We start from the raw sequence: 215,776 nt of genomic DNA on the forward strand, positions 1-215,776 counted from the left end.
TTAGTACAAAGTTAAAAAATCAAGAGGAAAAAAGGAGAGTCACATTAGGATTTAATCATAGTATCTGAAAGGGTTGAGAACTTGGAAAGGTTTAGAACACCGAAAGGATAGAACCTAAAAGGGTTGAACAGGGTGCAAAAACAAAACCCCGCCTCTTTTCAGAAGCGGGGTTTCTATTTACCGGGGGACAGAATTAAAATTGATTATCCACACTTGGAGTAACCACAGCTTTTACATACCAGGCATCCTTCAGAAAAAATGATTCCTTCAGGATCTCCACATTCCCCGCATTCTTTATCGGCTGCAGGAGTACCATCGGGTACGAATTGCTTAAGGGCACGAACCACACCTGCTTTCCAGGTATTGATGCTTTCGTCTAGCAGGTTCAGGTTGTTGATAAGATCTACTACATAAGGAATTGGCATTCCGTGGCGAAGTACTCCGGAGATCAGCTTCGCATAATTCCAGTATTCCTCATTAAATGACCTTGAAAGTCCTTCAATAGTTACTTTATATCCGTGCTTATCACAGAACTGGAAATCGTATCTCGATTTACCATCTTCATCGCGGTTCTTGATCACATAGCCTTTCTCCACCCACTGCGGCAGATTGAAAACATCTTCCATTTTCCCGGTGAAGATCTCGTATGGACGATCGTTCAGGATACCAACCACTGCAAGCCATTTTTCTTTTTCGTTATTGAAACGAATGATCTTTGACTCCAGTTTCTTTGGACGTTTTGGCGCATAAGTTTCAGCAAAGACACTTTCCTTACTTGCGTCTTTCTTCCCTTTATCATCTGAAGAAACCAAAATTCCACTTCTCGAACCGTCGCGGTACACGGTGATTCCTTTAAGTCCTTTTTGCCAAGACTCAATATAGATATCACTTACCTTCTCCTGACTCACATCGGAAGCAAGGTTGATCGTTGAACTAATGGAGTGCGTGGTATATTTTTGAACCAGCGCCTGCATTTCTACACGCTTTTGCCAGTTTATTTCTGAAGCAGTTGCACCGGCATACGGACTTTGTTCAATAGCTTCTTTGCCCGAAGCCTCCATCCAGGTCTTCACTTTAGGGTGGTAAACAGTGAATTCCTCAAAAGCATCTCCTGTATCATCAACAAAGGCCACTTTTGCATTGGAGCCTGAAGCGTTAACTTTTCTTCTTCTCTTGTAAGACAGCATGAAAACCGGCTCAATTCCAGAAGAAGTTTGCGCAAGCATACTCAAACTTCCGGTTGGAGCTACAGTACTAATCGAGATGTTCCTTCTCCCGTGCTGCATCATACGGGTGTAAAGCTCAGGAAAATCTTTCTTCATCATTTGCACAAAATCTGACTGCTCTTCAATGGCCGGATCAAAAACCTTGAACGGCTCTCTGGTGATGGCCATATCAATACTACTGTCAAATTCACCTCTTAGCTTTGTCTGCATGATCTTATCAACCACCTCAAGAGCTTCATCTGTATCAAATTTCACTCCAAGAGCAGCAACAGCATCGGCAAGGGCAGTAAATCCAAGCCCGGTACGTCTACCATTCTTACCATTTTCGGCAAGTAATTTCCAGGTGTCGATCTCGTTCTTCTTGATGAAATCTGGCTCCTCATCCTGGTCGATCTTGGCGAGGATCTTTTCCACGGCTTCGAGCTCAAGATCTACAAGGTCATCCATCAACCTTTGAGTCTCATAGATCACTTTATAGAACTTCTCGTGATTGAAGGAAGCATTTTCAGTAAAAGGATTGTCGACAAAATTGTAAAGGTTAACCGCAATCAACCGGCAGGAATCTCCACCCTGCATTGCGATCTCCGAACATGGATTTGTTGAGCTGTTCTTAAATCCGGGATAAAAGGAAGAGGTTGAATAGGTATGTTGTTTATCCCAAAAGATCAACCCCGGCTCTGCAGTATTGTGAGCACATTTAATAATGGTGTCCCATAACTCTTTTGCACGTACTTTTTTGGTGTATTTAGGATTTGGGCTGTCGATTGGCCAGCGTAATGTGAAATCGGTATCCTCGGTAACGGCTTTCATAAATTCGTCTGAAAGTCTAAGAGAAATATTCGCCCCGGTTACCTTTTTAAGATCCTGTTTAATTGTGATAAAATCCTCAACGTCGGGGTGAGCTACATCAATAGTGAGCATTAAAGCCCCTCGACGGCCATTTTGGGCAACTTCCCGCGTGGTGTTGGAGAAACGCTCCATAAAGGAAACAGCTCCGGTAGTAGTCCCGGCTGCGTTAGAAACCTGTGCATTCTTAGGACGCAGGCCCGAAAGGTCCACTCCTACCCCACAACGTCTTTTGAACAATTGTACTAATTGTTGATCTGTATGTAAAATCCCACCGTAAGAATCATAGACCGGGGGAACTACCACACAGTTGGAGAGGGAAGCGATCATTTGGTCATTCCCGAGGGCCGCCATGACACTACCCTGTGGAATGCTGTATTTAAAGTCCTTGAACAGTTGAAAAATTCTTTCCTCACTCAAAAACTCCCTGGATTTCCCATACTCAGACAGATTTTCTTTCCCAGCTGCACGGTCTGCATATTTTGCTTCCATACGGGCAAATTCCTTTGCCATTCGCCTGTGCATATCATCTGGGGTTAGTTCTAAAAATTTTCCTTTTTTGTCTTTTACTGCATACTTATTTATCCAGGTAGTGGCTGCAAGCTCGTCATTTTTAAAATATTTTAAACATGCTTGCAGTACCTCATCATAGGTATAAGTCTGGGTGCTAAATAATTCTTCAACCATGGCGTTTGTTTTTTGTTTAACTTGAAAGAGGAGTAAAGTTATTTTAATTCCTGAGTTTTGAAAGATGAGGTAATGCTTTCTTATTAACTAAAGACTGTTGAAAAAAAAATCAGTTTTTTTTCTGAAAAATGGCATTTTCGTTCAGCCCTTGCTACTCCTAATTCCGCTGAATTTTTAATGCAGAATTCCGACTAAAAAAATATTAACAACAACCTGAATATTTTTTTAAACTCTTGTTAAGTGACTGTGGCAGAAGTCCTTTTTGTCATAACTTCAAGTGCTAACTTTCTTAAAAAATCAATAAATTATGGAAACTCAACTGGAAAATATCGGCGAGAGTATCGCCAATTTTTTGCCCGAATTACTGGGTGCCTTACTTGTCCTTTTAATTGGATGGCTTATTGCAAAAGGCATCAAGGCGGTAGTGGTAAAACTCATGCGAAGAACCTCCTGGGATGAACGCATTTTTGGAGGGGGAAACGTAGATGACACAAATGAATTTGTGGGTAATATTTTCTATTACCTTATAATGATCATCGTCCTGTTGATCGCCCTGGAGGTTTTAGGAATAAGTGAAGTTCTTACTCCCCTGGAAAATATGCTCAATGAATTCCTCATGTTCATTCCAAACCTAATTGGAGCTCTTCTTATAGCTTTTATTGGTTACGTGCTCGCAAAATTTGTTGCCAACCTCATAAATATTGGAGGTGGATTATTAGACCGGCTGGTCGATAAAACAGGATTTAAAGATACAGACCGTCTGGTAACCGTACTAAGAAAGCTGGTCTTTATCATTATTTTTATCCCTTTCCTTATTCAGGCCTTTAATACGCTAAGGCTCGATGCGATTTCTGAACCTGCCAATGATATACTTTATGGCTTTACAGAATTGATCGGGGAAATCATTATTGCTGCTCTTATCCTTCTGGTCTTTGTTTGGGGAGGAAGATACCTGGCAAATTTTCTTGAGGACCTGTTTAAAAGCATGGGCCTGGATCGTACTGCGGAAAAAATTCAGATCCACAACATGATAGGCTCCGGCCAATCCCTGTCCAGACTGGTGGCCAACCTTATCTATTTCTTCCTGGTCTTTTTTGGTATCATAACAGCAGTGGAGATCCTGGGACTCTCAAGACTCACCGAGATCCTACACCAGATCCTTGAAGTTACGGGACAAATTATCTTTGGCCTCATCATACTTGCTATTGGTAATTACATCTCGCTGTTGATCTACAACACCATGACCCGCTCCAGCAAGAACCATTTCATTGCGAGTGTTATTCGCTGGGCCTCGCTGGCGCTCTTTATAGCCATTGCTTTAAGGACCATGGGAATTGCAAACGAGATCGTGGAACTGGCATTTGGATTGATCCTTGGCGCCATTGCAGTTGCTGTAGCGCTAAGCTATGGATTGGGAGGTCGTGAGGCAGCCGGAGAGCACTTTAAGGATATTATCCAGAAGTTTCGCAAAGAGGCTTCGGAAGCAAGGGATCCGGCTAAAGATAGTCCCGATGTTCGCAACACCGGAAGAAGTTTCCCTCCCGAAGGAACCGGCGCCGGTAATGCGAGTACTCCACGAACTCCGGACACCTCTACCGGTGAAGCTCCAACAAAACAGAATCCTCCCGGAGACCGGGATAAAGACAGACCGGGCGGGGCAGGCTCCAATGGACCTGTTGATCCTACCTAATCCGGGAAACATGTTTAAAAACACAAAAGCCACGTTTTGCGTGGCTTTTTTCTTCTTCAGCTAAGACCTATTAAAGCTCCAGCTGGACCATTACCGGAAGGTGATCTGACGGATATCTCAGATCTTTAGAATCACTAAGAACAGCATATTTCCTCACCTTTACATCTCCCTTAGTAAAAATGTAATCAATACGCGGGGTTACTGGTTTATGGAATTCATACGCGTTAAAAGTTCCTTCGGATCCAAAAATATGCGCTGCACTTTCTTTTGTGTCCTTATAATATGAAGCTAAGAACCCGATCTCGTCTGTTTCCGGCTCAAGATTGAGATCCCCCATTAGAATGACAGGAAGATCTTCTTTATTAAGTTCTGATATCTTTTTATGTATAAGGCGTACACTCTGTTTTCTCGCCTCTATCCCTACATGATCAAAATGGGTATTGAAAACCCAGAATTCTCTACCCGATTTTTTCACCATGAACCTTCCATAGGTACATACCCGCGGATAAGAGGCATCCCATCCCTTTCCGGGAACCCGGGGTGTAGAAGAAAGCCAGAAGGTTCCCTGCTCCAGCAGTTTAAATTTTTCAGGTTTAAAGAATATAGCGCTGAATTCCCCTTTTTGAGCCCCATCATCGCGGCCTCTTCCGAAGTAATTATAGCTGTTGAGCTCATTTTTCAGAAATTCCAGCTGAGAAAGCAAAGCCTCCTGCACGCCAAAAATATCGGGTTCATGGTACTTCAACTGGGCGGCAAGAAAATCCTTGCGTTGCGACCAGCTGTTCTCGCCATCATTTTCATTGGCATATTTAATATTGTAGGTCATGACCTCCAGCTGGGCCTGCGCAGAAAAATTCATAAGTAAACAAATCATTATTAAGGTCCCGGGTAACTTCATATCATTTCTCCCGTTACATAATCCTGGAGATACTCGAATTTTTTGGTAAGTCTTCCATTTTGAGTCATTCTTGCCCGTTGTAGGACCCCGTCTTTGTCTCCATTAAAAAAGGCGGGCAACACGTGCTCCAGGAACATTTCTCCAAATCCTTCGCTTGCATCTTTTGGCAGCTCACAGGGAAGATTGTCTACTGCCATTACTACAATAGCACCGGCCTCCCGAAAATCTACTTCTCTTTCTTCCTGCGGGTCATAGCCGTAAAGAGGCTCTGCAATGGTCGACGGCCGAATCGTGCTGGCGATAGGCCCGGCGATATCACAGGAAATATCGGCTATGTACTTTATTTTAAAATCTGGTGCTTTGGCATCTTCTGCAGTGAAAAAGGCAGGAGCTCCCTGCCCGTAGAAATGTCCGGCGATAAAGAAATCTGTAACCCGGGTAAATTTCCTGAAATCGGATTCATAATGTTCCGGATGCCGGTAAAAGTCGGCATTATTAGTTAGCGTTGCATCTTTTCGCTTATTGTAGTCCAGCACATCAATATGACAATAGACGGGCTCATCAAAGTCTTTATTGAGATAGTCTTCAACTTCTACTTTTCTAATTTTAAGGTGATCGAGAATTTCCCGGGCTCCAAAGGCAACTTTTCCACTTCCGGTAAGCAGGATCTTAAAGGGCTCCAGCTGTATTTTGTCCAGCTCTGCCAACATGGCATTAAGATCGGAAAGACTTTCGGCTTTAGGGAGCTCAAAAGTGTCATTTTTGAGCCCTATTCCGCGCAAGCCGTTATAAGCGCCTACCAGACCGGCATATCTTCCGAAGCCAATAAGTCGGCCGCCGGTTTCGTTTACGATCACTTCATGGTCGAAAAGCTCGATATTGTTCCGGAGGATCTCCCGCAAAAGATCCCGGTTATAGGGTTGTTTTTTGATAGTATGAGAAAAGAAAAAGTATTTTTTGTTGGGGATAAGATAAGGAAGCGGCACTTCCTTCACGCCCAGCATCACATCACAGTCTGATATATCTTCGGAAACTTCAAACCCGGCTTCCCTGTATTCGTCATCTTTAAAGATGCGAATGTCTGAACTTTCCACCTTGAATTCGGCTTCAGGAAACTGCTTCTTTGCCTCTTGTAGTTTTTGGGGAGAAAAGACTACACGGCGATCGGGAGGAGTTTTACGCTCTTTAATAAGGGCAAATTTTATCATAGCAGAACAGCTGTTGTTTTGTTTGAATTTCCCAAATATAAGAATTAAAAGAGGTGCGAAAAAAGACTTAAGATCGCTTGGCTCCAAGAACCAGAAGCCAGGACAGGACAGTGTAAAATAAATTATCTTTAAATTTAAAAGCTGATATAAATTCTTAGCTTTGTCACTAATAATACTGGCATGGAAAATGCAGTAAACTTGCAGAAGTTCTTTACATATTGGGGTCGACTTGGTTTTGACAGCGAGTCTAATTGAGTTGTAAGCACGTCGAGCGCTGGGAAATAGCTCGTAAATCTCATTTTTCACACTTTTTAAACGGCGAGAATAACTACGCCTTGGCTGCATAATCCGAATCATAGTAGGATATGCTTAGTCCCTACAAGGTAGGGAGCCGAGATGTCTCGCGGGAGCCTTGATTTACGGCGCCCGCACCAGAGGCACCGACAAAGTAAATATAGGAACTGCAGGGCCTTGATGCAGTTCTGAAACTCAATTGAGGATAAGTGTGCAGTTGGTGGTTTTCGGCCGGCTGTACATCGAAAAACAAACGAAAACTAAACGTGTAGAAAGCTTCTGAATTGCTTGTTTGGACGAGGGTTCGAACCCCTCCGACTCCACCTTCGCTCGCCGAAGCTCATTTTTGAGCGAAGGCGAGCTTTTTTATTTTTAGCAGTTAATAAAGATTTCGATCCAATGTGTGGACGAGCTACGGTGGACGCTGTCCACTAATTAAATATTCTTTATAGAGATAAGAACATAGATAATCTTCCTTTCCAGATCTCCATTATTCTTCGCTCGCCGGAGCTTTTTTGAGCGAATGCGAGCTTTTTTATTCTTACCTTTCAACTTGGACGCTGTCCTCTGATTTAATCTTTTATAGATGGAAACACAAGCATGGACGGTTTACTTATTAAGATGCTCAAATGATTCTGTTTATGTTGGATGTACTTCAAATCTTGAGCAGAGATTGAAAGAGCATAATTATGGAAAAGTAAAATCCACACAATACAGGATTCCTGTTTCGGTGATTACGCAGATTATATTTCACGATAAATATAAAGCCTACCTATTTGAAAAGTATCTGAAAACAGGGTCAGGAAGAGCTTTTCTTAATAAAAGGTTCTTGTAAGTTCTGCCAAACATTTCCACTTAATCAGTTTTTGTTCACTTTAAATCACCCGGTCCGCAGGGCCGGATTTATTTTTTGTTCAACCAGTACAAGAAACCTCATCTTTTATCGCGTTGCCTCATTATCTACGAGTTTACTGAAGTACGAAGTAAGAAATGTGGTTAGGAGTTATGAGTTCAGAGATAGGTTACCGGTTGCCCGTTGCCAGTTCAGCATGTCATCCAGAGCGAAGTTTTTGGGGAGCGAAGCCCGCCAACCGGCCGGCAGGGATCTCTTGAAAGTACGGTTTTAGAAGTCCGATTTTAGGAGTACGAAGTTAGAAATGTAGTTAGGAGTTATGAGTTCAGAGATATGTTGCCTGTTGCCCGTTGCCAGTTCAGCATGTCATCCAGAGCGAAACTTGTGCGGAGCGAAGCCCGCCTACAGGCCGGCAGGAATTCCTCGGAAGTAAGGTTTTAGAAGTAAACTTAGGAATTGTTAGTTTAGAGTTACACTAACGATTATTCATTGTGAGACTATGGAGTAATGATTTGACCTTACTTGCAATTTGGTGCTTTCAATTTAACTGCCGACTAACCACTGCACACTGCATACTCATTTATTAAACATTAAACATTAATCCTTAATCCTTTCAAAAATTCGAATACAGAAACAAACTCCTCCTCTCCTAATTCGCGTTAGCCAAAATCCTACGGCGCCCTTAAACCTTGCTACACAGATATGCATAAACAGAATCCCAATCCGGGAATTTCGAAGTTCCAAAGTGGATATGCTCCCCTTCGAATTCGGAAGCTCCGTTTTTAGTGCGATCATCTACTAAAAAATCCCCTTTTAGGAGATCCTTTCTATGGGATAAGATCAGGCGTTTGCGCCCCAGGTTGCCGAAGTGATCCTCGATCCAGATCCGTTTTCCGGTAAAGGATTGCGGGAGGCTCCACATAGCCGTGGAAAGGAAAAAGATCTCGTATTGCTCAGCCAACTTTCCTACGGCTTCAATAGCTCCTTCTATAGGAGGCAAGTCGTGAAAAATATCCGGATTTGCATAGCATATCTGGTCTATCTTGTTTGAAAGGACCTCCTGGTCCGGGTGATCTTTAAAATTTATCAGAGAAGGTTCGAGCTCTCCTATACGTTTTTCAAAATCGGCCACTACGCCATCCATGTCGAGGTAAAGTATTTTTTTGTTCATCCTAAATCTTTTGAATCTAAATTTAAGCAGTCAGACTGACAAACCATGACGTGGTAAGTCCGAAGTACGAAAGGAGATTTACGAACTAAAAAGATAAAAATATAGGTTTATAGTAAAGAATAAATCTTTGGCGACACATATTGGCGCGGTCTCATTTTACCTTAGTCATACAAAAGGATCAAAGATGAGAAAACTTGAAATAACCCTGACCGAAGAGCAGTATCAGCATATTCAGGAAGAGATGAGGTACGCAGCACGAACCAATCTGAATGAGGAGACCTTTGGCGGCTATTCTCTATGTCTGCAAGTAGGTATTCCCGATATTTTCCCCGCTCAGCTGGAAATGAAAATGGCCAACAGCATAGACCTGGGGGATGTGGAATACGAGTTTACTGATGTACGAAATTAGAAGTACGAAGTTAGAAATGTAGTTAGGAGTTATGAGTTCAGAGTTTGTTGCCTGTTGCCCGTTGCCAGTTCAGCATTTCATCCAGAGCGAAGTTTTACGGAGCGAAGCCCGCCTACCGGCCGGCAGGGATCTCCTGGAAGTACGATTTTTGAAGTCCGATTTTAGGAGTACGAAGTTCGGAATGTAGTTAGGAGTTATGAGTTCAGAGTTATGTTGCCTGTTGCCCGTTGCCAGTTCAGCATGTCATCCAGAGCGAAACTTTTGCGGAGCGAAGCCCGCCTACCGGCCGGCAGGAATTTCTTGAAAGTACGATTTTAGAAGTACGATGGTAGAAGTACGAAGTTAGAAATGTAGTTAGGAGTTATGAGTTCAGAGATATGTTGCCTGTTGCCTGGTGCCAGTTTAGCATGTCATCCAGAGCGAAGTTTTACGGAGCGAAGCCCACCTACCGGCCGGCAGGGATCTCTTGAATGTACGGTTTTAGAAGTCCGATGTTAGGAGTACGAAGTTAGAAATGTATTTAGGAGTTATGAGTTCAGAGTTATGTTGCCTGGTGCCAGTTGCCAGTTCAGCATGTTATCCAGAGCAAAACTTTTGCGGAGCGAAGCCCGCCTACCGGCCGGCAGGGATCTCTTGGAAGTACGGTTTTAGAAGTGCGAAGGTAGAAATGTAGTTAGGAGTTATGAGTTCAGAGATATGTTGCCTGTTGCCCGTTGCCAGTTCAGCATGTCATCCAGAGCGAAACTTGTGCGGAGCGAAGCCCGCCTACAGGCCGGCAGGAATTCCTCGGAAGTAAGGTTTTAGAAGTAAACTTAGGAATTGTTAGTTTAGAGTTACACTAACGATTATTCATTGTGAGACTATGGAGTAATGATTTGACCTTACTTGCAATTTGGTGCTTTTAATTTGACTGCCGACTAACCACTGCACACTGCATACTCATTTATTAAACATTAAACATTAATCCTTAATCCTTTCAAAAATGTCAGATTACAGAAACAAACTCCTCCTCTCCTACCTCGCTTTAGCAAAAGCCCAAGGCGCCCTTACCGACAGGATCATCAATGTAGGAATGTTGGGTGAATTTGCAGAAGTCAATCAAACCTTCGTAGAAGGCGATACTTTCAGATTCGACCTGGAGATGTTCCGCCACAGTAAAGATCAAAACCTGTTACTGCTTTTAGAGCTATTCCATAAGCTGGATGAAACGATGAATTCCCTGGCAAATATCAATGGGATTACAGAAGAGGAGTTGGAAGATTTGGAAGACGATCTGGAATACTAAGAGTATAAATCTAAAAGTTTTTTACTGCGCCATTTTAATATAAGTAATTTCACAAGCCTTACATTTCCTCCACCTTTGATCCACATCGCCAATTGAAAATCGGCCCTCCCTCTTTTCGAAGATATCCAAGCCTCTTCCAAGTACAATTTTGTAGCCATTATCTGCCTCAATGAATCTGTCATGATGTTGCTCAAGGACAAAAGTAAGATTGATTCTCATTTCCTTTACAGCAGCTCCTAACTGGTTAAAGCAGTCTTTACTGTGTTCAATAAATTCTTCTGTATTCCAGGAAACCACCTTTAAATTAATTGTTCTGCCCGGTTCATTATTGTTATTCCCCAACATTACACAGAATTCAAGCAGATTATTGAACTGATATGGCATTCTAATCCAGGGATCCTGAAGCTTTATGTTATCAGCTCCTTTTAAATGCGAACCGAATAATTTTTCATAAGAAACATTGGTCTGATTCTGTGAAATAATTCGTTGCCTGCGGACTTCAGGATGTAATTTTGGAACTGAAGTAAAGGAAATCACTTCTGGTTTTAAGCGTGAACTCCTGGGTGCCTGGTAAAGCTCGGAGGACTGCATTTTTTCCGGAATAGGAAATCTTTTCACAATGAAAGGTTTAAAATCTACCTCTGTACCTCCAGAAGAAGTATCTTTTAAATATCCATCCTGCCGATCACTTGAGACAACAAGATTTACTGCATTCTTTTCATCCCAAACCCTGAAGTATTTTTCAGGATTTTTAAAGGTATTTGCCGGAATATTTAGATATAAAAATTCACTTTCTTCTACTAAGATGATGTTCCAATTCTTCTCAAAATTTTCGAGTTTTATATTCATCCACCAGGCAACTCTGCTACCGCTAACACTTTTATTGGCAAAAGTGGTGTTCCTTGTTTTTAATTTATCTACCCCTATCTTACTGTTGATATAACTGATTACCTGAGACTTTATCATATCTTTCTTTTTTTTATAAAATCGGTGTAGGGGGAAAGAGACAGAAATTTAGTGAAAATTCTTTAATCCCCTTTCAAACCTTTAAGAAAATATTTAGATTTACAAACGTGATGCCCCACCTCCGCTCTTCCCTACTCCGCGGACAAATGCCGATGCTGGAAATAAATCCTGCACATAAGTTCGGGCCTCCTATAACCTTGCACCAAATAATTATTTATGACCCAATAAACCCACAATAAATTATTTATGATCTTAACTACTTTTACATGGGAAGAACGCGCAGGGCCAAATCAGGTAATCCCTCTCCGAAAACCATCAACTCCCACCTGGGCAGGATCGATGCAATAAAATTTTATCATTCGACTTCCGAAATTATGTGCGGCATAAAAAGTTGAAGCTGGAAACCCTTTTAATTTTTATATATAGACTAATAACATTCTAAAAAATGAAAAAAATTACACTTGTAGTTTTAATCGTATTATCGATTATGCCAACAAACATGCATTCCCAGAATGAAGGCGAGGCAATTGCAGCAATTGCCGGGGGATTAATTGCCATTGGTGCCGGGGTAGCGGCGGTAGAACAAATGAAAGAACAGGCTGAATTAACCGCTACAGAATGGGTACTCTCCAACCAACCTGAACTGGAGAATTTCTCCTTAAAAACCTTAGATTTCGACGGGAAGAAACTTAAAGACATCTCTTCTGCATCAGTAATGACCTTTAAAATACAGGAATTTGAACCTTCAGACAAACCCGACCTTAATGGAAAAAAACAAATTCTGTTTGCTTTTACCAGTAGGGGTTGGATAAGCGAATATGGAATTGATTTTAATAAAGTAAAATGGCATCTTATAGATGCTGACGAGTGGATGAATATGATGATAGCTTATTCCAAAGTAGCTTCCGAAAAATCAAACGAGAATCTAATTCGGGAAACCCTAAGGGATGGGAAAATTGTAAATAAAGGAGTGAAGACTAGAAAAGGTGAAGATATACCATTTTATAAATTGGAGGGAGACATGTATCTGGTTACCGATTATTCACCGGAAATGAAAATAATCTATAATGAAAGATCTCTCGGGATTTTCCTAAAAGAAACCCGGGATTTGGTCCAGATCAGTAGAGGAAGCATAATTGATATTCATGAGTTTTTCAATAAAAGCTAATATTTGGGATAGAGATCTTTTACTTTAATCCTCTTCATTTTCTTTAAGAAAATATTTAGATTTACAAGTGTGATGCCCCACTTCCGCCATTCCCTACTCCGCGGAAAAAATAAAGTCCAATGTCCTATGGGTTTTAAATGCATCCTTAAAAACTTATTTTTTCAACAACATGAAGAAAATTTACCTACTCCTCTTTGTTATCGCTTTGACTTTATCTTGTAGTACAGATGATGAGAATTCAAATCCGGACATTTCAATTAATCCCCCCGCCTGGCTTCATGGTACCTGGAAAGCTGAAGATGCTGGTGGTACAAGCATTACTGGATTTCGCTTTACAACAGATGATATAATCCTTTTAGGTTTATATGATATGAGCTATAGGGATAACACTAGCAGCATTGTCAAATCCGGAGGTGAGGCTACCGTAGAGGAAGATATATCTCAAGAGAGTTACAGAATTACGATCGACTATTCTGTAGGAGCTTCAGTAAATTACCTTTTTTCCAGGGTCGATGAAAACACCATTAACTGGAACACGACAACTTACGGGGCCCTGGAGCTTCAAAAACAATAACAAAATTACCCTACAAATACTATGACCCAACAAACCCACAATAAATTAGTTTCCTTCATCTGGTCTATTGCCGATGATTGCCTGCGCGACGTTTACGTGCGCGGAAAATACCGCGATGTGATCCTGCCAATGGTGGTGCTGCGCCGACTCGATGCCCTGCTCGAACCAACCAAAGATGCCGTGATGGAAGAACTGGCTTTCCAGCGTGATGAAGCTGGTTTTACCGAATGGGACGAGAGCGGACTTCGCGATGCTTCCGGCTATGTTTTCTACAACATCAGCAAATGGACGCTTCAGAAACTGCATGACACCGCTACGAACTCCCAGCAGATCCTACAGGCGAATTTTGAGGATTATCTCAACGGTTTTAGTCCAAACGTAAAGGAGATCATCGATAAGTTTAAGCTGAAGAGCCAGATCCGTCATATGGCAGGCAAGGATGTTCTGCTGGATGTGTTGGAGAAATTTACTTCGCCTTACATCAACCTCACGCCTTTTGAAAAAGAAGATCCCGAAGGACGAAAAATGCCTGCACTTTCCAACCTTGGAATGGGCTATGTCTTTGAAGAACTCATCAGGAAATTCAACGAAGAGAACAACGAAGAAGCCGGGGAGCATTTTACTCCGCGGGAGGTGATCGATTTGATGACGCACCTGGTATTTGATCCCATTAAAGATCAATTGCCGCCGGTAATGACCATTTACGATCCTGCCTGTGGGAGCGGCGGGATGCTTACCGAAGCCCAGAATTTCATCAAAGATGGGGAAGGCCTCATCAGGGCGACCGGCGATGTCTATCTCTACGGCAAGGAGATCAACGACGAGACCTACGCAATCTGTAAGAGTGATATGATGATCAAGGGCAACGACCCGGGGAACATCCGCGTGGGTTCTACCCTGTCTACAGATGAGTTTGCGGGCATCAGCTTCGATTTTATGCTCTCCAATCCACCGTACGGGAAATCCTGGAGCAGCGAACAAAAATATATAAAGGACGGCAAGGATGTGATCGATCCGCGTTTTAAGATCACCCTAAAGAATTACTGGGGCGTGGAAGAAGATGCCGATGCCATTCCCCGCTCTTCAGACGGTCAGTTGCTGTTTCTTATGGAGATGGTGAACAAGATGAAGCCCGCGCACCAAAGCCCTTCCGGTTCCAGGATCGCTTCGGTTCACAACGGTTCCAGTTTGTTCACGGGCGATGCAGGCGGCGGCGAGAGCAACATAAGGCGCTACATCATCGAAAATGACCTTTTGGAGGCCATCATTCAGCTGCCTAACAACCTGTTCTACAACACCGGGATCACTACCTATATCTGGTTGCTGAGCAATCATAAAGCCGAACACCGTAAAGGCAAGGTGCAGCTTGTCGATGGCGGACAATTATACCGAAAACTGCGGAAGAACCTCGGAAACAAGAATTGTGAATTCGCGCCCGAGCATATTAATGAGATTGTAAAGGTTTATGCTGAAATGCAGGCGGTAAGCCGAAACATAGATGAGGAAACCAATGCCGAAGTCCCCGGGATCGCCGCACAGGTGTTCGATAACGAGGATTTTGGTTACTACAAGGTGACCATAGAACGCCCTAAGCGCCTGAAAGCTCAGTTTACTGCGGAAAAAATTGCGGAACTGAGATATGACAAACAGCTGAAGGAGCCAATGCTGTGGGCCTGGGAAACTTTTGGAGAGGAAGTTTATTCCAAGCTGAAGGAGCACGAGAAAGAGATCCTTGCCTTTGCTGAAGAAAACGACCTGAACCTAAGCAGCAAGAACCGAAAGAAACTGTTGAGCCCCAAAACCTGGAAAAAGCAGAAGGAAATATTGGAACTTGCTGAAAAACTACACCAGTCAATTGGCGAAAAAGAGTATTCCGATTTTAATATTTTTAAGAAGGAAGTTGAAGCGAAGCTGAAAGAGTGGAAACTCAAACCCGGCGCTTCCGAAAAGAATGCCATCTACAATGCCGTAAGCTGGTATGACGCTGAAGCCGAAAAAGTGATCAAAAAGAAAGAAAAACTGAGCGGAGAAAAACTCAGCAGCCTTCTCGCCCATCTGAGTTGTACTGAAGAACAGCTGCCCGACTTTGGATATTTCCCAACCGGAAAGTCAGGAGAATATGTCATTTTTGAAACCGAAAGCGACCTGCGCGATTATGAGAATGTGCCTCTAAAAGAGCAAATTCACTCTTACTTTTTGGAAGAAGTGAAACCTCACGTTTCTGAAGCCTGGATCAACCTTGATGCCACCAAGATTGGTTATGAAATAAGCTTCAACAAATATTTCTACCGGCACACGCCGCTGCGGTCATTAGATACTGTAGCCAAAGAGATCCTGGAATTGGAAGAGAAGAATGAAGGTTTAATAATGGATATTTTAAACCTGGCGTAGATGGAAGGAATAAAAGAAAAGGTACGGCTACAAAAATATCCCGCCTATAAACATTCGGGGGTAGAATGGCTGGGAGAGATTCCGGAGCATTGGGATTTAAAAAGATTAGGATCAAGATTTGAAGAGCGGAAAGAAAAAGTTTCAGATAAGGATTTCCCGCCTCTGTCCGTAACCAAGAAAGGTATCCTTCCCCAATTGGACAATGCGGCCAAATCCAATGATGGAGATAACCGAAAGCTTGTTAGGAAAGGAGATTTTGTAATCAACAGTAGATCGGATAGAAAAGGATCAAGTGGAATTTCTGACTTAGACGGTTCCGTATCACTCATCAATATTGTGATGAAACCAAAAGATCTTCACGGACCGTTTTCTGATTATCTACTGAAGAGTACCGCCTTTGTAGAAGAAAATTATCGTATTGGACACGGAATCGTTGCGGATTTATGGACAACTCGCTACGATGAAATGAAGAATATTAAAGCGGCTTTTCCTCCCAAAGAAGAACAAACCGCCATCGCCAGTTTTCTTGATGAAAAATGCGGCAAGATCGATACCGCCATTACGCAAAAGGAAAAATTGATCGAACTGCTCAAAGAACGCAAGCAGATCATCATCCAAAATGCCGTGACCAAAGGTTTAGATCCTAAAGTTAAGATGAAGGATTCTGGTGTGGAATGGATCGGCGGCATTCCGGTGCATTGGGAGGTTGTTAAGCTAGGTCATTGCTTACTCCCTGTTTCTGAAAAAAATCATCCGAACCTTCCATTGCTTTCAATAACTAGAGAAAAAGGAGTTATTCTACGGGATATTGAAGATCAGGATTCAAACCACAACTTTATTCCTGAAGACCTCTCTGGCTATAAAAAAATTAGGAAAGGCCAATTTGGAATGAACAAAATGAAGGCGTGGCAGGGATCATACGGAGTTTCTGCTCATACAGGTATTGTAAGCCCCGCTTACTTCATTTTTGATATTTTAATTGATGTCGATCCAGAATTTTTCCATTTCGCTTTAAGATCAAAACTCTATGTGTCTTTTTTTGGCCAAGCTTCTGATGGAGTAAGGATTGGACAGTGGGATTTATCCAAGATGAGAATGAAACAAATACCTTTTGTTTACCCATCAAAGAAGGAACAAAGGACAATAGTTGCTGAAGTGAAAAATCAGTTATCTCAAACAGCTCATGCAATTAAATTGCAAAAACAACAAATTAGGAAGCTGGAAGAATATAAAAGAAGTTTAATAGACGCGGCGGTGACGGGGAAGATAAAGGTGAGTTAGTTTATGAATTACACAGGAGGAGATATTAAAAGGTTGGGCGAAAGGTTACGCAACATAAAAGGAAAGCACATTTCTGATGTTGACCTTGATCTTCTTCAAGCTCATCGACTTTCCTTTACCGATCCATTATTTAAAACTTTTAAAGAACTCACCCAATTTAAAAGTACTATTCAGAGGTCAGCAATAATTGCGTTTAGATTAAAAAGGATAACTACTATTATTAATAAAGTTATCCGAAAACCAGACATGCAGTTGAATCGCATGTGGGATATTGCCGGAATACGGATTATTTTTTCGGATGAAGTTTCTGCTAGAAAAATGGTAAATCTCATAATGCAGAAATATGAGGTTAGAGGTAAGGTTAGAAACTATTTTGAAGACCCAAAAAAAATCGGATACAAGGCCTTTCACGTTTACATCACGGAACCTGAGAGTGGAAAGGTGGTTGAAGTCCAAATAAGAACTCGAGACACTCATAATTGGGCAACTCTTTTGGAAATAACAGATGTTTTATACAATACCAGATTAAAAGAGGAAGGTTATGAAAATAACCCAACGCTGGGTCGATTTCATGAATTAGTATCAAGTGAGAAAGAATTAGAACCGGAAGAGGCTGATTTCCTTTATAAAACCTTGGACAAATATGATTTCATAACCAAGCTTGCTGAAACATTTAGAAAAAATTCCAGCATAGTCAAAAAGCAGTGGCAGGAAGTTAATACTAAAGACAGGTATTTTTTAATAGAACTTTCATCTGATAGTGTTCCTAAGTTATCTAGTTATAAAGATTACGAAAAGGCTGAAATTGACTATTTCAACGCGTATAAAAAGGATGAAGGAGCTTTAATTGTATTGACATCCGTACATAAACCTTCTTTTGAACAAATCAGCATTGCTTATGCTAATTATATTCTTTCCTACCACAGATTTATCAAAGATGTTCAGGAAATAATTAAAGTTTTGGCACTTGAAAAGTTAGAAGAGAGGAAATTCAAAGAATTCCGAAAGATTTTCAGATTGTACGAAAATATTCAAGCAAATAATATAATCAACATCCTGATTGAAAGAGATGATATTATAATACGTTTTGAAGGTAAAGCACTCTCTTTAGAAAGTAACTCAAAAATAAGTTCTAAGAAAAAAAAGGAAATAAGAAAAACCGTTGAAACTGGAATACGTCAAATGGGACGTAACCATCGCCAGTTTATGGAAGATATTAAGGAAACAATGAGTAATGGCTCAAAGTGGAATTGGAGAACAAAAGCATTTTTAAAAAAGCATGAGGACAGAGTCACTAAAAGATTGAAGTCTGTTGATCTTAAATTTGATTAAATATCAAGAAGAGATTCGGAAGTTAGTGTAAAAAAGAGTTTTTAAACATTTAAAGTAATGAAAGGCAAATCCCAATTCACTAAAGAAGAAGCCAAGCAGATTGAGCAGCTAATCAGGCAAAAGCTGAATGCCGGTGCTTCGGAGCAAAAAGGCATCAGGAATAAAATCAGAAAGCTGGGTTTTTACGCTTCAGATTTTGGAATTGGAGGTGGCTATACCGTAAATAATTTTAGAAGAGTCGCTAGTATAAGAAGCAATGGTAGACCATCAACAGAACCAGGAGCAGCAAAGTCAGCCGAAAAAAATGGAGTTACTGCTAAAGCCTCAAAAAGAGCAAAAAGTGATGAGGCTTATATCCTGGACCTGTGCGATGAAATCTTAAAAGAAAAAAGCCTGCGCCAGCACCGTTTCGATTTCCTTCGAGGAGACACCGGCTCCAAATTACCTGTAGATGCTTACTACCCCGAATTAAATCTGGTCATCGAATACCGCGAAAAGCAACATACCGAAACCGTTACTTTTTGGGATAAAAAAGAAACAGCTTCTGGCATTTCCAGGGGAGAACAACGAAAAAGATATGATGAGCGTAGAAGAATTCAGATTCCTGCCAACGGATTAAAATTGCTGGAGATAGATTACAGCCAGTTTGACCATACGAGCAGTAAAAAACTAATCAGAAATCGGGAGGCAGATATTGACCAGTTGAAAATATTACTCACAACATTCATGAACTAGCACGTAGTCTAAACTAGTATTGAAATGAAAATAAATAGAAATAATGACAGAATTAATATTCAGCATTAAAGACATTTTTAACGATAAAAGCTTAGCGGGTTGCCTAAAGCAATACGACAGTTCCTTTTATCATATTCCTGCATATCAGCGAGGATATAAATGGTCTTCAGAACGAGATGGAGCTGTAACCGTACTCCTCAATGACTTAAAGAAAGCGTACTTAACTGCTAAGGAAGGAAAGAAAAAAGAATATTTTCTTCAATACATAACTTTAAAAAAAATAAGTTTAGCAGAAGGGAAAGGTCTGGAAGTCATAGATGGACAACAGCGCCTTACAACTTTATCTGTTATTTTATCTTCATTAGCAATCTTTCTCGATGAAGAAAACATTTCGGCGAATAAACTGCATTATGCAATCCGTGAAAATTTTTTTGATGATCATATCTACAAAAAAAGTGGATTTAATTCTCTGGTTCAAAAGAGCTGGCACCAAACAATTACAGAGAACAAAGAATTAAATAAACAGGACATCTTCTATTTATTCAAGGCTGCTGAAAAGTGTAATAGTTTCTTTGGTAAAGAATTGAAAAATGAACTTCTAGATTTTTATAATTATTTACTTAATGAGGTTAAGTTGATCGTAAACTCTATTGAACCTCATATTGAGAGTGAAGCTGTTTTCAAAAACTTAAACAGTAATAAAGTTCCACTTACAGAGGCAGAGTTAATTAAAGCACTTATTATTACAAGTCTCGGTAGAAATCGCACAAATGAGAAAATCACTAACTTTCATGAGATCCTAGAAATCCGCAGCAAAATAGGAAGAGTATGGGACGAAATTTCGAGTTGGGTCCACCGGCCGGAAATAAAGAGTTTTTATTTTAATAATAAAAAAGATGCAATGCATGAACTTCTAAAGTTAACGGCAGCATCTTTAGAAGAACAGAATAAACTGAAAATTAAAGCGGGTGAGTTTCCTTTATTTAATGCGTTTTTAGATTTTGGAAATATAGATGTTGTATTTAAGGAACTGCTAGAAATTAAAAATACTCTTGATGATTGGTTTACTGATCCCCTTTTCTACAACTTAATAGGGTTTCATCGCTTCGCCAAAAAAAGTGGGAACAACAATCGCAATTATTTAGTGAGTCTATTATCCCATACCTCAAAAACCTCACTTCTTGCAAAGTTAGAAGATGATAAAGAAGGCCTTTTAAAACAGATTAAGATTGAAGAGTTAAATTACGAAGAATCTCCCGAAAATATCCACCATATTCTCCTTGCTTTAAACGTTTTTATAGAGGGTTGGCAAAAAGATTTTCGCTTTAATTTTTACGCTTTTGAGCAGGAAAACTGGTCTTTGGAACACATCTTCCCGCAAACTCCAGAAGGGAAGAAAAACATCTTGAGTATTGAGAACAAGCTTGCAATTAAAGAAATACTAGAAAGTAATCTAACTCCTGAGATTGAAATGGTTCTGGATTTAGATGAAAGGGACCAAGCTCAAAAGGAGATCTATTATAAGGCACTTAAAGCTGAAGCATCCCTCAATTCCATTGGAAATATGTGCTTGATGACTGGAGGAGACAATGCATCTAATGGGAATAAATTTTTTCCTGAAAAGCGTAATAACATATTAAATCTGATTCAAAAAGGAAGCTTTGTTCCAAAACACACTTTTGACGTCTTCAGTAAAATGTTTGAAGATGCCGATACTGCTCGCATGAATGTTTGGAGTAAACGGGATATGGAAAGTCATTCAAATCATATCAAGAATGTTTTAAAGTTAAAATTGAAGGAATCTAAAAAAGACCAACAGCATGAAAGCAGGTAAATACACTGTAAAGGAATTATTTGTTAATCGGTACCTAGATCAAATAGTCATTCCAGAAATTCAGCGAGATTATGTTTGGGAAAAAGAACAAGTTACAGGTTTGTTCAATTCAATTTATCATGATTTCCTTAAGTTTCAAGATTCCATAAAGGATGTGCCAAAAATTGAAACTACAGATGAGGATCTCATGCGTGCCTTTAAAGAATTCTACCAAAAAAGACATTTTTCTTCAAATATCGGCTTTATATACGCCTATAATGATGAGCAAAGTGCCGGCAAATATTTTCTGATAGATGGTCAACAACGAATTACTACTATCTTTTTACTCTTACTTGCTCTGACTTCTGATGAAGAAGACTTAAAGAAGGAATTTAAGAGCACCTACTTTGAGGACAATAATTTAAAAGTTGATTATAAGGTTAGAGAGGCAGCTCATCAATTTCTGTCAGCCTTTGTAGAATCTAAACTCAAGGGAGCGGGTGATATTAAGGCTGCTTCGTGGTATTTCAAAAATCAATATGAATCCGATACTACAATCCAATCCATATTAACAAATTTCCGAACCCTTAAAAACGTTATAAGGGCGCAGGAAAACTTAAATAGGAAAAAGTTTTATTCTTATCTCGAAGACTATGTGTCTTTTTGGTACTTTGACACTAATGTGAGTGAACAGGGAGAAGAATTGTACATATATATGAATGCCAGAGGCGAGCAGATTCAAGGAAACGAAAATATTAAAGCGGATTTGCTGGGAAGATTAAATTCCCATGGAAATCAGGAAGATCTAAAAAAGGATTATGGAGCCCGCTGGGAAGATTGGCAGGACTTCTTTTGGCAAAATAAAGGAGAGAATGAAAATGCAGATTCGGGATTCAATGAATTTTTAAGCTGTGTTAGTGGATTAGAGAAGTTACTGGAAAATTCTTCCGAAAATTTTTACTCCAAAGAAAGGTTTGAGGAACATGGTCAAATAAGAACTTCTGATTTGTTAAAAAACCTTGAGATCCATAAGATTGAAAAATATCTGAATGCCCTTCAATTTATTGCAAATGAGAAGGAAGAGTTTCAGAAGAAATATTCCTATTCAAATTGGGTAGATAAAAGTTTTAATGAGATACTACGGATCTTCAACAAAGAAAAGACCAATTGGTACGCAGATTATAATGACTCTAATAGAGCTACAGAAAGAAATCGAATGGTTTTTATCTGGTCTATTCTCTACTACACTGTTAACTGCCCCTCAAATGATCAGAAGAGAGACAATGTATTCCGGCTATTGCGTCGTTTTTATTTAAGATATTCCAATTTTGATCGCTCAGTTAAATCGATTAAACCTACGATTAAACAAATTCTTGAAAAAGGTGTATTTGAAACTTTAGAGACAACTTCAGGCGAGGAAGGTGATACAGAGGAAGACGTTTTGACCTCTACAAACAATCTTTGGGAAGAAAATGCAAAATCTCAAATCTTTTCTCAATACTATAAAGATCCTATAATTCTAAGAAAATTTGAGGAGGCTATATGGAAAATAGAGGATCATAAATTCAACCTGGATGGAAGAGGTGTAGGAGGCACTAACATTAGCCATTTAATTGAACTTAAGGAAAGTATATCTCTTTCAGAATTGGATATAGTTCATAAGAAGTTTTTTGAAGTTTTTCCTGCAAGAGAAAAGAATTACCACACCGTTCAGAACATCCTGCTACTCTTTGGGAAATATTGGCATAGAGTAACTCCTTACTACTATGAAAACTATCAATTTGATAATTGGAAGAGGATTATAAGAGATTATACAGGAAATGAAACCCGGAGAACAACATTTAAAAACTTTTTTAGAGAATTTCTTCAGTTCTCAGGTAGTTTTAACGAGTTTGCTTCCGAAAAAAGTCTACAAAAAATATCAATAGAAGAAGCTACGGATCTTCGAAGCCAACTTACTTGGTATAATCAGAAATTAGGGAATATGATGTGGAGTGAAGGAAACTTCATAGCATTGAAAGACTGGGAAGGCCCAGACAAGGTTTTTCCAAATTCTCATAAGATTCGTAACACTAAAGGAAACTTTAAAGGCGGCAATCCAACCTCTCTTTTTTCCCGATTGCCGAGCAAAATAAAGGTAGAAATATCAAATCAAGAAGAACTTGTAAAAACTGAATAGGTATGCCAACCCAAACCAACGAACAAGCATTAGAAGCCGCCATTCAGGAAAAGCTTTCCGGCTTAACTCTTGAGGGGATCAAAGAGAAAGATCCTGCCGCCAATGTCGCGGAGGAGTCGGAGCAATACAGATCCGGTAATGGCTACTATATTGGAGATCCCGGTGACTTTAATGCTCGTTACGCGGTTGACACCAGAAGGTTCTGGAACTTTTTGCAAGAAACCCAGAATGAGGAACTGAAAAAGCTGCAAAGGCACGGCGACTGGAAATTAAAGATCCTGGAACGCCTGGACAGGCTCATTAAGAAATACGGTTTACTGCGGCTGCTAAAAAAAGGGCTGGATGTAGATGATGCGCATTTCACGCTGTTCTATCAGCCGCCACTGGCCAGTAGCAGTCCGCGGGTAAAAAGGCTTTTCGAAAGCAATGAATTCAGCGCTACAAGACAACTGAGATATTCTTTGGAAAATCCGCGGGAGGAGATCGACATGGTGCTCTTCATTAACGGACTTCCCATCGCTACCCTGGAACTAAAAAATCACTGGACCGGTCAAAATGCTAAGGTTCATGGGCAGAACCAATACAAATTCAAAAGAGATCCAAAGCAGCCGCTGTTGAATTTTGGGCGTTGTCTGGTTCACTTCACTGCCGATACCGATGAAGTGTATATGACCACCAAACTCAGTGGCAAAAGCACTTACTTCCTGCCCTTCAACAAAGGCAATAACCACGGCAAAGGGAATCCGCCAAACCCATTCGGTCATAAAACCGCATACTTATGGGAAGAGGTACTTACAAGACACAGTCTGGCTAACATTATTCAACATTTTGTAAGGTTGGATGGAAAAGCAAAAGATCCGCTTAACAAACGAACCTTATTCTTTCCTCGTTACCACCAAATGGACGTGGTGCGAAAGATCGTGAACCACGCTTCGCAAAATGGTGTGGGACACAAGTATTTGATCCAGCATTCCGCAGGATCGGGAAAATCGAATTCCATCACCTGGGCGGCTTTTCAGCTGATAGAAACTTATCCGGAGAAAGAAGGAATTCCGGGAAGCAAAAGCGTGGAGCAGCCATTGTTTGATTCGGTCATAGTAGTGACAGACCGGCGCCTGCTCGACAAACAGATTCGGGAGAACATCAAGGAATTTTCCGAAGTAAAAAATATAGTCGCCCCCGCCTACTCTTCCAAAGAATTGCGGGAAAGCCTGGAAAGCGGGAAAAAAGTGATCATTACCACCATTCAGAAATTTCCATTCATAGTAGACGGTATCGCAGATCTTGCCGATAAACGTTTTGCTGTGATCATCGATGAAGCCCACAGTTCCCAAAGCGGCTCGGCCCACGACAACATGAACCGGGCCATGGGACAGCAACAGGAAGAGGAGGAAGAAGATGCGCAGGACAGAATCCTCAAGGCGATGCAGTCGCGTAAGATGCGGGGCAATGCTTCTTATATGGCTTTTACCGCCACGCCTAAGAACACCACTCTTGAGAAGTTCGGAGTAAAACAAGAAGATGGTTCCTATAAACCGTTCCACCTATATTCGATGAAGCAGGCTATAGAGGAAGGTTTTATCCTGGACGTGCTGGCGAATTACACCACCTACAAAAGCTATTACGAGCTGGAAAAATCCATTGAGGAAAATCCCCTTTTTGACACCGCTAAAGCGCAGAAGAAATTGAAGGCTTATGTAGAAAAGGACCAGCGCACGATCAATACTAAGGCCGAGATCATGATCGATCATTTTATTCCTAATATCTACAACACCAAAAAATTGAAGGGGAAAGCCAAGGGAATGGTGGTGACTCAGAGCATTGAATCGGCCATCCGCTACTACAAAGCCATTAAAAGGATCCTGAAAGACAAAGGAGAACCTTTTGGCGTACTGGTCGCCTTTTCGGGAAAGAAAACAGTAGACCGAATAGAATATACCGAGGAAACCATCAATAACCTGCCCTCACACCTGGACACTGCAAAAAGTTCAGATCCGGGGTACATCAGCGACAAACTCGCCCGATATTTTGATATGCCCGAATACAAGCTCCTCGTGGTAGCCAATAAATATCTCACTGGATTCGATCAGCCAAAGTTGACGGCGATGTATGTAGACAAAAAGCTGCAGGGCGTATTGGCCGTTCAGGCATTGAGCAGATTGAACAGAAGCGCCAATTCTTTAGGCAAGAAAACCGAGGATCTTTTTATCCTGGACTTCTTCAACAGCACCGATGATATCAAGAATTCTTTTGATCCTTTCTACACTGCCACCTCTCTCAGTCAGGCAACCGATATTAATATCCTGCACGAATTAAGAGATGCTTTAGGGGACACAGGAGTTTATGAATGGAGCGAGGCGCTTGATTTCACCACCAAATATTTGAACAAAGTAGATGCCCAGGAGCTGAGTTATATTATTGACGTTCCGGCAGAACGTTTCAATGAAGGTCTGGGTCTGGAAGATGACGAAAAAGCCGATTTCAAGATCAAAGCAAAACAATTCGTAAAGATCTACGGCCAGGTGGCTTCAATTATGCCTTATGAGGTAATGGATTGGGAGATCCTGTTCTGGTTCCTCAAATTTCTGATCCCAAAACTGGTGGTAAAAGATCCCGAAGCCGATAAGCTGGACGAACTTTTAGAATCGGTAGATCTTTCCACCTATGGTCTGGAGCGGGTAAAACTGAATGAGAAGATCGGTCTGGACGATTCAGAAACTGAGGTAGATCCCCAGAACCCTAATCCCCGTGGCGCCCATGGTCCGGAAAAAGAAGAAGATCCGCTGGAGCTGATCATCAAAAGCTTCAACGAAAGATGGTTTCAGGGTTGGGAAGCCACCCCTGATGAACAACGGGTAAAATTTGTGCAGTTAAGCAAACACATCCAGGCCCACCCCGACTTTCAAACCAAAGTCGCCGATAACCGTGATCAGCAAAATAGTGACCTCGCTTTGCGAAAGATCCTTGACGATGTAATGAGAAAACAACGTAAAAACGAACTCGACCTATACCGCCTCTTCGCCAAAGACGAAGCTTTTAATCAGGCCTTCTTTGACACGATGAAAAGGATGGTGAGTATCGGGGAGAATAGGAATCAATTGTAATCAACATATAGCCATGGCAAAATTTTTAAAGGGTAATCTACTAAACGCAGCTGTTGAAGAGATTTTCGACAATTGTGACCGGCAGCTAATTATTGTCTCCCCATTTATTAAACTTCATAATCGGTTTATTAATTCTTTAAAACCTAAAAAGGAAAATGATAAGCTTCATATTCAAATCCTCTTCGGCAAAAATGAAAAGGATATTTCTAAGAGCTTTAATTTGGAGGATTTTGAATTTCTAAAAGATTTTCCAAACATTGAGATAAGATATAATGAACATCTTCATGCGAAATATTATTCTAATGATTCTAAAGCTATACTCAGCTCAATGAATCTTTATGATTACTCACAGAATAACAATATCGAATTTGGAATCTTAACTAACGCATCTATAATAGATAATCTTGCGGGGCAGTTGACCAGTGACAACTTAGACAATAATGCTTTAGAATACTTTCAACAGGTAATAAAAGACAGTGATCTCTTGTATGAGCGAAAGCCACAGTACAATTCAAAATTTGCAGGCCTTCATAAAGTCTACACGCAGTCCGAAGTAACAGTAGATAAACTGTCTGCCCTCTTAGATTCGCCAACAACTAAAGCTAAAAAGCCAAAATTTACCCAAACCACTACAAGTTCTAAAGATGAAAAAGTGGTAGGATACTGTATTAGAACAGGCGAAGAAATTGAATTTAATCCGGAAAGGCCTATGTCAAACAAGGCATTTCAAATGTGGAGCAAATACGGAGATAAAGATTACCAGGAAAAATATTGTCATTATTCTGGCGAACCTTCGAATGGAGAAACGACCTTCGCTAAACCTATTTTGAGGAAGAATTGGAAGAAAGCGATGAAATGAAATTGTAAAGGCGCTTAAACGATTTGAAAAATTAAAATATTTGAGTCTTTAACACTTAAAAGTATAAAGCACAACCCACCAGTGTGGTTTGTGCTTTATATTTAATTTAATTGAGGGATATTGAAATATACTGTTCTTGAATAAATTCCGGGTTATATCTTTTTTCAAGTTTTTTCACTATAAAATGACCTCTTGCCATGTCCTGAAAATGGTCTATAAAAAGTAAGTTTAGGGAAGCCCCGGCTGCTGCTCCAATCACAGGTATTGCCTGGGCTGCTGCCTTTTCCGTAACTTGTATACCAAATCTACTCGAAATAGTCGTAAAAAATTTGACTAGAGCTGGAGCTCCTTCCTTACCTAATCCGTTTGTGGCAATATGTTCTGCCGCCATAGTAATTTGTTGAGTAAGTAAGGCTCTTGTTACATAATAACCACTCTCAGTGCCGTCATCTTTTTCAGATTTTCCCCCTAAAGCTAAAACTTCTACACAGGCTAATTTTGTTTCAGCATCATTTAGATTGTGATTTTCAGATCGTGCAATATCTGCTATTGATCGCATCATAATAGTTGTTGAAACTGGTAATTCAAGTGCCAAGCCTGCAAAACCAAAAAATCCTCCAGCACCTCCAGATATTGCTACGGTAGCTTTATGCCATATATTGGATGATTTTTCGCCGGGATTGTTTTTCATGGTAAATAATGCCGCATCAGCTGATTTTGTAATGGCTTGATGTGTTAGCTTTACAATTTTACCATTCCAATCCTTTGGAAGCAGCTCCATACCTTTCTCTAGAGGCATGCCTATATAATTAGTAATCTTGGCAGCTAAACCGGGGTTTTCTAACAATTCCTTGGCTTGCTTTAATTCTTTAAGTTCCGAATCTTTTAAATTCATTTGATCATATGGATTAAGTGAAATATTTTATTTTTTTCTAATAAAACTTCTAAGACTATATTTGATGAATAAGTTGCTATCCATTGTAATAAGGACTATCAGGATCATTCATAATATCTCGGGTTGAAGGATCATCTCTAAGATCATCTTCAGAAATACCTCTGTCGTACATATCATCTATACTTTCATCATTGTCTGATTCGTACATTTCATACTTGTAATTTTCCATAAAATTAATGTTATAGGTTAGTGGTTCAATTTTTAAAGAGATGGATTCCTCCTTAGCTGATTCTGCAACCAAGTAAGTACATCCATTTATTTTCTTTCATTATAATTCTTCTAAAACTAAATTTTTTGTTAAAGCAATGAACTGCGGATTAGTAAACGTATGGCATTGGAAAGTTATCGTAAGAAATATCCTTCAGGAAGAGAAAAAATTTCTCCTTCGTCGAAATGATCAAGAACTTTAGCTATTCTTAATAAAAATAATATAGTTGTTCAATAAGCCTCTAATCTGCTCCGCCGCCACCGGATTTGCGGAGTGAACTTTAAATTCCAGGTTTTTCAGGTTGAATCCTGATTCGTAAACCAGCCATTTGGCAGCGGCATAACCATCAGGAGCTACTTCTCCCCTCTCGTCCAGCCCCAGGTCATTGTCAAAGCTGATGAAATCTGGCAGACCATTTTCTCGAATATATTCGATAAATTCAGCATAGCTTCTCACTATGTCATATTCTGATGCTCCAGGTTCAGCATAGATCATCTCGGGAGACCGCAGGTCGTCCAGGAACAGCTTTGCCATAATAGCTTATTATACACTATACATTATACATTATACAATTATTTAAACCCCACCGCCCTGCGCACCGGACTCTTATACTGCTCCTCCTCGCTGATGTTATAGATCTCTGCCAGAGTCATTTCTTCATCACTTGAAAAGTTGGAGTTCTGTTCCTTAAGGAGAACATTTGCTTTTTCGGGAACCAGGGCCTTAAATTCATAAGCCGATTTCAGTCTTCCTTTTCGTTTAAGAGCCGGATCTATGTTTTGAACATCAGTATTAAAAGTTGCAATGATCTGTATGCCTAGAGATTCTCCTAAAATACCATCTGTGATATTGAGGATCATCGCGAGGTTAGAATTGCGCTGCTGGTCCCGCGAGACGATGAGCTCTTCGGCATCCTCTATAACCAAAATACAGTTAGCATTATCCATTAAGTATCTGGTCATGGCAATATTATCCAGGTTCTGTGCCATTTGTCCGGGCAGGAACACGATCTCTTTTTTTACCAGTCCACACAGATACCTAATGTAGGTGCTTTTTCCGGTACCCGGTTTTCCGTAGAGCAGATGAAGTCCGCTTTTGTCTTTCTCCTGCAGGATCTCCAGGATCTTCTCATGAAAGACAGGGAAATCGTCATTGTAGCAATTCTTTAGGTCAAGTTCTGGTTTGGTAAAATTGATCTTTTTATTGTCCAGTCCGTGAGGCTGCATGATGATTAAGTTAATATATGCTTTGTCCGGTTTTTCTATTTTAAACTCTTTCGTAAAGCTGATGATCTCCCTTACCAGCGAGAAGTATTCATCTGAGAAATAGACAGTGACCTCATCTTTTTCCTTGTGCAGCAGGATTTCGTTCGTAAGCACATAGGTGAAGTCGTTTTGCCAGGCCGCCCTCCCATCATATTTGTCATAGTGATAGCCGAGTAAACAATCTTGAAATTTATCAGCAAATTGCTGATGAAATTCCTTCATATCAATATCACTGAAGGTAAAGCTGCTCGGAATTTTTCTATAGTAAGCCAGGTAAAGGTTTTCTTTATTGTAAGAGCCCCACCTGTCAATAATATATTTCAGATCAAATTCTGGTAAAAATTTAGGTTCCGTCTTTTCTCCGTAGTTCATGATTATTTGGTTGGTTATTTATATGGAAGTAAAATTCCGCCCCGGCTTTCTTCTGCGTTACCCTACATTCCGAAGAATAGTCACCGAAGCGGATTGAATTATTTATTTAATAATTCGAAAATGAAGGAAGAAAGCGTCAATTGGCGACGCCTCAAAAAATTATTTATAGCTGTTTAGAGCTTTCTGTAATTGTGCTTTAATGGTTTTTTTTAAACTTTCCGGCTCCAATACCTTGACCTGATCGCCATAGGAAAGCAATTCCATCCTAAAATCGTACGTAGGCCGGATAAAATAGCTGAACCTAATTTCGTCTTCATTCCTAAGGACCAGTTCCTGGCTGTGATGCAGCGGAAGGGATTCTACGTAGCGTCCTTCCCGGGGTGTAAAGGAAAGCACCACTTTTACCGGTTCCTCATCTGTACCATTGATGATCCCGAAACTGTCCTTAAATTCTTTGTGAACATTGTACGGTACAGGAGTAAATTTCGATGGAGTTATCGTGAGACCTTTAATTCTGTCCAAAGCGAAATTTTTAATCGTCTCTTCATCCACTGCAATTAAATACCAGCGATTTCTGGCTTCCTTTAAGGCAATGGGTTTTACAGTACGACTGCTTAAAGATTCATCCCAAAACTTATAATAGCTAAAACTTACTTTCAGATGGTTCTGAATGGCATGAAGCAGTCCGGCCATATGCTCTGTCCCCAAAGATTTACGCTTCTCAAAAATGAGATGATTGCCAAGGCTTTTTGAGAGACGGATGGCATTCAGAATTTCAAAATTTTCTCGTAATCGCTGGGAGTGGTCGTCTTCATAATCTTCCAGGATTTCATACCGGTTGTGACTGCGGTCGGACCTGATTATAATTCCGTAAATAGATTCAATATCCTGAAGATCCCTCTGAAAGGTTCTTTGGGATGTCAGGAGATTCTCTTCAATAGAATCAGGATCATTGGACATTTCGTCCTGCAATTCTTCAAAACTCATAGGGCGTGTCCTGAGCAATGAAATGATCTTAAAGTGGCGTTTGATGGTTTGGCGTACAGACATAGTGGTTAATAACAAAGTTTAGAAAAGAAGATCTTTACCTGCTCCTCAAAAAGATCAGGCGGAATGCGATGTCCCAAAAATGGATCAATTTTAACTTCCAGTTCATGATCGGACAAATATTTTCCAAGGCAGGTTAGAGTTTCTTTAGGATCTACTGTTTCATCCTTTGCTCCCAACAGAACTTGCTTGAAAGCATTTCCCCTGATAAATTTTGGCTGCGGAAGCGTTGGGTTCTTTGGATGCTTGGCTAAAGGCGGATTAAACAGAAGAGCAGGCCGTCCTATCCAACTGGAAATGATGAAAGCATTTAATGCGCCCATGCTGCTGCCTATGATGACATTGATTTCGGTTTCGGGATATTGCTGAAGAATAGCTACCGGCTGCACGTGCTCAGCTCTATAATCAATGTCCGGGGCTAACACTTCTCCGTACTGCTCTAAAATTTCCCGTTTCTCACTGCTTAAATTGCTCCTGAGTCCGTGCAGGTAAAGTATTTTCATAATTGTTTCTCGTGGTTAGTGATATAAAGAAACAAAGAACATGCGACAAAATATGTCGCATTATAAAATTACTAAAACTGATCCTCATGAAACTAAAATAAATTTCAGAACCGTCAGTTCGAGTATCCCGATGGCTATCGGGATGTATCGAGAACCGGTTTTGAAATTCATCGCTGTAGAAACCCTTCCGAAAACTAAAATAGGTATTAAAAATAGTAGTGAGAAAACAGTCTTTAAAACGATCTCTTTACCATTACTCCGCTGCGTGAGGTCTCCTGACCTCGCGCCTTCTACAACATTGAAAAAAACATAAAAGTGCTTGAAGTCTCCGGACTTCATCGCCACAAAGTATTGATCCACAATTAACTATTCCTTAATTTTGAAGCGATTCTAAGGCCATGAAAGAAGGTTATACCATAAAAGATCAAAGCAGAGCACATTTTGTCACAGCCACAGTTGTCGACTGGGTGGACATCTTCAGCAGACAGGCCAACAGAGATTGTATAATAGATAGTCTTTCTTATTGCGTCAAAAACAAAGGGATGATCCTGTTTGGATATGTAATAATGACTAACCACATTCACCTTATTGTCCAATCTGAAAGTGGTGCACTTTCAGACCTAATACGGGATTTTAAAAAGTTTACCGCTACAGCGATTCTTGATAAGCTTCAGAACCTTCCGGAAAGCCGAAGGGAATGGATTCTGGAAAGGTTTCATAAGGCTACCTTCAGTCATAACAGAAATAAGAATTACCAGGTTTGGCAATCTGGAAATCATGCTGAAGAAATCTACAGTGAAAAATTTTTGTGGTCAAAACTGGATTACATTCATCTCAATCCCGTTCGCGCAGGGATAGTGGCAAAGGCTTCAGATTTTATTTATTCCAGTGCATCGAACTACGTCAACGGAAGTGGGGTTTTGAAAGAAGTGACTTTAGCCGACAATCCTGTTGTTGATGTGCTAAAGGGTTGGAATCTTGCCAAGTATAATTTGTACTAGAAAGTTGATCTGTGGCAACGTCAGGAGACGTTGAGAAAAGCAATTTTTTAAAGGCAATAGGAAAGCTCAAAGTCAGGAGACTTTGCGCAGCAGGAAAATGAAAACAATCTTTAAAGTGATTTCTGTACTATTCCTTCTTCATGAGGTTCAGAAGTATTTTTAATCTCAAAATCCACCACCCCAAGTATTAGCTCCTCTTCTGTAATTACTTCCACTTTCCATTGGCCTTCCTTAAGGTTCTTTTTATGGGTATATCCACGGAAACCCAGATCACGCCCCCCGGTAACTTTAAAGCCGATATCATCGGTCACTTCCCATTTTTCGGTTTCAGGATTATACCATTTCCACCTGTGAAAAACAGCCTTTTTTAGATCTGTAGGAGCAAAAACAGAAGTGAATACATAAACTCTTTGACCTGGCTGGCGATGAAGATTTATGTCATATTTACGCCAGAATACATACCATGGGCTCTTCTCGTAAGTAACAATGTATTGGTTGTTTTCCTTTCGCACCTCATGAGCCACCAACCCGGTATCCAGTGCCAGCGGCACCGGTGGTATAAAATTGAAAGCGTAAAAAACATTGATCGTTAAATAAATAGAAAGGATAAGCGCGAACAGTTTTTTAGGGCTTACCTCAGCTCTTGTGCCAGGGCTTGACTTGTAAATAAACTTGATGAGTGCCAGCGTACTCCCCAAACTCACAAGCCCCGAAATGATAAAAATAAAGGTGTTCATTTCCCTGATCAGCGTGGGGATCATAAAGGCAAAAAAGGTAAAACTGATAAAAAAATAAATACTGAACTGAAGGTATTTATTGGAGATCTTCTTTTTCAGAAACTCGTTTGCAAATAAGAGCAGCACCAGCAGTATGAAGAAAAACATAGTTTTTGACAGGGACACACTTCTGAAAAAATAGATGACAAAAGCACTTGAAAGTGCCCCAAAGAAGAATTGTATGAGCAGCGGAAAATATTCGGAATAACGTTTTATAAAAGTACCTTCCCATTTGTCTTCATCCACTGTATTGTACAAATAAAGCGTTATGGATAATAATGTCATATGCGAGCAAAGTACCACCGTATCATAAACCCGATCTATTCGTCCTAAGGTTAACGTATCAAAGATAAAACCGCCCATAAAAAAAAGAATGGGAGCATATTTTTGATTGCGGAGAACAAACCTTCCAAAAGCAGTGTTGTTATATCTTTCTAAAACTCTTCTCATATTATTTTGAGTCGTCCAAATTTAAAGGAAAAACTTCATCCGAATTGCTTTGACTTTAAGGCCGGAGAGCTTAGGATAAAAAGCGGAATCAGGATCTTATGAAATATTTGAGCGAAAGGAAATTTTTCCGTGTTAATAACATTTTTGACCTTCCTCTCATCAGCTGAGTGATCTAGATAGTTCGAGCCTGCCTCCGGCAGACAGGTGCTTCATCAATGCAGAAGCCTGATTCTCCTCCCGTCAGTTCGAGTGAATCTTGACCTGCGGTGGCAGGGACAGATTTGTATCGAGAACGACGGCAGTTTATTCAAATTTTAAGGCCAAAAAAGAAGAACACTTTTATCTGTTCCGGCTCCGGGATTTGAAGGAGTTTTAGCTATGACTTTATCCCTGATAAGCTAATAAGAATTATCAGCTGCTATTCGAGAGAAAAGAGCTTATCGAAAAATGCTGTTTTCCGGATATCTACCGGCCCCACGATTTCCTCTTTATCGACATCTACAAATCCCATAAACCTGAAGTAGCGCTCAAAAGTCCGTAGCGAGTAACATCTAAAAGAAGAATCCTGCTCTTCCTGAAGCTGCGGAAAAGCTTTAAAATATTTTTCAGCATAGAAGTAAGATGATCTTTTGGTACTGCCATATTTTTTAATCAGGAACAGACTGAAGGCAGGAAAAACCTGTCCTATGTCTTCAGATTCATGTCCGTCGAAATAACCCCAATTGAACTTATAGAAAAGAACAGTGAGTATTTCCCTGAGGATGGAATTCCCGTCATCTGCAGTTTTTTCTCCTTTTTTGGTCAGGCTAAGTTTTCCATTCTTCTTTCTGGCCAGGCTTGAAATTTCCAGCAGGATACGGGTGATACTTATTTCTGCGGCATCGCTTTCTTTAGATAATTTAGTGAGGCCGTCTTCAATCCACCGGTTCTTAAGACATCCCAATCCGTAGATTTCCTTGACAACTTTGGTTGGTAAAGCTCCGGTTTTAGTAAGTTTCAACTCCTTTCCTCCTTTCATCTTATCCATAAGGAACCGGATCTGAACGAGCAATGCACAGCTTTGAAGTTCCTCCTCTGGAAGTTCCTTTAGAACCAGTGGACTTTCATCATTAGGAAAATTTTCCAGCTGACCCATTTGTACAGGCGTCAAACCTTCAAAAGCATCTATGGGGGCATTATTGTGAGCGTTTGTTCTTTTTTCCAGTTCCTCATTGAGGTCGTCCAGATTATCAAAGCCATTCAAATCGTCAAAATTAATCATATAGAAGAGATATTTAAACCCAAAAATAATAATTGATCAACGAGAATTGGGTAGTGAAAAGTGGAAAAATCTTTCCCATCTAGCGCCCAATCCTTTTTAGAAAGGCAGGTATTGAACCGCAGCGAATGAAATTCATAATTCTGCAATTCTTCGCCTGAAAACTTAGTAGCTGGACCTTCCCGGCGCGGACAGGTTTGCAGGATAAGGTGGCGGGATTGATAACTAGAAGTAAAAGAAGAAAACTACAGGAAAAGCAACAGCAATTACTAAGGCAAGTTGTTTTGGTGAAGTGCCTATAAAAAAATTCAAGTAGATTACTAGAAATTGGAAACCTGTGACCGGTTCTAAAGTCCCGGAATGTCTTTCATCTTTCCGTTTTCCTGTTTCCCGAGAACGACAACCTCTTTATTTTCCTTGTATTCATCAATGGCCATAAGAAGCTGGCTCTTGGTGTCTCTCCGGATCTTTATACCCGATTTCTGATTTTTATTCTTCACCTCAATATAATAGCCATCTCTCAGGTCTTTTGGTTTTGTGGAAGGTCGTCCCATAACAGATCTATTGTAAAATTTTACTTAGCAAACCAAAAACATGTGCAATCATTGTACCAGAATTTGAGCAATAAAAGCAATGAATTAAAATGCCCGGGCTAATTGGAAAACAAATTTCAAAAGTATGGATACAAAAGGTTCCCTGCCGAAGTATCACCATTCATATCTACCTCATAAAATGCTTGTCTTTTTCCTGCTGTTGTGAGCGCAAAGACTCTTCTTTTGGAAAAAGGTTTAATGTTAATTTTATAAGAGGTAGGTTTTATTTAAAAGGAATTTATAGATTAGCGTTAACTTTTTGTTAATGATCATGTAAAGTCAGTTTAATCTTACCTGTGTAAAAGCAGAAAAAAATTGCAGTAGCTCAAGCCCTAATGAGACTTCTTATTCCCTTTTTTGCCCTTGGCCTTGTCGCAACCTCTTGTACCAGCAGCAAGAGTGAAGAAAGAGACCCCAAACCTAACGATTACTTGCTGGCGCCAATAACTCCGGACTCTTCAAACGTTCATTTCACCAATACCATAAATGAAGATCCCGAACATTCCATTATAAATTACATCTACTACTACAATGGTGCAGGAGTAGCTGCCGGGGATGTAAATAATGACGGTTTACCCGATCTTTATTTTGTTGGAAATTCCACTCCCAATAAACTATACCTCAACAAAGGCAACTTTAAATTCGAGGATGTTTCAGCAAAAGCCAACATAGGCGGAAAAGCCAGCTGGCAAACTGGTGCAACCATGGTGGATATCAATAAGGATGGATGGCTTGATATTTATGTTTCTGCAGTTTCAGGTCTTCTTGATTTTACGGGGCATAACGAGTTATACATTAATAATCAAGACGGGACTTTTACTGAAGCATCTAAAAATTTCGGCCTGGACATTGAATCCTACGCAACTCAGGCTTATTTTTTTGATTACGATATGGATGACGATCTTGATGTCTACATTGTTAATCACTCCGTTCACACCACCTACTCTTACGGCCCTGCCGAGACAAGGAAAAATAGATAGCCCCTTGTAGGAGATTTGCTTTTAAAGAACAACGAAGGCCAGTTTGAAGACGTAAGTGAAATTGCAAACATTTATGGAGGAGCCAACAACTATGGCCTCAGTGCGAGCTTAGCCGACTTCAACAATGATGGTTATACAGATATTTATGTCTGTAATGATTTTCATGAGAATGATTACTACTACATCAATAACCGGGATGGAACATTCTCAGAAAAAATAGATGAAGCTTTTAGCATAATCAGCAACTTTTCAATGGGTAGCGATGCTGCGGATATTAATGCTGACGGGTTACCGGATATAATTACCCTTGATATGCTTCCCAAAGATGAACGTGTCCTCAAGGAAACTGAAGGTGATGATGCCATGTATTACATCCAGCAAAGGCTAAGGAAACTCGGGTATAAAGACCAGTTTGCCAGGAATATGCTGCAGATCAATAACAACAACGGAAAACACTTCACAGAAAAAGCACTTTTGGATGGTGTAGCAGATACCGACTGGAGTTGGGCTGCCTTGTTTGCCGATTTTAATAATGATTCACATCAGGACCTTTTCATAACCAACGGTATCCTGCGACGCCCGAATAATCTGGATTTCAGGATGTACGTAGCTAATGCTTTTAAAGGAAGAAGTAAGGACGAAGGACTTACCTGGCTATACAAGTCCATTGACAGCATGCCCGGGGGTAAGGTGGCCAATAAAGTTTTTGAAGGCAACTCAGTTTCTTTTACCAATAGAACGGGCCAATGGATCACCGATGAACCCGGACTCTCCAATGGTGGTATTTATGTGGATCTCGATCAAGATGGCAATCTGGATCTGGTGGTAAACAATCTCAATGCACCTGCTTCCATATACAGGAACAGGAACAAAGCCCAAAACAACTTTCTCACTTTTAAATTAAAATACCTTCCCTCCAACATCGAAGGAATTGGTGCTACCGTCAAAGTATACTCGGGGAATGAAGTGCAAACAAGAAGTCTTTATAAATCCAGAGGATTTTTATCAGCCATTACAGGTGATCTTCATTTTGGGCTGGGACAGAATGATCAGGTCGATTCCACAATCGTGATATGGCCAAACCTAAAGAAACAGGTGATAAGGGAAATTCAATTGAATCAGAAGCATGAAATTACCTATCAGGAAAACCTCGCCACCTACGACTTCAAAAAAAATACAAAGATAAAACCGCTATTCACAAATTCTGAAGAGATTGTCTATTCCCATCGGGAAGACACTTACAACGACTTCCTGAATGAGAAGCTTATTCCTTATAAGGTTTCCACTGTAGGCCCTGCTGTGGCAGTTGGTGATGTAGATGGGAATGGTTTTAAGGATCTTTATATTGGAGCTGCTTCAGGCAAGGCTGCCACTTTTTATCTAAATTCCGGGAACGAACTCAATGCTCTGCCAATAGCTGCCTTTGCCAGAGACAGTATATACGAGGACAATACTGCAGCCTTTTTTGATGCAGATGGAGACGGGGATCTTGACCTTTATGTAGGCAGCGGAATCTGCAAAAACAGCAGCAGTAACTCGAGTGACAGGCTTTATATCTTCGAGAACAATGACTTTAAAATTTCAGGGGAAGCTATTCCCGGAAATGATCTTGTCACATCAGTTGTAAAAGCCAATGACTTTGACCTGGATGGGGACATGGACCTGTTCATAGGTAACCTAACAGCAGCTCAACAATTTGGTTCTTCAGTAGACTCCTATATCCTGGTCAATAATGGTCGTGGAAAATTTTCAAAACTTGAAAACTTCAGCCTGAGAACCAAGGTCAACGACGCACTATGGAGAGATATTGATCTTGATGGCAAAGCTGACCTTATTGTAGCTACGGAATGGGATGCCCCGAAGATATTTATTAATTCTGAAACCGGATTTATTCCGCAGGACACTCCTTTAAACCTAAATGGCCTGTGGCAAAGTATAAGCGTGTTTGATATTGACAAGGATGGAGATGAGGATATCCTACTGGGGAACTGGGGAGAAAATTCCAAGTTTAACCCCACGCCCGAAGCTCCTTTACGAATGTACTACCTCGACTTTGACAAGAATGGAAAGACTGAAACGGTGCTTGCCTATAATAAAGGGGACTCTTATTATCCAATTCATTCAAAAGACGAATTGGCTTCCCAGCTCAATATCATCAAAAAACGGTATGTACGTCACGCCGACTACGCCCTTAAAACAATGGAGGAAATTTTTACTCCACATACGCTTGGGCAGGCACAATTGAACGAGGTACATGTTCTTTCTTCAGGCTATTTGGAGAATGAGAACGGCAAGTTCGGTCGTTTCATACGGTTCCCTTATCAACTTCAGCTGGCTCCCATCAACACCTTTAAAAAGATCAATATAGGCGGAGAAGAAGGAGTCCTGGCTGGCGGTAATACCTATAGAAGTAATAACTATCAAGGGACATATTCTGCTTTACAAGGCTACATGATCAAGAATATGAATGCTGTAATTCCCGTAAGTGATCTGGGAGTAGACTCTTTTAAACACGAAGTGAAAGCAATAGAGGAAGTAAATCTTCAAGACCAAAAGCTCCTGTTGATCATAAATAATGATGCTCCTTTAAAATCATACCGCTATGAAGATTAATGAATGCTCAAAATACCTTTTTTGGGGTCTCTCCATTTCAATTTTTACCGGTTGTCAACCAAAACAGGAGATTGAGATAACTCCAAATGATTACCATGCCGTGGTAGATAAAGTAACTGCTATAATGGTGAATGATATTTTTTCACCTCCTCAAGCCAGCAGGGTTTACGCCTATCCCAATATAGCAGCATATGAAGCACTGAACTCAACTTCTACTGAATATGTCTCACTTGCACCCCAATTAAATGATTTTGAGAAATTCTCTCCACCTGTTTTACCGGAACAGGGAACTAATTTGAAGCTTTCCGCCTTGATCGCATATCTGCAGGTCGCAGAGAAGCTGGTATTTTCAGAAGAAGAGATTCAAAAATACAGGGATAGTCTTTATGATGTTTGGTCAGAGCGTAACCCGCAAAGTCTAAAGAAGGCAAGGACCTATGCAGAGTCGGTGGCTTCAAATGTTCTTCAATGGATGGAAGCCGACAATTACCAGGAAACCCGCACCATGCCCGACTACGATTTCTTTGACGATGAGCCCCATCGTTGGCAGCCAACACCGCCGGCATATATGAAAGGCATAGAGCCGCATTGGAATAAAATAAGACCAATGGTAATGGATTCTGCTTCGCAATTCAAGCCTCTCCCGCCACCTGCATTTTCATTGGACAAGGACAGTGAATTCTACCGGCAGCTGGTAGAAGTATATAATATAAGCGAATCAATCAGGGCAAAGGAGAAGAACTCTCCCGAAATTGAGATCGCCAGGTTTTGGGACTGTAATCCATACGTTTCAATTACCAGAGGTCATTATATGTTTGCTGAAAAAAAGATCACCCCCGGAGCTCACTGGATGGGTATATGTAAAATAGCTGCCTTGCAATCTCAAGCCGATTTCGAATTAACGGTATACGCTTATACCAAGACCTCAATTGCTATTTTTGATGCCTTTATAAGTTGCTGGGACGAAAAATATCGTTCAAACCTTATAAGACCTGAAACCTTGATTGCAGAACATCTAGACAAAAATTGGAAACCGATCCTACAGACTCCTCCTTTCCCTGAATATACCAGCGGCCATTCTGTCGTATCAACCTCTGCAGCAAGAGCCTTAACTTCCATTTTTGGTGAGAATTTCGATTTTGAAGACATTACAGAAATTCCATATGGCCTTCCTGCCAGGAAATTTTCTTCTTTTAATGCCGCAGCTGAAGAGGCTGCTATGAGTCGGCTATATGGAGGCATACACTACAGAGCTGCCGTTGAAGAAGGAGCAGTACAGGGAGCAAATTTGGGCGACTACATAAATTCTACCCTAATTTTCTTGAGAAAACCGGCCGAAGCAGAAGAACTCCTTACAAGTACCCCTTAATCAGGCATGCCGAAAAAATTGATTTTCTCATTTTTCTCAGCTGCTTTTTAATGTCTCTCCTGTTCTTGCCTTGGTGATTTACGACTACTGAAGTCGTGCCAGATTTCTTTGCGGGTTTGAAAGACGAAGGGTGTAAAAAAGATATCTGCTGTGGCGCCCTTTACGATTCGAATGCAGGCTGAAAACTCCGGCTTGTAATCCTCCTTATTTTGCTGTATTTTAAGGTGCGAAAATTCAGGTTTAACATAAACATAGCCATCATGAAAAGAACTCTGACGTTATTACTATTCTTCGTTGCCCATTCCTTTTTTGCGCAGGAGAATGTTCTCACTCCCGCCGATGTGGCGAAAATGGAATATATTACCAGTGCTGTTATTTCCGGGTCGGGAGATAAGGTAGTGTATCAGCATTTAAAACCCGTGCCTCCAAAGGAAGAAAATGCTCCCGCCAATATCCATCTTTACGTCCATGATAGAGCGGCAAACAGCAGCACGCCCTTGGTAACCGATTATAGCGTATCAAACGTGGAATTCAGGCCTCAGCACAAGAGTATTACTTTTACTGCAAAGCAACAGAATGATAAAAACACCTCCCTGTACGAGGTAAGTGCTACCGGTGGCGCAGCCAAGAAGATCTATGAATTCAAAAGCTCCATCTCTTCCTACGACTGGCATCCCCAGGGCAATAAACTCTTGTTCATCTCTCATGAGCCGGAAGAAAGCCGTGACTTTCAGCTTCCATATCAACCTGAAGTCTACGAAGAAGGCCTTCGACAGTCAATGCTATACATGGTCGATCTTTCAAACCCGGCTCCTAAGTCCTTACAGGTTGAAGGCCACGTCACCGGAGCCTGGTGGAGCCCCGACGGACAAAAGATTGCTGTAAGTGCAGCCCCTTCCTCTCTGGTTGACGATTTTTACACCGGACAAAAAATCTACATTTTAGATGCTGCTTCTCAAAATGTCACTGCACAGGTAGACCACAAAGCCAAACTGGGAGTCCTTAAATGGAGCCCCGATAGTAAGAAAATAGGATTTATAGCCGGGGAAGATCAGCATGATCCAATCGATGGCAGGATATTCATTGTAGATGCAACCGGAGGAACACCTATAAATCTCAATCCTGGCTTTGCAGGAAAGTTTGAAGATATTGCCTGGAAAGACAATAACACCCTTACATACCTGGCTAGCGAAGGCGTTTACAGCAGCATTGGAACCATAGGACGTAACGGAAAGATGAACAGAACGTTTAGAGATGACAACCTGAGTATTGCCGGCCTCTCTGTAGCCGACAATGGTACCATGGCCCTTGTAGGGAGCACCGCTAAACACCCGGGCGAATTATTCACTCTGGATGCCAAAGGTTCAAAAGCCAGGCGCGTAACAAATTCCAATCCATGGCTGGATCAGGAAAAACTGGGGAAGCAGGAGGTGATCACTTATAAGGCCAAGGACGGACTGGAGATACAGGGAATCTTAATTCATCCTGTGAATCAACAGAACAACACTCCCCTTATCACTGTAGTACATGGGGGACCCGAAGCTCATTACGACAACGGCTGGCTTACCGGTTACAGTATGCCCGGCCAAATGGGAGCAGGTGAAGGATATGCTGTTTTTTATCCCAATTACCGCGGAAGTACAGGACGAGGTGCCGAATTTGCCAAATCAAGCCAGGGTGATCCGGGTGGAAAAGAGTTTGATGACATCATTGACGGGATTGATTATCTGATAGCTAATCATGGGATTGACAGGAGTAAGGTTGGAGTTACCGGAGGTTCATACGGAGGTTACGCAACAGCCTGGATGTCTACCCGCCATACCGACAGGTTTGCGGCCGGAGTAATGTCTGTGGGCATCAGTAACAATATCTCCAAATGGGGAACCAGTGACATTCCTGAAGAAATGTTCCTGGTTCACTCCCGCAAAAGGATCTGGGATGACTACCAGTTCTTCCTGGAGCGCAGCCCGATTTTTTATGCAGATCAAGCTAAGACCCCGCTTTTGATCCTTCATGGAAAGGAAGACACGCGGGTGGATCCCGGGCAGTCATACGAATTGTACCGGCATATCAAGACCAGGACAGACACTCCTGTGAGGCTCGTACTATACCCGGGTGAAGGCCATGGGAACAGAAAATCCACAGCCAGGTACGACTTTAGCCTAAGAATGATGCGCTGGTTCAACACCTATCTAAAGGAAGGTGCCGGGGAAGTGCCGGTAGTAGAACTTGACATTAGCATGGACTAATTTTTACTGTCACAAAAAATAATAGGAGGCGATCAATTTTGGTCGCCTTTTACTTTTAGAATTTATTTTCTCTGGTGCTTTTGAAGTTCATCCATGATTAAGACAAGGCTCAGGATAAGATCTAAAACTTTTACTAACTTAGGGGATACAGAATACTTCTCAAAAATGCCATTTTTGACACCTCATAATTTCAGGCTTTCAAAAGCCATTTTCCTGTACCCAACCTCCAAATTTCTTTGATGATGAACAGAATTTCTAATCTGCTTTTACTCCTTTTTTTATTACCTCTGAAGACGGTAGGACAAGAGGATCTTATTATGAACGTCGATGCCAGAAATACTATTTCCCTTAACGGCACCTGGAGCTACATCATCGACCCTTATGAAACAGGATTTTATGACTACCGTTATCGGGAAAGAAACGAGAATGATCCTGAAGCTTACTGGAACCGGCCGGTCACAGAGAATCGCTGGGATCGTGTGGAGCACGGCTATGGAGAGAAATATACTTTGCAGGTACCCGGGGACTGGAATTCGCAGGACAGGGTTTTTAAATACTATGAAGGAACTGTATGGTATCAACGCGAATTCGACCTGGAAGAGCTTCAGGAAAACGAGAAGGTCTTTCTTCATTTTGGCGCAGTGAATTATGAAGCTCATGTGTACCTCAACGGAAAGAAGCTCGGCAGCCACAAAGGTGGGTTTACACCCTTCAATTTCGAGGTGCCCCAATCTCTTCTGAAAAAGGAAAACAACTTCCTTGTGGTCAAGGTCGACAACAAGAGACATCCGGAAGAAATTCCCACCGTCAATACCGACTGGTGGAACTTCGGCGGAATTACACGGGACGTAAACCTGATAAGGGTGCCCGAAACTTTTATTCAGCAATATGGTCTACACCTCCAGGAGAATTTAGATCTGAAGAAAGCCAAAAAACTGAACCGAATGAGCATAGATGGTTTTGTTAAGCTGAATAAGGTTGACGATGAGGCTGAAATTTTTCTTGAAATCCCGGCGCTTAAAATAAAACAGAAACTTAAGCCTGCAGGAGATAGTATCAGTTTTAGCCTTCGCGCTAAAGATCTGGAACTGTGGTCGCCAAAGAACCCGAAGCTTTATGAGGTGATCTTCAGCATTAACGGGGAACAAATTAAAGATCGAATTGGCTTCAGGAAAATTGAGACTTCAGGAAAAGACATTCTGCTTAATGGAGAGAAGATATTTTTACGCGGTATCAGCATTCATGAGGAGATTCCGCAGCAAATGAGAAGAGCGCACAGCAAAGAGGATGCGAGGCAGCTCTTTGGTTATGTCAAAGATCTCAATGCCAACATGGTTCGCCTGGCACATTATCCACACAACCCCAACATGACCAAAATGGCTGATTCTCTTGGGCTGCTCGTGTGGTCTGAAATTCCGGTCTACTGGACAATAAATTTCGAAAGTGAAGAGGTGCTTGAAAAGTCAAAAAAACAGCTAAAAGAAATGATCTACAGAGACAGAAATCGCGCTTCAATAATAATCTGGAGTGTGGGAAATGAAACCCCTGTCTCTCCTGTTCGCACCGAATTCATGAAAAGCCTTATTACTGAAGCCAGAGCCCTGGACAACACCCGGCTCATTTCGGCAGCCCTGGAAGTCAAGAACGACGAAGGCGTCTTTAGAATTGACGATCCCCTTGGGGAGTTTACCGATATAGTTTCAATCAATGAATATCTTGGCTGGTATGGCGGGTTACCCGGGGATTCAAAAATGGCAAAATGGGAGGTGATCTATGACAAACCGCTTTTCTTTAGCGAGACGGGTGCCGGTGCAAAGGCCGGGTTCCATGCCGATAAAGAGACCCGGTGGAGTGAAGAATACCAGGAGTGGTATTACAAGGAGCAGGTGGAAATGATGAAGCGCATGCCCGACAATTACAGCGGATTATCCCCCTGGATCCTCACAGATTTTAGATCCCCCAGAAGGAATCACCCTGTTTACCAGGAGGGCTGGAACAGAAAAGGACTTATAGACAATGAAGGGACTAAAAAGAAGGCCTTTTATGTACTTCAGGAATATTATGAAGGACTAATGAATAAGGATTAAGGATTTTTCTCCCTGGAGGAAAATCAGTTGGTTTCTATTAACCCACAATAATTAAACTTGCCCATGAAAAAGCTCATTATTTCTTCCCTTTTTGGAGCGTTGTTTTTCCTGACGGTTTCCAGCTGTTTCTCTCAGGAAAAACCGCAGATCCTGATATTTACAAAAACTGACGGATTTGTACACCAGTCAATTCCTGCAGGAAAAAAAGCTTTAATGGAAGCCGCCAAAAAAGCCGGGTTTGTAGTAGACACAACCAGCGATGCCGACTTTTTTCGGGAAGAAAACCTGATACAGTACAAAGCCATTGTTTTTCTTAACACCACCGGAAATGTACTTGATAGCGATCAACAGGAGGAATTTGAAAAATTTATCAGGGCGGGCAATGGCTATGTCGGGATACATTCCGCAGCCGACACCGAGTACGACTGGCCCTGGTACGGGAAACTGGTGGGTGGTTACTTTCAATCCCATCCCGAAATACAATCAGCAACAATTGAAGTCATAGATAAGGATCATCCCTCAACCCAGCACCTACCGGAAAAATGGGAACGTAGAGATGAATGGTATAATTACAAAAACCTAAATCCTGAAGTGACTGTCCTGGCAAGGCTTGACGAGCAGAGCTATAAAGGAGGAGAAAACGGTGATCACCATCCCATCGCCTGGTACCATGACTTCGATGGCGGGAGAGCTTTTTATTCGGGAGGTGGCCATACTCCTGAAAGCTATCAGGAACCTGCATTTTTGAAGCACCTAATTCGGGGGATCTTATGGGCAGCGGGAAAGAATGACTAAAAATTCAGGTTTGATGCCTGAAGGAGTTGAGCAGAAATAAAAAAGCGCCTTGATCTCAAGGCGCTTTTAAAAACCGATAGTATCTAAGACTACTTCTTCAAATCAAAGCGATCAAGGTTCATCACCTTATCCCACGCCTTGACGAAATCCTTTACGAACTTCTCCTTAGAATCGTTCTGTGCGTAGACTTCTGCAAGTGCGCGAAGTTCAGCGTTAGAACCAAAAATAAGATCTACCCTGGTTCCCGTCCATTTCACTTCGCCGGTCTTGCGATCACGACCTTCAAATACATCCTGGGCATCTGTTTTAGCTTTCCAGGTGGTGTTCATGTCAATGAGGTTCACAAAGAAATCGTTGGTAAGGTGTCCGGGATTCTCTGTAAACACTCCGTGGTTGGAACCATCGAAGTTGGCACCAAGAGCCCGCATTCCTCCTACCAGCACCGTCATTTCCGGCGGACTTAGAGAGAGCAATTGTGCCTTGTCTACCAGCATCTCCTCTGCCGAAGCGCCATAGTGTTCCCCTTTTTTGACATAGTTCCGGAAGCCGTCGCCAATTGGCTCAAGGGCTTCAAAGGCCTCCACATCTGTCTGCTCCTCCAGGGCATCCATTCTTCCCGGGGCGAAAGGAACTCCAATATCATAACCGGCCTCTTTAGCAGCTTTTTTCACAGCTAAAGATCCTCCCAACACAATTAGATCGGCCAGAGAAACTTTTTTGTTTCCGCTCTGGGCTTCGTTAAACTCTTGCTGAACTTTCTCCAGCTTTGACAGCACTTCCTGTAGTTGCGGCGGATTATTGACCTCCCAGTGTCTCTGTGGTTCCAGGCGAATGCGTGCTCCATTTGCTCCTCCCCTTTTATCTGAATTACGGAAGGTTGATGCCGAAGCCCAGGCTGTAGTGACAAGTTGAGATACTGTTAATCCTGAAGCAAAGATGCTTTTTTCAAGTTCAGCGATATCATCTTTTTCAATAAGATCGTGATCCACCTTCGGGACAGGGTCCTGCCAGATCAATTCCTCTTTGGGAACTTCGGGGCCGAGATAGCGATCAATAGGTCCCATATCACGGTGAGTTAGCTTGTACCATGCTTTTGCGAATGCATCGGCAAACTCCTCCGGATTCTCATGGAAGTTTTTGGATATCTTGTAATATTCGGGATCTTCACGAAGAGCTACATCTGTAGTGAGCATGAATGGTGCGTGTTTCTTGTTGGGGTCATGCGCATCGGGTACCGTGCCCTCACCTTCTCCATTCTTTGGTCTCCACTGCCATGCTCCACCGGGACCTTTATGGCATTCCCAATCATACTTGAACAGGTTTTCAAAAAATTTGTTACTCCACTTTGTGGGGGTATCTGTCCAGGCACCTTCTATTCCGCTGGTAATGGTACTACCGGCATTCCCGGTACCGAATTTATTCTTCCAGCCCAATCCCATTTCAGTAATATCGGCACCTGCAGGTTCTGCACCAACATACTCTACAGGATCGGCCGCACCATGCGTTTTTCCAAAGGTATGGCCACCGGCGATAAGTGCAACAGTCTCATAGTCGTTCATTGCCATACGCCCAAAAGTTTCCCGTATATCCTTTGCCGCACCAAGAGGATCGGGATTTCCATTTGGTCCTTCTGGGTTTACGTAAATTAGGCCCATGTGGGAAGCTGCAAGCGGCTGCTCCAGCTTATTATCCCGGGCATAGCGTTCCTTATTACCTACCCATTCTCCTTCAGACCCCCAGTAAATATCTTCTTCAGATTCCCAGATATCTTCACGTCCACCCCCAAATCCAAAGGTTTTAAAACCCATAGATTCAAGAGCCACATTTCCGGTAAGGATCATAAGATCTGCCCAGGAGATCTTTCTGCCATATTTTTGTTTTATTGGCCAAAGCAGCAGGCGCGCCTTATCAAGATTGGCATTATCTGGCCAGCTGTTGAGAGGCGCAAACCGCTGTGAACCCGAACTTGCCCCTCCACGACCATCACTTATTCGGTAGGTACCGGCACTGTGCCAGGCCATCCGGATAAATAATCCGCCGTAGTGCCCGTAATCTGCCGGCCACCAATCCTGGGAATCGGTCATAAGTTTGCGAAGGTCTTTCTTTACAGCCTCCAGGTCCAGGCTCTTGAATTCTTCGGCGTAGTTAAAATCCTCATCCATGGGATCGGAAAGTTTGGAATGCTGCCGAAGTATAGATAGATTCAACATATTAGGCCACCAGTCACGGTTAGAAGTTCCGCTTCCGGCAGTCTTGTCCAGGGCCCCTCCTAAAAAAGGGCATCTGCTCGATTCGTTTACTTCCCAGGCTTTATGAGTACCGGGAGAATCACGATGTTCGTTGTGTGCCATTGTGGTTATTTTTTAGTTAATTAATTCTCCTAAAATATAATAAAATTAACTGATAGTTTTTTGATGTTGATTGGAAAAATCAATGCCGGAATGGCAGGAAATTTATAGTAAATCCTGCTCCAGGAGCTGCAGCCAATAACCCAGTAATGGAAAAGTAGTGCTTCAAAATTTGGCTTGTGCTTTTGCTGCAGCCGGTTTACCTGGGCCTTTACGATCTTCCGATTTTCTGTAGATCTTTAATTACGACATTTGATAATGAATATGCCCAAAGGCCTCTGAATTGAGCACCACAGGCTCGGGTGGAATTTCAACATCAGCCCTGTTATCTTCAGAAAGAGCGATCCAGGCTACTATAATTGAAATGATCACAATCACAGCTATTATATACCATTTTGAATTCCCTTTGGGCTTTCCATTCTGTTTTTCTTCTACCTCTATTTTTGCCATGGTTTTAAATTTTTGGTCTTCTAAAAAGTTAACTATCTCTACGCCCAAAAACTAAAAATTAACCGGACTTTTACATTTCTCCCGGGACAACTGAATAGAGGTTAGCCTGTTATGGTTGTTCTTGTTGGAAAGGGGAAATATCAATTCAGGATAATTTCTTAAAAAATTTTCTTTTTACGCAACCAATTGAAGAATTCAGGTCATATAGGTAAAGGACAAATTCATAAAACATAAACATGAAAAAACTGATCTTATTATTTGCTTGTGTTTCACTTTTTACCGCCTGCAGTGTGGATGATGAACCTAATCTACTCTTAGTTCCTGCAGAAGTTGTAGAAACCAACCTTCCCTCTTTATTTGCACCGGGAGAAAACTTTATTGTGGAAGTCACTTATCTACTGCCAGACGTGTGTCATAATTCTGCAGGCTTACAGGTAACCCGGGGAGCTGAACATGGAGATGAAAGAAGAGACATTTACATTACCGGGGTAGCTTCCATAAGAGAGGGAACTGTATGCGACACTGAAGGAGGAGACCTGGAAAGAGAAGGTTCTTTTAGGATCATCATTGATGAAAATCATCCCTACACTTTCTACCTTTGGAATGGATTGGATGAAGATGGTGAAAACATTTTTACTGAAATTATAGTTCCGGTAGGAGTTGCAAATACGACGGGCGAGTAGTAACAAATATGAAAATTTAGGTGAGCTTAAAAAAGCTTGTCATTAGGTGTAAAAAGCAGGAGCTAAAGGCACAGGAAGAGTTGTACCGTTTATATTCGGGCCGGTTTTTCTCTCTGTGCCTTAAATACTCCGGTAGTTATGAGGAAGCACAGGACCTTCTTCAGGATGGTTTTGTAAAAATTTTTACCGGGATCCACCAGTTTAAGAACAAAGGATCTTTTGAAGGCTGGATGACCCGGATATTTATCAATACCGCTATTACAAAAAGCAAAAAACAGCACCTTTTTTTAGCTATTACTGAAGATTATCCCGATGAGATCAACGTAGAATATGAAGAGGATCTTCCAGACACTGATTTCCTTTTTGAAATAATTCAGGAGTTATCACCCGCCTACAGGCATGTGTTCAATATGTATGTGCTGGATGGTCTTTCGCACAAAGAAATAGCTGCAACACTTCAAATCTCTGAAGGCACCTCTAAATCCAATCTCGCACGTGCCAGACAAAAATTGAAAGAGCGTATAGAAAATCATCTTCACTTACTTCCAGCAAAGAACTTATGAAAAAACAAAAAAATCTGGATGAGCTGTACCGTGAAAGGCTTCTGGGGAAGGAAGTTCCACCGCCAGAGGATGCCTGGAGCAATATTATGAGTCAGCTACCTGCTAAACAGCCGGAGAGATCCATCTTTCTACCTTTTTGGTATAAGATCGCCGGAGTCGCTGCTGCGCTGATGATAGCCGCAACCCTGGCCTTGGATTACTTTGTTTCCCCTGATCTTTTTAATACTGAAAGATCCATTCCCGCTCTTACTTCTGAAGACCGGAAAGAACAAACAGAAGAAAAAACTATTGAACCATACGAGGAGCAGAAGCAGGAGCCAGTAAGGCAGCCTGAAGGGATCATCGTCAAAAACAGGAGTGCCAAAAAGGCTAAAAAACTTATTCCTTTCCCTACTCACAATGCCATTGCTTCTAAAGTAACAAAAGATGAGGAAAACATTGACAACGAATCAGGTGTGCTTCCTTCTTCGGAAATAGCAGACCAGAACCCGACAAAATCACTTACTGAAAACACTCCTGAGGAAATCACTGCAGACGCAATTGCTTCAGAAGAAAACACTGCAGATGCAATTCTTTCAGAAGAACTTATACAAGATCCTGAAAGGGAGCACACTGAAATAGAAGCGGGAAAAATGGCTGAAATCAGACTGAGACTTAGCACTAAAGTTGCACCCCTTTTCACAAATGGAAGCAGTAGCGGCGAGCAGGGCAGCCAGGGAAATTCAATTGCTTATGGGGTAAGTGTTTCTTATAAGATCTCAGATAAGATCGCAATACGCTCGGGAGTCAATAAAATGGAAATAAGCCGCAACGCACCTACAGTGACCTATGCCGGCGGCGTACAAGCCAATAGTGTGGCGGGAAACGCCAATACAACTCTTGCAGCTCCTACAGTTGATGTAGCCGGTAGCAACTCCAGTTTTTATGAGCTGCCCCTGGAGATGGAATATACTTTAATTGACAAAAAACTGCAGCTTCACCTCTTAGGGGGAAGCAGCCTGTTGTTCCTAGAAGACACTGCTTTTCCTATGCGGAACATGCCTGCAGGAGCACCTGAAAATAAAGCTGAAGAACAAAAACTTCATTACACCGGAAATCTTGGAATAGGACTGGGATATCGCCTTTTTAAGAATATTGAGGTCAATTTGGAGCCCACCGTGAAAGTAAGGCTGGGAAGCTCAGAAAATTTGAGCCCGTATTATTTAGGTATTTATTCCGGTTTCAGTTACAGATTCTAGGGTTTCTGCCTTTCAAAAATTCCCTTTGATGCCGCTATTTCCTCCTGATTATACCACTATACAAACAACTTCTATCTCAAAGCATCTTCTAATTTTAACCTAAAGAGAAATTAGTATATATTTAACAAACTAATCTCTTACCATGGAAAAGGCAGCCAACTATATAAAAGAAAATAATGAAAAGATCATCAACATCTGGGAAGAAAATGTCAATTCCGAAATAGAAGTTGCTAAGGGTACCGAAAGTCTTGTTCTAAGAAATCAACTTTCTCATATTTTGAATGACATTATGAAGATAATGGATAGGTATGACAACTTTGAACAGGTAAAGCAAGGTGAAAAATTCGAGGAGATCATTAGTAATAGTATGGGTCATGGAAGGCATAGGGCCTCCACCTCAAATTATGCTATTAAACAAATTCTCCAGGAGTATATGATTTTTCACCGGACTCTTGTAGAACTTATAAGGGATGCAGGAGCTTACAATGAGGAGGTCGGAAATATTTTGAACTATGCCGTTGAAACCGCGATGATATATTCTGCCGATTCTTTTTCCAAATCTTTGCAGAAAATGCGGGAAAGACTGGTAGGCACATTGGCTCATGACCTTAGAAACCCTTTAGCCACAGCCTATTTGGCAATTGATCACATTGACTGTGAAGATGATCCTGAAAGGGTTCATTACTTGAAGAAAATGGGGAAAAAAAGCATGAAGAATTCCCTGCAACTTATTGAAGGTCTTCTCGATGCTATAACGGTGAAAGCCGGTGAAGGAATAACAATGCATTTCACTAAGACTAATTTAATTGAAGATATCGAATGGGTTTATGAGGAGTCTCGTGAGATCTATTCCAATAAAATCATCCTGGATGTAAGGGAAAAGCAAATAGATGGCATTTTTGACGGTGCTGCTGTAAGAAGAATTCTTGAAAATCTTATATCAAACGCAGTGAAATACGGAGAAAAAAAATCTCCCATTAGAATTACTGTGTTAGATATAGGAAAAGAGGTTGCTATAAAGATTCACAATACAGGAAATCCTATTCCCAAGGAAAAACAGGAAGAAGTTTTTAAATTTATGAATACAAAGGATGGTGGAAATCAACAAAGCGCGAAAAGCTGGGGCATGGGATTGTACCTCGTAAGAATAGTTGCTGAGGCTCATGGTGGTAAAGTAAGTCTTACGAGTAATGAAAAAGAAGGAACTACCTTTGAAGTTATTCTTCGTAAAGACGCTAACGAGCCCGGAGTTCATAAAACAAGGCTTGAGTCACAGGCCTAAGAGCCGTTGTGTTATACTGCCTCTACCCTCATTGTATAACGGGAAATTTAATTACAGTTTCATATGCCAGGGACAGACCATTCCAGTAGTTTCTTCAACCTTTAATCTGTCATCCTTATCTTTGGATCGATAAGAAAAGTTTCAGGTGTTTCCCCATTCACCCTAATAAGGATGTTGTAATATTCCAATCCCTGCACCTTTTTGTTTTTGATCTTTCCCATTATAATCCCATCCCTGTTAGGATCGCGAAAAACTCCTTCCAGAATTTCAGCTCCCCCATCGGTTTTTCTGAAGATACCCAGCACATCGACCGTTGTTCCCAGGTCTGGATCCAGAGGTTCTGCACTCCAGTAGATCTTCATATTCTTATCTACAAGGGCGACATGATCTGAAGGTTTTCGACTATTTTCTGAAGGATCTGAACGATCATCGGTGATCAACACCATTTCTTCTTTGTTTCCTTCATTGATCTTTTCTGTATCTACCGTAAGTAAAACATTAGTATCCTGCCGAAGATCTTCTGAAAGATCCGAACTAAAATTAACCGCTAACTCTTCTGAAGAAGTTTGCAGCAAGCCTGCCGTTTCGCCTTCGGCCATTTTTTCCTCCTGAGGAAGAAAAATGTTGTTATAAGCCATCACCGCAGTAAAGCATACTAAAAGGCCAAGGGAAAAGATGGGAATAGGTAATTTATTTCTCATAACTCATAAATTTAATTGATTAAGTTATGATTTTCAGGTGTTTACACCATCAAAACTACTGCATTTTTAACATATCATAAGGATTTTACTTTCTCAGATCAAGATTTCCGGTATCTCATTCCGACTACTTGACGGTAAAAGTTTCCTCCTGGAGCAGCACTTCCCTAAAAGAAACTTCATCTGCTGCGAGTACAAAGATGGTTGTGGGTAAAGGAGCAATGAGATGCTGCATGCGTTTATAGTAGTTGATGAAGTTAGCATCGGGCACCGCCAAACCTAGTAGCACCATATCTGCATCTTTCGAGGAATGATGCAGCACTTCATCAAAAGAGCGGCCATTAGAAACAATGATCTCCAGCTTCGCATCTATCCTCAACTTCTTAATAATAGAAGACAGGTTGCGTTTTGCATCTTTGGCCGAAATTTCGTTGTGTACCATCATTTTAACAGTGACCTTTGCATCCCGCCAGGAACGACTGCGCTTTAGCAGGTGCCCAAGGATCAACAGTAATCCTCCGTTTCCCTTTACTCCACCCCACCAAATATCGACCTGTTCCCGTTCTCCAAAACCCTTGTCATCATCATTGGCAACAATGATCACATTCCTGTTCAGCTCATGAAAATGAGTGATCATGTCGGCGTACTTCTGCCGGTTTACCTCATTCTCACTATCCCCCAGGATTATTGTGTTGGGTGATAAAGCTCCCAGTCCATAATATTTTACGAATTCGCTCGCGCCGACATAAGCATCTGATGCCGAAATCACACTGGCAAAGCCCGAGGTATCATTTTTCTCCAGGAAATCCTGGATGTTCTCCTCTATTTTTTTCCGGCGATCATTAGATAATGAGCTACCGGTAAGAACCGTGGCTACGGTGAGGATTCCGCGGTCATGGCTTATAGAAGCTGCGAAGTCAATAAGGTGCCAACGGCTGGTGGGAGCACCCGATAATACAAGAGGATTGGGCCTCCAGGTCTTGGCTTCACTCTCTTTTCTAAGATTGAGCAGCCCCATTCGCACCAGGGTGAGCCATATCCCCATGCGAACATCACCCCATGCTGTTTCCATCCTGCGCTTCTGCAGCCACAGGAATATGATGATGACCACCATGAGTGCCAAAGCTGTAGCCAGGGCATTGATGAGAAACATAACAGCGATACAGCCAAGGGTTCCTAAAAGGGAAAATATCCAGTGTACCTTGAACTTGGGCCTAAAACTCGGGCTGTCGAGCATTTTCTCGAGACCTGCAGCTGCATTTAGAACTCCATAGGTGGTAAGAAAGAACATGGTGAGTACAGGAGCGATAAGATTTAGATTTCCGAAGAAAACCGCAACAAGAGCGATCCCGAGGGTAAAAAAGGTAGCCATTCTCGGGGAGTCATCTTTTCCGGATCCTTTTCCGAGCCAGCCGGGCAGCACCCGGTCTCTCGCCAGTGCCTGCAACACCCTGGGAGCACCCAATATGCTTCCCACGGCACTTGAAAGCGTAGCTCCCCAAACCCCGATAAGGATCGCATCTCCCCAGTATGACATCTTCCGCATGATCAAAGGATCCTCTATGAGACTCAGCGCATCTGCACGGGTTGCAAGGATCACAGGTAAGGTCATATAGATAAGATAACCTACACCTACAGCGGCAAAGGTTCCTTTAGGAATAGATCTCGCAGGATCTTTAAGATCTCCAGACATATTTACCCCAGCCATGATGCCGGTGACAGCAGGAAAAAAAACTGCAAAGACGATCCAGAAACCTTCAGAATGTCTGTCGGCTGCTCCCCAAAGTTCTACGGTCGTATCTTCAAGCGGGCTCCCAAAAAGGAGCGACAGCAGTGAAAGCGCGATCCCGAACATAATAAAATACTGCGCCCGGATGGCAATTTTGGCAGAGATGAGTGCCAATGCAGCTATGAGTATGGTAGTAAGAAGACCTACTGCCTTAAAATCGAGGGATGGGAATACACTCACCAGACTTTCTGCAAATCCTACAGTGTATAGCGCTACCGAAAGCGCCAGAGCTATAAATAACGGAATACCAACAGCTCCTCCCACCTCAATTCCCAGCGACCGGCTTATCATATAATATGCTCCTCCTCCTCTCACCCTTTGGTCTGTTGCGATCGAAGCTACAGAGAGTGCAGTGAGGAAAGTGATAGAGACAGAAATTGTGACAATGAGAAGCGTGCCTATCAGCCCTACGTTCCCTACGACCCAGCCAAATCTCAAGTACATTATGACACCCAGAATGGTAAGAATTGAAGGTGTAAAAACTCCTCCAAAGGTGCCTAAACCACCTTTTTTGGAAGGAATGACTTTATCTTTTTTCCGGGTTCTGAAAAATTTCTTCATCTATGATCCGGGATTCGATCGGGATCCTAAAGATCTGTTTTGCTAATAATTTTTTTCTGATTTAAACCTGCCAGCAAAATTTAGAGAGGCTGAATTCAGAAGGTTTTGTAAGATTTTGAAGATAATAATAAAATACAAAAAGCTTAATATTCTACAGGATTTATTGGATCTGGACAAGGAAAACAAGACCATCAAAAATAACATTTGACACCCCGTATTTCTACCGAAGCTTTATTTCAGAATCGAAATGCCTAATACTTTTAAAATCAGTAAAATAACAGGCGCTTAACACAAAATGATTCAAAAGTGGCATAAATTAATGTCGAAATTCAAAATAACAAAAGATGAAAACACCAAAGATCAATTTTTACCGCAGCATCCTGGTATTACTGGTGATATCCCTTGCAAGTTGTGGAGGAGCAAAAAAGACCGGGGACGATTTAATTTCTGATGCCAGGCAGGAAAAAGCGATGATAGAAAGAGAATATCCTATGATGGCTGATTATTTCAACGGAGCCTCGGGATATGCTATCTTCCCAAATGTAGGTAAAGGAGCATACATTATTGGAGGAGCTTCAGGAAACGGAGTTGTTTATCAAAACGGGCGCATGATTGGATACGCCGATCTAAAGCAGGTTGACGTGGGACTTCAATTGGGAGGTAAGGCCTTTGTAGAAGTTCTTTTCTTTGAAACCGATGAAGCTCTTGAAAGATTCCAAAACGGAAGCTATGAACTTAGCGCCAATGCATCTGCCGTGATCCTGGATGAAGGATTCTCAGAAGATCTGGAATTCCAGGACGGGGTGGCAATTGTTACCGTTCCCAAGGCTGGTGCAATGGCAGGTATTTCTGTTGGAGGACAAAGGTTCGAATTTACCCCCGCCCAATAGGTTTCAACTGTCTTTATTCAGGAGGCTGTCCAAAAAAACTGATTTTACTTTATTCTGAAGTTGTTTTGCAATTCTGATATCCGATAAATCAGGCGGATCAGAAACTATTACAGGTTCAGGTCGATAGAATATGAGATTTTTGGATTGCCTCTTTTTTTGAAGGATAAAAATACTGTTAGCTCCTAACTGCTGAAGTGCGAAGTTTTTTCACAGGGATTTCCCCATTTTTGATCATTTGAAGGGTATGTTCATAGCCTACATTAATGATCTCTTCTATCCTGCTAAAATCAAACAAGGTGTAGTTCTGCATTTGCGGTGGATCGATCAGGAAATCGCACAGTTCCATTTCAGGCCTTGAATTTTGAGTAATCCCCAGATTCACTGCTCTCTCCATGATACTTCTTGGTCCCGGGAAGTTCGCCTTTTGCCCGGGATAATTCACGTGAGAACCAATAAGATATTTACACTTATCCCTAATGGCTGAAGCCGGAAGGTTGCAAAAGAGTCCGCCATCAACATAATTCACCTGATCAAGAATAATAGGGGCAAAAAATCCGGGAACAGAGCAACTGGCCATGATATAATCAAAGAGAGGGCCTTTGCAGCGCATTTCGCCGCAGGCGTCATTGAGATTTGAAAGGGCCAGATAAAAAGGTTTTTTCAGGGCCTGGAAATCATCTTCGCTAATATATTTATGAAGGGCTACCTTCATTTTTTCCAGTTTATAGATACCGGTGCGTCTCCAGGAAAACCCGGTCATCTTGGAAAAGGTTTCTTCGGTGAGGATCTTTTTAATGCCCCCCGGGGAGTACCCGGCAGCATAAAGCGCACCCACAACAGCTCCCATACTGGTACCCGAGATGATTTGGGGTTCAATCCCGTATTCATGAAGCGCCTTTAGTACTCCAACATGTGCGTAGCCGCGGGCACTTCCGCCACTAAGGCTTATGCCTACTTTGAATTCCGGCTTTGGCTTAAAAGAGAAAAATTCTGAAAAATTCAATATGTATAAAATATGGGACCAAGATAGCATTTTTGGCGCTGGTAATAAGGATTGGTTTCACAGGAAGAGGGTCCAAAAATGACATTTTTAAGAGCTCTTCTTTGCTGTTGCCTGCAAATAAAAAATCTGTAACTTTAGAATTATTCGCTCATTATCCTTGTAAAGCAGGTTTAAACGAAAAGTACAACCTAAACAGAAACTATAAACTGAAGCCAAAGAAAATTCCATACTACTTTTGGAAATCCTTTATTTCTCTACATTCCGGCAGGGCAGGATTGCCTGCCCTTATTTTAATCCTGATCCTTTCCTCATGTACGCCGCGCCTGGCTCCACAAGAAGCTCCCATTCAGGACCCTCAGGAATTTACAGCCACAGGCACTGCATCACTTCCTGAAAACTGGTGGCAAAGTTTTGAAGATCCGGTACTGGATTCCCTGGTTCAACAAGGGCTTCAGGAAAACCTCTTTTTGGCAGGTAACTGGCAGGAATACAAAGCCGCACTCGCAGTAGTAAAGAGGGAAAGATCTTTTCTCTTTCCACAGGTCGATGGCTTCGCAGGTATAGATAAGAACACACCCCAGGGGAATTTTTCACAGGACTTTCAATTACAGACCGGTCTCGCTGCTTCTTATGAAATTGATCTCTGGGGGCGGATACGGGCCGGAATACAGGCAGAAAAATTTAACGCCCAAGCTGTTCTCCGCGATTACCAGGCAGCTGCAATGACCATCTCGGCAGAGATCTCCATTACCTGGTATCAATTGCTCACTGCCCGCCGCCAACTTGAGCTCATAAATCAACAAATAAAGACCAATGAGGATATTGTAAAACTTATAAGGGCAAGATTTGCAGGAGGACAAATTCGCGCGGTCGACATCCTGCGGCAGGAGCAGCTACTTGAAAGTACCAGGGACCAGAAGATCTTTTACGAAACTAACCTCGAGATCCTGAAGAACCGACTGGCAGTACTGCTAGGGCGGCCTCCACAAAATATTGAGGAATTTTCTTCGGGAATAATTCCCAATCTGCCTCCGCTTCCGGAGACCGGACTACCCCTGGAGCTCGTTCGTCGCCGTCCCGATCTTCAGCGGGCATACAGCCTGGTCCTTGCTGCCGACAGGGAACTGGCTTTTGCCGTTAGGAGTAAGTTCCCCGTGATTTCCATTGAGGCCCAGGGAAGATTTAATTCCGCCGACATCAATAAACTGTTTGAGAACTGGACTTACAGCCTGGCAGGAAATTTAGTAGCACCCCTCATCTATGGCGGCAGACTTTCGGCCGAGGCAGATCGTGCAGAGGCAGTGAAGAATCAGCGATTGTTCGAATACGGGCAGGCTGTACTTACAGCATTTGAGGAGGTTGAAAATGCCCTTTTTCAGGAGTATAAACAAATTGAGAGACTGGAGGTTTTAGAAAGAAGGCTTGATCTGTCTGCCAAAACATCAAAACAATTGCGAATAGAATTTTTGAACGGTCTAAGTCCTTACCTGGATGTGCTGTTAGCCCTGGATGAGCAACAGCAGCTTGAAAGGGAAATACTGGAAGCAAGGCAGGAGCTCCTGGAAATACGCATTGGGCTTTACAGGGCATTGGCAGGCGCCTTTGACCCTCCGGAAACAAGCAGTCTTTAAAGATTAAAGAATGAGCACAAAGAAAATAGTTATTATTTGTATAGGCATAATGGTAGGGGCGGCAGTGATAACCTCCTTTATCTTTCTAAGCGAACCAACTGCACAAAAAGAAGGGGCTACCCGGGAGATGGCAATGCTGGTGAACGTTACAGAAGCAGAAGCCGGAAATTTTTCTCCTCTCCTGCTCGCTACCGGTACGGTGGAACCAGTAGAGGATGTGATCCTTAGCGCCCGAGTGGGTGGAGAAGTTATTCGCCGGGCACCTGCATTTGTACCCGGTGGGTTTGTACACAAAGGAGACCTTCTCCTGCAAATAGATCCTTCAGATTACAGGAACAATCTGGAACTGCGTCGCAGTGAACTGCTACAAGCTCAAACCAATCTTGATGTAGAGATGGGCCGGCAGGAAGTGGCCCAGCAGGATCTGGAGCTGGTGGGAGATCAAAGTCTCACTCCCGAAGAACAAGCTTTGGTGTTGCGCCAGCCACAACTCAACGCCGTCAAAGCCAGGATCAAGGCAGCCCGGGCCGCGGTAGACCAGGCGCAATTGGAGCTGGCAAGAACCACCATCAAAGCGCCTTTTGATGCTCACATCCTTACGCAAAACGTTACTACAGGTTCACAGGTAGCTCCCGGTGAGGACCTGGGAAGACTGGTTGGTACAGAGAAATATCGCGTGATCTTAAGCCTTCTGGTTTCCCGACTGCAATATCTGCGCTTTCCGGGTTCAGAGAACGAGAAAGGCTCGTTGGTAAGGATCAGGAATACTGCTGCATGGCCTGCCGAGACATATAGAACAGGTCATGTTGCCAGCCGGGTGGGTGCATTGGACAACCAAACAAGATTGGCACGAATTCTAGTGGAAGTCCCCGATCCTCTTGCACAAGGTTCTGCTGCAGGTAAACCCGAATTGATCATTGGGACCTTTGTAGAAAGCCTCATTGAAGGAAATGAAATTGAAGATGTCGTGCGGCTTGATCGTGACTACTTAAGAGATAATGACAAAGTTTGGGTAATGCAGGATGGAAAGCTTTTCATCAGGCAAGTGGAGGTTTTACTCACAGATAGCCAATATGCCTACATAACTAAAGGACTTGAAAAAGGTGAAAAGGTCATTACTACTAATTTGAGTACGGTAGCGGAGGGGGCTGCAGTACGAACCGAGGCAGATCCGGTCACCCGTACCGGCAGCGATAGTGACAGCATAGAATAATGGCAGAAAAAGACTCAAATATCAGGAAGGAAGGGATCATTGATTATATGGCACGCAATTCCATTGCAGCCAATTTGCTAATGGTTCTGCTTATTGCCGGCGGAATTTGGACCATGCTGCAAATTCAGAAGGAGGTATTTCCTCAGTTTCAGCTTGATTATGTAAACGTAAATGTACAGTATCCCGGTGCAGCCCCGGCCGAGGTAGAACAGGGTATTTTGTTGCCTGTGGAAGAAGCCATTCGCGGTATTCAGGGCATAAAGGAGATCGTCTCAACTGCCAGGGAAGGTTCGGGGGAAGTTGTGATTGAGCTTATTGCCGGCACAAATCGCATGAAGGCATTTCAGGATATTGATCAGGCTGTAAGCAGGATCCGGACCTTTCCCGATGACATCGAACAACCCCAGGTGAGCCTGCAATTACAGCAGCAGGACGTGATGGAAATAAGCCTTTATGGGCAGGTGGATATCTGGACCTTGAGGCAGCTGGGGGAGCAACTCCGCAACATCCTATTGAGCAATCCGCAGATCACCCAGGTAGAACTGGGAAATGTGCCCGATTATTTTACTCATATAGAAATCCCCCGAAATAATCTGCGGAAGTACAATCTCACTCTTGACCAGGTCGCCCGTATAGTAGCCGAGTCCAGTGAAGATGTCCCCGCAGGCGCCGTAGAGACTGCAACCGGCGAGATTCTTTTAAGGATGAAAGAAAGAAAACAATGGGCAGAAGAATTCAGGAAAATTGCGATCATTAACTCAGATTCAGGAGCCAAGGTTACTTTAGGAGAAATAGCTACCGTGACAGATGGATTTGAGGAAACAGGTTTTCACGGACAATTCAACCGGGAACCGGCAGTTAGCCTGAGTATTTACAGAGTCGGTGACCAATCTCCCCTGGAGATCGCAGAGGAGGTCGAAAAGATCCTTGGCGATTTCCAGTTACCGCCCGGTGTAAAATATCGCATTGACAGCAACCGTGCAGAAGATTATAGTGAACGTCTTTCCCTGCTTACAGAGAACGGATTGATGGCTATAGTCATAGTGCTGATCATTTTAACCCTCTTCCTGGAATACCGGCTCGCTTTCTGGGTCATGATGGGAATGACCATATCTTTTATTGGCGGGATTATCTTTTTGCCCCTCATTGGTGTAAGCATAAATATGATCTCCATGTTTGGATTCCTGGTAGTCCTGGGGATTGTTGTAGATGACGCTATTGTGGTTGGGGAGAACGTGTACGAATACCGCAAAAAGGGGTTAAGCCCAATAGATGCCGCAATAGCTGGCACCAAAGATGTATCCCGCCCGGTGGTTTTTAGTATCGCCACCACCATAATTGCCTTTGTACCACTTTTAATGATGCCGGGTGAAACAGGAAAATTCTGGTGGCCCTTACCTGTGGTTGTGATCGTAATATTGGCTGTTTCTCTTTTTGAAGCACTTTTTATTCTGCCGTCCCATTTAGGTCACTTAAAGAAGAAACAAGCCAAAGGCTGGGCACTAAAACTGGAAGAGTTACAGCAAAAATTTGCCAATGGCTTCGATAGCTTTGTGCACAATTACTACCGCCCTCTCCTCGACAAGTCTTTAAAGTACCGGTACATCACCCTTACGGCTGCTGTTGCCCTCTTAATAATTGTGGGAGGTTACGGCTATAGTGATCATATGGGCATGATCATGATGCCCGAAGTGGCTGCCGATGAGATCGAAGCCGGAGTGCGACTGCCGGAAGGTACCACCACCCAGCAATCGGCAAAAGTAGCTGAAGAGATCACCAATTCCACCTTCGAAATGTTTGAGGAACACAATCTTTTCGAAGTAGCAGAAGGGGTCAAAACAAATGTGAGAGGCCAGAATTTCATTGATGTGGAGATCGTAATGAAGCCGCCCGATGAAAGGGAAATGACGGCCAGGGAAGTCATCGCTCTTTGGCGGGATAACATTGGTGAAATAGAGGGAGTGGATCAAATAACATTTGAAGCTGAACGTGGCCCCGGCGGCTATCAACAGGATATTAGCGTTGACCTTAGCCACACCGATATCAATGTGCTTGAAAAGGCAAGCATGGCGTTTTCCAAAAGAATGGCTGAGTTCCAGAATACGCGTGACATCAGTGACAACTATAACAAAGGAAAGCAGCAGTTCGATTTCAAGCTTCTGCCCGAAGGGAGGAATCTCGGCCTCACCTCCAATGAAGTGGGAAGACAGGTAAGAGATGCCTTCTATGGTGCCCTGGCCATGAGGCAAATGCGTTCCATCAACGAGATTGAAGTAAGGGTAAAACTGCCTTTAGAGGAAAGGCGAAATATTCAGAACCTGGAGAATTTTCTCATCAGGACCCAGCAGGGAGTCGAAGTCCCGTTACTGGATGTGGTAAGGATAGAACGTGATGAAGCCTTTACCAGTATCAACAGGCGCGATGGCCGCCGTGTTGTGAATGTGGGAATGGATGTAGAACCTGCCAACACCGTGGGGCAGGTACTTGCTGCAATCCAAACCGAAGTACTGCCCCAACTGCGGGGCGATTTTCCCGGCCTCACCTGGACCTTTGAAGGGAGCCAGGCCGATATGCGGGAATCTACAGATACTCTTTGGAACACTTTCTCAATGGCCATGCTCATCATTTATGTCCTGCTGGCAATAGCTTTTAGCAGCTACGTACAACCGCTTATAGTAATGACAGCAATACCATTTGGGATTGTGGGTGCTGTTATTGGTCATATCCTTCTGGGATACGACCTTTCCCTGGTGAGCCTTATGGGAGTGATCGCCCTTACGGGAGTAGTGGTGAACGACAGCCTCATCATGATCGATTACGCCAATAAAAAGCGCAGGGAATGCTCTGTTTATGAGGCCATTCATGAAGCAGGCCTGCGTCGTTTCAGACCTATTATCTTAACTACCCTCACAACCTTTGGTGGATTAACACCTATAATTTTGGAAACATCGAGTCAGGCTTATTACCTTATTCCTATGGCTATCTCCTTAGGCTTCGGAATTGTTTTCGCCACCTCCATCATCCTGTTGATCGTGCCATGTCTCTACCTTATTTTGGAAGATGCAAAACTATACCTGAAACATCGCCGGACAGTACAGCGGAAATTCGCTTCAGATAAGGGATGATCTTTGCGCAAATTCTAAAAGCTTCCTAAAGGCCTGCCACAGCCTTGACGATTTTTACTATCTTTAGTTCTATTCATAGCCTTTACTTAAGAAGGTCCAAAAATGTCATTTTAGAGGCCTCTTGTCACAGACACTTCAGTTGAAAAACATGAACAGATTACTTCGGAAAAATTATATTTTTAAAAGTCGTTTCCTCCTACTCTTCAGCTTAACTTTCATCCTTCAGCTTGGATCCCTACCCGAATTACGGGCCCAGATCCCCGGAACCCAACCTGAAGCTGAGGAACCTGCAGAACCCGAATGGCCCGATGATGCCCTGGGAAGACGTACTCCCAGGAGTGCTGTCGCCGGCTTCTTCTCTGCTGTGGCCGAAAAAGACTATGCCACAGCAGGAGAATATTTCAAAGTTTCTGAAGGGGAAGCCGAGGATGCCCTAAGCGAGGAACTGGCAAGACAACTGGAGATCCTGCTCAACCAACGAGGGCAAATCATGCCCTATTCCTGGTTGAGCAACAATACCGAGGGAAGATTGGATGATGATCTCCCAAACCATTTGGACAGAGTAGGCACGGTAACAACTTCCCGGGAAGATTTTGACCTTTTACTGGAGAAAGTAGAAGGTCCTGAAGGCGGTCCATTATGGCTTTTTTCAGATCAAACCATACAATATATTCAGGAACTTTCAACATTAGAGGACGATCTCCTGCTGCTGCACAGAATTATGCCTCCGGTCCTTGAACAATATGAATTGTGGGGAGCAACGGTTGGGCAATGGCTGGCTATCCTGCTGCTGGCCGCATTCTCCTATGCTGTAGCCTGGCTCATCATTCAGTTCTTTTTATATATTATCCCACTGGCATGGAGAAGAGCCCGCACAGAACCCACAGCCGGAGTGCTCAAAGCCTTTGCGCTTCCGGTTAAGCTCTATCTCGCGGTATGGCTTTTTGTAATGCTCTCAAAGGAGATAGGCATATCCATCATTTTACGCCAGCGGTTTAGCGGGATCACGGTAGTCATTGGGCTACTTGCTTTCCTTATTCTTTTGTGGCGTTTATCGGAATTCCTCGGAACCTTCAGCACCAACCGCATGAGCTCCCGTGGAAATATTTCGGGAGTATCTGTTGCTCTTTTCCTGAAGAGAGCTGCCAAGATCGCTATAGTAGTATTTGGTATTATAGCCATTCTAGGAGCAATTGGTGTAGATATTACTACCGGTTTGGCCGCATTGGGAATAGGTGGTTTGGCCCTGGCTTTAGGAGCACAAAAAACCATTGAGAATTTTGTTGGAAGTGTTACGTTGATCACAGACCAACCCATTAGAGTTGGTGATTTTTGTAAAGTAGGAGACACAATGGGAACAGTTGAAAAGATTGGCATGAGATCTACCCGCATAAGGACCCTGGATCGCACCCTGGTTACCATTCCCAATGGCGAATTCTCTTCCAGCAGAATAGAAAATTATGCGCACAGGGACAGATTCTGGTTTCATCCTATTATTGCCCTACGTTATGAAACCACTCCAGATCAAATAAGATTTCTTCTGGTTGAGTTAAGGGCGATATTATATGCACACCCAATGGTGACTTCAGATCCTGCCCGGGTGAGATTTATAAACCTGGGAGCAGATTCAATTAACCTGGAAATCTTTACCTATGTAAAAGCCAGCACATTTGACGAATTTTTGGAGGTCAAAGAAGATCTTTTGCTGCGTATCATGGATGTTGTAGGGGAAAGCGGTACAGGATTCGCATTCCCGTCTCAAACAATTTACTTCGGAAAAGACACAGGTCTCTCAAAAGAAAAATCCAAAACTGCCGAAGAAAAGGTTCGGGAATGGAAACAGAAGGGAGAACTGCAATTACCAAGATTTGACCCGGAGCACATCAAAGAAATTGAGGACAAGATCCCTTATCCGCCTGAAGGTTCTGCAGAGCAGAAACAAAAAGGTTCCGGACCGGCCCCAAACCCTCAATGATTTTTAAGGATGGAATTTAAAACTGAAACCTCAAACCGTTAACTACAAACCTTCTAACCAGTGGCTCAAAAATGAAAATTTTGAGGCGCATTAAAACCTGATATGGAAATTTTCGACAATATAAGATCCGGTGAAACTGAAGAAGTGAAGCAAAAACTATTAAAAGATCCTTCTTTAGCTTATACAAAAGATGAAAAAGGCTTTCCCCCTATTGTTCTTGCAACCTATAACGAGCAACCGGAGATCACCCGAATCCTCCTGGAAAACAACGCCAACATAGATGAAAAGGATGTTGCAGGAAATACTGCCTTAATGGGAGTATGCTTTAAAGGCAATTTTGAAATTGCTGAAATGCTCCTTGAAAAAGGCGCCGACGTGAATGCACGAAACTATGGAGGTGCGACCCCGCTCATTTTCGCCGCCATGTTTGGACAGGTTAGGATTGCGCAATTGTTATTGAAAAAGGGAGCCGATAAAACTATGAGAGACGCCCAGGGAAATACTGCTTTTGCCTATGCTCAAAAGAAGGAAAACCAGGACCTCATGAACTTGTTGAAAGACTAGCTTCAGGTATAATAGTCAGCAGAAACTCTCCACAGATATTTTGGCATTTTTATTAGTATTCCCTTAAAATTTATATAATTCATTGGTGTTCACAGCTCTTTCTTCTAATTTAGAAGAAAACCAACACAAAAAATTATGATAGATAAAAAAATCAAGACTATGGCCCGCGCCGGCTTTATCGCTAAAGGCGTAGTATATGGGATCATAGGAGTTCTAACCTTTAAGGCCGCTTTTGATATGGGAGGTCAGAAAGCAGGACAAATGCAGGTTCTGGAATTCCTGGAAAAACAAACTTTTGGAAACATCCTGCTTATTTTGATGGCTCTCGGCCTTGCCTGCTATGCTGCCTGGAGGTTTATTCAATCTATAAAGGATCCGGAAAATATTGGAGATGACAAGAAAGGTACTGCAAAGCGGATCGGCTTTTTTTGTAGTGGCCTGCTGTATCTGGGGTTTGGAGTGCTTGCAGCCATTAAAGCATTTGGTTCAACAGGAGGAAGTTCAGGCTCTTCGGGGTCTGCTCAACAATCTTCCTTTCTCGCAAGTGAAACTGGCCTTTGGATCATTGGGATCGTTGGTGCAGGAATAATCATTGCAGGGATCTTTCAGTTCGTCAAGGCATACAAGAATGACTACTATAAAAAACTGGGACTTGCTGCCTTAGGGGACCAGAAAAAGAGGGAGAGCGTCAAAAAAACTGCGGAATTTGGCCTGAGTGCCCGCGGGGTGATCCTGGTTATTATTGGATTTTTTGCAATAAAGGCAGCAGTAAACTCTAACCCTTCTGAAATAAAGACCACACAGGAAGCTTTCGCATTCCTTCAGGATTCGTCTTACGGCCCCTGGTTAATGGGCATTGTGGCTGCCGGTCTTGTAGCCTATGCAGTCTATATGTTCCTCATGGCGAAGTACAGAAGATTTCACGCGTAAAAAATAGGGGTTTTCACCTATAGGTTCTTAAAAACCTTTAGACTTATCTTTACATATACCTTTTAATCATCACGTGAGATTTAATTAAAGGTAATTTGTAAATTTTTGTTTTGAAAAGAAGAAGAGAGATTGGGGGATCTCTCTTCTTTTTTTATGGACTTTCTTCAGTATGGAAGATGAAGTCTACCGCCATTTTTGCATGGAGATTGGTGCTTTGCAGCAAGGGAAGATCGGTGTCCTCATTGTTGATCAGGATGGGCAGCTCGGTACATCCCATGATCACAGCCTGGGCTCCTTTTTCCTTCAGGAGTTGTATGTGATCCAGAAAAAAGGATTTGGCAGATTCGGTGAATTTTCCCTGAGTCAGTTCAGAGGCAATGTAATGATGGATCTCATCCTGAAAATCTTCTTCGGGAACTATGGTCTTAATTCCAAACTTGTCTTTAAGTCTCTTATGTAGAAAATCACCTCTCATAGTAGGACGTGTTCCCAGCAACCCCAGTTTTTTAAAACCTTTTCTCTGTGCTTCTATCCCAACTGCATCGGCAATATGCAAAATAGGAATGGATATTTTATCATGTACATAATCATAGACCAGGTGTGGCGTGTTTGCACATATTACTATGGCACGTGCGCCGGCTATCTCAAGCTGTCGGGCGATATGCAGGTAAGTCGTTTTGATCTTATCTACATCGTGCTCCCGCATTAGCTCCACATTGAGGCTGTAAAGTATGAGGGGAGGATTGGCCTGAGTGCCTGTTCTTTTCCCGGCCATCTCATTGATGAGCCGGTAGTATACTATAGTGGAGTGCCAGGAGGTTCCACCAATTAAGCCGAGAGTACGCATGGGAGGTAAAGTTTGTATAAAGGTAAATGTTAGGTCTAAAAGCGGGGCTGACCAAAGTCATCAAAAACAAAAAAAGCACCCAAAAAGGGCGCTTTTAATTTTTTATTTGGTTGAGGTCTAGTGATGTGCTATTGGATCTGCACTACCGTCAGGATCACCCACGACATTTCCACTAGTAGTAATGTTACCTAGCAGTAGAATTCCGGCAACATGAGGTGATGCCATAGAGGTTCCGCTTATGGTGTTGTAACCACCGTTCTTCCAGGTAGAATTGATGGAAACTCCCGGTGCAGCATAATCTACAGGAGGGTTTCCATAATTAGAGAAAGATGCAAATCTGTCCGATGAATCGTGAGCAGAAACTGTATAGATATTAGTTCCATTCGCTCTGGCTGGTGAAGAGTTATTAGCATCTGTACTCTCGTTACCTGCAGCCAAAGCAAACTTTACTTTTGAAGATGCTGCAACTACTGCATCATCCAAAGCTTGAGATACAGGACCTCCAAGGCTCATATTAGCAACATCACCTGTTTGCCCATACTTGGCAACGTGGTTAACCCCGGCAATTACTCCCGAATAAGATCCACTACCACGGGCGTCAAGAACTTTTACAGGAACTACGGTGGCTCCTGCAGCGACTCCTACTACTCCAACGCTATTGTTTTTGGCAGCTACTGTACCTGCAACATGGGTTCCATGACCGTTATTATCATCTGGCGCACCACTGTCTCTACCCGAAGTGAATGCATTAAAACCTCTTGAAGCATCCACATTTAGGTCTTCATGATCCAGGTCAATTCCACTATCGATGATCCAGGCAACATTACTACCTCCGTAAACAACGGCCCCACCTACACGGGTGATCCCATAGGGAGTAGTTTGGCTTCCAGTTCCACCATCACCACCACCATCTTCTTCTCCAGGAGGTTCTTCACAAGGACCTCCATTAGGAGTACCACAAGGTGGTGCCAGCGCTATGATTCGATCCTGCTCTACATAAGCTACCTCATTGCTCTTACTCAACTTAAGAGCGTCGCTCTTGGACATTTTTAAAGTAACTGCATTAAGAGCAGCACTGTAGACCTGTACAATTTCAGCTCCTTCTATGGCATTCATCGTAAGGACGTTTTGAGTTTTTTGCTGCACCTGTAAGCTGTTAAGGCGATGGTCACCGCTCATTTTACCAGATTCCCGATAGACAACGATATATTGGTCTGGAATAACTTCAGAATAAGACTGAGCTGCCTGAGGCTCTTCAACAGTTGGCAAATTGGTGGTTTCGTCCTGCGAACAAGAAACCATTGCGGTTAAGGCAAATGCAGCCGCAAAACCAGAATAGTACTTCTTTAAATTCATAAAAAATTGTTTAGGTTAATGTTAAAAGATTTCCCGAATCTATATTATTAAATCATTAAATGAAACTTTTTAACAGCTACAATCTCAGTTTTTCACTTCAATTAAGATGAAAAATGGAATTCCCATGAGCCCGGAAATTTCCTGAAATCCATTGCTGCTCCTACTGCCACGGGAAATAAAAAAGGCGAAAATCTCCAGATTTTCGCCTTCAAACTTTAACTTTTTGTTGGTAGGATTATTCTGTCTTCTCTCCCTCCCATTTGGAAAAACCATCAATCAAATTATAGGTGTTATTAAACCCCTTTTGATCCATAATGGTACAGGCTTGCCTGCTCCTGTTTCCACTCCTACAATAGATATAGTAGTTTTTACTTTTATCCAGATTATCTATTTCGTCGAGAAATTCCTGCCCCTTATAGATGTCGATGACCTTGGCGCCGGGTATGTAACCTTCCTCTACTTCCTGTTCTGTACGCACATCAAGGATGACAGCATCTTCGTCATTAGCAATTTTTTTTCTCCACTCTTCCTGTGTTAGTTCTTTCATGTTATAAGCGTTTAAGTTGCATAGACAAATATAAGAATCAGGCCTTCTTTTCAGCACATTCGAGGTTTAAGATTAAGCAAAAGCAACATTTAATAGAAAAAATATTTTTTTAGAAAATTTTCCCTTTTATATTTGCTGTTCAAATGAACCTGAAAAATCAAAATAACTGGTGGTGGAAGTACTTGCGTCATTCGTCGTGAGCAACACCTCCTGTATCAAATACAAAGGCTTGTCAATCACGACAAGCCTTTTTTTATGGCCTTACTTCAGAAAAACTTAAAAACAACATGTATAAATTAAACACCACCTATAAAAAACTCCTCGCCGATACCTTTACCCCGGTGAGTTTATACCTTCGGTTGCGCGATATATTTCCTAATAGCCTCCTGTTGGAAAGTAGTGATTATCACGGCAACGAAAACAGCTTCTCTTATATTTGTTGTAACCCCATTGCAGAGGTCAAGGTTGAAAAAGGGAATTTCCATCAGTCTTTTCCAGATGGAACTTCTACGAAGACAGCCATAACAGGTGAATTCGATGTTCCTTCGGCCATTCATGAATTCTCCCAAAAATTCAGCACTACAGGTCCCGATTTTAATTTTATCAATGAAGGACTTTTTGGTTATATCGCTTATGATGGGGTGCAATATTTTGAAAAACTCAACCTCAGCAAGAAAAAAGAGGATCTGGAGATCCCGGAGATCAGCTATGCAGTTTATCAAAATATCATAGCTATAAATCACTTCAACAACGAAGCATATATTTTTGATCACAGTTATTCTAATAAGAATAATCTTGAGCAGATAGAACAGCTTCTTAAAGTGAAGAATTTTGCTTCCTACTCTTTTTCTGCCGAAGGAGAGCCTGCCTCAAATGAGACAGATGAAGGATACAGACAAATGGTACTTAAAGGCAAAGAGCACTGTCACCGTGGAGATGTGTTTCAACTGGTTCTTTCCCGAAGGTTTTCGCAGGGTTTTAAAGGAGATGAATTTAATGTCTACCGCGCACTTAGGAATGTAAACCCCTCCCCTTATCTCTTCTATTTTGACTACGGAAGCTTTAAGATCTTCGGAAGTTCGCCTGAAGCCCAGCTGGTCGTAAAAGAAGGTAAAGCTGAAATTCACCCCATCGCCGGAACTTTTAAACGTACCGGAAATGATGAACAGGATGCTGCCAGCGCCAAAGTACTTGCAGCCGATGAAAAGGAAAATTCAGAACATGTTATGCTGGTCGATCTCGCCCGAAATGACTTGAGCCGTAGCAGCAAAGAGGTGAAGGTTGAAAATTATAAAGAGATCCAATATTTCTCTCACGTGATCCACCTGGTGAGCAAAGTAACAGGGATCAAAAATGAAGAAGTGAGCACCATGAAAATGGTAGCCGATACCTTCCCGGCAGGAACTTTAAGTGGTGCCCCTAAACACAAGGCCATGCAACTCATCGAACAATATGAGAATGTAAATCGTGACTTCTATGGTGGTGCGATTGGATTCATGGACTTCAAAGGAAACTTCAATCATGCTATAATTATAAGATCCTTCCTCAGTAAAAACCACCGACTATATTGTCAGGCCGGTGCCGGAATAGTCTCAGGATCCACTCCCGAAGGCGAACTGCAGGAAGTTTACAATAAAATTGGAGCTCTGAGAAAAGCATTGGAACTGGCGGAAGAGATTTAACCATCCCGTCCGCTTTAGCGGACACCCTTCTTAGAAAGGAGGGGAATAAAAAAGCAACAATGAAAAATAACCTGGAAAATAAAAATAACACCCACTTACCCGGAGAGGGCCAGAGAGCAGCGAGACCAACTGTTCTTGTAATCGACAACTACGATTCTTTTGTATATAACCTGGTTCACTACCTGGAGGAACTGGATTGTAAGGTAACCGTTCGCCGGAATGATGAAATTGACCTCGAAGAAATTGAGAAGTATGATAAGATCCTGCTCTCGCCGGGACCGGGAATTCCCGATGAAGCCGGACTTTTAAAACAGGTAATTTCCCGATATGCCTCCAAAAAGAGCATTTTTGGAGTGTGTTTGGGACAGCAGGCGATCGGCGAGGTCTTTGGCGGAAAACTTATTAACCTTCAGGAAGTGCATCACGGCGTGTCTTCAAAGATAAAATTATGTGTGACAGATGAATTCCTGTATGACCAGCTCAACAACGAACTTGAAGTAGGTCGCTACCACTCCTGGGTGGTTGACACAGCCCTGCCCGATTGCCTTGAGGCAACTTCCTACGATGAAAACGGGCAGATCATGTCTCTGCGCCATAGGGATTTTGATGTGCGGGGAGTTCAGTTTCACCCCGAGTCGGTCTTGACGCCACAGGGAAAAAAGATGATCGCTAACTGGGTCAATAGTCCGGTTAAAGCAGCAAAACAGGATAAAAATGATCAACAACCGGAAAAAATATAACAGCATGAAAGAAATCTTGAACAGGTTGATCAATCACGAAACCATTACAAAAGAGGAAGCCAGGGGTGTGCTGGTCGATATTTCGGCCGGAAAATTTAATGAAAGTCAGATTGCCGCTTTCTTAACCGTCTACATGATGCGGAGCATTACTCTTCAGGAACTGGAAGGTTTTCGGGATGCACTTTTGGAAATGTGTCTATCTACAGATCTTGCTCAATATGATCCTATTGATCTCTGCGGAACGGGGGGTGATGGCAAGGACACTTTTAATATCTCCACACTCGCCTCCTTTGTTACGGCCGGCGCCGGAGTAAAAGTCGCCAAGCACGGTAACTACGGCGTGTCTTCAAGCTGTGGCAGCTCCAACGTCATGGAGCACCTGGGAATAAAGTTCAGCAATGAGCAGGATTTTCTTGAACGGAGTATGGAAGAAGCCGGAATTTGCTTTCTGCATGCCGCCCTGTTCCACCCGGCCATGAAAAATGTGGCGCCAATCAGGAAAAACCTGGGAGTAAAGACCTTTTTCAATATGTTGGGACCAATGGTAAATCCGGCTTTCCCGAAGAATCAGGTGGTAGGTGTTTACAGTCTGGAGCTTGCGAGAATGTATGCTTATCTTTACCAGAAAACAGATAAGAATTTCACCATTTTACACGCCTTAGATGGCTATGACGAAATTTCCCTTACCGGGAACACCAAAATGATCACCAACAACGCCGAAGCTATGCTGCGCCCGGCCGACCTGCAACTGGAAACAATCAAAGCTTCTCAAATCGCGGGTGGGGATTCAATAGGATCGGCTGCAGAGATCTTTATGAACGTCCTGAGTAACAAAGGAGCGGCAGCCCAGGAGAACGTTGTTTGTGCAAATGCAGCGGTAGCAATAAATACAGCGAAAAATACAGGTCTTGAAAATGCCTTTTTGGAGGCTAAGGAAAGTCTGCGGTCGGGTCGCGCTTTAAATGCACTTAAGAAATTGCAGCAATTAAATTAGGAAGAACAATGAACATACTGGAAAAAATAGCAGCAAGAAAAAGAGAAGAAGTAGCCTTCTTAAAAGAAGAAGTCCCTGCCGAATCCCTGCAACTCCTCCCTCACTTCCACCGAAAATGTTTTAGTCTTAAAGAGAACCTTCAAAAATCCGCTACAGGAATTATAGCCGAGTTCAAACGCCGCTCCCCGTCCCATCCCGAGATCAACCTTGGAGCCGATGTTCCCACAGTAACAAAAGGCTATGAAAATGCAGGTGCATCGGGATTATCTGTGCTAACAGATGAGGAATTCTTTGGAGGCAGCCTTGATGATCTCGCCATTGCCAGAGAAACTGTAAACCTGCCATTGCTTCGGAAGGATTTTATGATCGACGAATATCAGGTCATTGAAGCAAAAGCCATGGGTGCAGATGTGATCCTATTAATCGCAGCAATCCTGAAACCGGAAGAAATTCAGAAGTTGTCAAAAAAAGCGAAAGAGCTGGGGCTTGAAGTACTGCTCGAGGTTCATAATGAAGAGGAGCTAAAAAATGCCATTTTTGACACCGTAGATATGATTGGAGTAAATAACCGGAATCTGAAAACTTTTGAGGTAAGCCTTCAAACAAGTAAAGATTTGGCCGCAAAAATTCCCGATCAATTTGTAAAGATCTCCGAAAGCGGGATTAGCGACACTGCGTCGATCCTGCAGCTTCAAAAAAGCGGATTTAAGGGCTTTCTCATTGGAGGGAATTTTATGAAGACAGAAGACCCCGGAAAAAGTGCTTCAGAATTTATCCTGGAACTAAAAACCAAAGCCTAATGGACCTGAAACTAAAGATCTGCGGCATGCGGGAGCCGGAAAACATGAGCAGGATCGCCGTTTTAGAACCCGATTACCTGGGACTCATCTTTTTCGAAGGTTCCCCACGTAACGTGGCAGGTGAAATCTTTCAGGTGGATAAAAACATCAGGCGTACAGGGGTTTTTGTAAATGCTTCCGAAGAAGAGATCCTGAAAAGAATTGAACATTATGAGCTTTCTGCAATTCAGTTGCATGGAGAGGAGAGTCCGGAATTTTGTAGAAGTCTTAGAAAGAAAATGTCAGAAGAAATTGAATTGATCAAGGTGTTTGGGATCAAGGAAGAATTTGATTTTGACCAACTTAAGCCCTACGAAGGGGTGGTAGATTACTTCCTTTTTGACACAAAGGGAAAGAGCAAAGGTGGGAACGGGATCATATTCAACTGGAAAGTTCTGGAAAACTACCCTTCCACTACTCCGTTTTTTCTGAGTGGTGGGATAGGCCCCGGAAATGAAGCTGCTATAAAGGAACTCTATCTTACCTTCCAAAAAAGGCAAAAAGAAGACCTGTTTTACGGGATCGATGTGAATAGTAAATTTGAAACTGCCCCGGCAGTTAAAGACGCTGAAGCTTTAAAAATATTTAAAGATCGGCTTTATAATCAACAAATATGACTTATCAAGTAGACGAAAAAGGATACTACGGGGATTTTGGCGGTGCCTTTATTCCTGAAATGTTATACCCCAACGTGGAAGAACTTCGCTCCCGCTATCTCCAGATCATGCAGGAGGAAAGTTTTCAAAAAGAATTCCGTCAACTGCTGAAGGATTATGTGGGGCGGCCAACTCCGTTATACTTCGCCGAAAGATTCAGCGAGAAATTTGGTACGAAAGTGTACCTGAAACGGGAGGATCTTTGCCACACTGGAGCACATAAAGTCAACAATACCATAGGGCAGATCCTCATGGCGAAGCGCCTGGGCAAAAACAGAATTATTGCCGAAACCGGGGCAGGACAACACGGCGTTGCTACTGCAACTGTTTGTGCCTTAATGGGGCTGGAGTGCATAGTTTACATGGGGGAAATCGACATTAAAAGGCAGGCGCCAAACGTCGCCCGTATGAAGATGTTGGGAGCTTCGGTGGTGCCGGCAACATCTGGCAGCCGCACTTTAAAAGACGCCACGAACGAAGCTATCCGTGATTGGATCAATAATCCCGTGGATACGCACTACATCATTGGCTCTGTGGTGGGACCACATCCCTATCCCGATATGGTAGCCCGTTTCCAGAGTGTAATTTCTGAAGAGGTAAAAAAGCAGCTTCAGGAAAAAGAAGGCCGGGAGGCACCCGATCATGTAGTTGCCTGCGTTGGCGGGGGTAGTAATGCCGCCGGAATCTACTACCACTATCTCGACAATGAAAAGGTGAATATCATAGCTGTAGAGGCTGCCGGAGAAGGAATCCTTACCGGAAAGAGCGCCGCTACCTCTGCACTTGGGAAGGAAGGAATTATCCATGGTAGCAAGACCCTATTAATGCAAACTGAAGACGGACAGATCACGGAACCTTACTCCATTTCTGCCGGACTCGATTATCCGGGGGTGGGACCTATGCACGCGAATCTCTTTAGGACCGGGCGCGGAGAGTTTATTTCGGTCACCGACCAGGAAGCCATGGCGGCCGGTTTACAGCTTTGCAAGCTCGAAGGCATTATTCCGGCTATAGAAACAGCACACGCTTTAGCCATTTTTGAGAAGCGGAAATTTGAGAAAGATGAAGTGGTGGTGGTGAATCTATCGGGTAGAGGAGACAAGGACCTCAACACTTATATAGAACATTTTAATTTGTAAAGAATAAATTCAGACCTCGCAGGTTTTGGAAACCTTTGAGGTCTTTTCTCATAAGATATGAACAGAATCAAAGAAAAACTTCAGGAAAATCCTTCAAAAAAGCTGCTTTCCATCTATTTTACTGCGGGCTACCCTGAACCTGAAGATACGGTCACTATTTTAAAGGAGCTTCAAGGCTCCGGCGTGGATATGGTGGAAATTGGCCTGCCCTTTAGCGATCCCCTCGCAGACGGGCCGGTGATCCAAAGAAGTTCGGAAGCTGCTTTGAAGAACGGAATGACCACCAATAAACTTTTTTCACAGCTGGAGAACATCAGGGAGAGCATTGATATTCCGTTGTTGATCATGGGATATTTTAATCCGATACTTCAGCACGGTGTAGAGAAGTTTTGTCGCAAGTGCAGCGAGATCGGAATTGACGGACTCATAGTCCCCGATCTTCCACTGGAAGAATATGAACTTCAGTATAAAGAGATATTCCAGCAGTATGACCTGCTTCCGGTGTTCCTTATCACTCCCCAAACTTCCGAAGCAAGAATTAGAGAGATCGATAGAGCTTCCGAAGGATTCATTTACATGGTGAGCACTGCTGCAGTTACAGGAGGCACGAAAGGCTTTGGCGACGAGCAAAAGGAATATTTTACAAGAGTGTCAAAAATGGGTTTAAAGAACCCACTTATTGTTGGCTTCGGAATTAAAGATGCAACGAGCTTTGAGCAGGCTACAGAAGTAACTAATGGAGCTATTATTGGAAGTGCTTTCATCAAAAAACTTACTGATAGCGGCAGCTCGGGGATAACCGATTTTATAAATTCCATAAGATAATTAACCTTCTTATTAACAAGGCCTTAATAGAGAAAACTTCTCATTTTCCTTATCTTGAAATGAACTTAAAAAACGAAAGTTATGGGACGAATTTCAGATAAACATGATAAAAGAAAAAGACGCAGTGATAACGATCCTTTAAGTGGTGAAATTGGAAACCGCGATATCAATACCAACGATTTTGATATTGAAGAAAGAACAATTAAGGATCAACAGAATAAAAAATAATGGAAAAAAGAGAGCCTAAAACCAAGAGCGGAAAATTGCCACTTAGTACTTTTGGTAAGCTGCGACCTCCAAGGAAAAGGTTTACCACTAAACCTCAACAAATAAAAGATTTGCTTGAAAAAGAATCCGTCTAATCCTCAAGGAATTGACGGTATTGCAAGACCCTGAAATCAATTGTATTGAATTCAGGGTTTTGTTTTTTCAGGTGTTTATAAAGTTCCATACTTCCAATTGCCCTGTTTGCCGAACCGGAAGGTGCAGTAAGTGAAACGGTGTTAATTGAACGGCCGTCCAGCAGGAATTGATGCACCCGCGGCACATCATTGGAGATCACCTTGATCTTTATATCCTGCTCCTTTAACATCTTCCGGAAAAAGAATTCCGGTCCGTTTTTACTGTTTCCTCCCGTGAAAAGCAGCGTATTGATCTTTTTGTGCTTTCGCAAAATGCCTATAAGGTCACGCAGCTCTACGTGAAGCATTCCCAGATCGGAGGCATCAATTTTTTCCCTCCTGCAGCTTTCTACTGTATCACAGATCCCTATTCCTTTACTCGCCAAAAATTCCTGGCGTTCTTTAACCGCTTCGGGTGTATTTTCGAACTTTAGGTCCAGGTCAAAGATCCGGTCGATAATTTGCCAAAGCATGCCATCCCTGCTTCCATAACAGAAATCCACGTCTCCCTCTTTCAACTCCCTTGTCGTGAAGCGAGGGGGTGGCAAAGTGCCCACAATTAGTTTTGTGGCATTTTTGGGAATGAATGGGTCGTAAGGATGTTTATGGTAAAATAATTCCGGGTTCAAAATTTAAAATTCAAGATTTAAAAATTCCAAATTCCAAGCGCCAAATTCCATCGTCTTGATTCCTGGCTCTTGATTCTTGTTTCTTTATATAATTACTTTAAAACCACTACCAGATCATCGGCATAGACCATATCTCCTTCCTTGAGCACGATCTTATCTACTTCACCGGCAGCGTTGGCTGTGATGGTAGTTTCCATTTTCATGGCTTCGATCACGAACAATGGCTGATTCTTCTCCACCTTCTGACCCGGTTCCACCTGGATGTTGGACAAGGCTCCCTGTAAAGGTGCACCTATTTGTTTCTTATCGGTCTTATCCACTTTTTGATGCACTACTTTCTCTACCTTCACAGATTTGTCCTTCACATCCACAGCACGGGTCTGTCCATTTACTTTAAAGAAGATCTTCGCCATCCCGTCTTCGTTGGTCTCCCCGACAGAAAGGAATTCGATCAACAAGGTTTTTCCCCGATCCAGTTCCACAATAATTTCTTCCCCAGGTTCCATTCCGTAGAAGAAATTCTTTGTTGGTACATTCATTACGCTGCCGTATTCTACATGGTGGTTGTAGAAATCGGTAAATACCTTGGGATAAAGTTTATATGAAAGAAAATCTGTTATTTCCACCTCCCTTCCCATACCTTCGCCAAAAGTGGATTTGAATTCCTCAAACTCTTTTTCAAAGTCAATTGGTTCCAGATGAGCGTTTGGCCTTTCTGTATAAGGTTTTTCATCTTTGAGCACGATCTTCTGGATCTTTTCGGGAAAACCGCCGTGGGGCTGTCCCAAATCTCCTCTAAAGAAGCTCTTAACCGACTGCGGGAACGAGATCTCATCTCCTTTCTCAAGCACATCTTTGATGGTGAGGTTATTACTAACCAGGTACTGCGCCATATCTCCCACTACTTTTGAGCTGGGAGTTACCTTTATAATGTCTCCAAAAAGTTCATTTACCTGGCTGTACATTTCGGTGATCTCATGAAATCTGTCGGCCAAACCAAGACTCTCTGCCTGTGGCTTGAGGTTGGAATATTGTCCTCCCGGGATTTCATGTTTATAAACTTCCCCGGAACCTGCTTTTAAGCCTGATTCAAACGGATAGTAATAACGCCGCACTGCCTCCCAATAATGAGAATATTCATTGAGCTTATCTGCATTTAAAGCTCTGCCGCGGTCATGGAACCTCAACATTTCGACAACAGAATTAAAGTTAGGCTGAGAGGTGAGCCCCGATAGGCCGCCGATAGCGACATCTATAACATCTACACCGGCCTCTACTGCTTTAAGATAAGTAGCAGCCTGTATAGAAGAAGTGTCATGAGTGTGCAGGTGAAGCGGAATATTGATCCTCGACTTCAACGCCGACACCAATTCATAGGCAGCGTCGGGTTTGAGAATTCCCGCCATGTCTTTAATTCCGATGATATGGGCACCGGCATTCTCAATATCTTTTCCCAGCTGTACATAGTAATCGAGATTATACTTGGATTCCTTCGGGTTCATAAGATCGCCGGTGTAACAAATGGTTCCTTCGGCTAAACCGTTAGTTCTTTTTCTCACATGTTCTATACAGGGAGCAATGGATTTCATCCAATTCAAACTGTCAAAAATCCTGAAAACATCTATTCCGTTCTCCCAGGCCTGTTCTACGAATTTCTCGATCAGGTTATCTGGATATGCAGTGTAACCAACTCCATTAGAGCCTCTCAATAACATTTGCATCAGGACGTTGGGCATAGCAGCCCTAAGCCGTCTCAATCTTTCCCATGGATCTTCCTTAAGAAAACGCATACATACATCGAAGGTCGCACCGCCCCAAATTTCCATACTGAAGATCTCAGGATGGTTTCGCGCAAAACCTTCGGCTACCTTTTCCATGTCGTAGGTGCGCATGCGGGTAGCCAGCAGGCTTTGATGCGCATCCCGCATTGTGGTATCTGTATAATGCACCTTTCCTTCATGTAACAGCCAGCGGGAGAATTTTTCGGGACCATATTCCGTCAGGAGATCTTTGGTCCCTTTGGGATATCCATTGTCATTGAAGGATGGCACCACCGGTTTAATAAATTTTACCTTTTCCGGATTCTTCACATCTTCATTTCCATTGACGATCACATCCCCCAGAAATTTCACCATTTTAGTGGCACGGTTTCGGGTCTTCTTGATTTGAAAAAGTTCAGGGTGTTCCTTGATAAAATTCACAGTCACGTCCCCCTTCCTGAAAGTAGGATGTGACAGAATATTATCGAGGAAGCCGATGTTCGTCATCACTCCCCTTATCCTGAATTCGGCCAAAGCTCTGCGCATTTTTCTGCAGGCGCCATCAAGTGTACGGCTGCTGGCAGAGACCTTTACGAGCATGGAATCGAAGAAAGGAGAAACTTTTACTCCCTGGTAGATACTTCCTGCGTCGAGACGAATCCCAAATCCTGAAGCACTTCTATAGGTTGTGATCGTTCCGTAATCTGGTTTGAAGTCATTGGTAGGATCCTCTGTAGTGATCCGGCATTGTAAGGCAAAGCCGTTGATCTTCATCGATTCCTGGCTTTCGATCTTGATTTGTTTATCGCTAAGTTTATAGCCTCCCGCTATGAAGATCTGGGCTTTTACAAGATCAATATTGGTCACTATCTCGGTCACCGTGTGTTCCACCTGGATTCGCGGATTCACCTCGATGAAGAAAATTTCACCGCTCCTGTCCACCAGGAATTCTACTGTACCTATATTGTTGTAATCCACTGCCTTACAAAGCCTGGTGGCGTAATCGTAAAGATTCTGCTTAACCTTTTCATCAAGCCCCATGGAAGGAGCGAATTCTATTACCTTTTGATAGCGGCGTTGCACAGAGCAATCCCTTTCAAAAAGGTGTACCAGATTCCCATGATGATCCCCCACGATCTGGACCTCAATGTGTTTAGGATCTTCCACGAATTTTTCAAGAAAAACAGTATCGTCCCCAAAAGCATTTTTAGCCTCCCGCCGGGATTCGTTGAACCCGTTCTTAAGGTCATCTTCAGAACGAATTACCCGCATTCCACGACCTCCCCCACCAGATGCAGCTTTTAACATTACAGGGTATCCTATTCTTTCGGCCTCTTCCAGAGCCACTTCAACTGTGGTAAGGTCTTTTTCATTACTCTGGATCACCGGAATATCGTTAGCCACCGCAACCTCCTTGGCTTTCACCTTGTCCCCCAGGGACTTGAGCACCGAAACCTTAGGACCAATAAAGATGATATCATTTTCCTCACATTGTTGAGCGAATTCGGCATTTTCAGAAAGAAATCCATAACCGGGATGGATGGCATCCACTCCATTTTCCCGGGCGACTTTAATTATCGCTTTAATGTCAAGATAAGGTTTAAGAGGATCTTTATCTGCACCTATCTGGTAGGATTCATCGGCTTTATAACGGTGGAGGGAGTAGCGGTCCTCGTAAGTATAGATCCCGACGGTTCTCAATCCAATTTCGGTACAGGCTCTAAAGATCCTGATGGCAATTTCTCCCCTGTTCGCTACTAAAACCTTTTTAATTTTCATTTTCTGAAGTTGCTTTTGTTGGTTAATTCTGCAGCAGATGTCCCAAAAATGGCATTTTTGACACCTTAGCTTTTTTCAGAAATTAAAAAGAAAAAAGCGGTGAGGCATCGCTTTTTGAAATACTTTAACAATAAACTACTGCTGAAGTAATTCGGGTAAAATTCCTCCCTTGGTTACTATTATTTGTTCCAGCCTTACAGGCTGGTATACCTCATTATTTATATTCCCGGGACGATGTCCCGGGCTAAATTGTTTCAGCCTTTCAGGCTGTCATTCCCTGTCCTAAAATATTTCATTCTGAAGTGTAACTTTGAAAGTCTTAAACCGAGTAATACGAAGCTGACCAATAAACTCGGTCTTACATGCCAAAATTCCATATGAAATAGATTTCTACTTCTGAGGGCAAGGCAGAAGGCCTAAAAAATTCCAGCCCGGACCAACGCTCCTGGGTTATGATCTCATTGTTTTACAGCCTGTAAGGCTGGAACAGAAAAAAACTAAGAATAAAGTTGTCTCAGCCCTATAGACTCAATATTTCAATATTATTTTCCCAGGACGAAATACTGCTGAAGTAAATCAGGTAAAAACCACCATTAATTACTTTAAAGTTGTTCCAGCCTTACAGGCTGGTATATCCCATTATTCATATTCCCGGGACGATGTCCCGGGCTAAATAGTCTCAGCCTTTCAGGCTGTCATTCCCTGTCCTAAAATGAATTATTTTGAGGTGCGAGGTTAAAAGCCTCAAACCCAATGCCTTTTTCAAGAACATGCTGAAGTAATTTAGGTAAATTCCTCCCTTGGTTACTATTAATTTGTTCCAGCCTTACAGGCTGGCATATCCCATTATTCATATTCCCAAGACGATGTCTTGGGCTAAATTGTCTCAGCCTTTCAGGCTGTCATTCCTTGTCAATCAACTAAGCGCAATTTAAAAGCAATCCGAAATTTTTAGACACAGCAATCCCGACTGGTTCAATGATCCAGGTCTTAAAGACAAATTCCATATGAGATGAATTTCAACTTCTAAGCCAAGGCTGAAGGCCTTAGAAATTTGAGCCCGGAGCAACGCTCCGGGGTTAATGATCCCCAGTGTTTTACAGCCTGTAAGGCTGGAACAGATAAAAACTGAGTAAAGTTGTCTCAGCCCTATAGACTCGTAATTTCAATAACTATATTCCCAGGACGAAATACTGCTGAAGTAAATCAGGTAAAAACCACCATTAATTAATTTAAAGTTGTTCCAGCCCTACAGGCTGGTATACCTCATTTTCCATATTCCCGGGACGATGTCCCGGGTTTAATAATCTTAGCCTTTCAGGCTGTCATTCTCAATCGATCAACTAGTCGTAATTTTTGAGAGCAATTTTGAAAGCCTTAGACACAGCAATCGAGCAGATTGAATAATCTCGGTCTGAAAAGGAAAGTCAATTTGAAGGAAAATCTATTTCTGAGGGCAAGGCTGCAGGCCTTGTAAATTTCAGCCCGGAGCATCGCTCCGGGTTTAATGATCCCCAGTGTTTTTCAGCCTGTAAGGCTGGAACAGATAAAAACCTGACGAATTACCTGGTAAAAACAGGCTCGTTTTCATGAGTAGTTTCTTCGGCAGAAAAGCGATAGCCGTCATAATCAAAGGCTTTAATCTCCTCTAAGGTTTCCACCTGATTATCGATGATATATCTTGCCATAGAACCCCGCGCTTTTTTAGCGAAAAAGCTGACAATCTTTCGTTTTCCGTTTTTGAAGTCTTTAAAGACAGGTGAAATCACCGGCACCTTTAGTTTATTTGTATCAATAGCTTTAAAATATTCCTGACTGGCAAGGTTCAGGAAAAGCTCGTTTTCTTTTAGCTCATTATTGAGAAATGAAGTTACCTTGTCCTGCCATAACTCGTAAAGATTCTTTCTTCGACCTATGCTTAGTGAAGTTCCCATTTCCAGGCGGTACGGCTGAATTAGATCCAGAGGCCTCAAAATTCCGTAGTAACCCGAAAGTATCCGCAGAGAATCCTGCATGAAATCGATCTTTTCGACAGGAATGGTATAAGCATCAAGGCCGGTATATACATCTCCTGCAAAAGCATAAACCGCCGGCCGGGAATTTTGTTTTGTATGTTCTTCAGAAAATTCCTGATATCGGGTGTGATTGAGATCGGCCAGTTTATCGCTGATATCCATTAGCCTTGCTATCTCTTTTTTAGACATGCGTGCTAATTTCCGGTTCACTGTAGCGGTAGTTTCCAAAAAGGAAGGCTGTGTACCTCTTGTCGTAGGTAATTTGGAATTATAATCGAGAGTTTTTGCGGGGGATACTACTATTTTCATGGAATTTTCTTGGAAATTTTTCTGATACTCCCCAAAAATATCAAATCCCGACAAGATTTCCTGCCGGGATCATTTATTAGTGCCAATAGGCTTATCAAAAAAGCTTATTCGTCAATGAATTCCTTCTGGTTTTTAGCGTAATTCCTCCATCTCTCGATACAGTCCTGCATATCCTGGGGGATTGGCGAATCGAAACTCAGCCATTCTCCCGTTTCGGGATGTTTAAATCCTAATGTCTTAGCGTGCAGGGCCTGTCTCGGCAGCACCTTAAAGCAGTTTTCCACAAACTGCCTGTATTTTGTGAAGGTAGTACCCTTGAGGATCTTATCCCCACCGTAGCGTTCGTCATTGAAAAGCGTATGACCAATGTGCTTCATGTGCACTCTAATCTGGTGGGTACGACCTGTTTCCAAACGGCAGGAAACAAGGGTGACATATCCCAGGCGTTCAAGAACTTTGAAATGAGTTACAGCCGGTTTTCCCTTTTCCTCGTCTTCTCCCATGTACACGGTATTCTGTAACCTGTTTTTTGGGTGACGACCAATGTTCCCCTCTATAGTACCTTCGTCTTCTTCTACATTACCCCAAACCAATGCCACATACTCCCGCTCACTGCTCTTGTCAAAGAACTGCTTCGCAAGTTTTGTCATAGCCCTTTCAGTTTTTGCAATTACTAAAAGTCCGCTTGTGTCTTTATCGATCCTGTGAACCAGGCCGGGACGTTCATCGCTGTTCTTAGGCAGATTCTCAAAGTGGTAGACCAAAGCATTGATCAGAGTTCCGCTGTAATTCCCATGACCGGGATGCACCACCATTCCCGCAGGCTTGTTGACTATCAACACCGAATCATCTTCGTAAATGATATCTAACGGAATATTTTCGGGGGTAAGCAGAAATTCATAAAGTGGATGTTCAAAAAGCACCTGCACCACATCTCCCGGCTTAACCTTGTAATTGGATTTTACCGGAACTTCGTTCACATGAATATTTCCTTCTTTGGCGGCTGTCTGTATCTTGTTACGGGTCGCTTTCTCAATGTAATTCATGAGAAATTTATCCACCCGCAGTGGCTGCTGTCCTTTATCGGCTACAAACCGGTGATGTTCATACAGCTCATCATCATTATCTTCGGGCTCGGGGCTGTTATTTTCAGAAATCATACTCTTCCTCTTCCAGATCGTTCAAAATTTGTTCTTCGGCGGTAGCTTCTGCTTCCTCCTCTTCTTCCATTCCATATCTTCCGGAGCCATCTCCGAGAACAAGATCGATCTTAGAAGTCTTCATCAGCTTCATTCCGGGTTCTAACAGCTCCCCTTTATGTCGCATCTCAAGTACTACATCCTTAGCCACATCGGGTTTATAACTGATTGTTCCAATTTCAAAGCCAAGGGACCGCAAGGTTGGCTCTACCTGTCTGCGGGTTCTGCGGATGAGGTTCTCGGGAATTTCCACTTTAGTAAATCCTGAAGGGTTCAGCGTAAGATAGATCTTCCTGTTCTCCTTAACCTGTTTCCCCGGAAGCGGCACCTGGTCGATCACTGAATATGGCGGATAATCTGGATTGTAATTCGCCGAATCCAGAATCTCCCTGCGAAGATCAAGCTCATTAAGTTGCTCATCGACTTTATCTAAAGATAAGCGGGCGAGATTAGGCACTGTGATCCTTTGATCCTGATTGGTAGAAAAATCCAGCCATGTAAGAATAATAAAAGCGATCAAAACGAGCGCAACAACAGCCAAAACCAACTGAAGTAGAAAGGTTTTGCTAAAGAGAAATCGAAAAAAACTCATAGTTTAAATTAAAAAACAAAGATATAAAAACAGGTGGTCTTGCAGACATTCATTTAATAGTCGCTACTTTTGTTAACGTAAAAAACCGGGCCATATTTAATTATGAAAAAAAATGTAGCCATAGCCATGGGCGGCTTCTCCAGTGAATACCGCATTTCGATCAACAGCGGGAATGTGGTTTATAAAAATCTTGACCGCAGCAAATATAACCCATACAGGGTTCACATCCTGCAAAAAGAGTGGTTCGTTATAGGTGAGAATGACATGCCTTACCCCATTAACCGGAGTAACTTTACTGTAACCATAAACGGACAGCTCATAACATTTGATTGCGTTTTTAATACCATTCACGGTACGCCGGGAGAAAATGGCCTGCTACAGGCTTACCTTGAGCTACTGGATATCCCGCAAACTTCCTGCAATTTTTACCAATCGGCTTTGACTTTTAATAAAAGAGACCTTATAAGTGTCCTGAAGCCGTACGGAGTCAAAACTGCTGTAAATTACTTTGTCGATAGGAATGATGACATCGATCCAGATGACATTATCAAAAAAGTTGGATTACCCTGTTTTGTCAAAGCTAACAAGGCAGGAAGCAGTTTTGGGATCACCAAAGTAAAAACCCGCGAAGGTATAATTCCGGCCACCAGACACGCCTTTAAGGAGGATGATGAAATCATCATTGAATCTTTCCTTGATGGGACCGAAGTTTCTGTCGGTGTGATCATGTATAAAGGAGAAGTGCTGGCTTTACCTGTTACCGAGATAGTTTCCGAAAATGAGTTTTTTGACTACGAAGCCAAATACCTTGGGAAATCCCAGGAGATCACGCCTGCAAGAATTTCTGAAGAACAGACAAAAGAGGTGCAGGGAATAGCTAAGCTTATCTACAGAAAGCTGAAGATGAAAGGTTTTTCCCGTTCAGAGTTCATATTTCACAACGGCGAGCCGCACTTTATCGAAATGAATACTAATCCCGGATTGAGCGAAGCGAGTATCCTGCCTCAACAGGCACAGGCTGCCGGCATCTCTCTTGAAGAATTGTTTGGAAGCGCGATAGAGGCTGCCCTTGCACACTAGTTGTCAAAAATGCCTATTTTAGAACAAATTTTCTGCAATGAAGAAAGCTGTTTTCCCCGGTTCCTTTGATCCTATCACTTTGGGACATGTGGATATCATTACCCGCGGCCTGCCACTGTTTGATGAGATCATTCTTGCCATTGGTGTCAATTCTGACAAGAAATACATGTTCTCCCTGGACGACCGCGTGAGATTCCTAAAGGAAACCTTCAAAGATGAACCCAAGATCAAAGTGGAAACCTATGAAGGCATGACAGTAGACTTTTGCAAACGACAAAATGCCGGCTTCATCTTACGCGGACTTCGTAATGGAATTGATCTCGAGTTTGAAAAAACTATTGGGCAAACGAACTTCAAATTATCGGGAGTAGAAACTGTCTTCTTTATTACTTCCTCCGGAAAAAGCCATATTTCCTCGACTGTTGTTCGGGATGTAATTCGCAATGGTGGAGATTACCACTTCATGGTACCCGATGTAGTTAGGAAGTAGTTATTTGTTAATGGTTAATTGGAGATTAGTGAATCAAGGATAGGTTAGTTGAGGAGTCAAGAATCAAGAGGCAAGAATCAGGACCTAGTGCAAGGGCTTCAAATTTAGAAATTATACTCAATTCCCAAACCACCATAATAATTCCTAGGCATTCCGGGATAAAAATAGCGGGGGTCTGAACCTCCAAATCCTACAGCATTAGGAATGACCGAAGCTGCATAATGTTCATCTAGCACATTATTAACCCCTCCAAAAAGTTCAATTTCCCAACCATTCATAAATCCGGGTCTCCAGATATCCAGGGGTTCCAGAGAAGCTTTGAGGTGAACCAGATTATAGAAGTCGCGAAATTCTGTGTTAGCATCATTCAGTGGCATTTCTCCTTCGAACTGGTAGGTGGAACGCAGAGTGAAACCAAAGCTCGTTATAAGATCCAGGCCGGCATTAACAGTTTCCCTTGGTACAGCCGGAAGATCATTTCCTGAAAAATCTTCATCTTCAACAATGTACTCATCAAACTTAAAGGAATTGTAAGCGGCATTCAGAAATGTGCGGGCGCGAAGGGCAGAAAATATCGGGAAATTGTAATTCAGCAAAAGTTCCACTCCATTATGATCGGTTTTACCCAGGTTGCGGCCAATATACTGATCTTCGGCGACGCGTTCGGCCACTAAAAGATTATCAACCTGGATCGAAAAAGCTGCAACTTCGGCATAAAGTCGGTTATTCAGAAAGTTTCCTTTAAAGCCTACTTCATAGTTGATCCCCGTCTCCGGCTGTAGGCTGGTGTTGATCAAACCTTCAGGAGTAAGAGTTTCAGCAACTGTGGGAGTTGAGAATCCATGGCTTACAGATGCATAGATATTTTTTCCGGGCACAACAGTATACACTGCGCCGATTCGCGGAGAGATCACATGGTCAAAACTGTAATCCCCCGTCTGGTCAATATTGTCAGCCTCGTAAAGGTCTCTAAGCTCATAGGAGGTTGAGTTAACATTTAGTCCTGCCTCGAGCTTCAAACGATCCTGGAGCTGCAGATTCCACTGTAAGAAAATATTGTAGTAATTCCTGTCCTGCTCGTTATGGCTAAGGTAAAAACCGGGTACACTTCCCGCACTGCCATATTGCTGGTAGAGATTTTCATAGGTAGCAATGTCGTACCATTCATTATAATATTCAAACCCAAAACTTAACTGGGAAGGACGGTCAAGAAAATCACCTTCAAGATTAAATTTCGTCCTGGCTCCCAAAGCCGTCTGCCCTTCATTGAGAATATCGAATGGCCTCGGTTCATAAGCATCCTTAAAAGTCCCGTAAAGACTTGTGGTATTGGTAAGTTCTTCGGAAAATTTATATTTATAGGAAAAGCCAAGCAAACCTTTATTATAGGATTCATAACCCTTTGCAGCGGCCCAGGTAAAGGCAGCCGAAGAAGGATCGGTATAAAAATCTGTCCTGTCCAGCGAACTGGGAATATAGGCTTTTAGTCGCACGAAGTGCCCTAACACTGAAACTTCATGTCTTTCTCCCCCGGCAATTTGTCCGTAAAGGGAAAAAGAGTCGCGATTATAACTTGAATTGTCACGCCAGCCATCTGTCTGCACGTGGTTATAAGTGGCAACAAGATTAGTAGTTTCCGAAGCATGTGCAGCCTGAGCCGTGCCACGAATGAGGTTATAGCTTCCATAGGTGCCTTTAACTTCGGCCGTTGTTCCCTGCTCCTGTGCTTTGGCGGGATATAAAGTTATTACTCCACCCAGTCCTGCCCCATAAACACTTGAGCTGGGTCCCTTTATAATTTCGGCGCGTCCTACCACAGCAGGATCCAGGTCATCCAGAGTTGTTTCCCCTTCGGCACTTGTAATGGGGATCTCCATAAAATAGGCTTTTACCCTGTTAGTGCTGTACTGGGACCGGGCACCCACACCGCGAATGCTCAATTTATTAGTATTGAGAGCTCCCTGTTGCACATTTACCCCGGCCACCATGCTAAAGTTCTGCATGATGTTGGTCTCATCAAATCTTTCTAATTCCTCTCCACTAAGTACAGAAACAGCCGATGGCGTTTGCAGTAGTTCCTGCGGAATGATGGTACTGCGAAGAACAACTTCAGAAAGGGAACCTTCGGCAGGTGCAAGAAAAACCCGGATTTCCTGATCGTAGTTCTCAACCTGTAAATTTTTGCGGGTGTAATCAGGGTATTCAAAATTTAATTTTACCGGCAGCGCTTCAACAGAGAGGGAAAATTCTCCTGCAGGACCGGAAAAAGCTGTTTCTAAAGTATTTGCTGAAGTTACTTTAACTCCCTCCAGAGGTTTGTTGGTGAAGGCGTCCAAGACCACACCATTGATATCCTGGGCAGAGAGATTTGCGAAGATAAAGAAGCTAAAAAGTAAAAACAGGTGATTTCTCAAGATCAATTTTGGTTTTGGTTAGAAACAGGTTTCAAGAATGCCATTTTTGGCACCCGTTATATTCTCAAACAGAAGCCTTAGCTAAAATAAGCTTTTTTTAAAGGTTTAGAAAAACCCGTTTCTTATTAGCACTTCTTTATGCTTTTGAAGTTTTTCTTTATGTTTACGGCTGCTAAACGTCCCTGCATGAAAAAGATACTGGCTCTGGCAATATTCGTAATTAGCCTTAGCTCCTGTGATTTCTCCAATTACATCCTGGAGCAGGATTACGATTTCACTACTGTTTTTGAAAAATCTGGTGGAACTGAAACTGCTACTTACCGCGAGGTGATCGACTTCTATGAAGACCTGGCAGCCGTCTATTCTACAATTGACCTGCAACGCATAGGAGAAACTGACAGTGGCGAACCACTACACCTTGTGACCTACAGCCGTAACAGGAACTTTGATTTTGATGACCTTCGAAATGACCACAGCATAGTTTTGATCAACAACGGGATTCATCCCGGGGAAAGTGATGGAATTGATGCTACAATGATGCTCCTTCGCGACCTGGCACAGGATTCAATTGTGCTTCCGGAAAACACGGTCATAGCTGCAATCCCGGTGTATAATGTTGGTGGTGCCTTAAATCGCAATTCCTTTACCCGCACCAATCAAAATGGTCCCAAATCCTATGGCTTCCGGGGAAATGCAAGAAATTTTGACCTCAACAGGGATTTTATAAAAGCCGACACCAAAAATACCCGCAGTTTCTATGAAATTTTCCACCTCCTGGATCCCGATGTTTTTATAGACACCCATGTGAGTAATGGTGCAGATTATCAATACACCCTTACCCATTTATTTACCCAACACGATCAAATGGGTGGAGCTCTTCGGAACTATATCAAAACTGATCTACGGCCGGCCCTGGAAAAAGCTTTGCGGAAAAAAGATTGGGATGTAACTCCTTATGTGAACGTTTTTGGAGATGTACCGGAAAAAGGTTTTTCACAATTCCTCGATACACCCCGTTACTCCACCGGGTATACGGCTCTTTGGAATACCCTGGGCGTAATGGTAGAAACGCACATGCTCAAGCCATACGACAAGCGGGTTAGGGGGACATATGAATTCTTGAGATCGATGATCGATATCGCCGACGAGGATGCCGAACTTATAAAAAAGCTGCGAAGTCGTGACTTTAAGGAATCTCAGGCAAGGAATGAAGTCGCATTCGATTTTAAAATTGACAGTAGTAAGGTTTCTGCTCTCGAATTTAAAGGCTATGAAGCAGAAATAATAGCGAGTGAAGTCACCGGTTTTGATAGAATAAAATACGATACTACCCGTCCCTACACAAGAACCGTAGATTACTATGACAACTTTTTAGCTTCACGGGAGGTAAAAACGCCACAAGGCTATATTGTACCACAGGCATGGTGGCAGGTAATAAACCTGTTGGAGCTCAACAATGTCAAAATGATCCCTTTTGAGAAGGATACCAGCCTTACAGTGGAGGTCTACAGGATCAAGGACTATAAGACCAGAAGTAATTCTTATGAAGGTCATTACCCTCACTACGATGTAGAAGTGGAAAGCAGCAGGCAAAAAGTAGGTATACGCAAAGGGGATTTCTTTGTACCCATAAAACAGAAGGCTGCGAAATATCTCATGGCAACTCTAGAGCCTCAGGCTCCGGATTCGTTCTTCTCCTGGAACTTCTTTGACAGCATTCTTCAGCAAAAAGAAGGCTTTTCACCCTATGTTTTTGAGGATATAGCAAGAGAATTTCTTGACGATTATCCGGAAATTGAAGAGGAATTTCTTTTGAAAAAACAGAATGAACCCGAGTTTGCAGCCAATTGGTACGCTCAGCTTGATTGGATTCACAAAAAAAGTGAACATTACGAAAGATCACACTTGAGATATCCCATTTTTAGAGTGAACCGGTAAGATCTCTTCGGGAAAGAGCAGCTTGATATTTGCGTAAGATTTCTTTAGGGCCTTTTGGGCCTTAGCCATGTCTTTCCATTTCACTTTCATAATGCCTTCACTTTCTTCAGGAACCAGCTCGCCGTCATAATCTGTAGTCATTTCATACCAGTAGGTAACTTTAAGCTTATAACGACCTTTTCTTTGAAATACGTGATATGTAGTTTGAAGGAATTTGGTGATTCTTAGATTTTTTACCCCCGTCTCCTCCTCGACCTCTCTTATTGCGCCGGTCTCAATACTTTCGTTTTTCTCCACCTTACCTTTGGGCAGATCCCAGCGACCATTGCGGTATATGAAGAGAACTTCATTATGTGGATTTAAAACCAATCCTCCGCCTGCAGTTACAACGGGTAACTTCTTAAAAAGGTGCTTTAGAAGCTTTTCTTTTTTATCGTGATACAGGTTTACATAGAGCAGTTTGCCTTTGTTGATTTTTTTGATAATCCTTTTAAATTTGGCCTCTTTTAACGGAATAGATATATATTTTTCACCTAAATCCTTTTTCGTTGAGAGAATAATAGGAATATCATTTACAAAAACTTTATACATTTGCAGTATGATTTTAGACAAGGAAACAGCTCGCAAAACTGCTGAGTTATTATTGCAAATTAAGGCAATAAAATTAGATGCACAACAAGGGTTTAAGTGGGCGAGCGGTTGGAACTCTCCTATTTATTGTGACAACCGAGTTATACTTTCCTATCCTCCCATCCGCAATTTTGTAAGGGAACACATGGCCCGCCAAATTGAGCAATTATATGGCAAAGCCGATGTTATTGCAGGAGTAGCCACAGGAGCCATTGGAATTGGAATGCTTGTGGCAGAATATCTGAGCCTTCCTTTTGCTTACGTGAGACCTGAACCAAAATCCCATGGTCGAAAAAATCAAATTGAAGGTAAGGTCGAAGAAGGACAAACAGTCGTAGTCATTGAAGACCTTATAAGCACCGGGAACAGTAGTTTAAATGCAGTTAAGGCCTTACAGGAGGCAAATCTCCAGATCAAGGGAATGCTTGCTATTTTTTCCTACGGTTTTGATACTGCCACAGAGAATTTCAAAAAATCTAATATCGAGCTACACACCTTGAGCAACTATGAATACCTGCTCGAGGTAGCTTTAAAGACAAATTATATAAATCAAGCCGAAAGCGAGCTCCTGAAAAGCTGGCGTAAAGATCCGGCGAACTGGAAAATATAAGCTATGGAATTACAGAGTGACAAAGTAACAGTACAAAAGAGTCAGCAGGAGCTGTTCGATTTTCTTACTAACGTGAGTAATTATGAGCAGATCATGCCTGATAGTAAGGAAAAATTTGAAGTAAAGTCTGAGGACACTTTTGCTTTTGCCCTTAAAGGAATGCCGGAGATCTCCCTTCAGATACAGGAAACAAGAGAACCGGAATATATCAAATTGGGTTCTACTTCAGATAAATTTGATTTTTCACTTGATGTGGAAATTGCTTCTCTGGGTGAGAACCAGAGTGAGGCACAACTATTCTTTCATGGCAAGTTCAACACCATGATGGCCATGATGGTAAAAGGGCCATTAAAGAAATTCATAAATACTCTTTCCGAGAACCTGTCAAGGATCTAGTAACAGAGGGATACTTCCTTAAGATCAAATTCGGCGGTCACTTCATCTTCGGTCTGGACGAGCAACTTACCAGCTAGAGTGACTCCAAGGATCATTCCTGTCAAGAGTTCTCCGTCAGGTTTTCTGAAGGTAGAAGGCACTAACCTTCGAAAAAGGCGATTTTTATAATTGCTTAAGATATCTTCAGAATTTTCTTTAGCAAGTTTATCAAAGCCGGCTTCCAACTCCCGGAGAACAACTTCCAGGACATCATCTGTATTAAATTCAGAATTAGTGGCAGTTCTCATGGAACCTGCCTGTGGCAGACCTATGAACTCCTCCTGATTCACATTAAGGCCCACTCCTACTATGGAACCCATCACTTTTCCTTCGGAAAGAATATTCTCGATGAGAATACCGGCCACCTTTTGATTGGCTGACAAGATGTCGTTAGGCCACTTTACCCGCAGACGGGGTAAATTAAATTTTTCAAGAGCCGAAATAAGAGAGACTGCTACTGTCGCACTCAGCAAAAATTGCTGTGCCGGATCAATTTCCGGTTTAGGTAAAAAGACTGAAAAAGTGAGGTTTTTCCCTTCTTCAGCTTCCCATATTGTACCGCGTTGTCCCCTGCCCTGCAGTTGTTTTTTTGCCACAATACATGTCAATGGCATTTTCGGGTTTTCTCTAAGAAGATCCCGGGCGAAAGAATTAGTGGAGTCGATGGCATCAACTTTGATAAGGTGCATAAGAAGAATAGATAATGCAGGAGTTAAATGTTATGAAAACCAAGGTTCAAAAACCTTAAAAAGTAATAACTTTGCGCAAAGAAAATAAATTTAATGACAAAAAAAGAAGCTAACAACGATATACTTATTGCACATATAATCAAGGGGATCGAAGAAGTTAAAGGTAATGACATTGATATCCTTGACCTACGGGAAATCGAAAATACTGTTTGTGACTACTTCGTTATCTGCAACGGCACTTCTAATACACAGGTAAACGCTATTGTAAATTCCATTCAAAAGACTGTTAGTAAATCTCTTAAAGACAAGCCCTGGCACATAGAAGGATCTGACAATGCCGAATGGGTACTTATGGATTACGTGAGTGTTGTAGTACATGTTTTCCAAAAACACATCAGAGAATTTTACGATATTGAAAGTCTTTGGGGAGATGCAAAATCTACCTCAATTGAAACAAATTATTAAGAGTTAAGAAAGAACGCATGGCCAAAGAGCAACCTAAAAATAAAAAAGAACCCAAGAAGCCTAAATTCAGTGCATACTGGATCTACGCTGCTATTATACTGGTCTTCCTCGGAATAAATTTCTTTAGCGGAAGCGGGTTCAATGAGCCTGCCAAGACCAATCCTGCTGAATTTTTAAATTATCTCGAGCAGGGAGATGTGAAAAAGGTGGTGATCGTGAACCGAAGTCAGGCAAAAGTTTTCCTGACTGAAGAAGCAAAAGCAAAAGATGTACACCAGCAGGCTGTCCAGGATGAACTATTTCCCGGTGGAGAATCTCCTGCATATACATTTGAATTTGGAGACCTTCAAAACCTTGAAGATGACATTAGGGAAGTAAAGGCCGAAACTGACATTAATACCCCTGTAGTATTTGAAACCCACCAGAACGTTTGGGGTGATATTTTATTGACCCTATTGCCTTTCATCCTTATCATTGGGATATGGATCTTTATCATGCGTCGTATGAGCGGTGGAGCCGGCGGGGGCGCAGGCGGACAGATCTTCAACATTGGAAAATCAAAAGCCAAGCTTTTTGATCAAAATACAGACGTAAAAGTTTCCTTTAAAGATGTTGCCGGACTAGAGGGTGCAAAGGAAGAAGTTCAGGAAATTGTAGACTTTCTTAAAAATCCCGATAAGTACACCTCATTGGGAGGAAAAATTCCAAAAGGCGCATTACTGGTTGGCCCTCCGGGAACAGGTAAAACCCTTCTCGCAAAGGCCGTTGCGGGAGAAGCAAAGGTTCCTTTCTTCTCATTATCGGGGTCTGACTTTGTGGAGATGTTCGTAGGAGTTGGAGCGTCAAGGGTAAGAGATCTTTTCAAACAGGCAAAAGAGAAATCCCCGGCCATTATTTTCATAGATGAGATTGATGCAATTGGTAGAGCTCGTGGAAAGAGTAATTTTTCTGGCTCCAATGATGAGCGCGAAAACACGCTCAACCAGCTCTTGACTGAAATGGACGGTTTTGGAACCAATACAAATGTCATTGTACTCGCTGCTACTAACAGGGCAGATGTACTGGATAAAGCCCTTATGCGGGCAGGTAGATTCGACAGACAGATTTATGTCGACCTGCCGGATGTTAGGGAAAGAAAAGAAATTTTTGAAGTTCACCTTCGCCCTCTTAAAAAGGTTGCAGACGAACTGGATACGGAATTCATGGCAAAACAAACTCCCGGATTTTCGGGTGCCGACATTGCTAACGTCTGTAACGAAGCTGCACTTATTGCTGCAAGAAAGAGCAAAACTGCAGTAGGCAAACAGGATTTCCTGGATGCGGTAGATCGTATCGTGGGAGGACTTGAGAAAAAGAACAAAATAATCACTCCGGAAGAGAAACAAGCTATTGCTTTTCACGAAGCGGGACATGCAACCGTGAGCTGGATCCTGGAACATGCTGCACCCCTGGTAAAAGTTACTATTGTACCGCGGGGGCAATCCCTTGGAGCTGCATGGTATCTCCCGGAAGAAAGACTTATAGTGAGGCCCGAGCAAATGCTGGATGAGATGTGTGCTGCCTTGGGCGGTCGTGCTGCCGAAAAGGTGATCTTCAATAAGATATCTACCGGCGCACTTAGTGACCTGGAAAAGGTAACCAAGCAGGCGCGTGCTATGGTGACCGTCTACGGCCTGAACGAAAAAGTTGGAAACCTGACTTATCATGATTCTTCAGGCCAAAGCGAGTATAACTTTACCAAACCTTACAGCGAAAAAACTTCAGAGTTGATCGATAAGGAAATCTCCAATCTTATTGAAGAACAATATCAGCGTGCGATAAGATTACTGGAAGAAAATAAAGATAAGCTCACTCAATTAGCTGAAATTCTCCTGGAAAAAGAGGTCATCTTCAAAGACAACCTTGAAGAGATCTTTGGAAAAAGACCATACAAAAGCCGTGATGAAATAATGAACGGTAACAGCCAGGAAAAACATGTGCCTGCGCAGGAAGAAACTGTAACCGAAAGAACTGTTCCGGGAAGTACAGCAACTTCAGAGGCACCAGATGCACCTGCTTCCGAAGAAAAATAATTACTTAAATACCTGTAAAAAATCTTGACTTATCCTAAACTGTAAGTTAAGATTTTTTACCTTTGGTTGAAATGCTACTTAGAGTAATTGAAAACCTATATGAGTCTATTTAGAAATTTCTTAAACCCTAAATCTAAATCAGACAAAGGTCAGGATAAGGTAGAAAATTCTGACCGTAGCAAGTACATGCCAGATGTTAAGCTCCCTACAGATGAGCGGTTTATGCTCAATTTTAAAAACAATGGCGGCAAATTTCTTTATTGTGAAAGTAACGAGGAGTTGATAGAAACCTTCGAAAACATAATGTTGGAGAATGACTGGTATGAAAAACAGACTTGTTGTTTTGATCAGAACTTAAGGGATAAATTTTCGGACCAGAACCTGGAATTCACCACTTCTGGTGATGCAGCTTTTTTTCTGAGCACCTGTGAATACCTAATTGCCAATGACGGCTCCATTCTAATCTCTTCAAACCAGATCAAAGAGAAGAAGCTTAAGGAACTACCGTACAACTTTGTTATTCTTGCCTCTACCAGTAAACTAGTCGATGCGATTGGAGAAGGTCTTAGAGGTATTAAATTCAAAAATAAAGATCGTATTCCTTCCAATATTACAACCATTAAAAATTTCGAGAACAACAAGGAAGGAGACTTCATGAGTTATGGAAGTAGCACAAAAAACCTATATTTGCTGCTTCTGGAAGATCTGTAACATGAAGGAAAGTATTATTCGGGGATTATCGGGGGTCTTGTACATATCTATACTCGTGGTTTCCATATTCGCGTCTGAATTTGCCTTCACCACCCTTTTTCTTTTATTTGGAATTATTTGTCTGCGGGAATTGCAACGTCTCCTCCACCTCAAGAGTTATCTCGGCTATTTCCTCCTCATAGGTTTTTTTTACATTTTCAGTTATTTACGCTGGAATCCCTATGCGACTATGCTCCTGCTGTTGATCACTATTTTTGTTAACCTATTCCTGGTGAAAGACCTTATGCTGGTTAATAAAATTCCGCTTTTTGAGAAGAAGAAGTATGTAATAGTTATCTTCTACCTCATTGCCTCAATGATCTTTTTAACCCTCATCCCCAGTTATACGGGAGACTTCACCCCGGAACTGGTTGTAGGGATATTTTCCCTTATTTGGATTAATGATACTTTTGCCTATCTTGTAGGTAAGAACTTTGGAAAAAAGAAGCTCTTTGAAAGAATATCACCCAAAAAGACAGTAGAAGGCTTCCTTGGAGGCCTTTTATTTAGTGCCGTCGCTGCATATCTGGTCTTCTTTTTTACGGGACTGCTGGACTTACATACATGGGTTGGAATGGCCATAATTTTAAGCATTTTTGGCACCCTTGGAGATCTTATTCAGTCAAAGTTTAAAAGACAGGCCGGCGTAAAAGACAGCGGAAGATTAATGCCGGGGCACGGAGGGCTGTTTGATAGACTGGATAGTATTATATTTGCCAGCCCGTTTGTATACGGCTACTTACAACTACTTAACTATGTTTCATAAAGAAGGATATAAAATCATGGGAGTTGCAATGATCCTGTTGATCATTGTAAATCTACTTGCCCATACATTCATTTTCACCTACTGGATTCGCATAGCCATTCTCGTTGGTTCGATCCTCCTCTTCTTCCTTATTATTCAGTTTTTTAGAAACCCTAAAAGGGAAACTGAACTCAACGATGCACACGTGGTTGCTCCTGTAGACGGCAAGGTAGTGGTCATAGAAGAAGTTTTTGAAAAAGAATATTTCAAAGATAAGAGATTAATGGTATCTGTTTTTATGTCGCCTATAAATGTACACGTAACACGACATCCAGTTGGCGGTGTGGTGAAATACAGCAAATACCATCCGGGGAAATATCTTGTGGCCTGGCATCCCAAGGCCAGTGAAGAAAATGAGCGGACAACAGTGGTTGTTGAGAATGGAGTTACCGGAGAGATCCTGTACAGACAAATTGCCGGAGCGCTCGCTAAAAGAATTGTGAATTACGCCAAAGTAGGTGATGAAGTAGTGCAGGGAAGCGACAGCGGGTTTATCAAGTTTGGTTCACGAGTAGATGTTTTTCTTCCGCTTGGAACTCCGCTGGAAGTAAAACTGAATCAAAAAGTAAAAGGTGGAATTAGTCTCATTGCCAAAGTTTCCTAATCCTGTAGTCATGACTCCCGAAGAAGTTGACAGGGAATTTCAAAAGGCTTACGAAAAAGCCAGCAATACCTCCCAAAATTTGCCGCCAGACCTTATGCTGAAGCTATACGCATATTATAAGCAGGCTACAGAACATACCTCTGCCTACATTCCCTCGGGGGCCAACGATGTAAAAAACGCATTCAAGCTTAATGCCTTGCTCCAGGTAAAAGGAATGAGTATAATGGAAGCCAAGGAAGCTTACATCAAGCTGGTCAATGAAAATATAAAAGAATAGCAGCGGTCTCTACGCTGAAATAGGTTCGCCACCAATCAGAAGCACCAAATTCCGGTTGTAATAATCAGAAACGATATTAAACCTTCTAGGACAGGCCTTTTATACTTGCCTCTATAGCTTCGATCTTTGCCTCAGCATCAGCCTTCTTCTGCTTTTCTATCTCCACAACCTTGGCAGGTGCTCCACTTACAAACCTTTCATTTGACAGTTTCTTCTCGACCGATTGAAGGAAACCACGGATATATTTAAGCTCCTCTTCTAACTTGGCTTTTTCTGCCTCAACGTCTACCGCGCCCGCTACAGGAATAAAATAATCATTGGATTTCACCCTAAATGATAGTGCTCCCTTGACCTGCCCGGTTGTATAGGCCAGCTGGGAAATGTTCCCCAGTTTCTCTATTACAGGATCAAATTTAGTTGAAACTTTCTCATTATTGAGCACCTGTAGCTCAATTTGATCTTTATAGGAAATGTTCTTTTCCTTTCTGATACTTCTTATACCCGAAATAACTTCAGAAGCAACTGAAAAATCTTCAATAATAGAAGCGTCGAAATCTTCACTTTTTGGCCAGCTGGCAACAATAAGAGCTTCCTCTTTTGAACGCTCCTTCATGGCCTGCCATATCTCTTCAGATACAAAAGGAACAAAAGGATGAAGGATCTTCAGATTATTTTCCAGAATCTCATTTACCGCGTCAAAGGTCACCATGTCCATTGGATGACCGTAAGCCGGCTTTACCATTTCCAGGAACCAGGAACAGTAATCGTCCCACACCAGCTTATATGTTGCCATTAAAGCGTCGCTGATTCGATATTTCCTGTAGTTGTCTTCAATCTCCTGCAGGCTTTTTTGAAATTTTGCCTTATACCAGTCAATCGCGATCGCGGCAGATTCAGGTTGAGAAGCTTCTTCTGATACCTCCCAGGAACTCACCAGCTTAAAGGAGTTCCATATTTTGTTCACAAAAGCACCACCTTGTTTACAAAGATCTTCATCGAACATAAGATCATTGCCCGCAGGGGAGCTAAGCAACATCCCCACTCTCACACCATCGGCTCCATAAGCTTCTATTAGTCCCAGCGGGTCCGGAGAGTTACCAAGGGATTTCGACATCTTACGGCGCTGCTTGTCCCGAACAATCCCGGTTAAATAGACATTATTAAAAGGTTTCTGATCCCGGTATTCATATCCTGCAATAATCATACGGGCTACCCAAAAGAACAATATTTCGGGAGCTGTTACAAGATCATTTGTAGGATAATAGTAGTTAATTTCCTTATTATCGGGCTCCAGAATCCCGTTGAAAACACTGATTGGCCATAACCATGAGGAAAACCAGGTATCGAGAGCATCTTTATCGCGGGTGAGATCGGCAGCAGTGAGTTCAGGGTTACCAGATTCGTTCCTGGCAAGCTCTAGAGCCTCTTCTGCAGTCTCGGCCACTACAAAATCTTCTTTTCCATCACCGTAGTAAAAGGCCGGTATCTGCTGTCCCCAAATGAGTTGTCGGCTAATGTTCCAGTCCCGAACATTCTCCATCCAGTGACGGTAGGTATTGATAAACTTTTCGGGCACCAGGTTGACCTCTTTTTCCAGCACCGCATCAAGGGCCGGTTGAGCAAGTTCCTTCATCTTCAGAAACCACTGGTCACTCAATTTTGGCTCAATTACAGCACCTGTACGCTCGCTAGTTCCAACTTTATTTATGTGATCTTCGGTCTTAACCAGGATGCCTTTCTCCTTCAGTTCCTTAATGATCTCCTTCCGGGCTTCGAAGCGATCCATCCCTTCATAGTTCATTCCGTAGGAATTAAGGGTAGCATCATCATGAAAAATATCGATCACCTCAAGATTGTGCTTATCACCCAATACCTTGTCATTCTCATCATGGGCAGGCGTTACCTTAAGGCAACCGGTACCAAACTCCATATCTACATATTCGTCCTCGATAATAGGAACAGAACGTTCGCACAAGGGCACGATTGCTTTTTTCCCTTTTAAATGGGTAAACCGTTCATCATTTGGATTTATGCATATTGCAGTATCGCCCAGAATGGTCTCGGGCCGGGTAGTTGCTATTGTAAGGCTGTCATTTGATCCTTCGATCCTATACTGAAGATAATACAGGTGACCCTGTCTTTCCTGGTATACCACCTCTTCATCTGAAAGTGTGGTCTTTGCCTGTGGATCCCAATTGACCATTCGGTAACCGCGATAGATATGTCCTTTGCGGTAAAGATCCACAAACACCTTTATGACCGAAGCAGACATGTCATCATCCATGGTAAACTTGGTTCGCTCCCAGTCACAGGATGCACCTAATTTCTTTAGTTGTTCAAGGATAATTCCCCCATGTTTATGGGTCCAATCCCAGGCGTGCTTTAGAAATTCTTCTCTTGAAAGTTCATTTTTATCAATTCCTTCAGCTCTTAATTTCGCCACTACCTTTGCTTCCGTAGCAATAGAAGCGTGATCTGTTCCCGGCACCCAACAGGCATTATATCCCTGCAATCTCGCGCGGCGTATCAACACATCCTGAATGGTATTATTAAGCATGTGCCCCATGTGCAGCACCCCCGTTACGTTCGGCGGCGGAATTACAATAGTATAAGGCTCTCTTTCATCAACTTCAGAATGAAAATATCCATTCTTCATCCAGTAGTCATACCACTTTTTTTCAACTTCCTTTGCTATGTAATTTGATGCTACAGCCATTCTTTGGTGCGGTTTTTGGAATATCTGGGCAAAAGTAATTATAACTTCAGGATTAAAAAAGGAGAAGCAGTCGTTTGCTTTTTTATTTGCTACAAAAAGCAGATTATTAGTATATTTACAATTCTGATTAAATGAAAAACTATGAAAAAACTAATTGCAATCGCCATGTTCGTTCTGGTCGGTTTTGCGGTACAGGCACAGGAATCAGCTAAAATCGAATTTAAAAGTGAAGTGATCGATTATGGCGAAATAAAGAAAGGAAGTGACGGAGTAAGGGTTTTTGAATTTACCAATACCGGAAAAATTCCACTAGTGATAACCGATGTTACCTCTAGTTGTGGATGTACCATTCCTGAAAAACCAAAAGATCCTATTGCTCCAGGTGAAACCGGAGAGATCAAGGTAAAATATGATACCCAAAGAGTCGGTCCCATTAGAAAAACGATCACCGTTTACTCTAATGCCGAGGAGCCTGCGAAATCTATAAAGATCAAAGGAAAGGTTCTTGAAGAAGAAATATAAAGCAGTATAAAAAACACCATTTTTGAGACCCCTTCACCCGAAGGGGTTTTTTATTGGAAAGGATTTTCAAGCCGGAACTGATAATTAAACCTTCTTCCCTTCCGCAATACTTCCATAGTGATCGTTTCCCCTGCTCCGGAAGAAAATATTTTAGTGAAATCATCAAGCTCCATTTTCCATGCATTGCGGCGGTTGATCTTCAAAACCTCATCCCCTACCTTAAGCCCCGCGCTCATTGCAGGAGCATTCTCCCTTAGCCTTGCTATCTTAAAAGCCGGTTTTAATTCGAATTTCTTGAAGAAGGACGGTTCCATGATGATCTCGTTCTGGTTTTCACTTTTAGAAAGGATCGAGGACACTACCTCCTCATAAGATTCAATTACTTTAAAGCCACTGTGTTCCAGAATAATCCCGCTCATATCAAAGGAAAAAGCTTGCTGCCTGTCTTTATTTCCTCTTAGGTACAAAGATTGGTTCTTATAGTCAAAGATCAAATGAAAACGTCTCAAAGTCTCTGCACCTATGCTCCCGTTGCGGGCACGATAGGTCTTTAGATCCTGAACAGAAAGGCTGTCGGGAAAGGATGCAGGTATGTTTTCAAGCACTTCCTCTCCAATTTTAATTGAACCTACCAAGCCTCGTTCTCCAATTACATCTCCTAAAAGTCCCATCCCAAGAAAATCTGTATATGTCTTTTCGGGAACATGAATCTTGTCATCATCAGGAAAAAGCCAAAGGGCATCGCTAAGGCCATTGTCCAGAAGCAGGTTTGCCCGCGCCTCCATGCCGTCGATCTCCACATCTACCTCCACATAAGGTTTCTCCTGATGGAACTGCAAAGGAAGCCTACTGTATCCTCTCAATCTCTTTTTAAATCGATCGGGATCATGCAGCCTGAAAAAATTCCGGGAATAATTAATTTCCACAATGAAATCTTTGAAGAGGTCATAACCAATTATTCCGTGAACAGGCACTCCCAGCCGTGGGGAAAAATTGATGTTTTCATCAAAGATCACGTAAAGGCTAAGGCCGGGATGGGTTGTCTTTCCTAAGGTAAATTTATTGTCTACAGACCTGTAGGCTTCGATCAACTCCTCACCACCAATTCCTTTAAGAAAGATCTTTTCGGCATTTTTGAGTAACAGCGTGTCCTCCTTGTTCAGGGTAAGAAGCACCGAAGTTTTTACTCCTGTATCTACCAGGAATGATAATTGGGTGCCGTTAAGCTCCACAGGAACGATCATGAGGTTGTTGACCATTTCGAATTTGATCTTATCACTTTTCCTGTTGTTCTTGATAAGAAATTTCTCCTGGGCACGACTGCTCATTATCATTCCACAAAGAAATAATATTAGCAGCCTTGCACTTAGCATAATGTAAGAATTAGGATGTGATAAAAATTACGAAAATTATCTTTCTGAATTTTAATTTTTGCAACTTTGTAAGCCAAAATTTTAAATATGCCACGCATTTCAAACAAAGGGCAGGCAATGCCCGAATCTCCTATAAGAAAACTGGTTCCCTATGCCGAAGCTGCAATAAAAAAAGGGCGTACCATCTATCAACTCAACATAGGCCAGCCGGACATTAAAACGCCCGCTAAAGCTCTTGCTGCAGTAAAAGACAATAATATTGAGGTTCTCTCCTACAGTCATTCTGCAGGATTCGAAAGTTACCGTACAAAACTGGCGGACTATTACAGCAAACACAATATTGATATAGATGCAAATGAGCTCATTATTACAACTGGTGGATCTGAAGCTCTGCTTTTTACTATGGGCAGTATTTGCGATGCGGGGGACGAAGTCATAATACCGGAACCTTTTTATGCCAATTATAATGGTTTTGCTACCGCATCGGGCGTGAAAGTTGTGCCTGTAGAATCCAAAATTGAAGATAGTTTTGCACTCCCTCCAATTTCGGAATTTGAAAAGCTCATCACCCCAAAGACCAAAGCAATACTTATTTGCAATCCCGGAAATCCTACGGGTTATCTCTACACCAAAGAAGAGATAGGTCAACTTGCAGAAATTGTGAAGAAACACGATCTCTTCATAGTTGCCGACGAAGTTTACAGGGAATTTGCCTATGAAGGTGCAAAACACCATTCCATAATGAGTGTAGCCGGTTTGGAGCAAAATGCTATCATGATAGATTCGGTTTCGAAGCGTTATAGCATGTGTGGAGCTAGGATTGGTTGTGTTGTTTCAAAAAATAAGGACTTTATGGCAACAGCAATGAAATTTGCCCAGGCACGATTGAGTCCGCCAACTTTTGCGCAAATCGCAAGCGAGGCTGCTTTGGAAACAGAACAGGATTATTTCGATGAAGTTATTGAAGAATATACGTCGCGTAGAAATACTCTGGTCAATGGTCTGGAGCAGATTGAAGGAGTAAGAGTCGCCGTTCCCAAGGGAGCCTTCTATTGTATAGCCGAATTACCTGTTGCAGATGCCGAAGATTTTGCCAAGTGGCTCCTTGAAAGTTTTGAGCTCGACAACGAAACCGTAATGGTAGCTCCTGCTGCAGGATTCTATTCTACTCCCAACACAGGATTAAACCAGGTAAGAATTGCGTATGTCCTAAAAAAGGAAAATCTGGTAAGAGCAATTGAAATCCTAAAAGAAGCGCTAAAGCAATACAAAGGATAATGAAAATCCTTTCCAACATTTCTCTTAAACCATACAACACTTTTGGCATAGATGTGAAAGCCCGCAAATTTGTGGAGGTCACATCTGTGGAAGAACTCCGGGAAACACTTAAGAATATTTATGCTTCAGAGCTCTTCATTCTTGGAGGCGGGAGCAATATGCTCCTTACAAAAGATGTTGAAAAGACTGTTGTTCATATAAACCTGAAAGGACGGGAAATTGTTAAAGAGACCGAGGATGAGGCAATAGTAAAAGCTATGGCCGGGGAGAACTGGCATGAATTTGTTTGCTATTGCATCAACAATGACTTTGGCGGCCTGGAGAATCTTTCCCTCATTCCCGGAAATGTAGGCACTGCTCCTATTCAAAATATTGGAGCTTATGGAGTGGAGATCAAAGACAGTTTTAAAAGCTGCACCGCCATGGATCTTCAGACGCTGGAACTAGTGACCTTTTCGCGGGAGGATTGTAAATTCGGGTACAGGGATTCCATCTTTAAAAATGAAGCCAAAGGAAGATATATTATCACGAGCGTAAACTTCAGACTCAAGAAAAAAGATCACCAGCTGAATACTTCTTATGGATCCATTGATCAATATCTTGAAGAGAAAGGTATTAAAGATCCGACAATCGGTGACATTTCTGAAGCAGTCATTAACATTAGGGAATCAAAATTACCCAACCCAAAAGAGCTTGGCAACAGCGGAAGTTTTTTTAAAAATCCCGTAGTATCCAAAGAGAAGCTGGAAGAATTAAAAGAAAAATTTTCGGAAATTCCGTTTTACGTAGTTGATGAAGATCTGGTAAAGATACCTGCAGGCTGGTTGATCGAACAGGCCGGGCTGAAAGGTCATAGAGAAGGTGATGCAGGAGTACACAAAAAACAGGCTCTAGTCCTGGTAAACTATGGAAATGCTACCGGAAAAGAGATCCTCGCCCTTTCAGAAAAAATTCAGAAGAAAGTTGGGGAAATGTTTGGAGTTGAGATACAGCCTGAAGTCAACATCTTCTAAAAATTTAGATACATAAAAATAAACCGGCTCAAAAATGACCTTTTTGAGCCGGTTTGCTTTTCTGCCTCTTTGGAATCTATTGTTCGGTAGTTATGGTAACTGGCTCAACAAGTCCCGCAGGAAGCAATACTGTGTCAATAATATAAGCTGTTCCATTTTCGATTTCGAAATTCTCCATGATATTTGCCGTTACTCCATTGGCATCTACCAGGACCACCTTATCTCCATCCATAGTAAAGGTAATTTCCTCACCTTCAAAGGTTGGTAAGACTAATGAACCATTCGCATTCCTTATTTCCTGCTTAAGCTCCTCCAACGTATAATTTGCCTCTACAATGTGGTAGGGAATGACAGATTCCGGACTTGTTTCCAGGATATCGTAACCCTGTTGTCTGTACACACGGCTGTATGCCCTGTTGCTTGGCGCAAAAACCATATATGGATCTGTCACCACATCCAGGGTATCTTCAATATTCCAAACATTGAGGCCGGTGGCGAAAGTGCTTAGTTCGGGATTACCTTCAATTGCATCTACGGTGGAATTTCTCTCGCGCAGATCCTCCACACTTTCTTCAAAATTCTCTTCCTGCATTTTGAGATTGTCAGCATCCGGGTCTTCCCTCTCATTGTCTTTACAGGAATTAAGACTGAACATAAGAAGTGCACCAAATAAAATAAGATATCGCATTTTCATATTTTTTCTTTTTAACTAATTCAAACTTAATTTATTAAAAAGCTGACTTTTAACCGAATAAGAAGTTATAATCCTTAGTTAAAATGAAAAATTAAGAGTAAAAGGAAATTAGCAGTCTACATACCTTCTTCCCCAGTATTGCGCCGGCCTTGTCCTGGTTCCAGTACATTATCGATAATGTGATAGACTCCATAGAATTCCTCCATATTAGAAGTTTCTATAGCAGCTTTATTCCCAAGGACATCGATGAGCACTATTTTATCACCCTCCATAGTTGCCCATAGTTTTTCACCAAGGGCTGTTCTTAATTCGTATCTCCCATTTTCTGATGCCTTTATCCTCTCGCGCAGATAATCGACCGTCATTTCCCCCTCTACCATATAATAGCGTATTCTGTTGTCGAGGCCGATGCTGTCACCGGTATTCATTTCTCTTGCAGGAATTCTGTCGTATGCTGCATTTGAGGGAGCAAAAATGGTGTAGAGTCCTTCTTCACCCTCGAATTCCTCTTCAATACCAGATTGTCCTATTTCTTCAGTAAAAGAACTCAGCTCATCATTTTCCCGCATTTTTGCAAGGAGATAACTCCGTGCCATTGGCCGGTCCTGGTCTCTTAGTTCATCCTTTTTTTCTTCGGCAGGAATAATGTCAACTTCAGTATCCTCTCCTCGTTCCTTGTCCTGACAGGAAGCAAGCCCTAGTAACAGGCAAATGGTCGCAATTCTTAAAAACTTGTGCCTCATAACAAATAAAATTTAGGTCCTTTAGTAAGTTATTACGATAAGATCCTACTACATATTTAAGCACTATAAATTTTAGTTAAATTAATGTAAATGAAGACCTAATTAAATTTTTCATTCACTTCTTATAGTGCCTATTATTCGTTATTTTTGCACAAAATTTTGGTTATGGAACTTATATTGATCACTATAGTATTACTGGGATTAGCTGTTGCGGGCATCGCTATAAAAATATGGGGTAAAAAAGATGGAAAATTCAGTGGAACCTGCGCTAGCCAAAGTCCGTTTTTGAACAAAGAAGGAGAAGCCTGCAGTTATTGCGGCAAATTACCCGATGAAGTTAAAGACTGTGATCAACCGCATACGGTAAAATAATTCCTCTCACAGCATGCTAACCATCCTTATCGCCTTTGTTCTCATTGGCCTTATTAACCTGTGCTATTATCTTGGCTTCTTCAAATTTGCTCTGGCTTCTGTTGAGAATCCACCTGCCTATAAAAATCTTCCGGTTTCGGTAATCATTTGTGCAAAAAATGAAGCTGAAAACCTTCGGAATTTCCTTCCGATAATTCTATCACAGGATCATCCCGACTTTGAAGTGGTGGTGATAAACGATGCTTCTGCAGATGAGACCCTGGAGGTGCTTGAGGATTTCCAAAGTCGGGACAGCCGGGTGAAGATCGTAGATGTTCAGAACAACGAAGCATTTTGGGCCAACAAAAAATATGCACTTACCCTAGGCATCAAAAAGGCCAAAAAACCTTATCTACTATTTACCGATGCAGATTGCCGTCCCGAGACCAGCCAATGGCTGCAGGAAATGAGCGCCCATTTTGAAGATCAAAAAAGCATAGTGCTGGGCTATGGGGGATATTTGATCAATACGCGGTCAATCCTGAACAAATTGATCCGGTTTGAGACCCTTTTTACTGCCATACAATATTTCTCCTATGCCAGTTGGGGCAAACCCTATATGGGTGTAGGCAGGAATCTGGCTTACACTTCTGAAGAGTTTTTTGCACAAAACGGCTTTGCGACACATCTACACGTAAAAGCCGGAGATGATGATCTTTTTGTAAACAGAGCGGCCAACCGATCTAACACAGCACTCTGCTTCACTCCAACCGCCATCACCCGAAGTGTCCCGAAGGCTGATTTTAAATCCTGGTTCACTCAGAAGAGAAGGCACGTTTCCATTGCTTCCCACTATAAAAAGGAACACCAGTTCATCCTGGGATTATTTTATACATCCCAATTATTATTCTGGATCCTGTTCTTTGCACTCCTTTTCACTTCTTTTTGGCAGGTGTCTTTAATTTTTCTTGCTATTAGGTGGATAGTACAGGGAACAGTCATCTACAACTCGGGTAAAAAATTTGGAGAGACCGACCTTTTTTGGGTTTTCCCTTTCCTGGAGTTGTTTCTTATATGGGCTCAATTAGCTATATTTATAGCTAATCTCGTTTCAAAACCTACTCATTGGAAATAGAACCAAATCTACTTCAGCAACAAATCGAAAAAGCAAAAAAAGGGAAGCAGGCTGCTTTTAATTATTTGCTGGACAGATTTTGGAATGACGTCTATAGCTTTCAGCTTAAGCGCACCCAGAATGAATCTGATGCCGAGGATATCACCATTCAGGCTTTTTCAAGAGCTTTCGATAAAATTGACACTTTTGACCCCCAATATACTTTCAAGACCTGGATCATTACGATCTCAAAAAATATTCATGTCGATCTTGTAAGGAAGAAAAAGGCATCCATTCGCTCCCAGACTACCGATGAAGAGGATGACCGGGTACACAGGATTCCCGACGATGCCCCTACAATTGAAGACACTTTAATTACCGAGCAAAACCTGGCTCAACTTCTAAGGGATATCAAAAAGCTGAAGACTCCTTACCAGGAAGTAATCAATTTGAGGTATTTTCAGGAAATGAGCTACAAGGAGATCTCTGCTCACCTCCAGGAACCAATGAATAACGTCAAAGTGAAGCTGTTGAGAGCTAAAAAATTGCTGGCCGAAGTCATTGAGAAAAGAACCGGCAATTAAGCCGCTTAGCTCGTCCAGTACAGTTGTTGTAATTAAAGCTTTTTGTTATTGCCCGATAAGATCAACCTTCTTCCCAAATAATTGTTGATTCTCTCTGATATTGTATCTTTGCAGCCTTATGGAAACACAGCAAATCCCTACACAAAGAACCCCCAAACCCAAGTGGCTAAGGGTGAAATTACCTACCGGAAAGAAGTACACCGAGCTGCGGGGTGTCGTTGATAAATACAACCTACACACCATTTGCACCTCCGGAAGTTGTCCTAACATGGGAGAATGTTGGGGAGAAGGAACTGCTACTTTCATGATCCTGGGTAACATTTGCACCCGTTCCTGCGGATTTTGCGGCGTAAAAACCGGAAGACCAGAAACTTTGGATTGGGATGAGCCCGAGAAAGTGGCCCGCTCCATCAAATTGATGAAGATCAAACATGCCGTGATCACCAGCGTCGACAGGGATGATCTAAAGGATATGGGTTCTATTATGTGGGCCGAGACCGTTACTGCAATTCGCCGTATGAATCCTGAGACCACCCTGGAAACTCTCATTCCCGACTTTCAGGGGGTGGAAAGAAATATTGACCGTATCATAGCAGTAAATCCAGAGATCGTTTCGCATAACATGGAAACTGTAAAGCGACTTACACGGGAAGTACGTATACAGGCTAAATACGAGCGTAGCCTGCAGGTCTTAAAGTACCTAAAGCAGCAAGGGATCAAACGAACCAAATCGGGAATCATGTTAGGGCTGGGAGAAAAAGAGGAAGAAGTTATCCAAACCCTTAAAGATTTGAGGGAAGTGGATCTTGACATTGTTACTATAGGCCAATACCTTCAGCCAACGAAGCAACACCTACCTGTTCACGAATTTGTAACACCCGAGCAGTTTAAAAAATATGAGACCATCGGGCTGGAACTGGGCTTCAGGCATGTTGAAAGTGGCGCTTTAGTTAGATCTTCATACAAAGCACAAAAACACCTCACTTAATGGGGGGCATAAAACCTTCAGCAGAGACAAGTAAAAAGATCCGCATTGGGATCAATGGATTCGGCCGTATTGGCCGAAACCTGTTTAGGCTGCTTCTTGATCATCAAAACCTTGAGGTAGTGGCGATCAATGATATCGCATCTGCCCCTACCCTGGCTCATCTTCTTAAGTACGACAGCATCCACGGAGTGCTGAAAAAAGATGTTTCGTCTACAGAAAATTCTATTGTTGTAGATGGGATTGAAGTTCCTGTTTTGAGTAATTCAAACCCTCAGTATATAAATTGGAGCGAGCACCGGGTGGATATTGTGGTAGAAAGCACAGGAAAATTCAAGACCCGGGAACTGCTGCAGCCACACCTGAAAAAAGGTGTCAAAAAGGTGATTTTAAGCGTTCCTCCGCAGGACGAGTCTGTTAAAATGGTGGTTTTGGGAGTCAATGAAAATATTCTCGATGGGACAGAGGATATTATTTCCAATGCCTCCTGCACAACGAACAATGCTGCGCCTATGCTCAAGATCATAAATGAGCTCGCAGGTGTGAAACAGGCATATATCACCACAGTTCATTCCTATACCACAGATCAAAGCCTTCATGATCAACCTCACAAGGATCTACGAAGAGCACGGGCTGCCGGTCAATCTATCGTTCCCACCACGACAGGTGCTGCCAAAGCCCTGACCAGCATTTTCCCCGATTTATCTGATGTTATTGGAGGCTGCGGGATTAGGGTTCCCGTTGCAAATGGCAGTTTAACCGATATGACGCTTCACGTCAAAAAGGAAACTACCATTGAGGCGATAAACGAAGCCTTTAAATGTGCGGCCCGGGGACCACTAAAGCATATCCTGGAATACACAGAAGACCCCATTGTTTCTATAGATATTAATGGAAATACGCACTCCTGTATTTTTGATGCACAGATGACCTCGGTTGTGGGAGGAAATTTCGTTAAAATAATAGGATGGTACGACAATGAAATTGGATATTCGAGCCGGCTTATCGATTTAATTTCCCATGTTTCAATTAAATAATTATATTTAGCCTCAGTTATCTACGTCCCAAATGAAGAATTTTACTCTTTTAATGGTGGCAATTTTATTCTATTCCTTTTCCTTCGCCCAGGAGAACAACCTACAGGAAGTAGACGAATTAAATGCCACTATTGAACAGCTGTTGGAAGACGCAGAAGAATCTATCAACAGCGTTCGCTTTGACCAGGCTCTACGGGAGTTGAACACTGCCCTTGAGCTGTCGAGAACTATCAACCATCCCAGGTTGATAGCGCTTTCCAGTAGTCTTCTTGCGCAACTCCATTACGTACGTCATGAAAATGACAAGGCCGCGACAGAGCTACAACGCGCGATTTCCCTACAACGGGAGATCAATGATGAAGAAGGCCTCGCCTACAGTTATCTTAACTTCGGAAAGATCTTTACCGCAAAGCAGGTTTTCGACAGGGCAACAGAATATTTCGACCTTTCTGAAACGCTTTACAAAAAATTAGGTGATAAGGAAAATCTTGGAGTAGTAGACCTCAACAGAGGAATCCTGTACCTCAATACGGCAAAGCGACCTCATGCTGCTTTAACCTTACTGAATTCAGCCGAAGAAAAGTTAAAGACCAGCAGCAATGAATATGAGCGGGGGAGAGTGCATTATTATAAAGCACGTGCTTACCAGGCCACCGGCCAGTTCGAAAAGGCACTGGAAGAGGCAGAAATCAGCATGGAGTACGCCCAAAGAAACCAGTTTGGCGCAATGATCCAGCATACCATGCTCGTACAGAGTCAGCTGCAGGAAGAAATGGGAAATTACGCCGAGGCTTTGGCACTACTTCGTCAAAATAACGTTTTTCGGGATTCAATTTACAATCTCAACCGGGAAGTCCTGGCTGTGGATACCTCTGCTCCCTATGGAGTAGATGCCATGAAGAGCACGATGAATGAATTGACCCGTACCAAAGAAGAGGCTGAAAGGACTTTGAAAGTGAATAAACTCACCACTATTTTGAGTGTGGCTTTGATCACCATACTTTCCCTGCTCACTCTTTCGCTTTACAAGAACAACAACTTAAGAGCCAGGGCGAATGATCTGCTTCAAAAAAAGAATTCTGAACTGGTCACCGCAAAGGAAAATGCCGAAAAGGCTTCTCTTGCAAAAGCCCAGTTCCTATCTACAATCACACACGAGCTCAGGACTCCACTATACGCAGTAACAGGTTTAACTCACCTCCTACTCGAAGAAAGTCCTACAGAAAATCAAAAAGAACACCTCAACTCGCTGAAGTTCTCCGGAGAATACCTGCTTTCACTCATCAACAATATCCTCGACCTGAATAAACTGGAAGCTAAAAAGGTGGAAATGCTGGAAAGTTCTTTTAATCTCAAGAAAAGGATAACAGATGTACTTGTTGCATTAAAGAATTCAGCAGAAGATAAAAGAACGAAACTACACCTGGAGTTTGGTCAGGATATTCCCAAGAAATTAAAAGGTGACCCTCTAAAGATCTCACAGATCCTTATCAACCTGGTTGGAAATTCCATCAAATTCACCGAAAATGGAGATATCTGGGTTAGGGTAAAGCGTATTAGTCAGAATGATTGCAAGGTGTTGCTAAGATTTGAAATTCAGGATACCGGTGAAGGAATTAGCAAGGAGAAGCAAAAAGCTATTTTTGAAAACTTCACTCAGGGCTCCCTGCAGATCAACAGAAAGTTTGGCGGCACCGGCCTGGGCCTTTCTATTGTTAAAAATCTTCTTAACCTTATGGATAGTGAGATCCACCTTGAGAGCGAACTTGGGGAAGGCTCATTATTCTATTTTGAACTAAGTTTTGAAGCTCTGGAACCGGCCACTCCACAAAGTATAACCGGAAATGAGATCCCGGAGCCATTGTCCAATGACATTATGCACAACAAGAAGATCCTTATAGTTGAGGATAACAAGATCAACCAGATGATCACAAGAAAGATCCTGGAAAAGAATAAGGTGATCTGTGACGTAGCCGATAATGGCACAATAGCTATTTCAAAAGTGGAGAATAACCACTTCGACCTAATTTTGATGGATATCCATATGCCGGGAATTAGCGGGATTGAGGCTACAAAAGAAATCAGAAAGTTCAATGAATCCATCCCGATCATCGCTCTTACCGCAGTAACCCTGGAAGAGAGTTTGGATGAATTCTATCTCAACGGGTTTAATGACATTATCCCGAAGCCGTACAAAACGGAGGAGTTCTTTCAGAAAATCAATAAATATTTGAGCCAGGAAAAGGCCGCAGTATAAAACTTGGCACAAGGTTTGATAAAATGTTAGCTCAGGTTATTGTAAGAGATAGTTTGAATTAGCCAAAAATATAAAGAATGAGACTGTAACAGGTCTCATTCTTTTTTTACGTAATTAAGGATCAGCTCATTAAAGTCTTTTTCCCTGTGTAGAAAAGCTGTTCTGATTGGCAAGTAAAATATTTTTTCCCGGGAAATCTCATTTTTGAGCCTCATATAATCCTTTTCGGTAGTAATTATAAGTTCCTCGTGTTGCAATTCCCTTAGCTCCGGCTCTGTAAAATTATGATGATCCTTATAAGCCTTGTGATCAAACTTCAACCCCTGCTCCCGGAGGAATTTGACCAGAGGTTGCGGATTGGCAATTCCGGTGACCAGCGTAAAATGGGTATTTTTAAGCTCCTTAAGCGTGAGGGATCTGTTCCTTCCCAGAACCGATTCGTTGTATTGGATACTACTGAAGAAAACCTCCTGCCCCGGTTTTGGCCTTAACTTCTTAATAATCTCCATCTGCTCCCGTACGTCAAGATCAGGAGGACATTTAGTGACCACGATGACCTTCGCTCTTTTGGCTCCCGATGCAGGTTCCCGTAAGTTCCCTGCAGGCAAGACGAGATCATTCCTGTAGATTTTTGAATATGAGGTAAGCAGCAGGTAAAAGCCTGCAGCAACACGCCTGTGCTGGAAAGCATCATCAAGTACAACCACTTCGGGTTGTGGTTTTTCCTTTAATAGTTCTTCAATACCATTGGTGCGACTCTCGTCCACAGCTACCATGACCTGGGGAAATTTGTGCTTGAACTGCAAGGGTTCATCGCCAACTTCAGCTGCAGTTTCCTGTCCGGTGAGCAGTATATATCCGCTGCTGTTCCTCCTGTAGCCACGGCTAAGGGTTGCCACTCTGTGCTCCTTCCGAAGTAATTCTGTAAGATATTCCACCATTGGAGATTTTCCGGTACCACCCATGCTCAAATTCCCAACGGCAATTACCGGCAGGTCATAATGCTTCGAAGGAAGAATTCCATGGTCGTAAAGCTTATTGCGTACGCGCATAGCACCACCATATAGAATGGAAAATGGATAAAGAAATTTTCTTGCAGACATGAACGCGAAGGTAATTTTTTTCCTGAAACAGAAACAGAATTTCTGAGGTATGGCATCAAAATAAGATAGTTAAAATTTACCCTTTTTAAAACCTTTGTTAGCCTTTAAAATTTCCTGAAAAACTTACCATCCCAAGGTAGATATATACAAGCTCTTCTTTTGACTTGAGAATTTTTATCTTTGGATTCGTCAGCAAAATCAAGATCATGCGCATACAGGATATCATCCCCGAAATAGAAAAGTTAGCACCCACTGCATATGCCGAAGGTTTCGACAATGTAGGCCTACTAACAGGTTCTCCCGAAAAGGAAGTCACCGGAGTCCTGGTCACTCTGGACACTTTGGAAAACGTGGTAGATGAGGCCATTGAGAAGGATTGCAACCTCATTCTGAGCTTTCATCCAATAATATTTTCCGGTCTTAAAAAACTTACCGGCAGTAATTATGTGGAGAGGACCGTGCTAAAGGCCATTAAAAATGATATTGCCATCTACGCAATTCATACGGCATTAGACAATAGTTTTAAGGGCGTAAATGACATGATTTGCGAACAATTGGGACTCAAAAAGCGCAGGATTCTAATTCCTCAAACAGGAACTATTAAAAAATTGATCACGTTTGTGCCCAAAAAGGATGCGGCCAGCGTGCGGGAAGCACTCTTTGCAGCCGGAGCAGGAACTATTGGAAATTATGACCACTGTAGTTTCAATCTCATTGGCAGCGGATCTTTCCGCGGTAATGAGGAGTCAAATCCGGTGATTGGAAGAAAAGGGGAAACCCATTATGAGGAAGAGGTCCAGATTGGAGTAACTTTTCCAAAGCACCTGGAAAAGGGAATTATAAAAGCTCTTTTTGAGGGACATCCATATGAAGAAGTAGCGTATGAAGTGACCAGCCTTGAAAATGTAAATCAGCATATCGGTATGGGCATGTTGGGTGAGCTTGAAGAAGAGCTGGACGAAAGGAGCTTTTTGAAGCAGGTAAAAGAAATTTTTGGGACCGGCTGTATAAGACATTCCGCATTGCTCGAAAAACCGATCAAAAAAGTTGCTGTTTTAGGTGGCAGTGGAAGCTTTGCTATCGAAAAGGCTGCTGCAGCGGGAGCAGATATCTTCATCACTGCCGATCTCAAATATCATGACTTCTATAAAGCCGAGCAAAAACTGGTATTGGCAGACATTGGGCACTATGAAAGTGAGCAGTACACAAAAAACCTTCTGGCCTCTTATCTTAAGAAAAAATTTGCTAATTTTGCAGTCGTTTTATCAAACACAGATACCAATCCTATCAAGTATTTTTAACTATGGCAAAAAAATCCGATGTTACTGTAGAAGAGAAGTTAAGAGCGTTGTACGATCTTCAACTTATAGATTCCCGCGTGGATGAGATAAGAAACGTGCGAGGTGAACTTCCGCTTGAGGTAGAAGATTTAGAAGATGAAGTAGCAGGCCTTAATACCCGTTTGGAAAAAATGGATGCCGATCTTGAAGTGATCGATCAGGATATCAATGCAAAGAAAGTTTTGATTGAAGATGCTAAAGCATTGATCAAAAAATATAACGAGCAGCAAAAGAATGTACGTAACAACCGTGAATTCAATGCGCTTTCGAAAGAAGTTGAATTTCAGGAGCTGGAAATAGAGCTGGCTGAAAAGCAGATCAAGGAGTACAGAGCTCAGATCGAGCAGAAAAAAGAGGTGATCGAGCAAACAAAGGCCCGTCTCGAAGAAAGACAAAAGCATCTTGATCACAAGAAAGGTGAACTTGACGAAATTCTTGCCGAAACTGAAAAAGAGGAGAAAGCCCTTCTTGACAAATCAAAAGAATTTGAAAAGCAGATCGAAGAGCGCCTGGTTAATGCCTACAAAAGGATACGCAGCAGTGTTAAAAATGGTCTTGCAGTAGTTCCCGTGGAAAGAGGAGCTTCGGGGGGATCTTTCTTCACCATTCCGCCACAGGTAATTATGGAGATCGCAGGTCGCAGAAAGATCATTACCGATGAACACAGTGGCCGAATTCTAGTTGACGAAGAACTTGCGCAGGAAGAAAGACAAAAAATGAATGAGCTTTTCCAAAGCTTCTAGACATTTTCTTATAAAGACTAAGAAACCCTTCGCCAAAGCGAGGGGTTTTTTGTTTATCAACATAATGTGGAAGGCGGTAGACGATAGACGGTAGAGCCCCTGTCGTGACCTTCAAATTCTTAGCCTCGGATTACGGAAGGGCGTTAACATCTGTTTCACAATAATGTAATCTGTAAGCTTTACCTTTAAAGAATAAACCTACAGCTATGAAAAAACTGCTTTTCATTATTCTGGTTGTGATGTATTCCTGTAATGACGGGAAAACCACTACGTCTGAGACTTCAGAAAGAGTAACTCCTGATAGTATTAATGCTGATACCCTGCCGCCGGGAAATATTCAGGAGGAAAGGGATGCGGTGCAGACAGAGAAAGAAGAAATACGAACTGCAGCCGAACCTATGGCAGCATATCAAGGACGATATCGCAAAATAGTCAAGGATTCGGCAGGAGATGATTGTAACTGTAATTGTATTGAAATTGCATATGACAGGGCTACCGAATGGTGTATAGATAAGGATAAGTTATATATGAGTGCCCGTTGCAAGAAAACAGGAGAAAATACAGCCGATGTCTATTTTGTATCCTCTAGCAGGGAGATATCGCCAGACAGACCTCTTCCCTGGGAAGAATTTGACACGAATACTCCCGTAGCCACCCTCACCTTTCAACCCGATGGTAGTGCAACACTGGACTGGCTGGGGTTTTCCAGTAATGGAGAAGTCTTGACAGATTATGCTCTGTACGGTAAAAAGACACTGGAAGGAACTTATAAAAAAGAATAGAATGAAATATTTGCTTTTGACGCTGCTTATCAGCTTTACTGCCTGCGGAAACTCTTCGGGCGAAAGCGTGACCTTACCTGAAATTGCTAATGCCGAGCCGGTAGAAGTACCTTCCCAAGATGGCCTTGAGAGGGCGTATTTTGCCAGTGGTTGTTTTTGGTGTGTAGAAGCTGTTTTCGAGAGTGTTATCGGGGTTGAAGAAGCTATTTCGGGCTACTCCGGCGGACATACCAAAAATCCGACTTACGAGGAAAGCAATACAGGCAGGACAGGACACGCCGAGGCGGTGGAAGTCATCTATGATCCTGAGGTCATTGATTTTGCAACCCTTACAGATGTTTACTTTGGCTCCATGGATCCCACCCAAAAGAATGGACAGGGACCAGATATCGGCTCCCAATATCGGTCCATTATTTTTTATCAAAACAAGGAGCAAAAGAAGATCATAGAGCAAAAAATGAAAGAATTGGCCAGCCAGTACAAAAAAGCTATTGCCGTAGAGGTTTTGCCTTTTCAAAAATTCTGGAAAGCAGAAGATTACCATCAGGATTACAAGAAATATAATCCCAACGATCCATACATTAGAAATGTCTCGGTTCCCCGAATGAACAGGTTCAAAAAGAAATTTCCGCAGCTACTCAAGGAGAACCAATAGAAATCAGCTTTCCAAAAAAGTTAAAATTGGCTTTCTTTGCGGAAACTGAATAAGCCTCACCACGTATGGGTATTACCACAGAGAATGTATTGCTTATAGGTTCCCTACTGCTGCTCATCAGTATACTTGCAGGGAAAACTTCGTACAAATTTGGCGTACCCACTCTTATCTTATTCCTTTCCGTAGGAATGCTGGCAGGGTCTGAAGGAATTGGACAAATAGAATTCGATGACCCTCAGCTCGCCCAGTTCGTTGGAATTGTTTCCTTGAATTTCATTCTCTTTTCGGGGGGATTGGATACCAACTGGCGTAGTATAAAACCTATCCTGTGGCACGGGATATCCCTTTCCACCCTTGGAGTTCTGTTTACTGCTGTTTCTTTGGGTACTTTCGTATGGGCAATTACAGATTTTAGTATCTATGAAGGTCTTCTTCTAGGTGCCATTGTTTCCTCTACAGACGCCGCTGCTGTTTTCTCTATTCTGCGTTCCAAGAATATGGCTTTAAAGGCCAATCTTAGACCTACCCTGGAGCTGGAGAGTGGTAGTAATGATCCTATGGCATATTTCCTCACCATCGCTTTTTTGGGTCTGGTGGTAAATCAGGATCAAAGTCTGCTCTCGATAATTCCTCTTTTCCTGAAGCAGATCCTCATTGGGGCTGCCCTGGGCTTTCTCTTCGGAAAACTGAGTAAAATGATCATTAATAGAATTACTCTTGATTTTGAAGGGTTGTATCCGGTACTGGCCATAGCGCTTATGTTCCTGTCCTTTTCGGCTACCGACAGGCTTGGCGGAAACGGTTTTCTCGCTGTGTACCTTACCGGGGTTTATCTGGGAAATCAGGATCTCATTCATAAAAAGACGATCATGCGATTCTTTGACGGGGTGGCATGGCTAATGCAAATTGTTCTCTTCCTTACCCTGGGGCTACTGGTCTTTCCAAGTGATATCCTTCCGGTAATTGGGCTGGGGATACTTATTTCGGGATTCCTTATTCTTATTGCCCGGCCTATAGGAGTTTTTCTTAGTCTTGCCCCTTTCAAAATGAAGATGCGCCGCCGCTGGTATATCTCGTGGGTTGGGCTTCGAGGGGCAGTGCCAATAGTTTTTGCTACCTATCCCCTACTTGCAGGTATTGAAAAGGCACATATGATCTTCAATATTGTGTTTTTTGTTTCTCTAACTTCGGTCCTGGTACAGGGAACAACTTTGTCTAAAGTTGCACACTGGCTACATGTGGCCCTTCCAAAAAAGGCAAAAAGAATCTCCCCTGTAGATGCATTTCTCGCCGATGGTACTAAATCTCTTATAAGGGAGATCACTATTCCGCCAGATAATTTTTCTGTGGGAAAGAGGATTGTGGACCTGCATTTTCCAAGGAACGCAATTATTGCAATGATCTCCAGGAACGGCCAGTTTTTGACCCCTAATGGCGCCACGCAGATCGAGGAGGATGATACCCTGATCGTACTAATGGAAAATCAAAGAAACGTAGAAGCGGTTTACAACAGCCTGCACCTCGCCTACAATCCCGATACAGAGGATGAGAACAATCTTTAAAATTCTTCAAAGAGAGCACTAAAAAAGGGCATTTTTCAATGCCCTTTGTTTCTGGTTTAAAAGAAGGATCTAGTCCTCCTCATCCAGCATAAGGTTGAGAGTCACGTCAATGTTATCTCGCGTAGCTCTGGAATAAGGGCAAATCTCATGTGCTTCATTGACCAGTTTTTCTCCGGTTTCTACATCAACACCGGGAATATAAGAATCCAGGATAACTGAAAGCTGAAGATCTCCCTCTTCTGTCGTTCCCAGCTCTACTGAAGCGGTAACTGAAAAATCCCCAAGATCTACCTTGTGCTTTTTGGCCATAACCTGCAGGGCACTGCCGTAGCAGGCAGAGTACGCCGCTGCAAAAAGTTGTTCAGGGTTGGTCTTTTCTTCCCCTTTCCCACCCATGGATTTAGGCTTACTGAGTTCTAAATCTAAAATTCCATCGTCACTTCTCACATTTCCTTCTCTCCCGCCTGTTGTGGTGGCTACGCCGGTATACAATGTCTTCATAATGATCTTTTATTTTGTTATTTTAGTACTTCAATATACAAATAAGATCTCCACCTAAAAAGTTATTCCCTGTTTTGAAAAAACTATCGGCTTTACATGAAAAAGAAGGCAGTCGCCCTTCCTCGGAAGTTAATGCCGCAATGGCAAAAAAAATAAGGGATTCCCGAAGAAAAGAAGTAACTGTAGATGTTCTTTTTGAAAGGCTAAGAGCAGGTGACAAGTCTGCTTTGAGCCAGGGTATTACGCTGGTAGAAACAAATCAGCCAAAGCAGCAGGAGAAGGCAGCCCAGCTTATTGAGCGATGTTTGCCTTTTGCAAATACCTCGATAAGGATCGGGATCACAGGAGTTCCAGGGGTGGGTAAAAGCACATTTATTGAAGCTTTTGGCAGTCACCTGGCCAACGCCGGTAAAAAGGTGGCAGTGCTGGCAGTAGATCCTAGCAGTTCCATATCGGGTGGAAGTATTCTTGGGGACAAGACAAGAATGGAAACGCTGGTAAATCACCCAAACGCCTTTATAAGGCCTTCCCCTTCTGGTGATTCTCTTGGTGGGGTGGCAAAAAAGACGCGGGAGACGATCATCTTATGTGAGGCTGCAGGTTTTGATACCCTGTTGATCGAGACAGTTGGGGTTGGGCAAAGTGAAACCACCGTGCACAGTATGACCGACTTCTTTTTATTGTTGAAGCTCGCCGGGGCGGGTGATGAACTCCAGGGAATAAAGCGTGGCATAATGGAAATGGCCGATGCAATAGTGATCAATAAAGCCGATGGAGAAAACCTGAAACCGGCAGAAAGAGCCCGGGCCGAATTTAGAAGAGCACTGCATTTATATCCCGAAAAAGAAAGTGGCTGGCAGCCGAAGGTGTTATTGTGCAGCGCCTATTATAAAGAAGGTATTTCGGAAGTTTGGGAGCTTATCTCAGACTATGAGCAGAAAATGAAAAAAAGTGGAAATTTCGATAAAAAAAGACATGAACAAAACAAATTCTGGCTTTTACAAACGATAAATGAGCATCTTAAAAGTCGGTTTTACAATCAGCCGGAGATAAAGAAATTGCTTAATGAGCAACTGGAAGCTTTGGAGAATAATGAAACCACTCCTTTTGAAGCAGCACACTTCTTACTGCAGCGCTACCGGGAATTATAGAAAGTTTTCCATGTACCAGTCCACCTGCAGCCGGATTCCCTCCTTTAGACTTGTTTTTGGTTTATAACCCAAAATCTTCTTTGCCTTTCCAATATTTGCCAGGGTCCTGAATTGATCACCGGCTCTGCGCGGCTGTACTTCAAGTTTGATCCGTTTTCCCAGGATATCCTCCACTATATTAATTCCTTCCTGGGTCTTATGCTCATCTTCGGCACCAAGATTAATGATCTCCCCATCCAGGTCCTCATACACTTTTATTGCTCTGTAGATCCCATCCACTATATCCCCCACGTAGGTAAAACTTCTCAAGTGCTTCTCACTCCCTTCAAAAATCGGAAAAACTTCATCCTTTACACCACAGGTGATGAGTTTTGTGTAGAGTTTTTCTGGTCGCTCCCTTGGACCATAAACTGAAAACAATCTTAAAGATGAGGCTTTTAGTAGATTTGCCCGGCTTTTGGCCAGCACCAGCTGCTCTGCCGCCAGTTTTGACACTCCGTAGAAAGAAGCCGGTTTAGGTGCAACGGTTTCAGGAAAAGTTGCCTCCAGTCCATAAACTGAAGAAGTAGAAATATTAAAGAAATGTTTCAGGTCTTTATTTGCCTCCGCAAAGTTGAGGAGGTGTTGGGTAGCAATAACATTGTTGCTGAAATAATCATCAAATGTAGATGTTGAGGAAATGCCGGGTTGTGCAGCAAAATGGACTATGAAGTCGAATTCCGGTGACAGGACCGAATATTCTGCAGGATTTCTAAGATCCATTTTGATTACCTCAATACCCTTCTTTTCAAGAGCTTCAGCATTAAGTTCTTTCAGTGCAATATCGTAATGATCAGAAAAATTATCTAAGCCTGTGACATCAAATCCTTCTTGTTGTAAACGTTCTGCAGCATGTGATCCAATGAATCCGGCGGCTCCCGTTATCAAAACTTTCATGTTTGCTGGTTTGCCCGAACTAAAATCGGTTGTTGGTCTTATGCAAAGAAACGAGTATTTTCTTAATTACAGGTCTCCCTCAAAGACATCTGAATATTATTACCTTTGTCCGGCATACCACATCCTAATGAAATACGAATTTACTATTGTGGTCCCTCTCTACAATGAAGAACCAAACCTGGAAAGGGTTGGGCAGGAACTGGACAATTACATCAAAAAAGCTCCCGTAAAAACCTGTGTTCTTTTTGTAAATGACGGTTCTACAGATAATAGTCTTGAATTGATCGAGAAAATTTCAAGTCGCAATGAAGACTTCAGGTTTATTTCTTTTGACCGCAATTATGGGCTCAGTTCAGCAATTAAAGCAGGGTTTGATCATGCCGATACCCCGCTTATAGGCTATATAGATTCTGACCTGCAAACAGATCCAGATGATTTTGACCTTTTACTGGAACACATTCCGGAATATGATCTTGTCACGGGAATGCGAACAAACCGGAAAGATTCATTCAAGAAAAATCTTTCCTCGTTTATTGCCAATTCGATAAGGCGTAGCTTTACCCAGGATGGGATGGATGACACAGGATGTCCTCTTAAAGTGATCAAAGCAGATTATGCCAAGAGGATTCCTATGTTCAAAGGCTTACATAGATTTCTTCCTGCCATGGTCCTCCTGCAAAAGGGAAAGATCAAGCAGGTCCCGGTGAGACACTACGCGAGGATTGCAGGGAAGCCGAAGTTTCACGTTTTAAACCGGCTGATAGGTCCTCTGGTCGATTGTTTTGCTTATCTATGGATGAGGAGAAACTACATTCATTACAAAGTAGCTCATAAAAATGAGTAGCTGGCAGGTCTATACTATTGGCTTCACCGCACAGCTGCTTTTCTCGGCGCGGCTCCTGTTTCAATGGATAGCTTCTGAAAAGCAGAAAAGAGTTCTTACCCCAACCAATTTCTGGAAGATCTCTCTTTTCGCTTCCTTTCTACTGTTCGTATATGGATATCTTCGAAGTGATTTTTCGATCATGCTGGGGCAGGCGCTTACCTACTTCATATACATAAGAAATATTCAGCTTCAGGGAGAGTGGTCTAAAATGTCAAAATGGTTACAAGGTTTTATATACGGGTTCCCTTTTTTGATTTTGATCTACTCCTATAACAACAACACCTATGATATTCAGAAGTTATTCTTCAATGAGGAAATACCTCTATGGCTACTGGTTTTGGGCTCTATAGCCCATATTGTCTTTACATTGCGTTTTATCTATCAATGGATCTATTCTGAAAAAATAAAGGAATCTGTACTGCCAATGGGCTTTTGGTTGCTCAGTTTGTCTGGAGCAGTTCTCATCCTGATCTATGCGGTGCTTCGGAAGGATCCAGTACTTTTTATTGGTCATATGGTGGGAAGTATAATTTATGTTCGGAACATGATCCTGATAAGAAGAGAAGATGAGTAGAAATCAAAAATACCTGCTTTACATTCTGCTGGTTTGGGCTTTGATCTTCCTTGTTCACCTGGATGTGATCTATGTGAACATTATGGAGGCCAGGAATTTTATAACCGCCCGCGAGATGGTGACAAATGACAATTGGATCCTCACTACCATGAATGCCGAGGCTCGTTATGAAAAACCACCGTTACCCACCTGGCTTACGGCTCTAAGCGGATTGATCTTCGGGTTCACAAACCTCTTCGGAATGCGTCTTCCCGCCGCTTTGGTCACTCTACTTCTGTTGTACATTTTTTACAGGTTCATTCCGAAGCTGGGAGTGAGCCTAAAACAGGCGTTTTTGGCAACTTTGATCCTCGCCAGTTCATTCTACATAGTCTTTATGGGCCGCAATGGACAATGGGATATTTTCACCCATTCCTTTATGATGGTTGCAATCTTTTTTCTGTGGAACTTTTTTAGCAGTGAAAAGCACCTCTTCAAAAATGCCATTTTTGGGGCCGTATTTCTGGGCTTGTCGTTTATGAGTAAAGGTCCTGTTTCCCTGTACGCACTATTCCTGCCTTTCCTTATTGCCTATGGCAGCACCTACAGTTTCAGGGGATTTTTTAAAAAATGGAAAGCCTTCATCATCTTTTTGATCCTATCGGTCATTTTAAGCGGCTGGTGGTTCATTTACGTAAGGTTGGCCGATCCTGTTTCCTTTGTGGAGATCACAACGCGTGAAGCCACACGCTGGACCAATTATAATGTTAGACCTTTTTACTACTACTGGAGTTTTTTCACCCAAAGCGGGATCTGGACCATTCCGGCCTTTGTTGCCCTGCTGTATCCTTATCTTAAGAACCGGGTCGTCAATAGGAAAGCCTATAAATTTTCCCTTTTTTGGACCCTTGCGGCTGTTGTTCTCCTCTCCCTTATTCCCGAAAAAAAATCGCGGTACCTGCTCCCGGTCCTTATTCCCATGGCAGTCAACACCAGCTTTTACGTGGAATATCTCTTTAGGAACTTCAATAAACTTCCCAAGAAAGAGAACTGGATTATCAACTTTAATCATGGTCTCATAGCAGGAATAGGTATTATTTTTCCCGTAGCCGCCTATTTTCTCCTGGAACTCGATGGCTATTGGTTCTGGTATATTTCGGCTTCAATTGTTCTGGCTTCTATAGGTATCGGCATTCTCTACTACCTTAAAAGGAGAAAATATCCACAGGTCTTCTACCTTACAGTCGCTTTTATCTGCGGAATTATAGTCTTTGCCTTTCCCCTTTCCAATGCTTTTCTGAAGAATCCTCAGTTCCGGAATTTCGATGAGCTTCAGGAATTAGCTGAAGCTGAAGATTTTCAGGTTTATGAATACAAGGCTGAAACTCCTGAGATCATTTGGGAATATGGCGAACCTATTCCGAAGCTGTACAGAAATGACTCCGAATTACCTTCGGAAGAAAGGTTTGGTGTGATCCTAAGGGAAAAAGATTCAGCTTTAATAGATACTCTAAAAAGGGATTTTGAGGTGCTCTCTTCAGAAAGATTTGACCTGAACTATGTCAACCCGGAAGCTTCGGGATATAAGGACAGGTTGATCAGGCAGTTTTACCTTTTGCAGCGGAAGGACTAAAGTATTTCTTCAGCAATAACCGAAAAAGCCTGTAAAACAAAAACCCTATTACAATTCCAAAGATCCAGCCGGTGAGGATATCGCCGGGATAGTGAACGCCAATGTAGATACGGCTATAAGAGACGAGCAGTCCCCATACAATGAGCACTGCAAAAATGTGCTTCCAGTAGTCCTTTAAGATCAATCCCAGGAAAACCACCAATGCCGCTGAACTGGCCGCATGTGCAGAAAAATAGCCATACCTGCCGCACCGCACAGCTACAAAACGGGCATATTCCATAACCCCTTCCTGCCTGCAGGGCCGCGGGCGCTGAAAAAAGTGCTTAAAAACATTGGAAAGCTGATCTGTGCAGGTGATCACCGCCGCTATAAGAACCAGGCTGAGTAAAGTTTTCTTCCATCCTAAAGCCCGGTAGAGAAAGAAGACCAGCAGGGCGTAGAACGGTATAGAAGCAAACTTGTTGGTGATAAAATTCCAGAAATCATCCCAGGAAGGGTTTCCTAATTTGTTGAGAAACAGAAATATTTCCTGATCCAGTTCTACCAGCTGCTCCATGTCTTAGTCCTCGTATCTCGAGATCTCGCGGTCATAGAAGTCGGTCGCCTGTTGAATAAGACCTTCGGCTTCAGAAGCGAGTTCCTTTTCATCGGCCGCATCAAAATCTTCCAGCCATTCTACCTCATCGTTCTCAAGGTTAAGAATAAAACGGGGATATTCGGTATGCACTATAAAAATAGCATCGGGATAATCTGTGTTATCACCAAGTAGAAATTTTGGAAAATCCATAGTCACTTTTATATTTTGCTCCCTTCCGGCTCGCCCGAAGTGCCTGCCGTAATGAGTAATTTTTTACTTAAATAATTGAATCGAAGATACAACATTAAAGCAGATGCGCTAAGCCCGGCCAGTAATCCCAGCCAGATTCCCATACTTCCAAGAGCCGATTCTTTTCCCAGATACCAGGAGACGGGAAATCCTATGATCCAATAAGCAATGAAACAGATGAGGGTGGGGAATTTCACATCCTGCAGACCTCTTAGCGCCCCCAGTATCACTACCTGCATCCCATCACTTAACTGAAATAAAGCTGCTATAATTAGTAATTGAGCTGCCAGTAAGATCACTTCCACGTTGTCAATATAGAGAGTTGGCAACCAGTCTTTGAGCAGGATAAAACCTACTGCAAATACTGCTTCGATTAGGAAAACCAGCAAAAAAGTGGAAAAGGCTATCCGCCGTAACTCAGAATAATTCCCTTTTCCCTTCTGGTTTCCTACTCTTATTGTTGCCGTCACTCCCAGCCCCACAGCCACCATAAAGGTCATGGAGGCCAGATTGAGTGCAATTTGATTTGCTGCCTGCGGATTAGTTCCTAAAGTACCGGCAAGAAAAACTGTTGCGGTAAAGATCGCCACTTCAAACAGCATCTGCAAAGCAGTTGGAAAACCCAAAGCAAATAACCTCTTAAAAATGTCAATTTTAACCAGTTCTTTTCGGGACCATTCAAAATACTTCCGGAATTTTTTCTTTCTTCTTAAGATCTCCCAAACAAACCACAGCATAAAAAATCTTGAAATAAGAGTTCCCCTGGCCGCGCCTTCCAGCTCGAGCCGTGGAAAAATCCAGATCCCATAGATGAGCAGGTAATTAAACACCACATTTACCACATTGGCTATTAGTGTAGCATACATAGCATAGCGGGTTTGGGAAAGACCATCGGCAAACTGTTTGTAAGCCTGGAAAATCATTAGCGGGATCATAGAAAAAGCTACTATCTCCAGGTATGGAATTGCCAGGTCCACAACTTCTGGCGGTTGATCGAGGTGGTAAAGTATGGGTTTAGCCAGTAACAGCAGGATAAACAGGAATAGTCCATTGATCCCGCACATAATGATACCGTGATGGAAATAGCTTTTGCCGGTCTCGATGTCTCCTGCTCCATCGGCTTCAGCGATCAAAGGCGTAATGGCAAAAGAGAACCCAATCCCCAAAGACAGGGCTATAAAAACTAGGCTGTTCCCCAGGGAAACAGCTGCAAGTGGCGCGGCTCCCAGTTGCCCTACCATGATGTTATCGGCCAGGCCAACCATCACATGCCCCAATTGCCCAAGCATCACAGGGTAAGCGATGTTAAGGTTCTTACTAAATTCTTTTGTGTAGGCAGTGAGCTGCAAGCCTTGAAGTTTAAGGCTGCAAAGATAGAAAGTTTAATTGCCGGGAAACAAAGCCCGGCAATTCTTTTTATTTCAGGATCTCGGGATCGTTCTGAATGCCATCAAAACCATATTTATCAACCAGGTAAACCAGGGAAGCCATAGTAGCTGCGCCCAATTCCAGTTCCCGTTTATTCACGGCGTCAAAAGTATCTGTAGCAGCATGGTGATGATCAAAATAACGTTGAGAATCAGGACGGAGACCGGCGAGAACTGTACTTCCATTTTTCAACGGCCCGATATCTGCACCGCTACTACCTCTCGCGAAATAATGAATAAGATAGGGCTCAAAATGGGGTTTCCAGCTCTGGATCTTTTCGAATTGAGAATCGCGGGCATCAAAAGAAAATCCGCGGGGCGTAAAACCTCCGGCATCACTTTCTAAAGCGAAGATGTGATTTTCCTTGTTCTTCCCGGCAATTTCGGCGTATTTATTTCCGCCTCTAAGACCATTTTCCTCATTCATAAAGAGAACTACCCGAATTGTCCTTTTTGGTCTGATCCCGGTTTCTTTGAAAAGCCTCAAAACTTCCATAGACTGTACCACCCCGGCGCCATCATCGTGTGAACCATCCCCCACATCCCAGGAATCAAGGTGACCTCCTACTACAATGATTTCTTCGGGGCGCTCACTTCCTTTGATCTCGCCAATTACGTTGTATGATTCCACATCCTCGAAGTTCCGGCAGTTCATCTTATAGTAAAAATCAAGATCCTTGTTCAGCTTTAGCATCCCACTAAGGTATTCAGCATCTTTTGTGCTTATTGCAGCCGCAGGGATCCTTTTATCATTTGGCAGGTCTCCGTAGCTCATAGAGCCGGTATGAGGATAATCATCAATTTTATGTGAAAGGGAACGAACGATCACCCCTGCCGCACCGTATTTGGCAGCTTCGGCCGCACCCGAATATCGCTGATCCACACAACCTCCGTAAGCCTCAAAGGTATGGATGAGATCTGCACGCATGGGTCGGTTGAAAAAGACTATCTTTCCTTCAATCTGCTCCCTGCCGTACCTTGCAAGGTCTTCAATCCCCTGCACTTCGATCACCTTTGCCCGCAGGCCGGTATCGGGCGTCGCGACTGAACCACCCAAAGCAAGGATGTTGACTGTATTGGAAGGACCACCAGGAGTTTGCACATAGGCGTATTCGGGATTACCACGAGTCCACTTTGGAACCATCACCGGCTGTAACCACACCCGGTCCAACCCAAGTTTTTCTAATTCAGCTTTAGTGTACTCCACAGCACGCTGTGCATTCACAGAACCAGACAGCCGACCTCCAATGTTGTTTGAAAGATGATCAAGCCAGGCATAGCTCTGGCCATTGAGCAGGGACATATCGTAAAGCTTTCTAAGAGTCAGGGAATCATGTTGACTGGTAGATTGAGCGATGGTATTCATTGAACATAAGACAACAAAAAGGGCTATAATTTTTTTCATAAGACTTTGATAAGGAAAAACAAATGTAAAAAACCATTCCAAACCGGTTCAAAAATGACATTTCTTTGAACAAATTTTTTCAAACTGAAAAATATCGCAGCAAATATTCCTTTTTGCCGGAAGTTTAACTGCATTCAATTTTCTATCTTTCCGAAAAATTTTCAGCCCCTTGAATAAGCAGCAAATAATCGAAAACGTCTCCACTCTACTACAGGAAATTCCAACTTCAATGGAGATCGTTAAGGATGATTCCAAGAAAGAGAAAAGATTCCGTTACCTGGCAAAGTACATGGTAGAAAAAGCCATAGAAAAGGATGCTCTTATTACTTCTCCCGATGGAAAGGGAATAGCAATACTCTTTAAAACCAATAGCAAGGACAAAAATTTTTGGAAAGATCTCATTATGGACCTTAAGCTTGCCTGGAATGTTACAGGTATCCAAAAAGGTTTAAAGGCTATGAAGGTACAGGAGTATGTTAAGGCACAGCGTCCAAAAGAAGGTGATTACCTATACTGCTGGTTCTGGGGAATTCTTAGTGATGCCCGGGGTAGTGATGACGCCAAAACGGCTTATGATATGAAAAACCAGTTCTTTGCCATTGCCAAAGACCTGCAACTTCCTATTTATGCCGAGACCAGGATTAGACGAATAAGTCTTGCCTATAGACGTTATGGCTTTGAACTATTCAATGAGTGGGATCATCCAAGTGGGGATAAAATGTATTTTCTCCGGTATTTTCCACCGCCCAGGGAACAGTAGAAAACCTGTGGAATTATCTTAAGATTTAAAAGGGATAAAGAATTCAGCCTTTACTCCTTTTTCTGCAGTTTCAAAAATGGCGTTTCCTTTAATGGTTTTAAGTCGGTCCTTAAGATTTTTGATGCCATTTCCATTTTCCAGCACCTTTTGCTCTGCTCCTACACCGTTATCTGAATAGCTGATCTTTATTTGTTTCCCTTCTTTAGAGAACACAAGAGCTACAAGTTTTGCCTGACTATGTTTTTTCATATTGACCACCATCTCCTGAAGGACTCTGTAGACCACGATCTTTTTTTCGGCCTCTAATTTATTCCAGTTTATAGTGTCTTCCCCTCTAATAATAAGTTTTGTTCCCGCAGGTACGGTTCCTGAAAGCATATTCAGCAACCCTTTTAGAAATTCGGCTCCGGTAACGATTTCACTGTTTTCTCTCGAGAAATCACGGGTACGCTGATAGATCCTCTCCAGTTTATCGATCATGGGCGAAGGTGCAACTGGTTCCAGAGAACTCATTACGTGGTAAATATCATTGGCCAATTCATCGTGTATCCTCCTGGATATCCTACTCTCTGTGCGATAAATTTGTTTCACCTTCTCTTTCCTGCCTCGCTGCCTGAAATAATAGTAAAGTCCAACAGAAAAAAGCAGGATAACAAGAGCTGTAAGAGAAGCTATAATATTGCTGGTTCTCAACTTCTCCGATCTCAAGGTTTGTGTGAGATTTTCAGCTTTTAAAAGATTGATCTGTTGTTCCTTTCGTTCCTCATCAAATCTTATCTTGGCGAATTGGTACTTGAGTCTTACATTGGCTTCTTTTAGGCTGTCACTCAAGAAAAGATATCGCTCTACGTACTCATCCTCCTCCTTGCCCTCTGTAAGAGGAATAAGCCGGCTAAGGGCTTCAACCTCTGCTGCAGGATTGGACAGCGACTTTGCCACTTCCAGGTACCTTTTAGCGTAAAACCGGGACAATTCAGGATCTTTATTCCGGTAAAAATCGGACAGGTGGGAATAACTGGCGAGGGTTCCTTCCCTATCTCCAATTTCCTGTCTTTGCTCCAGTGCCTTTAGCATGACCTTATCGGCTTTACAGGTAGAATCCTGTAGCCATCGCATGAATGCATAATTGTCCCTAAACCTTATTTGAGAACTCTCACTGGCTTCATCAGAATTTATTATCTCCCGAAAGATCCTCGTGGCCTCTGAATAGTTCTCCTGATTCTTGTAAAGAAGGGCGATATTGTGCAGATAGCTGAGACTGTCCTTACGATCAACCGCATATTTCAAGGCGTTTTGATATTCCTTAAGCGCTTCTGAATATAATCTTTGCTCACCATAAGAAAGTCCCAGGACATTATAAGCCGAACTCACGTAGTGTGGATCCCTTTCTTCATCAAGAAATTTAAGAGCCTCTATTGCAGATTCCTGGCTCCCTGCATAATCCCCATAACCCAATTGGGCATTAGCCATATCCAGTGATCGTCTCCCTGCCAAAGCACTATCTCCATACTTTAAGTAAAGATTACGCGAGTAATAAGCCGTTCTAAATTGCTCTTCCGGATTCACTTTGCGGAAAGACCATGACTTCCTGTAATATCCTTTGGCCATGTAAAAAAGATCTCCCTGAAATTCTGCAGCCGAGATTAAACTGTCGATCCAAAAATCAACACTGTCTTCTATTCCTAACCGCGAATAAGCATAAATCTTCCCATCCAGAAGTGCAACCAGCGAAGAATCTTTTTTGTCTTTTACTGCTGCTAAACCTTTATTATAAAGCTCTAGCTTCGCTTCAATATCTGCCGTATCAAGGCCTAACAAATAATAATGTCCCGCGGAGCCCGGTTCGGGAGTAACAGGGAGTTTCTTACTTCCCTCACCTCCACAACCAATTAGAAACGTGAGGCACACCAGGAAAAGAAAAGAGATTTCGGCAGCCTTTTTCATGAACACAAAATTAAGAAAAAGCATTAACAAAGCTTTAGGATATTTCGAAAAATAACGGCAAAATTCTGCCATTTTGGAGGTAATGACGCGGAATTATCAGAAGTCTTAATCAATTTACGGGGATAATGCAAAGCCCGGTAATATAATTTCCTATTGCTCAGTATAAGATGAAACAGAATGACCTGTGATTATGACTCTTGTTGATGATAAATTATACTCTACGATCATAAGTTTTTTCCTTTTTCACAGGGATAGGCTAAAAATAAGTTAAACAAAAACGCCATTAATGATTGAAAAAACGCCCTTTAATATCTTTGACAAACAGCCACTTCATTAATTTTACCCGGATTTGCTTCCGGAATTAACCTTATAACATTACTGCCATGGCCGACAAAAAGATTTTATGGAACAGGATCGGAAGAGGATATTCTTCCCCTGAAAATTCAGAATCAACAAAAGAAACCACAAGAAAGGATTGGGGATATACAGACCAATACCGCCGAATGATGCAACGTGATTTTCGTAAGAAAAGAAGTTCAGAAATAGAAAAGGAAATATAGAAATTTGAAAACTTTAAAGGTGTAAACCTTTTAGAACAACAACAAAGAAGGGCAGGAAGTCACCACTCCTGCCCTTTCCATATATTATTCCCTGAAGTTTTTAAACTATCTCGGCCGTTAAACCTTCTTCCAAAAGTTTTCCACATCTTGGTTCCAGATCTTTATAGGTGCCGGTTTTTACCGTACACTTGCCTTTGTAATGCACCAGCAAAGAACATTGTTCGGCTTGCTCGGGGGTGTGGTCACACGCAATGATCAGCGTTTCTATAACGTGGTCAAAGGTGTTATAGTCGTCATTATACAGAACGATCTCATGCAGTTTTGATTCCTTGCTCTCTACCTTCTTCTTCTCAAGAACTTCTTCTTGTGTACTCATAATCAATCATTTTCAATGGAAAAACAGGGCTTAAATATAACAATTTCTTTCTAATTATTCTTTTTAAGAAATTTTAAAGCCACCCATTCATCCCGCTCTTTGTAGTCATTATATTCCAGTCCTTCTTTCTCGCATGCCTCCCTAATCACAGGTACATCTTTAGCGTAGAAACCACTTAGGTAAAGTTCTCCTCCCTTGCTAAGACTGTTGTTATACGCCTTCATATCCTCAAGCAGAATATTACGGTTAATATTGGCAATTATTACGTCGTATGTTCGATCTTTTAGAAGCTCTGCGCCACCCTCAAAAGCTGCTATCTTTTGACATTCATTGCGTTCAACATTTTCCCGGGTGTTTTGAAAGCACCAGTTATCGATATCTATCGCATCAATTCGTGATGCCCCTCTTTTCTCGGCAACTATTGCCAGTACTCCCGTACCGCAACCCATATCGAGCACTTTTTTGTTTTCAAGATCATGTTCCAAAAGAAATTCAATCATCATATGAGTAGTAGCATGATGACCGGTTCCAAATGACATTTTTGGCTCTATAACAATGTCGTAGGTGACATCGGGCTTTGGGTGAAAAGGTGCTCTAACTCCACATTTTTCATTTACAATAATGGGATGAAAGTTCTTTTCCCATTCTACATTCCAATTCACCTGCTCAATTTCGGTTTGGGTGAAAGAAATATCGAATTCATCTGATTGGAGTATGTGTATCCCCGTCATACTCTCTGCCTCAAATTCTTCCTTTGGAATATAGGCAGTGATCCCATCTTCATTCTCCACAAAACTTTCAAAACCCTCCATGCCCAATTCGGCAATAAGGATCTCTGATGCAGGTTGTGGAGGCTCAATTACAAATTTAAACTCCAGATAATTCATGTTCTTCATATTTAAAAGGCGTTGGCAATAGCCATAAAGTCTTCAGCTTTTAAGCTGGCACCACCAATGAGTCCGCCGTCAACATCTTCTTTAGCAAAGATCTCCTGGGCATTTCCCGGTTTAACGCTCCCGCCGTAGAGTATGGCTATCTTATTAGCCAATTCACTTCCGAATTTTTCAGAAATTGACTTTCTGATAAAGGCATGCATTTCCTGCGCCTGTTCGGGGGAAGCGGTCTCTCCCGTACCAATGGCCCAAACAGGTTCATAAGCAATTATGATTTTCTCCCATTGCTCCTCAGAAAGGTGAAAAAGACCTTTTTCCAACTGTTGTTTTACGATCTCAAAATGTTTTTCGGCTTTGCGTTCATTTAATTCTTCACCACAGCAAAAGATCACCTCCATATCATTTTCCAGGGCGGCATCTACTTTCTTAGCCAGCAATTCATCTGTCTCTTTAAAGATCGCTCTTCGTTCACTGTGCCCAAGGATTACGATTTTCACTCCCACACTGGTCAACATTCTCGCCGAAACCTCTCCGGTAAAAGCTCCTTCGCTATTTTCATTCATATTTTGAGCAGCAACCTCTATCTTCGAATTCCTCAAAGACTCAAAGCTGTGATAAAGATTTGTAAAAGAAGGCGCCACAATAACCCGAACCCCTTCATTTTCTTTATAAAGGTTCTTGATGTTTGAAAGTAGATCTTCAGTTTGTGCCAGGTCATTGTTCATTTTCCAGTTTCCGGCTACTATTTTGTCTCTCATAATGGTCGTTTAAGGGTAAGTTAGTATTCTGTTTTTAATTGTGCAGCTAAAACTTTGATAAAAATCAATCAAAAACATTAACAATCAGCATGTTAACATTCAGAAGAAATTGTTTTAGCTATAAGTACAAATATAAGACTGCAGGCTCTAAGAACCTGCAGATTTAGAAGAAAAAGCTAAAAAACAGGGTGTCAAAAATGGCATTTTTGAAGCCTCTTAGAATTCAAGCTCTTCGGCATCATTCCAATGCCGCTTTTGAAGAATAGTTCCCTCCTGAAGTCTTACAAAACCGGGATTACTTCGGATTATAGTCTTAAGTGCAGTTTCATCACTAAAGTACCACTCCAGGTCCAGACCGTACTTCTCATTCATTTGTTCTTTTAACTCCTCGCCTGAAGCTGAAAGGCCAATGACCCTGTACCCGTTGCTGCGTGCCCTGTTTATCACGTCTTTCAATTTTTTCATTCCGTCACTTTCACTCCGGCCAAGGCTATAGGCAATGATCATAAGCAGCTTATCTTCAGCAAGAACTTCAGAAAGGTGATTTTCCCCATCTTTTTCGATGGAAAAATCATGAATGGGCGGTTCATATCCTTTTTGCACAAGTTCTGTGTCTACTTCTATAAATTCTCCTTCAACTGTGGGATATGCTCCGCTGGTAGTATAGATCTTCTCCTCACCATTGACACGGAATTTCCAGTTGTAGTCATAAACTGCCTCCGGCGCTCCCGGTGGTACAGTCATGGCCTGCTCAATATGAGTTCCTTCCTTATACGCCCTAAAATCAAAGACCGGCAGGTGCATAAGAACGTAATAGGCGAAAACAAAGCACAACATAAAGGATAGAAAAACGATCCATCGATGTGAAGCCTTTGCGAAATAAGGTGTTATATATTCCCTTTTAAAGAAGAGAATTAGAATAAGAACCAACAGAATAACATCTTTATAAAAAGATTGCCAGGGCGTTAAGGGAATAGCATCACCAAAACAACCACAGTCGGTCACCTTATTGTAGTAAGCGGAATAAAAAGTGAGGAAGGTAAAGAAGATGATCATTAGCAATAGCGCCCAGGTCGTGAACTTTGGTAAATAGCCAATGAGTAGCATGATACCCAAAACCAATTCGAAAACTACCAGGAGAATTGCGATTATAAGCGCAAAAGGAGCTAAAAATTCCAGATCGAGCACCGACGGACTAAAATATTCTTCAAGCTTAAAAGAAAAACCAATGGGGTCATTCAACTTTACAAATCCCGAAAAAATGAATAAAAGACCCACAACCCATCGGGCAATACCTACCAGAATTCTCATGTATGATTATTTAAGATTTACTCAATTCGCTCTCTTCATGAATATGAATAAGGGCAAAAACAGCATAATTGATCATATCTTCATAGTTTGCCTCAATTCCTTCACTTACCAGTGTTTTGCCTTTATTATCTTCAATTTGTTTTATTCGCAGCACCTTTTGAAGAATAAGATCTGTTAGGGAACTTACCCTCATTTCCCGCCAGGCTTCTCCGTAGTCATGATTCTTATTTTCCATAAGTTGCTTGGTACGTGAAACGGTGCGGTCATAAAGCTCCTCCACTTCTTCTGAAGTAAGATCGGGTTGTACGGCGATTCCTTTTTCCAACTGGATCAAAGCCATGACTGAATAATTAATGATCCCGATGAATTCGGGCACCTCGCCTTCATCGACTTTTCTTACCTCATTCTCCTGGAGCCCCCTTATTCGCTGCGCCTTTATGAAGATTTGATCTGTAAGGGAGGGTAATCTCAATATGCGCCATGCACAGCCGTAATCTTTCATTTTTTTCATGAAAAGGCCGCGACATTCGGTGATCACAGCATCATATTGGGCAGAAGTATCCTTCATAGAAACGGTTAATTTGCGTAAATTTCGCTGATTTAATTCTTTTTGTCAAAGTTAATTTTTCCAACCAAAAAACCGCATTTTTCAGCATGTATATCAACTGCAAAGGACAACTCATAGATCTTTCTGTTCCAAAAGTGATGGGAATCCTCAACCTTACACCCGATTCCTTCTATGATGGCGGCCGCAGGAAAAATAACGAAGAACATCTTCGACAGGCTGAGAAAATGCTGACAGAGGGAGCCGATTTTATTGATGTTGGTTCCTACAGCAGCCGGCCCGGAGCCAAGGATATTTCTGAAGAAGAGGAACTACACCGGATACTTCCGGTGGTGGAGGACCTGGTTGAGAAATTTCCGGAAATAATCCTTTCCATTGACACCTTCCGGAGTGAAGTAGCCAGGCAATGCGTGGAGGCAGGTGCGGCCATGATCAACGATATTTCCGCAGGAAATCTTGATGAAAAAATGATGAAAACTGTGTCTCAATTGCAGGTACCTTATATCATGATGCACATGAGAGGCAATCCTCAAAACATGAAAAACCTCAACAATTACGGGGACCTTGTACAGGACATCCTGTTTTATTTTTCGGAGAAAGTAGATCATGCCAGAGAAATTGGAATAAATGATCTTATTATAGACCCCGGCTTTGGCTTTTCGAAAAATATTGAACAGAATTTTGAGCTGCTCTCAAAACTGGAGCTCTTTCAAAATCTTGAACTGCCAATACTTTCGGGCCTTTCCAGAAAATCCCTCATTTACAAAACCTTTAAAACTTCACCAGATGAAGCTCTTAACGGTACAACAGTTCTCAATACCATTGCTTTATTGAAAGGAAGCAACATCCTGAGAGTACATGATGTGAAAGAGGCAGTGGAATGTGTGAAATTGCTGCACCTACTCCCAAACTAGCTCATAATTTTTTACATTTACCAAAAAGCAACCTACTTTGGACTTCCTGGACCTACGCATTCTTGATATTGTTGACATCATCTTTATCGCGGCCCTGCTGTATTACATCTACAGACTTGTAAAAGGAACCGTTGCTGTCAACATCTTTATTGGGATAGTGATCATCTATTTCGTGTGGAAGCTCACACAACTGTTGCGCATGGAAATGCTCAGCAGCGTACTCGGAGAATTTATTGGGGTGGGAATGTTTGCCCTCATCGTCGTTTTTCAACAGGAAATTAGAAAGTTCCTTCTCATGATTGGCTCCACCAATTTTGCACGAAGAAGACGCTTTTTACAGACCTTAAAGATCATTAAAGATGATCTCGAAACACCTAACGATATCGAAGCAGTAGTGAAAGCCTGCGAAAATATGGGGCGAACCAACACGGGAGCTCTTATTGTGATCCAACGGAATACCAGTCTCGATTTTGTGAAACAAAGTGGAGATCCAATGAAGATCCTGGTGAATCAACCAATCATTGAATCCATCTTTTACAAGAACAGCATATTACACGACGGAGCACTTATTATAGAAGACAATTATATTACGGCAACAAGAGTTATCCTTCCTGTCTCCAATGACCGAAACATTCCCCTCCGCTTCGGGCTGCGACACCGCGCTGCGGTAGGAATCACAGAAAAAACAGATGCTGTTGCACTGGTGGTAAGTGAGGAAACAGGACAGATCTCGTATATTAAGGACGGAGAATTTGTAATGTTCCAGGACAGGGATGACCTTATTAAAAAATTAAAATCGGACCTTGTTTAAATTCCTCACGCTAAAGCTATTCCCGGTCTATGCTGATTCCTCCTGCATGAATTGGACCTCATACAGGTTTTTATAATAACCATTTTCCTTCTTGAGCAATTCGGAATGAGTTCCTAACTCTACGATCTTACCGGCATCCATTACCAGGATCTTATCGGCTTTTTTAACGGTTGCAAGTCTATGGGCAATTACAATCGAGGTACGGCCCTGTGTAATTTTTAGAGTGGCATCCTGAATAAGCTGTTCACTATATGAGTCCACAGACGAAGTAGCTTCATCCAAAACGAGAATACTGGGGTTACTAACATAAGCCCTCAAAAATGCAATTAATTGTCGCTGTCCCGAGGAGAGCATTACTCCACGTTCCTTCACGTTGTAATCATAACCTCCCGGCAGACTGGCAATAAACTTGTCAACCCCAATTTCTTTGGCTGCCTTTACCACCTGATCTTTAGTGATCTTTGGGTCATTAAGAGTAATATTATTGAAGATGGTATCTGCAAATAAAAATACATCCTGCAGTACAATGGCAATTTCTCCCCTCAGACTTTTAAGAGTCATGTCTTTTACATCGATATTGTCAATGAGAATGCGGCCACTGGAAATCTCATAAGACCTGTTGAGCAAATTGATGATAGTCGATTTTCCAGCACCGGTGGCTCCCACGATTGCCACAGTTTCGCCGGGTTCAGCTTTAAAAGACACCCCTTTAAGCACTTCTTCATCTCCTACATAACTGAATCTCACATTTTCAAATTCTATTTCTCCTTTGAGATGATCCACTTCTATCTTTCCATTGTCTGCAATTGAAGCTTCAGTATCTAAAATTCCAAAAACCCTGTTTGCGGCGACCATACCCATTTGCAGAGTATTAAATTTATCGGCAATTTGTCTTAGAGGCCTAAACAACATCTGGCTCAATTCCACGAATGCCACGATCACCCCCAGAGTGATCGCTTCACTTCCTGCAACTACTCTCAAGCCTCCATACCACACGATCAAACCAATAGTAATGGACGTGGCCATTTCGGCAATTGGGAAGAAGATTGAGTTGTACCATACAGTCTTGATCCAGCCTTTGCGGTGTTTATCGTTGATTTCCTTGAAGTTTTCATACTCCCTTTGTTCCCTTGTAAAAAGCTGAACGATCTTCATCCCGGTAATCCTCTCCTGCACAAAAGTGTTAAGATTAGCAACCTGTGTTCGTACTTCTTCAAATGCAAGCTTCATCTTTTTCTGAAATACCCTGGTCGCATAGAGGATGAAAGGCAACACAACGAGAACCAACAATGTCAATTGCCAACTTTGGTAAAACATAAAGCCAAGGATAACCAGCATTTTTAGCAGATCACTGATGATCACAAATAATCCCTCACTAAAGATACTCGCAATAGTTTCGATATCGCTCACTGCCCTGGTGACCAAACGCCCAACTGCCGAATTATCAAAATATTTCATCTTGAATTGCAGCATATGCCTGAAAAGATTGACCCGAAGATCCCGTATCACCTCCTGCCCCAGCCAGTTTGCAAAGTAGATAAAACAGAACTGGAATATCACCTCCAGCAAAAGAACACCTACCATTAAACTTATGTAGAAAAAGAGCTGATCGTTGTCCTGAGGAACAATAGAATTATCTATAGTAAGCTGAAGTAAGTAAGGACGCATTACTCCCAGGAACGACAGGAGAATAGCAGCAATAGCTACAAAATAAAAAGCCCACCTGTAGGCATGGGCGTAACCAAGCAATCGCTTAAACAGTGTAAAATCAAATGCGTTTCCCGATGCTGCCATTAAATAAAAATACTTTCAGGATATTTTATCCCGGTTAAATAGAGTCCGTGAGCAGGTACTGATGCTCCTGCCTGGCTCCTGTTTTCACTTTTTATGATACGGTGCATTTCCTTCACCTCAAGTTTTAATTGGCCAATGTCAAGCAAGGTACCCACTATAGCTCTTACCATATTACGAAGAAAACGATCTGCAGTAATGTGAAACAACAGCATCCCGTTCTCCTGCACCCACTCTGCCCTATCTATTCTGCAGTTATACGTATGCACATCTGTACGGGACCTGGAGAAGCACTTAAAATTTTCATATTCCATTAAAATTTGTGCCGCCTCATTCATCTTATTAACGTCCAGATCCCGAAGTACCAGGTGAGCAAAATCTGTTACAAAGACATTTTTCCTGATCGCTATCCAGTATTCATAAGAACGGGACAGAGCGTCAAATCTTGCATGAGCTTCGGGCTTTACATGCTTTAGGTCCTTTACAGCAATATCTTTTGGCAACAGGGAATTGACTCTAAAAATAAACTCGTTAGAGAGCTGAGCTTCAGAATCAAAATGGGCAAAGATCTGCCGTGCGTGAACTCCGGCATCTGTTCTTCCGGCTCCAACTATTTCTATTTCTTCCTGAAGCAAGGTTCTTAATGAATTCTCTACAACTTCCTGGACCGAAATTGCCGTAGGCTGTCGCTGCCAGCCGTGATAGGCTTTTCCGAAGTATTCCAGCTCCAAAAAATATCTCAATCTAAATTTTTACTTTAGCCAATTAAAGAGACAAAGATAAGCCATTAAAGGCAACTGCTCATTCTTCACCGTCTTTAGATTGTTAATCTGATTATAATTATTCTCAATGAAAAAGATCCTACTGCTTAGCGACACCCATGGATATATTGACGAACGCATTCTTACTTTTGCCCGCGAAGCAGATGAAGTGTGGCATGCAGGTGATATTGGAACTACTGCAGTAAGTGATTCGCTTCAAAAAATAAAGCCTCTCAAAGCCGTTTTTGGGAACATAGATGGCGGGGAGATACGAAAAGAGTTTCCGCTCAACAACAGGTTCATGTGTGAAGAAGTGGATGTATGGATCACACATATTGGAGGTTATCCCGGCCGCTACTCCCCTGCTGTAAAGGAGGAAATAAAAGCCAATCCCCCAAAGATCTTCATTAGCGGGCACTCACATATCCTAAAGGTGATGAATGATAAGAAGCTGGGATGTCTACACATGAATCCCGGCGCTGCAGGTAAACAGGGCTTCCATCAAATGAGAACTATGCTGCGCTTTGCTATTGATGGCAAGGAAATCAAGGATCTGGAGGTAATTGAACTTGGGAAAAGGTAGTGGTTAGTGGTCAGTGGTCAGTGGTCAAAAATTCAGAACAAAAAATATCGATATTTGAATCATTCTTCTAGAGTTACGATCGACCTCAAACCTTGAATTTTGAATTTCTACGAACTAAAAAACCCGGAGCTTTCACTCCGGGTTTTTACGCACTAATACTACTAAGATGAAAGGTTTATCGCAGTCGGTCCACAGATTTTACAAGATCTTCATCCTTTTTTATAGCCTTATTGGCCAGCACTAAAAAAACGATAGAAAATACAGGAGTCAGCATCCCAATACCTTTCTCTGAAACCGAAGTTTCTCCAGATACAGTTAGGGACCAATAGACAAATAATCCTAGTAAAATTAAGTTTAATAAGATATTGATACGCCCGAGCACAAACTGAAGCTTTCTATTCCTAAATAAAAAGATCGTAATTATTGAAATTAACGCCGATAAAAGAGTCAAGCCTAAGGCTGAATATACCTCTTCAATAAATACAGAATTACCAGATTGATCCTCCCACAGCTTGAATATGAAAACAAAACCGGCACTAAAAAGAGCAGCGATCAAAAGGTAAACTGTCTGTATTCGTTGTAGCATTAATCCTCAATAGAGGCACAAAAATAAAAGATTCTTTTTAGAAACCATATTTATAATCTGAAAATAATATTGTATAATTGCAGTATCAATTCGTAACCAATTCAATAAAGGTTACTTAGACTCCTAAAAAATTTTTCGATTCTTCCTCGAGAAGGTTAATTAAACCAAAGACCAATTTTATTTAAGAACATTCATGTTTGAAATTTCAGAATTAAAGGCTAAAAAGCTGCCTGAACTTCAGGAAATAGCCAAAACGCTTCGGGTTCCAAAGTACCGCACGCAAAAAAAGCTTGACCTGGTATACCAGATTCTTGACTACCAGGCCGCAAATCCTAAGAAGGTTCAAGAGGCATTGACAGATGAAGACGTGAAACCGCAGCCGCAGGAAGATCAGAACTCCGAGAAAAAGCAGCGCAAGACACGCCCGAGAAAAGAAAAAACAACTGCTTCCAAAACTGCAGGAGAAAAGCAACAGCAATCGAACCCAAAAGCCGAAGCTTCGGGTGACCAAAAAGAAAAACCTCAGGAGAGCAATAGTTCTTCCGACAATAAAGGTGAGCAAAAAAGCAAAAAGGAGGATTCGGGAAGACAGCAGTCCTCTAAAGATTCCGGCTCCCGTAATCAGCAGAAAGACAACAGAAGAGATAACCGTCAAAAAGATTCCCGCGATAACCGCAATCAGGGAAGAGATAGCGGGCGTGATAACAGCAACCGGGAAAGTGGAAACCGTGAAAACAACGGCAACCGCGATAATTCCAGGGACAGCGGAAACCGGGATACCGGCAACAGAGATTCCGGAAACCGTGACAACCGCAACCGCTACAAAGAACCAGATTACGAATTTGATGCGATCATAGAAAGTGAAGGAGTTCTCGATATCATGCAAGACGGCTACGGCTTCTTGAGATCTTCAGATTACATGTACCTTTCTTCTCCAGATGATATTTATGTTTCCCAGTCTCAAATACGCTTGTTTGGTTTAAAAACAGGAGATACAGTTCTTGGGCAGGTGAGACCACCTAAAGAGGGAGAAAAATATTTCCCACTTATCAAGATCAACAAGATCAATGGTCTCGATCCACAAGTGGTACGAGACAGGGTTTCTTTTGAACACCTTACTCCACTTTTTCCACAGGAAAAATTCAATATCGCCGAGAGACAGAGCACTGTTTCCACCAGGGTAATTGATATGTTCTCCCCAATTGGAAAGGGACAAAGAGGGATGATCGTTTCCCAACCAAAAACGGGAAAAACAATGCTTCTTAAGGATATTGCCAATGCAATTGCAGCCAATCATCCCGAAGTCTACCAGATCATTCTTCTAATCGACGAACGTCCTGAAGAGGTTACAGACATGCAGCGAAATGTGAAAGGAGAAGTTATTGCTTCAACCTTTGACAAGGAGGCTCATGAGCATGTACGGGTAGCCAATATCGTTCTTGAAAAAGCAAAAAGAATGGTGGAATGCGGTCATGATGTTGTGATCCTTTTAGATTCCATTACGCGTTTGGCCCGGGCGTATAATACAGTTCAACCCGCAAGTGGAAAAGTACTTTCGGGTGGTGTGGATGCCAACGCACTTCACAAACCAAAAAGGTTCTTTGGAGCAGCGAGGAACATAGAAGGCGGAGGATCATTATCTATAATCGCTACTGCTTTAACTGAAACCGGTTCTAAGATGGATGAAGTAATCTTTGAAGAATTCAAAGGTACAGGTAACATGGAGCTGCAGTTGGACAGAAAGATCGCCAACAGAAGAATTTTCCCTGCTATCGACCTTACCTCCTCCAGTACACGGAGAGATGATATTTTACTTGATGAAAACACGCTTCAAAGAATGTGGGTAATGCGAAAATATCTTGCCGATATGAATCCTGTGGAAGCGATGGAATTCATCAACGACAGGATCAAACAAACCAGGAATAACGAAGAATTTCTTATCTCCATGAATGGATAAGAAACACATCTTCCCAGAATGACAAAATCCGGACATCTTTCGATGCTCCGGATTTTTTTATTACAAGATTTAATTTTATCCTACTTCCCCGGTCTAAGCCTATATTCATCAATTGGCAAAGCCACACCTTCTGCAATGGCCACGAACCATACATATCCACTGCCGTAATCCTCTACCTCATAACCTGCTGTAAGATTTTCGGCGAGGTCGTTTTCAAGATAGGCAGAATAAGCAACCTTATGATTGTCTTCTAATTCAAAACGAACTTGCAGAGCTCCTTCGTTATCATCAAACAAGAAGTTAAAGCCATACCAACCTGATTCGGTAACCGGATGTTCATCCACTAATAAAGCATCTCCCACTTTTACTACATTAACAGCGAAATAAACAAAGGCAGTCGCTTCCTGTGCTTTTAAGGAACTGGAATAAATAAAAGCCAATCCGTTATCATACATGTCAGGATCAAGATATATATCCAACTCCTGAACAAATCCACTTGAAGGCCAGGAAGAACTCCAAAGCTCGGGATCTTGTGTTGCAGGTGCCCCATATTCGAAAATTGGCAGGTTCATGTCATCAGCCTCTTCACTCCAAAAGGTGTTGCACTCTCCCCACATTACAGTAGCATATCCGCTTCCTGCAGAAGGGACAACATCACCCGATTTTTTATCTTGCAAGTTTATGGTTCCACACCAACCAAGGATACCTTCAACATTTTGATCGGCCCAGGCGGCAGTGTTATGGTTAAAGCCCTGATGAAAAGCAAAAAATCCATTAGAACTTTTAGCGTGGGCTTTTTTGGTCACCTGCACATTTAGATCTTCATCTAAAGAAGTAAGTTCATCTTTTTCGCACGAAAGCAATGAGTTCAGAAAAATGAGAGAAAGAAAGAAGGTAAAGAATTTAAAAAATTGATTATTTAAAAAAGTTTTCATGACTAAAGGTTTTTATGGTTAATAATGAAAACCATAACCAAACAGGCACAGAAAAATATTGAGGCACTGGCTGTAGGGAAACCTTATAAGTGGAGGGAAGGAGAAAATATTTTTCCTTTATACTCTAAGTTACGAAAAAAAGAAAGAATTTAAAATTAACGCACTGATTTACAGTAGTTTATTTTCAATTTAAATAGTAAATCAAGAAAGTGCTAAGTATTTAAACGAAAAAATGCCTCTCGTTTTCACGAGAGGCATTCCTCTATAAAATTGAACACTATTATTCTAATTAAAGTGCAGCAACGTGCTTAGCAAGCCTAGACTTAAGGTTAGCAGCTTTATTATCGTGAATAATGTTTTTCTTCGCTAATTTGTCGATCATGGAAACTACAGTAGGATATAAAGACTGCGCCTCTTCTTTTCCTGCATCACGCAACTTCTTGATGGCATTCCTTGTAGTTTTATGCTGGTAGCGGTTTCTAAGACGTTTTGTCTCGTTGCTACGTATTCTCTTTAACGATGACTTATGATTTGCCATTACACTCTTATTAAATTAATTCTTTCTCAGTAGTCCGTAGGGGAATCGAACCCCTGTTACCAGGATGAAAACCTGGCGTCCTAACCCCTAGACGAACGGACCAATTATTATTTCAAAGATGGTTTACACGACTTGCAAACCTTTCGTAGTCCGTAGGGGAATCGAACCCCTGTTACCAGGATGAAAACCTGGCGTCCTAACCCCTAGACGAACGGACCATTTATTTTCAAATGCGGATGCAAAAATACAACTATTTTTCAATGCCGCAAATGTTGAGGAATTTTTTTTGAAATTTAATACGCCTTAGCAAAAAGCACTCTCCCCACAGACGGTTTCCCTGTATAGACACAGGCTCCATCCTCCTTTTCGGTGTCAAAAGGAATTAGTCGTATAGTGGCTTTAGTAAGCTCTTTGATCTTATTTTCTGTCTCGGCAGTACCATCCCAATGTGCAGAAATGAATCCGCCTTTTTCCTTGAGTACGTTTTTAAACTCTTCAAAGCTCTCTACCTTCGTGATATGCTCATTCCTAAAATCCTTTGCCCTTTTATAAAGGTTTTCCTGGATCTCGGTCATAAGCCCTTTCACTTTTTCTACCACCTCATCCTGCTGAACAAATTCTTTGCTCAAAGTATCCCTCCTTGCAAGCTCTACAGAACCTTTCTCAAGGTCTTTTGGACCTATAGCAATTCTAACGGGTACTCCCTGCAATTCGTATTGAGCAAACTTCCAGCCCGGCTTTTGCGTATCCCGGTTGTCATATTTTACCGAGATTCCCTGAGCCCGAAGATCTGAAGCCAGTTTATTTGCCACTTCGCTAATTTGATCCAGTTGCTCCTCTCCCTTGTAGATTGGAACTATCACCACCTGGATCGGCGCAAGGTTTGGAGGAAGCACGAGCCCATTATCATCGCTGTGGGTCATTACAAGCGCCCCCATCAATCTTGTAGAAACGCCCCATGAGGTAGCCCAAACATAATCAAGATCCCCTTCTTTGGTAGCAAATTTAACATCAAATGCCTTGGCAAAGTTTTGACCCAGGAAATGGGAGGTTCCCGCCTGCAGTGCTTTCCCATCCTGCATAAGAGCTTCAATACAATAAGTCTCTTCTGCACCCGCAAAGCGTTCACTTTCGGTCTTTCTTCCTTTTATTACCGGAATAGCCATGAAATTTTCGGCAAATTCGGCATAGATATTATTCATCTGCTCCGTTTCGGCAAGAGCTTCAGCCTTGGTGGCATGTGCTGTATGGCCTTCCTGCCAAAGAAATTCAGCTGTACGAAGAAACAGGCGTGTTCTCATTTCCCAGCGTACCACGTTCGCCCATTGATTCACCAGGATAGGAAGATCACGATAGGATTGAATCCAGCCTTTGTATGTGTTCCAGATTATAGCTTCAGAAGTTGGTCTCACTACAAGCTCCTCCTCCAGTTTGGCATCGGGATCTACAATTAGTTTTCCTGCGTTTTCAGAATCGGCCTTTAGCCTGTAATGCGTTACGATCGCACATTCTTTTGCAAAACCCTCTGCATTCTTCTCTTCAGCTTCAAAAAGGCTTTTTGGAACAAATAATGGGAAATAGGCATTTTCATGCCCGGTCTCCTTGAACATTTTATCCAGCTGCGCCTGCATTTTTTCCCAAATCGCATAGCCGTATGGCTTGATTACCATACAACCTCTCACGGCTGAATTTTCGGCTAAATTTGCCTTGACAACCAGTTCGTTATACCACTTTGAGTAATCTTCCTTTCGCGTAGTGAGCTTCTTTGCCATCTTCTGTCTTTTGGCACAAATCTTGCACCTGATTATAATAAAATACGTTAGCGCAAAACTAACTATTTTTATCTTTGTTCAATAATAAATTCGACGCCATGAAACCAAACTACAAGCTTTTAAACGTGAGAAACCTGCTTTATGCAATGAGTTCTCTGTTTTTATTAGCTTCCTGTAGTTCTTATCAGTATGCCGGGTATGATAATGATGGAATCTATAGTTCCTCTAATCAAGGCGAGGCTTATACTGCTAATGATTATGAGGAATCTTATGAAGACGCACTATATTACAAGAACCTCTTCGGACAAAAAGCGGCAGATTTTGAAGCAGTTCCGGAAAGCGGAGCCATCTTCACAGATATCGAAAGTTATTCCTCGGGACAGTATGATGAAAACATGTTCGGAGCCGAAGGCATAGAATATGAGCCGGGACGTGCTGCCTGGGGTACAGACCCAGATGAGATAGCAATCAATATTTACAACAATAACTTTGGATATGACCCATTCTATTACGGTTATGGGTTTGGTCATCCATTCTCCTACTACGGAGGATTTTATGATCCGTTTTGGGGACCCGGATATTACCGCTACGGCTTCCGAAGCCCTTATTATTACGGATATCCTTATGCCTACCACTCGTGGAGATGGAACATTGGCTGGGGATTCGGCTGGGGTGGCTATTACGGTTATGGACATAGATATTCTCCATATCACCCCTATAATAGATATTACAACTACTTCCCATCCTATAACAGAAGAGACGTAGCTTATAATGCTGGTCGCAGAGATAGCTATTACAACGACTACAGGAACAGGCAGGTCAATGCAGACAGTCGTGTTTCCAGGATCCAGGGGTATTCCAATACCCGCAATGTACGCGCAGCAGGAACACGAGTGAATGATAGCAGGACCTACCAAACCCGCTCCACCCGAGTGAGAAGTTCATCTACAAGAACAGATGATACATATAGAAGTTCTACCCAACGTAGATCTGTGCCTGCAGTAAGAGGTAGATCATACGAGAGTTCGACGCCCACAGTAAGATCAAGCCGATCTTCAAGAAGTAGCAACAGCTCTTACCGGTCTTCGACACAAACCAGATCTTCATCTAGCGGAACCCGGTCATCCTCGAGTTCAAGTAGATCCAGCCGTGGAAGAGGCGGAAACTAGTCTTTATTTAAAGCTTTATACATGAAAAAATTAATTTTTGCCTTCACAGCCATAATTTCTATGACTGTGGAGGCTCAAAATATTACGGATGCAGTAAGGTATTCCGGTTCAGATCTTAACGGAACAGCTCGCTACAGGGCGATGAGCGGAGCTTTTGGTGCTCTTGGAGGTGACATGTCTTCTCTTAACGTGAACCCTGCAGGTTCAGCTGTCTTTCTTAACAGTTTCTCAACGCTTACCCTTAATGTGGAAAACAGCGAGAATGAAGTCAGTCTCATGAATGGGTTCAACACCAATTCTAATTCGAATACCGATCTTGGGCAGGCCGGTGCTGTTTTTGTTTTCAATAATAATGATCAGGATGCAAACTGGAGGAAGTTTTCCCTTGGCTTTAACTACAACAAAACTGCAAGTTTTGAGGATGATTATCTTGCTTATGGCAACAACAAAAAGTCCATTACTAGTTACTTCCTTGAGTACGCTGCAGGTGTGCCTGTAGATTTATTAGAACTTCAGGATAATGAAACGATCTCTGATCTTTATAGTTTTTTAGGAGAAACAGAAGGCTTTGCAGCTCAACAAGCCTTTTTAGGGTATCAGGGTTATCTGTACGATTATAATCCAGACGAAGCCGGTAATCCTTTTGCGCCTTACACCAGTAATGTCGCAGATGGAAATTTTTATCAGGAATCCGCTTATGCTGCTACCGGTTTAAACGGAAAATTTTCATTTAATTTTGCCACACAATATCAAGATTTTCTCTATCTGGGTCTCAACCTCAACACCCATTTCATAAACTATGACAGAGTATCTACCTTTTTTGAGGAAAACAATAACAACGGAAGCGAAATAAATGAAATTCTTTTTGAGAACCGCTTAAGCACACTGGGAAGCGGTTTCAGTTTTCAGCTGGGTGCTCTTGGAAAAATTGGTAATAGCGTTAGAGCAGGAGCAGCGTACGAATCGCCAACCTGGTACACAATCTCTGAAGAAACGACACAATATTTAAAAACTTTCAGTGATGACCAGGGTGAAGCTGTAGTAAATCCTAATATTGTTAATGTATACCCTGATTACAAACTGCAAACTCCCGCCAGTTATACCGGAAGTCTTGCGTATCTCTTTGGTTCAGCAGCTCTTATTAGCTTCGATTATACCTATAGAGATTATGCCACAACGAAATTCAAACCAACAGACGATCCCGCTTTTATGGCCCAGAACGAGTTAATATCAAACGAACTTCAGGGGGCTTCAACATTTAGAGTTGGAGGTGAATATCGCATTGAAAACTGGAGCTTAAGAGGAGGATATCGTTTTGAAGAAAGTCCTTATAAAAATGGAATTACAGTTGGTGACCTGGAAGGATATTCTGCCGGATTAGGGTATAATTTTGGAAATGTAAAAATTGATTTTGCCTATGACAGGTCTTCAAGGGAAAACAACCCGCAGATGTATCAAGTGGGATTGACCGACAGGCTGGGTATCAACAGAGAAAATTCCAATTACACTCTTTCGTTGAGCTTCAACTTATAGATTACAAGATTTTATTACTAAAACAGCCTTCGGGCTGTTTTTCTTTTTTTTAGTCCTTTGGAGAGAAGTAACTTGCTTTCTCAGATTACCAGAAAAGGGTTTAAATATGTATCTTTGCAAGCTTAATTACTGAGTGTTTAGACCGTACTTTATAAATATTATGAAAAAAGACCATATCGACGAGGCTATAGATGAAATGGGAGATGCTTTTGTGAGCCCCAATACAGACACCCCAATGCGCAAGGACGCATTTGACATAAGTGACGAAGAGAAGATCGACCGCATCCAGGAAAATGTAAGGAATATAATGAATACCCTGGGACTGGACCTAACAGATGACAGTCTTAAAGGAACTCCCAAGAGAGTGGCAAAAATGTTTGTCAAAGAGATCTTCGGCGGACTTCACCCACAGTTAAAACCTAAAGCTTCGACCTTCCAGAACAAATACAAGTACGGCGAAATGTTGGTAGAAAAGAATATTACCCTTTATTCTACTTGCGAACACCACCTGCTTCCCATCGTTGGAAAAGCTCACGTTGGCTATATTTCTAACGGTACAGTAGTTGGTCTTTCAAAAATGAATCGCATAGTAGACTACTACGCAAAACGCCCACAGGTCCAGGAGAGACTTACCATGCAAATCGTGAAGGAACTTCAGGAGGTGCTGGGAACAGAAGATGTAGCTTGTGTCATTGATGCAAAGCACCTTTGCGTGAACAGCCGGGGAATCCGGGACATTGAGAGCAGCACGGTAACCAGCGAATATGGCGGCAGGTTTAAAGATCCCGAGGCAAGGCGTGATTTTCTGGACTACATTAATTTAGAAACCGAATTCTAAACAGGTTCATAATTTATGGCACTCTACCAGCAGCAGGAATTAAAGATCTACAATTCAATATCGGGAGAAAAAGAAGTCTTTAAACCCATTACCGAAGGTGCAGTGGGTATGTACGTTTGCGGCCCAACTGTTTACAGCAATGTTCACCTTGGGAATTGCCGCACCTTTATCTCCTTTGATCTGGTCTTTAGATACCTTAAGCATCTGGGTTATAAGGTGCGATATGTACGAAATATTACTGATGCAGGACACCTGGAGAATGATGCAGATTCAGGTGAAGACAGGATTGCCAAAAAGGCAAGGTTAGAGCAAATAGAACCTATGGAAGTTGTTCAACGCTACACTGTTGATTTTCACAACATCCTCCAAAAGTTCAACAATCTCCCTCCAAGCATTGAACCTACAGCTACAGGACACATTGTGGAGCAGATTGAGATCATCAAAGAGATTCTGGAGAAAGGTTATGCTTACGAAGCCAATGGATCGGTGTACTTTGATGTAATTAAGTTCAACCAATCTCACAATTACGGAAAACTGAGCGGCAGAAAGCTGGAGGATATGATTCCTAATACCAGGGAATTGGCTGCCCAAAGCGACAAGAAAAATCCGCAGGATTTTGCACTTTGGAAAAAGGCCGAGCCTCAGCATATTATGCGATGGCCTTCTCCCTGGAGTGACGGCTTCCCCGGCTGGCACCTCGAATGTACCGTGATGAGCTCAAAATATCTGGGGGAAGAATTTGACATTCATGGTGGCGGAATGGACCTTAAATTCCCTCATCACGAGTGTGAGATTGCACAGGGCGAAGCGGCAACCGGTAAGACTCCGGTGAATTACTGGATGCATGCCAATATGCTCACTCTTAATGGTAAAAAAATGGCCAAGAGTACAGGCAATAATATTCTCCCAAATGAGATCTTTACCGGGGATAATCCTAATCTTGAAAAGGGTTTTGCTCCTACTATAGCACGTTTTTTCATGTTACAGGCCAACTACCGCAGCATTCTTGACTTTTCCAATGAAGCTTTGGTGGCTAGCGAAAAAGGATTTCAGCGGCTTATGGATGCTTACCACAGCCTGGAAAACCTGCAGGCTTCAGAGAAGTCAGATTTTAATGTGGCTGAATGGAGGCAGAAATGCTACGACGCCATGAATGACGATTTCAACAGTCCGATCTTAATTGCCCAGTTGTTTGAAGCAGTAAAACAGATCAACATCATCAAAGATGGCAAGGCAAAAATTAATGCCGAAAACCTTGACCTTCTCAAAAGGACCATGAGCGATTTCCTTTTTGATGTACTGGGGCTTGTCGATACTGCTGAAGCTGCAGATAATGACTTTGGAAATAAATTATCGGGCACGGTGGAATTACTTATAAAACTGAGAGCAGAAGCCCGGGCAAACAAAGACTTTGCAACAAGTGACAAAATCAGGGATGAACTAATTGCGTTAGGGATTCAACTGAAAGACGGTAAAGAAGGTACCAGTTTTACGATCGAATAAAAATGTTGGAGTGAAAAAGTGGCTATCATATCCGCTTATTAAGCTTGTGAGATTTTACCAGCGCTTCATCTCTCCCTTCACCCCTGCAACTTGTCGTTACACTCCTACCTGCTCACAGTACACTGTAGAAGCACTTCAAAAACACGGAACATTAAAAGGAGGTTGGCTCTCCCTTAAGCGTATTGCCAGCTGCAATCCATGGGGAGGAAAGGGGTATGACCCAGTTCCGTAGAAACTTCAGCAGGAAAAATAAGTTGAAAACTTGCCGAATATGTATCTTTACCTCCCAACAGTAAAAACACATCATGCTTTTCAATAAGATCTACTGGAATCCTTCCGAAGGAATCGATCTGGGATTTTTCGTTATTCACTACTATAGCTTAATGTTCGTTATCGCCTTCACAATAGGCTGGTACCTTATGAAGAGTATCTATGAGAGAGAGGGTGTATCCCTGGAAAAACTGGATTCTCTCTTTATCTATACGGTTCTTGCTACGCTTATAGGTGCGAGGCTGGGACACGTGATCTTCTACGACTGGGATTACTTTCAAAACCATTTACTGGAGATCTTCTTACCGGTACGTTTTGAACCTGAATTCGAGTTTACCGGTTTTAGAGGACTTGCCAGTCACGGAGCTGCTATTGGAATCATTACTGCAATGTACCTCTACTGCCGAAACGTGCTGCATAAACCGGTGCTTTGGATCCTGGACAGGATCGTTATTCCTGTAGCCTGCGGCGGGATCTTTGTTCGGATAGGGAATTTTATGAATTCAGAAATCATTGGAAAACCAACTAACAGTGATTTTGGAGTGGTGTTCACCAAACTCGGAGAAGATTTCGCAAGACACCCGGCCCAATTATATGAAGCTGCGTGTTATCTTGTGGTCTTTTTTATCCTTTGGTACACCTACTGGAAAACTTTAAAAAGAGAAAAGCTGGGTTATATTTTTGGTCTGTTCCTTGTGCTGCTTTGGTCCGTTAGGTTCTTTGTGGAGTTCGTAAAGGAACCTCAGGTAGGGGAAAGAGTCAACTGGGTGCTGAATACCGGCCAATGGCTGAGTATTCCTTTCATTCTTGCAGGATTTTACTTCATGTACAGACCTTCAACAAAGACCCGTGTAAAATGATCAGGAAAAATGCATTTTTTAGCCTTCTGCTTGCAGGCATATTAAGCACAGGCTGCAAGGACAAACCTGAAAATCAACCCCAGGATATTTCCGAACCAATTTCTTTCACCAAAGAAGCTGAAGCCTATCTTACCAGGCCGGGCGGGGATACTATCCAGTTTCTACAACTGGAGATCGCAGATGATGATTATCAGCGGGAAACAGGCTTGATGTACCGGGAATCAATGGAGCAGAACCAGGGGATGCTGTTTATCTTTGAAAATGAAGCACCCCGTGGTTTCTACATGAAGAATACAAACATCCCGCTAGATCTTATTTTTCTTAATTCCCAAAACAAAATTGTGAGCATAACCAAAAATGCGAAGCCACAAAGTCTTGAAACGATCCCTTCTGAAGTTCCGGCACAGTATGTACTTGAAATCAACGCAGGCCTTTCAGACGACTGGAATCTGCAGGTTGGGGACAGCTTAATCCTCAAGAGAAATTAAAGTATAGCCTCTCAAAAATAGCATTTTTAAAGCCTCTTCCTGAGGCTTTTTCTTTTTAGGCCGGTTCGAGAAGATCAATACTTAAAGCCTTGAATTAATCATAGATGAAATATTTCAGACCAAAGGTTTCCCATTTTTATTGTGAAACAATAGCCATCCAAATAATCTTGAACTAGTCCGTTGACTCAGAACAGAATTCTTCACAGTTACTTTTTCTTCAGAGAACAAACTGCTCTACAGCTGAAAATTTCCATCTGCTCACCTTCCAAAAAGGGCAAAAAAAAGAGCCTTCCGTTTCCGGAAGGCTTTTCTTTGATTTATAAGCTGACTAGATTAAGCTACAGCTTCTTTCTTTTTCAGTTTTCTTCTTTTAGTCTCTTTATTGAACGTGTCATAAGTAACAGGCGTTGCAATGAAGATAGAAGAATAGGTACCTACGATTACCCCTACAATAAGAGCGAACATAAATCCTCTAATGCTTTCCCCACCAAAAATAAAGATGGCTAGAAGTACCACAAGAGTAGTCAAAGAGGTGTTCACTGTACGGCTTACTGTGCTGTTGATCGCAGCATTAATGGCGTCTTTTTTGGTCCAGGATGGGTGCTCGTTAAAGAATTCCCTGATCCTGTCGAAGATAACCACAGTATCATTCAGCGAGTAACCTACAACGGTAAGGATCGCCGCAATGAATGCCTGGTCGATCTCCATGTTGAAAGGCATGAACTTATAGGTGAGCGAGAAAACACCCAATACTATAAGAACATCATGAATAACTGCTATTACTGCTCCCAGTGAGAACTGATACTTTCTAAACCTCAACAGGATGTAAAGGAAGATCACTAACAGAGATCCTAAAACGGCCCAAATAGATGCTTGTTTAATATCATCAGCAATAGATGGCCCAACCTTGATAGATTGCATTATTCCTATTTCTCTTTCCCCCTCACTTCCAACAGTAAAGTCTTCGTAAGTAGTTCCTTCAGGTAAATAAGACTGGACTGCATTATATAGCTTTCTGGAAATTTCCTCATCTACTTCGCTTCCTTCTTCCTCTACTTTATACTTGGTAGTAACCTTGATCTGGTTGGCAGCTCCAAAAGTCTTGGCGCTCGCACTACCAAATTCAGCAACAAGATCGTCTTCAATTTCAGAAGGATTGATAGCCTGTTCAAACCTTACGGTATAGCTTCTTCCTCCAACAAAGTCTACACCCTGGTTAAGACCTTGAGTAAACAGGGAACCTAAACTCACAAGGATGAATACTCCTGAAACGATGTAAAAGGTCTTTCTCTTCTCGAGGAACTTTATTGTAAGTCCGGAGAAAAGATTCTTGGTAACCGAAGTTGAAAAATCAAGACTCTTGTTAGGGTTCTTCGCATAGTTATCAATGAACAACCTGGTAATGAAGATGGCTGTGAAAAGAGAGGTAGCAATACCGATCAATAGGGTCGTTGCAAATCCTTTAATAGGACCTGTTCCAAGGACCAATAGGATCAAGGCAGTAAGACCAGTCGTGATGTTCGCATCAAGAATTGAAGATAAGGCATTATTGAATCCGTCTCTAATGGCGTCCTTCTGAACTTTACCTTTTGCATACTCCTCACGAATACGCTCAAAAATAAGCACGTTCGCATCCACAGAAATACCTATTGTAAGTACGATACCGGCAATACCGGGAAGGGTGAGAACCGCACCTAAACCTGCCAGTACTCCAAAAATGAACAGAATGTTCACCACAAGTGCAATATCGGCAAAAATACCTGCTTTTCCATAATAGAAGATCATCCAAAGCAAGACAAGAACAAGTGCAATTACAAAAGAATTGATACCACTATCGATTGCTTCCTGACCCAAAGATGGACCTACGATCTCACTCTGTACGATATCTGCTGAAGCAGGAAGTTTACCTGCACGTAATACGTTTGCTAAATCCTGTCCTTCAGTAATACTGAAATCACCGGTGATCTCACTTCTTCCGCCGGAAATTGGTCCGCTGGAAACTCCGGGAGCTGAATATACCACATTATCAAGAACAATAGCGATCTGGCTTTGGTTCTCAAAAGCGTATCCTGTCATTTCTTCCCAGGTCTTCGCTCCTTTTCCGTTCATTTGCATGGTTACAGCCACTCTTCCCACCTGGTCGTAAGCTTGAGTAGCATCTGTGATCACGCTTCCGGAAAGCGGTGGTTCGTTTTGCCTGTTCCCTATTAGCGCATAAAGAGGAGCGGCTTCATCATCTTCATTAGTAATTCCCCATACAAATTTGGCATAACGCTGTTCGCCTTCAAGAAGACCACGCACCTCTGGCATATTGAGATATTCTCTCACTTTTGCAGTATCCTCAATATTGAATGTTGCCAAAACAGGACCGCCCTGGAAGCCCGGAGCAGCCATTAGGTCAAATAAAGGATTATTTTGTTCAGCGACCTGAGTCGTATCATTAGCCGACTCTAACAAAGCATCGATCTCATCCTGCTCTGCCGCTGTAGTATCAACATCAGCTTCTGCGGTCTCCTCAACCTGAATTTGCTTAAGGACATTGTTAGCCTGTACAAAGAAGTTTTGAAATTCATTGCTCTTATAAACATGCCAGAACTCCAACTGCGCTGTACTCTGTAAAAGGTCTTTTACACGCTCAATTTCTTTTGCACCCGGTAGTTCAACAAGGATCCTTCCTGAAGAACCCAAACGCTGAATGTTTGGCTGAGTTACCCCAAATTTGTCAATACGCTTTCTTAGTACCTCAAATGCAGAAACAATAGATTCGTCGATCTTTCTTCTAATGATTGGCTTTACTTCCTCATTAGACATTTCAAAATTGATCTCGTCACTTAGATTTCTGTTTGCAAAAATATCGGGAGAAGCAAGGCGGGCATCAGGAATTTCTTCAAAAGCTTCAAAGAAAAGGTCAAGGTAGTTTTCCTGACTTGTTCTTTGAGCCTCATCTGCTCTTGCAAGAGCCTGGTTAAAAGCAGGGTCTTTACTGTTGTTCGCTAATTCTCTTAAGATGTCCTTGACAGAGATCTGAAGGATCACGTTGATACCTCCTTTTAGATCCAGCCCTTTGTTGAGCTCCTTTTCTTTAGCCGAGTTGTAGGTGATTCCAAGAAATACCTCCTCATTACCAATAGAATCAAGATACCTTTGTTCGGCTCTCTCCCTAAGGCTTACATAATTGTCAACACCTTCGGGGATCTCCTGCTGTGCAAATTCTTCGGCATCGCCCTCAATATTGCCAGCAATAAATGTGAAAGACAACTGGTAAATACATACCAGAGCAAACAATACCGCGAATACCTTGATTATTCCCTTGTTCTGCATTATTCTTTAATTTATGTTCAATTTTTAAAAACGGACAAATATAGGTTTTCAAGATAGAAATCCCAATTATATTTTTTGAAAAAATTAACTTTTAGAGGTAAAAAAAGAAGCTTCTCAAAAGCACTGCCACATTTGGTATTCATCGATCTTCCCACCTCTTTTCTGGTAAGAAAATACTCATCAAAAATGACATTTTTGAGAAGCTTCTTAAAAGCTATTTTTCAATAAGATTTATTTCTTCAAATCAAGAAGGTCATTTGTTTTTGAAACCCCTTCAGAACTCTCCTTTAGTTTGGCTTTTTCGGCTTCATCGAGTTCTATTTCCACGATCTCTTCAATTCCGTTCTTCCCAAGGATCACCGGCACACCGATACAGAGATCATTTAATCCATATTCTCCCTCTAAAAGGGCAGAACATGGGAACATTTTCTTTTGATCATTGGCAATTGCCTGAACAAGAGAAGAAACAGCCGCTCCCGGGGCATACCACGCACTGGTACCGAGCATCTTTGTAAGAGTAGCTCCCCCTACTTTAGTGTCTTCCTTGATCTGCTCAATTCGATCCTCAGAAAGGAACTTTGAAACAGGCACAGAGTTGCGGGTAGCAAGACGTGTCAACGGCACCATTCCTGTATCGCTGTGCCCGCCAATGACCATTCCATCAACATCTGACGCAGGACAACCTAAAGCTTCACTAATTCTATATTTAAAACGGGCGCTGTCAAGAGCTCCTCCCATTCCTATGATCTTGTTCTTTGGAAGATTAGTGCTTTTATGAACGAGGTAAGTCATGGTATCCATAGGATTACTTACCACGATCAAAGTAGCGTTGGGCGAGTGTTCCAGGAGGCTTTGAGAAACAGATTTTACGATATCTGCATTGATCCCGATCAACTCTTCCCGGGTCATTCCCGGCTTACGCGGAATTCCACTGGTGATAACAGCAATATCTGAGTTTGCCGTTTTTGAGTAGTCATTTGTGCTTCCTGTGATCTTAGTATCAAAGCCAAGAAGGGATGCTGTTTGCATCAGGTCCATTGCCTTTCCTTCAGCATAATCTTCTTTAATATCTACTAAAACAACTTCTGAAGCAAAATTTTTAATGGCGATATATTCCGCGCAGCTGGCTCCAACAGCTCCGGCACCTACTATGGTAACTTTCATTGTGAATTAGTTTGATTAATAGTCCAGCGAAAATACGAATTTTCGAGGATTTTTCCCTCAAAAATAGGGGCAAAAACAGTAGATTAAATGCTTACGTGAAGACCTAGATTTGCGTTAAAAAATTCTCCCGCTGTCAACATGGTGCTTACCCGCAATTGACTGAAATAAAGATTGAAACCAACATCTCCTTTAAATTGTATTTTTGAATCCTCAATCTTATCAACCTCGGCATTGACAAGATCTACTTCTCCCCTCCCCCCGAAGGTATAGCTGAATTGCGAGTTCATTGCACCAGCCGCCACAATAGCCTCGAAAAGACCCCATTTTTTGGACCCTATTAATTCACCCATAAAAAGGTTCGCATCAACATCAATCTTATCTAGCTCAACTACATCTGCAGCCCCGATGGGATCAAATTCATAGCCCACAATTAATTTTGAATATGAAGCACCAAATGCTAATTGAAAATCTTCAGGATAGGAATACCCAAAGTACTGACTTAAATTGTGCTTAATTCCTAAACCATAAGTACTGGCAGCAACACCATCAATGGTCACTTCAGGCATCGCTCTAACAGTAACTTCAGTCCCGGCAGAAACTCCTATAGCTGCCTGCACGAAGGCGTGAGGCACATAACTCCTGTTTATCCCTTCCATTGCTGGGAAACTCGGTTCAGAAATAAGTGCGCCGTTAAAATAAACTTCTCCACTAAGATAAACTGAGCTACTACCACCAAAAGCTGTTGGTAGAACTGCATTTTCTGATTCATTGATCTTCAATACCTTAAGATCCGAATTGGATAGGAAAAACTTCTTCTTTTCTGAAGGTACAAAAAGTGCATTACCATGAACAGAAATCCGGAAATCCCATTTATCAAGTGGTATTGCTGAACTGAACCAGCCAGCGCTCGCCTGATATCCAGCAGCCTCAGCTGCAGGCTGGGAAAAATTTCCTCCCAAAACAAGCATATCGTCAATGAATTCAGCAACATTAGTTTGGGCAAAAACAGCACATGGAGAAGAAAGAAAAGCAATAAATATTATAAGTAATTTTTTCACAATGGTGGGTTTTGTAGTTGAGTAAAAATAACAAAAAAAGCATAGCTCCTTCAGGAGATTCCTACAAACAAAAAAGCCCCGCATTTCTGCAGGGCTTTCTTTAACTTTTAATAGCAATTAAGCGTCAATGTTTGCGTAGACGGCATTTTTTTCAATGAAGTCCCTTCGCGGTGGTACCTCATCTCCCATTAGCATAGAAAAGATCCTGTCGGCCTCCCCTGTATTGTCTATAGTTACCTGACGCAGGGTACGGAATTCGGGATTCATAGTTGTATCCCAAAGCTGTTCTGCATTCATCTCTCCAAGACCCTTGTATCGCTGTACGCTCACCCCTCCATTATAGGAAGCTGCAATCTCGTCGCGCTCCTTGTCATTCCAGGCATATCTCTTTTTACTACCTTTCTTGATAAGGTAAAGTGGCGGAGTTGCAATATAAACGTGACCGGCCTCGATCAATTCTTTCATATATCTAAAGAAGAAAGTAAGGATTAAGGTTGCGATGTGGCTACCATCAACGTCGGCATCACACATGATCACGATCTTGTGATATCTAAGCTTGGAAAGGTTCAGTGCTTTACTGTCCTCTTCAGTACCAATTGTTACACCCAGAGCGGTGTAGATATTCTTTATTTCTTCGTTTTCAAAAACTTTGTGGCTCATTGCCTTTTCCACGTTCAGGATCTTACCTCTTAGAGGAAGAATAGCCTGAAAATGACGGTCCCGACCCTGCTTTGCCGTTCCTCCTGCCGAGTCTCCCTCAACAAGGAAAACTTCACTCTCGTGCGGGTCCTGCGAAGCACAATCAGACAATTTACCGGGTAAACCACCACCGCTCATCACGGTCTTACGCTGTACCATTTCACGAGCCTTTTTGGCTGCATGACGGGCCTGCGCGGCAAGGATCACCTTTTGTACGATGGTCTTTGCATCATTGGGGTTTTCTTCTAGGTAGTTTTCCAGCATTTCAGAAACCGCCTGCGAAACTGCAGCAGTCACCTCTCTGTTACCAAGCTTGGTCTTTGTCTGACCTTCGAACTGAGGTTCAGAAACTTTAACCGAAACTATAGCTGTTAATCCTTCCCGAAAATCATCTCCCGAAATCTCGAACTTCAGCTTATCAAGTAAGCCGGAAGAATCGGCATATTTCTTTAAGGTGGTTGTCAAACCTCTCCTGAAACCTGCAAGGTGAGTACCTCCTTCGTGGGTATTGATATTGTTTACGTATGAGTGAAGATTCTCGTTGAAGGACGTGTTGTAAACCATCGCCACTTCAACAGGAATGTCATTCTTCTCCCCTTCGATAGCAATTACCTCACTAATGATTGGCTCTCTTGTTCCATCCAAAAATTTGATAAACTCTTTAAGACCTTCTTCAGAATGAAAGACTTCAGAAACAAATTCTCCTTTTTCATCCTTCTCCCTGCGGTCTGTAAGGGTAATAGTGATCCCTTTATTAAGAAAAGCGAGCTCACGCATTCTACTGGCAAGTGTATCATAACTGTACTCGGTAGTCTGCTGAAAAATGGTAGGGTCTGGCTTAAAGGTTACAATCGTACCATTAAGATCTGTGGTGCCAACAGATTTTACTGGGTACATTGGCTTTCCCCTTTCGTACTCCTGTTCCCAAATGGTTCCATCACGATAAACAGTAGCTTTAAGATGGTCTGAAAGCGCGTTCACACAACTCACACCAACCCCGTGAAGTCCACCGGAAACTTTATAGGAATCTTTATCGAATTTCCCTCCTGCCCCAATCTTGGTCATTACCACCTCGAGTGCAGAAACCCCTTCTTTTTTATGCAGATCTACAGGAATACCCCGACCATTATCCTCTGTAGTAATAGAATTGTCTTCGTTTATGGTTACCCTAATGGTATCGCAGTGTCCCGCCAACGCCTCATCAATGGAGTTATCGACCACCTCGTAAACAAGATGGTGCAAGCCTCTCACTCCAGTATCACCAATGTACATTGAAGGGCGCATGCGTACGTGCTCCATTCCCTCCAGTGCCTGGATACTGTCAGCCGAATAACTGCTTCTCTTAACCTCTTCGCTCATACTTGAATTCGTTAAAATTTTATCAATTTCTATAACGAACAAATATACCAAAATCATACCTGTAAAACCACTTCAACCCCTGTTAAAGCCTTGAAGTTATCAACAATTTATGTGGAAAAATCCTCACCTGTAGCCCTTTGGAAAGATCTCATTTAGAGAGAGCACCTAAAGCTGAAGTAACATAAAATCTACTGATTCTCCAATCTTTAGGAAGACCCTGAAAAAAACCCTGAAAAACCTTTTTCCACAAATTCTTTCCTGCTGAATTTCTTCCTGATGAAGCTCCATTCCCCAAGATATTTTTCGAGCTAAAGTTTTTCATCTTTTTAACGGCAATTAAAGAAAACCTTAACTTAAGTTTCCCTCACATGATTTATATTTAAACCAGTAATTAAAAAACAGAAGAAATGAAGAAATTATTTATAATGCTGGCGGTTTTTGCAGGGTCATTATCAACACCTCAGCTTTATGCCCAGGAAACCCCGGAAACAACAAAGGACAATGACGGTCCTAACTTTTCAAAACTAGATGTAAGCCCTATGGATGTTGCCTTGTTTAGAGGCGAAAACAATGAACCGGTAGCAAGGGTGCTTTACAGCCGACCTCAAACCCGCGACAGAGAGATCTTTGGGAAATTGATCCCTTACGGGGAAGTTTGGAGAACAGGAGCTAATGAGGCTACTGAAATTACACTTTACCAGGACATGATGGTGGGTGACAAAACAATAAAGAAAGGGACTTACACCTTATTTACTATTCCAAAGGAAAAGGAATGGACAATAATCCTCAATAACAGCACAAACATCTGGGGTGCATACGACTACCACGTTGAAAAGGATGTGGCCAGAATTACTGTACCGGTGAGAAAATCCCCTGTACCTATTGATGCACTCTCAATGAGCTTTGCAAAAAGTAATGACGGTGCAAATCTTTTTATTGGATGGGACGATCGTTACGTAAAAGTTCCATTTAAAGAAACTATGTAACTCCATAGGAAAAAGAAATTGAAAACGTCCTTTTTAAAAGGGCGTTTTTTTATGGAATATTGAGATACTTGTGAGTTTGCAGGGAGACCTTCCACTTTGGGTTTTGCATTACATAGTCCACAATTAAAGGCATCATTTTCTCCCTGTTGCTCCACTCCGGCTGTAAGTACAGAATGCAGTTGTCATTCACTTTGGCAGCTTGTTCCTCGGCAAATATGAAGTCATGCTTGTTAAAGACGATCACCTTCAATTCATGCGCTACTTCATACACCTCCCTAGTGGGAAGTTTATTTTTCTTGGGAGAAAGACATATCCAGTCCCAGGTACCGGTCAAGGGATAAGCTCCTGAAGTTTCAATATGTATTTTTGCTCCTCTCTCCTTTAGCTTGCCCGTAAGAGGTTCCATATTCCAGGTAAGCGGCTCGCCACCTGTCACCACAACCGTTTTACTGCTCTTTACGGCACTTTCAACAATGTTATCTACTGCAGTTGCGGGATGTAAAGCAGGATTCCAACTTTCCTTCACATCGCACCAGTGACAGCCAACATCACAGCCACCTACGCGAATAAAATAAGCCGCAGTCCCCTTGTGAAAACCTTCACCCTGTATGGTATAAAATTCTTCCATTAGCGGCAGCATCTTTCCCTGCTCCACCAACTCGTTCATTTCCTTCTCATTCATAGGCGGCAAAGGTACATAAAAACCTGCAGCCTTCCCCTTAAAGCTAAGCTCTCAAAAATGATATTTCTGGCACCTGCCCAAGAAAAATTTTTTCGGACTCCAGTCAAAGTTTTCTTACTTTAACCCTTTATTTAATCCTCGTGTTTTTGCACCACATCCTAAAAAAATTTCCGCTTCTACTTTCACTACTGCTCCTGCTTTCCTGTGCTCCAGGAAAAGACCTGGAAAGAGAGCTCGAGAAAAACTTTGTGAAAGCCGAAGATTCGGTCCCATGGTTCCGGGGGATCATGATCTACGAACCGGCCACGAAAAAGGTCCTTTTTGAGCATAATTCAAATAAATATTTCACCCCTGCCTCAACTACAAAACTTCTGAGTTTTTACACCGGACTAAAATTGCTGAAGGATTCCGTACCCGGATTGAAATACGGAGTTACTAACGACACTCTTTACATAAGCGGCACGGGAGACCCCACATTTTTGCACAGGGACTTCGATTCTTCAAAAATTCTGAATTTCCTCAAGTCTGCTCCTGAGACTATTGCTTACATAAATCCTGAAGCACCTGAAAAGGCATTGGGCCCCGGTTGGGCCTGGGATGACTATGCATACGGGTTTTCGGCGGAACGCTCCTCTTTTCCTATCTACGGCAATGTTGTTTCCTTTGATCGCACACCCGGATCTTTAACTGTAGTACCTTCATATTTTAAAAATGAACTACAACAAGACACCACCGAAACTTTAAAGAAAATCCGAAGAGATGAAAAAACAAACAGCTTCGAAATTCCCGTTATTGAAACCTCAGCATTTCAGCAAAAGATTCCCTTTATTACTTCCCCGGAATTAACTGTCAAGCTCCTTTCCGATACTCTTGACAGGCCGGTGATCATGGCGAAGAACCATCCGGGGGATTTAAAATTAAAGCACAAGATCTTTAGTCAGCCCGCCGATAGCATCTACAAAAAAATGCTACAGGACAGCGACAATCTTTTTGCTGAGCAATTACTTCTAATGGCGGCAGGAGAAATTTCAGATACACTTCAAGCAAAGATTGTCATTGATCACATGAAGCAGGAATTCCTTCAGGAGATGCCTTATGATTTGCAGTGGGTTGACGGCTCGGGCCTCTCAAGATATAATCTCACTACTCCCGCAAATATGGTATGGCTACTGGAAAGAATTTATGAGGAAGTGGAACAGGAGCGGCTGTTTCAACTCTTACCTGCAGGAGGAGTGTCGGGAACTTTAAAAAATGATTATAAGGCTCCTGCAGATAAGCCCCCATTCGTTTTTGCAAAGACGGGAACAATGAAGAATAACCACAGCCTGAGCGGGTACTTAGTGACTGCATCGGGTAAAGTTCTTATCTTCAGTTTTATGAACAGCAATTATGTTGCTCCAACTGCTGAAGTTAAGGCAAGAATGAACCAGGTATTGCGAACTATATATTTGAATTATTAGTATGGAAAGAAGGAAGTTTCTACAGAATATCGGCCTCGGCAGCATGGCTGTACCTTTTTTTAGTTGCATCACTCCGGGGGTAATAAACGATCCGGTTGATGAAAGTCGGCCCCTTCTTCCGCCGCGGCTTAAAGCAGGAGACACTATTGGGATCGTTAGTCCTTCCGGAGCTATTTATGAGTCTCAATCTTATGAGATCGCAGTCGAATCTATGCAGGCTTTGGGGCTGAACGTAAAACTAGGAGAACATGTAAGAGCCCGACACGGGCATTTGGCCGGTACTGATGAACAACGGGCAGAGGAACTCAACGACATGTTCCGGGATCCTGATGTTGATGCTATTATTTGCCTTAGAGGAGGATCCGGAGCAGCAAGGATCCTGAACTTACTTGATTATGATGCCATAAAGAATAATCCAAAAGTATTTATTGGTTACAGTGATATTACTGCTCTGCACCTTGCGATACATCAAAGGACCGGGCTAGTGACTTTTCACGGCCCCCTGGCTACTTCCACCTGGAATTCTTTTGCCGTAGAGCATTTGCAAAAACTCCTTTTTGAAGCAGAAGCCGTGCAATATTCTAATCCTGCAGACAAAGGAGGGCTGCTTACACAAACCAAAAACAGAATTAGAACCATCACCCCCGGAACCACAACAGGTGAACTTTTGGGCGGAAATCTCTCTGTCCTCACCGGACTCATGGGAACTCCTTTCTTCCCCACCGACTGGTCCGGAAAAATTCTTTACCTCGAAGACGTAGGGGAACAGATCTATGCTGTAGATCGTATGCTTTCGCAATTAAAATTGGGAGGTGTTCTTGAGCAAATCAATGGAGTTATCTTCGGAAAATGCAGTGATTGTGAACCCGGCGGTGCCGGAGGTTACGGTTCTCTAACGCTTGAAGAAGTACTTGATCATTATTTCAAACCTCTAAAGATCCCTGCTTTTGAAGGAGCCATGATAGGCCATATTAGCGATAATGCAACTATTCCCAATGGAATACGTGCAGAAATGAACTCCGAAAAGGGAACCTTTACACTGCTTCATCCTGCTGTGAAGTAATTACCGCTAATTGTAAGCCGCCTAATCCCTCACAATTCTTATTTTTATAAAAATTTTAAAGTGATCGACAAGCAGCAATTTACTTCACATATTTCGTCTGGTTATGAACCTAAAGGTGATTCTATTTACCTTGGGGCCGCTATGTTCGAGGGAGAAGTTTTTCCAGATGCTGCCGTAAGAATTCCCCTAAAGACCCTCAACAGGCACGGACTTATCGCAGGAGCTACGGGAACAGGTAAATCCAAAACTCTGCAGATCCTTGCCGAGAACCTCTCAAAAAAGGGAGTTCCGGTGTTGCTCATGGATGTAAAAGGAGATCTTAGTGGAGTAGCAAAACCTTCAGCCGGGGAGGATTTTATTTATAAACGCCACGAGAAGCTTCAGTATAAATTTGAAGCATCGGCTTCACCGGTTGAGATCCTGACCCTTTCCGAAGAAGAAGGAGTAAGATTAAGAGCTACCGTTAGTGAATTTGGACCGGTACTTTTGGGCCGCATCCTGGAACTTTCACCTGCCCAAAGTGGCATAATTTCCATCATCTTTAAATATTGTGATGACAATCATCTTCCGCTTCTGGACTTAAAGGACCTCAAGAAGATCCTTCAGTATGCAACAGAGGAAGGAAAAGAAGAATTTGAAAGATCCTACGGCAGGATCTCTTCTGCATCTACAGGAGCTATTCTTCGAAAAATAGTCACTCTGGAGCAACAAGGCGCCGACCTCTTCTTTGGAGAAAGGTCATTCGAGGTCGAAGATCTGGTAAGAACGAACAGTGATGGCCATGGTTATATCAACATCCTGCGCCTTACAGACATCCAGGACCGCCCGAAACTCTTCAGCACTTTTATGCTTAGTCTTCTTGCAGAGATCTATAATACCTTTCCTGAGCAGGGGGACAGTGATAAACCAAAGCTGGTGCTTTTTATTGATGAAGCGCATCTCATCTTTGAAGAAGCTTCCGGAGCTTTACTTAACCAGATCGAGAGCATTGTGAAACTGATAAGGTCGAAAGGAGTCGGCATTTATTTTGTCACACAAAATCCTGCCGACGTTCCAGCTGATGTACTTGGGCAGCTCGGTCTAAAGATCCAGCATGCTTTAAGGGCATTTACAGCCAAGGATCGAAAAGCCATCAAACTGGCAGCAGAAAATTATCCGATCTCCGAATTTTACGATACCAAAACCGAACTTACCACGTTAGGAATTGGGGAAGCCCTTGTGACGGCACTGGATGAGAAAGGAAGGCCAACCCCGCTCGCGGCAACTATGTTAAGGGCACCTATGAGCCGAATGAATATTCTAACCGCAGAGGAACTTAGGGAGCTAACAGCCACTTCCTCGCTGGCGAAGAAGTATAATGACAATATAGACCGCGAAAGTGCTTACGAGATCCTCACCCGCAAAATTGAAAGAGCCGATGAGGAGAAGGCCAAAAAGCAGGCCGAGAAGGAAAGAAAGAAAATTGAAAGAACGGGTTCAGGAAGAAAGACAACTTCCAGTTCAGACTCTCAAAAAGCTGTAATTAAAGTTCTCACCAGTGCTACCTTCATTAGAGGTGTAATGGGAGTTCTCAATAAACTTTTAAAATAATTAATTTAAAAATCCCCATGCGCAAAAGTCTCTTATTCTCCTTACTTATTACCACCGGACTTTTTGTTTCCTGTGATAAAGAACAGGATCCTTTTTTAATCGGCGCCAACAGCATAGGCCGCCTAACCAAGGATATTAGAATATATCAGCTCGATTCAATTTTTGCTGAAGATTCTATTGTAAAACAAGTAAGCAACAGTGAATTGTACCGCAAAAGCAATGAGATCGAAGTTTATGATACAGAAGGAAAGAAGCTGCTGCTTATTGAACCTGTGCAGGCCTTCGACTCTACCAGCACCATAGGTTTTGTGCAGGTACTTGATCCCAGGTACCAAACAGCTAAAGGTCTGGGAAAAGAAAGTACTTTTAAGGATATTGTCGAGAATTACAATATTTCCCGAATAGAAAACACGCTTAGTGCAGCAGTGATATTCATCGACGAGTTGAATGTATATGTCACAATCGATAAAAAACAACTGCCTGTGGAATTGCGATATGATACCCAGAGCCGCATACAGGCATCGCAGATCCCTGATGATGCAAAGATCAAGTACTTCATGATCGACTGGGATTAATTTTCTTTAAAATTCTTAAATGACTTCCAATAATCTCACCCGTTTAAATAAATACCTGAGCGAAGTTGGCTACTGTTCCAGGCGAAAAGCCGATACCCTCATTGAACAGGGACGGGTGACCATTAACGGAGAGGTTCCCGAAATGGGGACTAAAGTAGGCCCGGGTGATGAAGTTCGGGTAAACGGCGAACTAATCGTTCCCCCCAAAAAAGAAAATGTTTACCTGGCTTTCAACAAGCCGATTGGAATCGTTTGCACCACAAATCCCGCCGAAAAGAAGAATATTGTTGACTACATAAACTTTCCTACCCGCATTTTCCCCATAGGGAGACTGGATAAACCAAGTGAGGGTTTAATCCTCCTCACAGATGACGGAGATATTGTCAATAAGATCCTTAGAGCCCGTAACAACCACGAGAAGGAATACATAGTTACCGTAGACCGGTTAATAACAGATGATTTTATCCAAAGAATGTCGTCTGGAATTCCCATTTTAGATACTATAACCCGGGAGTGCGAAGTGGAGCAGTTGAGCAAATTTGTCTTCAGGATTGTGCTTACCCAGGGCCTCAACAGGCAGATACGCCGCATGTGTGAATATCTGGGTTACGAAGTGGTAAAACTGAAACGAATAAGGATAATGAATATTGAGCTGGATGTTCCGGTGGGAAAATATCGCCATCTCACTTCAGAAGAATTGGAAGAACTTGAGCGTCTCACAGGAGCATCAACAAAGACTGAAGAGGCGTCGACAGGCTTGAAACCGGGAGAAAAGAAGCCGGGAAAGGATGTAAAAACCTCTTCCTCAGGAAAAAAGAATACCGAAAAGAAATTCCCCCGAAACAGAAGGAAAAGGGAATCTTAACAGAGAATTAAGCAAATAATCTGGCTTATCTGCTTAATTTTAAGAAAAAAGTTATGCCAGACAATCGAATCAAGAACGAAGACCAGTACGAAGCTTTAAGAGACAAAGGCGCGAGCAAGGAAAAAGCTGCCAGAATCGCCAATTCTTCAAATTCAGGAAAGAAAGGTGGTAAAGCCGGCAAATACGAAGATCGCAGCAAAGACGAACTCTACAAAAAAGCAAAAGAAGTAGGTATTGAGGGCCGATCAAAAATGAGTAAGAAAGAATTGATCAGCGCTCTACGTAACCATTAGAAAATGCAAAAAGTTCAACCATTTCATTTAGCCATTCCGGTAGACAATCTGGAGAAGGCCAGGGTATTTTATAGAGAAGTTCTAGGCTGTGAAGAAGGTAGAAGCAGTGACCACTGGGTTGACTTCAACTTCTTTGGCCATCAACTTGTCATCCACTACAAAGCCGCTTCCGAAGGGAGGAATACGGGAAGTAATCCCGTAGACGGTAAAGATGTTCCTATTCCACATTTTGGAGTGGTCCTGGATTGGGATACCTTCCAGGAATTCTCCGGAGAATTGAAAAGTAAAGGAGTCGAATTTGTTATTGAACCTTACATTCGCTTTGAAGGACAGGTGGGAGAGCAGGCAACGATGTTTTTTAAAGACCCCTGCGGCAACGCTCTTGAATTCAAGGCTTTTAAAAACATTGATCAATTATTCGCGAAATAACTACCTCAACTAAATGAACAGATTAAAGCCATCTTTAGTACGACAATTGTTCGTACTACTCCTCATTATTTTTCTTCTGGTTTTGATCTTTCGGGAGGTTTTACCGTATCTCTCGGGAATATTAGGAGCAATAACGCTTTACGTGGTCATGAGAAAACCTATGGGCTGGTTGGTTTCCCGGAATTGGCAACCAGTACTGGCGGCTTCCTTTCTCATGTTCCTCTCGTTTGTTGGCATTCTTGTACCTATCACGCTCACAGTGATCATGCTGACCTCAAAAATCGGTAAAGCCGTCGCTAATTCGGAAATGGTTTTGCAGGCCATCAAGGACCAGATCAATGAAGCTGAAGTCTATATAGGTTACGACATAAGCAAGAGCATAGATTCTGCCCGGGTCGCAGATTGGTTGTCAAATAATTTGCAATCTCTTGGGGCAGGGACTTTTAATGCTTTCATTGCAATTAGTATCATGTACTTTTTGTTGTACTACATGTTAATGAACAGGAATGACCTCAAAAAAATGGTGGTTTCATATATCCCTTTAGGAGAGGACAACCTGGAAGTAATTGGGAATGAAGGTGATGAAATGGTGAAATCAAATGCCCTGGGAATTCCATTAGTTGCCTTTTTTCAGGGAGTTGTTGCCTTAATCGGTTACCTTATCGTTGGTGTCCCCGATCCTCTCTTTTGGTTTGTGATCACCGCAATAGGAGCTATGGTGCCCTTCATAGGAACAGCAATTGGAATTGTTCCCGTCACCATCTTACTCTATTCGATGGGCATGGAGTGGCAGGCCATCTTCATTGTCATTTATGGTTTTGTGATCGTAGGAATTACAGATAATATTCTGCGACTATATATCCTCAATCGTTTGGCAAGTGTTCATCCTTTAATAACACTCTTTGGGGTAATAGTAGGAGTCCCTCTCTTCGGATTTATCGGACTGATCTTCGGGCCTTTGCTCGTATCACTGTTTTTGCTTATCTTAAAAATATACAAGCACGAATACGGAAAAACTGAACACAAATTATAACCTTCAAAAAACTTTGCTATGCTCGAGAATGTAAAAAAGAAGATCAACAAGGATTACCTGCAAACAGAAATTTCCAATGTAGATGATGGTGACCTCGATATGGTCATGAAGAACAAGGAAGCAATAGATAAAAAATTGCGGGGCTCGGGTATGAAGAAATACGCTGAGCTCGGTAAGTTAATGTTTGGGATGCTACAGGATTACCGAAAAGGCGAATATACTTCTCCACCCTGGTTTACCATTGCGGCAATAGGTTTGACTTTGCTTTATGTATTTAATCCAATGGATATGCTACCCGATTTCCTTCCGGGAGTAGGTTATGTAGATGATTTTGCTCTGTTTACAGTAGCTATTAGGTTTATTGAATCCGATCTACATGCGTATCTGGACTGGAAAATAGATGAGGCTAAAAAATTAAATTCCTGATTTAATTTTTTAGTTCTTTTTCTCTGGTGCGATGAGTTTCCCGTGCCAATAAAGTGTTCTTAAGGAGCATGGCTATGGTCATGGGACCAACCCCACCTGGCACCGGAGTAATATAACTCGCTTTCTTGGAAACATTTTCAAAGTCTACGTCTCCGGTAATCCTGTAACCTTTTGGTTTGGAATCGTCGGGAACTCTTGTGATCCCCACGTCGATTACCACAGCGTCATCCTTGACCATTTCGGCTTTCAGGAAGTTTGGGATTCCTACCGCAATGATAATAATATCAGCCTGGGAAGTTATCTGAGTAATATTTTTGGTAAACTCATGCGTTAGGGTGACAGTAGAATTCCCGGGGAAGCCTTGTCTTCCCATCAAAATACTCATAGGTCTCCCCACGATATAGCTGCGCCCTATGACACAGGTATGTTTACCTTTTGTCGGGATATCGTAACGCTCCAGCATTTCAAGAATTCCGAATGGTGTCGCCGGAATAAAAGATGTCATGTCCAACGACATCTTTCCGAAATTGGTAGGATGGAATCCATCAACATCTTTGTCGGGACTCACTGCTAGAAGTACTTTTTGAGTGTTGATCTGTGGAGGAAGAGGCAATTGCACAATGAACCCGTCGATATCATCATTATTATTGAGCTCTTCGATCTTTGCCAACAGCTCTAATTCGCTGGTATTTGAAGACATGCGATATTCGGAAGATTCGAATCCCACGCGCTTACAAGCCTGCACCTTACTATTCACATAAGTAAGGCTGGCACCGTCATTTCCAACAATTATTGCTGCAAGATGCGGGACCTTCTCCCCGCGTTCTTTCATTTTTTGAACTTCCAGGGCAATCTCTTCCTGAATTTCGTTGCTTAATTTTTTACCGTCGAGGAGCGTCATATTCTTAGTATTCAGTATTCAGTATTCAGTGATCAGTTATATTACAATAGATTTTATTCTTCAGTCTTTACACCAAATTTACCAGGATTCAGGATCATATAATTGATCAGTTTCCCAACTTCCTCACTTTCCTTCACTAGTTCCTTAAAGGTTTCTTCTGAGACATATTTGCACCTCCAGGCATATTCCAGCCACACTTGAGTTTCTGAATTTTCGGCATCTCCGTCTGTTAATTTACTGGAAAAATGTCGTGGATAAGCCCTTTTCCTATATGCTTCAGCAATAGCTGCGGAGACACTACGTGATGAACGTCTAATTTGATCTGTCAGCGAATAGGTTTCCTCCTTCGGAAACGTCTTAGAAATCTCAAAAATATCCATAGAGAGAGAAATTGACTTCTGATAAGCGAACAAATCTTGAAATTTCATAAACTGTTTTTTCTGCTCACTGTACACCGATCACTGACCACTGACCACTGAGCACTACTTCATTCCCTTCATCATCTGCATCATCTTTCTTCCGCCGCCTCCCTGCATCATCTTCATCATTTTGCTCATTTGGTTGAACTGTTTCAGCAACTGGTTTACTTGTTGAACAGATGTACCGGAACCTTTACCTATTCTCTTCTTTCGCGATGCATTTATTATTGATGGCTTCGAACGCTCTGCCGGAGTCATGGAATGAATAATTGCTTCTATTGGTTTAAAAGCATCATCATCGATCTCAACATCCTTCAGCATCTTTCCGGCACCGGGAATCATTCCCATCAAATCTTTCATGGACCCCATCTTCTTGATCTGCTGAAGCTGATTCAGGAAGTCATCAAATCCAAATTCATTTTTGGCAATCTTCTTCTGGAGCTTTCGCGCTTCCTCCTCGTCATATTGCTCCTGTGCCCTTTCAACAAGAGACACAACATCTCCCATTCCAAGGATACGATCGGCCATACGGGAAGGATAGAAAACATCGATAGCATCCATTTTCTCACCCGTACCAATAAATTTTATTGGTTTATTTACAACCGATTTTATCGAAATGGCCGCACCACCACGGGTATCGCCATCGAGTTTGGTAAGAATAACCCCGTCAAAATTTAGTCGGTCGTTGAAAGCTTTAGCCGTATTCACCGCATCCTGTCCTGTCATGGAATCCACGACAAACAAGGTTTCCTGCGGCTGAATTGCGCTGTGAATATTAGCGATCTCGGTCATCATCGCCTCATCAACAGCTAGACGACCGGCGGTATCGATAATTACCACATTATGTCCATTAGCTTTTGCATGAGCAATAGCTGCCTTGGAGATCGAAACCGGATCCTGATTCCCTTCGTCACTGAAAACCTCAACGCCAACCTGATCTCCAACCACGTGAAGCTGATTTATCGCTGCAGGACGGTAAACATCACAGGCCACTAAAAGAGGCTTTTTGGACTTCTTGGTTTTAAGATAATTTGCAAGTTTTCCTGAAAAAGTAGTTTTACCACTACCCTGCAGCCCGGACATTAAGATCACAGAAGGATTCCCTGAGAGATTGATTCCTTCGGCATCCCCACCCATTAATTGGGTAAGCTCGTCTTTTACGAGCTTTACCATCATCTGTCCCGGCTTTAAAGCGGTAAGAACGTTCTGCCCCAGCGCCTTTTCTTTTACCGTAGTAGTAAATTCCTTGGCAATTTTGTAGTTAACATCGGCATCTACAAGAGCCCGCCTAACCTCCTTTAGGGTTTCGGCTACGTTAACTTCAGTGATTTGCCCATGTCCCTTTAAGACGTGTAAGGCATTATCTAATTTATCGCTTAAACTTTCGAACATAATCTTCTCTCCAATTTTATGAGCCGCCGGATTTCACCGACCGTTGCAAATTTAATGATTTGAGGCTGAAGTGAAAACTTTTTCAACTTCACATCTGCTTCAAAATTTCTTTATTTCTTCCGAATCTTCTTCTGAAAAGATCTTCCATAAGAGGTCTCAAAAATGCCATTTTTGAAACCCCTTATTTTTCAATTAATTTTCAAACTTTTCTGACAGCAGTTTAAATCACTTCTAAACTCGTACTTCTAACTTCAAAATTCGATTTACATTCTCTCGGGCACCTGAATTCCCAGGAGCGCAAAAGAAGATTTGATAACATCTCCTACAGCTTTAGACAATTGAACCCTGAAGCGCTTCTCTTTCTCATCTTCGGTACCTAAAATAGTGACATTTTGATAGAAACTATTGAATTCCTTCACCAATTCATAAGTGTAATTGGCAATTAGAGCCGGACTAAAATTTTCAGCTGCCAATTGAACTGTTTCAGGATAAAGCTGCAGCTGCTTGATCAGCTGTTTTTCCTTTTCATTCAGTTCATAAGTAAAAATAGCCTCACCGTAATCAAATTCAGCCTTCCTAAGAATGGACTGTATCCTCGCATAGGTATACTGAATAAAAGGCCCGGTATTTCCCTGGAAATCTACCGATTCTTCAGGATTGAAAAGGATACGTTTTCGCGGATCGACTTTCAGAATATAATATTTCAAAGCTCCGAGTCCGATAATTCTGTAGAGCTCTTCTTTTTCCTCATCCGAATACCCATCAAGTTTCCCGAGTTCTTCAGAAATTTTTTGAGCGGTAGCAGTCATTTCTTCAATAAGATCATCTGCATCGACCACCGTTCCTTCACGACTTTTCATCTTCCCGGTAGGAAGATCTACCATTCCGTAGCTAAGGTGGTAAAGATGATTGGCCCATTCATAACCAAGTTTTTTAAGGATCAAAAAGAGGACCTTGAAATGGTAATCCTGTTCATTTCCTACGGTATAGACCATCCCGTTGATATGGAAATCCTGCACTCGCTGTATAGCAGTACCAATATCCTGAGTCATGTAAACGGCAGTTCCATCACTACGAAGCACGATCTTTTCATCCAGGCCTTCCTCGGTAAGATCTATCCAAACGCTGCCATCGTCCTTACGGTAAAAAACCCCTTTTTCAAGACCTTCCTTCACTACATCTTTACCGAGTAAATATGTATTGCTCTCGTAATAATTCTTATCGAAATCGACTCCTAGTTTATCATAGGTTTCTTCAAAACCGTCATATACCCACTGGTTCATGGTCTTCCACAGCTCCACCACTTCCTGGTCCCCCGCTTCCCATTTGCGCAGCATGTCTTGAGCATCCTTTAAAATAGGAGCTTCGGCCTTTGCTTCTTCTTCAGATTTTCCCTGGGCTACGAGGTAAGAAACTTCTTCCTTATAGGCTTTATCGAACTTTACATAGTAGTTTCCAACAAGCTTGTCCCCTTTTAAACCGGAGGTTTCAGGAGTTTCCCCATTTCCAAAACGCTGCCAGGCGAGCATGGATTTACAAATATGGATTCCGCGGTCATTGATGATCTGGGTCTTATAAACTTTTTTCCCTGAAGCCTTCAATATTTCAGAAACTGAGTACCCTAAAAGGTTATTTCTGATGTGCCCTAGATGCAACGGTTTATTAGTATTGGGAGAAGAATATTCTACCATTAAAGAATTCTCACCTTCGGGAGTTCTTCCAAAGTCGGGATTATCCTTGATTTTTCCGAAGAAATTGAGATAGTACTGGTCATCTAGGACAATATTCAAAAACCCCTGAACTACATTAAATTTCTTTATCTCCGGGTTATTCTCCACAAGATAATTTCCAATAGCCTCACCCAATTGTACCGGATTGGTCTTCACCTGCCTTAACATAGGAAAAGTAACGAGCGTAATATCACCCTCAAAATCTTTTCTCGTAGGCTGGAATTCTACCGATTCGACCTCCACCTGATATATATTCTTTACCGCTTCTTTTACCTGAACCGAAAGTGTATTCTGAATATTCATTTTTTCTCAAATTATAAACCCCGCAGGCACCCACAGGAAGCTGCAAAGATAACAGAATTTTAAGCTTGGTTAAAGCGTTTAACCGCAAATGCTTACCTTTAGAAATAAAGAAATGCTACTGAATATTTCCCGCGACTTTAGCGATAAAAGAGAAGAAATTAATGAGCTGGTAGGCAAACCCTTTGATCTTTCCAAAAGACAGGAATTACAAAGTACAAGCATACATAACCTTCCCGTTACCGCAGCAAGTATCGAAATTTACAATCTGCTTGTGCTTAACGAAGGACAGAGCAACTGCAGTTTGGAAATGCGACCAAAGGGAATTCTTATTAGCTTTAGAGCGGCCGGAGAGACCTATTCGCTGGTTGTACCCTTTTTTAAGCTGAAGATCTATAAAGGCCGTGCAGAAGAGTATTCCTTTTACAAAGACCATTTTTTCATAAAGATCCATGCCGGAGCCAACCAGCCGGAGGTCCACGGTTTCATAAAAAAGTTACGCCATTTTAAAGCAGATCAAGCCCTACCGAGAATTGAAGACCAGGAATAAAGAAGGATGAAAAAAGCCCTTTTTGAAAGGGCTTTGTAAATTACTTTTTAGGAAGGAAAACTTCGGCTAGCATACAGCGGGCACTACCACCACCACAAGTCTCGATTGTGGTAAGATCACTGCTGAGGATCTCACAATGTTTTTCAATAGCCGCTATTTGAACCGGAAGCAGACTTTTTCTTGCAGCTTCACTCATCACCAAATATTTCTTCCCTTCGGCACCCTGAACCTGTAGCATATTTCCTGCGTAATGATGCAGCTGGGCTTCTGAAATTTCGATAATTTCCTTACCATCTGTTTTCAAATGCTTTACCACATTCTTTCGCTCCTTGGGATCATCTATACTGTCTAAACAGATCACTGCAAAATTCTCTGCCAGACACATCATGACATTGGTATGGTAAATTGGCATTCTGCGTCCATCCACATCCTGATATGCATTAAAAATTACCGGCGTAAGCTCAAAATCTTCACAAAATTCAATAAGCAACTCTTCATTAGCTCTTGGAGAAAGGGCACAATATGCCTTTTCATGCACTCTGTCCAGAATTAAAACCCCGGTGGATTCGAGAAAAAGCTCCTCCTCCTCGGCACTCGTATAGTCTATTACATCTTTAATGAGATAGCCTTCAGATTCTATTTTTTCAAAGACCTCTGCACGACGTTCCCGCCTGCGGTTCTCAGCAAATAAAGGATAGAGTGCAGCAGTGGCGTCTTCATGAAAGGTCACCCAATTATTTGGGAAAATAGAATCGGGTGTGTCAAGTTTTTCATCATCATCCACGGTGATAACATTCACTCCTACACTTCTAAGCTTCTCTACAAAAGCATCAAATTCCTCCTGAGCTTTTTTATTGATCTGCTCATTGTCCAGGTGTAATCCTTCCTGAAAATAATTGTTTACAGCCGTTTGCTCATTCATTCTAAAAGCAACCGGACGTACCATTAAAACTGTATCTGTAATCTGTCTCATTAAATTTTTAATCTCTTATTAAAGGTAAAGTTGAACATCTCAACAATCCTTCTTGTTTGGCAATTTCGGCGTATGGCACCTCTTCCACTATCATGCCATTCTCTCGAAGCCAGGTGTTGAGTCGGGTGAAATTTCTTTCAGAAATTACTACATCTTCAGAAATAGAGAATACATTCGAATTCATATCATACATCTCCTGACGGGTAATTTCAAAGATGTTCTCTTTCCCAAACAGGTCAACCAGCCATTGATATTCCTCCTGATCAAGAAATCCGTCCCTGTATATAATAGCCTTACCTCTACCTACCGGTTGAAAACAACAATCCAGATGCAGGGCGTTGTCACGAGCTTCGGTGTTAGATTTTCGCAAGTTGAAGGATTTCACTTTTTTGTGAGGAAACATTTCCCGGAGGTGCTCAACTCCTTTCAAGTTAGTTCTGGCGGTAATGAACTGAGGATAATCCTCCCCGTAATAAGCACCCACAAAAAGATAGTCGTCATACAACATCACATCTCCTCCTTCTACGTGAGCATCCTCGGGTAGAGAATACACCTTATCCTTATCTATCTTGTCAATTACATAAGAAATAGCTTCAATTTCTTCCTCCCTGTCGGGTAGAATATTGGCTTTAATGAATTTGTCATCAATTACAAAAGCTATATCACGGGTGAAGATCTGGTTCAGATCTTTTACCAATTTAGGCCTATAAACCTTTACATCGTATTTTTCGAGAACTTCCCTAACTGCTTCCATTTCTTTTACCACATCCTCTTCCACGGGATAAGTTCCAGCCTTGATATGTTCTGCCGATTTTGGATCATAGGCATTCTCATATTCAGGTGTAGGCCCGGGACTTTCAGCTGTTCCCAGCACCACTGCTCTCAAGCGTGAAGTTTCGTTCTTAATATTCAGTTTCATATACGCTAAATTTGCTGCAAATATAGTAAAAGGAATCATGCCTATTAGGAGGTGGAAAGGCTTTGTTGAAGAGTTCTTTGCTACTAATTTTCACCATTTTTGCCTCCAAACCATCAATAACTAAAAAAGCTCCACAAAAAATTTGTGAAGCTTCTTACTCTTGAAAATTTATTTTCTTATCTCTTATCTATTTCTTTAAAAGATCTTTTTGTTTCTCCAATATAAATTTGTCTTGGGCGACCAATTGGTTCTTTTCTAAGGCGCATTTCCCTCCATTGGGCAATCCAACCCGGAAGACGTCCTACAGCAAACATAACGGTAAACATCTCTGTTGGTATTCCCATTGCACGGTAAATTATTCCTGAATAGAAATCCACATTTGGATAAAGTTTTCTATCAATAAAGTACTGATCTTCTAAAGCTGCTTTCTCAAGTCCTTTAGCTATTTCAAGAATTGGATCTTCAACCCCTAATTGCCCAAGGACTTCATCGGCAGCCTTTTTAATTATTCTGGCTCTAGGATCAAAGTTCTTATAAACTCTATGACCAAAGCCCATCAGTCTAAATGGATCATCTTTATCTTTTGCCTTGGCAATAAACTTGGAAGTATCTCCACCATCGGCTTTGATCTCTTCAAGCATTTCAATCACCGCCTGGTTTGCTCCACCATGGAGTGGCCCCCAAAGGGCAGAAACTCCTGCAGAAATAGATGCAAATAGCCCTGCATGTGAAGAACCTACAATTCTAACTGTTGATGTTGAACAGTTCTGTTCGTGATCTGCGTGAAGAATAAGCAACTTATCCAGGGCGTTGACTACTACTTTATTCTGCTTATAATTCTTCTTAGGATTGTCATTCTGGAACATCATTTTAAGCAAGCTTTCAACATACCCTATATTGGTATCCTTATTATAAAGCACCTGATCATTCTTCTTACGTAACGTCCATGCAGCAAGCACAGGGAACTTTGCAAGTATCTTTACAATAGCCTTATACATATCCTCTTCGGAATCTACATTGACCGACTTTGGGTTAAATGCAGTAAGGGCACTGGTAAGAGATGATAAAACCCCCATAGGGTGGGCTGAGTTAGGAAAACCTTTTAAAACGGTCTTCATATCCTCATTCACAATACTTTGATCAAGAATATCGGTATTGAATTTTTGAAGTTGTTTTTCGGTTGGCAGCTCTCCAAAAATTAAGAGGTAAGCTACTTCCAGAAAATCAGCTTTTTCAGCTAATTCTTCGATGGAATATCCACGATACCTCAAGATCCCCTCTTCTCCATCAAGGAAAGTAATGGCACTCTCGCAGGAGCCTGTATTTTTATATCCGGGATCCAGGGTAACAGCCCCACTTTGGCCTCTCAATGATGTGATATCCAGGCCAACTTCTTTCTCTGTACCTACAACCAGTGGCAGGTCATAGGTTTTTCCATCTATCTTTAATGTAGCTACTTTTGACATATTTTTTATGGATTTGCTTATGATTTATTTTAAGGATTGCTAATTTACAAAATTCTGCCCAAATTTTTGGGGCCGAAATTCCTTTTCCCGGACTCCAAAAGAATAGAAAAGGTTTAGAAATGTTCAGTGATATCCGGAGGCATTGATGCTCTACTAGTGAACCTCTTAAAATTAGCCAGCCAACAGTTTAAAAAATATGACCAGGATCATACTTTAAAAGAAAAAGCCCCTCACGCTAGTGAAGGGCTCCATATCAATGATAAAATATTTTTTATTTCTTGATCTTAAAAGCTTTTTCCTGGGGAAAGTAAGCAACACTGCCTAATTCCTCTTCAATTCGAAGAAGTTGGTTGTACTTCGCCATACGATCACTTCGGGAGGCAGAACCGGTTTTAATTTGCCCGGTATTTAAAGCTACAGCAAGATCGGCAATAGTGTTATCCTCAGTTTCTCCTGAACGGTGCGACATTACAGAAGTATAGCCGGCATTGTGTGCCATATTAACGGCCGAAATAGTTTCGGTTAATGTTCCAATCTGGTTTACCTTGATCAATATTGAGTTCGCGATCTTGTTTTCAATTCCTCTTGAAAGGCGTTCAACATTTGTCACAAACAAATCATCTCCAACAAGTTGTACTTTATTCCCAACCTTTTTAGTAAGTGCTTTCCAGCCATCCCAGTCATTTTCATCCATTCCGTCCTCAATGGAAATGATTGGATATTTAGAAGCTAATTCCGCAAGATATTCCGCCTGCTCTTCACTGCTTCTTACCTTTCCTGAATCCCCTTCAAATTTGGTATAATCATATTTTCCATTTTCATAGAATTCAGCTGCAGCACAATCAAGAGCGATCATAACTTCCTCGCCCGGTTTATAGCCTGCATTCTTAATAGATTGCAAGATGGTATCCAAAGCATCCTCAGTACCGTCGAGCGTAGGTGCGAAACCACCTTCGTCCCCAACAGCAGTACTTAAACCTCTCTTGTGAAGTACTTTCTTCAGGTTATGAAAGATCTCTGTACCCATTTTTAAGGCTTCGGAAAAATCCTTTGCTTTTACCGGCATTACCATGAACTCCTGAAATGCAATAGGAGCATCACTATGAGATCCGCCATTAATAATATTCATCATTGGAACAGGAAGTGTATTGGCACTTACCCCACCAACGTAACGGTAAAGAGGCATATTTAATTCATTTGCCGCTGCTTTGGCCACTGCAAGAGAAACTCCTAAAATAGCATTAGCTCCTAGCTTTGACTTATTTGGAGTCCCATCCAATTCTATCATTGCCTGGTCAATAACATTCTGATCAAAAACAGAATAACCTAACAATTCTTCTGCAATGACCTCATTGACATTCTTTACTGCCTTAGACACCCCTTTTCCCATGTAAGCATCACCACCGTCACGAAGCTCTACTGCTTCATGTTCTCCTGTTGATGCTCCGGAAGGCACTGCCGCTCTTCCTATAATTCCGTTCTCTGTTTCTACATCAACTTCCACTGTAGGATTCCCACGGGAATCAAAAATTTGACGTGCATGAATATTTATAATTATGCTCATATAAATTATTTTTAATTAATCTTCTTTTTTTGGTACTGCAAGATACGAATACTTCAAAAGAATAGTAAAAGGCCAAGCCCTTAGTTCAAAGGAATTAAGAGAAATTTATTAACGAATACGTTATAGCAGAAAAAGAAGATCCCCGCTGTTGCGGGGATCTGGATTATTGTTTCTCTTTTATTAGATTATGAATGAATTCATCGAAGAGGTAATGAGCATCATTTGGTCCCGGACTGGCCTCTGGATGATATTGGACTGAAAAACAATTCTTGTTCTTAAGTCTTATTCCTGCAACTGTACCGTCGTTGAGATGTGTATGCGTTACCACAACTTCCGGATGAGCTTCTGTTTCCTCTTTGTTCACTGAAAAACCATGGTTCTGTGAAGTAATTTCCCCTTTACCTGTCTCCAGGTTCATAATTGGATGATTTATCCCCCTGTGGCCGTGATGCATTTTATATGTAGAAATTCCATTAGCCAATGCAATTACCTGATGACCAAGGCATATCCCAAAGAGAGGTTTATCATCTGCAATGATATCCTTTGCAACCTGGACTGCACTTGCCAATGGTTGAGGGTCCCCTGGACCATTAGATAGTAAATAACCCTGTGCACCCCACTCTTTCATTTCGGCATAAGAAGTATCATAGGGATAAACCTTGCAGTACACATCTCTTTTAGAAAGATGCTTTAAAATGCTCTTTTTGACACCTATATCAAGAACTGCTACTTTAAACCTTGCAGATTCGTTCCCAAAGAAATAGGGTTTTTTAGTTGAAACCTTTGATGCAAGTTCAAGACCATTCATGTCTGGCACTGCAGCAAGTTCCTTCTTAAGAGCATCAAGATCGTCAAATTCTGTAGTGATAACAGCGTTCATAGCTCCATTTTCTCTAATATAGGTAACCAGAGCTCTGGTATCAACATCTGATATTGCAAAAAGATCGCTGCGGTCAAGAAACTGTTTTAAAGTTTCATCTGCCGCAGGACGACTTTGATAATAGCTGAAATTTTTACAAATGAGCCCGGAGATCTGTGCTGTTTCTGCCTCTTTTTCTTCTTCATTGGCACCGTAGTTACCAATGTGAGCATTGGTGGTCACCATGATTTGCCCAAAGTACGACGGATCTGTAAAAATCTCCTGATAACCCGTCATCCCTGTGTTGAAACAGACTTCACCAAATGCTTTACCGTTTTTGTCCCCCACAGCTTTACCATGAAAGATAGTTCCGTCTTCTAACAGCAGAATTGCCTTTTTACGTGCTTGATATTTCATAATTGGTTCCTCTTAATCATTTACAAAACTATCATTTTTGACAGAGATAATTTTGACTCTTTTAAGGTTTAAAAAATGTTGCTCAATGTAACCTTTTTGAGACCCTGGTTTAAGGGTATAAAAAAAGGATAAGCTTTAATGGCTTATCCTTTTTAAAATTTATGAAGAAAGATTCATTCCTATTCCTCGTTTCCTTCGTTTTTCTTTTCTTCTGAAGAAGCTTCCGGCTTCGCCTGTGCTGCATCGGCAGATTTCTTACCTCTACCAGCCCTACGGGTTGACTTTTTCTTCTCCGGTTTATTTACGTTATAGATTTCATTGTAATCTACAAGTTCAATAAGTGCCATATCTGCATTATCACCTAACCTGTTTCCAAGTTTAATGATCCTGGTATATCCTCCCGGACGATCACCAACCTTAGGTGCTATTTCGCGGAATAATTCAGAAATTGCATTTTTGTCACGCAATTTTGAAAATACCAATCTCCTGTTGTGAGTAGTGTCTTCCTTTGATTTAGTAACCAATGGTTCTACAAACTGCTTCAAAGCCTTTGCCTTTGCTACAGTAGTATTGATACGCTTGTGCTCAATAAGAGAGCAAGCCATATTCGCAAGCATCGCTTTACGATGAGCCGTTTGTCTTCCTAAGTGGTTTGTCTTTTTTCCGTGTCTCATGACATTTTTTGTTTCATCATCTTGCTACGACCCATTTTGAGGAGCAAACTATGATGGTTATAATTTATTTTTTTGACAGTTGCGCCTTAAACGCGACTAGTCCTTATCTAGTTTATATTTCGAAAGATCCATTCCGAAGTTCAGGCCTTTGTTGTTTACCAACTCTTCAAGCTCTGTAAGAGACTTCTTTCCGAAGTTTCTGAACTTCATAAGATCGTTCTTGTTGTATGATACTAAATCCCCAAGAGTATCAACCTCTGCAGCTTTTAAGCAGTTAAGTGCTCTAACTGAAAGGTCCATGTCTACCAATTTGGTCTTTAATAATTGACGCATGTGAAGGGATTCTTCATCGTAAGTCTCAGTCTGTGCAATCTCGTCGGCCTCCAAAGTGATGCGCTCATCAGAGAACAGCATAAAGTGGTGGATCAAAGTCTTAGCAGCTTCGGTAAGGGCTTCTTTGGGATGGATTGAACCATCTGTAGAGATCTCAAAAACCAGCTTTTCGTAATCGGTTTTTTGTTCAACCCTATAGTTTTCGATACTGTACTTCACATTCTTTACTGGAGTGTAAATGGAATCTGTATAGATCGTACCGATAGGTGCATTAGGCTTCTTATTCTCTTCAGCAGGAACGTATCCTCTACCCTTTTCTACAGTAACCTCCATGTTTAGGTTTACCTTCTTATCCATGTTACAGATAACAAGGTCCGGATTAAGAATCTGGAAACCTGAAATGAATTTCTGGAAGTGACCTGCAGTCAATTGCTCCTGACCTGACACAGAAATGGTAACGGCTTCATTGTCTATTTCATCAATTTGCCTTTTAAACCTGATCTGCTTTAGATTCAAGATTATTTCGGTTACGTCTTCTACTACCCCCGGGATAGTTGAGAATTCATGCTCTACACCTTCCATGCGAACAGAGGTGATAGCGAACCCTTCAAGTGAAGATAAAAGTACTCTTCTTAGAGCGTTACCAACAGTCAATCCATAACCTGGTTCCAAAGGGCGAAATTCAAATTTCCCTTCGAAATCGGTTGAATCAATCATTATAACTTTATCGGGCTTCTGAAAATTTAATATTGCCATATTACGACTTCTGTGAATTATTATTTCGAATATAATTCGACGATGAATTGTTCATTTATATTTTCCGGAATTTGTACTCTTCCGGGTACAGAAACATATGTTCCCTCTTTGGTCTCATTGTTGAATGTGATCCATTCGTAAACACTTCCTGAATTAGCCAAGGAATCCTGGATGGCAGTTAAGGATTTTGATTTCTCTCTTACCCCTACAACATCTCCCGCTTTTAACTGGTAAGAAGGAATGTTAACTAATTCACCATTTACCGTGATGTGTCTGTGAGAAACCAGTTGTCTTGCAGCTCGTCTTGATGGGGCAATACCCATTCGGTAAACTACGTTGTCTAATCTAGACTCACAAAGTTGTAAAAGCACCTCACCGGTAATTCCCTGTGCACGGGTTGCTTTTTCAAACATGTTTCTGAATTGACGCTCAAGGATACCATAGGTATACTTCGCTTTTTGCTTTTCCATTAACTGGATAGCATATTCAGATTTCTTTCCGCGACGACGGTTATTACCGTGTTGTCCCGGAGGATAGTTTCTTTTTTCAAAAGATTTGTCATCTCCGAAAATAGCTTCCCCGAATTTACGGGCGATTTTAGTCTTTGGACCAGTATATCTTGCCATTGAAAAATTGATTATAAAGCAAGCGATCGTGGAATTAAGGTCACTGTCCTTCGCAGATCTCTTTGCTTACTTTTGTTATACTTGTTAAATTAAACTCTACGTCTTTTTGGAGGACGACATCCATTGTGTGGAAGTGGTGTAACGTCGATGATCTCAGTTACTTCAATTCCTGCATTGTGAAGGGAACGAATAGCAGATTCTCTACCGTTTCCTGGTCCTTTCACAAATACTTTCACTTTACGAAGACCGGCTTCGTGAGCTACTTTTGATGCGTCTTCAGCAGCTAATTGAGCTGCGTAAGGAGTGTTTTTCTTTGATCCTCTAAAGCCCATTTTACCGGCAGAAGACCAGGAGATAACGTCTCCTTTTTTATTGGTCAACGAAATGATAATGTTGTTGAAAGAAGCAGTAACATGTGCTTCTCCAATAGACTCAACATTTACCTTGCGTTTCTTTTGAGTTACTTTAGCTTTTGCCATCCTACTTATTATTTAGTTGCTTTCTTTTTGTTTGCAACTGTTTTTCTTCTTCCTTTTCTGGTTCTGGAGTTATTTTTGGTTCTTTGTCCTCTTAACGGAAGCCCCGCTCTGTGACGAATCCCTCTGTAACTTCCAATATCCATTAAGCGCTTAATGCTCAATTGAATCTCTGAACGTAATTCCCCTTCAATTTTAAAGGCACCAACAGCTTCACGGATTCTTCCGATCTCGTCATCATTCCAGTCTGAAACTTTCTTTCCTTCTTCAACGTTGGCCTCTTTAAGAATTTCCTGAGCTCTGCTCTTTCCAATTCCGAAGATATAGGTCAATGCTATAACGCCTCGCTTTTGTTTTGGTATATCAACACCTGCAATTCTAGCCATAACTACCCTTGTCTTTGTTTAAATTTTGGATTCTTTTTGTTAATCACGTACAGTCTGCCTTTTCTTCGCACAATTTTGCACTCGGCACTTCTTTTTTTAATTGATGCTCTAACTTTCATAGTTATTAGTATCTGTAAGTTATTCGAGCCTTAGATAAATCGTACGGGCTCATTTCTAATTTCACTTTGTCCCCAGGCAATAACTTAATGTAATGCATTCGCATTTTACCTGAAATATGCGCGGTCACAACATGACCATTCTCTAATTCCACCCGGAACATTGCATTTGACAATGCTTCAATGATCGTTCCGTCTTGTTCTATTGCCGATTGTTTTGCCATTATGCTACTGCTTTTCTGTTTTTACCGGTTTTCATAAGACCATCATAATGTCTGTTCAACAGGTATGAATTAACCTGTTGCATGGTATCGATTGCAACTCCTACCATGATCAACAATGATGTTCCTCCAAAGAACAAAGCCCATCCGGCCTGAACTCCCAACAGGGAAACGATAATAGCAGGGAACACTGCGATAAGCGCTAAGAAAACAGAACCCGGCAGGGTGATTTGCGACATGATGCGATCTAAAAACTCAGCAGTTTCGGTTCCAGGTCTGATCCCCGGAATAAAACCACCACTTCTCTTAAGATCATCTGCCATTTTATTGGTAGGTACAGTAATCGCGGTGTAAAAGTACGTAAAAATAATAATTAACAACGCAAACACCAGATTGTACCAAAAGCCGAAGATATCACTAAAGGCGGCTGTTACTCCCTGTGCAGTTTCAGACTGTGAAAGTCCTGCCACTGCTGCCGGAATGAACATGATTGCCTGGGCGAAGATGATCGGCATAACCCCAGAAGCATTAAGCTTCAATGGAATATATTGTCTTGAACCAAATACATTCTTTTCATATCCTCCGGTTGCGGTTCTTCTAGCATATTGTACAGGAATCTGTCGCACAGCCATTACCAACATTACAGAGGCCAGGATGATCGCAAACCAGATAACAAGTTCAATAAGGATCATGATCAACCCTCCATTGGATTCGAATACTCTTGAAGCAAATTCCTGAATGAAAGCCTGTGGTAGAGTGGCAATAATACCAACCATAATTAAAAGGGAGATACCGTTACCAATACCTTTATCGGTAATTTTCTCACCTAACCACATTGCAAATATGGTACCTGTAGCAAGAATGATCACAGAGGATGCCACGAATGTCACAGTACTCCCAAGAAGGAATGCACTGGAAGGCAAAGTAGCGAACAGGTTATAGATATAACCAGGACCCTGCACCAGAGTGATAGCAATAGTCAACCACCTTGTAATTTGGTTGATCCTTCTACGGCCACTCTCCCCTTCCTTCTGCAACTTTTGAAGATAAGGAACTGCGATCCCCATCAATTGCACCACAATAGATGCAGAGATGTAAGGCATAATACCTAATGCAAACACAGATGCATTTGAAAATGCACCTCCTGTGAAAGCGTTAAGCAATCCCAGCAATCCCCCATCTGTTTGAGTCGCAAGGTTAGCTAATTGAGACGCATCAATGCCCGGAAGCACAACCTGTGCTCCAAAACGATACACCAACAACAAACCAAGGGTTACTAAAATTCTATTTTTTAGCTCCTCAATTTTCCAGATATTCTTTAATGTATTGATGAATTTCATTGTTATCTATTATAAGGTAACGGCTTCACCACCAGCAGCCTCAATTGCTTGCTTTGCGGATGCAGTAAATTTATGAACAGATATTTTCAACTTAGCTTTTAATTCACCTCTACCTAATATCTTTACCAACTCGTTTTTCCCGGCCAATCCATTCTCTACAAGAACATTCATGTCAACCGTATCGGTAATTCTACCTTCATCTACCAGGCTTTGAAGAGTATCAAGGTTAATCCCCTGATAGTCTTTACGGTTGATGTTGTTGAATCCGAATTTAGGAACACGTCTTTGAAGAGGCATCTGCCCTCCTTCAAATCCTATTTTCCTTGAGTAACCTGAACGTGACTTGGCACCTTTATGACCACGGGTGGCAGTACCACCTTTTCCTGATCCTTCACCACGCCCAACACGCTTACTGTTACTTTGAACTGAACCTTTCGCAGGTTTTAAGTTACTTAAATCCATGTGAATTTCTTATTTTGTCTCCTCAACGGAAACCAAGTGATTTACTTTATTTACCATACCAAGGATGTTTGGCGTATTCTCATGCTCCACTACCTGACCAAGTTTTCTTAGTCCCAGTGCTTCCAAAGTACGTTTTTGGTTCTGAGTGCGCTTAATTGCACTTTTTACCTGAGTAACTTTTATTTTTCCCATTTTCCTTGTTGTTATCCTTTAAAAACTTTTTCCAGAGAAATACCACGCTGCTTAGCTACAGTTTCTGCACTTCTCAATTGAAGCAATGCGTCGAAAGTTGCTTTTACAACGTTGTGAGGGTTTGAAGACCCCTGGTTCTTTGAAAGTACATCGTGAACCCCAACAGATTCAAGTACGGCACGAATAGCACCACCAGCAATAACTCCGGTACCAGGCGCAGCAGGCAATAACATTACTCTTGCTCCACCGTATTTACCTTTTTGCTCATGAGGTAGGGTACCCTTGTTAAGAGGGATACGCACCAGGTTTTTCTTTGCGTCTTCTACTGCTTTAGAAATGGCATCGGCTACTTCCTTTGATTTTCCTAACCCGTGGCCTACAACACCATTTTCATCACCTACAACTACAATTGCAGAAAAGCCGAAGGCTCTACCACCCTTTGTAACTTTAGTAACACGTTGTACACCAACCAAACGGTCTTTTAATTCAAGTCCTCCTGGCTTTACAAGTTCTACGTTTTTATAATCCTGATACATACTTTTAGAATTTTAGTCCTCCTTCGCGAGCACCTTCTGCTAATGATTTTACTCTTCCGTGGTACAGGTAACCCCCTCTATCAAAAGAGATGGTCTCTATTCCGGCTTTTAAAGCTTTTTCAGCAATAGCTTTACCAACTAGTGCCGCCTGCTCTATTTTATTCTCTACAGTTGCAGATGCAACTTCCTTATCTCTTGAAGATGCAGCCACCAAGGTTTTTCCATCAACATCATTCACAATTTGAGCATAAATTTCTTTATTGCTTCTAAAAACTGAAAGTCTGGGACGGCCTTGAGTACCGCTTATATCTCTTCTGATCCTTTTCTTGATCTTTGTTCTTCTATCTTGTTTTGAAACTGCCATAATCTTACTTATTAAGCTGATTTACCTGCTTTTCTTCTTAACTGTTCACCCTTGAACTTGATACCTTTACCTTTGTAAGGTTCTGGTGCACGGAAAGATCTGATCTTTGCAGCTACCTGGCCTACTAGTTGTTTATCATGCGAAGTCAATTTCACGATAGGGTTCTTACCTTTATCTGAAATTGTTTCCACCTTTACTTCGGGGGCCAAATCTAAGATAATGTTATGAGAGTACCCAACAGCAAGATCCAATTTTTGACCCTGATTGGTAGCTCTGTATCCCACACCAACTAATTCAAGTTCATGTGTGAATCCATTAGAAACACCTTCGATCATGTTATTGATCAAAGCACGATAAAGACCGTGTTTTGCTTTGTGCTCTTTCTTATCTGAAGGGCGCTCAAAAGTAATAACCCCTTCTTCGATCTTAATATCGATTTCCGAGTACTCCTGAGTAAGTTCCCCTAATTTTCCTTTTACCGTAACAACTCCGTTTTTAATGTCTACTGTAACACCTTGTGGAATTGTGATTGGACTTTTACCTATTCTGGACATTTCTTTTCGTCTTTAAATATTAGTAAACGTAGCACAATACCTCACCACCAACTTTTTCCTGTTGTGCCTGCTTTCCGGTCATTACACCGTGAGAAGTAGAAACAATAGCAATTCCAAGGCCGTTAAGGATACGAGGAAGTTCATTGGCACCGGCATATTTACGTAAACCGGGTTTACTTATGCGCTGAATTTTCTTGATAACAGGCTCTTTAGTAACCTTGTCATATTTTAGTGCAATTTTGATGCTGCCTTGAGCAGTTGAATCATCAAACTTGTAGCTAAGGATATAACCCTGATCAAAAAGAATCTTGGTAATTTCCTTTTTAAGATTAGAAGCGGGGATCTCCACCACTCTGTGGTTTGCAGCAACCGCATTTCTAATTCTTGTCAAATAATCTGCAATAGGATCTGTATTCATCTATTTCAATTTGCGGAAGTGGTTTTCCTCATGAACTCATGCGGAACCTTCTCCCAATTTATAATCTTACCAACTAGCCTTTTTAACACCTGGGATCAAACCACTGTTAGCCATCTCTCTAAAAGTAACACGGTTAATACCGAATTGTCTCATATACCCTCTTGGCCTTCCGGTTAATTTGCAACGATTGTGCAAACGTACAGGAGATGAGTTCTTTGGAAGTTTTTGTAATGCTTCATAGTCTCCGGCCTCTTTTAAAGCCTTACGTTTCTCAGCATACTTTTCAACCAATTTTTGTCTCTTCACCTCACGGGCTTTCATTGATTCTTTAGCCATAATTAATTCTTTTTAAAAGGTAATCCCAATTCGGTTAACAATGATTTTGCTTCTTTATCGGTGTTGGCGCTGGTCACAAAGGTAATATCCATACCATTGATCCTGTTCACTTTATCGATATCAATCTCCGGAAAGATAATTTGCTCGGTCACACCGAGGTTGTAATTACCTCTACCGTCAAAACCTGTAGCTTTGATCCCGTTGAAATCACGTACACGTGGAAGTGCCGAAGTGATCAAACGATCCAGGAACTCATACATTCTTTCTCCGCGCAAGGTAACTTTCGCCCCAATTGGCATTCCCTTACGAAGTTTGAAAGAAGCAACATCCTTTTTAGATATGGTCGCAACAGCTTTTTGACCGGTAATAGCCGTAAGTTCATCTACAGCATGGTCAATAAGTTTCTTATCTGCCACAGCAGCCCCAACTCCACGGCTCACAACTATCTTCTGTAGTTTTGGAACCTCCATTACATTGGAGTAGCTGAATTCTTCTGTAAGAGCAGAGATAACTCTCTCTTTATACTCTTTCTTAAGTCTTGGTTCGTACGCCATAACTAAATTACTTCATTGGATTTTTTGGAAAACCTAACTTTCTTATCATCCTCTGTTCTATATCCAACTCTGGTAGTATCACCATTCTTGTCGATCAAAGAAAGATTGGAAATATGAATAGGTGCTTCCTTCTTCTTAATTCCACCCTGTGGGTTTGATGCACTTGGTTTCTCATGCTTGGAAACCATATTTACACCTTCCACAATGGCTTTGTTTTTATCCAAAAATACCTGCTGCACTTTCCCTTCCTGACCTTTATGGTCTCCAGCAATAACGCGAACAGTATCTCCGGTTTTTATTTTAAGCTTTTTCATCTTATTTCTGTATTAAAGCACTTCTGGTGCTAATGATACAATCTTCATGAACTGCTTATCACGAAGCTCACGTGCTACAGGCCCAAATACACGAGTTCCTCTCATTTCCCCGGCTGGGTTAAGAAGAACACACGCATTGTCATCAAAACGGATATAAGATCCGTCTGGTCTGCGCACTTCTTTTTTGGTACGAACAACAACTGCTGTTGAAACTGCACCTTTCTTTACGTTTCCATTAGGTGTAGCTTCTTTAACACTGACAACGATCTTGTCTCCAACAGAAGCGTATCTTCTATTTGTACCGCCCAATACACGGATCACTAAAACTTCTTTAGCTCCGGTATTGTCTGCAACTCTTAATCTAGACTCTTGTTGTACCATAATTACTTCGCTCTTTCAATTATTTCTACTAATCTCCAGCATTTGGATTTACTCAAAGGACGGGTTTCCATGATCCTTACTGTATCTCCAATGTTGCAGTCGTTTGTTTCATCGTGTGCCACGTATTTTTTCGTCTTCAAAACGAACTTACCATACATGGGGTGCTTTACTTTCTTAGTTTCAGAAACCACAATAGATTTCATCATCTTATTACTGGTAACAACACCTATACGCTCTTTTCTTAAGTTTCTTTTTTCCATTTTCAGCAGAATAACACTTATTGTTGTTCTCTTTTGTTTAACTCTGTAGCAATACGCGCTATAGATCTTCTTACAGTTCTCAACTGTATTGGGTTCTCTAATGGCGATACTGCGTGAGCCATTTTAAGATCGGAATATGCTTTCCTTGACTTACCAAGTTCTTCCTGTAATTCTGCTACAGACAATTCTCTAACTTCTGATTGTTTCATAACGTTTCTTATTAAGCTTGATAATCTCTAGCTACAATGAACTTAGTTTTTACAGGAAGTTTTTGCGCTGCCAGGCGAAGAGCCTCTTTAGCAACGTCAAAAGGCACACCTCCTACTTCAAAAAGTATTCTTCCCGGTTTTACAACTGCAGCCCAATATTCAACGGCACCTTTACCTTTACCCATACGTACTTCAAGAGGCTTCTTAGTGATAGGCTTATCTGGAAAAATCTTGATCCAAAGTGAACCTTCCCTCTTCATATAACGTGTAGCAGCAATACGCGCAGCTTCAATTTGTCTGGCAGTCACAAAATTTGAGTCTAATGACTTGATCCCAAAAGTTCCGTTTGAAAGTCTGTGTCCTCTTTGAGAAACACCTTTCATACGGCCCTTTTGCATTTTGCGATATTTTGTTCTTTTAGGCTGTAACATTTTTCTTTACTTTAAAAAATTACTTTCTACGACGTGATTTTGGTGCACCACTTCGTCCGGTTCCGGTTTTTCCTCCTTGTTTTTTGGCCATGCCAACAAGTGGAGAAAGTTCTCTTTTACCGTATACCTCACCTTTCATGATCCATACCTTAACACCCAATCTACCATAAGTAGTATGAGCTTCAACTAAAGCATAATCAATATCGGCTCTAAATGTTGACAATGGAATTCTACCATCCTTGTATGATTCTGAACGAGCCATCTCTGCCCCATTCAAACGTCCTGAGATCTCAATCTTGATCCCTTCTGCGTTCATCCTCATAGCAGCCGCAATAGCCATTTTAATTGCACGACGGTAAGAGATACGATTCTCAATTTGTCTTGCAACACTAGAAGCTACTAAATGAGCATCCAGTTCTGGCCTTTTAATTTCAAAGATGTTGATTTGAACTTCCTTGTCGGTAATCTTTTTAAGCTCTTCTTTTAGCTTGTCTACCTCCTGACCTCCTTTACCAATAATGATACCAGGACGGGCTGTGGTGATAGTAACGGTTACAAGCTTAAGAGTACGCTCAATGATTACTCTTGATACACTCGCTTTTGAAAGACGAGCATGGATATATTTTCTAATCTTATCGTCTTCGGCCAATTTGTCGCCGTAGTCATTTCCTCCGTACCAGTTGGATTCCCATCCTCTAATGATACCAAGACGATTCCCGATTGGATTTGTTTTCTGTCCCATACTCTTAACTAGCTTTGTGTATTATTGTTTGCTCCAAGCACCAATGTAACATGATTGGAACGTTTTCTAATTCTATGTGCGCGACCCTGTGGTGCAGGACGAAGTCTTTTTAGCATACTCCCTCCATCTACACGAATCTCCTTTACGAACAACTCTGCATCTTCGATGCTTGCATCTTCATTCTTAGACTGCCAGTTAGCAATTGCCGACAATAACAGCTTCTCAAGACTTTTAGACGCATCTTTAGAATTGAATTTCAAAATATGAAGCGCTCTTTCTACTTTTTCACCACGCACCAGGTCTGCAACCAGGCGCATTTTTCTTGGTGAAGTAGGGCAGTTATTCAGTTTTGCAAAAGCTATCTGCTTGTTAGCTTCCTTTATTTGCTCTGCTCTTTCTCTTTTACGAACTCCCATAGCTTCAATTATTTTTTACCTTTATTCTTAGCACCAGCATGACCTCTAAAGGATCTTGTTGGTGAAAATTCACCTAATTTGTGACCTACCATGTTCTCTGTAATATACACTGGAACAAATTGACGCCCGTTGTGCACAGCAATGGTTTGCCCAACAAAATCTGGAGTGATCATAGAAGCCCTTGACCAGGTCTTAATAACCGCTTTCTTTCCGGATTCTGTATTCTGAGCTACTTTTTGCTCTAACTTATAGTGAACGTAAGGTCCTTTTTTTAATGAACGTGCCATATCTTATTATTTCTTTCTACGTTCTACAATATATTTATTACTCGACTTCGTTTTAGAACGGGTTCTAAATCCTTTAGCAGGTATACCCTTTCTTGAACGTGGGTGACCTCCAGAAGCACGACCTTCACCACCACCCATTGGGTGATCTACTGGGTTCATTACAACCGGTCTTGTTCTTGGTCTTCTACCCAACCATCTGTTTCTACCAGCTTTACCTGATACCAATAATTGGTGATCACTGTTTGAAACAGCGCCAATAGTAGCAACACAGCTCGCCAATACTCTTCGGATCTCTCCAGAAGGCAATTTAATGGTTGCGTATTTACCCTCTCTAGCCATTAGCTGAGCAAAGGCACCAGCACTTCGAGCCATAACTGCTCCCTGTCCCGGTCTAAGCTCTATACAAGAGATAATAGTACCTAAAGGAATAATTGAAAGAGGCATAGCATTTCCAATCTCTGGTGCTACGTCTTCCACCCCAGATACTATATTCTGCCCAACCTGAAGTCCATTTTGAGCAATAATATATCGTTTTTCACCATCCTGATAATTCAGCAATGCGATAAAAGCCGTTCTGTTTGGATCGTATTCGATAGAAGCAACAGTGGCAGGAATACCCTGCTTGTCTCTTTTAAAGTCAATGATCCTGTAACGTTTTTTGTGACCACCACCAATGTAGCGCATGGTCATCTTTCCTTGACTGTTTCTACCACCAGATCTTTTGTTCGGAGCTAATAAACTCTTCTCCGGCTTATCAGTAGTGATTGCGTCAAATCCATTCACTACTCTAAAACGCTGACCAGGGGTAATTGGTTTTAATTTTCTAACTGACATTTTTTAATCTTAGAGATTACTATACAAATCAATAGTTTCACCTTCCGCCACCTGTACTAGTGCTTTTTTATAAGCACTGGTTTTACCAGTGACAACACCCGTTTTGGTATATCGGGTCTTTCTGTCTGGGCGGACGTTAATGGTACGAACTTTAGTAACTGAAACACCATAAGCAGACTCAACTGCGTCTTTTATTTCAATCTTATTCGCCTTATTATCAACTACAAAAGCGTACTTATTGTTAAGTTCGCTATCTGCTGTAGCTTTCTCTGTAATAATAGGTTTTATTAAGATACTCATAATGCTTATTTACTTAAATTCGACTCAATTCCTTCTAGAGACCCCTCTAAAAACACAAGATTATTTGCGTTTAAAATTTTGTAAGTACTTAATTCTGAAGCACTTACGACCTCGGAGGTCTTTAAATTGCGTGACGACAAATATACGTTTTTATTCGAGTCACCCAACACTATCAAAGATTTTTTACTTTCCAGTCCTAAAGCCTTCAAAACATCAATAAAATTCTTGGTTTTTGGAGTGTCAAATGAAAAATCTTCTACAACTATTATGGAGTTGTCATTTGCCTTCATAGACAAGGCCGATTTTCTAGCCAGTCTCTTAAGGGTTTTGTTCAACTTAAAGGAGTAGTTCCTCGGTCTTGGACCAAATACTCTACCTCCACCTTTAAAAACAGGAGATTTTATACTTCCCGCACGGGCAGTACCTGTTCCCTTTTGCTTTTTGATCTTACGCGTAGAACCTGCAATCTCTGCACGTTCTTTTGCTTTGTGAGTACCCTGACGTTGATTTGCCAGATATTGTTTCACATCAAGATAAACAGCATGGTTATTAGGCTCAACTGCAAAAACAGCATCAGAAAGGTTTGCCTTTCTTCCTGTTTCTTTTCCTTTTATATCTAAAACTGCTACTTCCATTACTTATGAATGATTACGTAAGAGTTCTTATGACCTGGAACAGCTCCTTTAACAACAAGCAAATTCTTATCGGCCACTACTTTTAAAACTCTAAGGTTTTCTACTTTTACTTTATCGCCACCCATTCTACCGGCCATTCTCATTCCCTTGAAAACTCTCGCAGGATAAGAAGCAGCACCAATAGAACCTGGAGCTCTTAATCTGTTGTGCTGACCGTGAGTAGCCTGTCCAACCCCACCGAAACCGTGACGTTTAACAACCCCCTGAAAACCTTTCCCTTTAGAAACACCGGAAACGTCAACAAATTCACCTTCAACAAAATGCTCTACAGTGATAGTATCACCTAGTTTGTGCTCTCCTTCAAATCCCTTGAATTCAACGACTTTGCGCATTGCTGCGGCTCCGGCTTTTTTAGCGTGCCCTTCGGCAGCCTTATTGGCAGTCTTTTTGTCATCGAAACCAAGCTGAAGAGCCTCATACCCGTCAACCTCTTTGGTTCTGACTTGGGTAATTACACATGGACCTGCTTCAATCACGGTACAAGGGATGTTCTTCCCGTTCTCGTCAAAAATGCTGGTCATGCCAATCTTTTTTCCTATTAACCCAGACATAATTAATTATTAGTTATTATTACTTATTTATTTAAAAATATTCAGGATTGAAAAACACTTCCAATCCTGAATGCATTTTTCACCGTTTTTCCTTTGCTAAAAGCTCAGGACATGTAAGGCCACGAAACCTGTTCGAAGCCATAAGTGTTATCACACTTTGATCTCCACCTCTACTCCACTTGGCAATTCAAGCTTCATTAAGGCATCGATAGTTTTTGAAGAAGAACTGTAGATATCCAAAAGTCTTTTGTAAGAACTTAACTGGAACTGCTCTCTCGACTTCTTGTTAACGTGCGGAGAACGCAATACAGTAAATATCTTCTTGTGAGTTGGTAACGGAATAGGTCCTGTTACAACAGCTCCCGTACTTTTTACGGTTTTCACGATCTTTTCGGCAGATTTATCTACCAGGTTGTGATCGTAAGATTTTAGTTTTATTCTGATTTTTTGACTCATTTTCCTGATAATTAATCGTTAGCGGATCCCTTAGCTGCTTTAATTACTTCTTCTGAAACATTCGAAGGAGTTTCAGCATAATGAGAGAATTCCATAGTAGAAGTTGCACGACCCGATGAAAGGGTACGAAGTGTAGTTACATATCCAAACATTTCAGAAAGTGGAACTTCAGCTTTAATAACTTTCGCTCCAGAACGATCTGACATGTTGTTCACCTGCCCTCTACGTCTGTTCAAATCTCCTACAATATCTCCCATGTTCTCTTCGGGAGTAACTACCTCTACTTTCATGATTGGCTCAAGGATCACAGCACCTGCTTTTTTAGCAGCAACTTTATAACCCATTTTAGCAGCCAATTCGAACGAAAGTTGATCGGAATCCACAGGGTGGAAAGATCCATCAACAAGATTAACTTTTAGAGTATCCATGGTAAACCCTGCAAGAGGACCATTCTTCATTGCTTCTCTAAAACCTTTTTCTACAGAAGGAATAAATTCTTTTGGAATACGTCCACCTTTGATCTCATCAACAAATTGAAGTCCGGGTCCTTTGAAATCTTCATCTGCAGGCCCTAACTTAAAGACGATATCACCAAATTTACCACGACCACCAGATTGCTTCTTATAAACTTCTCTGTGATCTGTAGATTTAGTAACAGCTTCTTTGTACTCAACCTGAGGCTGCCCCTGGTTAACTTCAACTTTAAATTCTCTTTTAAGACGATCTACAAGGATCTCAAGGTGAAGCTCACCCATTCCTGAGATAATTGTTTGACCTGAAGCCTCATCGGTTTTCACCTGGAAAGTTGGATCTTCTTCAGCTAGTTTAGCTAAAGCCATACCCATTTTATCAACATCGGCCTTAGTTTTTGGCTCAACAGAGATACCAATTACCGGCTCCGGGAAAGACATAGACTCAAGCACGATTGGGTGCTTCTCATCTGTCATGGTATCCCCGGTCTTAATATCTTTAAATCCAACCGCTGCACCAATATCACCAGCTTCAATTCTATCAATTGGCTGTTGCTTGTTGGCGTGCATCTGATAAATACGTGAAATACGCTCTTTTTTACCTGAACGCGTGTTCAAAATATAAGAACCTGCATCAAGAGTACCTGAATAAACTCTAAAGAAGGCCAATCGTCCTACGAAAGGATCTGTAGCGATCTTGAATGCAAGTGCAGAGAAAGGAGATTCTACATTAGGCTTACGGCTCTCTTCTTTTTCTGTTTCAGGATTAACACCTACGATAGCCTCAACATCTACAGGAGAAGGAAGGTAACGCATAACCGCATCAAGCATAGCCTGAACTCCTTTATTCTTAAAGGCAGACCCACACATCATTGGAATAATGGACATATCTATTGTTGCAGCTCTAAGCGCAGCAATTATCTCATCCTCCGTAATAGAATTCTCATCCTCGAAGAATTTCTCCATAAGAGCCTCATCATACTCAGCAACTGCCTCAACTAATTTAGCCCTATACTCATTTACATCATTCTCTAGTTCAGCAGGAATATCAATAGTCTCATAGGTCATTCCAAAATCCTCCTCATTCCAAACAATTGCCTTTTTGGAAATAAGATCAACCACTCCTTTAAAATCGATTTCTTCTCCTATTGGAATTTGAAGTGGAACCGGATTACCTCCAAGCATTTCTTTAACCTGATTACACACATTAAAGAAATCTGCTCCCTGACGATCCATTTTATTTACAAATCCAAGTCTTGGAACTCGATATTTGTCGGCTTGCCTCCATACAGTTTCAGACTGAGGCTCAACACCATCAACCGCGCTGAAAAGAGCAACCATTCCGTCCAGCACACGTAAAGAACGTTCTACCTCTACGGTAAAATCAACGTGCCCCGGAGTATCAATAATATTTACAGTGAATTCCTGATCGCGGTAATTCCACTTACAGTGAGTAGCAGCCGAAGTAATGGTAATTCCACGCTCCTGCTCCTGCTCCATCCAGTCCATAGTGGCCGCCCCATCATGAACCTCACCAATTTTATGACTAATACCGGTGTAGAAAAGAATTCGCTCTGTTGTTGTAGTCTTACCTGCATCAATATGCGCAGCAATACCAATATTTCGTGTGAATTTTAAATCTCTTTGTGCCATGTTTTAAAATCTAAAGTGAGAGAATGCTTTGTTAGCTTCAGCCATTTTATGAGTATCAACTCTCTTCTTAACAGCCGCACCTTCTTCTTTAGCCGCAGCGAGGATTTCAGCCGCAAGTCCTTGCGCCATAGATTTCTCGTTACGCTTTCTTGAGTAAGATATCAACCACTTCATGGCAGTTGAAACTTTACGATCTGGTCTAATCTGCATTGGGATCTGAAAAGTAGCACCTCCAACCCTACGACTACGCACTTCTACGTGCGGCATAACATTAGAAAGAGCATCTTTCCACAGCTCCAAAGCAGTTTTTTCTTCGTCTTGTTTTTTCTCCTCTACGATAGCAATAGCATCATAGAAAACCTTAAAGGCAACAGATTTTTTACCATCCCACATCATCATGTTAACAAAACGAGTTACTAACTGATCGTTAAACTTTGGATCTGGTAAAAGTGGCCTTTTTTTCGCCTGTCTTTTTCTCATTTCTTCTTTGTAATAAGTTAATTGTTACTTGCCCTGAAAATAAAATTACTTCTTAGGCTTCTTAGCACCATACTTTGAACGTCTCTGTGTTCTTCCTGCAACACCGGCAGTATCCAGAGCACCACGTACAATATGATACCTAACTCCAGGCAAATCTTTAACTCTTCCGCCTCTAACCAATACTATCGAGTGCTCCTGGAGGTTGTGACCTTCACCGGGAATGTAAGCGTTCACCTCTTTTCCATTAGTCAACCTTACCCTTGCTACTTTACGCATAGCAGAGTTAGGCTTCTTAGGTGTAGTGGTGTAAACACGTGTACAAACTCCCCGTCTTTGAGGGCACGAATCCAAAGCAGCCGATTTACTCTTCTTGGTAATTGTGGCTCTTCCTTTTCGTACTAATTGTGAAATTGTTGGCATAATTTCTTTTACACTAATTATTATTTGATATAATCCCTTTTTTAAAAAGGTCTGCAAAGGTAGAAATAAAACTGAATTATTCAAACCTTAATAAATTAATTTTCAAGAGAATTAATTGGATCTGCACTTCCTCAATTCAATTTCTAAACATAACCGGTATACCTTTTAACAATCCTAACCTGATCAGAACTTAACACGAATAGTTCATTTTTGAGTAATTGGGATTACCATTATTACCACAAGAACTGCTTCGGCCTTGATTATTAACAAACTACATTAAATGCACAGTTTCTTAAATTTCGTTAATAAAACCTTAAATCTTGTAGCCGAAACAAGAACAAAATGAAGTTTCTAAGAAAAAAAGTTGCTTGGATGACAATTAATCATCAAATTTGGCCTTGGCTAATTCAAACAAATCTTATAAAATGAAAACAAAGTTTAGTGGAATTCTAACGCTATTACTGGCGTTAGTTGTGCAAATTACGTTTGCACAAGAACAGCGAACAATCACCGGGACGGTGACCGATGACAGCGGTATGCCCCTCCCCGGAGTTAACGTTCTGGTAAAAGGCACCACCCGTGGGGTGCAAACAGGTTTTGATGGAGATTACTCTATTGAAGCGAGCCCGGGAGAAGTTCTTGTATTTTCCTTTCTTGGAATGCAAACAAGAGAATACACTGTTGCCAATGTAAACACCATTGATGTTGTACTTCAACCCGATGCTGCTCAATTGGAAGAAGTTGTAGTAACAGCTTTAGGTATTTCCCGTGAAAAGAGATCTATTGGTTACGCAACACAGGAAGTTTCCGGTGAAGAGGTTTCAACGGTCAAGACAGACAACGTGATCAATAACCTTTCCGGTAAAGTTAGTGGGGTCCAGATTAGAGCCAACAACAACTTTGGAGGATCGGCTAACTTCCTTATTCGCGGGGTTAGTTCCCTAACAGGTAACAACCAGCCTCTTTTCGTCATCGACGGTATTCCAATTTCGAACCAGATTAATAACACTGCTGCACAAAGAGGAGGAAGTACGGGCTATGATTATGGTAACGCTGCTTCCGATATCAACCCGGAAGATGTTGCGTCCATCAACGTTCTTAAAGGAGCTGCTGCATCTGCGATCTACGGATCTCGAGGTGCCAACGGGGTAGTAATCATTACTACTAAATCTGGACAGCAGGGAAGAATGAAAGTGAGCGTAAGTTCAAGTGTAACTGTTGGTGAGATTGACAAGTCAACTTTTATTGAATATCAAGATGAATACGGAGCTGGATACGGACCTTACTATGGTGCTCCAGATTTTGACGGTTATTTCGAGTTATTCGATGTTGACGGTGATGGAACAACAGATCAGGTAGTACCTACCTATGATGATGCTTCATATGGTGCTCCTTTAAATGGCCAAGTGGTATTCCAGTGGGATGCTTTTGTGCCAGATCACCCAAATTACCTTCAGCCAAGGCCTTATGTAGCAGGTGCTACTACTCCGGTTGATTTCTTTGAAACATCACTTCAGTTCAACAACTCTGTTGCTGTTTCAGGAGGTACCGAAAAAATGACCTACAGATTAGGTTACACTAATTTTGATCAAACAGGGATGCTTCCAAATTCCAACCTGAACAAGAACTCCTTTAACTTGAATGGAGATATTCAGGTCACAGACAATCTTAGTGCAGGAGCATCAGCCAACTTCATAGTTCAGAGAACTACAGGAAGGAACTCTACAGGATATAGCGACAACCTTATGTCTCAGTTCCGTCAGTGGTGGCAGGTAAACGTGGATATGGATTCTCAGAGAGAAATCTTTGAGCAAACAGGACAAAACATCTCCTGGAACCACGAAGGTGCTTTAGGTGGATCTTACCTACAACCTCATTACTGGGATAACCCATACTGGACGCGTTATAGAAACTATCAAACGGATAGAAGAAATCGTTTCTACGGAAACCTGTTTGCTTCCTATAATGTTACCGACTGGCTTGACGTTACAGCAAAAGGAGCCGTTGACACCTACTCTGAATTAAGAGAGGAAAGAAGAGCTATTGGTTCTGTAGCTGCACCATTTGGTGTACTTAGAGATGATGAAACATCTGGTTATGACCGTAAAGATGTAGATTTCACAGAATACAACTATGACCTTATGGCCAATGTGAACAGAGACTTTGGTGATGACTTTAGCCTTGCGGGTGTTGCAGGTATTAACTTGAGAAGAGAAACTTATAGCTTCTACCACCAGGCAACTGCCGGAGGTCTTATTGCACCTGGCATCTTCGCCTTGAGCAACTCTGTAAACACAAATCCAAAACCCGTTGAGATCCTTCAGGAAAAAGAAGTAGTTGGTTATTATGGCCAAGCTTCTGTGGGTTACCAGAATACAGCGTATTTGGATGGAACATATCGTTATGATATTTCATCTGCTCTTCCTCCGGATGAAAATGGATACGGATATTTTGCGGTAAGTTCCAGTTTGATCTTCTCTAACCTTTTTGATTCGGATTGGTTCAGCTTCGGAAAACTTAGAGCTGGTTATGCGGAAGTTGGTAATGACCTTCCTGCTAACAACGTTTACGACACCTATAACATCCTCAACAATTTTGGACAGGCAGCACTGTTCTCTTTCCCGGGAACTAAGCAAAATGAAGAATTGAAGCCAGAAAGAACAAAAGAGATCGAAGTAGGTCTTGAAACCCGTATGTGGCAGAACCGCGTAGGGCTTGATCTTACCTGGTATAAGAAAAACACAGAGAATCAGTTAATGCCGGTATCTCTTTCTACTGCAACCGGCTTCTCTAACAGATGGGTCAACGCGGGTGAGCTTCAAAATAAAGGTGTTGAAGCAAGATTACACTTAGTTCCTGTTACTACAGACGACTGGAACTGGACAATGGACATCAACTGGTCGAAAAATGAGAACCTGGTAGTAGATCTTTATGGAGATCAGGAAAACCTGGTACTGGCAAGCTACCAAGGTGGTGTTTCCCTTAACGCAACTGTAGGACAGCCATACAACACCCTTAGAGGTACAGGATATCAGTATCTTGACGGACAGAGAGTGGTCAACGCAAGTGGATATTATGTCGCTGTAGCCGACCAGGTGATCGGTGATGCAAATCCAGATTGGAACGGAGGTGTTTCCAACAAGATCTCATACAAAAATCTCGCTTTAAGTTTTCTTGTAGACGTGCAGAAAGGTGGAGATGTTTTCTCACTTGACTTACACTACGGTAAAGGAACCGGACTTCCTGACTTTACAGCAGGACTTAATGAGCTTGGAAATCCTGTAAGGGATCCTGTATCTGAAGGTGGTGGTGTATTGAACGAAGGGGTAACTGCCGATGGACAACCAAACACGACTCGTGCAAGAGCCGATTTCTATGGTGGTGCATTCTACTGGGGTAACTCTAGCAGAAACCCTAACCAAATCAATGTATATGATGCTTCATATGTGAAGCTGAGAGAATTGGCTCTATCTTATAGAATGCCGGTTAAAGAATGGTTTGGAGATTCAATGAATGCAGGTACGATTTCCTTGATTGGAAGAAACCTTTGGATCATTGACAAAAATGTTCCTTTTGCTGATCCGGAATCAGGTCTTGGTGCAGGTAACGCTCAGGGATATCTATCAGGTTCTTACCCAACGCTACGTACAGTTGGTTTAAGTGTAAACTTTGAATTTTAATTTTAGAAAAAAATGAAAAAAATATTCTTAACAATATTTTGTTTTAGCATTCTCCTCGCTTCATGTGAAGTTGATGAAGGCTTAAACATTGACAAAAAAAATCCTACCGAAGTACCGGGAAGTGGACTTTTCACGAACGCTACGCGTAACTTCTTTGACCTCATGCAGTCGGCTAGTGTAAACTTTAATGTTTTCAGACTGTACTCCCAATATTGGGCACAGACCACTTATCCTGATGAAAGCCAGTACAACCAGGTTACTCGTAATATTAGCGAGAATATGTGGAATACCATCTACAGGGATGTACTTCAGGATCTAAAAGGAGCACGTGAGACTCTTATTGAAAATGAAGCCGATAATTTGGATAATAAATTGGCCATTATTGAGTTCATGGAAGTTTACTCTTATGCTTTCCTTGTAGAAACATTTGGTAACGTTCCTTACACCGAAGCTCTTGACCCAACCAATCCTTCTCCTGTTTATGATGATGCTGAAACGATCTATGCCGACCTTTTTAGTCGTCTGAACGCGGCAATCGCACAGATGGATCCTTCTGGTGAAGGTTTTGAGCCAGAACAAGACCCTGTATACAATGGAGACATGACAGGATGGTACAAGGCTGCTAATTCTTTAAAATTAAGAATGGCAATGCGTTTAGCTGAAGTTGACATTGCAGGCGTTAATTCTCAGACCGCAGCAGAAGAAGCTGCTTCAGATCTTAATGACTTGATCCTTAGCAACCAATACAACTTTGGTATTAAATATCTTGGCGGTGCGCCAAACACCAACCCAGTGTGGGTATCACTTGTTCAAAGTGGACGCACCGATTTCGTGGGTGCTAATACGTTCGTTGATGTACTTGAGGATCTTGATGACCCAAGACTTGAAGAGTACTTCCAAACTGTTGGAGGAGAATACATTGGAGGTGTTTATGGATCTGCGAACTCTCCTTCAAGTTTCTCGCTTCCTGGAGAACAACTTTATGACCCAACCTTACCAGGAAACGTGATTACAGCGAGTGAAGTATACTTCCTGTTAGCAGAAGCTGCTGCAAGAGGATACAACGTTGGTGGAACTGCCGAAGAATTCTTCGAAGAAGGAGTCGTTGCTTCTGTTCTTGAATGGAACGCTGCAAGCGAAACTGAAGCTGAGGAATATGCGGCAAGAGCATGGGCTGAAACTCCTGGAGATGAGCTGGCTAAAATCGCTTACCAAAAATGGATCGCTCTTTATAATAATGGATTTGAAGGATGGACAGTTTACCGTCTGTTTGATGATGCACTACCTTTTAATGCACCACCAGAAATGACTTTGGAAGACATTCCAACTCGTTTCCTTTATCCAACTTCAGAAGCCACTTTGAACCCTTCAGGTTATCAAGCTGCGGCAAGTGCAATTGGAGGAGACACAAAAACTACCAGATTATTCTTTGATGTAGAATAATTATGTAGAACTATTATAAGAAGCTAAGCTGCCGGTGAACCGGCAGCTTTTTTCTTTTATATTTATATATATATGCCATTATTTCATTACTTTTAATTCTCCCCTACAATTTCCTAACATAAAACTATTGATGATGAAAAAACTTTTTGTACTACTGCTTTTGGCCCCACTTCTTAGTCTCGCACAAAGTCGAGACCTAGGTCCAAGCAGCTCAATCTTTGCAAATAATCTAGGGGATTTTGCACTTCAAAAAATTGATAAGGTCTATAACAGCGAATATTCAAATAACCTAAGTGGAAAAATGTACTTATTCGATGATTGGCAGCAGTGTATTGTGAAAACCAATCTTAAAGAGGAAGGACTAAATTTTGCTGTTCCATGTAACTACAATCTTTTCACAGATCAATTTGAAATGAAAGTGGATAATGAGGTGTATTTCCTTCAGCATGATGTTATTGTGGAAATCCAACAAGGCAACAGGATTTTTATTCCTAACCGAAACTTCAGTGATGAGAATTCCACTGCTTATATGGAAATTCTAGGTGAAGGGGAGAAATTCGACCTCGTGAAGGTATACGACTTACACATAAAGGATGTTCAGTCTAAGAGATCATTAGGTCTTTATGAAAAAAAGATAATGACAAAAGATAAACTTTACTTTGTCGACCAGGTTAGTAACGAAATGATTGAAGTTCCGAGATCAAAAAGAAAAATTTACAACATTCTTGAATTGGATCCCGAAGACAGAAAACAAATCCACGGCAACATAAAGCGAACCGAAAATTTAGTGCAGGCGGTCCAACTCGCGGGCTAGATTTTTTTCCTTTGCGACATAAGAAAAACCATCCTCACGGGTGGTTTTTTTATATCTATATTTGCGATATGAAAGATACGACGACCATTTTCGGAATACGAGCAGTTATTGAAGCCATTCAAAACGATGAGACCATTGATAAGATTTTTATTCAAAAAGGGCTTAGCGGACAATTGTTCCAGGAACTGCAGCAAAAAATGAAAGCGGGAGATTACAACATATCCTATGTTCCTGTAGAAAAGCTCAACAGGTTGGTAAAGGGAAATCATCAGGGAATTGTGGCCAAGATCTCACCTGTAGAATTTGCCGATCTCGAAACAGTAGTCGAAAATGCTCTTCAAGATTCAACCTCTCCTCTGTTCCTTTTATTGGACCAGGTGGATGACGTGCGAAACTTCGGAGCTATAATCAGGTCAGCCGAATGTACCGGGGTCAATGGCATCATCATTCCTAAAAAGGGAGCTGCTCCTGTTACTGCAGACACCGTGAAAACATCGGCCGGGGCTATTTTTAAGATCCCATTGATCAAGGTCGATCACATCAAAGATGCGATTTATTACATGCAGGCTTCAGGAATTAAGGTAGTGGCAGCTACAGAGAAAACAGATGACTTGCTGTATGCTGTTGATCTTGCCCAACCGACCGCACTGGTAATGGGCAATGAAGGGAAAGGTATATCAGATTCTGTGCTAAAGCTCGTCGACGCAAAAGCCAAGTTACCTATGCAGGGTACCATTGGCTCCTTGAATGTTTCTGTAGCGTGCGGTGCCTTTCTATATGAAGTGGTGAGACAAAGGTTAAAATAGATCTTGACAGGAACAGATTATGTAGTTTCTGAATCTCTGGTGTCCTTAGCCTTTTTGTAGTGGTAAATGTATTCCTGCTCTTCCTCACCATCAGGATTTTCAATAAAATTACCGTTTTCATCAAAGTGCCGCATAAAAGGGTCATTTTCTTCCTTATAAGTTTCTTTTTCCCATTCATACTTTGGTGCCCGGGCAATATCCTTCCTGTAAATCACAGCAAATAATAGTCCCGAAAGCAACCCGGATAAATGTCCCTCCCAAGAGATCTCAGGATCAATTGGAGTGATATACCATAAAAGCCCTCCATAGAGAAAAACAACTATTAAGCTTAGAGCCACCAGCCTGTAATATTTAGAGAACACTCCTTTAAAAAAAAGAAAACCTGCTAAAACGTAGATCATACCAGAAGCCCCAATATGAAAAGCCGGTCTTCCGATAAACCAGGTGATCGATCCGGAAAGAATAAGCCCCAAAAAAAGGATTTTCCAACTCAGTTTTCTGTAGAAGTAGAAGAGTGAAAGGCTAAGCACGAAAAGTGGAACTGTATTATGGAATAAATGTTTAATTCCACTATGAATAAAAGGAGAAAATAATATCCCTCTGAGTCCTTCCAAGGTTCGCGGATAAACACCAAAAGTAGTGAAATCCCAGCCAAACCTCACCTCCATCCAGAAAACAATCCAAATGAGCAAAACAAATAATAGAGGGTATCCTACCACACCGGTGGTAAAGACGAACGGCTCATGCTCTTTTTGCTTCCGAACTTCCATAATATGCGAGATACAATAATTTAGCCACTGAAAGAGATTCCAGAAAATACTATCTAAAAATGACATTTTTGGCCCCTCTTTCTCATCCCCTGCCACTTCGTCACAATATCTTCTACAAACTTCTCTCCTATTTCTGCACCGATCATCAATTTACTATTTTTACCCCATGAATAAACCATTGGCAGAAAGATTACGCCCACAATCCTTAGATGATTATTTGAGTCAGCAACATTTGGTTGGTCCCGAAGCTGCTCTGCGAAAACAAATCCAAAGAGACATTATACCCAGCATGATCTTTTGGGGTCCACCCGGAGTAGGTAAAACTACACTTGCCAATATAATTGCCTCCGAATCGGGCAGACCTTTCTTTACCCTTAGTGCTATTAGCAGTGGGGTAAAAGATGTGAGAGAGGTGATTGAAAAGGCTAAAAAAAGTGATGGCCTATTCACAACCAAGAATCCTATTTTGTTTATTGATGAGATCCATCGCTTTAGTAAATCCCAGCAAGATTCTTTGCTTGGCGCCGTAGAAAAAGGTTGGATCACTCTCATTGGCGCCACTACCGAAAATCCCAGTTTTGAAGTGATCCCCGCTCTGCTCTCCCGAAGCCAGGTTTATATCCTGAATTCTTTTTCGAAAGAAGATCTTGTTGCACTTCTAGAGCGGGCAATGAAAAAAGATGAGATCCTTTCAAAAATTTCAGTAGAATTAAAAGAAACCGAAGCTTTGCTAAGGCTAAGTGGTGGGGATGCTAGAAAGCTGCTGAATATTTTTGAGCTGGTAGTAACTTCTGAAGAAGATCAAAAGGTTGTGGTAACCAACAAAATGGTCATGGACAAAGTACAGCAAAATACTGTGCTTTACGACAAAACGGGCGAGCAACATTACGACATTATTTCCGCTTTTATAAAATCAATTCGTGGAAGTGACCCCAACGCTGCTGTTTATTGGCTGGCGCGAATGATCGAAGGGGGAGAAGATGTGAAATTCATTGCCAGGCGGCTGCTTATACTAGCTGCCGAAGACATCGGGAATGCCAATCCTACCGCTCTGATACTTGCCAATAATACTTTCCAGGCTGTTTCGACTATAGGGCACCCAGAGTCCCGTATCATTTTGAGTCAATGCTGTATCTACTTAGCAACATCGCCCAAATCAAATGCTTCTTATATGGCTATTAATGAAGCTCAGTCAACAGTAAGAAAAACAGGGAATTTACCCGTCCCACTTGCTATTCGGAATGCTCCGACTAAGCTTATGAAGGATCTGGGCTATGGACAGGATTATAAGTACGCACATAGCTACGAAGGAAATTTTGCTGCGGCCGAATTTCTTCCGGAAGAATTAAAGAATACTGCTTTTTTCCATCCGGGTAATAATCAAAGGGAGCAGGCACAGAGAGATTTCCTTCAGAAGAGATGGAAAGGAAAATACGGATACTAATTCCCGGGTTTGTAAATTATATTAACGAGTTGCTGAGTGTTTGGATCAAGAAATTCTACGATCAGATTCCCATTGGTGTCAAAAAAGGCATTTCCGGAAACATTTTTGGAAGAGTATAGGTAGTTATCTCCCCCACCAGACTTTATTAGAGTGGCGAACTTCTCTGTCCCCTCCCCTTTGTGCATGATAAAACCTTCGGGTGTAGACGTCAGGATATAAGTGACAGTTCCATTTACTAGTTTGACTTCATCTCTTGAAACCTTTTCATTTTCTTCAGCTGTAACAACCGGATCAATAATGACTTCAGCAGGTTGACCAGTCACAGGTGTAGGATTTATAACAACTTCAGCAGGAACTGAATCTGTATTTAATTCCTCATCTTGAGAAACCGGATCAACAATGACTTTTCTTTTTTTCTGCAAATCCTCAAAAGAGGTAAAAGCATCTCTAAGGGCTTGATGATATGATTTTCTAAAATCCTTTTCAGCACTAACTCCTACCTGGGAGGTGAATATCTCGCGACCATTACAGTCTTCCAGAGTTACAAATAGCCGCGACCGAAATAACCCCGATTTACTATGCACATTGGCCTGGAGTATATCACATACATCTAATCCTGGAGGAACTCCTTCTTTGTAGATCACATTAAAACCGTATTTCTCAAAAAGAAAAGCAGTAAGTGCGTTAACTTCAAACTGATTTTCATGTTTAAGAAATTCAAATTTTTCAGGAACCCGGACGTATTGAAAATCTTCAAGTTTCTGGGAAAAAAGGTCCCCCGTCCCAACCATACATATTATTAAAAGAATATAAAAGACTCTCATTCTCTACTGAACAATAGCTGGAAACCTATTTGAACCGAAGCATTACGAGCTTTTGCAAGGTTGGTATAATCCAGCAGGTTATCTGCAGCAAGATAAAAATTAAAGTTGTATAATCGGGCAGCAACCATAAGACCAATATTGGAAAAGGAGAAAGAATCTGCAGTATAGGTGATCTTCCCTCTTAGATTCTCACTAAAGGTCCTGTCGTAGTATAAGGTAGTGGCATAATTTAATCCCCGGGGTCGCTTCATGGCAAAGAATTGAGCTCCCAGATGATTATAATATCTTCTTCTTCCCATAGGTCTGTAACAGTTACACGGCTCGGCATTCTCTGAAAAACCGAAATCTAAAGAAACATTTAATTTAACCGGACGCCAGGTGGTGTAGGAATTAGTAAGAGTCTCATCTTTCAGATTTCTGTCCAGCTCATCCTCCCATTCGTCCCAATATTCGCGTGTACCGGGAAGAAGCAACTCGATTCCGCTGGTTTCGTAGTCACCATAGTACCTGTAGCTCTCCACATTCTTAGTTTGACGCATAAAACCTATATCTAAAATGCTACCGGTAACGCGATATTGATCTGTAGGATACCAGGTAAAACCCGCGTCTATCCCCAGTCCTAAATTACCTCCCAAAAACGCTCTTTCCCCCAGTTTTGCCATGGTCCCGACTCCCGTTGGATTTTCAGAATCCACTAGACCTGCATAGCCAGCAGTATTTATTAACACATCAACACCCGTCATGTAATGACGATAAAGGTTGGGTCCTTCGGGAGAGACCTCAGTTCTAAATTTCCCTTGATTATCTACACTATACGCATTAAAAACCCCTGAATATATCTTGCCTCTAAAGCCGTAGTTGAGATCTTCGGAATAATAATTTGTAAATCCTATATGGAAAACATTTAGAACATCTGCAGTAAACGCAGCATCTGAAAAGCTGAAGTTTTCTCCTATATAGTTCTTATTACCTTCGTAAGCCAAAACTGCCGGACCTTTTGGAAAGTACACAAAGGCATCTAACTCCTGGTAAATTCCCGCTGTATAATATCTTCTTTTCTTATCACGCCAGCCAATGGAAAAAATCTCCAACTGTTGATTTACCACAAAAAAGTCATTCCGGGTAAGCTTATGTAAAGATTCCTTGATCCTGTCGTTAATTGAGCCTTCATCATCTTTAAATATATCATACATATTCACTCCGGAAGATCCCGCAGATAGATGGATTTGAGACAAAAGCGGAAGACCTATATGCATATCAAAATTTGTCTCGGCTCCCGGGTTGCTTAACAAGGTTTGAGGAAGATCGTCAAAATTATACAGGAGCTGTTTGTTTTGAGCCGAAACAGCTAAGGAAAGTAAAATGAAGAGGATGTAAGAATATCTCATCATTATCATTCAAATTCAAAGTAGTAGAATCCTTTTGATTCCAGCTGCAAAGCCCCTTCATCCAGGATTGGATCCGGACTGGAAATCTCCACCGACAGTTTTATACTTCTTCTTACTCGAGAAATTTGACCTTGACTAATTGTTTCAGTATAATCCACAGTTACCGGTTGATCACTGGATCCCGCAGGAATAGGAATAACTATGGTATGCTGAACCGAATTAGAAGGTGATAATAATCTAATAGTTGCTGTTAATTGATTCTGAAAGGTATTGGCAAAACGAAAATTAAAATCTGCCCGTACAAGGTTATTCTGAATATAATCGTCATCCAGAAAATCAAGTCTTGTCTCATCTCTCGCAGTAGTTCCTCCACCAGACGTACTGGAGAAATCATCATTAGTAACGGTAAAAAAAATCAGGTCTATTGCGGCTTCGGGGGTGAGGACAATTTCCTCATATTGGTCAAGATCAACATCCTTTACACAAGAAAAGTGAAGTAGAAGGAGTGTCAAAAATGATATTCTGAACAGACTTTTTTTCAACGCCATATACCTGTGGTTCTTTATCAAACGAAATCCCTGGCAAGTTATTACAAGTACCTGGTCAATTCCTTCATTTCCATTACCTGATGGTGATCTGGTGAAAATTCAGACTTGTAATAATTATAAAGAATAGCCTTCATTCCAAAATCTTTGGCACCCATAATATCTGCTTCAAAATTATCTCCAATCATTATGCTCTCACCTACTTTGGCTTTGGCATTACCAAGAGCGACTTCAAAGATCAACTTATGAGGCTTTTTCACCCCCACGTCTTCGGAAGTAGTGATGGTTTTAAAATATTTTAAAATACCTGAGCTTTCCAGTTTTTTATGCTGAACTTCTTTAAAACCGTTAGTAATAATGTGCAACTCGTACTGCGGATATAAATAATCCAGGATCTCCTTAGTTCCATCAAGTAGATGGTTGTGGTTTGGGAGATGATCAATGTAATCAATACTCAATTGTTGAATCTTGGAGTCGGTTACATTCACTTTCATTCCGTCGAATGAATCCCTGAGCCGCCCATACCTAAGATCGTCCTTAGTCACTTTATCTTCTCTGTACAATTTCCAGTAGTTAGCATTAATTGGAGCATAGACGGCCAAAAAATCTTCCAGCCTGACTTTGATCTTATGTTTCGCAAAAATAGAATCAAAAGCTAAACCCGAATTTCTATCAAAATCCCAGAGCGTATGATCCAGGTCGAAAAATATATGGCGGATGTTACTGAATTTCATTTAGTGTCTTTAAAATTGAAAAGTTTCTTCTTGCATTGGCATATTCGGAAAAATCTACATTGGTGAAAACCGAAATGAGAGTTCCATTTACTATGGCTATTTGTCGTTTTAATTCCAGAACCTTAAATTCTATTTCACTTTCCTTTAATTTTTCCAAAGCTTCAGAATTGATCGCATATGGATATACCCGCAAAGGAGTGGTAATTTCAAAATTGAGGTCGTAAAAAAGAAAAGGAGTACAGGTTCCTGCCCTTAAACCTAATGCTTCAGGATAACCCATAGAGAAATCCTTCTGAATTTCCAGTTCTACCAAATGATTATAAGAATCTGGCAACAGCAAATTATAATGAGTATTAATAGAACTTCGCACCGGTCTCTTAACGATCTGTTCCAGTCGCTTTTTTTCTTCTTTGAGAACTGCAAATTTTTGATTGGCATAAAAACCGGGCTGTAGACCAACTTCCGCATAATCCCCAACAGATTTGATTAAGCTTTGAAATTCAAGGCGGTTGTGATTAATGTTTCTGTCATGAGTAGAAAAATCACTTACCTGGAACATGAATTTCATCGGAACTTTATACTTCCGCAGGAATTGAATGACCTTGGAATATATATCATATGGATCCCTTTTCAGCTTGGTCATTACCTGTAACCTGTGAAGCACATATTTCGGCTTAAACCTTATGAGATCAAGACCAAGTCCCAGGACAACCCGCACTATACCTTTCTTTTTATAGCAGTAGGCTTCGGTAACTGAAATAATTGTTTGGGTTCGCAACTCCCTCTTAGGAAAATCATGAGCCGGGAATTTTTTTTTGAGGACCTTTTTAAACTTTTCGGCCCAAATCTCTATGACTGGCTTGTCTAAAAAGCCATTTTGGAAGGCCAGACTTTCGCTCGCCTGGAATCTACCCTCTTTGTCTTTTACATGAGGAAGATATTCTTCATATCGGCTCAATAAATAAAAAGATGCAGCAAAGATGTCGAAGGGAATGGAACTCGCTTCTCCAACCGAAAAAAAACACGGCACATCGTCCCACTCCTGTACCTTTACCTCCAGGTCACTTATCCCCTGCTCAAGTAGAAGATCTACATTCTGGATAAAGACTTCATTGGCAAGACTTTGTTTACCGTAGGAAATCTTCATTCCTTCATGAGCAACAAACTCCTCTATTTTAGAAGTAAACCCAACAGGAACTCCAAGTATTTTCGTGCAAATATGTTTAAACACATATGTTATTCTCGGCGTTATCTTTTGGGTGTAAACAAGGAGCATATTTTAAAGTTACAGCAAACCTTCATCGGCAAAGCTAAAGTAAGAGTTTTCAGTTATTATTATGTGGTCTAAAACCTTAACATCCAGGCTTTCACCTGCAGTCTTGAATTTTTGAGTAAGCTGTTTGTCGGCTGCACTGGGGTTAAGATTTCCTGAAGGATGATTATGTGCCAGAATTAGTGCTGTAGCTCCAAGATGCAAGGCTTGCTTAAAAGCGAGACGCACGTCTACCAGAGTACCTGTTATACCTCCTTTGCTAAGAGGAAGCTCCTGTATAACTTTATTGGAGTTATTGAGATACAGGATCCAAAATTCCTCGTGAGGTAATTCTCCTATTTTCGGCTGCATTAATTCAAAAACTGAGCTGCTTGAGGATATTTTCTTCTTTTCCAGCGCCTCAGATGATCTTCGCCTTCTACCCAGCTCCAGTGCAGCCACTATAGTCAAAGCCCTGGCCTCTCCAATTCCCTTTACATCCATGAGCTGCTTTACCGAAAACTTCCCCAACTCACTTAGATTGTCCTGAGCCTTTGCTAAAATCTTTTTTGCGACTTCTACCGCCGATTCATTTTTACTTCCTGAACCTATTAAAATGGCAAGTAATTCGGCGTCACTTAAATATTCCCGACCTTTCTGAAGTAGCTTTTCTCTTGGTCGATCTCCTTCGGCCCAGTGTTTAATGGTAAAAGAGGAGGATTTTTCTGAATTCATCAGCACATTTTATCTAAAGATAACAAATTGAAGTAATTCAAAAATGTCATTTTACGATATCCAGTTTTTAATCTCATCAAAATCCAATCCTCCATAATTCCCACTACTCATCAACAATAAAATGGAATCCTTATAATTTTTGTCCTTAAGAAATAGTTGGAAATCTGAAGGAGTCGTAAAAACCTTTAGATCTTTCCTCCCAAAAGAATCAAAAATCTGCTCCCTAGTAATGGGGTCAAGCTTTTTATTTTCGACTGCTTCAGGCGAAAAGAATACAACAGCTTCATCGGCAGCATCTAAGGCCTTTTGATACTGCTTAAGAAATTCGGAATTCAGACTACTGTAGGTGTGAAGTTCCAGACATGCCACCAACTTCCGTTTCGGAAACTGGTTTTTTACAGCATTTGTAGTTGCCATTACTTTGGATGGACTATGTGCAAAGTCTTTAAAAACCACAGTCTCCCCGGTTTCAGCGATCTTTTCCATTCTTTTGGAAGCTCCTTTGAAAGAACTTATAGCTTCATAAAAATCTTCTTCATCGATGCCCATGTGCTGACAGATCCATTTAGCGCCGGCAAGGTTTTGCAGATTATGCTTTCCAAAAATTGCGATGGGCATATCACCTTCGGGAGTTTCCAGTAGTGTTTTCTCATCTTCTATGGTAAAACCAGGAGTACCATAGGGGTGTTTCCGAATAGTATTAGTGGATTCTTCAACAAGCTTTTCAATATTCTTATCTTCTTCATTGTAGACAAGAATACCACCTTTGACTATTGAATCAATAAAGATCCTAAATTGCTCAAGGTATTCCTCAAAACTGGGAAACACATTAATATGATCCCATGCAATCCCACTTAGTAAAGCAATATTCGGTTTATAAAGGTGGAATTTGGGCCGGCGATCTATTGGAGAAGATAGATATTCGTCTCCCTCTAAAACGATAAAATCGTTTTCCTTGGTAAGATGAACCATTGTATCAAAGCCTTCAAGTTGAGCCCCGACCATATAGTCAACGTCCTTTTGATGATACTTTAGAACATGAAGAACCATTGATGTAATAGTTGTTTTACCATGGGAGCCACCTATCACTACTCTTGTCTTATTCTTAGATTGTTCGTACAGGAATTCCGGGTAGGAGTAAATGGGCAAACCTAATTCTTTGGCTTTTCTAATTTCCGGATTATCCTCTCTTGCATGCATGCCGAGAATAACAGCATCGAGGTCACTATTGATTTTCTCCGGATACCATCCATATTCTTTGGGCAATAAGTCCTTCTTCTTCAGCCGGGATCTTGATGGTTCATAAATAATGTCATCACTTCCACTTATTTGATAGCCCTTTTCGTGAAGAGCAAGCGCCAGGTTATGCATTGCACTACCTCCAATGGCAATAAAATGTAATCGCATCTCTCAAATTTTGAGTAAATATAAAGGAATAGAAGAGAGCTGTAAGTGAGATTCAGGTAAAAAAAGTACCTGATTTCTGTAACATAAAGTGATTAATTAGGTCAAACTGTGAGAACGATTTGTTCGATGACCGGTTTTTTTAACTTTTCAGGTGTAAAAAAACTCCTAAAAATATTTTATTAATGAAAAAGTTGTACTTTTAACCATCCCTACTTCAAAGACATACGTTCATTGAAACGTTACATGACTTAAAACTTCTCACTTAACAGGAGTTTAAGTTTTATTGTGCGAGTTTAAATATATATTTGAACCGTAAAAATCAAAAATGAAAACCGATTTAATTTAACACTTAGAGCCTATGCGAATTTTTACTTTGGGTAAGAAAGGAGTACCATTATTCTTTTTTGCCTTTTTTCTAATGACCGGAACCTACACTTACGGACAAAATTGTCCTGTTGTAGTAGATGAAGACGGGGGAGCATCCGGAAACCAACAAACGGTATGCTACCTCTCGACTGTTGCAGATTTACAGGCGACAGCAAACGGAGACAGTGTTGCATGGTATAGAACAGCAACTTCCACCAATCCAATTCCCGCAAATGAAATTTTGGAGAATGCAACATATTATGCAGGTAATGTCTCGGCAACATGTAACTCAAGACCCGCTGTAGAAGTTACTGTCATTAATCTTGGTGCACCCACACCTTCTTTTGGCTCCTTTTTTCAACCATGCGAATACAGCACGAGTGATATAAGTACTGTAGCAGATTTGTTGGCTACAGTAGATGCAGATGATGCAAGCTATGTTTTAGAAGCATTTCTGGAAGAATTTTCTGGCTCTGCGTTAGATCCAAATGCTCAACTAGTTGCAGGCACAAGCTATTTTGTGGGGCAACGAGATCCCAACGCAGATCCTAGCTGTCCATCTACCCGCATTGCTATTCAATATTCGCCTGTATTGGCAGTAGCTCCAGATGGTGACACTACTCAGCAATTTTGTGAGGGAGCTACAGTAGCCGATTTACAAGCTCAAGCAACAAGTTCGAACACTACCTCTTTTAGATGGTATAGCACTGCAACATCGAACCCTGCACTGGCATCATCTACTCCTTTAGTAAATGGAGAAACTTATTATGCTAGTCAAATAGTGAATCGAACCGGATCGACTCAACCTCCTTGCGAAAGTCAGGATAGATTTGCGGTGACCGTAGATTTGTTCGATGTTGACAATCCAGAGCCAATAGAAGAGCAGGTATGCTCTAGTGCTATAGACAATCCAACTGTGGACGGTCTTGAAGATTTTCTAGAAGCCCAGGCTTCTTTCTATGGGTACTTAACTAACGGAACATTTAATCCCACCATTGAAGAAGTACTTGAAGATTTCCAAGCTGCCAATGGTATTGGGGTTTTTACTACCAGTTACACAGTAACCACAGATTGTGGAGTAGCAGTAGTTCCAATTTCTATAGAGGTCATTGAATCTCAATCCGCCGAAGCAGGTACGATTGAAAACAGAACAGTGAGTGAAACTTCTGGGGTAATCTTTCTCGA

206 protein-coding genes, 2 tRNA genes and 1 other RNA gene are annotated in these 215,776 nt (G+C 41.8%); 100 read left to right on the forward strand and 109 right to left on the reverse strand.

Going from position 1 to position 215,776, the window contains the following annotated elements; translation table 11 throughout:
• Positions 1 to 203 precede the first annotated feature (203 nt).
• Positions 204 to 2,759 (reverse strand): adenosylcobalamin-dependent ribonucleoside-diphosphate reductase, encoded by a 2,556-nt coding sequence (locus VR862_RS08320; RefSeq protein WP_324720498.1) that lies wholly within the window; start codon positions 2,757 to 2,759, stop codon positions 204 to 206.
• 307 nt (positions 2,760 to 3,066) lie between these two features.
• On the opposite strand from VR862_RS08320, the gene VR862_RS08325 reads away from it, so the two are divergent.
• Positions 3,067 to 4,449 carry a mechanosensitive ion channel gene (locus VR862_RS08325; RefSeq protein WP_324720499.1) on the forward strand — a complete coding sequence of 461 codons (1,383 nt, stop codon included), beginning with the start codon at positions 3,067 to 3,069 and terminating at the stop codon, positions 4,447 to 4,449.
• 70 nt (positions 4,450 to 4,519) lie between these two features.
• On the opposite strand, the gene VR862_RS08330 is transcribed toward VR862_RS08325, so the two are convergent.
• Both VR862_RS08330 and VR862_RS08335 read right to left on the reverse strand, forming a co-directional pair.
• Positions 4,520 to 5,308, reverse strand: coding sequence for an endonuclease/exonuclease/phosphatase family protein (locus VR862_RS08330; protein ID WP_324720500.1), 789 nt, complete (start codon positions 5,306 to 5,308; stop codon positions 4,520 to 4,522).
• A gap of 35 nt (positions 5,309 to 5,343) precedes the next feature.
• A complete protein-coding gene (locus VR862_RS08335; RefSeq protein ID WP_324720501.1) occupies positions 5,344 to 6,555 on the reverse strand; it encodes an NAD(P)-dependent oxidoreductase in 1,212 nt (403 codons plus the stop codon).
• 220 nt (positions 6,556 to 6,775) lie between these two features.
• Here VR862_RS08335 and ssrA point away from each other — a divergent pair.
• Together ssrA and VR862_RS08345 are read left to right on the forward strand one after the other, a co-directional pair.
• Positions 6,776 to 7,175: a transfer-messenger RNA gene (gene ssrA / locus VR862_RS08340) on the forward strand.
• A gap of 260 nt (positions 7,176 to 7,435) precedes the next feature.
• Positions 7,436 to 7,684: a GIY-YIG nuclease family protein gene (locus VR862_RS08345; protein WP_324720502.1), complete on the forward strand. Its 249-nt coding sequence runs from the start codon at positions 7,436 to 7,438 to the stop codon at positions 7,682 to 7,684.
• A 700-nt stretch (positions 7,685 to 8,384) separates the two neighbouring features.
• On the opposite strand, the gene VR862_RS08350 is transcribed toward VR862_RS08345, so the two are convergent.
• Entirely contained in the window at positions 8,385 to 8,873 is a 489-nt protein-coding gene (locus tag VR862_RS08350) for a 5' nucleotidase, NT5C type (protein ID WP_324720503.1), read from the reverse strand.
• 184 nt (positions 8,874 to 9,057) lie between these two features.
• Here VR862_RS08350 and VR862_RS08355 point away from each other — a divergent pair, with 184 nt between their 5' ends.
• Positions 9,058 to 9,282, forward strand: coding sequence for a hypothetical protein (locus VR862_RS08355; protein WP_324720504.1), 225 nt, complete (start codon positions 9,058 to 9,060; stop codon positions 9,280 to 9,282).
• A gap of 982 nt (positions 9,283 to 10,264) precedes the next feature.
• Positions 10,265 to 10,567 carry a hypothetical protein gene (locus VR862_RS08360; protein WP_324720505.1) on the forward strand — a complete coding sequence of 101 codons (303 nt, stop codon included), beginning with the start codon at positions 10,265 to 10,267 and terminating at the stop codon, positions 10,565 to 10,567.
• Positions 10,568 to 10,588: 21 nt separating this feature from the next.
• On the opposite strand, the gene VR862_RS08365 is transcribed toward VR862_RS08360, so the two are convergent.
• A complete protein-coding gene (locus VR862_RS08365; RefSeq protein WP_324720506.1) occupies positions 10,589 to 11,533 on the reverse strand; it encodes an MIT C-terminal domain-containing protein in 945 nt (314 codons plus the stop codon).
• Between the two features lie 445 nt (positions 11,534 to 11,978).
• Between VR862_RS08365 and VR862_RS08370 the strand changes: the two genes are divergently transcribed.
• The 10 genes from VR862_RS08370 to VR862_RS08415 all read left to right on the forward strand — a co-directional run bounded on the left by VR862_RS08370 (position 11,979) and on the right by VR862_RS08415 (position 26,969).
• The gene (locus tag VR862_RS08370) at positions 11,979 to 12,701 is read left to right on the forward strand and encodes a hypothetical protein (RefSeq protein ID WP_324720507.1); all 723 of its coding nucleotides are present in this window, start codon (positions 11,979 to 11,981) and stop codon (positions 12,699 to 12,701) included.
• 169 nt (positions 12,702 to 12,870) lie between these two features.
• Positions 12,871 to 13,275, forward strand: a complete 405-nt coding sequence (locus VR862_RS08375; RefSeq protein WP_324720508.1) for a hypothetical protein — start codon at positions 12,871 to 12,873, stop codon at positions 13,273 to 13,275.
• A gap of 21 nt (positions 13,276 to 13,296) precedes the next feature.
• Positions 13,297 to 15,666 (forward strand): type I restriction-modification system subunit M, encoded by a 2,370-nt coding sequence (locus VR862_RS08380; RefSeq protein WP_324720509.1) that lies wholly within the window; start codon positions 13,297 to 13,299, stop codon positions 15,664 to 15,666.
• Positions 15,667 to 16,947 (forward strand): restriction endonuclease subunit S, encoded by a 1,281-nt coding sequence (locus tag VR862_RS08385; protein WP_324720510.1) that lies wholly within the window; start codon positions 15,667 to 15,669, stop codon positions 16,945 to 16,947.
• A gap of 3 nt (positions 16,948 to 16,950) precedes the next feature.
• Positions 16,951 to 18,279 carry a RelA/SpoT domain-containing protein gene (locus VR862_RS08390; protein ID WP_324720511.1) on the forward strand — a complete coding sequence of 443 codons (1,329 nt, stop codon included), beginning with the start codon at positions 16,951 to 16,953 and terminating at the stop codon, positions 18,277 to 18,279.
• 57 nt (positions 18,280 to 18,336) lie between these two features.
• A complete protein-coding gene (locus tag VR862_RS08395; RefSeq protein ID WP_324720512.1) occupies positions 18,337 to 19,014 on the forward strand; it encodes a hypothetical protein in 678 nt (225 codons plus the stop codon).
• Between the two features lie 43 nt (positions 19,015 to 19,057).
• The gene (locus tag VR862_RS08400) at positions 19,058 to 20,848 is read left to right on the forward strand and encodes a DUF262 domain-containing protein (RefSeq protein WP_324720513.1); all 1,791 of its coding nucleotides are present in this window, start codon (positions 19,058 to 19,060) and stop codon (positions 20,846 to 20,848) included.
• The gene (locus VR862_RS08405) at positions 20,835 to 23,006 is read left to right on the forward strand and encodes a DUF262 domain-containing protein (protein WP_324720514.1); all 2,172 of its coding nucleotides are present in this window, start codon (positions 20,835 to 20,837) and stop codon (positions 23,004 to 23,006) included. The genes VR862_RS08400 and VR862_RS08405 overlap by 14 nt, the downstream gene beginning before the upstream one ends.
• A 2-nt stretch (positions 23,007 to 23,008) precedes the next feature.
• The gene (locus VR862_RS08410) at positions 23,009 to 26,110 is read left to right on the forward strand and encodes a type I restriction endonuclease subunit R (protein WP_324720515.1); all 3,102 of its coding nucleotides are present in this window, start codon (positions 23,009 to 23,011) and stop codon (positions 26,108 to 26,110) included.
• 13 nt (positions 26,111 to 26,123) lie between these two features.
• Positions 26,124 to 26,969, forward strand: coding sequence for a phospholipase D family protein (locus VR862_RS08415; RefSeq protein ID WP_324720516.1), 846 nt, complete (start codon positions 26,124 to 26,126; stop codon positions 26,967 to 26,969).
• 106 nt (positions 26,970 to 27,075) lie between these two features.
• Here the strand turns inward: VR862_RS08415 and VR862_RS08420 are convergent, their stop codons facing one another.
• The 6 genes from VR862_RS08420 to VR862_RS08445 all read right to left on the reverse strand — a co-directional run bounded on the left by VR862_RS08420 (position 27,076) and on the right by VR862_RS08445 (position 31,319).
• Positions 27,076 to 27,864 carry an EcsC family protein gene (locus tag VR862_RS08420; RefSeq protein WP_324720517.1) on the reverse strand — a complete coding sequence of 263 codons (789 nt, stop codon included), beginning with the start codon at positions 27,862 to 27,864 and terminating at the stop codon, positions 27,076 to 27,078.
• Positions 27,865 to 27,940: 76 nt separating this feature from the next.
• Entirely contained in the window at positions 27,941 to 28,093 is a 153-nt protein-coding gene (locus VR862_RS08425; RefSeq protein WP_324720518.1) for a hypothetical protein, read from the reverse strand.
• A 237-nt stretch (positions 28,094 to 28,330) separates the two neighbouring features.
• Positions 28,331 to 28,666, reverse strand: coding sequence for a cyclic-phosphate processing receiver domain-containing protein (locus VR862_RS08430; RefSeq protein ID WP_324720519.1), 336 nt, complete (start codon positions 28,664 to 28,666; stop codon positions 28,331 to 28,333).
• A 38-nt stretch (positions 28,667 to 28,704) separates the two neighbouring features.
• Positions 28,705 to 29,769 (reverse strand): AAA family ATPase, encoded by a 1,065-nt coding sequence (locus tag VR862_RS08435; protein ID WP_324720520.1) that lies wholly within the window; start codon positions 29,767 to 29,769, stop codon positions 28,705 to 28,707.
• A gap of 159 nt (positions 29,770 to 29,928) precedes the next feature.
• On the reverse strand, positions 29,929 to 30,819 hold the full coding sequence (locus VR862_RS08440) for a helix-turn-helix transcriptional regulator (RefSeq protein WP_324720521.1): 891 nt from the start codon (positions 30,817 to 30,819) through the stop codon (positions 29,929 to 29,931).
• A gap of 5 nt (positions 30,820 to 30,824) precedes the next feature.
• Positions 30,825 to 31,319 (reverse strand): YqiA/YcfP family alpha/beta fold hydrolase, encoded by a 495-nt coding sequence (locus tag VR862_RS08445; RefSeq protein WP_324720522.1) that lies wholly within the window; start codon positions 31,317 to 31,319, stop codon positions 30,825 to 30,827.
• 398 nt (positions 31,320 to 31,717) lie between these two features.
• On the opposite strand from VR862_RS08445, the gene VR862_RS08450 reads away from it, so the two are divergent.
• A complete protein-coding gene (locus tag VR862_RS08450; protein WP_324720523.1) occupies positions 31,718 to 32,320 on the forward strand; it encodes an REP-associated tyrosine transposase in 603 nt (200 codons plus the stop codon).
• 110 nt (positions 32,321 to 32,430) lie between these two features.
• On the opposite strand, the gene VR862_RS08455 is transcribed toward VR862_RS08450, so the two are convergent.
• The 3 genes from VR862_RS08455 to VR862_RS08465 all read right to left on the reverse strand — a co-directional run bounded on the left by VR862_RS08455 (position 32,431) and on the right by VR862_RS08465 (position 35,358).
• Positions 32,431 to 33,546 carry a DUF2914 domain-containing protein gene (locus VR862_RS08455; protein WP_324720524.1) on the reverse strand — a complete coding sequence of 372 codons (1,116 nt, stop codon included), beginning with the start codon at positions 33,544 to 33,546 and terminating at the stop codon, positions 32,431 to 32,433.
• Between the two features lie 418 nt (positions 33,547 to 33,964).
• Positions 33,965 to 34,807 carry a hypothetical protein gene (locus VR862_RS08460; RefSeq protein ID WP_324720525.1) on the reverse strand — a complete coding sequence of 281 codons (843 nt, stop codon included), beginning with the start codon at positions 34,805 to 34,807 and terminating at the stop codon, positions 33,965 to 33,967.
• A 344-nt stretch (positions 34,808 to 35,151) separates the two neighbouring features.
• Positions 35,152 to 35,358 (reverse strand): hypothetical protein, encoded by a 207-nt coding sequence (locus tag VR862_RS08465; protein ID WP_324720526.1) that lies wholly within the window; start codon positions 35,356 to 35,358, stop codon positions 35,152 to 35,154.
• Between the two features lie 374 nt (positions 35,359 to 35,732).
• On the opposite strand from VR862_RS08465, the gene VR862_RS08470 reads away from it, so the two are divergent.
• The 6 genes from VR862_RS08470 (at position 35,733) to VR862_RS08495 (ending at position 45,490) form a co-directional block, all read left to right on the forward strand.
• A complete protein-coding gene (locus VR862_RS08470; RefSeq protein WP_324720527.1) occupies positions 35,733 to 36,377 on the forward strand; it encodes an FG-GAP repeat domain-containing protein in 645 nt (214 codons plus the stop codon).
• Between the two features lie 15 nt (positions 36,378 to 36,392).
• Positions 36,393 to 38,990 carry a VCBS repeat-containing protein gene (locus tag VR862_RS08475; RefSeq protein ID WP_324720528.1) on the forward strand — a complete coding sequence of 866 codons (2,598 nt, stop codon included), beginning with the start codon at positions 36,393 to 36,395 and terminating at the stop codon, positions 38,988 to 38,990.
• The gene (locus VR862_RS08480) at positions 38,980 to 40,359 is read left to right on the forward strand and encodes a vanadium-dependent haloperoxidase (protein WP_324720529.1); all 1,380 of its coding nucleotides are present in this window, start codon (positions 38,980 to 38,982) and stop codon (positions 40,357 to 40,359) included. The genes VR862_RS08475 and VR862_RS08480 overlap by 11 nt, the downstream gene beginning before the upstream one ends.
• A 260-nt stretch (positions 40,360 to 40,619) precedes the next feature.
• Positions 40,620 to 42,608 carry a S9 family peptidase gene (locus tag VR862_RS08485; protein WP_324720530.1) on the forward strand — a complete coding sequence of 663 codons (1,989 nt, stop codon included), beginning with the start codon at positions 40,620 to 40,622 and terminating at the stop codon, positions 42,606 to 42,608.
• 239 nt (positions 42,609 to 42,847) lie between these two features.
• On the forward strand, positions 42,848 to 44,695 hold the full coding sequence (locus tag VR862_RS08490) for a glycoside hydrolase family 2 protein (protein WP_324720531.1): 1,848 nt from the start codon (positions 42,848 to 42,850) through the stop codon (positions 44,693 to 44,695).
• A 63-nt stretch (positions 44,696 to 44,758) separates the two neighbouring features.
• Positions 44,759 to 45,490 carry a ThuA domain-containing protein gene (locus tag VR862_RS08495; protein ID WP_324720532.1) on the forward strand — a complete coding sequence of 244 codons (732 nt, stop codon included), beginning with the start codon at positions 44,759 to 44,761 and terminating at the stop codon, positions 45,488 to 45,490.
• A gap of 89 nt (positions 45,491 to 45,579) precedes the next feature.
• Here VR862_RS08495 and katG read toward each other — a convergent pair whose 3' ends face one another.
• Positions 45,580 to 47,841, reverse strand: a complete 2,262-nt coding sequence (gene katG / locus VR862_RS08500) for a catalase/peroxidase HPI (protein ID WP_324720533.1) — start codon at positions 47,839 to 47,841, stop codon at positions 45,580 to 45,582.
• Between the two features lie 240 nt (positions 47,842 to 48,081).
• Positions 48,082 to 48,288, reverse strand: coding sequence for a hypothetical protein (locus VR862_RS08505; RefSeq protein ID WP_324720534.1), 207 nt, complete (start codon positions 48,286 to 48,288; stop codon positions 48,082 to 48,084).
• A 236-nt stretch (positions 48,289 to 48,524) separates the two neighbouring features.
• Between VR862_RS08505 and VR862_RS08510 the strand changes: the two genes are divergently transcribed.
• The 4 genes from VR862_RS08510 to VR862_RS08525 all read left to right on the forward strand — a co-directional run bounded on the left by VR862_RS08510 (position 48,525) and on the right by VR862_RS08525 (position 52,054).
• Positions 48,525 to 48,971, forward strand: a complete 447-nt coding sequence (locus VR862_RS08510; protein WP_324720535.1) for a hypothetical protein — start codon at positions 48,525 to 48,527, stop codon at positions 48,969 to 48,971.
• A 20-nt stretch (positions 48,972 to 48,991) separates the two neighbouring features.
• Positions 48,992 to 49,534, forward strand: coding sequence for an RNA polymerase sigma factor (locus tag VR862_RS08515; RefSeq protein ID WP_324720536.1), 543 nt, complete (start codon positions 48,992 to 48,994; stop codon positions 49,532 to 49,534).
• Positions 49,531 to 50,772, forward strand: coding sequence for a hypothetical protein (locus VR862_RS08520; protein WP_324720537.1), 1,242 nt, complete (start codon positions 49,531 to 49,533; stop codon positions 50,770 to 50,772). Before VR862_RS08515 ends, VR862_RS08520 begins: the two co-directional genes overlap by 4 nt.
• Positions 50,773 to 50,914: 142 nt before the next feature.
• Positions 50,915 to 52,054, forward strand: coding sequence for a sensor histidine kinase (locus tag VR862_RS08525; protein ID WP_324720538.1), 1,140 nt, complete (start codon positions 50,915 to 50,917; stop codon positions 52,052 to 52,054).
• 101 nt (positions 52,055 to 52,155) lie between these two features.
• Here the strand turns inward: VR862_RS08525 and VR862_RS08530 are convergent, their stop codons facing one another.
• The gene (locus VR862_RS08530) at positions 52,156 to 52,755 is read right to left on the reverse strand and encodes a hypothetical protein (protein WP_324720539.1); all 600 of its coding nucleotides are present in this window, start codon (positions 52,753 to 52,755) and stop codon (positions 52,156 to 52,158) included.
• Positions 52,756 to 52,879: 124 nt separating this feature from the next.
• A complete protein-coding gene (locus tag VR862_RS08535; RefSeq protein WP_324720540.1) occupies positions 52,880 to 55,102 on the reverse strand; it encodes an APC family permease in 2,223 nt (740 codons plus the stop codon).
• 344 nt (positions 55,103 to 55,446) lie between these two features.
• Between VR862_RS08535 and VR862_RS08540 the strand changes: the two genes are divergently transcribed.
• Positions 55,447 to 55,992 carry a lipid-binding SYLF domain-containing protein gene (locus VR862_RS08540; protein WP_324720541.1) on the forward strand — a complete coding sequence of 182 codons (546 nt, stop codon included), beginning with the start codon at positions 55,447 to 55,449 and terminating at the stop codon, positions 55,990 to 55,992.
• 175 nt (positions 55,993 to 56,167) lie between these two features.
• Here VR862_RS08540 and VR862_RS08545 read toward each other — a convergent pair whose 3' ends face one another.
• Positions 56,168 to 57,025 carry a patatin-like phospholipase family protein gene (locus VR862_RS08545; protein WP_324720542.1) on the reverse strand — a complete coding sequence of 286 codons (858 nt, stop codon included), beginning with the start codon at positions 57,023 to 57,025 and terminating at the stop codon, positions 56,168 to 56,170.
• A 2-nt stretch (positions 57,026 to 57,027) separates the two neighbouring features.
• On the opposite strand from VR862_RS08545, the gene VR862_RS08550 reads away from it, so the two are divergent.
• From VR862_RS08550 to VR862_RS08575, 6 genes are all read left to right on the forward strand, one after another.
• A complete protein-coding gene (locus tag VR862_RS08550; protein WP_324720543.1) occupies positions 57,028 to 58,626 on the forward strand; it encodes a TolC family protein in 1,599 nt (532 codons plus the stop codon).
• 10 nt (positions 58,627 to 58,636) lie between these two features.
• On the forward strand, positions 58,637 to 59,839 hold the full coding sequence (locus VR862_RS08555) for an efflux RND transporter periplasmic adaptor subunit (protein WP_324720544.1): 1,203 nt from the start codon (positions 58,637 to 58,639) through the stop codon (positions 59,837 to 59,839).
• On the forward strand, positions 59,839 to 62,964 hold the full coding sequence (locus VR862_RS08560) for an efflux RND transporter permease subunit (protein WP_324720545.1): 3,126 nt from the start codon (positions 59,839 to 59,841) through the stop codon (positions 62,962 to 62,964). Before VR862_RS08555 ends, VR862_RS08560 begins: the two co-directional genes overlap by 1 nt.
• Positions 62,965 to 63,112: 148 nt before the next feature.
• Positions 63,113 to 64,939 carry a mechanosensitive ion channel domain-containing protein gene (locus VR862_RS08565; protein WP_324720546.1) on the forward strand — a complete coding sequence of 609 codons (1,827 nt, stop codon included), beginning with the start codon at positions 63,113 to 63,115 and terminating at the stop codon, positions 64,937 to 64,939.
• Between the two features lie 102 nt (positions 64,940 to 65,041).
• A complete protein-coding gene (locus tag VR862_RS08570; protein WP_324720547.1) occupies positions 65,042 to 65,503 on the forward strand; it encodes an ankyrin repeat domain-containing protein in 462 nt (153 codons plus the stop codon).
• 135 nt (positions 65,504 to 65,638) lie between these two features.
• Positions 65,639 to 66,433, forward strand: coding sequence for a DUF1206 domain-containing protein (locus tag VR862_RS08575; protein ID WP_324720548.1), 795 nt, complete (start codon positions 65,639 to 65,641; stop codon positions 66,431 to 66,433).
• 151 nt (positions 66,434 to 66,584) lie between these two features.
• On the opposite strand, the gene VR862_RS08580 is transcribed toward VR862_RS08575, so the two are convergent.
• The 3 genes from VR862_RS08580 to VR862_RS08590 form a co-directional block, all read right to left on the reverse strand.
• Entirely contained in the window at positions 66,585 to 67,280 is a 696-nt protein-coding gene (locus VR862_RS08580; protein WP_324720549.1) for an aspartate/glutamate racemase family protein, read from the reverse strand.
• Positions 67,281 to 67,397: 117 nt separating this feature from the next.
• Positions 67,398 to 68,636 (reverse strand): S8 family serine peptidase, encoded by a 1,239-nt coding sequence (locus VR862_RS08585; RefSeq protein ID WP_324720550.1) that lies wholly within the window; start codon positions 68,634 to 68,636, stop codon positions 67,398 to 67,400.
• A 235-nt stretch (positions 68,637 to 68,871) separates the two neighbouring features.
• Complete coding sequence (locus tag VR862_RS08590) at positions 68,872 to 69,183, reverse strand: rhodanese-like domain-containing protein (RefSeq protein WP_324720551.1); 312 nt, start codon at positions 69,181 to 69,183, stop codon at positions 68,872 to 68,874.
• Positions 69,184 to 69,470: 287 nt separating this feature from the next.
• Between VR862_RS08590 and VR862_RS08595 the strand changes: the two genes are divergently transcribed.
• The 8 genes from VR862_RS08595 (at position 69,471) to VR862_RS08630 (ending at position 76,286) form a co-directional block, all read left to right on the forward strand.
• Entirely contained in the window at positions 69,471 to 70,865 is a 1,395-nt protein-coding gene (locus VR862_RS08595) for an anthranilate synthase component I family protein (RefSeq protein ID WP_324720552.1), read from the forward strand.
• A gap of 59 nt (positions 70,866 to 70,924) precedes the next feature.
• The gene (locus VR862_RS08600; RefSeq protein WP_324720553.1) at positions 70,925 to 71,605 is read left to right on the forward strand and encodes an anthranilate synthase component II; all 681 of its coding nucleotides are present in this window, start codon (positions 70,925 to 70,927) and stop codon (positions 71,603 to 71,605) included.
• A gap of 4 nt (positions 71,606 to 71,609) precedes the next feature.
• Positions 71,610 to 72,599, forward strand: a complete 990-nt coding sequence (gene trpD, locus VR862_RS08605) for an anthranilate phosphoribosyltransferase (protein WP_324720554.1) — start codon at positions 71,610 to 71,612, stop codon at positions 72,597 to 72,599.
• 8 nt (positions 72,600 to 72,607) lie between these two features.
• On the forward strand, positions 72,608 to 73,399 hold the full coding sequence (gene trpC, locus VR862_RS08610; RefSeq protein WP_324720555.1) for an indole-3-glycerol phosphate synthase TrpC: 792 nt from the start codon (positions 72,608 to 72,610) through the stop codon (positions 73,397 to 73,399).
• A complete protein-coding gene (locus tag VR862_RS08615; RefSeq protein WP_324720556.1) occupies positions 73,399 to 74,055 on the forward strand; it encodes a phosphoribosylanthranilate isomerase in 657 nt (218 codons plus the stop codon). The genes trpC and VR862_RS08615 overlap by 1 nt, the downstream gene beginning before the upstream one ends.
• Positions 74,052 to 75,233, forward strand: a complete 1,182-nt coding sequence (gene trpB / locus VR862_RS08620; RefSeq protein WP_324720557.1) for a tryptophan synthase subunit beta — start codon at positions 74,052 to 74,054, stop codon at positions 75,231 to 75,233. The genes VR862_RS08615 and trpB overlap by 4 nt, the downstream gene beginning before the upstream one ends.
• A gap of 57 nt (positions 75,234 to 75,290) precedes the next feature.
• The gene (gene trpA, locus VR862_RS08625) at positions 75,291 to 76,058 is read left to right on the forward strand and encodes a tryptophan synthase subunit alpha (protein WP_324720558.1); all 768 of its coding nucleotides are present in this window, start codon (positions 75,291 to 75,293) and stop codon (positions 76,056 to 76,058) included.
• A gap of 81 nt (positions 76,059 to 76,139) precedes the next feature.
• Positions 76,140 to 76,286 carry a hypothetical protein gene (locus tag VR862_RS08630; RefSeq protein ID WP_324720559.1) on the forward strand — a complete coding sequence of 49 codons (147 nt, stop codon included), beginning with the start codon at positions 76,140 to 76,142 and terminating at the stop codon, positions 76,284 to 76,286.
• Between the two features lie 130 nt (positions 76,287 to 76,416).
• Here the strand turns inward: VR862_RS08630 and VR862_RS08635 are convergent, their stop codons facing one another.
• The 5 genes from VR862_RS08635 to VR862_RS08655 form a co-directional block, all read right to left on the reverse strand.
• Positions 76,417 to 77,088 carry a uracil-DNA glycosylase family protein gene (locus VR862_RS08635; RefSeq protein ID WP_324720560.1) on the reverse strand — a complete coding sequence of 224 codons (672 nt, stop codon included), beginning with the start codon at positions 77,086 to 77,088 and terminating at the stop codon, positions 76,417 to 76,419.
• A 92-nt stretch (positions 77,089 to 77,180) separates the two neighbouring features.
• Positions 77,181 to 80,627: a pyruvate carboxylase gene (locus tag VR862_RS08640; protein WP_324720561.1), complete on the reverse strand. Its 3,447-nt coding sequence runs from the start codon at positions 80,625 to 80,627 to the stop codon at positions 77,181 to 77,183.
• Between the two features lie 1,562 nt (positions 80,628 to 82,189).
• Positions 82,190 to 82,951 carry a peroxide stress protein YaaA gene (yaaA, locus tag VR862_RS08645; protein WP_324720562.1) on the reverse strand — a complete coding sequence of 254 codons (762 nt, stop codon included), beginning with the start codon at positions 82,949 to 82,951 and terminating at the stop codon, positions 82,190 to 82,192.
• 104 nt (positions 82,952 to 83,055) lie between these two features.
• On the reverse strand, positions 83,056 to 84,111 hold the full coding sequence (locus VR862_RS08650) for an RluA family pseudouridine synthase (protein ID WP_324720563.1): 1,056 nt from the start codon (positions 84,109 to 84,111) through the stop codon (positions 83,056 to 83,058).
• Positions 84,101 to 84,742, reverse strand: coding sequence for a PASTA domain-containing protein (locus tag VR862_RS08655; protein ID WP_324720564.1), 642 nt, complete (start codon positions 84,740 to 84,742; stop codon positions 84,101 to 84,103). Before VR862_RS08655 ends, VR862_RS08650 begins: the two co-directional genes overlap by 11 nt.
• 102 nt (positions 84,743 to 84,844) lie before the next feature.
• Between VR862_RS08655 and VR862_RS08660 the strand changes: the two genes are divergently transcribed.
• Positions 84,845 to 85,822, forward strand: a complete 978-nt coding sequence (locus VR862_RS08660; RefSeq protein ID WP_324720565.1) for a D-alanine--D-alanine ligase — start codon at positions 84,845 to 84,847, stop codon at positions 85,820 to 85,822.
• A 37-nt stretch (positions 85,823 to 85,859) separates the two neighbouring features.
• Positions 85,860 to 86,312: a pantetheine-phosphate adenylyltransferase gene (gene coaD / locus VR862_RS08665; RefSeq protein ID WP_324720566.1), complete on the forward strand. Its 453-nt coding sequence runs from the start codon at positions 85,860 to 85,862 to the stop codon at positions 86,310 to 86,312.
• Positions 86,313 to 86,416: 104 nt separating this feature from the next.
• Here coaD and VR862_RS08670 read toward each other — a convergent pair whose 3' ends face one another.
• Complete coding sequence (locus tag VR862_RS08670; RefSeq protein WP_324720567.1) at positions 86,417 to 88,726, reverse strand: TonB-dependent receptor domain-containing protein; 2,310 nt, start codon at positions 88,724 to 88,726, stop codon at positions 86,417 to 86,419.
• A gap of 186 nt (positions 88,727 to 88,912) precedes the next feature.
• Between VR862_RS08670 and VR862_RS08675 the strand changes: the two genes are divergently transcribed.
• Positions 88,913 to 90,664 carry a M14 family metallopeptidase gene (locus VR862_RS08675; RefSeq protein WP_324720568.1) on the forward strand — a complete coding sequence of 584 codons (1,752 nt, stop codon included), beginning with the start codon at positions 88,913 to 88,915 and terminating at the stop codon, positions 90,662 to 90,664.
• On the opposite strand, the gene VR862_RS08680 is transcribed toward VR862_RS08675, so the two are convergent.
• Entirely contained in the window at positions 90,626 to 91,255 is a 630-nt protein-coding gene (locus tag VR862_RS08680; RefSeq protein ID WP_324720569.1) for an NUDIX hydrolase, read from the reverse strand. The genes VR862_RS08675 and VR862_RS08680 overlap by 39 nt on opposite strands.
• 7 nt (positions 91,256 to 91,262) lie before the next feature.
• On the opposite strand from VR862_RS08680, the gene pyrE reads away from it, so the two are divergent.
• Complete coding sequence (gene pyrE, locus VR862_RS08685) at positions 91,263 to 91,904, forward strand: orotate phosphoribosyltransferase (RefSeq protein WP_324720570.1); 642 nt, start codon at positions 91,263 to 91,265, stop codon at positions 91,902 to 91,904.
• A gap of 3 nt (positions 91,905 to 91,907) precedes the next feature.
• Complete coding sequence (locus VR862_RS08690) at positions 91,908 to 92,300, forward strand: SRPBCC family protein (RefSeq protein WP_324720571.1); 393 nt, start codon at positions 91,908 to 91,910, stop codon at positions 92,298 to 92,300.
• Here the strand turns inward: VR862_RS08690 and VR862_RS08695 are convergent.
• Positions 92,297 to 93,028, reverse strand: coding sequence for a biotin--[acetyl-CoA-carboxylase] ligase (locus VR862_RS08695; RefSeq protein ID WP_324720572.1), 732 nt, complete (start codon positions 93,026 to 93,028; stop codon positions 92,297 to 92,299). The two genes, VR862_RS08690 and VR862_RS08695, sit on opposite strands and share 4 nt — an antisense overlap.
• A gap of 93 nt (positions 93,029 to 93,121) precedes the next feature.
• On the opposite strand from VR862_RS08695, the gene rsfS reads away from it, so the two are divergent.
• From rsfS to VR862_RS08725, 6 genes are all read left to right on the forward strand, one after another.
• Positions 93,122 to 93,493: a ribosome silencing factor gene (gene rsfS / locus VR862_RS08700; protein WP_324720573.1), complete on the forward strand. Its 372-nt coding sequence runs from the start codon at positions 93,122 to 93,124 to the stop codon at positions 93,491 to 93,493.
• Positions 93,494 to 93,510: 17 nt separating this feature from the next.
• Positions 93,511 to 95,565 (forward strand): ATP-dependent zinc metalloprotease FtsH, encoded by a 2,055-nt coding sequence (ftsH, locus tag VR862_RS08705; protein WP_324720574.1) that lies wholly within the window; start codon positions 93,511 to 93,513, stop codon positions 95,563 to 95,565.
• 99 nt (positions 95,566 to 95,664) lie between these two features.
• Entirely contained in the window at positions 95,665 to 96,276 is a 612-nt protein-coding gene (locus VR862_RS08710; protein ID WP_324720575.1) for an LUD domain-containing protein, read from the forward strand.
• Position 96,277: 1 nt separating this feature from the next.
• Complete coding sequence (locus tag VR862_RS08715) at positions 96,278 to 97,081, forward strand: phosphatidate cytidylyltransferase (RefSeq protein ID WP_324720696.1); 804 nt, start codon at positions 96,278 to 96,280, stop codon at positions 97,079 to 97,081.
• On the forward strand, positions 97,071 to 97,724 hold the full coding sequence (locus VR862_RS08720) for a phosphatidylserine decarboxylase family protein (RefSeq protein WP_324720576.1): 654 nt from the start codon (positions 97,071 to 97,073) through the stop codon (positions 97,722 to 97,724). Before VR862_RS08715 ends, VR862_RS08720 begins: the two co-directional genes overlap by 11 nt.
• Positions 97,693 to 98,001 carry an acyl-CoA-binding protein gene (locus VR862_RS08725; RefSeq protein ID WP_324720577.1) on the forward strand — a complete coding sequence of 103 codons (309 nt, stop codon included), beginning with the start codon at positions 97,693 to 97,695 and terminating at the stop codon, positions 97,999 to 98,001. Before VR862_RS08720 ends, VR862_RS08725 begins: the two co-directional genes overlap by 32 nt.
• A gap of 85 nt (positions 98,002 to 98,086) precedes the next feature.
• Here VR862_RS08725 and VR862_RS08730 read toward each other — a convergent pair whose 3' ends face one another.
• Positions 98,087 to 100,717 carry a valine--tRNA ligase gene (locus tag VR862_RS08730; RefSeq protein ID WP_324720578.1) on the reverse strand — a complete coding sequence of 877 codons (2,631 nt, stop codon included), beginning with the start codon at positions 100,715 to 100,717 and terminating at the stop codon, positions 98,087 to 98,089.
• A 141-nt stretch (positions 100,718 to 100,858) separates the two neighbouring features.
• Between VR862_RS08730 and VR862_RS08735 the strand changes: the two genes are divergently transcribed.
• The gene (locus tag VR862_RS08735) at positions 100,859 to 101,239 is read left to right on the forward strand and encodes a DUF1573 domain-containing protein (protein ID WP_324720579.1); all 381 of its coding nucleotides are present in this window, start codon (positions 100,859 to 100,861) and stop codon (positions 101,237 to 101,239) included.
• Between the two features lie 50 nt (positions 101,240 to 101,289).
• On the opposite strand, the gene VR862_RS08740 is transcribed toward VR862_RS08735, so the two are convergent.
• Positions 101,290 to 102,612, reverse strand: a complete 1,323-nt coding sequence (locus VR862_RS08740) for a retropepsin-like aspartic protease (protein ID WP_324720580.1) — start codon at positions 102,610 to 102,612, stop codon at positions 101,290 to 101,292.
• 87 nt (positions 102,613 to 102,699) lie between these two features.
• Here VR862_RS08740 and VR862_RS08745 point away from each other — a divergent pair, with 87 nt between their 5' ends.
• A complete protein-coding gene (locus tag VR862_RS08745; protein ID WP_324720581.1) occupies positions 102,700 to 103,890 on the forward strand; it encodes a pyridoxal phosphate-dependent aminotransferase in 1,191 nt (396 codons plus the stop codon).
• The gene (murB, locus tag VR862_RS08750) at positions 103,890 to 104,903 is read left to right on the forward strand and encodes a UDP-N-acetylmuramate dehydrogenase (RefSeq protein WP_324720582.1); all 1,014 of its coding nucleotides are present in this window, start codon (positions 103,890 to 103,892) and stop codon (positions 104,901 to 104,903) included. Before VR862_RS08745 ends, murB begins: the two co-directional genes overlap by 1 nt.
• 76 nt (positions 104,904 to 104,979) lie before the next feature.
• Here murB and VR862_RS08755 read toward each other — a convergent pair whose 3' ends face one another.
• Both VR862_RS08755 and VR862_RS08760 read right to left on the reverse strand, forming a co-directional pair.
• Positions 104,980 to 105,591, reverse strand: a complete 612-nt coding sequence (locus tag VR862_RS08755) for a fasciclin domain-containing protein (RefSeq protein WP_324720583.1) — start codon at positions 105,589 to 105,591, stop codon at positions 104,980 to 104,982.
• A 122-nt stretch (positions 105,592 to 105,713) separates the two neighbouring features.
• Positions 105,714 to 106,340, reverse strand: a complete 627-nt coding sequence (locus tag VR862_RS08760) for a fasciclin domain-containing protein (RefSeq protein ID WP_324720584.1) — start codon at positions 106,338 to 106,340, stop codon at positions 105,714 to 105,716.
• 165 nt (positions 106,341 to 106,505) lie between these two features.
• On the opposite strand from VR862_RS08760, the gene VR862_RS08765 reads away from it, so the two are divergent.
• From VR862_RS08765 to VR862_RS08790, 6 genes are all read left to right on the forward strand, one after another.
• A complete protein-coding gene (locus VR862_RS08765) occupies positions 106,506 to 106,712 on the forward strand; it encodes a membrane or secreted protein (protein ID WP_324720585.1) in 207 nt (68 codons plus the stop codon).
• A gap of 13 nt (positions 106,713 to 106,725) precedes the next feature.
• A complete protein-coding gene (locus VR862_RS08770; RefSeq protein WP_324720586.1) occupies positions 106,726 to 107,826 on the forward strand; it encodes a glycosyltransferase in 1,101 nt (366 codons plus the stop codon).
• A complete protein-coding gene (locus VR862_RS08775) occupies positions 107,817 to 108,389 on the forward strand; it encodes an RNA polymerase sigma factor (RefSeq protein ID WP_324720587.1) in 573 nt (190 codons plus the stop codon). Before VR862_RS08770 ends, VR862_RS08775 begins: the two co-directional genes overlap by 10 nt.
• A gap of 118 nt (positions 108,390 to 108,507) precedes the next feature.
• Positions 108,508 to 109,377, forward strand: coding sequence for a lipoyl synthase (gene lipA, locus VR862_RS08780; protein WP_324720588.1), 870 nt, complete (start codon positions 108,508 to 108,510; stop codon positions 109,375 to 109,377).
• Positions 109,377 to 110,411, forward strand: a complete 1,035-nt coding sequence (gap, locus tag VR862_RS08785; RefSeq protein ID WP_324720589.1) for a type I glyceraldehyde-3-phosphate dehydrogenase — start codon at positions 109,377 to 109,379, stop codon at positions 110,409 to 110,411. Before lipA ends, gap begins: the two co-directional genes overlap by 1 nt.
• A gap of 31 nt (positions 110,412 to 110,442) precedes the next feature.
• Entirely contained in the window at positions 110,443 to 112,668 is a 2,226-nt protein-coding gene (locus VR862_RS08790; protein ID WP_324720590.1) for a hybrid sensor histidine kinase/response regulator, read from the forward strand.
• Between the two features lie 95 nt (positions 112,669 to 112,763).
• Here the strand turns inward: VR862_RS08790 and lpxK are convergent, their stop codons facing one another.
• Positions 112,764 to 113,771, reverse strand: a complete 1,008-nt coding sequence (gene lpxK / locus VR862_RS08795; protein WP_324720591.1) for a tetraacyldisaccharide 4'-kinase — start codon at positions 113,769 to 113,771, stop codon at positions 112,764 to 112,766.
• Between the two features lie 206 nt (positions 113,772 to 113,977).
• Between lpxK and VR862_RS08800 the strand changes: the two genes are divergently transcribed.
• From VR862_RS08800 to VR862_RS08820, 5 genes are all read left to right on the forward strand, one after another.
• On the forward strand, positions 113,978 to 115,072 hold the full coding sequence (locus VR862_RS08800; protein ID WP_324720592.1) for a Nif3-like dinuclear metal center hexameric protein: 1,095 nt from the start codon (positions 113,978 to 113,980) through the stop codon (positions 115,070 to 115,072).
• 2 nt (positions 115,073 to 115,074) lie between these two features.
• Positions 115,075 to 115,854 (forward strand): zinc ribbon domain-containing protein, encoded by a 780-nt coding sequence (locus VR862_RS08805; protein ID WP_324720593.1) that lies wholly within the window; start codon positions 115,075 to 115,077, stop codon positions 115,852 to 115,854.
• Positions 115,855 to 116,060: 206 nt separating this feature from the next.
• On the forward strand, positions 116,061 to 116,636 hold the full coding sequence (locus VR862_RS08810; protein WP_324720594.1) for a hypothetical protein: 576 nt from the start codon (positions 116,061 to 116,063) through the stop codon (positions 116,634 to 116,636).
• Position 116,637: 1 nt separating this feature from the next.
• Positions 116,638 to 117,291 (forward strand): peptide-methionine (S)-S-oxide reductase MsrA, encoded by a 654-nt coding sequence (gene msrA, locus VR862_RS08815; protein ID WP_324720595.1) that lies wholly within the window; start codon positions 116,638 to 116,640, stop codon positions 117,289 to 117,291.
• Positions 117,292 to 117,356: 65 nt separating this feature from the next.
• Positions 117,357 to 118,853 carry a potassium/proton antiporter gene (locus tag VR862_RS08820; protein WP_324720596.1) on the forward strand — a complete coding sequence of 499 codons (1,497 nt, stop codon included), beginning with the start codon at positions 117,357 to 117,359 and terminating at the stop codon, positions 118,851 to 118,853.
• A 69-nt stretch (positions 118,854 to 118,922) separates the two neighbouring features.
• Here the strand turns inward: VR862_RS08820 and VR862_RS08825 are convergent, their stop codons facing one another.
• Positions 118,923 to 119,354, reverse strand: a complete 432-nt coding sequence (locus VR862_RS08825; RefSeq protein WP_324720597.1) for an organic hydroperoxide resistance protein — start codon at positions 119,352 to 119,354, stop codon at positions 118,923 to 118,925.
• 74 nt (positions 119,355 to 119,428) lie between these two features.
• Between VR862_RS08825 and meaB the strand changes: the two genes are divergently transcribed.
• Positions 119,429 to 120,505 (forward strand): methylmalonyl Co-A mutase-associated GTPase MeaB, encoded by a 1,077-nt coding sequence (meaB, locus tag VR862_RS08830; protein ID WP_324720598.1) that lies wholly within the window; start codon positions 119,429 to 119,431, stop codon positions 120,503 to 120,505.
• Here the strand turns inward: meaB and VR862_RS08835 are convergent.
• On the reverse strand, positions 120,500 to 121,441 hold the full coding sequence (locus VR862_RS08835; protein ID WP_324720599.1) for an NAD-dependent epimerase/dehydratase family protein: 942 nt from the start codon (positions 121,439 to 121,441) through the stop codon (positions 120,500 to 120,502). The two genes, meaB and VR862_RS08835, sit on opposite strands and share 6 nt — an antisense overlap.
• Positions 121,442 to 121,568: 127 nt before the next feature.
• Between VR862_RS08835 and VR862_RS08840 the strand changes: the two genes are divergently transcribed.
• From VR862_RS08840 to VR862_RS08850, 3 genes are read left to right on the forward strand one after another with little or no spacing between them, the layout of a single operon-like run.
• Entirely contained in the window at positions 121,569 to 122,285 is a 717-nt protein-coding gene (locus VR862_RS08840) for a glycosyltransferase family 2 protein (RefSeq protein ID WP_324720600.1), read from the forward strand.
• Positions 122,278 to 122,901 carry a lipid-A-disaccharide synthase N-terminal domain-containing protein gene (locus tag VR862_RS08845; RefSeq protein WP_324720601.1) on the forward strand — a complete coding sequence of 208 codons (624 nt, stop codon included), beginning with the start codon at positions 122,278 to 122,280 and terminating at the stop codon, positions 122,899 to 122,901. The genes VR862_RS08840 and VR862_RS08845 overlap by 8 nt, the downstream gene beginning before the upstream one ends.
• Complete coding sequence (locus VR862_RS08850; protein ID WP_324720602.1) at positions 122,894 to 124,513, forward strand: ArnT family glycosyltransferase; 1,620 nt, start codon at positions 122,894 to 122,896, stop codon at positions 124,511 to 124,513. The genes VR862_RS08845 and VR862_RS08850 overlap by 8 nt, the downstream gene beginning before the upstream one ends.
• On the opposite strand, the gene VR862_RS08855 is transcribed toward VR862_RS08850, so the two are convergent.
• From VR862_RS08855 to VR862_RS08870, 4 genes are all read right to left on the reverse strand, one after another.
• Positions 124,479 to 125,069 carry a phosphatase PAP2 family protein gene (locus VR862_RS08855; RefSeq protein WP_324720603.1) on the reverse strand — a complete coding sequence of 197 codons (591 nt, stop codon included), beginning with the start codon at positions 125,067 to 125,069 and terminating at the stop codon, positions 124,479 to 124,481. The two genes, VR862_RS08850 and VR862_RS08855, sit on opposite strands and share 35 nt — an antisense overlap.
• 3 nt (positions 125,070 to 125,072) lie before the next feature.
• Positions 125,073 to 125,300, reverse strand: coding sequence for a DUF8828 family protein (locus VR862_RS08860; RefSeq protein WP_324720604.1), 228 nt, complete (start codon positions 125,298 to 125,300; stop codon positions 125,073 to 125,075).
• 8 nt (positions 125,301 to 125,308) lie between these two features.
• On the reverse strand, positions 125,309 to 126,688 hold the full coding sequence (locus VR862_RS08865; RefSeq protein WP_324720605.1) for an MATE family efflux transporter: 1,380 nt from the start codon (positions 126,686 to 126,688) through the stop codon (positions 125,309 to 125,311).
• Positions 126,689 to 126,755: 67 nt separating this feature from the next.
• Positions 126,756 to 128,171, reverse strand: coding sequence for a M20/M25/M40 family metallo-hydrolase (locus VR862_RS08870; RefSeq protein ID WP_324720606.1), 1,416 nt, complete (start codon positions 128,169 to 128,171; stop codon positions 126,756 to 126,758).
• A gap of 169 nt (positions 128,172 to 128,340) precedes the next feature.
• On the opposite strand from VR862_RS08870, the gene VR862_RS08875 reads away from it, so the two are divergent.
• Entirely contained in the window at positions 128,341 to 128,931 is a 591-nt protein-coding gene (locus tag VR862_RS08875; protein WP_324720607.1) for a hypothetical protein, read from the forward strand.
• An 18-nt stretch (positions 128,932 to 128,949) separates the two neighbouring features.
• Here VR862_RS08875 and VR862_RS08880 read toward each other — a convergent pair whose 3' ends face one another.
• Positions 128,950 to 130,875 (reverse strand): tetratricopeptide repeat protein, encoded by a 1,926-nt coding sequence (locus tag VR862_RS08880; RefSeq protein ID WP_324720608.1) that lies wholly within the window; start codon positions 130,873 to 130,875, stop codon positions 128,950 to 128,952.
• A gap of 383 nt (positions 130,876 to 131,258) precedes the next feature.
• Here VR862_RS08880 and VR862_RS08885 point away from each other — a divergent pair, with 383 nt between their 5' ends.
• Positions 131,259 to 131,435 carry a hypothetical protein gene (locus VR862_RS08885; protein ID WP_324720609.1) on the forward strand — a complete coding sequence of 59 codons (177 nt, stop codon included), beginning with the start codon at positions 131,259 to 131,261 and terminating at the stop codon, positions 131,433 to 131,435.
• A 100-nt stretch (positions 131,436 to 131,535) separates the two neighbouring features.
• Here the strand turns inward: VR862_RS08885 and VR862_RS08890 are convergent, their stop codons facing one another.
• The 5 genes from VR862_RS08890 to VR862_RS08910 form a co-directional block, all read right to left on the reverse strand.
• On the reverse strand, positions 131,536 to 131,811 hold the full coding sequence (locus VR862_RS08890) for an ATP-dependent Clp protease adaptor ClpS (protein WP_324720610.1): 276 nt from the start codon (positions 131,809 to 131,811) through the stop codon (positions 131,536 to 131,538).
• Positions 131,812 to 131,861: 50 nt separating this feature from the next.
• Positions 131,862 to 132,707, reverse strand: coding sequence for a 50S ribosomal protein L11 methyltransferase (gene prmA, locus VR862_RS08895; RefSeq protein WP_324720611.1), 846 nt, complete (start codon positions 132,705 to 132,707; stop codon positions 131,862 to 131,864).
• Positions 132,708 to 132,709: 2 nt separating this feature from the next.
• On the reverse strand, positions 132,710 to 133,462 hold the full coding sequence (gene tpiA / locus VR862_RS08900; RefSeq protein ID WP_324720612.1) for a triose-phosphate isomerase: 753 nt from the start codon (positions 133,460 to 133,462) through the stop codon (positions 132,710 to 132,712).
• Between the two features lie 216 nt (positions 133,463 to 133,678).
• Positions 133,679 to 134,773, reverse strand: coding sequence for a BT_3928 family protein (locus VR862_RS08905; RefSeq protein ID WP_324720613.1), 1,095 nt, complete (start codon positions 134,771 to 134,773; stop codon positions 133,679 to 133,681).
• Between the two features lie 10 nt (positions 134,774 to 134,783).
• Positions 134,784 to 135,341: a DUF1599 domain-containing protein gene (locus tag VR862_RS08910; protein WP_324720614.1), complete on the reverse strand. Its 558-nt coding sequence runs from the start codon at positions 135,339 to 135,341 to the stop codon at positions 134,784 to 134,786.
• A gap of 86 nt (positions 135,342 to 135,427) precedes the next feature.
• Here VR862_RS08910 and folP point away from each other — a divergent pair, with 86 nt between their 5' ends.
• Complete coding sequence (gene folP / locus VR862_RS08915) at positions 135,428 to 136,252, forward strand: dihydropteroate synthase (RefSeq protein WP_324720615.1); 825 nt, start codon at positions 135,428 to 135,430, stop codon at positions 136,250 to 136,252.
• A gap of 37 nt (positions 136,253 to 136,289) precedes the next feature.
• Positions 136,290 to 137,063 carry a diadenylate cyclase gene (locus VR862_RS08920; RefSeq protein WP_324720616.1) on the forward strand — a complete coding sequence of 258 codons (774 nt, stop codon included), beginning with the start codon at positions 136,290 to 136,292 and terminating at the stop codon, positions 137,061 to 137,063.
• A gap of 27 nt (positions 137,064 to 137,090) precedes the next feature.
• On the opposite strand, the gene VR862_RS08925 is transcribed toward VR862_RS08920, so the two are convergent.
• Together VR862_RS08925 and truA are read right to left on the reverse strand one after the other, a co-directional pair.
• Entirely contained in the window at positions 137,091 to 138,857 is a 1,767-nt protein-coding gene (locus VR862_RS08925; RefSeq protein WP_324720617.1) for an ABC transporter ATP-binding protein, read from the reverse strand.
• Positions 138,857 to 139,597: a tRNA pseudouridine(38-40) synthase TruA gene (truA, locus tag VR862_RS08930; RefSeq protein WP_324720618.1), complete on the reverse strand. Its 741-nt coding sequence runs from the start codon at positions 139,595 to 139,597 to the stop codon at positions 138,857 to 138,859. The genes VR862_RS08925 and truA overlap by 1 nt, the downstream gene beginning before the upstream one ends.
• 106 nt (positions 139,598 to 139,703) lie before the next feature.
• Here truA and VR862_RS08935 point away from each other — a divergent pair, with 106 nt between their 5' ends.
• Positions 139,704 to 140,198 carry a metallophosphoesterase family protein gene (locus VR862_RS08935; protein ID WP_324720619.1) on the forward strand — a complete coding sequence of 165 codons (495 nt, stop codon included), beginning with the start codon at positions 139,704 to 139,706 and terminating at the stop codon, positions 140,196 to 140,198.
• 175 nt (positions 140,199 to 140,373) lie between these two features.
• Here VR862_RS08935 and VR862_RS08940 read toward each other — a convergent pair whose 3' ends face one another.
• Positions 140,374 to 140,784 (reverse strand): DUF4293 domain-containing protein, encoded by a 411-nt coding sequence (locus VR862_RS08940; protein ID WP_324720620.1) that lies wholly within the window; start codon positions 140,782 to 140,784, stop codon positions 140,374 to 140,376.
• A gap of 193 nt (positions 140,785 to 140,977) precedes the next feature.
• Between VR862_RS08940 and rho the strand changes: the two genes are divergently transcribed.
• Positions 140,978 to 142,741, forward strand: a complete 1,764-nt coding sequence (gene rho, locus VR862_RS08945; protein ID WP_324720621.1) for a transcription termination factor Rho — start codon at positions 140,978 to 140,980, stop codon at positions 142,739 to 142,741.
• Between the two features lie 80 nt (positions 142,742 to 142,821).
• Here the strand turns inward: rho and VR862_RS08950 are convergent, their stop codons facing one another.
• The 5 genes from VR862_RS08950 to proS all read right to left on the reverse strand — a co-directional run bounded on the left by VR862_RS08950 (position 142,822) and on the right by proS (position 145,986).
• Positions 142,822 to 143,676 carry a hypothetical protein gene (locus VR862_RS08950; protein ID WP_324720622.1) on the reverse strand — a complete coding sequence of 285 codons (855 nt, stop codon included), beginning with the start codon at positions 143,674 to 143,676 and terminating at the stop codon, positions 142,822 to 142,824.
• A 289-nt stretch (positions 143,677 to 143,965) separates the two neighbouring features.
• A complete protein-coding gene (gene rpsT / locus VR862_RS08955; protein WP_324720623.1) occupies positions 143,966 to 144,214 on the reverse strand; it encodes a 30S ribosomal protein S20 in 249 nt (82 codons plus the stop codon).
• 30 nt (positions 144,215 to 144,244) lie between these two features.
• Positions 144,245 to 144,316, reverse strand: a tRNA-Glu gene (locus VR862_RS08960).
• A gap of 44 nt (positions 144,317 to 144,360) precedes the next feature.
• Positions 144,361 to 144,432, reverse strand: a tRNA-Glu gene (locus tag VR862_RS08965).
• 75 nt (positions 144,433 to 144,507) lie between these two features.
• Positions 144,508 to 145,986 carry a proline--tRNA ligase gene (gene proS, locus VR862_RS08970; RefSeq protein WP_324720624.1) on the reverse strand — a complete coding sequence of 493 codons (1,479 nt, stop codon included), beginning with the start codon at positions 145,984 to 145,986 and terminating at the stop codon, positions 144,508 to 144,510.
• A gap of 98 nt (positions 145,987 to 146,084) precedes the next feature.
• On the opposite strand from proS, the gene VR862_RS08975 reads away from it, so the two are divergent.
• From VR862_RS08975 to VR862_RS09005, 7 genes are all read left to right on the forward strand, one after another.
• Positions 146,085 to 147,155 carry a hypothetical protein gene (locus tag VR862_RS08975; protein WP_324720625.1) on the forward strand — a complete coding sequence of 357 codons (1,071 nt, stop codon included), beginning with the start codon at positions 146,085 to 146,087 and terminating at the stop codon, positions 147,153 to 147,155.
• A 21-nt stretch (positions 147,156 to 147,176) separates the two neighbouring features.
• Entirely contained in the window at positions 147,177 to 148,688 is a 1,512-nt protein-coding gene (locus tag VR862_RS08980; RefSeq protein ID WP_324720626.1) for an OmpP1/FadL family transporter, read from the forward strand.
• 160 nt (positions 148,689 to 148,848) lie between these two features.
• Positions 148,849 to 149,526, forward strand: coding sequence for a GTP cyclohydrolase I FolE (gene folE, locus VR862_RS08985; RefSeq protein ID WP_324720627.1), 678 nt, complete (start codon positions 148,849 to 148,851; stop codon positions 149,524 to 149,526).
• 15 nt (positions 149,527 to 149,541) lie between these two features.
• Positions 149,542 to 151,029, forward strand: a complete 1,488-nt coding sequence (cysS, locus tag VR862_RS08990) for a cysteine--tRNA ligase (RefSeq protein WP_324720628.1) — start codon at positions 149,542 to 149,544, stop codon at positions 151,027 to 151,029.
• Between the two features lie 10 nt (positions 151,030 to 151,039).
• Positions 151,040 to 151,261 (forward strand): membrane protein insertion efficiency factor YidD, encoded by a 222-nt coding sequence (gene yidD, locus VR862_RS08995; RefSeq protein WP_324720629.1) that lies wholly within the window; start codon positions 151,040 to 151,042, stop codon positions 151,259 to 151,261.
• A gap of 73 nt (positions 151,262 to 151,334) precedes the next feature.
• The gene (gene lgt / locus VR862_RS09000) at positions 151,335 to 152,159 is read left to right on the forward strand and encodes a prolipoprotein diacylglyceryl transferase (protein WP_324720630.1); all 825 of its coding nucleotides are present in this window, start codon (positions 151,335 to 151,337) and stop codon (positions 152,157 to 152,159) included.
• Complete coding sequence (locus VR862_RS09005; RefSeq protein WP_324720631.1) at positions 152,156 to 152,647, forward strand: DUF192 domain-containing protein; 492 nt, start codon at positions 152,156 to 152,158, stop codon at positions 152,645 to 152,647. Before lgt ends, VR862_RS09005 begins: the two co-directional genes overlap by 4 nt.
• Positions 152,648 to 152,980: 333 nt before the next feature.
• On the opposite strand, the gene secDF is transcribed toward VR862_RS09005, so the two are convergent.
• The 4 genes from secDF to gyrB all read right to left on the reverse strand — a co-directional run bounded on the left by secDF (position 152,981) and on the right by gyrB (position 160,248).
• Complete coding sequence (gene secDF / locus VR862_RS09010) at positions 152,981 to 155,968, reverse strand: protein translocase subunit SecDF (protein ID WP_324720632.1); 2,988 nt, start codon at positions 155,966 to 155,968, stop codon at positions 152,981 to 152,983.
• 231 nt (positions 155,969 to 156,199) lie between these two features.
• Complete coding sequence (gene mdh / locus VR862_RS09015; RefSeq protein WP_324720633.1) at positions 156,200 to 157,132, reverse strand: malate dehydrogenase; 933 nt, start codon at positions 157,130 to 157,132, stop codon at positions 156,200 to 156,202.
• Positions 157,133 to 157,215: 83 nt separating this feature from the next.
• Positions 157,216 to 158,190, reverse strand: coding sequence for a DUF6588 family protein (locus VR862_RS09020; RefSeq protein ID WP_324720634.1), 975 nt, complete (start codon positions 158,188 to 158,190; stop codon positions 157,216 to 157,218).
• Between the two features lie 117 nt (positions 158,191 to 158,307).
• Positions 158,308 to 160,248 carry a DNA topoisomerase (ATP-hydrolyzing) subunit B gene (gene gyrB, locus VR862_RS09025; protein WP_324720635.1) on the reverse strand — a complete coding sequence of 647 codons (1,941 nt, stop codon included), beginning with the start codon at positions 160,246 to 160,248 and terminating at the stop codon, positions 158,308 to 158,310.
• Positions 160,249 to 160,655: 407 nt separating this feature from the next.
• Here gyrB and VR862_RS09030 point away from each other — a divergent pair, with 407 nt between their 5' ends.
• Positions 160,656 to 161,234, forward strand: a complete 579-nt coding sequence (locus tag VR862_RS09030) for a DUF2911 domain-containing protein (RefSeq protein WP_324720636.1) — start codon at positions 160,656 to 160,658, stop codon at positions 161,232 to 161,234.
• A gap of 49 nt (positions 161,235 to 161,283) precedes the next feature.
• Here the strand turns inward: VR862_RS09030 and VR862_RS09035 are convergent, their stop codons facing one another.
• On the reverse strand, positions 161,284 to 161,916 hold the full coding sequence (locus VR862_RS09035) for a 7-carboxy-7-deazaguanine synthase QueE (RefSeq protein WP_324720637.1): 633 nt from the start codon (positions 161,914 to 161,916) through the stop codon (positions 161,284 to 161,286).
• Positions 161,917 to 162,056: 140 nt separating this feature from the next.
• Here VR862_RS09035 and VR862_RS09040 point away from each other — a divergent pair, with 140 nt between their 5' ends.
• Genes VR862_RS09040 through VR862_RS09080 form a run of 9 tightly spaced genes read left to right on the forward strand, consistent with a single transcriptional unit; the run spans position 162,057 to position 169,650 of the window.
• Positions 162,057 to 163,376, forward strand: coding sequence for a D-alanyl-D-alanine carboxypeptidase/D-alanyl-D-alanine-endopeptidase (locus VR862_RS09040; protein WP_324720638.1), 1,320 nt, complete (start codon positions 162,057 to 162,059; stop codon positions 163,374 to 163,376).
• A gap of 1 nt (position 163,377) precedes the next feature.
• Complete coding sequence (locus VR862_RS09045; RefSeq protein WP_324720639.1) at positions 163,378 to 164,439, forward strand: S66 peptidase family protein; 1,062 nt, start codon at positions 163,378 to 163,380, stop codon at positions 164,437 to 164,439.
• 60 nt (positions 164,440 to 164,499) lie between these two features.
• Positions 164,500 to 166,029 (forward strand): helicase HerA-like domain-containing protein, encoded by a 1,530-nt coding sequence (locus tag VR862_RS09050; protein ID WP_324720640.1) that lies wholly within the window; start codon positions 164,500 to 164,502, stop codon positions 166,027 to 166,029.
• A 17-nt stretch (positions 166,030 to 166,046) separates the two neighbouring features.
• Positions 166,047 to 166,604, forward strand: coding sequence for a hypothetical protein (locus tag VR862_RS09055; RefSeq protein WP_324720641.1), 558 nt, complete (start codon positions 166,047 to 166,049; stop codon positions 166,602 to 166,604).
• Positions 166,605 to 166,623: 19 nt separating this feature from the next.
• Complete coding sequence (gene rluF, locus VR862_RS09060; protein ID WP_324720642.1) at positions 166,624 to 167,469, forward strand: 23S rRNA pseudouridine(2604) synthase RluF; 846 nt, start codon at positions 166,624 to 166,626, stop codon at positions 167,467 to 167,469.
• A 53-nt stretch (positions 167,470 to 167,522) separates the two neighbouring features.
• Positions 167,523 to 167,762: a DUF7218 family protein gene (locus VR862_RS09065; RefSeq protein WP_324720643.1), complete on the forward strand. Its 240-nt coding sequence runs from the start codon at positions 167,523 to 167,525 to the stop codon at positions 167,760 to 167,762.
• Between the two features lie 3 nt (positions 167,763 to 167,765).
• A complete protein-coding gene (locus VR862_RS09070; RefSeq protein ID WP_324720644.1) occupies positions 167,766 to 168,191 on the forward strand; it encodes a VOC family protein in 426 nt (141 codons plus the stop codon).
• A gap of 13 nt (positions 168,192 to 168,204) precedes the next feature.
• Complete coding sequence (locus tag VR862_RS09075; RefSeq protein WP_324720645.1) at positions 168,205 to 169,224, forward strand: AI-2E family transporter; 1,020 nt, start codon at positions 168,205 to 168,207, stop codon at positions 169,222 to 169,224.
• Positions 169,225 to 169,242: 18 nt separating this feature from the next.
• Positions 169,243 to 169,650: a YkvA family protein gene (locus VR862_RS09080; RefSeq protein WP_324720646.1), complete on the forward strand. Its 408-nt coding sequence runs from the start codon at positions 169,243 to 169,245 to the stop codon at positions 169,648 to 169,650.
• A 1-nt stretch (position 169,651) separates the two neighbouring features.
• Here the strand turns inward: VR862_RS09080 and VR862_RS09085 are convergent, their stop codons facing one another.
• From VR862_RS09085 to argS, 4 genes are all read right to left on the reverse strand, one after another.
• Complete coding sequence (locus VR862_RS09085; protein WP_324720647.1) at positions 169,652 to 170,551, reverse strand: bifunctional 5,10-methylenetetrahydrofolate dehydrogenase/5,10-methenyltetrahydrofolate cyclohydrolase; 900 nt, start codon at positions 170,549 to 170,551, stop codon at positions 169,652 to 169,654.
• 53 nt (positions 170,552 to 170,604) lie between these two features.
• Positions 170,605 to 170,979: a four helix bundle protein gene (locus tag VR862_RS09090; protein ID WP_324720648.1), complete on the reverse strand. Its 375-nt coding sequence runs from the start codon at positions 170,977 to 170,979 to the stop codon at positions 170,605 to 170,607.
• A gap of 54 nt (positions 170,980 to 171,033) precedes the next feature.
• Positions 171,034 to 172,362, reverse strand: a complete 1,329-nt coding sequence (gene ffh / locus VR862_RS09095) for a signal recognition particle protein (RefSeq protein ID WP_324720649.1) — start codon at positions 172,360 to 172,362, stop codon at positions 171,034 to 171,036.
• Positions 172,363 to 172,625: 263 nt separating this feature from the next.
• A complete protein-coding gene (gene argS / locus VR862_RS09100) occupies positions 172,626 to 174,395 on the reverse strand; it encodes an arginine--tRNA ligase (RefSeq protein WP_324720650.1) in 1,770 nt (589 codons plus the stop codon).
• 112 nt (positions 174,396 to 174,507) lie between these two features.
• Here argS and VR862_RS09105 point away from each other — a divergent pair, with 112 nt between their 5' ends.
• Positions 174,508 to 174,942 (forward strand): hypothetical protein, encoded by a 435-nt coding sequence (locus VR862_RS09105; RefSeq protein ID WP_324720651.1) that lies wholly within the window; start codon positions 174,508 to 174,510, stop codon positions 174,940 to 174,942.
• Positions 174,943 to 174,982: 40 nt separating this feature from the next.
• Here VR862_RS09105 and ctlX read toward each other — a convergent pair whose 3' ends face one another.
• The 37 genes from ctlX to rpsL form a co-directional block, all read right to left on the reverse strand.
• Entirely contained in the window at positions 174,983 to 175,915 is a 933-nt protein-coding gene (gene ctlX, locus VR862_RS09110; RefSeq protein ID WP_324720652.1) for a citrulline utilization hydrolase CtlX, read from the reverse strand.
• Positions 175,916 to 175,922: 7 nt separating this feature from the next.
• Complete coding sequence (locus tag VR862_RS09115) at positions 175,923 to 176,834, reverse strand: dimethylarginine dimethylaminohydrolase family protein (RefSeq protein WP_324720653.1); 912 nt, start codon at positions 176,832 to 176,834, stop codon at positions 175,923 to 175,925.
• A 176-nt stretch (positions 176,835 to 177,010) separates the two neighbouring features.
• Complete coding sequence (locus tag VR862_RS09120; RefSeq protein ID WP_324720654.1) at positions 177,011 to 178,300, reverse strand: citrate synthase; 1,290 nt, start codon at positions 178,298 to 178,300, stop codon at positions 177,011 to 177,013.
• A 271-nt stretch (positions 178,301 to 178,571) separates the two neighbouring features.
• On the reverse strand, positions 178,572 to 179,864 hold the full coding sequence (eno, locus tag VR862_RS09125) for a phosphopyruvate hydratase (protein WP_324720655.1): 1,293 nt from the start codon (positions 179,862 to 179,864) through the stop codon (positions 178,572 to 178,574).
• Positions 179,865 to 180,027: 163 nt separating this feature from the next.
• On the reverse strand, positions 180,028 to 181,140 hold the full coding sequence (gene carA / locus VR862_RS09130; protein ID WP_324720656.1) for a glutamine-hydrolyzing carbamoyl-phosphate synthase small subunit: 1,113 nt from the start codon (positions 181,138 to 181,140) through the stop codon (positions 180,028 to 180,030).
• A 179-nt stretch (positions 181,141 to 181,319) separates the two neighbouring features.
• Entirely contained in the window at positions 181,320 to 181,814 is a 495-nt protein-coding gene (gene rplQ, locus VR862_RS09135; RefSeq protein ID WP_324720657.1) for a 50S ribosomal protein L17, read from the reverse strand.
• Positions 181,815 to 181,910: 96 nt separating this feature from the next.
• Positions 181,911 to 182,903, reverse strand: coding sequence for a DNA-directed RNA polymerase subunit alpha (locus VR862_RS09140; RefSeq protein ID WP_324720658.1), 993 nt, complete (start codon positions 182,901 to 182,903; stop codon positions 181,911 to 181,913).
• A gap of 20 nt (positions 182,904 to 182,923) precedes the next feature.
• The gene (rpsD, locus tag VR862_RS09145; RefSeq protein WP_324720659.1) at positions 182,924 to 183,529 is read right to left on the reverse strand and encodes a 30S ribosomal protein S4; all 606 of its coding nucleotides are present in this window, start codon (positions 183,527 to 183,529) and stop codon (positions 182,924 to 182,926) included.
• Positions 183,530 to 183,618: 89 nt separating this feature from the next.
• Positions 183,619 to 184,008, reverse strand: a complete 390-nt coding sequence (gene rpsK, locus VR862_RS09150) for a 30S ribosomal protein S11 (RefSeq protein WP_324720660.1) — start codon at positions 184,006 to 184,008, stop codon at positions 183,619 to 183,621.
• Positions 184,009 to 184,016: 8 nt separating this feature from the next.
• Positions 184,017 to 184,391, reverse strand: a complete 375-nt coding sequence (rpsM, locus tag VR862_RS09155; RefSeq protein ID WP_324720661.1) for a 30S ribosomal protein S13 — start codon at positions 184,389 to 184,391, stop codon at positions 184,017 to 184,019.
• Between the two features lie 2 nt (positions 184,392 to 184,393).
• Complete coding sequence (ykgO, locus tag VR862_RS09160) at positions 184,394 to 184,510, reverse strand: type B 50S ribosomal protein L36 (RefSeq protein WP_037325435.1); 117 nt, start codon at positions 184,508 to 184,510, stop codon at positions 184,394 to 184,396.
• Positions 184,511 to 184,515: 5 nt separating this feature from the next.
• Positions 184,516 to 184,731, reverse strand: coding sequence for a translation initiation factor IF-1 (infA, locus tag VR862_RS09165; protein WP_006988529.1), 216 nt, complete (start codon positions 184,729 to 184,731; stop codon positions 184,516 to 184,518).
• Positions 184,731 to 186,068, reverse strand: coding sequence for a preprotein translocase subunit SecY (secY, locus tag VR862_RS09170; RefSeq protein WP_324720662.1), 1,338 nt, complete (start codon positions 186,066 to 186,068; stop codon positions 184,731 to 184,733). Before secY ends, infA begins: the two co-directional genes overlap by 1 nt.
• A 9-nt stretch (positions 186,069 to 186,077) precedes the next feature.
• Positions 186,078 to 186,530 (reverse strand): 50S ribosomal protein L15, encoded by a 453-nt coding sequence (rplO, locus tag VR862_RS09175; protein WP_324720663.1) that lies wholly within the window; start codon positions 186,528 to 186,530, stop codon positions 186,078 to 186,080.
• 9 nt (positions 186,531 to 186,539) lie between these two features.
• Entirely contained in the window at positions 186,540 to 186,722 is a 183-nt protein-coding gene (gene rpmD, locus VR862_RS09180; RefSeq protein WP_029037145.1) for a 50S ribosomal protein L30, read from the reverse strand.
• Between the two features lie 11 nt (positions 186,723 to 186,733).
• Entirely contained in the window at positions 186,734 to 187,258 is a 525-nt protein-coding gene (rpsE, locus tag VR862_RS09185; RefSeq protein ID WP_029037144.1) for a 30S ribosomal protein S5, read from the reverse strand.
• Between the two features lie 4 nt (positions 187,259 to 187,262).
• A complete protein-coding gene (rplR, locus tag VR862_RS09190) occupies positions 187,263 to 187,622 on the reverse strand; it encodes a 50S ribosomal protein L18 (protein ID WP_324720664.1) in 360 nt (119 codons plus the stop codon).
• An 11-nt stretch (positions 187,623 to 187,633) separates the two neighbouring features.
• Positions 187,634 to 188,176, reverse strand: coding sequence for a 50S ribosomal protein L6 (gene rplF / locus VR862_RS09195; RefSeq protein WP_324720665.1), 543 nt, complete (start codon positions 188,174 to 188,176; stop codon positions 187,634 to 187,636).
• A gap of 19 nt (positions 188,177 to 188,195) precedes the next feature.
• Entirely contained in the window at positions 188,196 to 188,594 is a 399-nt protein-coding gene (gene rpsH / locus VR862_RS09200) for a 30S ribosomal protein S8 (protein WP_097056540.1), read from the reverse strand.
• A 66-nt stretch (positions 188,595 to 188,660) separates the two neighbouring features.
• Positions 188,661 to 188,930, reverse strand: coding sequence for a 30S ribosomal protein S14 (rpsN, locus tag VR862_RS09205; RefSeq protein ID WP_324720667.1), 270 nt, complete (start codon positions 188,928 to 188,930; stop codon positions 188,661 to 188,663).
• A gap of 2 nt (positions 188,931 to 188,932) precedes the next feature.
• Complete coding sequence (gene rplE, locus VR862_RS09210; RefSeq protein ID WP_324720668.1) at positions 188,933 to 189,484, reverse strand: 50S ribosomal protein L5; 552 nt, start codon at positions 189,482 to 189,484, stop codon at positions 188,933 to 188,935.
• 2 nt (positions 189,485 to 189,486) lie between these two features.
• Positions 189,487 to 189,798, reverse strand: a complete 312-nt coding sequence (gene rplX / locus VR862_RS09215) for a 50S ribosomal protein L24 (protein WP_324720669.1) — start codon at positions 189,796 to 189,798, stop codon at positions 189,487 to 189,489.
• Between the two features lie 12 nt (positions 189,799 to 189,810).
• Positions 189,811 to 190,179, reverse strand: a complete 369-nt coding sequence (gene rplN / locus VR862_RS09220; protein ID WP_029037137.1) for a 50S ribosomal protein L14 — start codon at positions 190,177 to 190,179, stop codon at positions 189,811 to 189,813.
• A 2-nt stretch (positions 190,180 to 190,181) separates the two neighbouring features.
• A complete protein-coding gene (rpsQ, locus tag VR862_RS09225; protein WP_093113468.1) occupies positions 190,182 to 190,439 on the reverse strand; it encodes a 30S ribosomal protein S17 in 258 nt (85 codons plus the stop codon).
• A gap of 17 nt (positions 190,440 to 190,456) precedes the next feature.
• Positions 190,457 to 190,648: a 50S ribosomal protein L29 gene (rpmC, locus tag VR862_RS09230; RefSeq protein WP_324720670.1), complete on the reverse strand. Its 192-nt coding sequence runs from the start codon at positions 190,646 to 190,648 to the stop codon at positions 190,457 to 190,459.
• Positions 190,649 to 190,659: 11 nt separating this feature from the next.
• Positions 190,660 to 191,079: a 50S ribosomal protein L16 gene (rplP, locus tag VR862_RS09235; RefSeq protein ID WP_029035471.1), complete on the reverse strand. Its 420-nt coding sequence runs from the start codon at positions 191,077 to 191,079 to the stop codon at positions 190,660 to 190,662.
• Positions 191,080 to 191,098: 19 nt separating this feature from the next.
• Positions 191,099 to 191,821, reverse strand: a complete 723-nt coding sequence (gene rpsC / locus VR862_RS09240; protein WP_324720671.1) for a 30S ribosomal protein S3 — start codon at positions 191,819 to 191,821, stop codon at positions 191,099 to 191,101.
• 8 nt (positions 191,822 to 191,829) lie between these two features.
• Positions 191,830 to 192,237, reverse strand: coding sequence for a 50S ribosomal protein L22 (gene rplV, locus VR862_RS09245; RefSeq protein ID WP_324720672.1), 408 nt, complete (start codon positions 192,235 to 192,237; stop codon positions 191,830 to 191,832).
• 8 nt (positions 192,238 to 192,245) lie between these two features.
• Positions 192,246 to 192,524 carry a 30S ribosomal protein S19 gene (gene rpsS, locus VR862_RS09250; RefSeq protein ID WP_029037132.1) on the reverse strand — a complete coding sequence of 93 codons (279 nt, stop codon included), beginning with the start codon at positions 192,522 to 192,524 and terminating at the stop codon, positions 192,246 to 192,248.
• Between the two features lie 6 nt (positions 192,525 to 192,530).
• Complete coding sequence (gene rplB / locus VR862_RS09255; protein ID WP_324720673.1) at positions 192,531 to 193,358, reverse strand: 50S ribosomal protein L2; 828 nt, start codon at positions 193,356 to 193,358, stop codon at positions 192,531 to 192,533.
• A 9-nt stretch (positions 193,359 to 193,367) separates the two neighbouring features.
• Positions 193,368 to 193,658, reverse strand: coding sequence for a 50S ribosomal protein L23 (rplW, locus tag VR862_RS09260; RefSeq protein ID WP_029037130.1), 291 nt, complete (start codon positions 193,656 to 193,658; stop codon positions 193,368 to 193,370).
• A 5-nt stretch (positions 193,659 to 193,663) separates the two neighbouring features.
• Positions 193,664 to 194,293, reverse strand: coding sequence for a 50S ribosomal protein L4 (rplD, locus tag VR862_RS09265; RefSeq protein ID WP_324720674.1), 630 nt, complete (start codon positions 194,291 to 194,293; stop codon positions 193,664 to 193,666).
• The gene (gene rplC / locus VR862_RS09270) at positions 194,293 to 194,904 is read right to left on the reverse strand and encodes a 50S ribosomal protein L3 (RefSeq protein WP_324720675.1); all 612 of its coding nucleotides are present in this window, start codon (positions 194,902 to 194,904) and stop codon (positions 194,293 to 194,295) included. Before rplC ends, rplD begins: the two co-directional genes overlap by 1 nt.
• Before the next feature lie 150 nt (positions 194,905 to 195,054).
• Positions 195,055 to 195,360, reverse strand: a complete 306-nt coding sequence (gene rpsJ / locus VR862_RS09275) for a 30S ribosomal protein S10 (RefSeq protein WP_010181931.1) — start codon at positions 195,358 to 195,360, stop codon at positions 195,055 to 195,057.
• Between the two features lie 11 nt (positions 195,361 to 195,371).
• On the reverse strand, positions 195,372 to 197,483 hold the full coding sequence (gene fusA, locus VR862_RS09280) for an elongation factor G (protein ID WP_324720678.1): 2,112 nt from the start codon (positions 197,481 to 197,483) through the stop codon (positions 195,372 to 195,374).
• 3 nt (positions 197,484 to 197,486) lie between these two features.
• Entirely contained in the window at positions 197,487 to 197,963 is a 477-nt protein-coding gene (gene rpsG, locus VR862_RS09285) for a 30S ribosomal protein S7 (RefSeq protein ID WP_324720679.1), read from the reverse strand.
• Positions 197,964 to 198,008: 45 nt separating this feature from the next.
• Entirely contained in the window at positions 198,009 to 198,383 is a 375-nt protein-coding gene (gene rpsL, locus VR862_RS09290; protein ID WP_029037125.1) for a 30S ribosomal protein S12, read from the reverse strand.
• Between the two features lie 425 nt (positions 198,384 to 198,808).
• Between rpsL and VR862_RS09295 the strand changes: the two genes are divergently transcribed.
• From VR862_RS09295 to rlmB, 4 genes are all read left to right on the forward strand, one after another.
• Positions 198,809 to 202,063, forward strand: a complete 3,255-nt coding sequence (locus VR862_RS09295; RefSeq protein ID WP_324720682.1) for a SusC/RagA family TonB-linked outer membrane protein — start codon at positions 198,809 to 198,811, stop codon at positions 202,061 to 202,063.
• A gap of 12 nt (positions 202,064 to 202,075) precedes the next feature.
• Positions 202,076 to 203,506 carry a SusD/RagB family nutrient-binding outer membrane lipoprotein gene (locus VR862_RS09300; RefSeq protein ID WP_324720683.1) on the forward strand — a complete coding sequence of 477 codons (1,431 nt, stop codon included), beginning with the start codon at positions 202,076 to 202,078 and terminating at the stop codon, positions 203,504 to 203,506.
• Positions 203,507 to 203,639: 133 nt separating this feature from the next.
• Positions 203,640 to 204,320, forward strand: coding sequence for a hypothetical protein (locus VR862_RS09305; RefSeq protein ID WP_324720684.1), 681 nt, complete (start codon positions 203,640 to 203,642; stop codon positions 204,318 to 204,320).
• Between the two features lie 68 nt (positions 204,321 to 204,388).
• On the forward strand, positions 204,389 to 205,126 hold the full coding sequence (gene rlmB / locus VR862_RS09310) for a 23S rRNA (guanosine(2251)-2'-O)-methyltransferase RlmB (protein ID WP_324720685.1): 738 nt from the start codon (positions 204,389 to 204,391) through the stop codon (positions 205,124 to 205,126).
• A 17-nt stretch (positions 205,127 to 205,143) separates the two neighbouring features.
• On the opposite strand, the gene VR862_RS09315 is transcribed toward rlmB, so the two are convergent.
• Positions 205,144 to 205,896 carry a rhomboid family intramembrane serine protease gene (locus VR862_RS09315; RefSeq protein WP_324720697.1) on the reverse strand — a complete coding sequence of 251 codons (753 nt, stop codon included), beginning with the start codon at positions 205,894 to 205,896 and terminating at the stop codon, positions 205,144 to 205,146.
• Between the two features lie 166 nt (positions 205,897 to 206,062).
• On the opposite strand from VR862_RS09315, the gene VR862_RS09320 reads away from it, so the two are divergent.
• Positions 206,063 to 207,340, forward strand: a complete 1,278-nt coding sequence (locus tag VR862_RS09320; RefSeq protein ID WP_324720686.1) for a replication-associated recombination protein A — start codon at positions 206,063 to 206,065, stop codon at positions 207,338 to 207,340.
• On the opposite strand, the gene VR862_RS09325 is transcribed toward VR862_RS09320, so the two are convergent.
• The 7 genes from VR862_RS09325 to VR862_RS09355 all read right to left on the reverse strand — a co-directional run bounded on the left by VR862_RS09325 (position 207,337) and on the right by VR862_RS09355 (position 214,225).
• Positions 207,337 to 208,131: a hypothetical protein gene (locus VR862_RS09325; RefSeq protein WP_324720687.1), complete on the reverse strand. Its 795-nt coding sequence runs from the start codon at positions 208,129 to 208,131 to the stop codon at positions 207,337 to 207,339. The genes VR862_RS09320 and VR862_RS09325 overlap by 4 nt on opposite strands.
• Before the next feature lie 29 nt (positions 208,132 to 208,160).
• Complete coding sequence (locus tag VR862_RS09330; RefSeq protein WP_324720688.1) at positions 208,161 to 209,555, reverse strand: DUF5723 family protein; 1,395 nt, start codon at positions 209,553 to 209,555, stop codon at positions 208,161 to 208,163.
• 2 nt (positions 209,556 to 209,557) lie between these two features.
• Complete coding sequence (locus VR862_RS09335; RefSeq protein ID WP_324720689.1) at positions 209,558 to 210,064, reverse strand: hypothetical protein; 507 nt, start codon at positions 210,062 to 210,064, stop codon at positions 209,558 to 209,560.
• A gap of 77 nt (positions 210,065 to 210,141) precedes the next feature.
• Positions 210,142 to 210,831 carry a YjjG family noncanonical pyrimidine nucleotidase gene (locus tag VR862_RS09340; protein ID WP_324720690.1) on the reverse strand — a complete coding sequence of 230 codons (690 nt, stop codon included), beginning with the start codon at positions 210,829 to 210,831 and terminating at the stop codon, positions 210,142 to 210,144.
• Positions 210,818 to 212,107 (reverse strand): polysaccharide deacetylase family protein, encoded by a 1,290-nt coding sequence (locus VR862_RS09345; protein ID WP_503473554.1) that lies wholly within the window; start codon positions 212,105 to 212,107, stop codon positions 210,818 to 210,820. Before VR862_RS09345 ends, VR862_RS09340 begins: the two co-directional genes overlap by 14 nt.
• Positions 212,108 to 212,116: 9 nt before the next feature.
• Complete coding sequence (gene radC, locus VR862_RS09350; RefSeq protein ID WP_324720692.1) at positions 212,117 to 212,818, reverse strand: RadC family protein; 702 nt, start codon at positions 212,816 to 212,818, stop codon at positions 212,117 to 212,119.
• A gap of 51 nt (positions 212,819 to 212,869) precedes the next feature.
• A complete protein-coding gene (locus VR862_RS09355; RefSeq protein ID WP_324720694.1) occupies positions 212,870 to 214,225 on the reverse strand; it encodes a UDP-N-acetylmuramate--L-alanine ligase in 1,356 nt (451 codons plus the stop codon).
• A gap of 358 nt (positions 214,226 to 214,583) precedes the next feature.
• Between VR862_RS09355 and VR862_RS09360 the strand changes: the two genes are divergently transcribed.
• Positions 214,584 to 215,776 (forward strand): immunoglobulin domain-containing protein (locus VR862_RS09360; protein WP_324720695.1); only part of this gene is annotated, 1,193 nt, incomplete at its 3' end.

Origin of the sequence: Salinimicrobium aquimaris, from assembly GCF_035607535.1 — a bacterium.
GTDB lineage: Bacteria > Bacteroidota > Bacteroidia > Flavobacteriales > Flavobacteriaceae > Salinimicrobium.

Coding starts and splice junctions, on each gene's coding strand:
- VR862_RS08320 (WP_324720498.1), bottom strand. CDS start 2,759: ATGGTTGAAGAATTATTTAGCACCCAGACTTATACCTATGATGAGGTA.
- VR862_RS08325 (WP_324720499.1), top strand. CDS start 3,067: ATGGAAACTCAACTGGAAAATATCGGCGAGAGTATCGCCAATTTTTTG.
- VR862_RS08330 (WP_324720500.1), bottom strand. CDS start 5,308: ATGAATTTTTCTGCGCAGGCCCAGCTGGAGGTCATGACCTACAATATT.
- VR862_RS08335 (WP_324720501.1), bottom strand. CDS start 6,555: ATGATAAAATTTGCCCTTATTAAAGAGCGTAAAACTCCTCCCGATCGC.
- VR862_RS08345 (WP_324720502.1), top strand. CDS start 7,436: ATGGAAACACAAGCATGGACGGTTTACTTATTAAGATGCTCAAATGAT.
- VR862_RS08350 (WP_324720503.1), bottom strand. CDS start 8,873: ATGAACAAAAAAATACTTTACCTCGACATGGATGGCGTAGTGGCCGAT.
- VR862_RS08355 (WP_324720504.1), top strand. CDS start 9,058: ATGAGAAAACTTGAAATAACCCTGACCGAAGAGCAGTATCAGCATATT.
- VR862_RS08360 (WP_324720505.1), top strand. CDS start 10,265: ATGTCAGATTACAGAAACAAACTCCTCCTCTCCTACCTCGCTTTAGCA.
- VR862_RS08365 (WP_324720506.1), bottom strand. CDS start 11,533: ATGATAAAGTCTCAGGTAATCAGTTATATCAACAGTAAGATAGGGGTA.
- VR862_RS08370 (WP_324720507.1), top strand. CDS start 11,979: ATGAAAAAAATTACACTTGTAGTTTTAATCGTATTATCGATTATGCCA.
- VR862_RS08375 (WP_324720508.1), top strand. CDS start 12,871: ATGAAGAAAATTTACCTACTCCTCTTTGTTATCGCTTTGACTTTATCT.
- VR862_RS08380 (WP_324720509.1), top strand. CDS start 13,297: ATGACCCAACAAACCCACAATAAATTAGTTTCCTTCATCTGGTCTATT.
- VR862_RS08385 (WP_324720510.1), top strand. CDS start 15,667: ATGGAAGGAATAAAAGAAAAGGTACGGCTACAAAAATATCCCGCCTAT.
- VR862_RS08390 (WP_324720511.1), top strand. CDS start 16,951: ATGAATTACACAGGAGGAGATATTAAAAGGTTGGGCGAAAGGTTACGC.
- VR862_RS08395 (WP_324720512.1), top strand. CDS start 18,337: ATGAAAGGCAAATCCCAATTCACTAAAGAAGAAGCCAAGCAGATTGAG.
- VR862_RS08400 (WP_324720513.1), top strand. CDS start 19,058: ATGACAGAATTAATATTCAGCATTAAAGACATTTTTAACGATAAAAGC.
- VR862_RS08405 (WP_324720514.1), top strand. CDS start 20,835: ATGAAAGCAGGTAAATACACTGTAAAGGAATTATTTGTTAATCGGTAC.
- VR862_RS08410 (WP_324720515.1), top strand. CDS start 23,009: ATGCCAACCCAAACCAACGAACAAGCATTAGAAGCCGCCATTCAGGAA.
- VR862_RS08415 (WP_324720516.1), top strand. CDS start 26,124: ATGGCAAAATTTTTAAAGGGTAATCTACTAAACGCAGCTGTTGAAGAG.
- VR862_RS08420 (WP_324720517.1), bottom strand. CDS start 27,864: ATGAATTTAAAAGATTCGGAACTTAAAGAATTAAAGCAAGCCAAGGAA.
- VR862_RS08425 (WP_324720518.1), bottom strand. CDS start 28,093: ATGGAAAATTACAAGTATGAAATGTACGAATCAGACAATGATGAAAGT.
- VR862_RS08430 (WP_324720519.1), bottom strand. CDS start 28,666: ATGGCAAAGCTGTTCCTGGACGACCTGCGGTCTCCCGAGATGATCTAT.
- VR862_RS08435 (WP_324720520.1), bottom strand. CDS start 29,769: ATGAACTACGGAGAAAAGACGGAACCTAAATTTTTACCAGAATTTGAT.
- VR862_RS08440 (WP_324720521.1), bottom strand. CDS start 30,819: ATGTCTGTACGCCAAACCATCAAACGCCACTTTAAGATCATTTCATTG.
- VR862_RS08445 (WP_324720522.1), bottom strand. CDS start 31,319: ATGAAAATACTTTACCTGCACGGACTCAGGAGCAATTTAAGCAGTGAG.
- VR862_RS08450 (WP_324720523.1), top strand. CDS start 31,718: ATGAAAGAAGGTTATACCATAAAAGATCAAAGCAGAGCACATTTTGTC.
- VR862_RS08455 (WP_324720524.1), bottom strand. CDS start 33,546: ATGAGAAGAGTTTTAGAAAGATATAACAACACTGCTTTTGGAAGGTTT.
- VR862_RS08460 (WP_324720525.1), bottom strand. CDS start 34,807: ATGATTAATTTTGACGATTTGAATGGCTTTGATAATCTGGACGACCTC.
- VR862_RS08465 (WP_324720526.1), bottom strand. CDS start 35,358: ATGGGACGACCTTCCACAAAACCAAAAGACCTGAGAGATGGCTATTAT.
- VR862_RS08470 (WP_324720527.1), top strand. CDS start 35,733: ATGAGACTTCTTATTCCCTTTTTTGCCCTTGGCCTTGTCGCAACCTCT.
- VR862_RS08480 (WP_324720529.1), top strand. CDS start 38,980: ATGAAGATTAATGAATGCTCAAAATACCTTTTTTGGGGTCTCTCCATT.
- VR862_RS08485 (WP_324720530.1), top strand. CDS start 40,620: ATGAAAAGAACTCTGACGTTATTACTATTCTTCGTTGCCCATTCCTTT.
- VR862_RS08490 (WP_324720531.1), top strand. CDS start 42,848: ATGATGAACAGAATTTCTAATCTGCTTTTACTCCTTTTTTTATTACCT.
- VR862_RS08495 (WP_324720532.1), top strand. CDS start 44,759: ATGAAAAAGCTCATTATTTCTTCCCTTTTTGGAGCGTTGTTTTTCCTG.
- katG (WP_324720533.1), bottom strand. CDS start 47,841: ATGGCACACAACGAACATCGTGATTCTCCCGGTACTCATAAAGCCTGG.
- VR862_RS08505 (WP_324720534.1), bottom strand. CDS start 48,288: ATGGCAAAAATAGAGGTAGAAGAAAAACAGAATGGAAAGCCCAAAGGG.
- VR862_RS08510 (WP_324720535.1), top strand. CDS start 48,525: ATGAAAAAACTGATCTTATTATTTGCTTGTGTTTCACTTTTTACCGCC.
- VR862_RS08520 (WP_324720537.1), top strand. CDS start 49,531: ATGAAAAAACAAAAAAATCTGGATGAGCTGTACCGTGAAAGGCTTCTG.
- VR862_RS08525 (WP_324720538.1), top strand. CDS start 50,915: ATGGAAAAGGCAGCCAACTATATAAAAGAAAATAATGAAAAGATCATC.
- VR862_RS08530 (WP_324720539.1), bottom strand. CDS start 52,755: ATGAGAAATAAATTACCTATTCCCATCTTTTCCCTTGGCCTTTTAGTA.
- VR862_RS08535 (WP_324720540.1), bottom strand. CDS start 55,102: ATGAAGAAATTTTTCAGAACCCGGAAAAAAGATAAAGTCATTCCTTCC.
- VR862_RS08540 (WP_324720541.1), top strand. CDS start 55,447: ATGAAAACACCAAAGATCAATTTTTACCGCAGCATCCTGGTATTACTG.
- VR862_RS08545 (WP_324720542.1), bottom strand. CDS start 57,025: ATGCTATCTTGGTCCCATATTTTATACATATTGAATTTTTCAGAATTT.
- VR862_RS08555 (WP_324720544.1), top strand. CDS start 58,637: ATGAGCACAAAGAAAATAGTTATTATTTGTATAGGCATAATGGTAGGG.
- VR862_RS08560 (WP_324720545.1), top strand. CDS start 59,839: ATGGCAGAAAAAGACTCAAATATCAGGAAGGAAGGGATCATTGATTAT.
- VR862_RS08565 (WP_324720546.1), top strand. CDS start 63,113: ATGAACAGATTACTTCGGAAAAATTATATTTTTAAAAGTCGTTTCCTC.
- VR862_RS08570 (WP_324720547.1), top strand. CDS start 65,042: ATGGAAATTTTCGACAATATAAGATCCGGTGAAACTGAAGAAGTGAAG.
- VR862_RS08575 (WP_324720548.1), top strand. CDS start 65,639: ATGATAGATAAAAAAATCAAGACTATGGCCCGCGCCGGCTTTATCGCT.
- VR862_RS08580 (WP_324720549.1), bottom strand. CDS start 67,280: ATGCGTACTCTCGGCTTAATTGGTGGAACCTCCTGGCACTCCACTATA.
- VR862_RS08585 (WP_324720550.1), bottom strand. CDS start 68,636: ATGAATTTAAAGAAGTACTATTCTGGTTTTGCGGCTGCATTTGCCTTA.
- VR862_RS08590 (WP_324720551.1), bottom strand. CDS start 69,183: ATGAAAGAACTAACACAGGAAGAGTGGAGAAAAAAAATTGCTAATGAC.
- VR862_RS08595 (WP_324720552.1), top strand. CDS start 69,471: ATGTATAAATTAAACACCACCTATAAAAAACTCCTCGCCGATACCTTT.
- VR862_RS08600 (WP_324720553.1), top strand. CDS start 70,925: ATGAAAAATAACCTGGAAAATAAAAATAACACCCACTTACCCGGAGAG.
- trpD (WP_324720554.1), top strand. CDS start 71,610: ATGAAAGAAATCTTGAACAGGTTGATCAATCACGAAACCATTACAAAA.
- trpC (WP_324720555.1), top strand. CDS start 72,608: ATGAACATACTGGAAAAAATAGCAGCAAGAAAAAGAGAAGAAGTAGCC.
- VR862_RS08615 (WP_324720556.1), top strand. CDS start 73,399: ATGGACCTGAAACTAAAGATCTGCGGCATGCGGGAGCCGGAAAACATG.
- trpB (WP_324720557.1), top strand. CDS start 74,052: ATGACTTATCAAGTAGACGAAAAAGGATACTACGGGGATTTTGGCGGT.
- trpA (WP_324720558.1), top strand. CDS start 75,291: ATGAACAGAATCAAAGAAAAACTTCAGGAAAATCCTTCAAAAAAGCTG.
- VR862_RS08630 (WP_324720559.1), top strand. CDS start 76,140: ATGGGACGAATTTCAGATAAACATGATAAAAGAAAAAGACGCAGTGAT.
- VR862_RS08640 (WP_324720561.1), bottom strand. CDS start 80,627: ATGAAAATTAAAAAGGTTTTAGTAGCGAACAGGGGAGAAATTGCCATC.
- yaaA (WP_324720562.1), bottom strand. CDS start 82,951: ATGAAAATAGTAGTATCCCCCGCAAAAACTCTCGATTATAATTCCAAA.
- VR862_RS08650 (WP_324720563.1), bottom strand. CDS start 84,111: ATGATTTCTGAAAATAACAGCCCCGAGCCCGAAGATAATGATGATGAG.
- VR862_RS08655 (WP_324720564.1), bottom strand. CDS start 84,742: ATGAGTTTTTTTCGATTTCTCTTTAGCAAAACCTTTCTACTTCAGTTG.
- VR862_RS08660 (WP_324720565.1), top strand. CDS start 84,845: ATGAAAAAAAATGTAGCCATAGCCATGGGCGGCTTCTCCAGTGAATAC.
- coaD (WP_324720566.1), top strand. CDS start 85,860: ATGAAGAAAGCTGTTTTCCCCGGTTCCTTTGATCCTATCACTTTGGGA.
- VR862_RS08675 (WP_324720568.1), top strand. CDS start 88,913: ATGAAAAAGATACTGGCTCTGGCAATATTCGTAATTAGCCTTAGCTCC.
- VR862_RS08680 (WP_324720569.1), bottom strand. CDS start 91,255: ATGTATAAAGTTTTTGTAAATGATATTCCTATTATTCTCTCAACGAAA.
- pyrE (WP_324720570.1), top strand. CDS start 91,263: ATGATTTTAGACAAGGAAACAGCTCGCAAAACTGCTGAGTTATTATTG.
- VR862_RS08690 (WP_324720571.1), top strand. CDS start 91,908: ATGGAATTACAGAGTGACAAAGTAACAGTACAAAAGAGTCAGCAGGAG.
- VR862_RS08695 (WP_324720572.1), bottom strand. CDS start 93,028: ATGCACCTTATCAAAGTTGATGCCATCGACTCCACTAATTCTTTCGCC.
- rsfS (WP_324720573.1), top strand. CDS start 93,122: ATGACAAAAAAAGAAGCTAACAACGATATACTTATTGCACATATAATC.
- ftsH (WP_324720574.1), top strand. CDS start 93,511: ATGGCCAAAGAGCAACCTAAAAATAAAAAAGAACCCAAGAAGCCTAAA.
- VR862_RS08710 (WP_324720575.1), top strand. CDS start 95,665: ATGAGTCTATTTAGAAATTTCTTAAACCCTAAATCTAAATCAGACAAA.
- VR862_RS08715 (WP_324720696.1), top strand. CDS start 96,278: ATGAAGGAAAGTATTATTCGGGGATTATCGGGGGTCTTGTACATATCT.
- VR862_RS08720 (WP_324720576.1), top strand. CDS start 97,071: ATGTTTCATAAAGAAGGATATAAAATCATGGGAGTTGCAATGATCCTG.
- VR862_RS08730 (WP_324720578.1), bottom strand. CDS start 100,717: ATGGCTGTAGCATCAAATTACATAGCAAAGGAAGTTGAAAAAAAGTGG.
- VR862_RS08735 (WP_324720579.1), top strand. CDS start 100,859: ATGAAAAAACTAATTGCAATCGCCATGTTCGTTCTGGTCGGTTTTGCG.
- VR862_RS08740 (WP_324720580.1), bottom strand. CDS start 102,612: ATGCTAAGTGCAAGGCTGCTAATATTATTTCTTTGTGGAATGATAATG.
- VR862_RS08745 (WP_324720581.1), top strand. CDS start 102,700: ATGCCACGCATTTCAAACAAAGGGCAGGCAATGCCCGAATCTCCTATA.
- murB (WP_324720582.1), top strand. CDS start 103,890: ATGAAAATCCTTTCCAACATTTCTCTTAAACCATACAACACTTTTGGC.
- VR862_RS08755 (WP_324720583.1), bottom strand. CDS start 105,591: ATGCGATATCTTATTTTATTTGGTGCACTTCTTATGTTCAGTCTTAAT.
- VR862_RS08760 (WP_324720584.1), bottom strand. CDS start 106,340: ATGAGGCACAAGTTTTTAAGAATTGCGACCATTTGCCTGTTACTAGGG.
- VR862_RS08765 (WP_324720585.1), top strand. CDS start 106,506: ATGGAACTTATATTGATCACTATAGTATTACTGGGATTAGCTGTTGCG.
- VR862_RS08770 (WP_324720586.1), top strand. CDS start 106,726: ATGCTAACCATCCTTATCGCCTTTGTTCTCATTGGCCTTATTAACCTG.
- lipA (WP_324720588.1), top strand. CDS start 108,508: ATGGAAACACAGCAAATCCCTACACAAAGAACCCCCAAACCCAAGTGG.
- gap (WP_324720589.1), top strand. CDS start 109,377: ATGGGGGGCATAAAACCTTCAGCAGAGACAAGTAAAAAGATCCGCATT.
- VR862_RS08790 (WP_324720590.1), top strand. CDS start 110,443: ATGAAGAATTTTACTCTTTTAATGGTGGCAATTTTATTCTATTCCTTT.
- lpxK (WP_324720591.1), bottom strand. CDS start 113,771: ATGTCTGCAAGAAAATTTCTTTATCCATTTTCCATTCTATATGGTGGT.
- VR862_RS08800 (WP_324720592.1), top strand. CDS start 113,978: ATGCGCATACAGGATATCATCCCCGAAATAGAAAAGTTAGCACCCACT.
- VR862_RS08805 (WP_324720593.1), top strand. CDS start 115,075: ATGGCAAAAAAATCCGATGTTACTGTAGAAGAGAAGTTAAGAGCGTTG.
- VR862_RS08810 (WP_324720594.1), top strand. CDS start 116,061: ATGAAAAAACTGCTTTTCATTATTCTGGTTGTGATGTATTCCTGTAAT.
- msrA (WP_324720595.1), top strand. CDS start 116,638: ATGAAATATTTGCTTTTGACGCTGCTTATCAGCTTTACTGCCTGCGGA.
- VR862_RS08820 (WP_324720596.1), top strand. CDS start 117,357: ATGGGTATTACCACAGAGAATGTATTGCTTATAGGTTCCCTACTGCTG.
- VR862_RS08825 (WP_324720597.1), bottom strand. CDS start 119,354: ATGAAGACATTGTATACCGGCGTAGCCACCACAACAGGCGGGAGAGAA.
- VR862_RS08835 (WP_324720599.1), bottom strand. CDS start 121,441: ATGAAAGTTTTGATAACGGGAGCCGCCGGATTCATTGGATCACATGCT.
- VR862_RS08840 (WP_324720600.1), top strand. CDS start 121,569: ATGAAATACGAATTTACTATTGTGGTCCCTCTCTACAATGAAGAACCA.
- VR862_RS08845 (WP_324720601.1), top strand. CDS start 122,278: ATGAGTAGCTGGCAGGTCTATACTATTGGCTTCACCGCACAGCTGCTT.
- VR862_RS08850 (WP_324720602.1), top strand. CDS start 122,894: ATGAGTAGAAATCAAAAATACCTGCTTTACATTCTGCTGGTTTGGGCT.
- VR862_RS08855 (WP_324720603.1), bottom strand. CDS start 125,069: ATGGAGCAGCTGGTAGAACTGGATCAGGAAATATTTCTGTTTCTCAAC.
- VR862_RS08860 (WP_324720604.1), bottom strand. CDS start 125,300: ATGGATTTTCCAAAATTTCTACTTGGTGATAACACAGATTATCCCGAT.
- VR862_RS08870 (WP_324720606.1), bottom strand. CDS start 128,171: ATGAAAAAAATTATAGCCCTTTTTGTTGTCTTATGTTCAATGAATACC.
- VR862_RS08880 (WP_324720608.1), bottom strand. CDS start 130,875: ATGAAAAAGGCTGCCGAAATCTCTTTTCTTTTCCTGGTGTGCCTCACG.
- VR862_RS08885 (WP_324720609.1), top strand. CDS start 131,259: ATGGCCGACAAAAAGATTTTATGGAACAGGATCGGAAGAGGATATTCT.
- VR862_RS08890 (WP_324720610.1), bottom strand. CDS start 131,811: ATGAGTACACAAGAAGAAGTTCTTGAGAAGAAGAAGGTAGAGAGCAAG.
- prmA (WP_324720611.1), bottom strand. CDS start 132,707: ATGAAGAACATGAATTATCTGGAGTTTAAATTTGTAATTGAGCCTCCA.
- tpiA (WP_324720612.1), bottom strand. CDS start 133,462: ATGAGAGACAAAATAGTAGCCGGAAACTGGAAAATGAACAATGACCTG.
- VR862_RS08905 (WP_324720613.1), bottom strand. CDS start 134,773: ATGAGAATTCTGGTAGGTATTGCCCGATGGGTTGTGGGTCTTTTATTC.
- VR862_RS08910 (WP_324720614.1), bottom strand. CDS start 135,341: ATGAAGGATACTTCTGCCCAATATGATGCTGTGATCACCGAATGTCGC.
- folP (WP_324720615.1), top strand. CDS start 135,428: ATGTATATCAACTGCAAAGGACAACTCATAGATCTTTCTGTTCCAAAA.
- VR862_RS08925 (WP_324720617.1), bottom strand. CDS start 138,857: ATGGCAGCATCGGGAAACGCATTTGATTTTACACTGTTTAAGCGATTG.
- VR862_RS08935 (WP_324720619.1), top strand. CDS start 139,704: ATGAAAAAGATCCTACTGCTTAGCGACACCCATGGATATATTGACGAA.
- VR862_RS08940 (WP_324720620.1), bottom strand. CDS start 140,784: ATGCTACAACGAATACAGACAGTTTACCTTTTGATCGCTGCTCTTTTT.
- rho (WP_324720621.1), top strand. CDS start 140,978: ATGTTTGAAATTTCAGAATTAAAGGCTAAAAAGCTGCCTGAACTTCAG.
- VR862_RS08950 (WP_324720622.1), bottom strand. CDS start 143,676: ATGAAAACTTTTTTAAATAATCAATTTTTTAAATTCTTTACCTTCTTT.
- rpsT (WP_324720623.1), bottom strand. CDS start 144,214: ATGGCAAATCATAAGTCATCGTTAAAGAGAATACGTAGCAACGAGACA.
- proS (WP_324720624.1), bottom strand. CDS start 145,986: ATGGCAAAGAAGCTCACTACGCGAAAGGAAGATTACTCAAAGTGGTAT.
- VR862_RS08975 (WP_324720625.1), top strand. CDS start 146,085: ATGAAACCAAACTACAAGCTTTTAAACGTGAGAAACCTGCTTTATGCA.
- VR862_RS08980 (WP_324720626.1), top strand. CDS start 147,177: ATGAAAAAATTAATTTTTGCCTTCACAGCCATAATTTCTATGACTGTG.
- folE (WP_324720627.1), top strand. CDS start 148,849: ATGAAAAAAGACCATATCGACGAGGCTATAGATGAAATGGGAGATGCT.
- cysS (WP_324720628.1), top strand. CDS start 149,542: ATGGCACTCTACCAGCAGCAGGAATTAAAGATCTACAATTCAATATCG.
- lgt (WP_324720630.1), top strand. CDS start 151,335: ATGCTTTTCAATAAGATCTACTGGAATCCTTCCGAAGGAATCGATCTG.
- VR862_RS09005 (WP_324720631.1), top strand. CDS start 152,156: ATGATCAGGAAAAATGCATTTTTTAGCCTTCTGCTTGCAGGCATATTA.
- secDF (WP_324720632.1), bottom strand. CDS start 155,968: ATGCAGAACAAGGGAATAATCAAGGTATTCGCGGTATTGTTTGCTCTG.
- mdh (WP_324720633.1), bottom strand. CDS start 157,132: ATGAAAGTTACCATAGTAGGTGCCGGAGCTGTTGGAGCCAGCTGCGCG.
- gyrB (WP_324720635.1), bottom strand. CDS start 160,248: ATGAGCGAAGAGGTTAAGAGAAGCAGTTATTCGGCTGACAGTATCCAG.
- VR862_RS09030 (WP_324720636.1), top strand. CDS start 160,656: ATGAAGAAATTATTTATAATGCTGGCGGTTTTTGCAGGGTCATTATCA.
- VR862_RS09035 (WP_324720637.1), bottom strand. CDS start 161,916: ATGAATGAGAAGGAAATGAACGAGTTGGTGGAGCAGGGAAAGATGCTG.
- VR862_RS09045 (WP_324720639.1), top strand. CDS start 163,378: ATGGAAAGAAGGAAGTTTCTACAGAATATCGGCCTCGGCAGCATGGCT.
- VR862_RS09055 (WP_324720641.1), top strand. CDS start 166,047: ATGCGCAAAAGTCTCTTATTCTCCTTACTTATTACCACCGGACTTTTT.
- rluF (WP_324720642.1), top strand. CDS start 166,624: ATGACTTCCAATAATCTCACCCGTTTAAATAAATACCTGAGCGAAGTT.
- VR862_RS09065 (WP_324720643.1), top strand. CDS start 167,523: ATGCCAGACAATCGAATCAAGAACGAAGACCAGTACGAAGCTTTAAGA.
- VR862_RS09070 (WP_324720644.1), top strand. CDS start 167,766: ATGCAAAAAGTTCAACCATTTCATTTAGCCATTCCGGTAGACAATCTG.
- VR862_RS09075 (WP_324720645.1), top strand. CDS start 168,205: ATGAACAGATTAAAGCCATCTTTAGTACGACAATTGTTCGTACTACTC.
- VR862_RS09080 (WP_324720646.1), top strand. CDS start 169,243: ATGCTCGAGAATGTAAAAAAGAAGATCAACAAGGATTACCTGCAAACA.
- VR862_RS09085 (WP_324720647.1), bottom strand. CDS start 170,551: ATGACGCTCCTCGACGGTAAAAAATTAAGCAACGAAATTCAGGAAGAG.
- VR862_RS09090 (WP_324720648.1), bottom strand. CDS start 170,979: ATGAAATTTCAAGATTTGTTCGCTTATCAGAAGTCAATTTCTCTCTCT.
- ffh (WP_324720649.1), bottom strand. CDS start 172,362: ATGTTCGAAAGTTTAAGCGATAAATTAGATAATGCCTTACACGTCTTA.
- argS (WP_324720650.1), bottom strand. CDS start 174,395: ATGAATATTCAGAATACACTTTCGGTTCAGGTAAAAGAAGCGGTAAAG.
- VR862_RS09105 (WP_324720651.1), top strand. CDS start 174,508: ATGCTACTGAATATTTCCCGCGACTTTAGCGATAAAAGAGAAGAAATT.
- ctlX (WP_324720652.1), bottom strand. CDS start 175,915: ATGAGACAGATTACAGATACAGTTTTAATGGTACGTCCGGTTGCTTTT.
- VR862_RS09115 (WP_324720653.1), bottom strand. CDS start 176,834: ATGAAACTGAATATTAAGAACGAAACTTCACGCTTGAGAGCAGTGGTG.
- VR862_RS09120 (WP_324720654.1), bottom strand. CDS start 178,300: ATGTCAAAAGTAGCTACATTAAAGATAGATGGAAAAACCTATGACCTG.
- eno (WP_324720655.1), bottom strand. CDS start 179,864: ATGAGCATAATTATAAATATTCATGCACGTCAAATTTTTGATTCCCGT.
- carA (WP_324720656.1), bottom strand. CDS start 181,140: ATGAAATATCAAGCACGTAAAAAGGCAATTCTGCTGTTAGAAGACGGA.
- rplQ (WP_324720657.1), bottom strand. CDS start 181,814: ATGAGACACGGAAAAAAGACAAACCACTTAGGAAGACAAACGGCTCAT.
- VR862_RS09140 (WP_324720658.1), bottom strand. CDS start 182,903: ATGGCAATATTAAATTTTCAGAAGCCCGATAAAGTTATAATGATTGAT.
- rpsD (WP_324720659.1), bottom strand. CDS start 183,529: ATGGCAAGATATACTGGTCCAAAGACTAAAATCGCCCGTAAATTCGGG.
- rpsK (WP_324720660.1), bottom strand. CDS start 184,008: ATGGCAAAAGCTAAAGTAACTCAAAAGAAACGCAAGGTAAATGTTGAG.
- rpsM (WP_324720661.1), bottom strand. CDS start 184,391: ATGGCTAGAATTGCAGGTGTTGATATACCAAAACAAAAGCGAGGCGTT.
- ykgO (WP_037325435.1), bottom strand. CDS start 184,510: ATGAAAGTTAGAGCATCAATTAAAAAAAGAAGTGCCGAGTGCAAAATT.
- infA (WP_006988529.1), bottom strand. CDS start 184,731: ATGGCAAAACAATCGGCAATAGAACAAGACGGAACGATCATTGAAGCA.
- secY (WP_324720662.1), bottom strand. CDS start 186,068: ATGAAATTCATCAATACATTAAAGAATATCTGGAAAATTGAGGAGCTA.
- rplO (WP_324720663.1), bottom strand. CDS start 186,530: ATGGATTTAAGTAACTTAAAACCTGCGAAAGGTTCAGTTCAAAGTAAC.
- rpmD (WP_029037145.1), bottom strand. CDS start 186,722: ATGGGAAAAATAAAAGTTACTCAGGTAAAAAGTGCAATTAAGCGCACT.
- rpsE (WP_029037144.1), bottom strand. CDS start 187,258: ATGTATCAGGATTATAAAAACGTAGAACTTGTAAAGCCAGGAGGACTT.
- rplR (WP_324720664.1), bottom strand. CDS start 187,622: ATGGCAGTTTCAAAACAAGATAGAAGAACAAAGATCAAGAAAAGGATC.
- rplF (WP_324720665.1), bottom strand. CDS start 188,176: ATGTCCAGAATAGGTAAAAGTCCAATCACAATTCCACAAGGTGTTACA.
- rpsH (WP_097056540.1), bottom strand. CDS start 188,594: ATGAATACAGATCCTATTGCAGATTATTTGACAAGAATTAGAAATGCG.
- rpsN (WP_324720667.1), bottom strand. CDS start 188,930: ATGGCTAAAGAATCAATGAAAGCCCGTGAGGTGAAGAGACAAAAATTG.
- rplE (WP_324720668.1), bottom strand. CDS start 189,484: ATGGCGTACGAACCAAGACTTAAGAAAGAGTATAAAGAGAGAGTTATC.
- rplX (WP_324720669.1), bottom strand. CDS start 189,798: ATGAAAAAGCTTAAAATAAAAACCGGAGATACTGTTCGCGTTATTGCT.
- rplN (WP_029037137.1), bottom strand. CDS start 190,179: ATGGTACAACAAGAGTCTAGATTAAGAGTTGCAGACAATACCGGAGCT.
- rpsQ (WP_093113468.1), bottom strand. CDS start 190,439: ATGGAAAAAAGAAACTTAAGAAAAGAGCGTATAGGTGTTGTTACCAGT.
- rpmC (WP_324720670.1), bottom strand. CDS start 190,648: ATGAAACAATCAGAAGTTAGAGAATTGTCTGTAGCAGAATTACAGGAA.
- rplP (WP_029035471.1), bottom strand. CDS start 191,079: ATGTTACAGCCTAAAAGAACAAAATATCGCAAAATGCAAAAGGGCCGT.
- rpsC (WP_324720671.1), bottom strand. CDS start 191,821: ATGGGACAGAAAACAAATCCAATCGGGAATCGTCTTGGTATCATTAGA.
- rplV (WP_324720672.1), bottom strand. CDS start 192,237: ATGGGAGTTCGTAAAAGAGAAAGAGCAGAGCAAATAAAGGAAGCTAAC.
- rpsS (WP_029037132.1), bottom strand. CDS start 192,524: ATGGCACGTTCATTAAAAAAAGGACCTTACGTTCACTATAAGTTAGAG.
- rplB (WP_324720673.1), bottom strand. CDS start 193,358: ATGTCAGTTAGAAAATTAAAACCAATTACCCCTGGTCAGCGTTTTAGA.
- rplW (WP_029037130.1), bottom strand. CDS start 193,658: ATGAGTATCTTAATAAAACCTATTATTACAGAGAAAGCTACAGCAGAT.
- rplD (WP_324720674.1), bottom strand. CDS start 194,293: ATGGAAGTAGCAGTTTTAGATATAAAAGGAAAAGAAACAGGAAGAAAG.
- rplC (WP_324720675.1), bottom strand. CDS start 194,904: ATGTCTGGGTTAATAGGAAAAAAGATTGGCATGACCAGCATTTTTGAC.
- rpsJ (WP_010181931.1), bottom strand. CDS start 195,360: ATGAGTCAAAAAATCAGAATAAAACTAAAATCTTACGATCACAACCTG.
- fusA (WP_324720678.1), bottom strand. CDS start 197,483: ATGGCACAAAGAGATTTAAAATTCACACGAAATATTGGTATTGCTGCG.
- rpsG (WP_324720679.1), bottom strand. CDS start 197,963: ATGAGAAAAAGACAGGCGAAAAAAAGGCCACTTTTACCAGATCCAAAG.
- rpsL (WP_029037125.1), bottom strand. CDS start 198,383: ATGCCAACAATTTCACAATTAGTACGAAAAGGAAGAGCCACAATTACC.
- VR862_RS09295 (WP_324720682.1), top strand. CDS start 198,809: ATGAAAACAAAGTTTAGTGGAATTCTAACGCTATTACTGGCGTTAGTT.
- VR862_RS09300 (WP_324720683.1), top strand. CDS start 202,076: ATGAAAAAAATATTCTTAACAATATTTTGTTTTAGCATTCTCCTCGCT.
- VR862_RS09305 (WP_324720684.1), top strand. CDS start 203,640: ATGAAAAAACTTTTTGTACTACTGCTTTTGGCCCCACTTCTTAGTCTC.
- rlmB (WP_324720685.1), top strand. CDS start 204,389: ATGAAAGATACGACGACCATTTTCGGAATACGAGCAGTTATTGAAGCC.
- VR862_RS09315 (WP_324720697.1), bottom strand. CDS start 205,896: ATGGAAGTTCGGAAGCAAAAAGAGCATGAGCCGTTCGTCTTTACCACC.
- VR862_RS09320 (WP_324720686.1), top strand. CDS start 206,063: ATGAATAAACCATTGGCAGAAAGATTACGCCCACAATCCTTAGATGAT.
- VR862_RS09325 (WP_324720687.1), bottom strand. CDS start 208,131: ATGGTTGGGACGGGGGACCTTTTTTCCCAGAAACTTGAAGATTTTCAA.
- VR862_RS09330 (WP_324720688.1), bottom strand. CDS start 209,555: ATGATGAGATATTCTTACATCCTCTTCATTTTACTTTCCTTAGCTGTT.
- VR862_RS09340 (WP_324720690.1), bottom strand. CDS start 210,831: ATGAAATTCAGTAACATCCGCCATATATTTTTCGACCTGGATCATACG.
- VR862_RS09345 (WP_503473554.1), bottom strand. CDS start 212,107: ATGCTCCTTGTTTACACCCAAAAGATAACGCCGAGAATAACATATGTG.
- radC (WP_324720692.1), bottom strand. CDS start 212,818: ATGAATTCAGAAAAATCCTCCTCTTTTACCATTAAACACTGGGCCGAA.
- VR862_RS09355 (WP_324720694.1), bottom strand. CDS start 214,225: ATGCGATTACATTTTATTGCCATTGGAGGTAGTGCAATGCATAACCTG.